Raw genomic sequence first — 226,854 nt, forward strand, 5'->3', positions numbered from 1 at the left:
GGTGCCGAAGACGTCGGGGACCGCGAGCCCGGTGCTCGTCTCCCAGTAGCTGCCGTTGATCTTCTCGATCCGGTCCGGGAAGCGCTCCGGCAGCCCGTTCAGGAAGCCGGTGACGGTGGCCGCGAACGCCGGGTCGTCCACGGTCTTTCCGGCCGGGGCGTGGAAGACCAGCAGCACGTCGGCGACGTGGTTGTGGCCGAACGCCTCGTCCTGCACCCGCAGCGCCCGCGCCGACTCCGAACCGGGGTCGTCCCAGCCGCTCACGCTGAGGTGCGCGGGCAGCCCGATGCCGTACCCGCCGAGCGCGAGCAGCCCGCCGACCACCACCGTGAGCACCAGGAATCGACGCCGGACGATCAACTCGATCCACCGGCCGAATCCACCGGACAATGTCACCTCCCGACCCTCGAACCGCACTCCCCGACACCTGAAACATAAGCACCGGCAATGGCTTCCACAGCCCCCCGATTCGACCGGTTCGAGATTCCACAACTGATTCGGGACCGTGTTGTGAACTGTCCCTGAAACATCGAGCGGCACCTGTGAGCGTGGTTACGCTGACCCCAGTCGCCAGCTGCGTTGGCCATTTTCACGAGTCGCCCGGAAATCGGTGGCGCTCGAATCAATCCGGCTCGGGAGGATATGCATGTCGGATATCGCGATCGTCGGCATCGGTTGCCGTTTCGCAGGAGGAATCGACTCACCGGACACTTTCTGGGATTTCGTCCTGGACAAGCGGGACGGCGTCGTGGAGATGCCGGCGGACCGATGGGACTACCGCCGCTACTACGACCCGGAGCCGCGCACGCCGGGGCGCAGCTACACCAAGCACGGCGCCTTCATGACCACCGATCCGTGGGAGTTCGACCCGGACTTCTTCGGCATCTCGCCGCGCGAGGCCACCGTGCTCGATCCGCAGCAGCGGCTCATGCTCGAGGTCACCTGGGAGGCGCTGGACGACGCCGGGATCGCGCGGCACGCGGCGGGCGGCCCGGTCGGCGTGTACGTGGGCGGTTTCGTGGTGGACCAGTCGGTGATCGGCGTGGTCGGCCCTGCGTTGTTCCACACCGACATGCACACCCCGGCGAGCGCCTCGTACACCATGCTCTCCAACCGAATCTCCTACGCGCTCAACCTGGTCGGGCCCGCGATCACCGTGGACACGGCCTGTTCGTCGTCGCTGGTCGCCTTCCACCTGGCCTGCCAGGCGCTGACGAACGGCGACTGCGAGGTGGCGCTGGCGGGCGGCGTGAACGTCATGCTGCAGCCGGAGACCTTCGTCCTCATGTGCAAGGGCGGCTTCCTCGCGACCGACGGCCGCTGCAAGTCCTTCGACGCCTCCGCCGACGGCTACGGCCGCGGCGAGGGCGCGGGCATGGTGGCGCTGAAGAAGCTGGACGACGCGGTCCGCGCCGGCGACCGGATCTACGCCGTGGTCAAGGCGACCGGCTCGAACCAGGACGGCCGCACCACCGCGATCACCGTGCCGAACGTGGATTCGCAGGAGTCGCTTGCCCGTTCGGTGTGCGTGCGCTCGGGGCTGGCCCCGGAGTCGATCACCTACGTGGAGGCGCACGGCACCGGCACCCTGGTCGGCGACCCGGTGGAGCTGCGCGCGCTGGGCCGGGTCTTCGGCGCGCCGTCCGGGCGCACCGAATCGCTCGGCGTCGGCTCGGTGAAGTCGACCATCGGGCACACCGAGGCGGCCGCAGGCGTCGCCAGCGTGATCAAGGCCGCGCTGGCCATCAGGCACAGGACCATCCCGCCGCAGGGCTGGATCGACAAGCCCAACCCGGACATCCCCTTCGACGAGCTCGGGCTGCACGTCCAGACCGAGGCCGAGCCGCTGCCCGCCGCCGCCCCGCTGATGTCGGTCGCGGTCAACGGCTTCGGCTACGGCGGCACCAACGCGCACGCCATCCTGCAGGAGTACCGCCCCGCCACCGTGCTCGAGCCTGCCCGCGAGCCGAAGCACTACGGCGTGCTGCCGATCTCGGCCCGCGGCACCGCGGCGGCCCGCGCGCTGGCAGGCCGCTTCGCCGACCTGATCACCGGCGGCGCCGACCCGGCCCGGCTGGCCGAGGCCGCCTGGACCCGGATGGCGCACCACCAGCACCGCACCGGCATGCTGCTCGGCGACACCGACGACCTGCTGCGCGAGCTGCGCGCCTTCGCGGGCGGCGAGGGCAGGGACGCGGTGCGCACCATCGTGGCCCGCACCACCGAGCCGGTCTTCGTCTTCTCCGGCATGGGCCCGCAGTGGTGGGGCATGGCGCGCGAACTGCTCGGCGCCGACGGCGCTTTCGCCGCGGCGGCGCAGGAGATCGATGACGAGTTCCGCGCGCTCGCCGGCTGGTCGATCATCGAGGAGCTGCGCAGGCCCGAGGAGGAGTCGCGGGTCGGCAGCACCGAGGTCGCGCAGCCGGCGAACTTCCTGGTGCAGGTGGCGCTGGTCCGGGAGCTGGAGCGGTACGGCATCGCGCCCGCCGCCATCGTCGGGCACAGCGTCGGCGAGGTCTCCGCGGCCTACGTCAGCGGGGTGCTCTCGCTGCGCGACGCCGTGCTGGTCGCCTACCACCGCGCCCGGCTGCAGGCCACCACCGCGGGCACCGGCGGCATGCTCGCCGTCGGGCTCAGCCCCGACCAGGCCCGCGAGCTGGTCGAGAACGATCCGCGGGTCGATATCGCCGCGATCAACAGCGCGACCTCGCTCACCCTCTCCGGCGATGTCGACCGGCTGGACGAGATCGCCGAGAAGCTCACCGAGGACGGCGTTTTCGCGCGCCGCCTGCGGGTCGAGGTGCCCTACCACAGCCGGCTCATGGACCCGATCCTGGCCGAGCTGCGCTCGGTGCTTGCCCAGCTCGACCCGCGGCCGCCGACGATCCCGCTGTACTCCTCGGTCACCGGCGACGAGGTGACCGGCCCGGACTGGGGCGCCGAGTACTGGTGCGCCAATGTCCGCGAGCCGGTGCGCTTCGCCGACGCCGTCGCGAAGCTGATCGCCGAGCGGCGGGTCTTCCTCGAGGTCGGGCCGCACCCGGTGCTGTCCGGCAATATCCGGGAGATCCTGCTCGGCGCGGACGTGAACGGCACCACGGTGCCGACGCTGGACCGCAAGCAGCCCGACTCGGACAGCCTGCGCCGCACCCTGATCGGGCTGTACGGCGCAGGCGTGCTCGACCTGGAGGCCCTGTTCCCGGCCGAGGACGGCGCGGTCCCGCACACGCCGCTGCCGCGCTACCCGTGGCAGCGCACCCGGCTGCACTCCGCGCTACCGCTCTTCGAGCAGGCCAGGCTCGGCACGCCCGGCGGCTACGCCATGCTCGGCGACCCGGACGTCGAGGGGCGGCCGGACTACCTGCTCCAGGTCGGCACCGAGCTGCTGCCGTGGCTGGCCGACCACGTGGTCAACAACATCAAGATCATGCCGGGCGCGGCCTACCTCGACGCCGCGCTCAGCGCCACCGCGAAGCGGCTCGGCGTCGACCGGGTCGCGCTGGAGCAGGTGCGCTTCGTCGCGCCGCTCATCATGGGCGCGCCGGACACCCCGCTGCTCGCGCTGACCATCGAGGAGGCCAGCGGCCGCTTCGTGATCCGCTCCCGCTCGGCTACCGGCACCGCGTGGACCCTGCACGCCACCGGCCGCACGCTGACCGGCAGCCACCGGCAGACCAAGGTCGCGGTGCCGGAGATCGCGGTCGGCGTCGACGTGGACCCGGCCATGTTCTACTCCGGGCTGGCCGCGGCCGGGCTGCAGTACGGCCCCGCCTTCCGGCGGGTACTCACCGCCCGCGTCGGGCAGGACGCGGTGGTCGCCACCGTCGACGGCTCGATCGCGGCCGGCTCCGGCCACCTCGCGCACCCGGCGGTGGTGGACGCGGCGATGCAGACCGCCGCGCTGCTCTTCGCCGAGTCCAGGATCGACGAGGGCACGCTGGTGCCGGTCGGGGTCGCGGCGGCGCGCATGGTCGCGCCGCTGCCGGAGCGGGTCACCGTGGTCGCCAGGCGCGACCCCGGGGCCAGGCTGCGCGCCGACGTCGACCTGCTCGACGACGACCACAACCTGGTCATGCGGCTGAGCGGGCTGCAGATCGGCGCGCTCACCCCCGGCCAGGACCCCCTGCGCCGGATGGCCGACTTCTTCTACGTCGAGACCATGGAGCAGCGCGACCCGCTCGACCCCACCGCGCTGCCGCAGGATTCGGTCAGCACCGTGGTTGTCGCGCTCGGCGGCAGCAACAGCAGGGCCGAGGCGCTGGCCGAGACGATCCCCGGCGCCCGGCTGCACCTGGCCGGGCTGCCCGGTGCGGAGCCGGCCGCCGGGCTGGCCGAGACCCTCGCGGCCACCCGCGCGGACGGCACCGAGCGGCTGCACGTGGTCGTCGTCGCGGGCCCCGCCGAGGACGACGTAGCCCAGCTCTGGACGCTGGAGCAGGTCGCGGTCGCGATCGACGCCTTCGCGCACCCGGCCGAGACCGAGCAGCGCGGCATCGGCGACGTCTTCGGCGACGGCGAGTGCCACGTCACCCTGGTCACCGAGCGCGCCTTCGCCATCCCGGACAACCCGGCGCTGCCCGACCCGAAGCAGGCCGCGCTGGCAGGCGCCCGCCGCGTGCTGCTCAACGAGCAGACCACGCTGCGCTGGCGGCTCATCGATGTCGAGCCCGCCACCGAGACCGCCGACCTGGTCACCGAACTGGCGGTCCCCGGCGCCTTCTGGAACGACAACCTGGACGAGGTCGCGCTGCGGTCGGGCACCCGCTGGGCCCCGCTGGTGACCAAGCCGCTCCCGGACCGCCTCGAGGCGCTGGACACCCCGGCCCCGCTCACCGACCCGGAGGCCAACTTCGGGCTGGAGATGCCGCGGACCAGGGTGCTCTCCGCGCTGGCCTGGCGCGAGTGCCCGCGCCCCGACCCCGCGGCCGACCAGGTCGAGGTCAGGATGAAGGTCATCGGGCTGAACTACAAGGACCCGCTCAAGGTGATCGGGCTGCTCGGCGAGCGCGAACTGGCGCCCACCTACTTCGGCACCGTGCCTGGCATGGAGGGCGTCGGCGAGGTGGTCCGGGTCGGCTCGGGCATCACCGACATCGCCGTCGGCGACCAGGTCGCCATCGCCACCAAGGGCATGATGCAGCGGTACGTGCTGGTGGACCGGAACCGGGCCATCCCGCTTCCCCCCGACGCCGACCCCGGCTACTGCACCAGCACCATCGCCTTCGGCACCGCCGAGTACGCGCTGCACGACCTGGCCCGGCTCCAGCCGGGCGAGTGGGTGCTGATCCACGGCGCGGCGGGCGGCGTCGGCACGGCGGCCATCCAGGTCGCCAAGGATCGCGGGGCCCGGATCATCGGCACCGCGAGCACCGACGAGCGCCGGGCGCACGTGCTCGCGCTCGGCGCCGAGCACGCCATCGACTCCCGCTCGCTGAACTTCGTCGACGACGTGCTGGAGATCACCGGCGGCACCGGCGTCGAGGTGGTGCTGAGCAGCGCGCCCGGCGAGATCCTGCGGCAGAACTTCAACGCGGTGGCCGAGTTCGGCCGCATCGCCGAGGTGGGCAAGGCCGACATCTACACCGGCGGCCTGCTGGAGCTGGCCAACTTCGACAAGAACGTGGCCTACTTCTCCATGGACCTGGACCGCCTGGTCGCGGTGGACGCGCAGCGGCTCATCTCGCTGCTGCGGCGGGTCTACGAGAAGGTGCTCGCGGGCACCTACACGCCGCTCCCCTACCGGCTCTTCGAGACCGACGAGGTGGCGAGCGCCTTCGAGGAGACCATCCGCTCCACCGGGCTGCGCCGGATCGCGCTGCGCGTCGACTCGCCGCTGCCCGCCGTCCGGCCGTACCTGCCCGAGGTCGAGTTCGACGCCGCCGGAACGTATCTGGTGACCGGTGGCTTCGGCGGCTTCGGCATGGCGATCGGGCGCTGGCTCGCGCTGCGCGGCGTGCGCCGGCTGGTCCTGATCAGCCGCAGCGGCCCGACCACCGACGAGGCGCACCGGCAGCTGGAGGCCTGGCACGCGGCGGGGGTCGAGGTGATCGACGAGCGGGCCGACGTCACCGACGCCGCCGCGGTCACGGCCGTCGTCGCCAGGGCGCACACCGCCGAGCACCCGCTGCGCGGCGTGTTCCACGCGGCGGGCTCGGTGGCGGACAACCGGCTGGCCGCCATGACCTACCGCGAGCTGGACATCGTGTACCGGCCCAAGGTGCACGGCGCCCGGGTGCTGCACCGGGCGGTCGCGGATGCCGGGATCACCCTCGACATGTTCGTGCTCTGCTCCTCCGGCGGCTCCATGTACGGCATCTACGGCCAGTACAACTACTGCGCCGCCAACGTCGCGGTGGAGACCATGGCGCAGGAGTGGGCTCGGGGCGGCGAGCGGGCGCTCTGCGTCGGCTGGGGCCACCTCTCCGGCGCCACCGGCGGCATGGCGGCCGACGAGACCGCGGTCAAGTACCTCGACCTGGTCGGCTTCGACCCGCTCGACATGGCCGACGCGACCGCCTACCTGGAGCAGACGCTGCGCCTCGGCGACCCGAGGGCCGGCATCATCCCCACCGACTGGTCCAAGCTGACCGGCACCTTCCCGCAGCTCACCCGGACCGGCCGCACCATCGCGCTGGCCCAGGTCTCGGCGAAGGACACCTCGGAGCTGGCCCAGCTGCGCGCCGAGGTGGCCGCCATCGAGGAGGGCAAGCGCGGCGCCTTCGTCGCCCGCAAGATGGCCGAGGAGCTCGCGGTCGTCATGGGGGTGCCGGTGGAGTCCATCGACATGACGGTTCCCGTCCCCGAGCTGGGGCTGGACTCGCTGATGGCGGTTGAGCTCGGCGCCAGGGTCACCAAGACCCTCGGCATCGACCTGATGTCGCTGCAGATGGGGCGCTCGTTCAGCCTGGAGCAGGCCGGGCCGAAGGTGGCCGAGCTGATCCTGGCCGCGGAGTCGGCGAGCGGCGGCGGGCTCGACCCGTCCACGCTGATCGCCGAGGCCGCGGCCGAGCCGGTGCCGGTGGGCGCGCCCTCGTGACCGGCACCCGTCGAAACGAGGTGGCAGCGTGGTCGAATTCGGCCTGATCGACGACTGGGCACCGGCGCCGGGCCGGCTGACCACCTGGACCGCGGCACCGGAATCGGTGGCGCGGGCCGGGCTGGCGCCGCCGCACCCGGCCCCGCCCTCGCACCAGCAGGAGCAGTACCTGAGGGCGGCCGCCCAGCACGCCGCGGCGGAGTTCCGCTACGCCGGGCTCTGCCTGGTGACCGCGGAGATCCCGACCGGCGAGCTGAACCGGGCGGCCATGACCACCGCGGTCAACGCCTTCCTGCGGCGGCACGACACCTTCCGGAGCTGGTTCCGGATCGAGGGCGGCGCCGTCCGGCGGCACCTGGTGCCCGCCGACGACGTCGAGTTCGTCCCGGTCGAGCACGGCCGGGTCGACGACCCGGCCGCCGTCCGGGAGCACGTGCAGAAGACCACGCCGGGCCCGTTCGAGTGGGACTGCTTCACCTTCGGCGCGATCGAGCGCGCGGAGTCGACCACCGTCTACCTCGCCGTCGACCACCTGCACACCGACGGCTTCGGGCAGTACCTCTCCGGCTTCGACCTCGCCATGCTCTACACCCGCGAGGTCTGGCCGGACGCCCCCGACATGCTGGAGCCTGCCGCCAGCTACCTGGCCTACTGCACCGCCGAGCGCGCCTACACCGGCCAGATGTCGCTGACCTCGCCCGGCGTGCGCAAGTGGCTGGAGCTGATCCGCGGGAACGAGGGCAGGCTGCCGTCGTTCCCGTTGGCACTCGGGAAGCGAACAGACGGCTACAACCGCAGCGCGCACCGCACGGTCACGCTCTTCGACGAGGAGACGGCATCCCGCTTCGAGCAGCGCTGCCGGGCGAACGGCGCCGAGTTCGTCGGTGGCATCTTCGCCGCCGCGGCGCTGGTCGAGCGGGAGCTGATCGACAGCGACTACTACTTCGGCATGACCCCGGTGAGCACGCGCGGCAGCCTCGCCGAGCGCGCGTCGGTCGGCTGGTACGTGACGCTGCTCCCGGTCGCCTTCCCGCTCGGGGCGACCTCGTTCGACCGGGTGGTCAGGCTGGCCCAGCACGCCTACGAGAACGGGCTCCGGCTGGCGCCCACCTCGTTCCAGCGGGTGGTCGAGCTGCTGCCCGCCGACTCCGACCTCGACCTGAAGCCGGGCTGGTCCTGCCCGATGATCTCCTTCGTCGATGCCAGGGAGCTGCTCGGCAACGAATTCTTCGACGCCGCCTCGGCCGGGCTCTACGCCAACCGGGCCGCCTCCGAACAGGTGCTGATCTGGATCAATCGGCTGGCGGGTGCGACCACGCTGAGCGTCATCTACCCGGACACGCCGGTGGCGCACGAATCGGTGGAGCGCTACGTCGCGGTGCTGCGGCGGGTCTTCGCGGCGGCGGCGGAGGGGAAGCCGTGATCGACACCGTGTTCCGCGACCCCGGCATCCCGGACGGGGAGAAGTCGGTCTACGCCGTCCGGGTGGCGAACCAGCCGTCCGCGCTGGAGCTGGTCAGCGCGATCGGGCACGACACCGACGGCTACCGCTCGATCATCCAGGTCGGCTCCGGGGAGTTCGCGGTGACCGTCGAGCAGCGCTTCCAGCGGGTCGGCGACCGGCTCAGGGCCGCGAGCTACCGGGCCGAGACCAGGTCCGGCGGGACCGTGGTGAGCCGGGAGGAGGCGAACTTCGTCGGGACCACGCACCTGCAGTTCGGTGGCGGGGTCGCGCCCTTCCCGGCCGATCTCATGCCGCTGGCCGGCGGGCTCACCCTGCTGCGCGGGCTCGAGTTCGCCGAGGGTTCGGAAGAGGACCTGGCGCTCTGGCTGGCCTTCTCGGTGCACATTCCGGTGAGCGCCAGGGTGGAGCAGCGGGCGGTGATCGAGGTGCCCGCCGGGGAGGTCGAGTGCTGGCAGGTGCGGCTGCGGCCGCGGCTCTCCGGGTTGAACGCGCTGCTGGAGAAGATGCTCAGCGGGTTCCTTCCGCCCGCGGTGGCACACATCGAGGTGGCGGCGCCGCACCGGATGATCCGCTTCGGGTTCCCCACCGGGCCCATGCCGTGGGATCCGCGCGGGACGATGGAACTGGTCTCCTAGTTCGTCCCTGTTCGCGACTCCGCGCCGGCCGAACCGGTGCAGGGTTTCGGCACGTCCGGGTCTGAACCCGGCGCCCGGGCCAGACCAACGCCCACGCCCGGCACACCCGCCACTCCAGCACGGAGGTTGGTCAGGGCTCCTCCGATGGGTCGTCGTCGCGGGTTGATGCGGGCCACAGCACCGCCAGCGCCAGCACGACCAGGGGCAGGCCGATGACGATCACCCACCCGATTGCGATCACGACCAGCTCGTCTGTTCCAGGTACGCCACGGCCATGGAGTACCGGGGGCAGCGATGCCCTGCGTGGATGGCCATCAGATGGTGAGCATGGGACCGCCCACGCAGCGGGTCCGTCCACTTGCACGCGGCTGGATAGATGTCCAGCCGTCGCAGCCCGGCGGCCACGCGGCGCAATGTCTGCGAATCAGTGAGCCAATTCATCGCGTTCCCCTGTCGCTACTTCCCGCCCGGACCCCGACCGGCCACCGCCGGGAACTCGAATTCGCCTGCGAGGGTGGCTGTTTGACAGAAACCCGGTGTGCAGGCGTGCATTGAAGGGTCAGTTTGGGCGGTACGGTTACGCCATCACCGTGGTGGAGCAGTCCGGCGTGTCGCTAGGTAGCAGCTAGTAGCACCGCCCGCCCCGGTAGCACCGGCCCGTGCGTGGCGCGGGGGCACACAGATGTCGGGGTGGGCGTGAAGGGCGAGGAGATAGAGCGCGCGGTTGATCCGTGCCCACGCTGATCGCAGCCTCGACCCCGCTCGGTTGAGCCGGAGGCGGCATTCCTCGTTTGCGCCCCTGCGGGGATTGCGTACTCACGTCTCGCACCAGCCACGGGGAGGCCGCTCCCCGGCCTCCTAGGCTGGGGCGCGTGGCCGGTTCCCCGTTTCTGCCCGAGACCGTTGAGAATACGTTGCACGAGGCGTGCCGCCGAGCTGGCCTCGACCCGAAGGGCGCGATGCTGCTGCGGTTGGGTGAGAACGTGCTCTACCAGCTGGTTTCGGCACCAGCGGTGGTCCGGATCGCGCGACGAGCAGAGTATCGAGTGGACGTCCGCAAGGAGATTTCGGTAGCCGGCTGGCTCGCTTCGCAGGGAGTCGCGGGCGCGACGGTCTTCGAGACCAGATGTGCGCAACCGCTCGATGTCGACGGATTCCCTGTGACGTTCTGGGCGACGCTGCCGGGCCGCCCCGGTGACGAGGACGACTCGCGCGCACTGGGTGAACTGTTGCGCACCTTGCACAGTTTGGAGCGACCTGCGTTCGATCTGCCCGAGGTCCGGCCATTTCCCCGGGTGGCGGCCCGGTTGGCTACAGCGCCGATTCCGGGTGCCGACAGCGACCTGCTGCGCGAGCGGATGGCTCACCTCGAGCGGGATCTGGCTTCGCTACATTTCCGGCTGCCGTCGGCGGCGGTGCACGGAGACGCACACGTCGGCAATCTGATGATCGTCGACACTGGGCCGGTACTGATCGACTTCGAGGCGTTCGCGTGGGGTCCGGCGGAGTGGGACCTGGCGAAGATCGCGGCAGAGTACAGCGTGGGAATGGGGGATCACCGCCACTACGGCGACTTCGCCACCGCGTACGGCTACGACGTCACCACCTGGTCGGGCTGGCCTGTCCTACGGGAAGTCCAACTGGTCAAGATGGTGAGTTGGCTCGCCCAGAACGTCGAGCATTCCCGGCAGATCCATGACGAGTACCGCAAGCGGATCGAGACCATCCGCACCGGTGTCCTGGCCGCACCATGGCAGGGATTCTGATCAGGAAGTCGGCATACGGTGGCGGCGAAGGCCCTCATGGAACGCGTCGAAACGACGATGCCCGGCGATGTGATGCGGCACCCGCTGACGAAAATCACTGACGTAGCGATCGAAACGCGCCGAAAGTAGTCCGGTCGAGCGAGCGAGTGCCGTGGTGGCCAGCGTGCTCGCCGTGTCGAGGTCCCCGGCGAGCACCGCGACATCAGAGGCGACCATCCCCAGAAACGCGGCAGTACGCGCCGGCGTGCTGTCGACGACAGCCGCTTCGAGGGCTTGGGCGGCTTCGATCGGCATGCCGAGGTCACGGAAGCAATGAGCGGAATCGCCAGCCAATTCCGATCCGTCGTAGTAGGCGATCCAGGCCGGTTCGTTGCTGCGACGGACTTGAATCAACTGTTCGGCACGCACGATGGCCGCGACGGTCGCACGGCGGTCGGACAGGCTCGCCAGAGCACGCGCTTCCATCATCACGCACATCGTCTCCACGACCGCGCTTCCGCCGTGGTACGTCGATGTGCGCGCGGCACGCGCGTACATCAAGGCGTCGTCGAAACGGCCGAGGAAGTTCGCCTGATGTGACAGATTGCCCAGCATCTGTGCACCCAGCAGACGATCCCCTGCCTCCTGCGCGAACCGCAACGCCTGCACGAAGTACCGCGACGCAACGGCATGACGGCCCGCGTCATAGCTGCTCCATCCCAGAAGCTGGACTGTCTCGGCGGCAGCCGCGAAGACCTCCCGGCGGGCCTGTCCCGAGTGAACAGCGTGCAGTACCGGAACCACATCGGTCCTGAAGAACTCGAGCAGACCGGGGCGGACATGTCCTCCGCCATGCTCGAAATCCTGCGCCGTGATCTCGGCGACGACATCACGGATGCGTTGTGCCGCCCCGACACCGAACACCGGCTCGGGCCGGACGCGATCCGGGGAGTCTCCGAACAAATACCCGGTGACAACCTGTGACGCCGCGATTCCGGTCAACGGTGCCGCCCGCAGGTCGCCCATGGCCGTATCGTCCAGCGCTGCCAGATCATCGAGCAGATCGATCGCATCGACAACATCGCGTTGGTAGGCCGTGCCCTGACTGATCGGATCACCGCCATACGGAATCGCCAGGACCCGGGACAGCAACCTCGAATGGAACTCATCGGGACGAACCCTGTCGTTCTCCCATCGGGAGATCGCGATACGCAGGCTCGGAGCGGACATCAGGCTGTGACCTTGCTCGGCCGCGGCCGAGGTGAGCGCCGCGATCAGCACCGGCACCGGCCATCCCCGCGCCTTCCGGGCCTCCCGAATGCTCTCGCCCCGCATTCCCACCCCAGTGTCGATTGCCGTTACAGCTGGCCAACACCTGCTACTGCCTGGTGACACCGAACGCCTCGGCACACGGTACCGCGATGAATCACCTACCCACCCATGAACCAGGTGCGGTGCGACCGAGTGTCAGAACCGGCGGCCGGTGTAGGCGAGCAACCGCAGGTGGCCGGGGGCGTCGTCGGCGACCGGCACCGCCGCGTCGAACCACCCCGGCTGCCGGTAGAGATCCAGCCCACCAGCACCGAGAACGGCCTCGAGCAGCGCGGCACAGAGCGCGTCGTCGGCGAGGTCCGGCCGCCCCACGGCCAGCGCGAGATCGGTCCCGTGCACCGTGAGCTCGAGCAGGTGCGCGAGCGCCGCGCTCGGCCCCGGCAGCTCACCGAGCGGCGTGGGCACCGCGCGCTCCAGCGCGTCCGGCCGGCTCCAGGCCGCGCGGTCCAGCTCGGCCGCGGTGGCGAAGGCGCCCTGCGGGTCGGAGCCGAGCACGTCCTCCGGCAGCTCCGCGTCGCCGGTGATGTCGCTGAGCGCCGCGACCGACCCGTACATGACGGTGACCAGGTGGTCGAGCAGGGTGTGCACGTCCCATTCGGCGCAGAGCGTGGCCGCGCCGAGCGATCCGGGTTCCAGCGCGGCGACCGCGGCACCCGCGGTGTCCAGTGCCCGGTCGATCGCGGCGACCACCGTCTCCGTCTCGATACGGCCGATCGCGGGGTCCTGCACACGGTTCATGGGAATCCTTCTGGTCGATCGAGGCGATGCTGCCCGGAATACACACCGCTCACCAATGGAAACCCGAAATTGTGCGGCGCGCACCGAACAGCCGCCCGGGTTGACAAGGCAGGCCGGGATTGTCGGTCAGCCCGACCCTTCGCGCCGCTTCTCGCCCGGTTCCGGCTCGGTGCGGGCGATGCCGTGCTCGGTGCCGTCGTCGGCATCCTGGTCCGGCTCCGGATGTTCCGGCTCGAAGGTCGCCGGCAGCCCCTTGATGTGCCGGTTCATCGACCGGATCAGCAGGAACGTCCCGGCGAGCAGCACGAGCACGATGATCAGCCCGAGCGGCGACGCCTTGCCGAACTCGGGGCCGGTCGGGGTGCCCGGCGTCTGCGCGAGCACCTCGGTGAGCAGCGGTAGCGCGGACATCACCGGTGCTCGTCCCCGATCCCGGCGAACAGGTCGTGCTCCGGGAGCGCGGTCTTGACCCTGGTCTGCGCGAGCTCGAACTCCTCGGTCGGCCAGACCCGCTTCTGCAGGTCGAGCGGGATCGCGAAGAAGGCGCCGTTCGGGTCGATCTGGGTGGCGTGCGCGAGTAGCGCGCCGTCGCGCTGCGGGAAGTACTCCGAGCACTCGATCTGGGTGGTCACCCGCGACATCACGTCGCCGCGCTCCACCGCGTACTTGCGCGAGCGGTCCAGCCACTCCTGCAGCGGGAAGGGCTCGCCGAGCCGGTCGTACTCCTCGGCGAAGCGCTCCAGCCTGCGCAGGCTGAACCCGTGGTTGTAGTAGAGCTTGAGCGGGGTCCACGGCTCGCCCGCGTCCGGGAACCGCTCCGGGTCGCCCGCCGCCTCGAACGCGGCCACCGAGACCTCGTAGCAGCGGATGTGGTCCGGGTGCGGGTAGCCGCCGGTCTCGTCGTAGGTCGTCATCACGTGCGGCCGGAACTCCCTGACCACCCGCACCAGCGCCTCGGTCGCCTCCTCCAGCGGGACCAGCGCGAAGCTGCCCTCCGGCAGCGGCGGCAGCGGATCACCCTCGGGCAGACCGGAATCCACGAAGCCGAGCCAGGTCTGGCGCACCCCGAGCGCAGCCGCGGCGGCGGCCATCTCCTCGCGCCGGATCTCGTGGATCCGCTCCAGCACACCGGGGGTGTCCATGGCCGGGTTGAGGATGCTGCCCGCCTCGCCGCCGGTCAGCGTGACCACGAGTACCTCGTTGCCCTCGGCGGCGTACTTGGCCGTCGTCGCGGCGCCCTTGGATGACTCGTCGTCGGGGTGCGCGTGCACCGCCATCAGCCGGAGGCCACTCACGTCCCGTTCACTCCGCTCACCGTCTACCTCGCGCTCTCCGCCGTCTCGTCTCGGTGCCGTGAGGAACCCGATCCTCGCTTACCTATAGTTCCATTCAAACCCCGCTGTATTCCGACCACCCCCGGGAGCGTCCGACGATGACCGACTCGAGCTCGCGAGCAGGCGCGGAGCCTGACCCCGCGACGCAGGCGGAGATCGCCGAGGCGCAGCGGCGCCGCGCGACGCGCCGGGCCGAGCGCTACGGCGGATCGGGCCGCACCGGGCCGGGGCGCGGGCGCGCCGTCGCGGCCGGGCTCGGGGTGCTCGTCGTCGCCGCCGGGGTCGGCGTCGGCTTCCTCGGCTACCAGAAGTTCGGCCCGAAGGACGTCGAGGCCGAGCAGCTCGGCTACGTCGTCGTCGACGATTCCACGCTCGACCTGCGGATCAAGGTCACCAGGGCGGACCCGGCGCAGCCGGTGGTCTGCATCGTCCGGGTGATGTCGCGCGACGGCGAGGAGACCGGGAGGCGCGAAGTGCTGGTCACTCCGTCGGTGCACGGCACCGTCGAGGTCGCCACCGTGATCCGCTCCTCGGAGCGGCCCGCCTCGGGCAGCGTCTACGCGTGCTCGACCACCGTCCCGGGCTACCTGCGCGCGGACTGAACCTGATATAGCCGCGCAAAATCGACTTGACCTGCATATTTGTGAGTCATGCTAGAATGGCCTGACACACGGTTCCGGAACCCGGAGCCGTGTTTGCTGCATTGGCGGCCAGCGCGAGGCATTCCGGAAGAGCACGACACCCTCCGATCGCGTCCAGCCGTCGGCCGATGCGTGCCCGCCTGCCCCGGTGGGTACAGCAGCGGTGTTCAGGGAATCCCGGCGCGCCGGGAACAACTACTAGGGAGTGATCGAGATGACCGAGAATGTGACCTGGCTGACCCAGGAGTCGCACGACAGGCTCAAGAGCGAACTCGACGCGCTCATCGCCAACCGTCCGGTCATCGCCGCCGAGATCAACGAGCGCCGCGAGGAAGGCGACCTCAAGGAGAACGGCGGCTACCACGCGGCGCGGGACGAGCAGGGCCAGCAGGAGGCCCGCATCCGGCAGCTGCAGGAACTGTTGAACACCGCCAAGGTCGGCGTCGCCCCGACCAAGTCGGGCGTCGCGCTGCCCGGCTCGGTCGTCAAGGTCTACTACGACGGCGACGAGGGCGACACCGAGACCTTCCTGATCGCCACCCGCGAGGAGGGGCTCGGCCACTCCGACCTGGAGACCTACTCGCCGAACTCGCCGCTCGGCGGCGCGCTGATCGACGCCAAGGTCGGCGAGACCAGGGAGTACAACCTGCCCAACGGCAACACCATGAAGGTGACGCTGGTCAGCGCGGAGCCCTACCACAGCTGAGCCGCTCCGCGGGGGCGCGGAGCGCCGCGGCCCCGCGCTACCGCGCCTGCCGCCCGAACAGCAGCGGCCGCACCCGATACTCGAGTGCGGCCGCCGGTTCATGTTCGTGCTCCCCTACTGCGCGAGCGCCTGCTCGACATCGGCGAGCAGGTCGGCAGCGTCCTCGATGCCGACCGAGATGCGCACCAGGTCGGCCGGGACCTCCAGCTGCGAGCCCGCGGTTGAGGCGTGCGTCATGGCGCCCGGGTGTTCGATCAGCGACTCGATCCCGCCCAGCGACTCCGCCAGCGTGAAGACCTTCGTCCCGGCGCAGAAGCGGCGCGCCGCCTCCTCGCCGCCGCGCAGCCGCACCGAGAGCATCCCGCCGAAGCGCCGCATCTGCTTGGCCGCGACGCCGTGCCCGGCGTGCTCGGGCAGCCCCGGGTAGATGACGGTCGAGATGGCCGGGTGCCCGGCGAGGAACTCGGCGATCAGCTCGGCGTTGTCGCAGTGCCGCTCCATCCGCAGCGCCAGCGTCTTGGCGCCGCGCAGCGTGAGGTAGGCGTCGAACGGGCCGGGCACCGCGCCCGCGCCGTTCTGCAGGAAGGCGAACTTCTGGTCGATCTCGGCGTCGTCGGTGACCAGCGCGCCGCCGATCACGTCCGAGTGTCCGCCCAGGTATTTGGTGGTGGAGTGCAGCACGATGTCGGCGCCGAGGGTCAGCGGGGTCTGCAGGTACGGGGTGGCGAAGGTGTTGTCGACCACCAGCAGGGCGCCCGCGGTGTGCGCGACGTCGGCCAGCGCCGGGATGTCACCGATGGTGAGCAGCGGGTTGGTCGGGGTCTCGACCCAGATCAGCTTGGTGTTCGGGCGGACGGCGGCGCGGACCGCGTCCAGGTCGGCGATGTGCGCGGGCGAGTGCTCGATGCCCCACTGCGTGAAGACCTTGTCGATCAGCCGGAAGGTGCCGCCGTAGGCGTCGTCGGGGATGACGATGTGATCGCCGGGGCGCAGCAGCGCCCGCAGCGCACAGTCGGTCGCGGCCATCCCGGAGGCGAAGGCGCGGCCGTACCGGCCGAGCTCGAGGGCAGCGAGGTTTGCCTCCAGCGCCGTGCGGGTCGGGTTACCGGTGCGGGCGTACTCGTACCCGCCGCGCAACCCTCCCACCCCGTCCTGGGCGAAGGTCGAACTCGCGTAGATGGGTACGTTCACCGCGCCGGTCTGCGGGTCCGGCTCGAACCCGGCGTGCACGGCGCGGGTGGAGAATCCCAGCTCGCTCATGGCCCCAGCCTAGAACCGGGCACCGGCGTCCCATTTTCGGGGGGTGCGTCTGCCCGCCTGGTTACGCTGGCCGGCATGGCGCCCGACACACCCGTGACCCTGGACGAATTGTTCGCGACCGATGCCCTGCTGCAGCCGGAGGAGCGGGAGATCCGCGACACCGTCGCCGCCTTCGCGGCCAGGCGGCTGCGCCCGCACGTGGCCGACTGGTTCGAGGCGGGTACCTTCCCGGCCCGCGAACTCGCCCCCGAGCTGGGCGAACTCGGGCTGCTCGGCATGCACCTGGACGGCTACGGCTGCGCCGGGCTCTCCGCCACCGCCTACGGCCTCGCCTGCCAGGAGCTGGAGGCGGTCGACTCCGGCATCCGCAGCATGGTCTCGGTGCAGGGCTCGCTGGCCATGACCGCCATCCACCGCTACGGCTCCGAGGAGCAGAAGCAGCAGTGGCTACCGGGGATGGCCGCGGGCGAGCTGCTCGGCTGCTTCGGGCTGACCGAGCCGGACTTCGGCTCCAATCCCGGCGGCATGCGCACCCGCGCGAAGCGGGACGGCGACGACTGGGTGCTGGACGGCGCCAAGATGTGGATCACCAACGGCTCGGTCGCCGACGTCGCGGTGGTCTGGGCCTACACCGACCCCGAGGAGGAGGGCGGGCGTCCGGTGGTGCGCGGCTTCCTCGTCCCGACCGACGCCCCCGGCTTCGTGGCGCGGGAGATGCACCGCAAGCTCTCGCTGCGCGCCTCGATCACCGCCGAGCTGAACTTCGACGGGGTCCGGCTGCCCGCCGACGCGGTGCTGCCCGGCTCGCGCGGGCTCTCCTCGCCGCTGGCCTGCCTCGGCGAGGCGCGCTTCGGCATCGTCTTCGGCGCGCTCGGCGCGGCCCGCGACTGCCTCACCGCGACGATCGAGTACTCGCGCAGCCGCGAGGTCTTCGACAAGCCGCTCGCGGCCTATCAGCTCACCCAGGCGAAGCTCGCCGACCTGGCGCTGGAGTACGGGAAGGGGCAGCTGCTCGCCATCCACCTCGGGCGGCTCAAGGATCGCGGCGAGCTGACCGCGGAGCAGGTGAGCGCGGGCAAGCTGAACAGCACGCGGGAAGCCATCGCGATCGCCCGCGAGTGCCGAACCATCCTGGGCGCCAACGGGATCACGCTGGACTACCCGGTGCTGCGGCACGCCAACAACCTGGAGTCGGTACTCACCTACGAGGGCACCGCCGAGGTACACCAGCTCACCCTGGGCAAGGCCCTCACCGGGAGCAACGCCTTCCGCTGAGCACAGTGTTACGAAGCGTCATCGCGGGGCCACTCCGCGGTCACCCGATAGCCCGAAATGTCCCGCATCCTGGAACGACCACGCTCCACCGGTCGTTCCAGGAGGTGCACCATGTGCACACTGCCGTTCCCTCTTCCCGCTACGCCGGGAGCCCCCGATGCGCGATGCTGAACTCCCGGACCGCCGAGAACTCTTAACCGCCTTCGCTTCTCCCGCCGAAGCGGGCGACGACCCGGTGATCCGATCGGCCGCGCTGCTCGCCGAGCTGCACCGGCAGCGGCATATCGATCCGCTGGCCGCGGCCGGAATCGACTGCCGCCGAGCCGAACTCGTCGCCGCCGTGGACCGCTGGACCAGCGCCGCCCGGCCCGCTCGGGTGCGCGGCGTCTCGCTCGGCGCGCTGCTGGACCGGATGGCCGCGGCGCACGTGCACGCCGGGCACCTCCTGCACAGCTGCGACAAGGTGGCCGAGACCAGGGTGCACGCCGCCTGGTACCGGCTCGCCACCCTCGCCGACGAGTGGAGCGACCTGGTCGCGGGCTACCTGCCGGAGCGCAGCACCGCGAGCAGCCGCTGACCCCTACTTGCCGATCGCACCGACGCTGAGGAACCCGAGCAGGTCGTGCCTGGTGATGACGCCGACCGGCTTGCCCTCCTCGACCACCATCAGCGCGTCGGTCTCGGACAGCGCCTTGGTGGCGGCCGAGATCGGCTCGCCCGCGCCGATCAGCGGGAACGAGGCGCTCATGTGCTCGGCCACCGAGTCGGTGAGGTGCGCACGCCCCTCGAACACCGCGGAGAGCAGGTCGCGCTCGGAGACGCTGCCCGCCACCTCGCCCGCCATCACCGGCGGCTCGGCGCCGACCACCGGCATCTGCGAGACGCCGTACTCGCGCAGGATCTCGATGGCGTCGCGCAGGGTCTCCGACGGGTGCGTGTGCACCAGGTCGGGCAGCTCACCGGACTTGCCGCGCAGCACGTCGCCGACGAACGGCTCGGCCCCGCCGTCCAGCCGCTCGCGCAGGAAGCCGTAGGAGCTCATCCACTGGTCGTTGAAGATCTTGGAGAGGTAGCCGCGGCCGCCGTCCGGCAGCAGCACCACCACGACGGCGTCCGGGTCGCGCCGCGCCACCTCGATCGCGGCCACGACGGCCATGCCGCAGGAGCCGCCGACCAGCAGCCCCTCCTCGCGGGCCAGCCGCCGCGTCATGTCGAAGGAGTCGGCGTCGGAGACCGCGATGATCTCGTCCGCGACCTCCGGGTCGTAGGCCGACGGCCAGAAGTCCTCGCCGACGCCCTCGACCAGGTACGGCCGCCCGGTGCCGCCGGAGTACACCGAACCCTCCGGGTCGGCGCCGATCACCTTGACCCGCCCCTCGGAGACCTCCTTGAGGTAGCGGCCTGCGCCGGTGATGGTGCCGCCGGTGCCGACACCGGCGACGAAGTGCGTGATCTTCCCCTCGGTGTCGGCCCAGATCTCCGGGCCGGTGGTCTCGTAGTGGCTCTGCGGCCCACCGGGATTGGAGTACTGGTCCGGTTTCCAGGCGCCGTCGATCTCGCGGACCAGCCGATCCGAGACGCTGTAGTAGCTGTCCGGGTGCTCCGGCGCGACGGCGGTCGGGCAGACCACGACCTCGGCGCCGTACGCGCGCAGCACGTTGCGCTTGTCCTCGCTCACCTTGTCCGGGCAGACGAAGACGCACTTGTAGCCGCGCTGCTGCGCCACCAGCGCCAGCCCGACCCCGGTGTTCCCCGACGTCGGCTCCACGATGGTGCCGCCGGGGCGCAACTCGCCGGAGTGCTCGGCGGCCTCGATCATCCTGACCGCGATCCGGTCCTTCGAGCTGCCGCCCGGGTTCAGGTACTCGATCTTGGCCGCCACCAGCCCGGCGTTCGGCCCCACCACCGAGTTCAGCCGGACCAGCGGGGTATTGCCGATCAGGTCGACGACGTGCTCCGCGATGCGCATAGCTCCATCGTTGCAGAAGCCGCCGGGCCGTGCCTCTCCGCGTTCCGCTCCGCGCCCGCGCCGCCCCGAGCCCCTAGGATCGGACGGCATGAGGAAGCTCACCATCGCCCGTGCCGCCACCGTCCTGGCCGGGGCGGCCGTGGCGACGACGCTCGGGGCCGGGGCGCAGGCCGCCGCGGCCACCGTCGAGTTCCCGCAGGTGCCGACGCTGGCGCGCGGCGGGCTGTGCTGGACCAGCGTGCGCACCTGGGCCGACACCAGCCCGCAGTATCCGGGCCGGGCGATCCTGAACATGCGGGCCGAGCCGGTCTCCGGGGTCGGCCCCGGCATCTACCCGTTCGCCCCGCTCTGCGAGGTCCGCACCACGATCGCGTGGCGCAACCTGAACAGCGGCGCGACCGGGGTCTACGAGAACCTGGTGGTCACCGGGATCTACGGCAGCATCCAGTACGCCCTGTTCCAGGACACCGGGCCGGGGCGGATCGAGGTCACCGTGACCACCGACAACGCGAGCGTCCCCGCCCGCGGCACCTTCGACGTCGCGGGCTGACCGTTCCCCGGAACGGCATCGGCGCCACCGCTCGGGCCGCCCGGTTTGTAGAATGCACAAACGTGGGTGTACCTCGCATGGGTTGGCGTACCGCCGCCGCGACGGGAGCGGGCGCGGTGCTCGCCGGTTCCGGTGCAGGCACGGCCTGGTGGTTCGGGTACCGCATGCTCATGGCGCAGGCGGGCGCGGCGCGCGGCGTGATCGGCCGGGACAGCTCCAAGCCGCCCGAGGCCGACGGCATCTACGCCCCCGGCGGCGAGCCGCCGCAGCGCTGGCGCGCGGGCCGCGAGTTCGACCTGCACCTGATGATCTTCGGCGACTCCACCGCCGCCGGGCTCGGCGCGTTGAGCGCCGAGGAGGTGCCAGGCGTCCGGCTGGCCCGCGGCTTGGCCGAGGCGACCGGCAGGCGCATCCGGCTGAGTACCAAGGCCATCTCCGGCGCCACCTCCAAGGGGCTGGCCGGCCAGGTGGACGCCATGTTCGTGGCAGGCCCGCCGCCGGACGCCGCCGTCATCCTGGTCGGCGCGAACGACGTCACCAAGAAGCACTCGATCCGCGCCTCGGCTGCCAGGCTCAGTGCCGCGGTGACCCGGCTGCGCGCGGCGGACAGCGTCGTCGTGGTCGGCACCTGCCCGAACCTCGGCATCGTCACCGCGATCGCGCAGCCGCTGCGCGCGGTGGTGGAGAACTGGAGTATCCGCCTGGCCAGGGCCCAGACCGCGGCCACCCGCGCCGCGGGCGGCCACCCGGTCCCGATGGGCAACCTGCTGGCGCCGCGGTTCCGCGAGGCTCCCGAGCTGCTCTTCGCCGCCGACGGCTTCCACCCCTCGGCCGCCGGCTACGCGCTGGCCGCCGAGCACCTGCTGCCCGCGCTGCTGACCGCGCTCGGCGTCGAGGCCGGGCTGCTGCACCAGGCCGAGGCGCCGGACGCGGCGGCGCCCGGCGCGCGACGCCTTCCGGACCGAGCCCGTGCCACGTAGATTTCTTACCGGCGAGTAACCGAATTCGCACCACGACAAAGGAGTCCTCATGCCAGAGGCCGTCATCGTTTCGACCGCGCGCTCCCCGATCGGGCGGGCCCGCAAGGGCTCGCTGGCGGAGCTGCGGCCGGACGATCTCACGACCCAGGTCGTGCGCGCCGCGCTCGACAAGGTGCCCGCCCTCGACCCGGCCACGATCGACGACCTGATCGTCGGCTGCGGCTCCCCCGGCGGCGAGCAGGGCTTCAACATCGGCCGCGTGGTCGCGGTCCAGCTGGGCTACGACACCCTGCCCGGCACCACCGTGCACCGCTACTGCGCCTCCTCGCTGCAGTCCACCCGGATGGCGTTCCACGCCATCAAGGCGGGCGAGGGCGACGTCTTCATCTCCGCGGGCGTGGAGACCGTCTCCCGGTACGTGAACGGCTCCGCCGATTCCTGGCCCAACACCCAGAACGGGGTCTTCGCCGAGGCGCAGGCCCGCACCGCGAAGACCGCCGAGGGCGGCTCCGGGATCTGGCACGACCCGCGCGAGGACGGGCTGATCCCCGACGTCTACATCGCCATGGGCCAGACCGCGGAGAACGTCGCCACCTCCACCGGCATCACCCGCGAGGAGCAGGACCGCTGGGGCGTGCGCTCGCAGAACCGCGCCGAGCAGGCCATCGCCGCGGGCTTCTTCGAGCGCGAGATCACCCCGGTCACGCTGCCCGACGGCACCGTGGTCAGCACCGACGACGGCCCGCGCGCGGGCGTCACCTACGAGGCGGTCTCCGGCCTCAAGCCGGTCTTCCGCCCCGACGGCACCGTCACCGCGGGCAACTGCTGCCCGCTCAACGACGGCGCCGCCGCCCTGGTGATCATGAGCGACACCAAGGCCAAGGAACTCGGCCTCACCCCGCTGGCCCGCATCGTCTCCACCGGCGTCTCCGGCCTCTCGCCGGAGATCATGGGGCTGGGCCCGATCGAGGCGGTCAAGCGCGCGCTGGCGCTGGCGGGCAAGACCATCGACGACATCGACCTGGTCGAGATCAACGAGGCCTTCGCCGTCCAGGTCCTCGGCTCCGCCCGTGAGCTGAAGATCGACGAGGACAGGCTGAACGTCTCCGGCGGCGCCATCGCGCTCGGCCACCCGTTCGGCTCGACCGGCGCCCGGATCACCACCACGCTGATCAACAACCTGCAGACCCACGACAAGCAGTTCGGGCTGGAGACCATGTGCGTCGGCGGCGGCCAGGGCATGGCGCTCATCATCGAGCGGCTCAGCTGAGTTAGAACGCGAAGCGGGGCGGTCACCGACCGGTGACCGCCCCGCTTACGTCGGTGTGACTAGTCGCTCTGGAAGTAGCTCAGCAGCCGCAGGATCTCGACGTAGAGCCAGACCAGGGTGATGGTCAGGCCGAAGGCAACGCCCCAGGCCGCCTTCTCCGGCGCCTGCGCGCGGATCAGCTGATCCGCGGCGTCGAAGTCGAGCAGGAAGCTGAACGCGGCGATCGCGATGCAGACCAGGCTGAAGATGATGGCGATCGGGCCGCCGTCCCGCAGGCCGAGGCCGCCGTCGATGAAGAAGCTCGCGACCAGGTTGCCCAGCGCCAGCACCACGACGCCGATCAGCGCGCCGACGATCATCCGGGTGAAGCGCGGCGTCACGCGGATGGCGCCGGTCTTGTAGACGACGAGCATGCCGGCGAAGACGCCGAAGGTGCCGAGCACCGCCTGCCCGATCAGCGCACTGCCGCCCGCGCCACCGAACTCGATGTCGGTGAACATGAAGGACAGCGCGCCGAGGAAGACACCCTCCGCCACGGCGTAGGACAGCACGATGGCCGGGTTGTCCATCTTGTTGCCGAAGGTCGCCACCAGCACCAGGACCAGCCCGATGAGACCGCCGCCGATCACGAAGGCGGGCGCCAGCGAGGTGTTGGCGTTGGTCAGGGCGTAGGAGATGACGGCGGAGACGGCGAGCACCGCGAGGGTGATGCCGGTCTTGGTCACCACGTCGTCGATCGTCATCGACCTGGTGGCCTGCGGCGCCTGGTACTGCGGCGCCTCACCGTACTGCTGCGGCGGGTACTGGCCGTGCGGCTGCTGCTGTTGCTGCTGGCCGAACTGGCCGGCACCGGCTACGCCGGAACCGAAGTTCGCGTAACCGCCCACTCCCTCCTGCCGAGGCAGGCGCCGGAAGACTGGATTGGAGGAGGTACGCAAGGGATCCCTTTCTCGAGTCCGGATCGCGTCTACTGCTGGTCCGTACAACGCCCGCCCCCCGGAAACAGTTCCCGGTCAGCGGACAATTCGGACTCTACCGTTCTACGTCCCGCAAACCACGTACCGATCTAGTCACCGTGAATTTCTGGTTGCGGGCGATGACCTCGGTGTGGCCGACCAGCCGCGCCGTCACGCCGCGGTGGTTCAGGTGGCTGTTGTAGACGGTCCACAGCTCACCGCCGGGCCGGAGCACCCGGCCCGCCGCGGTGAACATCTTGATCGCGGAGCCGGTGTGCACCGCCGCGCCGATGTGGAAGGGCGGGTTGCAGAGCACCAGGTCGGCGCTGGCGGGCGGCAGCGAGGCCATGGCGTCGTCGCGGACGACGCGCACCCGCTCGGCCACCCCGTTGGCCGCCGCCGTCGCCACCGCCGACGCCACCGCAGCGGCGGACTGGTCGGTGCCGGTGACGGTGATCCGCTGTCGCGAGCGGGCCAGCGCGACCGCCAGGATGCCGGTGCCGCAGCCCAGGTCGATCGCGTTGCGGGCGTCCGGCTTCATCCGGTCCAGGTGCCGGAGCAGGAAGCGGGTGCCGATGTCGAGTTTGGGGCCGGAGAAGGCGGCGCCGTGCGCCACCACGTCGAGCCCGAGCTCGGCCAGGTGCTCGCGCACCGGGAAGGGCGGCTCGCCCACCGGCTTCGGCCCCGAGACCAGCAGCGCGCGGGACTTCTGCCGCCCCCGGCTGGCGCGCACCTCGGTGAAGGTCTCGCCGAGCACCTCGTTCATGGCGGGGGTCAGGTACTTGTCCCGGCCCGCGGCGAAGACGAGGACACCGGGGTCGGCGTACCTGGCGATGGCGTCGGCGATCTCGGCGAGCCCGGCCAGCCCGCGCGGCAGCCGGAGCAGCACGACGGTGGCGCCGGTGAGCAGCGACGGGCCGAGCGGGTGGGCGCGGTAGCGCCCGGGGAGGTCGAGCGCGCGGGCATTGGCGGCGAGCGCGAGTTCCCCGGTGAGCACGTCCTGGTGCACCCGGATGCCGTGCAGGTCGTGGGAGACGGCGGCGCCGAGGGTGAGCGCGCCGTAGCCGTCGTCGATCACCGCGACCTGGCCCGCGCCCGCGCCGGCGAGCGCATCCGCCGCCACGTCGAGCAGCAGGCGGTCGGCGGCGTCGACGGCATAGAGGTTCGCCGCCTCCACATCCGGATACCGGCGCAACCGGCCCAGCACGTCGTCCACATCGCCCACGGCTCTCAAGTGTGCTGGATCGTTGCCCCCGTGTCGCACCGACCCCGCCCCCGCGAACCGCGGCACGCCCCCAAATCCCGGAAATGCCCCGCTCGCGGGCCTACCATCGGCCGATGCGGACCCCGATGCTGCTGACGGTTCTCGCCGCGGCCGCCGTGCTCACCGGCTGTGCGAACAGCGGCTCGGCGGAGCCTGCCCCCTCGCCCGGCTCGGTCGGCACCGCGCTCGAAGCGCCCCCGTCGAGCGCCGCCCCCGAGCCGGTCCCCGCCGACGCGCAGCCCGAGCGCGGGGACAAGAGCCGCGGCGCGATGCTCACCGTCACCGGTATCCGGATCGGCCACCACCCCGGCTTCGAGCGCGTGGTGTACGACCTGGGCGGCACCGGAACGCCCGGCTGGGTGGTCGAGTACACCGACCGGGTGGTGCAGGACGGCAGCGGAACGGTGCTCGACCTGGACGCCGGGTCCGTCCTCGAGGTGCGAATCCTGGGCTCCGCGTACCCCTTCGACACCGGCGTGACCCCGTTCGACAACTCCGAGCCCGTGCGCGACCCGGAGGCGCCGGGGGTGACGGGGGTCTACCGGACCATCGTGTTCGAGGGCGAGACCCAGTCCTTCATCGGGGTGCGCGGTGACCGACCGGCCTTCGAGGTGCGGACAGCGAACAACCCGACCCGGCTGATCGTGGATATCGCGACCTCCTGACCGGCATTGATCTTCACCGCCGGAGCGGCGCCGATCCGTTCCCCGGTGCCGGGGGAGGCAGCACAGTACCCCGGGTGAAGATCATCGTCCGCCTGCTCGCGGCCGCGTTCGTCGCGGCGGCCGCGCTGCTCGCCACCGGCTGCGGTGGCGGCGATTCCGCCCCGGCTCCCGCCCCGACCACCGCGCGGAACGGCCTCCAGCGCGGGGATGTCGAGTTCCTGCAGGGCATGGCCGCGCAGCAGGAGCAGTCGGCGGAGATCGCCGGGCTGGCCGCGAATCGCGCAGTGGATCAGCGGGTTCGTGAACTGGCGGTCACGCTGCGGCAGGACCGGGGGCCGGAGAGCGCTCGGATCACCGCACTGCTCGACGGTTTCGGCGAGCAGGCCGGTACCGGAATGGAAGGGTCGGGGCAGCTCGCGCTGCTCGGCCCGGGGCGGATCGCGGCGGTGGCGGCGGCGACTGGCGTGGAATTCGACGGGCAGTGGCTGGATCTGGTGGTCGAGCACCACGGCCGCGCGGTCGCGCTGGCGCAGTCGGAGCTGGCCGCGGGGATCGACCCGGAGACCCAGGCGCTGGCCAGGGACATCGTCACCGCGCGGCAGGCCGGGATCGACGCCGCGCGGGCCCTGCGGGGCTGACGATCAGACCCGCGGCGGCACCGTCTGCCGCCACACCTCGCTGTTGAGCCTCCTGCTGCGCTCGCGCTGCTGCCGCTTCCTGCGCTGCTCGAAGATCAGGGCGGCGCCGGTCAGCACCGCGACCACGGCGACGACGACGAGGAACAGCGCGCCCTCCGACCAGCCGCCGAGCGAGGTGATCGCGGCGATCACAGCGGCGAGGCCGCCGATGCCGAGCAGCCCGAAGCCCGCCCAGTTCCTGGAGTCCGCGAGCGTCGAACCGGCGCCCCGCCCGCGGGCGATATCGGGGGCGCCGTCGAGCGGCGGGATCTCCCATTGCGCTTCGGTCATCACACACACCTTCGTCAGTCGAGCCGTATTCGCCGGATGCCCCCGCTCGGCGCCGCGAAACTCCCCCCGCCCTTGACGAAATACGCCCCGAACAGTGCCCGGCGCGTCCATTCGGAAAGAGCTCGACAAGTACCGCGAATTTCTGGCTACATATCAAATGGCTATGAAATTCCTCCCTGCCTCGGCAGGCTCTCAGCAGCGCGAAAACTCCCGCACCGGGAAGCACGCAGTAGCGGGCGGTGGTCGACAGCCGTAGTATTCGGCCCGTTTAGGCCTCGCTCGACAGGACGTTCATCGTGACCAGCAGGACCCGGCACACGCCACCGTCCTCGCGCCGTGCCCGGGGCAAGCGGGCGCCCGCGGCCCGCGCGGCCACGCTCGCCGCCCTGCTCGCCGCCGCCGCCGAGCGCAATCCGGACGGTGTCGCGGTGGTCTGCGGGGACGATTCGCTCACCTACCGCGCGCTCGACGACCGCTCCACCCGGCTCGGCCGGGTGCTGCTGGCCAGGGGCGCGGCCCCCGAGGCCGCCGTCGCGGTGGCGCTGCCGCGCTCGATCGACGCCGTCGTGACGCTCTGGGCGGTGGCGAAGACCGGTGCCGCCTACGTGCCGATCGACCCCGCGCTGCCCGCCGCGCGCCTCGACTACCAGGTGCGGGACTGCGGCGCGCTGCTCGGCGTGACCGACCGGGCGCACGCGGGGGCGCTGCCGGACCGGCTCTCCTGGCTCACCGTCGACACCGCGGAGACGACCGGCCTGATCGCCGCCGAAGCCGCGGACCCGATCTCCTACCTGGACCGCCCGACCGTGCTCCGGGCCTCCGATACCGCCTACGTGATCTATACCTCCGGATCCACCGGGCAACCCAAGGGCGTCGCCGTCACGCACGCCGGGCTCGCCGGGCTCTGTGTGGAACAGGTCACCCGTTTCGGCCTCACGCCGGAGGCCCGCACGCTGCACTTCGCCTCGCCCAGCTTCGACGCCTCGATCCTGGAGCTGCTGCTCGCCGTCGGCGCCGCCGCGACCATGGTGATCGCGCCGCCCACCGTGCTCGGCGGCGGCGACCTGGCCGCGCTGCTGGCCGGGCACGGGGTCACGCACGCCTTCCTCACCCCGTCCACGCTGGCCACGCTCGACCCCGCGAGCGTGCCCGCGCTGCGGGTGCTCGTGGTCGGCGGCGAGCCGTGTCCCCCTGCGCTCGCCGACCGCTGGGCGGCGCACACCGCCCTGTTCAACGCCTACGGCCCGACCGAGGCCACCGTCGCCGCAACGCTCGCGGGCCCGATGACGCCGGGCGCCCCGGTGACCATCGGCGCCGCGCTGCCCGGCGTGCAGTGCCGGGTGCTGGACACCAAGCTGCGCCCGGTCGGCGTCGGCGTGGCGGGTGAGCTCTACCTCGGCGGGCCCGGGCTGGCCCGCGGCTACCGCGGGCGGCCCGCGCTCACCGCGCAGCGCTTCGTCGCCGACGCGAACGGCACGCTGCTCTACCGCACCGGAGACCTGGTGCGGCGCAACGGGACCGGTGATTTCGAGTATCTGGGGCGGCTGGACCGACAGGTGCAGGTGCGCGGGTTCCGGATCGAGCTCGGCGAGATCGAGGCCGCGCTGAGCGCGCAGCCCGGCGTGCGCGCGGCGGTGGTCGTCGACCGGCGCTCGCCCGGTGGCGACACCGCCCTGGTCGCGTACCTCGAGCCGGAGCCGGGCAGCGCCCCCGATCCGGCGGCGCTGGCCGACGCGGTGGCCAGGGTGCTGCCGCGCTACATGGTGCCGAACTCGATCACGCTGCTCGACCGCATCCCGCTGACCACCTCCGGCAAGGCGGACCGCACCGCGCTGCGCGCCCGCCCGGTGGACGAGTCGCCCTACCGCCCGCCCTCCGGCGCGGGCGAGGAGCTGGTGGCGCAGGCGTTCCGCGCGGTGCTCGGCCTGCCCCGGGTCGGCGCCGACGACGACTTCTTCGTGGTCGGCGGCAATTCGCTGCTCGCCACCCAGGTCGCGGCCCGGCTCGGCGACGCGCTCGACGCGCAGGTGCCGCCGCGGCTGGTCTTCGACCACCCGACCGTCGCCGGGCTCGCGGTCGCGGTGCGCACCGAGCTCTTCGACCCGGCCCGCCCGCCGCTGCTGCCGATGGCGCGGCCGGACCGGATCCCGCTCTCCCCCGCGCAGCTGCGGTTCTGGCTGCGCAACCAGTTCGACACCGCCTCCGCGGTGGACAACCTCGGCTTCGCGCTCACCCTGACCGGCGCACTCGACGTCCCGGCGCTGCACGCCGCCTTCGCCGACGCGGTGATCCGGCACGAATCGCTGCGCACCAGGTACCCGGCCGACGCCGACGGCCCGCACCAGGTGGTGCTCGACGCCGACGCGGCGCTCTCCGCGCTCCGGGTGCACGAGGCCACCGCCGAGCCGGACTCCCCCGCCGTCGCCGCCTGGGTGGACGAAATCCTGTGGCGCGGATTCGATGTCGCGCGCGAGGTGCCGCTCCGGGTCGGGCTGCTTCGCACCGGCGATCGGCACGTGCTCGTCTGTGCCATGCACCACATCTGCGCCGACGGGTCGTCGCTGGCGCCGCTCGCCCGCGACATCGCGGCGGCCTACGCGGCGCGCAGCGCGGGCACCCCGCCCGCCTGGAAGCCGCCTGCCGTGCAGTACGCCGACTACTCACTGTGGCAGCGCGAGGTGCTGGGCTCGCGCGAGGACCCGGAGTCCCCGCTCGCCCGCCAGCTCGCCTACTGGAAGCGGGAGCTCGCCGGCATCCCGGACGATCTCGAGCTGCCCGCCGACCGCCCGCGCCCCGCCGTGGCCTCGCTGCGCGGCGCCTCGGTGCAGCGCGAGGCCTCGGCCGCGCTGCACGGCGCGCTGCGCACGGTGGCGCGGCGCCACAACGCCACCGTCTTCATGGTCATGCGCACCGCGCTCGCGGTGCTGATGGCCCGGCTCTCCGGCGTCACCGACGTGACCATCGGGGTGCCGATGACGAACCGGGCCGAGGCCGCGCTGGACGACGTGGTCGGCATGTTCGTCAACACCACCGTCTCGCGCACCCGGGTCGACCCCGGCGAGAGCTTCGGCGCGCTGCTCGGCCGCACCAGGGAGCGCGACCTGGTCAACTTCGCGCACTCGGAGGTGCCGTTCGAGCACGTGGTCGATGCCGTCGACCCACTCCGCTCGCCCGGCAGGCACCCGCTCTACCAGGTCGGCTTCGCCTTCCAGAACTTCTCCGAGGCGCGCATGTCGATGGCGGGCGTCGCGTTCTCCGGGTTCGACCTGGAGACAAGGACCTCGAAGACCGACCTGCACATCGCCGTGGTGGAGTCGCGCACCGACGACGGCGCGCCCGGGCCGATCGTGGTCCGCTTCACCTACGCCACCGACCTCTTCGACGCCGCCACTGTGGAGCGCTTCGTCGGCGGCTACCTGCGGCTGCTGGAGCAGATCGCCGCCGAGCCCGGCCGGGTGGTCGGCGATCTCGACGTCATCGAGCCGGGCGAGCTGCGGCTGCTGCGCGCCTGGTCGACCGGGCCGGTGCGGGCGGTATCGACGGAATCGCTGCTCGCGCCGCTGCACCGGTTCGCCGCGACCAGCCCGTCCGCCCTCGCGGTGACCGGTGCGGGCGGGTCGCTCGGCTACGCGGAGCTGTCCGGCGCGGTGAGCAGGCTGGCGCGCTGGCTGATCGGGCGCGGGGTCGGGCCGGAGGCGGTCGTCGCGGTGGCCATGCGCCGCTCGCTCGCGCAGTACATCGCGCTCTGCGCGGTGGTCGAGGCCGGTGGCGCGTGGGTGCCGATCGACCCGGATCACCCGGCCGAACGGATCGGCTACGTGCTGGACTCCGCCCAGCCGGTCTGCATCCTCTCCACCGGCTCGGACGCCTTCACCGCGGCCCCGGCCGAGCTGGTCGACACCATCGACCTCTCCGGTTTCGCCGGAACCCCGGTCACCGACGCCGAGCGCCCGACCCCGCTGCACCCGGACAACCCCGCCTACCTCATCTACACCTCGGGCTCGACCGGCAAGCCGAAGGGCGTGGTGATCACGCACCGCGCCATCGTCAACCAGATCGAGTGGATGCGGCACGAGTACCGGGTGACCGCCGCCGACGTCTACCTGCAGAAGACGCCGGGCACCTTCGACGTCTCGCTCTGGGGGCACTTCCTGCCGCTGCGCTCCGGCGCGACGCTGGTGCTCGCCGGGCCGGACGAGCACCGCGACCCCGGCGCGCTCTCCCGGCTGATCGCCGAATACCGCTGCACGCTCACCGATTTCGTCCCGTCCATGCTGGCGGCCTTCGCCGCGCACTGCGAACCGGCCGAGCTGAGCACGCTGCGCGACATCTTCGTCATCGGCGAGGCGCTGCCCCCGGAGACCGCCCGCGCCTTCGCGCAGCGCAGCGCCGCCCGGATCCACAATGTCTACGGCCCCACCGAGGCCGCGGTGAGCATCACCGCGCACCGGGTCGGCCCGGCCGACGACGCCGCGGTACGGGTGCCGATCGGCGTCCCGGAGTGGAATTCCCGGGTGCTGGTGCTCGATTCGCGGCTCTGCCCGGTGCCGGTCGGCGCCGTCGGCGAGCTGTACCTGGCCGGGGTGCAGCTGGCCCGCGGCTACCACGGCCGGGCGGCGCTGAGCGCGGACCGGTTCGTCGCGAACCCGTACGACCACGCCGGGACCAGGATGTACCGCACCGGCGACCTGGTGCGCTGGAGCCCGCAGGGCGCGCTCGACTACCTCGGCCGCAGCGACTTCCAGGTCAAGCTGCGCGGGCACCGGATCGAGCTGGGCGAGATCGAGGCCGCGCTGCTCGCGCAGGCCGGGGTCGGCCAGGCCGCGGTGGTGGTGAAGACCGGCGATACCGGCGATCACCTGGTCGGCTACGTCGTCCCAGTGCCCGGCGCCGCGCTCGACCCGGATGCGCTGCGCACCGCCGTCAGCGCCGCGCTGCCCTCGTACATGGTGCCGTCGGCCGTTGTCGTGCTGGCCGAACTGCCGGTGAACACCAGCGGCAAGCTGGACCGCGCGGCGCTGCCGAGCCCGGTCTTCGCCTCCCGCTCGCTGGTCGTCCCGCGCACCCCGCTGGAGGCCACCGTCGCCGCCGCCTTCGCCGACGTGCTCGGGCTGCCCGAGGTCGGGGTGACCGACGACTTCTACGACCTCGGCGGCTCCTCGCTGCTCGCCTTCTCCCTGCACCAGCGGCTGACCAGGGATCTCGGGCGGCGGGTGCCGATGGCGGCGCTGCTCGGCGACCCGACCGCCGCGGGCGTGGCCGGCTACATCGGCGGCGCCGAGACCGCGGCCGCCGCGAGCCCCGCCGACGACGCCGTGCTCGACGACGACATCTCGCCGTTCACCATGACCCCGCGCGCCGTGCTGCTCACCGGCGCCACCGGCTTCCTCGGCGCACACCTCCTGCGCGCACTCCTCGACCGCACCCCCGCCACGGTGTACTGCCTGGTCCGGGCCGGTTCCGACGCGCAGGCCGTGGAGCGGGTGCTGGCCGCGCTGCGCCGGTACCGGCTGCGCGAGGACGGCTTCGAACGGGTCCGGCCCGTGCCCGGCGACCTCGCCGCGCCGCGGCTCGGCCTCGCCCCCGCCGACTACGAGCGGCTCGCCGCCGAGATCGACGTGGTGCACCACAACGGGGCTCGGGTGAACCACATCGAGCCGTACGCCAGGCTGCGCGCGGCCAACGTCGAAGGCACCCGCGAGGTGCTGCGCTTCGCCCGCACCGGCCGGATCAAGCCACTGCACTTCGTCTCCACCATCAACACCGCCGTCCGCGCCGCCGACCGGCCGATCACCGAGGACACCAGGCTCACCGCCGACGAGCTGCCCGCGAGCGGATACATCGCGTCCAAGTGGACGGCGGAGGAGCTGGTCCGCAAGGCCGCCGAGCGCGGGCTGCCCGCCCGCGTCTACCGGCCAGGCACCATCAGCGGCACCGCAGCGGCCGGGATCAACAGCACCTCCGACGCGCTGTGGAACCTGTTGCGCGCCACCGCCGTCCTCGGCATGGCGCCCGACCTCGGGGACGCCGCGGTTTCGCTGGTGCCGGTGGACTACGTCGCCGACGCCGTCGTCACCATGGCCGGGCGCGCGGGCACCGAGACCGTCTACCACCTGGTGAACCCGGAACCCGTTGCGGTGTCGGCGATCTACGACATTCTGCGGGAGCAGGGGGTACCGGTCGAGACCGTCTCCCTGGAGCGCGTGCGGGACGCCCTGGAGCGAGAATCGCGGCTCCGCGAGGCAGCGGGTGACGACACCCTCACCCGCGCCGCGCTGCTCACCACCGATTTCGCCGGGCTGCCGGTGCATCTCGACTGGCGTGACGAGCACACACAGGCGATGCTGTCGGGCACCGGCGTGCGCCGCCGACCGGTCGACCGGGAAGTTCTGGCCGGGTATGTCCGGGAATTCCTGGCGTCGGGGTTCATTCCGGCCCCGGCAGGGATACCCTCGTAGTCCGTACCGACCAGGTTTCTTAGCTGACCGAGGCGGATACCCCGTCGGTGTCACCGACCGCGAACCGCCGAATTGAAACGGAGTCCCACTCGATGTCCACCGGCAGGAACGCGCCCCGCGGGGTGACCAAGCGCGCTATCGCGGCCTTGATGTTCTGGAAGAAGGATTCTTCGGCGGACGGTGTCGCCGATTCCGCGGGTACGGCGGGTACCGAGCCGGCCGTGGGCTCCGCAGGCACTTCGACCGTCAGCGACGCACCGGTTGTCGAGCCGACCGATTCCGCGGTCTCCGACGCACCCGTGCGCGCGGTCGAGACCGCCGAACCCCCGGCTGCCGCCGTCGCCGTTGATGCCGCGGATGTCGAAGCGGACAGGGCCGCGCCTGCCGATGTCACGTCGGCTCAGACCACCGAGGTCGCGCCCGCCGACGCCACCCCCACCGAGACCACCGCGTCCGCCGACGCCACGCCCGTCGAGGTTACTGCGGCCACGCCCGCCGACGCCAAGCCCGTCGAGGTCACGCCCGCCAAGGCCACCGAGGCCGCGCCCGTCGAGGCCAAGCCCGCCGAGGTCACATCGGCCGATGCTGCGCCCGCCGCCGCGCCGGCGGATTCCGCCGAGAGCGCTGCCCCTGCCGCTGCCATCGAGAAAGCCGAGATCGCATCGACCGACAGCTCCGTCCCGGCGACCGAGCCTGCGAGCGACACTCCCGAGGTAGCGGCTCCGAGCACCCCCGTCGCTTCGGCGGCCGAAGCCGACAACGCTCCCTCGGACGCAACCGCCCCGGCACCCACCGCGACACCCCAGGCCGAGCCGACGCCGCCCGCGGCGGTCGAGCCCGCGACCGCTCCAGCCAAGAAGGCGGCTCCGCGCAAGAAGGCGGCCGCGAAGACGGCCGACCCGAGCGCCCCGGCCAAGAAGACCGCGGCCAAGGCAGCAACCAAGGCACCGGCAAAGAAGGCCCCCGCGAAGAAGACCGCGGCCGCGAAGTCCACCACCCCGCGCGAAACCGCCGCCCCCAAGGTGGAGGAGCGCACCCTCACCGCCCGCCGCCTGGCGGACAACACCTACCGCGACGAACAGCTCGCCGCCCGCTACGAGGGCCCGATCGCCCCCTTCAACCACCTCGTCGACCGCCTCACCGAGGAGACCGGCGAACCCATCCCCCACCTCGCCCCCATCTACGGCGGCACCGAAGCCCGAGTCCTCTCCCTCTTCCGCGACCCGGGCCCCAAGACCCGCTCCGGCCAGCAGAGCAGCGGCCTCCTCTCCCTGGAGAACGACGACCAGGCCGCCGAACGCTACCTGGAGTTCTTCCGAACCTCCGGCCTCCGCATCGGCGACCTCATCACCTGGAACGCCTACCCCTGGTACACCAGCCGCAAGCCCTCCACCGCCGATATCGACCGCGGCATCGCCCCCCTCGAACAGGTCATCGCCCTGCTCCCCAAGCTGAAGGTCGTCCTCGCCCACGGCCTCGACGCCCAAGCCGCCTGGCGCCGCTTCGAACGGCAGCACCCCGAGGTCGCGAGCAAACTCGTCGTCATCCCGACCTACCACACCAGCAAACAGGCCCTCTTCACCCAGGACGAAGCCGTCCGCGCCCAGCGTGAGGACAAGTTGCGCAGCGACTTCGCCAAGGCCGCGGAGCATCTCGCCGAGTGACCGAGGATCTCATCGGTACCTGGAGTTCCGACTACGGGTACCACTCCTCCATGCAGGACGAAGAGCTGGTGTTCCGCCCGAACGGTGAGGGTTCGGTGGCGTACGCGAGGCCCGGTTCGTCCGATTGCGTGCTGTTCCGCTGGGCGCCGAGCGGCCCGGATTCCGTGCTGCTCACCCCGCACCGCTCGTACCGTGACGAGAACGGCGCGGTCACCGAGCGCGAAATCCCCGCCGCGGCCGAGTTCCGCTATCGACTGGAGCAGGGCATCCGCCCGCTCCTCGACCATCCCCTTCCGGTCCTGGTCGTGATCGAGCACACCGGCCTCCTGGTCGCCGACTCCTACGCCCAGGTCACCGGCGTGCGCTGATCACCGGTGCCTGCGCGGCCGATCACACACCTGCCGCGCGGGCTCCGCCGCGACCCCCGCATAGGCCCGCAGCGCCTCCCCGATCCGCCCCGCCGCCCGCTCCAACTGCTCGGGCGAGAGCTGCTTGCCGAACGCGGCCGCGTCCAGCAATTGCCGCTGCGTCTGCCGCAGCTCCTCGGCGGCCCGATCGAGTGGGGATGGCTCAGGCATGGCACGACGCTACACCCTGGCGAACATATGTTCGAGTCGATCAACCGATCGGTTTCGGCCTACGCGTCCAAGTCCACGGTCCGCTGCGGGTGGTCCGCTGGGCGGAGCGGCGCGTAACTGTCGTTGGACCACTTCATGTGCCCTGCACGAACCGCCTCGTACTTACGCAACTGCGCCGCCGACGTGTCGCGCAGGTTTCCGTCCACCACGAATCCCACCGCCTCCCAGCGGCGGCCATCGAGCCGTGCGAGGAACTGCTGCTTGCGTCCCTGCCGCGGCAGGGTGGGGGCCGCTGCCAGAACCGTGTCCCCGGCGGATGCGGTGGCGTCCGGAATCGAATCCGCCTCCGCGAAGTGCTGGCAGGTGCGCCAGAGTCCGTACATCACTTTCTCCTCTCATCGGATGAGCCGATCTGTGTAACCTGCCGCGACCAGGGTGGCGAAAGCGTCCCTGACGTCGGCAGGCACGTCCTGCTCGATTGCGAACCCTTGCTCTGCGTACGTCCACACGCGCTGCGTCTCCCCGACGAGCGAGGTGAGCACCAGATCGGTGTCCCCGATCGACTCGACATAGTCGTCGAAAGGGAGCGCGGTGAACGAGCACACCACCTCGACCTCCGGCCACACCTTCCGGCACGTGGCGTAGCCGCGCCGCGCCTGCTGCGGCTTCGTGATCAGCGTGACCGATCGGATGTCGCGCCCGGCGAGCAACTCGCGAGAGAACTCGATGTTCTGCCCGGTGTTCGTCGCCGCCGGCTCCACCAGGATCACCTCGTCCGGTACACCGAGTGCCAGCACGATCTCGCGATAGTGCACCGCCTCCCCGCGCGGGAAACGGACCGCGGTGACCGGCGAGGTCGCTCCGGTGAAGACGATCAGCGGGATCAGGCCGCGGTGATACAGCTCCGCGGCATGGCCGGCGACGCTCGGATCGTGGCCGCCGAGACCGATTCCCACGTCGGTCACCCGCTGCTCGTGCCGCAGCCGGTTGTACTCCCACAGCCTCTCGATCGCGGGCCTGAGCGATACCGGGAACATGGCGGTCCGACTCCGCACCGAAGATCAGACCTGGACCCCGAGCCACGAAGCGAACCCGGTGAGGCTGCTCGTCTGCCTGCGCTGTGCGGCGGCGATGCCGTGGACGGTCTCTCGTACGGCCGGGTGCAGGCGAGTCTGTTGCGGCGCGATCCGGCGGGCCTGGTTCAGCGCGTCCAGCGCTTTGTCCGGCTTGCCGGTCAGCAGCCATGCGCGGCTCACGTCTTGCCAGTGGTGCCCGGCGCGGGTCTTCGCGAGCGACCTGGGCAGCTTCAAGGCGGAGCCTTCACGAGCGGCTCGACCCGGATCACCCGCCTCCAACTCGACACCGACCGCGTGAATCTCGGTATTGGCCGGGCCGAACAGCGTCTCGTACGCCCGCGACTCATGCCCGAGCCGCTGGCCGATGGCACGCGCCTCCGCGAGGTGATCGTGGGCCGTGTCCAGCCGCAGCCCACGTGCCGCCGCCACCGCCCCGGCCAGGTGCGCAGCACCTGCCACCGACAGCGCGCCTTCGCTCTCGCCGGGCGACTCAGCGATCGCCTTGTCGACAAGGGTGAGGGCGAGGTCGGTGCTGTCTTGGTAGACCAGCAGCCGCGTGCGCATCACCTGGCCGACGGCAGGAGCGAGAGGGTCGTTCCCGCGAGCCGCCGCCCAGTCGTAGCGGTCGATCGCGGGGATCGTCAGCGACATGAAGCCGAAGCGCCTGCACATCCGGTCGGCCGCGTTGTAGGCGCTGCACAGCAACTCGTAGGCGGCGGGATCTGCGGTCTCCTGCAACGCACCGTAGGTCTTCCGAATCAGCGCGGGCAGCTTCGCTAAAGCCTTGCGGCTGTTGCCCTTCCGGTCCTCATCATTGATCCGTTGCATGGAGGCTTGCAGGTCCGCGATCGTCCCGGGCTCCTCGGGCCGCACGTATTCGCCCTCGCACAGAATCGCCCGCAGCTCGGCGATGCCCTCGAGGGGACCGTCTTCTGCGAGAACTTCCCGGTACGGCGTGCCAGTGAGCCGCTCGGGCTCGACGCGCAGCACCCGCGCGGCGGCAGCGATGAACGCCGGACTGGCCGGTTCGCGGCCCTGCTCCACAGCCTTGACCATCGCCAGGCTGTAGTTCGCGCGGGTGGCGAGTTGGCGCTGGCTCAAGCCCGCGAGCTTCCGCTCGGCCGCAATGGCCTGTCCAGCGTGAGGCGATGGGCTCATGTTCCCAGGATAGGGCGCTATCCCCTACCTAGCCCTTCGATGCGCCCGTGCGCACCAGGCTTCCCGTCAAACGTCCGCCCCTGGAGGCGGATTCATCTCCCGGTGGCGGTAGGGGCCAGAGCCGGGGCGGGTGGCAGGGGAACTCGATGGAATGGCTTTCTGATTCGCGCACGATGCGTCGCGTAGCCGCAGGGCTGCGACGGCTGGACATCTATCCAGCTGCGTGCAAGTGGACGGACCCGCTACGGGGTCGATCTCACGCACACCACCTCATGGCCATCCACGCGGGGCATCGCTGCCCCCGGTACTCCATGGCCGTGGCATACCTGGAACAGACGAGCTGGTCGTGATCGCGGTGGGATGGGTGGTCGTTATCGGCCTGCCGCTGGCGGTGCTGGCGCTCGCTGTGCTGTGGCCCGAACAGACCCGCGACGAAGACCCGCCGGATAGGCCCTGACCAGCCCGTGTGCTGGGGCAGTGCTGGGGTGGCGGGCGGCTCGATCTCCTGCTGAGCGGACAGCACCGCGCCTACCTGCTCAGCTGCGGTGCCCCCAGTCGGACTCGAACCGACACTGTGCGGATTTTAAGTCCGCTGCCTCTGCCAATTGGGCTATGGGGGCGCCCCGGAGAAGAGTACCGGACCCGTACGCCTGTACCGGAATTCGACCGCCGGGTCCGATACCGAACTCACATCGCGGGGTCGGCGCGGATGAAGAAGCAGGAGTCGACGATGACGGCGGCGGCGGGGAGGCCGTACACGTCGGCGACCTCGCGCAGGTCGGGGCTGACGCGCGGGTCGGTGGTCAGCGCGCACAGAGCGATCTGGAGCGCTTCGCCGAGGCCGGTGAGGTGCTCGGCGATGGTCACGGCGTCGGCGGGGCCGAGTTCGTCCCAGCCGAGCGGGGTGCGGGTCTGGACGCGGTGGCGGCGCAGGGTGTCCTCGCCGAGCAGCTTCATGAACTCGATGGCGCCGGTGAGGCAGCGCTGGTGCACGGCGCGGTACTCGGGGCAGGGCCTGCCGCGCTCGACCATGACGGCGGCGACGGTCGCGGCGGTGAAGAGCGCGTCGCAGGCGCGGGCGGCCGCGGCCTCCGGCTCCCGGTGGTGGTCGCAGAGGCCGGCGGCGACGGCGTCGATCCAGTCGTTGACCTGCGTGACCCCGGGGAGGCGGCGCGGGACGGGCTGCGGTTCGCGGGAGCGCCGTCTCCACAGGTTTCGCATGATGCCTCTATTCCGAAGCGGGACTCGATGTCGCCGTGCGATTGAGCAGGGAATGCCGTCGTCCGTAGGCAAAATACACCAGCAGGCCGATCACCATCCAGAGCAGGAAGCGCACCCAGGTCTCGACCGAGAGGTTGACCATCAGCCACAGGCAGGCGAGCACGCCGAGGATCGGGACGAACGGCACCAGCGGCACCCGGAAGCCGCGCTCCAGCTCCGGCCGGGTGCGGCGGAGCACCAGCACGCCGATGGAGACCAGCACGAACGCGAAGAGCGTTCCGATGTTCACCATCTCCTCCAGCGTGCCGAACTGGACGAAGCCGGCCAGCAGCATGCACACGACGCCGATCAGCACGGTGAGCCGGGCGGGGGTGCCGAAGCGGCCGGTCTTGGCGAGCCCGCGCGGCATGAGGCCGTCGCGGGACATCGCGAAGAGCACCCGGGTCTGGCCGAGGAAGAGCACCATGACCACGGTGGTGAGGCCGGCCAGCGCGCCGATGGAGATCACCTTCTGCGCCCAGTCGGCGCCCTGCAGCGCGAAAGCGGTGGCGAGCGTGGAGTCGTCGCCCGCCAGCTCGGTGTAGGGCACCATGCCGGTGAGCACCAGTGAGACCACCACATACAGCACGGTCACCACGGCCAGCGAGCCGAGGATGCCGCGCGGGACGGCGCGCTGCGGGTCCTTGGTCTCCTCGGCAGTGGTGGCGACCACGTCGAAGCCGATGAAGGCGAAGAACACCAGGCTGGCCGCGGCGAGCAACCCGTACCAGCCGAAGTTGCTGCTCCCGGCGCCGGTGACCCAGGAGAAGAGCGACTGGTGCCAGCCCGCCTCGCCCTCGCCCGGCTGCGACGGCGGGATGTAGGGCGAGAGGTTGTCCCTGTCGAAGTAGGTCAGCCCGACCACGACCACCAGCGCGATCACGGCCAGCTTGATCGCCACCGCGACGGCCGAGACCCGGGACGACACCTTGGTGCCGATGACGAGCAGCACCGTCAGCACCGCGAGCAGAATCACGGCGCCCCAGTCGAATTCGACCGGCCCGAGGTGCAGCACCGGGTCGATGCCGGTGAACACCTCGCCCAGGTACTGCGACCACCCCTTGGCCACCACGGAGGCGGCGAGCGCGAACTCCAGGATCAGGTCCCAGCCGATGATCCAGGCGACCAGCTCGCCGAAGGTGGCGTAGGAGTAGGTGTAGGCGCTGCCCGCGACCGGGACGGTGGAGGCGAACTCGGCGTAGCAGAGCGCGGTCAGCCCGCAGGCGACGGCGGCGAAGACGAAGGCCAGCGAGACCGACGGTCCGGCGACATTGCCCGCGGTGCGCGCGGTCAGCGTGAAGATGCCCGCGCCGACAACGACGGCGACGCCGAAGACGGTGAGGTCCCAGGCGGTCAGGTCCCTGCGGAGCTTGGCGTCGGGGTCGTCGGTGTCGCGGATGGACTGCTCCACCGATTTGGTCCGGAACAATCCGCCGGTGCGGGTCGTGGTCATGGTGCCTCCGTTCCTCGAATCAATGCACGCCCTCCATGTGCCTGCGCACCCACGGCGCGAGAGCGGCCATGATCAGCCCCGCGACGACGGCGACCGCGCCGATCAGCCCGAAGTACGCGAATTCCCGATCGGTCTCGTAGTACCCCGCGAGCACGCCCGCCATCGAGGTGCCGAAGCCGACCGAGAAGAAGTAGAGCGCCATCATCTGCGCGCGGAACGCCTCCGGCGCCAGCTGGGTGGTGACGGCCAGCCCGATCGGCGAGATCAGCAGCTCGGAGACGGCGAACCCGGCCATGATGAGCAGCACGAACACCGCGGGCGTGCTACGCCCCTCGCCCCCGGCGAACAGCAGGAACAGCCAGAACGAGAGCCCCATGCCGAGCACGCCGAGCGCGAACTTGAGCGGGGTGCCCGGCGCGCGGCTGCCGAGCCGGGTCCAGAGCAGGGCGAAGAGCGGGGAGAGCGCGATGATCCACACCGGCTCCACCGAGCCGATCCAGCTGGAGGGGGCGGTCCAGCCGAAGATGGACCAGTTCATCCGCTCGTCCGAGTACACCGCGAGCACCGTGAAGATCTGCTGGAACAGCGACCAGAACACCGCGTTGGCGATGAACAGCGGGATGAAGGCGCGCACCCGGGTGCGCTCCACCGGGGTCACCTTGGGGCTGCGCAGGATGATCGCGAAGTAGAGCACCGAGGCGACGGCGATCACGCCGGTGGTGACGTCGGCGAGGTTGCTCAGCCGCACCCAGCCGAGCAGCCAGACCACCGCGACCAGTACGGCGACCCCGATCAGCACCCCGGCGATCGGCCCGATCGCTCCGCGCGGCAGCGGGTTCGGCACCTCGCGCCCCGCGGTGCCGAGGTTGCGGCGAAAGACCACGTACTGGGTGAGGCCCAGCGCCATGCCGATCGCGGCGGCGCCGAAGCCGTAGTGGAAGCCCCACTCGCGCTGCAGCAGCCCGGTGAGCAGCGGGCCGACGAAGGCGCCGATATTGATGCCGAGGTAGAAGAGGGTGAAACCGCCGTCCACCCTGGCATCGCCCTTGGGGTAGAGCGTGCCGAGCAGCGAGGAGGCGTTCGCCTTGAGCGCGCCGCTGCCGAGCGCAACGAGCACCAGCCCGACGCCGACCCCGGCCAGCCCCGGCAGCAGGGCGAGGGCGATGTGCCCGGCCATCACGACGACACCGCCGTAGAAGACCGTCCGCTCCATTCCCAGCAACCGGTCGGCGATCCATCCGCCGAGCACCGTGGAGAGGTAGACGAGGCCGCCGTAGGCGCCGACGATGCCGACGCCGGTGTCCTGCGAGAGCCCGAGCCCGCCGTCGGTCACCGAGTAGTACAGGTAGTAGCCGAGAATGGTGAGCATGCCGTAGAAGGAGAAGCGCTCCCACAGCTCGACACCGAACAGGTTCGTCAAGCCGATCGGGTGCCCGAAGAAGGTGCGCTCCGGAACGTCCGCTTGCTCGATATTCGCTGTCTCGGCCATGCGCCACACCTTCCCATACCGCCCGACTCGGTCCGGTAGCCACTCCGGCCGGTTTCGCCCGGTCGGGCGCGGGCACTCGGGCCCCGTGATCGAGATCGGTATCACCGTGGAAGTACCCATCGACGAGGCGTTCGCCACATTGACCGATGGATGGCTGTACTCGTCCTGGGTCGTCGGCGCCTCGCACATCCGGGCGGTCGACCCGGAATGGCCCGCGGTCGGTTCGCGCATTCACCACAGCGTCGGGCCGTGGCCGCTCACCATGCAGGACCACACCACCGTTCGCGCAGTTCAGCGGCCGTATCGGCTGGAGCTGGAGGCGCGGCTGTGGCCGTTCGGCGCCGCGTACATCCGGCTGACGCTGCGCGAGGAGGGGCCGGGGCGGACCCGCATCGAGATGGCGGAGAAGGCTGTCAAGGGGCCCGGCGTGCTGGTGCCGGACCTCGCCCAGGGACTTCTGCTGGCGCCGCGCAATCGGGAGTCGCTGCAGCGGCTCGCTGATCTGATGCGCGGGCGGGCGGACAAGGGCTCCGGGGTCCGGTAGAGCTGCGGGATCGGGGTAATCGGCCACTATGACGACCAGCGTTCGCACCCGTCTCGCCCTGCCGCGGGCTCGGGGTGCTCTTTCCGATGCCGTGCTCACCGCGCTGCGCTCGGAGCCGGGAACTCCCGTTTCTGTCCCCGTCGGCGATGTCGATCCGTACGGCGACGATCTGCATCTCGCGCTCTACACCCTCTACGAACTGCACTATCAGGGATTCGAAGGGGTCGCGCCGGGCTGGGAGTGGGATCCCGGGCTGCTCGCTTTCCGTGCGGAGTTGGAGCGCCGGTTCCTGGCGGCTATGCGGGCCGATGTGCCCGGTGGGGACGATCTGGATGCGGAGCTGAACGCGCTGCTGGTGCAGCCGGGTGAGCCGGCCGGGGTCGGGGCCTTCCTGCTGGAGCGGGCCGAGTGGTGGCATGTGCGGGAGTACTTCACGCATCGGTCGATCTATCACCACAAAGAGGCGGATCCGTACGCCTGGGCGATTCCGCGATTGCGGGGTCAGTCGAAGGCTTCCCTGGTGGCCGTGGAGTTCGACGAGTACGGGGGTGGGCACGCTGACCGTGTGCACGCCAAGCTCTACGCGGATCTGATGGCCGCCGCCGGGTTGGATGACGGGTATCTGCACTACCTGGACGTGGTACCCGCGCCGATGCTGGCGCTGGTGAACATGATGTCGCTGTTCGGGCTGCATCGGGAGTTGCGCGGGGCGCTGGTCGGGCACTTCGCGACGGTGGAGATCACGTCGTCGCCCGGGTCGCGGCGGATGGTTTCCGTGCTCGAGCGGTTGGAAGCCGCGCCGGAGTGCGTGCGGTTCTACACCGAGCATGTCGAGGCGGATGCGGTGCACGAGCAGGTGATGCGGCATCAGGTGATCGCGCCGCTGGTGGCCGAGGAGCCGGAGCTCACCGAGTCGGTGGTGTTCGGGATCCAGGTGACGAATCTGCTCGAGGAGCATGTGGACCGGGTGCTGCTGGAGGCGTGGGAGGCGGGGAAGAGTTCCCTGCTCGAGCCGCTGGAATAGCGCGAGGGGCTCAACCCAGCGGGCTCATGTCCCTGCCCGGGCATTGTCGCCCAGTAGGCGCTGCCTGCCGGGCTGCCGTAACGGGGGCGGCTGTACACACCGGAGCACGTCGGAATCGGCTGCTGTCGGGACAAGCTGAACCGGCATCCGATGCCGAGGGGATCCGCCTCCGACGAACCCCGCAGGCGCCTGCGTCTCGACGCATCAGGCGGCGGCGACCGTGAATCGGCGCTGTACGAACCGCGCCCCCTCCACCTCGTCGAGCAGCGCCACTGCCAGATCCTCCGCCGAGATGTCGGCGTCCCCGGACAGCAACTGGTCACCGCCCACCCGGTATCGGCCGGTGCGCTCGCCCGGCTCGACCAATCCGGACGAGGGGCTCAGGTACGTCCAGTTCCGATTCGACCGCCGGTAGACGTCCAGCGCCTCGCGCAGCGCCAGAACCACCGCGCGGTACTCGGCGGGCACCCCGAGCCGTTCGGTCAGCACCTCGGTGAAAGCCGCTCCGGTATCGACGAGTTGGAGTCCGGGTGCCACCTCCAGACTGCCTCCACCGCCGACCACGACCAGGCGCACACCGGGGTGCCGGTGCAGCGCCGCCACCATCGCGTGCGCACCGGCCACGAAATCGTCGGCGTGCGCGATGGTGTCGGCGATGCCGTGCCCGACGTTCACCGCGCTGATCACCACGTCCAGCTCGGCGATCGCGGCGGCGATGCCGTCCGCGTCCAGCCAGTCCGCGACCACCCGCCGAGCCCCGAGATCGTCCGGGAGCCGCGCCGCGTCCCGCGCGATCGCCGTCACCTCGTGGTCGCGCCGCTCGGCCTCCCTGACCACCCGGCTGCCGATCACCCCGCTGGCTCCGAAAACTCCGATCCGCACCGTCACCACTCCTCGCCACTACACGCCGTTCAGTAAGTACACGGGTTATAGTATCCACACGCTGTAGGGTGTCAACCGTGGCCGAAGTGAGGAACCGCCGGGAACGGCTGCGCGCGGAGACGGTGGCGGAGATCAAGGGCATCGCGCTCCGGCTGCTCACCGAAGGCGGGCCGGACGCGATCACCCTGCGCGCCATCGCCCGGGAGATGGGAATGACCGCGGGCGCGCTCTACGGCTACTTCGCCACCCGCGACGACCTGATCAGCACCCTCATCTCCGACGTCTACACCGAACTGGTGATTCTGCTCGAAGCCGCGCGCGATGCGGTGCCCGCGGATGATCCGGGCGGGCGCATCGTGGCCTGGGGCGAGGCAGTGCGCGGCTGGGCGGTGGCGCATCCGGCCGGGTTCCGGCTGATCTACGGGGACCCGGTCGCGGGGTACCGCCCGCCGCCCGGTGGCCCGGCCCGCGCCGCCGAGCTGCGCGCCTGCGACGGGCTGGTCGGCCTGGCCGCCGCGGCCTGGCCGCGCGCGAAGGGGACGCAGGCGCAGGGCGATTCGACCTGGTCGGATTTCGATCCGGAGCTCGCCGAGCACGTGCGCACCGGCTATCCCGGCCTGCCCCCGGCCGCACTGGCGCTCGCGCTGCGCATGTGGGGCCGGATGCACGGCCCGATCGCGCTGGAGGTGTACGGACACCTGCGTCCGCAGTCGCGGAATCCGGGCAAGCTCTTCCGCATCGAGCTGCTCGACCTGGTGCGTTCGCTCGGCCTGTAGCGGGTCAGTCCTCGGCGCGGCGGGCGCGGCGGCGGTGGCTGGTATCGCAGAGGGGATAGATGTCGCTGCGTTTGCAGCGGCAGAGCGCGACCAGGAAGCGGTCGGACTTCACGACCACCCCGTCCTCGCCGACGATCTCCACCGGCCCCTCGATCAGCGCCGGACCACCCTGTTCCAGGGTGACCCGCCGTCGCTCCGGCTCACTGTTCGATGCGGTCGGCACGGATCACCACCAGCTCTTCCACCCGCTGCCCGGGCGCGATGAGCCCGGCATCCTCCAGCCAGTCCGCGCGGCCGCGCATGACCGGGCCGAAGGAGGTGAGCGAGCGGGCGACGGTGGACGCCTTGAGGCCGGATTCCCGGAGCATGCGCAGGGTGCGCTGCTCGTCGGAGAGTTCGGAGTGAACGAGCAGCGCGACGCCGTTGGGGGCGAGCAGGGTGGGCAGCGTCGCGCAGAGGTCGTCCAGGACCGAGCGGCCGTCGGACCCTGCGTCCCAGGCCCGGTCGAGTCCACGGGCCGGCTCGGGGTCGGCGCAGGGGACGTAGGGCGGGTTGGAGAGGACTACGTCGAAGGTGCGGTCGCGCAGCACCTCGCGGAAGTCGCCGCGGAGGAGTTCGACGGGGAGGCCGCGGACCCGGCTGTTGAGCCAGGCGGTGGAGATGGCTCGGCGGGAGATGTCGACGGCCGTGACCTCGGCGGCTCCGGCGCGGGCGGCCGTGACGGCCAGGGCACCGGTTCCGGTACAGATGTCGACCACGCGGGGGTTCCGGGGCAGGGCGGCATCGGCGAGGGCCCGGGCCAGCAACCAGGTATCGGCTTGCGGGCGGTAAACGCCCGGGAGTCGGAGGAGGCGCACGAGCCGCGAATACCTCCCATGATCAGGTCGAAACCAGGGAGGTTTCAGCTGGTCAGATGGGTGCGGACATCGTAGGCGAGCAGGCGGAAGTTCGCGCCGGCGGCGCGCTGCCACGAAGTGACGGAGCCGTTGCCCGCGAGGCCGTGGTCGGCGAGGGCGAGGATCTCCGGGTCGGGAAGCTGCTCCAGGACCTGGCGGAGCATGAGGACTACAGCGTCGTGCGCGATGATCAGCACCCGCTCCGGGCCTGGCTCGAGCAACTCGGTGACGACGGCACCGACCCGGTCGGCTACGTCGCGGAAGGATTCGCCCCCGGGCGGGCGGTAGCCGAGCGGGTCGCGGTCCTCGGCGGCAGCTTCTTCGGGGTGCAGGAGCCGGGCCCGCGCTTGCGACATCACGCGAAATTGCCCGCGGTCGCGGTCGTGCAGGCGGTCGTCGACGCGGAACTCCGGGGGTGAGCGCAGCTCCGCGGCGGCGATCTCCCAGGTGCGGCGGGCGCGCGGGTACGGGGAGCAGAGCACCAGGTCCGGGAGTTCATCGGGCGGAAGGGCGGCGAAGCGGCGGCCGAGGTCGCGGGCCTGCCGCTCCCCGAGCTCGGTCAGGAATACCTCCGAGTCCGGCAGGTAGGGCCGTGCCGCGGCGGGACCGGCGGCGTTGATCGGCGTCTGGCCGTGCCGGACGGCCTCCAGGTAGCGCAGCACGGGTCAGGCGATGGAGAGCGCGATCCCGTCGAGGATGTCGTGCTCACTGACCACGAGCTCGGAGATCCCCGCCCGGCGGGCCAGCTCGTCGGCGAGCACCCGGACGATGAGCGCACCGCCACCGATCACATCAACCCGCCCCGGGTGCACCGGGCCGAGCGCGGCACGCTGATCGTGATCGAGCGACGTGAGCCGATCCGACACCGCGTGCACCTGCTCCAGCGAGAGCCTGCTCAGGTGCACCTTCGACGCGTCGTACTCGGGAAGTTCCAGCGCGACCGCGGCGATGGTGGTCATGGTCCCGGCGACTCCGACCCAGGTCCGCGCCTCTTCCACCGGCACCGCGGCGAAGGCGGCGGCGAGCCGCTCGGCGGCGAACTCACGGGCAGCGGCGAGCTGGTCGGGAGTGGGCGGGTTCCCCGGCATGCTCCGCTCGGTGATCCGCACGCAGCCGATATCGGCGGAGAAGGCGGCGCGCACCCCGTCGGCGTCGCCGAAGACGAGCTCGGTGGAGCCGCCGCCCAGGTCGACCACCACGTACGGCGCCTCGTCGGCGGCGAGCTCGCCGATGGCGCCGGAGAACGACAGCCTGGCCTCCTCGTCACCGGTGATGACCTCGGCCTCGGCGCCGGACACGACGGTGCCGAGCAGCTCGCGGGCCATACCGAAGAAATCCTCGCGATTCGAGGCGTCGCGGGTGGCCGAGGTGGCGACCATGCGCACCCTGTCGACCTTCGCCTCCCGCATGGTGGCGGCGTAGTCGGCCAGCGCGACCCTCGTGCGTTCGATCGCCTCGGGTGCGAAGGCCCCGGTGGCGTCGACGCCCTGGCCGAGCCGGACGATCCGCATCTCGCGGTGCACGTCGGCGAGGGTGCCGTCCGGCTGCACGTCGGCGATCAGCAGGCGGATGGAGTTGGTGCCGCAGTCGACGGCCGCTACCCGGTTGCTCATGCCTCGTTCTCCTCTCGCAGTGCCCGGTACTCGGGCCAGTCGGCGGGGACCGCGGTGCCGCGCAGCCCGTGCTCGGCGGCGAGCGCCACCGACTCGTCGCCCAGCGGGTTCACGCCGGGCCCCTTGGCCAGCGCGTGCGCGATCAGCACGTGCAGGCACTTGACCCGGTCCGGCATGCCGCCGCCGGTGAAATCGGTGCCGAGCGGCTCGATCTCGTCGCGCTCGGCGAGGTAGCTCTCGTGCGCGGCGCGGTAGGCGGCGGCCAGCGCGGGGTCGGTGGTGAGCCGCTCGGTCATCTCGCGCATGACACCCGCCGACTCCTGCCTGCTCGCCTCGGCGGTGAGCCGGGGGTCGGTCAGGTAGTAGAGCGTCGGGAAGGGGGTGCCGTCCGGGAGCTTGGGGGCGGTGCGCACGACCGCGGGCAGCCCGTCCGGGGTGCGGTAGGCGATGCCGAGCACCCCGCGGGGCTCCCGGCCCAGCTGCCGGGCGACGATCTCCAGGTCGTGCTGGGTGGGGGCGGTCACCGGGGTCCTTCCGGGGTGGGGGGCGGCTGGTCGAGGGTGCGCCACAGGTCGGTGTACCAGGGGTCGGGTTCGCGCGAGCGGGTCGGCGCGGCGGCGACCGGCGGCGCCTCGATGCCGGGCACCTGCACGATGTAGGGGGTCTCGCCGGGCAGGACGAGCCGCAGCCGATCCCTGGCCTCGGCGCGGATGTAGGCCGGATCCTGTTGCTGCACACGACGATCGCGCAGCTCCGCGACGTCGGCCTCGAGCAGCTGCCGATCCTCGGCGAGCTGCGCGGCCTCGGCGCGCTGGGAGAAGTAGGTGCGCATCGGCACCGCGAGGGTGAGCCCGAGCCCGAAGACCACCATGGCCAGGATCACCGCCCGGCCGGTGGAGAGGCCGAGGAAGGTGCGCTCCGGCCGGTCGGCGCGGCGGGAGCGGCGGCCGCCCTCACCGAGCTTCCGCTCGCGCTTCTTCTCCGATTCCGCGCGCCTGCGCGGCGCCCGGCTCGCGGCGGCGTGATCGGCGGCGGGACGGGAGCGGGCGGACCGCGACGTGCGCCGATCGCCCCGGCCACCGGGGCCGGCGCCGCGGGTCCGCCGCTCCGTCATCCCTTACCGCCGATCACCGCTCCGTCAGCCCTCGAAGGCGAAACGCGGGAACGCGACGTCGCCCGCGTACCTGGCGGAATCGCCCAGCGCGTCCTCGATCCGCAGCAGCTGGTTGTACTTGGCGACCCGCTCGCTGCGCGCCGGGGCACCGGTCTTGATCTGGCCGCTGCCCACCGCGACCGCGAGATCGGCGATGGTGGTGTCCTCGGTCTCGCCGGAGCGGTGGCTCATCATGGTCTTGTAGCCGTTGCGGTGCGCCAGCTCGACCGCGTCCAGGGTCTCGGTCAGGGTGCCGATCTGGTTCACCTTGACCAGCAGCGCGTTGGCGGCGCCCTTGACGATGCCCTCCTCCAGCCGCTCCGGGTTGGTGACGAAGAGGTCGTCGCCGACGATCTGCACCTTGTCGCCGATCAGGTCGGTGAGCGCGACCCAGCCGTCCCAGTCGTCCTCGGAGAGCGGGTCCTCGATGGAGACCAGCGGGTAGGCGGTGAGCAGCTCGGCGTAGAACTGCGCCATCTCGTCCGCGCTGCGCGCGGTGCCCTCGAAGGTGTAGCCGGTGCTCGTGTTGTAGAACTCGGTGGCGGCGACGTCGAGCGCGAGCGCCACGTCACGGCCGAGGGTGAGCCCGGTCTTGCCGATGGCGGTGGCGATCAGGTCGAGCGCCTCGCGGGTGCCCGCGACATCCGGGGCGAAGCCGCCCTCGTCGCCGAGCCCGGTTGCCAGCCCCTTGCTCTTCAGCACCGACTTGAGCGCGTGGTACACCTCGGTGCCCCAGCGCAGCGCCTCCTTGAAGGTGGGCGCGCCGAGCGGGGCGACCATGAACTCCTGCACGTCGACGCCGGTGTCGGCGTGCGCGCCGCCGTTCAGGATGTTCATCATCGGCACCGGGAGCACGTGCGCGTTCGGGCCGCCCAGGTAGCGGAAGAGCTCGAGCCCGGAGGACTCCGCGGCCGCCCGCGCCACCGCCAGCGAGACGCCGAGCAGGGCGTTCGCGCCCAGCCGGGACTTGTCCGGGGTGCCGTCCAGATCCAGCAGCACCTGGTCGACGGTGCGCTGCTCGACCGCGTCCAGCCCGATCACGGCCGGGGCGATCTCGTCGAGCACGCCCTCGACGGCCTTCTGGACGCCCTTGCCGAGGTAGCGCTCGCCGCCGTCGCGCAGCTCCACCGCCTCGTGCTCGCCGGTGGAGGCGCCGGACGGCACGGCCGCCCTGGTCAGGGTGCCGTCGTCGAGGGCGATCTCGACCTCGACGGTGGGGTTACCGCGAGAATCCAGGATCTCGCGAGCTCCGACCTGTTCGATGATGGCCACGAAAACGAACTCCTTCGGCAGCTGACAGGCATGATCACACGAGACGGACCCGTGCGCTGCGAGCCTATCCTTCCGACGGCCCGGCCGATAACCGGCACTCCGACGCGATTACACCCGGCGGCCGATGCTGTACGCGGCGGCGCGGTCGCGCACGGTGAGCAGGTAGCTGTTGGACTGGTTGTAGGTCATCAGCGCGCGTTGCCAGCCCAGCTCGGAGGTGAGGTCGCCGCCGCTGGCGCAGAGGTAGCGGGCCGCGGTGAGCGCGGCGTCGTCGATGTTCTGCGGGTCGACGACGTTGTCGCCGTTGGCGTCGGCGCCCCAGCGCTTCCAGGTCTCCGGGATGAACTGCAGCGGGCCGACCGCGCGGTCGAACTCGCGGTCGCCGTCGAGGGCGCCGCGGTCGGTGTCGGCGATCCGGGCGATGCCGGGCCCGCCGTCCAGCGGGATGCCGATGATCGGCGGGCGGATCACGCCGTCCTCCCCCACCTGCGAGCCGCGGTACGTGCCGTGCTTGCTCTCCACGCTCGCTATTCCCGCCAGCGTGGTCCAGGCGACGCCGCAGTCCGGGCGGGAGTTCGTCATCACCGCCGCCGCGTACCCGTACGCCTCCAGCGCCTGCACCGGGATCGCCATCCGCTCCGCCTGCTCCTCCGCCCAGCCCCTGAGCTGCAGTGCCGCCCGCCCCGGGGCGTGCACATCGATCACCGGCAGCGGAGTTCCCGGCCCTGGTGGAATCCCCTCCGGCAGCGGTTCCCGCTCCGGCCCGAACCCGCACCCGGCGAGCACCAGGGTCGCCAGGATCAGCGTCGCCGCGCCCGCTCTTTTCCACACCACCCGGTCCATTGTGCCGGGAGTACGCGAATACCCAGCTAAGTGCCGATGTTCTACTCGTAGAGGTAAGCGGGCCGCGCGTCGAGGATGGTGGCGAACATGCGCTCGAGCAGGGTGAGGTCGCCCTCCGCGCGGGCCGCGTGGCATGCGGTGTGCAGCTCGGTCTTGTCGATCAGATCCCAGGCGAGGCCGCGGCCGGCCTCAGAAACCAACTGGTCGAAGAACTCTCGCTGCGCGCGGCCGTTGCCCTCGCGGAACGGGTGCGCGAAGTTCACGTAGTCGTACATGTAGGCGATGACGCCGGGGGCGTCGCGATCGCGGACGGCGCGCAGCCGGTCGAGTTCCCTGATCCGATCGGCGATATGCGCTATCGCCCGACCCGCGCCGAGGGGGGCGCAGAAGGACTCGCCGCCCTTCTCGAGACCGACGGTCCGCAGGTCTCCGGCCCATTCGTAGACGTCCTGGAACAGGAACCCGTGCACCGTTCGGAGGTGGGTGAGGTCGTAGGTCGCTCGACGAGCTCCGGCGCTTCGCGCAACTCGGCGACGCGGATTTCGACGAGATCGTTCTCCGCATCGGCGAGTTCATCCCTGGTCGTGGCTCCGACTCGATTCCGCAGCACCTCGGTGCCGGGCAGGAAGTATCCCGTCCAGTTCGCTTCGACATCGCCGGTGTCCCACGGCGGACGTGCCTCACCGCCGGACACGGGGCCGTGTTCGCCTATCAGTCCAGGTTGTAGCGGGCGCGCACCCGGGCGCCCAGCTGGGCGATGTCGATCTCCCCGCGGACGTACGCGTCCTGATCGGCCCGCGTCGCGTCCGTACTCCGGGCACCTTCCAGCTTGCTGGTCGTCCGGGCAGCGCGAATAACGCGTGCGCGGCGCGTGCGCTCGTCGGCTGGTCGCTCGGCCATCGGATCACCTCCACATCACTCCCCCTCGATTTTACCGGCTCGCCCCCGCCGGGATGAATATCGATCCGGACGGCAGATTACGCCGTTCGCGCTGCTCAGCCCAGCAGGGTGCGGGTGAGGGGGTTTGCGGGGTGGCGTGGAGGGCGGAGGTCGGGCCGGAGAGCAGAACGGCGACCCGCTGGACGAGCGCGGCGATCTCGGCACGCAGCGTCTCGGGATGCGCGCGCGGTCGGCCGCGACCTCGCCGAGCAGGGTGCGGACCCGGAGCAGCGGGCTCAGCGCCGAACCGGGGGCCTGGGCGACATGGGCGACAGCCGTCCGGCGGCCGCAGGGGCCGGCGAGCGCGTACCCGGCTGGATATCGAAGTCGCTCGGGCCGAACAGCTTCCGGCCGTCACCGGCCAGTACGGCGACGCCGCGCACCTGACCATCCTGGTGCCCGCCGTCCTCGGCGTCCTGCTGGTGCCGCGTATTCGCCGCCGCCGCGGCGGGCGTTGCCGCCACCGGGACAACGGTTCCGGCGTCGTGGCGAATCCGTGGCGGTCTTCGCCCCTGGAATTGCCATCGCCGTGATCGCGGTAAGCGAGGCTCAACGCCGCCCCCGAGTCCAGGACCTGCCGCCGATTCCACCGCGTCATGCCGTCTTCCCTCGGGTCGCCGGTCGGCCCGCGCCGTCGCGTAACCCGATGCGTCACAGGCATCCTGGGCGCGACGCACCGGCAAGGCCAGGCTAGCCTAATGGCGATGTGATCTCGGCACACCCGGGCGACCGGGCGCGTGTGCGACTCGCCGCGGCCGGGAGTCGCCCGGAAGTTGCGGAACGGGTATCGTCGGCGGCCGTTCTGGTCATGTCGTACCGCTATGTGTGTTCTTGCAAATTAGGCAAGCCTTGCTTAACCCAATGCCGACCAACTACCTTCGGACTCGAATCGTCTCCGCTGCCTCCGGCTCGATCCGAAGAAGGGACCCCACTCGGTGAAAAGCGTTCTCTCCGAACGTCGGACGTTTCACCCACAGCCCATAGAACGACGCGAGATCGAACCTGCCGCCGGCGCCGCGATCCGTGCCGCCGCCGATGCGATCTGTGTCACACTCGGCCTGGACGGCGACCGGGTCGCCGCCGAGACGCTGACCGATCCGCGGGTGGTCGCGGCGGTCCGGCGCTACGCCCCGGGGCTACCCGGCTCGATCGCGGCCGCGGTGCGCCCGCCGAGCACCTCCGCGGGCGCGACCATCGTCACCGGGCTGCCGGTGCGCGAGACGGAAATCGGCCGCACACCGGCGAATTGGCGCGAAGCCGCCGGGCGGGGCGGCGCCGCCGCGCCCACCGCGGCCTCGCTGCGCCTGGATATCGCCATGCTGCTGCTCGCCGCCGCGGCGGGCGAGCCGTTCGGCTGGCGGGGCCAGCAGGGCGGGCGGCTGGTGAACAACATCGTCCCGGCCGCCGGGCACGAGCACGAGCAATCCGGCGCGAGCAGCAGCACGCTGCTCGCCCCGCACACCGAGGACGCCTTCCACCCCGAGCGCGCGCACCTGCTCATGCTCGGCTGCCTGCGCAACCACGACATGGTCGGCACCACCGTCTCCTCGGTGCGGCAGGTCGAGCTCACCGCCGCCGAGCGCCGCGTGCTGGCGGAGCCGGTGCTGCCGATCCTGCCCGACGTCTCCTACGGCGCCGCGCACGACCGCGCCACCGCTCCCGCGCTGCCGACGCTCTGGTACGAGGGCGATATCGAATCCGCCGCCGCCGCAACCGGACTCACCACCCGCTACGACCCGGCCTACACCCCGCTGGACGACGCCGGTGCCGAGTTCCGCCGCGCCTACGCCCGGCTGAGCGCGGAGCTGGAGCGGGTCTGCCGGGTGGCCGCGCTCGTCCCCGGCGAGCTGCTGCTGGTGGACAACGACGTGGCGGTGCACGGCCGGGTGCCGTTCACCGCGCGCTACGACGGCACCGACCGGTGGCTCAAACGCGTCAACATTCGTCTTCCCGAGCGGCGCAGGCGCGCCGCCGAGAACCGTGAGAATGGATACGGGCAGCAGATCGTTGCCCCGTTTCGCGCGGTGACAGAACGGGACACCTCCGATGATCGAGGAAGCGATGAGCAACCGTGACCGGAGCACGCCCCTGCGTGTGCTGAGCCGTAGCGATCTGGCCGACGTGCCGATCACCCCCGCCGACGTGGTGCGCGCCGTGGAGGAGGCGTACCTCGCGCTGGCCGCGGGCGAATCGGACAACCCGCGCAAGCTCAGCGTCGCCAACCCGGACGGCTGGTCGGTCGCCTACGCCATGCTCGGCCGGGACGGCAGGCGCCGGGTGGTCGCCATGAAGACCTCGTACAAGTTCGATCCCGGCCACGACCGCAGCACCAAGCGGTACTACACCACGATCACGCTCTACGACGACACCACCGGCGCGCCGATCGCCATGATGGACTGCGCCAGGGTCGGCGCGCTGCGCACCCCGGCGGTCTCGGCGCTGCTGGTCCGCGAGACGATCCGCCGCGGCGCGGAGAGCGTGCTGCTGATCGGCACCGGCACCCAGGGCCGCAACGCGCTGCCACACCTGCTCGCGGCGAATCCGCAGCTGCGCAAGCTCATGGTCTACGGCACGCACCCGGAGGGGCTGGCCGCGGTCAGGGAGAACCTGGCGGTGCACCAGCCGCACGCGCTGCTCGAGATGGTCGAGGATCCGGTGGCGGCCGCGAGCGGGGCGGACGTGGTGCTCGCGACCGCGGGGCCGGGCACCGAGGTCGCGCTGGAGGCCGACGATCTGGCGCCGGGGTCGACCGCGGTGCTGGTCGGGTACGGGCTCGCGCCGTCGGCGCTGGAGCGGGCGGACCGGGTGATCGCCACCAGCGCCGAGCAGATGGCGCTCACCGGCACCGACATGGCGGGCCCGGACGGCGTGCTGCGCGCCGTGGACGCGGAGCTGCCGCGCATCCTGAGCAGGCGCGCGGTCGCCAGGCGCAACGACGAGGAGAAGATCTTCGTCTACAACAGCGGGCTGGTGCTCACCGATGTCGCGGTGGCGCACGCGCTGGCCGAGCGCGCGATCGCGGACGGCCGCGGCGTCGAGGTGCCGCTGTGGGACTGACCGGGATCGCCGCCGCGCCGCTGCCCGCCCACCGCGACCGGTGGGAGCAGCGGCTGCTGGCCGATCCCGCGCTCCTCGGCGAGCTCGCGAATATCGTCGGCGGCCCCTTCCACGTGCTCTTCCCCGACCGGGTGGTGCGCGCGGTGCGCGAGTTCAGGGCGGCCTTCGAGGCCGCGGGCGTCACCGGCGCGATCTACTACGGCAAGAAGGCGAACAAGGCGGCCTGCGTGGCGCGGGCCTGCGCGCGGGCAGGCGCCGGGATCGACGTGGCAAGCACCGGCGAGCTGGTCGGCGCGCTGGCGCAGGGCGTGCGCGGCGGCGAGCTCGTCGTCACCGGCCCGGCCAAGCCGGACGAGCTGCTCTGGCTGGCCGCCAGGCACGGCGCGCTGATCGCGGTCGACGCGCTGGACGAACTGGACCGGCTGCCGACGGCCACCGACGGCGCGCCGCCGCCGCGCATCCTGCTGCGCGCCCTGCCCACGGGCTCGACCAGCCGGTTCGGGCTCACCGATGCCGAGCTGGAGGAGGCGCACGCCCGGCTGGACCGGCTCGCGGGCCGGGTCCGCTTGGAGGGGCTGAGCTTCCACCTCTCCGGTTACGACGCCGCGCAGCGCGCGGAGTTCGCGCACGAGTTGCTGGATCGGCTGGCGAGCGCGGCGGCGAGCGGGCACCCGGCCCGCACGCTCTCCATCGGCGGCGGCTTCGGGGTGGATTACGTCCCCGCCGAGGCGTGGGCCGAGTTCACCGCGGCGGCCGGGCCGCACTGGTTCCACGGCGATACCGAGCCCGGCTCCTACTACCCCTACCACTTCCCGGTGCCGGGCGCGGCCATGCTCACCGCGATCCTGCGGCACCGCGGGCTGGCCGAGCGGCTCGTCGCCACCGACACCGTGCTCGCCGTCGAGCCGGGCCGGGCCCTGCTCGACCGCGCCGGCTGTACGGTGTTCCGGGTACAGGGCCGCAAGACGCGGCTGGCCGGTGGCGAGCCCTACGACCTGCTCACCGTCGACGGCACCAGCCTGAGCCTCTCCGAGCAGTGGTTCGACAGCGAATACCTGCCGGACCCGGTGCTGTGGCCGCCGCGACCCGGCGTCCGCACCCCGACCAGCGTCGGCGCGGCCACCTGCCTCGACTCCGACATGCTCAGCCGCCGCCGGGTGCCGCTGCCCCGCCGGGCCGAGCCCGGCGACCTGCTGATCTACCCGAACACCGCCGGATACCAGATGGATTCGAACGAGTCCGGCTTCCACGACCTTCCCGTGCCGCCGAAGATCGTGCTCACCGAGCACGGGGCGGCGCTGCGCTGGCGCCTCGACGCGGCGCCCGCCTGAGATCGCCCGCCTGAGATCGAAGAGGAGACAACCCCATGCCGCTCGTCACGCGCGTGACGGACCTGATCGGCCGTACCCCGCTGTTCGAGCTCGCCCGCACCGCGACCGGCACCAGGCTGCTACTCAAGCTGGAGACCTTCAACCCGACCGGAACGGCCAAGATCCGGATGGCGCGGGAGATGGTGCTCGACGCCGAGCGGCGTGGTTTGCTGGGAGTTGGCGGGCATATCATCGAGTCCACGTCCGGCAATACCGGGCTCGGCCTCGCGGTAGTCGCCGCCGAACGTGGGTACCGCTTCACCGCGGTCGTCGACCACCACGCCTGTAAGGACAAACTGCGCGCGATGCGAGCCATGGGAGCGGAACTGGTGTATGTCGCCGACGCCGGCGACGACAGCCTCGCCACCTCGGCGCGAGAGGACCTCGCCGAGGCGATGGCGGCCGCCGAGGGCGGCGCCTACTTCACCGAGCAGCACAACAACGACGCCAACGCGGTCGGCTACTACCCCGTCGCCGACGAGCTGCTCGCCGACGTCGAGCGGGTCGACATCCTGCTCTCCGCCGTCGGCACCGGCGGCTCGCTCTTCGGCACCGCGACCCGGCTGCGGCAGCTCGGCCACGTGCCGTACGTGGTCGGCGTGGAGCCGGAGGGTTCGATCGCCTTCGGCGGCGAGGGCGGGCCGTACTGGCAGTCCGGCACCGGCACCCCGCCCGGCGCCAGCATCGGCACCGCGGTCGACTACGCGCTGCTGGACGAGGGCGTGAAGGTCACCGACACCGACGCCTTCGCCACCGCGCGCGCCGTCGCCGCGAAGCTGGGGCTGCTGATCGGCGGCTCGGCGGGCGGCTCGGTGCACGCCGCGCTGGTCCGGCTGGAGCAGTTCCCGCCCGGCTCGACGGTGGTGACGCTGGTCTGCGACGGCGGCGAGAAGTACCTGGACACCGTCTTCGACGACGCCTGGATGGCCGAGCGCGACCTGCTCGACCCCGGCGCCGAGCACGCGGTCGGCGCCCTGCTCGACCGCTGGTCACCCGCGCTCGCGGGCGCGAACCTGGTGGCGGCGCGATGATCGACCGGATGCGCAGATCGGACGCGGGGCAGCTGGCCGCGCTCGCCACCCCGATCGCCACCACCCAGCTGGCCCAGATCGCGGTCTCCACCACGAACATCGCGCTCATGGGCTCGCTCGGGGTCGGCGCGGTGGCGGCGGGCGGGCTCGCGCTGGTGCTCTTCAACCAGATCCGCACCATGTGCGTCGGGCTGATCACCGCGAGCGGCAACCGGATCGCGGGCGCGGTCAGCGCCGCGGGCAAGCGCGGCGACTCCGCCGACGCCGAGGTGCGCGACATCGTGCGCGGCAGCTTCCTGATCGCCACCGTCGCCGGGCTGCTCGGCGGCGCGGTGCTGGTCGGGCTCGGCTACTCGCTGCAGTGGCTCGGGCAGGACGCCGATGTGCTCGCGGCGGCGCGGCCGTTCATGGTCGCGCTGGCGCCCGGGCTGCTGCCCTGCCTGTGGTTCCAGGTGCTGCGGCAGTACACCGTCGGCATGCGGCGGCCGCAGGCGCTGCTGCTGGTGACGCTCGGCTCGGTGGCGCTGAACCTCGGGCTCGCGCTTCCGCTCGCGCACGGCTGGCTCGGGCTGCCCGCGCTCGGGCTGACCGGGATCGGCGTCGCCACCTCGCTGGTCTTCCTCGCCATGTTCCTCGCCTTCGGCGTGCTGGTGCGGCGGGATCCGAGGCTCGCCGGTGCGCTGCCGCGCAGGCCGTGGCCGGTGCGGGCGCGCACGGTGCGGGCCGAGCTGAAGCTCGGCTTGCCGATCGCGCTCACCTACGGCTCCGAGGCGGGGATGTTCTCGGTGCTCGCGCTGGCCATGGGCACCATCGGGCCCGCCGCGCTGGCCGCGCACAATGTCGTCTACCAGATCATCTACATCGTGTTCCAGGTCGCCATCGGCATCTCGCACGGCGCCTCGATCCTGGTCAGCCACGCGGCGGCCAGGGACGAGTTCGACCGGGCGCGCACCCAGGCGCGGCTGGCGCTGCAGGGCGCCGCGCTGGTCGCGGTGGTGACCGGGCTCGGCTACGTCTTCGCCCCCGACCTGGTGCTCGCCCCGTTCATCGACACCGGCGACGAGTCGGCCGTCGCGCTGGCGCACACGCTGCTGCTCATCGGCATCGTGCTGCAGTTCTTCGACGCCGCGCAGAACATCGGCACCGGGCTGCTGCGCGGGCTCAAGGAGACCTCGGCCGGGTTCCGGCTCTCGCTGGTCGGCTACTGGTGCGTCGGGCTCCCCGCCGCCCTCCTGCTCGCCTTCCCGCTCGGCCTCGGCGCGGCGGGCATCTGGTGGGGCCTCACCGCGGGGCTCGCGGCCACCGCCGGGCTCATGCTGCACCGCTACCTGGCCCTGCTCGACCAGCGCGAACGCGAAACGGTCTCCCTGCACGCGCACACCCCGCCCCTGGGCCTGGCAGCGGGCAACAACTGAGCGGGTTCGTGCCGGGGCACGAACCCGCTCGCCGCTAAACCTGCACGCCGTAGTCGCGGGCGATGCCCGCGAGACCCGAGGCGTACCCCTGGCCGATGGCGCGGAACTTCCACTCCGCGTTGTTCCGGTACAGCTCGCCGAAGACCATGGCGGTCTCGGTGGAGGCATCCTCGGAGAGGTCGTAGCGCGCCAGCTCGGCACCGGTCACGGCGTCCGTGACGCGGATGTAGGCGTTGCGGATCTGGCCGAAGGACTGCGCGCGGGCGTCGGCGTCGTGGATCGAGACCGGGAAGAAGATATTGGTGATGCTCGGCGGCGTCGCCGCGAGGTCCACGTTGATCGTCTCGTCGTCGCCGTCGCCCTCGCCGGTGAGGTTGTCACCGGTGTGCTCGATGGTGCCCTCGGGCGAGCGCAGGTTGTTGTAGAAGATGAAGTGCAGGTCCGAGAGCACCTTCAGGTTCGGCCCGGTCGCGAGCGCGCTCGCGTCCAGGTCGTAGTCGGCGCCGGTGGTGGTCCGGACGTCCCAGCCGAGGCCGACCGAGACCTTCGTCAGGTTCGGTGCCTGCTTGGACAGCGAGACGTTGCCGCCTTTGGCCAGCGTGACGCTCATGTCATCCTTCCGTGTTCGGGTTCTGCTCCGCCCATTCGCGCAGCGTGGCCACCCGGCCGCGCAGCGCGTCGAGTTCGGCCTCGTCGAGCACCGTGCGCTGGATGCCCTGCGCGACCGTGAACGCCGACTGCCGATGGTCGTCGATGGTGTCGACATCGATCTGTACCGGAACATAGTCGCTCGCGCCCGGCATCCCGTCGGCGAGCACCGTCGCCGTGCCGCGCGCGCAGAGCGCGACATCGCCGCCGCCGAGGATGAGCAGCGCGACCTGCGGCTGCTCGCGCAGCCGCGCCAGCGAACCCCGGTCGAATTTCAGGCTGATCAGAATGCGCCGGTCGCCCGCGCGCACCGGCCAGGAGACCGGGATGGCGTGCGGGGACGGGTCGGTCGTCACCAGTACCGCGATGGTCTCGGTCGGCCAGACGGGCAGGGCTTCGAGTTCCGGATGCTCGTCGGCGGTGTGGTCGTGCTCGGTCAGGCTCGCTCCTGCTGCCATTTTCGTCACCTCGTGGGAATCGCTGCGGCGCGGTGGGCTGTTCCCGCGCTTCCCCTGCAGTTTAAGTCCACGGCCGAGCTCGCCGCTGGCGCCCGGTGCGATCCCGCCGGGCAGATGCGTTCAGGCCGTGGCGAGTTCGAAACTCGGCAGCGCGCGCAGGTCCCGGGCCCACGCCGCGGCCAGCTCCCGCACCCGCACCCCGGTGGAGGCGTCGTGCCGCGCGTGCTCGCCGAGCTGGACAGCCCCGCGCGCGCTCAGCTTCTCGGCGATGATTTCGCCGCCGCGGTTGAAGGTGGGGCCGTAGACGCTGTCGCCGAGCCCGAAGACGGCGAAGCGCAGCCCGTCCAGCGCCGGCTGCGCGCTGTCCAGCGCAGCCGCGAAAGGCTCGGCGTTGGTTGGCAGTTCGCCGTCACCGTAGGTGGAGCAGACCATGACGTGCAGCGCGCCGGGATCCAGATCGTCGACATCGAACTCGCCCATGTCGAAGAGCGAGACGTCGTGCGCGGCCAGCTCGCCCGCGATCACCTCGGCCGCCGACTCGGCCGTCCCCATCTCCGACCCGAACAGGATCACGATCCGCACGAGCTGCACTCCTTCTCACCTGGAAATATGGTGAGGCTATCCTAACAGTGCTGGCGGCTCGATTGACGGATCACCGAAACGCCTGCATCATCGTGAACAGTTCCCTGCTCAGCGGGGGCTTCTTGGTTACCGGCCGACGACCGTCCGGCAACGGTCGCCTGATTCGACGCGCCACTCACGGGTACACGCCCGCAAGGCTCGGCTGCGCGAATATCAGCGGCCACGTTACGAAAGCCGACGCCTAGGGCGTCCCGTCCCGAGTGAGGTGAGTGCGCCATGGTCTTCTCGTCCGACCTGCCCCGCGAGGTGTCCCCCGACACCACGCCGATTCCGATCACCGCGCACCGCACCGCGGGCAACCTCGCCGTCTCCGACGCGACGCTGGCCGATCTGATCCACCTGCGCACCGAACTGGCCGCGGCCGAGGTGCCTTTCGTGCTGGTCCGGGATCGCGGCCACCGGCTGATCCTGGCCGCCGACGCGGCGCACGGCGCGATGGTCGCGCGGGTGGTGAGCTCGGCGAGCGCCGCGGGCTTCCGGGTCGAGCCGCTGGACACCGCGGTGTTCCGGCTGGGCCGGGACGCCGACCCGGCGCACCACGTCGAGTTGGAGCTGTGGGGCTACCACGGCGACACCGTCACCTGCCCGCGCCCCAACGCGCTCACCCGCACCGTCTTCGACCTCGCCGACGTGGAGTTCGGCCAGGTGCTGCTCTTCGATCGGGTCTGGCCGACGCTCGCCGGGATGTTCGCGCCGCAGAGCACCGACGTGGAGTTCGACATCGACCTGGTCTTCTCCTGGGTGGACGGCTCCGACCCGGAGTTCCGCGCCCGCCGCGCCGGGCTGCTCGCGCAGGTCGTGGTCGGCGAGGGCGACGACGCGGACGCCCGCATCCGGCAGATCGACGAGCTGCGCTACGCGCTGCGCGCGGTGGCGAAGAACGCGCCCTGGATCCGCCGGATCTTCCTCTGCACCGACTCCACCCCGCCGTCCTGGCTGGCCGAGCACCCGAAGGTCACCGTCGTCCCCGCGCTCGCGCACTTCGCCGACACCGCGGGGCTGCCGACCTTCAACTCGCACGCCGTGGAGAGCCAGCTACAGCACATCGACGGGCTGGCCGAGCACTTCCTGTACTCCAACGACGACATGTTCTTCGCCCGCCCGGTGCGGCCGTCCATGTTCTTCACCCCGGCCGGGGTGAGCCGGTTCATCGAGGCCGACACCAGGATCGGCCCCGGCCGCAACACCGAGCGGCGCAGCGGGTTCGAGAACGCGGCCCGGGTGAACCGGGAAGTGCTCGCGGAGCGGTTCGGCACCCTCATCACCCGGCACCTGGAGCACACCCCGGTGCCGCTGCGGCGCAGCGTGCTGCACGAGATGGAGCGCGAGTTCGCCGCCGACTTCGCGCGCACCGCGGCGAGCCGGTTCCGCGCCGCCACCGACATCTCGGTGACGAACTCGCTCTACCACTACTACGCGCTGCTCACCGGGCGCGCGGTGCCGCAGGAGGCGGCCAGGATGCGCTACGTCGACACCACCGCGGAGTCCGGGCTCGCGCTGCTCGACGAGCTCGGCGCCACCAGGGACGTCGACTTCTTCTGCCTCAACGACGGCAGCTTCCCCGAGGTCACCGAGGCCGAGCGGGTGCGCCGGGTCTCCGCGTTCCTGGACGGCTGGTTCCCGGAGCCCGCACCGTGGGAGCGGGTCAGCGCACCGCCTCGCCACCCGATTCCGGAGTCCGCGCCGGGCGCCGCATGACGTGCGGGATGCGGGCCGCGGGCGGGATCACGATCCCGGCCGCGGCCAGCCGCGCCGCCGCCTGAGCCGGGGTGGCCGGCTCGCCCACCGTCGGGCCCGCGTCGATCGGGACCACCGAGTGCACCACGGTGTCCGGGTAGATGTGTACGTAGTTGAAGGCCTGCGCGCCGTCCCGGCCGCGCAGCCCGCCCTGCTCGACCGCGAGGTCCTGGGTGTAGCAGGTGGCCGAGGCGACCGACACCGGAATGCCGGCGAAGGTGGCGCTGGTGGAGAAGTGCAGGTGGCCCGCGAGGATCGCGCGCACATCGGTGCCTGCCAGCACCGCGGCCAGGCGGCGCTGGTCCCGTAGCTCGACGGTGACGGCGAGGTCGAGCACGCAGGGCACCGGCGGGTGGTGCATGGTCAGGATGGTGCCGAAGGGGGCAGGCTCGGCGAGGATGTCGCGCAGCCAGCTCAGCTGCTCGTCGGTGAGCTCGCCGTGGTGCTCGCCGGGGACCGTGGTGTCGAGGGCGATGACGCGGAGGCCGTCGATCGTGTGCACCTCGTCCAGCGGCTCCGGGGAGCCGGGGCGGTCGAGCAGGCCGCGGCGGAGCGCGCCCCGGTCGTCGTGGTTGCCCGCCACCCAGATCACCGGGGCGCCGATCCGCGCCGCGAACGGCTCGACCAGGGCGCGCAGCCGGGCGTAGGCGTCCGGCTCGCCGCGGTCGGTGAGGTCGCCGGTGAAGACGATGGCGGTGGGGACGATGCCCGTGGTCTCGGCGTGCGCGAGCAGCGCGCGCAGCGGCCGCTCGGCGTCGACGTCGCCGTAGAGGTCGCCCTCGGCGACCAGATGGGTATCGCTGAAGTGGAACAACACGTGATCCGGTCGCGGATACTCCGCGACCCTGTCGATGCGCATCGACCCGACGTCCCTCCCGGCGGACTCCGCCCGCCCTCGCCTCGAGGTTGTCGCCAGGATAGCGAAGTAGCCTTACCGCGACCCGATACAGAGGCCCAGGTCACGCTGAGAGCGAACAGGTGAGCGGCCGACTGCGCACGCCGATGCTCGAACATCGCCGCGGCGAGCAGCGCGCGGCCGGGTGTTCACACCGGCCAGAAGGCGCGCCACTCGTCGGGGGTCAGCGACAGCCGGGCGCCCCTGGCGCGTTCGGCGGCGTCCTCGGTGGCGCGGATGACGTCCGCGAAGCGGAGCGTGGCCTTGCGCAGCCGCTCCTCGGCGCTCTCGTCGCCACCGAGCCGGACCACCCGCAGCTCCTCGGGGATCAGCTCGTCCGGGAACCCGGCCCGCCCGGCCCGCGAGATCACCTTCTCGGCGAGCGCGAGCGCGGGCTGCGCGAGCGCGATCCCGTCCAGGCAGGAGCGCCGCGCCTTCTCCGCCGACTTCCGCTCCTCCCACGCCAGCTCCTGCGCGGCGATCCGCTCGGCGACCCCGGCGAACGCCTCGGGCGCGGCCAGGTGCGGGCTGCGGTGCTCCAGCTTGGCGATCAGCACCGCGGCCACGTCGGCGACGGTGAACTCCCCCGCCGCCTCGGCGATCCTGGCGTGGAAGAGCACCTGCAGCAGCAGGTCGCCGAGCTCCTCCCGGATCGTCTCGGTATCGCCCTGCCCGATGGCGTCGAGCAGCTCGTAGGTCTCCTCCAGCAGGTACGGCCGCAGCGAATCGTGCGTCTGGGTGCTCTCCCACCCGCCGAACCGCCACAGCCGGTCCATGAGCTCGACCGCGCCGCTGAGATCGGCGGTCACCGCGCGGTGGCCTCGGCGCGCACCCGCAGGTCGACCGCGCCCGCCGCCTTGCCGTCCAGCGCGAGCAGCAGGTCGGCGATCAGCTGGAGCAGCTGCACGTCGCGCATGCGCTGGGCGCCGACGCTGTCCTCGACCCGGGGGATGGGCAGCTGCACGATGCCGGAGGCGGCGCGGTAGCTCGCGCTCGGGTGCAGCCGCTTGAGCCGCAGCTGCTTGGAGTCGGGCAGGGTCAGCGGCGCGATCTTGATCGTGGTGCCGGTGACCGCGATCTCGGTCACCCCGTACTCGCGCGCGAGCAGCCGCAGCCGCGCCACCGAGATCAGCCGGCCGACCTCCTCCGGCAGCGGCCCGTACCGGTCGACCAGCTCCTCCATCACCCCGGCCAGCGTCGCATCGTCCTGCGCGGCGGCGAGTTTGCGGTACGCCTCGAGGCGCAGCCGGTCGCTGGCGACGTAGTCCGGCGGGATGTGCGCGTCCACCGGCAGGTCGACCCGGACCTCCCTGACCTCATCGGTGGTGATCGGCCTGCCGTCGGCCGCGGCCCGGTACGCCTCCACCGCCTCGCCGACCAGCCGCACGTACAGGTCGAAGCCGACCCCGGCGACGTGCCCGGACTGCTCGGCGCCGAGCACATTGCCCGCGCCGCGGATCTCCAGGTCCTTCATCGCCACCGCCATGCCCGCGCCCAGGTCGGAGTTCTGCGCGATGGTGGCGAGCCGGTCGTAGGCGGTCTCGGTGAGCGGCTTCTCCGGCGGGTACAGGAAGTAGGCGTAGCCGCGGTCCCTGCTGCGCCCGACCCGGCCGCGCAGCTGGTGCAGCTGGGAGAGGCCGAGGGTGTCGGCGCGCTCCACGAGCAGGGTGTTGGCGTTCGAGATGTCGAGGCCGGTCTCGATGATCGTGGTGCAGACCAGCACGTCGAACTCGCGCTCCCAGAACCCCTGCACGGTGCGCTCCAGGGTGTCCTCGTTCATCTGGCCGTGCGCGATCGCGATCCGCGCCTCCGGGACGAGGTCGCGCAGGTGCTTGGCGGCCTTGTCGATCGAGGAGACCCGGTTGTGCACGTAGAACACCTGGCCGTCGCGGAGCAGCTCGCGCCGGATCGCGGCGGTGACCTGCTTGTCGTTGTAGCTGCCGACGTAGGTGAGCACCGGGTGGCGCTCCTCCGGCGGGGTCAGGATGGTGGACATCTCGCGGATGCCGGCCAGGCTCATCTCCAGCGTGCGCGGGATCGGCGTCGCCGACATGGTGAGCACGTCGACGTGCGTGCGCAGCGCCTTGATGTGCTCCTTGTGCTCGACGCCGAAGCGCTGCTCCTCGTCGACCACCACCAGGCCGAGGTCCTTCCAGCGGACGCCGGTCTGCAGCAGCCGGTGCGTGCCGACCACGATGTCGACCTCGCCGTCGGCCATGCCGCGCAGCACCTCCCTCGCGTCGGCCGGGTCGGTGAAGCGGGAGAGCCCCTTGACGTTCACCGGGAACCCCGCGACCCGCTCGGCGAAGGTCTGCAGGTGCTGCTGGGCGAGCAGCGTGGTCGGGACCAGCACCGCCACCTGCTTGCCGTCCTGCACCGCCTTGAAGGCGGCGCGCACCGCGATCTCGGTCTTGCCGTAGCCGACGTCGCCGCAGACCACCCGGTCCATCGGGACCGCCTTCTCCATGTCCGCCTTGACGTCGGCGATGGCGGTCATCTGGTCGACGGTCTCGGTGAAGGCGAAGGCGTCCTCCATCTCCTGCTGCCACGGGGTGTCCGGGCCGAAGGCGTGGCCGGGCGCGGCCTGGCGCGCCGCGTAGAGCTGCACCAGCTCGCCCGCGATCTCGCGAACGGCCTTGCGCGCCTTGCGCTTGGTGTTCGCCCAGTCCGAGCCGCCGAGCTTGGAGAGGCTCGGCAGCTCGCCGCCGACGTAGCGGGAGAGCTGGTCCAGCGACTCCATCGGCACGAAGAGCCGGTCGCCGGGCTGGCCGCGCTTGCCCGGCGCGTACTCGATCACCAGGTACTCGCGCCTGGCGCCGCCGACGGTGCGCTCGATCATCTCCACGAACCGGCCGATGCCGTGCTGGTCGTGCACGACCATGTCGCCCGCGACGAGCGCCAGCGGGTCGACCTGGTTGCGCCGCTTGGCGGGCAGCCGCCTGCCCTCGCCCGCGGCGGCAACCCGATTGCCGGTCAGGTCGGACTCGGCGACCACGACCAGCCCGGCGCCGCCGAAGACGACGCCGCCGTGCAGCGAGCCGCAGAGCACGCCGACCACGTCGGGCGCGGGCTCGGCGCCCGGATCCAGTGCGGCGGCGGGCACCTCGGCGTCGGCGAGCCGCTCCAGCACGCGCTGGGCGGTGCCGTGCCCGGCGACGACAACGACAGCCCTGCCGCCGGTGGCGAGGTGCGCGCGCAGCGAGGCGAAGAGCAGGGCGACCAGTTCGTCCGAGCCGCGCGCGGTGGCGCCCGCCGTGATCGGCAGCTCCACCTCGGCCGGGTCGCCGGAGGCCAGCGGGCTCAGCGTCCACCAGGGCAGGCCGTTGCGGTCCGCGCTCTCCCGGATGACCGGCAGCGGGCGGTAGGCCGACGCGGCGAGGTCGAGGCCGTGGCCGCCGAGCGGCGCGGTACCGCCGAACGAGGCCGCGGTCCAGGACGCCTCCAGGAACTCCGCGCCGGTGCGCACCAGGTCCGCGGCGCGGGTCCGCACCTTCTCCGGGTCGCAGAGCAGGATGTGGCTACCTTCCGGCAGCACCTCGGTGAGCAGCCGCAGCGCCCCCGGTTGCAGCACCGGAAGCAGCGCCTCCATGCCCTCCACCGGGATGCCGTCGGAGAGCTTGGCCAGCATCTCCGACAGCGCCGCGTCGGCGGCGTTGTCGATCGCCACCTCGGCCGCGCGGAGCCGCACCGCCTCGGTGAGCAGCAGCTCCCGGCAGGGCGGGGCGACCACGGTCTGCACCGTGATCTCCGGCAGCGAGCGCTGGTCGGCGACCGAGAAGGCGCGCAGCTCGCTCACCTCGTCGCCCCAGAACTCGACGCGCACCGGGTGGTCGGCGGTCGGCGGGAAGAGATCGAGGATGCCGCCGCGCACCGCGAACTCGCCGCGCTTGCCGACCATGTCCACCCGGGAATAGGCGAATTCGACCAGCCGGGTGAGCAATTCGTCGAAATCGAACTCGGCGCCGAGCCGCAGCACCACCGGCTCGATATCGCCGAGCCCGGCCGCCATCGGCTGCATGAGCGAGCGCACCGTGGTGACCACGACGCGCAGCGGCGGGCCGGAGACGGCGTCCTCCGGGTGCGCCAGCCTGCGCAGCACCGAGAGCCTGCGGCCCACCGTGTCGGCGCCGGGGGAGAGCCGCTCGTGCGGCAGCGTCTCCCAGGACGGGAACTGCGCGACGCTCGCGCCGAGCATCTCGGTGAGCTCGACCGTGAGGTCGTCGGCCTCGCGCCCGGTCGCCGTCACCACCACCAGCGGCCTGCTCTCCTCGTTCGCCAGCGCGGTGGCGACGAACGGGCGCGCCGGGCCGGGGGCGACCAGCGCGACCGAGGACTTCCCGACCAGATCGGCGACGGTGCGCAGCGCCTGATCGGCGCCGGCCGCCGCGGCCAGCCCCGCCAGGGGTGGGGGTTGGGCAGACATGGAAAAAGTCTATCGGTGCTGGGTGACAGCTCCCCGGCGCGGGGTGCCTACCCCCTACGGCACATATCTCCGCAGCCTGCGGGCGGCGAACTCGCGGAAGTAGGAGAGCTTCTCCGCGGGCACGATGGCGGGCAGCAGGAAGTACCAGGCGCGCTCCATGCGGACCGCCATCTGGTCGATCGACTCGGTGCCGACGGCGGTGATGTGCACGCCGGCCGTCATCTCCTGGAGGAGCAGCCCGATCACCTCGGCGTCGAGATCGGGCTCCAGGTCACCCTGGGCGATGGCGCGCTCGGAGAGGACGCGGTACGTCTCGCCCCAGGTCTTGGCGATGTTGTCGCCCTGGGCGCCGCGGTAGTCGCCGATCTGGTGGGTCAGCTTGAGCATGGCCCCGACCATCGGATCGTTCATCGATAGGTCGGCGACGACGTAGGTGATGCCGATGCACGCCTCCAGGGCGGGCACGCGGGAATCGAAGAACCCCTGGCAGGAACTGATCAGCCGCTCGTTGCCCTGATCGACGACGGCACGGGCCAGTTCTTCCTTGGAGCCGAAATGAAAGTACAGCGCGCCCTTGGTGACGTTCGACTGCGCGATGATCTCGCTCAGGCTCGCGTTCGCATATCCCAAGCGCAGAAAGACATCGGCAGCGCCTGCCAGAACGGAATCGCGGGTAATCTCCGCGCGCGCTTGCCTAGCCATCAGATCCGCCTGTCATCCAAAAACCAGCCATCCTGAAGTAGACCGACATCCCGAAGTAGACCGACTTACCACCCGAACAGCACTGAGAGGATGCGTGAACCGTACCACCCGGCGGCACCGCCCCCGGCAATTCGCGCATTCGCCCGGGCGCACCGCGCAATTCGCGAGCTAACACTCGACCGCGTCCCCGGCTCCGGCCCTGCGCTGCGAGGTCAGCCGGGGAGCCGCCTCCAGGTGGCTCAGACCGTTCCAGCACAGGTTCACCAGATGCGCGGCCACCACTTCCTTCGACGGTTCGCGCACGTCCAGCCACCAGGTCGCGGCGGTGGAGACCATCCCGACCAGCGCCTGAGCGTAGAGGGTGGCGAGGCTGGTGTCGAAACCGCGCCGCCCGAAGTCGTTGCCGAGGATGTGCGCGACCTGGTTCACCGCCTCGTTGAGCAGGCTGGAGTAGCGCCCGTCGGCGGTTGCCGCCGGCTGGTCGCGGACCAGGATGCGGAACCCGTCGGTGCGCTCCTCGATGTAGGTCAGCAGCGCCAGCGCCACCTGCTCCAGCCGCTCCTGCGAGCGGTTGCGGGTGAGCGAGGAGGTGATCATGTCGAGCAGCATCGACATCTCCCGGTCGACGACGACCGCGTAGAGCCCCTCCTTGCCGCCGAAGTGCTCGTACACCACGGGTTTCGAGACCTGGGCGCGGAGCGCGATCTCCTCGATCGAGGTGCCGTCGTACCCGCGCTCGGCGAAGATCGAACGGCCGATCTCGATCAGCTGCTGGCGCCGCTGGGTACCCGTCATGCGCGGCCGTTGCGGCCGCTGGGTCTCACCCGATGGCATCGCTTCGCCTCCTGCGATGTCGTGGTACCGCCGTCACGGCTCCGGGCCCTCCGAGGTTTCAACTGTTCCAGACAGCGTCCCGGGCGTGACAGCGGGGCACTTCCTCGCGGCCGCGCGGGTTCGACGGAAGCGAGGTCGGCATGCGAGGATTCATGCCGTGCCGTGGGCACAGCGGCGGGTCGTGCCGAAACGGCACAGCCGGCCGGTGTGACGATCCGCCGTAGTGTAATGGCAGCACCTCTGATTTTGGTTCAGATAGTTCAGGTTCGAGTCCTGGCGGCGGAGCACGCACATGTGACTATCGTGGGCCCCGCGTTTGGCCCAGCACGATGACAGGCAGCCGAGGGAGATCCATGCCACAGCAGACCGCCGTCGTCGTTCTCGCCGCTGGCGCCGGAACGCGAATGCGGTCGAAGACCCCCAAGGTGCTGCATTCGCTGGCCGGCCGGAGCATGCTCGCGCACGCGCTGCATGCGGCGAACGAGATCGACCCCGCATACCTCATCACCGTGGTCGGGCACGACCGCGAACAGGTCGGCGCCGCGGTCGCCGCGGTCGCCGCCGAGCAGGGGCGGGAGATCCTGCCCGCCCTGCAGGAGGAGCAGCTCGGCACCGGGCACGCGGTGCAGTGCGCACTGCGCGCGGTGCCGGAGGACTTCGACGGCGACCTGCTCGTCACCTCCGCCGACGTCCCGCTGCTCGACGGCCACACCCTGGCCGCGCTGCTCGACGAGCACCGCAGCTACGCCGAGCGCCCCGCCGTGACGGTGCTCACCTTCGTCCCGGACGACGCCAACGGCTACGGCCGGATCGTGCGCGACGCCGACGGCCAGGTGCTGGAGATCGTCGAGCACGCCGACGCCACCCCGGAGCAGGCCGCGATCACCGAGGTCAACTCCGGCGTCTACGCCTTCGACGCCAAGGTGCTGCGCAGCACCATCACCCACCTCTCCACCGCGAACGCCCAGCACGAGCTGTACCTCACCGACGTGCTCCGGCTCGCCCGCGAGGACGGCCACACCGTGCAGGGCGCCCGACTGGTGGACGAGGCCAAGGTCACCGGGGTCAACGACCGGGTGCAGCTGGCCGCCGCCACCCGCACGCTGAACCGCTACATCCTGGAGCGGCACATGCGCGCCGGGGTCACCGTGATCGACCCGGCCACCACCTGGGTCGACGCGGGCGTCCGGATCGGCAGGGACGCGGTGCTGCGGCCCGGGACGCAGCTCTTCGGCGCCACCGTGATCGGCGAGGACGCCGAGATCGGGCCGGACAGCACGCTCACCGACGTGCTGGTCGGCGACGGGGCGTCGGTGGTGCGCACGCACGGCTCCGGGGCCGCCATCGGGGCAGGCTCGACCGTCGGGCCGTTCGCCTACCTGCGACCGGGAACGGTGCTGGGCGAATCGGGCAAACTCGGCGCATTCGTGGAGACCAAGAACGCCACCATCGGCGATCACTCCAAGGTCCCGCACCTCACCTACGTCGGCGACGCCACCATCGGCGAGCACAGCAACATCGGCGCGTCGAGCGTCTTCGTCAACTACGACGGGGTGCGCAAGCACCACACCGTGGTCGGGTCGCACGTGCGCACCGGCAGCGACACGATGTTCGTCGCGCCGATCACCGTGGGTGACGGCGCCTATACGGCAGCGGGTACCGTACTGCGCAGAAGCGTCCCACCCGGCGCCCTCGCGGTGTCGGGCGGAGCGCAGCGCAATCTCGACAACTGGGTGCCGCGCAACCGGCCGGGAACCGCGGCGGCGCACGCGGCCACGGAGGCCATCGCGGCCAGCGACACAGCGAGTCAGGCAACAGAGCAAAAGGATGGCGAACAGCAGTGACCGCGTTCTCGACCGACAACCAGAAGAACCTCATGCTCTTCGCGGGGCGCAGCCATCCTGAGCTGGCCGAACAGGTCGCGAAGGAGCTGGACGTCCACGTCACCCCGCAGACCGCGCGGGAATTCGCGAACGGCGAGATCTTCGTCCGCTTCGAGGAGTCGGTGCGCGGCTCGGACGCCTTCGTCATGCAGAGCTTCCCGGCGCCGCTGAACCAGTGGCTCATGGAGCAGCTCATCATGATCGACGCGCTCAAGCGCGGCTCGGCCGAGCGGATCACCGCGGTGCTGCCCTTCTACCCGTACGCGCGGCAGGACAAGAAGCACCGCGGCCGCGAGCCCATCTCCGCCCGCCTCGTCGCCGACCTGCTGAAGACCGCCGGTGCGCACCGGATCATCACCGTCGACCTGCACACCGACCAGATCCAGGGCTTCTTCGACGGCCCGGTCGACCACATGCACGCGCTCTTCCAGCTCTCCGAGCACGTGCGGGCCAACTACAGCCTGGACAACGTCACCGTCGTCTCGCCGGACGCGGGCCGCGTGAAGGTCGCCGAGAAGTGGGCCGACGCGCTCGGCGGCGCGCCCGTCGCCTTCATCCACAAGACCCGCGACCCGCTGGTGCCGAACCAGGTCAAGTCGCACCGCCCGGTCGGCGACGTCGACGGCCGCACCTGCATCCTGATCGACGACATGATCGACACCGGCGGCACCATCGCCGAGGCCGTGCGCGTGCTGCGCGAAGCGGGCGCCGTCGACGTCGTGATCGCCGCCACGCACGGCGTCCTCTCCGCGCCCGCCGCCGAGCGGCTCGCCGCCTGCGGCGCCCGCGAGGTGGTGGTGACCAATACCCTGCCGATCACCGAGGACAAGAAGTTCCCGCAGCTCACGGTGCTCTCCATCGCGCCGCTGCTGGCCAGGACCATTCGCGAGGTGTTCGAGAACGGCTCGGTCACGGGACTGTTCAACGGCAACGCTTGAGTTCTTCGTTCGGTACGGGCCCGGGGTTTCTGTAACCCCGGGCCCGTCCCGTTTCCGCCCCAGGCCGCTCTCAGCTACCGCACGTACAGTGGCGGCCCGAGTGGGTACCCCGCCGGTAGCTCGACCGAACGGAGGCGTTGATGAGTACACCGCAGGAGCGGCGACCGCACGAGCCGGAGCCGGGGTCGCCCGGGGCCGGTGCGGGAGGCTCTGGTGGTGGAGAAACTGCCGAGAAAGCGGCAGGTGGTGCGGTTGTCGCCCCGGGTGTGTCGAAGGTCATCGGCGAGGATTCGGGTGCGGAGGTCGTGGAGTCGGGCGGTAAGTCCGCGCCTGTGAAGTCGGCTGATATCCCGGCGGTCGAGGACGCCCCGGCCGGAGATGCGCCGAGCGAGGGCGCCGAGGACGAATCCACAAAGGCGCGCGCCGCGAAGCCTGCAGCGGTTGAGGCGCCGGACGACGCCACCGCAGCACCAGCGGGCGGCAAAGCTCCCGCCGATGGACCCGCGGAGTCCGTCGACGACGAGGTACCGCGAGCGGACGCCGCGCAGCCGTTAGACGACCGAGCCCCGGAGACGGGCGACGCGAAACCGACCGACGACCAAGACCCGGAGACGGGTGACGCACAGCCGACCGAGGAGCGAGCCCCGGAGACCGGTGATGCGCAGCCGACCGACGACCGAGCCCCGGAAGCAGGCGGCGCGCAGCCGACGGGCGGTGAAGCATCGGGCCTGGTCCGGGACGCCCCGGAATCGGCCGAGGCGGTTCCGAGTGCGCGTGCTGGCACGGCGGCCGATGATCAGGCGGCGGTCGAGGACGTCTCGGAAGCTGCCGACGAACCGGCTCCGGAGGAGCTCGCTGCGGGCGAGGCGGCGGGCCACGACGAACCCTCGATAACCGTCGATGGCCGAACCTCTGGCGAAGGATTCGCGAAGCCCACCGCGCCACCGGACGCGGATTCCGCGGGAACCGCCGCAGGTGCGGTGCCGAGTACGGGTGTTGCCGATTCCGGCGACGGTGCGGCGCCGCACGCGGGCGGGGAAACATCGGAGGATGCGGCTGTTTCCGGCGAAGCCGGGAGTGACGCGGCGGAGGCCGGGCCACCGGCCGAATCGGCCGAAGCCGTGGGCACCGTCGAACTCTCCGCGGTGGAAGTGGCCGAAGCGCCGACTGTCGACCAGGGCGCCGTCGCTGACGACGTCCCCCTGGACAAGCCGCACCCCCCTGCGGCTGCCGAGCCGACCGTCTTCCTCCCGAGCACGGTGTTCGGCGGGCCGATCGGCCACGATACGACGGCCCGTCCACCTCGTGCGGTCCCCCCACCCGCACCCGCAGGCGGCCAACCCGTGCCTGCGATTCACCGACCCGCGCCCGGCAGACCGAGTACCCCGGCGGCATCGGTCGCCCCGCCGATCGGCCCACCGGCACCCGGTCCGAACCCGGTCCCGGCGGGACCGCCGACCGGCTTCCCGGCGATAACCCCGCCCGCCCCGAACCCCCGGACCGCGTTCCGCCCGCACCCCCCTTCCCCTCCCCCGGCCCCGGTGAACGGCTGGAAGCTCGGCAGCCCGAGTGCCCCGGCACCGCGCGCGAACGACCAGCCCGCACCGCGGAACTGGCTGAACCAGGGCGCGGGCGAGACGGTGCGCATCCCGCGCGGCGCGCTCACCCCGGACGCGGGCGCGACCGTCCGCATCCCCGCCGACTGGCAGCAGAACGACCCGAACTACCTGCCCGGCAAACCCCTGGAACGGCAGAAGACGGAGGTCCAGCTTTTCGCCATCCTCAGTTTCGTCTGCGCCGTCGCCGCACTGTTCCTGGTCCCCATCCTTTTCGGCCCCGCGGGAATCGCGCTCGGAATCACCGGCCATACCCGCAGGGAGGAACGCGGGAAATGGGCGGCGGTCACGGCGGGGTGCGCGATGATTGTCGGGCTCGCGGTGCAGCTCGCGTTCGGCCGCAACGTGATCCCCGGCGTGAATTGGCCGTGAGCGCGGCGTAGTTTGCGAGTATGAGCGGTTTCTCGGGTTTCCCGCTGGCCGGCCTGGATTTCTACGAGGATCTCGAAGCGGACAATTCCAAATCGTTCTGGACGGCGCACCGGGACGTGTACGAGAGCGCCGTGCGCGAACCGATGCTCGCGCTGACCGCGCTGCTGGAGCCCGAGTTCGGCCCGGCGAAACTGTTCCGGCCGTACCGGGACGTGCGGTTCTCGAAGGACAAGACGCCGTACAAGACGGCGCAGGGCGCGGTGGTGCACACCGCGCCGGGCGTCGGCTGGTACGTGCAGGTCGGGGCGCCGGGGCTGTTCGTCGGCGGCGGTTTCTACCACGGCTCGCCCGGGCAGCTGGCGCAGCTGCGGAGCACCGTCGACGACGAGGTGCGCGGCACCGAGCTGCGCACGATCCTGGCCGCCACCGCCGCCGCGGGCTTCACCATCGGCGGCGAGAAGCTCAAGACCAAGCCGAAGGGGTTCGACGCCGACCACCCGCGAATCGACCTGCTCCGGCACAAGTCGATCACCGCGGGCAGGCAGTTCGGCGCCCCCGACTGGCTGGAGACGCCGCGCACCGCCGACGAGATCAGGACCGCATGGGAGGACGTGCGCCCCCTGGTCGAGTGGCTCTCCGCCGTCGTCGGCGGCGCGGGCGACTGAGCTACCTCCGCCCGGCGAGCACCAGCACGAACCGATTCTCCGGATCGGTCCAGGTGTGTTCGGTGTCGAACCCGGCGGCGTCCAGCTCGGCGCGCAGGCCCTCGACGCGGAATTTGGCCGAGATCTCGGTGCGCATCTGCTCGCCGCGGGCGAACCGCACCTCGAGGTCGAGTTCGCGGACCCGGACGGTCATGTCCTCGGCCGCCTCCAGCCGCATCTCGATCCACTCCCGCTCGGCGTCCCAGAGCGCGACGTGCGCGAACTTCTCCGGCTCGAAGTCGGCGGCGAGGCGGTTGTTCAGCACGTGCAGGACATTGCGGTTGAACTCCGCGGTGACCCCGGCGGCATCGTCGTAGGCGGGGACGAGGATCGCGGGGTCGATGACGAGGCCGGCGCCGAGCAGCAGCCGCTCCCCCGGCTCCAGCACGTCGTGGATGCTCGCCAGGAACTCGGCGCGCTCGGCGGGCACCAGGTTGCCGATGGTGCCGCCGAGGAAGACCACCATGCGCCTGCCGCCGCCGGGCAGGTTGTGCAGCGTGTCGGTGAAGTCGCTGACCACGCCGTGCACCGCGAGGTCGGGGAACTCGGCGGCGATCTCCCTGGTCGACTCTCGGAGCGCGGCGGCGGAGACGTCCTGCGGCACATAGGTTTTCAGCGGTCCGGCGGCGCGGGCGGCGGTGAGCAGCAGCCGGGTCTTGGCGGCGGAGCCCGCACCGAGTTCGACGAGCACCTCGGCCTCGGCGGCGGCGGCGATCTCGTCGACCACGCGCTCCAGCAGGGCGCGCTCGGTGCGGGTCGGGTAGTACTCGGGCAGCGCGGTGATCCGCTCGAAGAGCTCGCTGCCGCGGGCGTCGTAGAACCACTTGGGGGGCAGGGTCTTCGGTGCGGAGGTCAGGCCGGTGGTCGCGTCGGTGCGGAGCGCGGCGGTGAGGTCGGCGTCGGACAGGTGGATCTCCAGCGTCGGTGCGGTCATCGCGGGGCGCCTTCCTTGGCATCGAGCAGGGGCTGGACGGTGAGGTCGCCGGGGGCGGCGGTCACCAGCATGTGGTCGGCGATGGGTTGCCAGCCGGGGTCGTCGTCGTAGGGCTCCGAGGCGAGCACCGCGGAATCGGCGGTGACCAGCGCGGACATCCCGTGGTGGACGGTGGTGGCCCAGAGCCGCTCACCGTTGCCGAGCAGCAGGGTGAGCCGGGAATCCGGCGCGTGCCCGAGCACCGCCGCCGCCAGGTCGCGCAGCGCCGCGGCCGGGCCGTCGGCGTCGCCGGGTTCGACGGCGCCGAGCAGGCCGCGCAGCAGCACCCAGAGCGCGGCGGCGTCGGTGGGGGCCTCGGCGGCGAGCAGGTCGATGGTCTGGAAGCGGCGGGTGGCGCCCGCGGTGGTGGCCGCGATGTCCAGGTCCGAGAGGGCGGCGGAGAGCGCGAGCCGCCAGTCCGGGACGACGCCGTTGTGGCTGAAGGCCCAGCGGCCGTCGGTGAACGGCGCGCAGGCGGTGCGCTCGATCGGGGTGCCGACCGTCGCCGAGCGCACCGCGGCGAGCACCGCGGTGGAGCTGAGCTGCGGGAGCACCTCGTCCACAGCGGGGTCGGTCCAGATCGGCGCGGGGTTGCGGTAGCGGGTCACGATCGGCTCCGGCCGGGGCTCCCGGTCGGAGGGCGTCTCCCCCGGTGCGACGGCACCTGCCGGTCCCGGCGCGGCAACCGGCCCGCCGGGCGTGGACGGGTGGACAGCGGGCATGGACGGATCGGGCGCGTCGGCCCCCCGCTCCGCCGACCCGGCAGGCACGGAATCCGGCGCACGCCACCAGGCCACGCCGAACCCGTCGGCGTTGATCGTCCCCCCGCCGCGCATGTCCCTCGGTGCCCACGCCTGGGTCCGCAGCGAGTGCGGGCCCCTGGTCAGCACAGTGCCGACGGGCACGGCGGGGCCCACGTATCCCAGGTGGCGGCACATCAGCGCCGCCCCCCGGAGTGCGCGGGCCGCCCGGCCCCGGTCACCGGCCCGCGCGCAGGTCGCGCGCCAGCCGGAAGCCGGCGAAGATCTGCCTGCGGATGGGGTGGTCCCAGTTCCGGAAGGTGCCGCGGCAGGCGACCGGGTCGGTGCCGAACGAGCCGCCGCGCAGCATCCGGTAGTCGCCGCCGAAGAAGACGTCGGAGTACTCGGCGTAGGGGAAGGCGCGGAACCCCGGGTACGGCTCGAACCCGGACGAGGTCCACTCCCAGACGTCACCGATGAGCTGGTGCACCCCGGCGGGCGAGGCGCCGACCGGGTAGGCGCCGACGTCGGCAGGCTCCAGGTGCCGCTGGCCCAGGTTGGCCTGCGCCACGCCGGGGTCGGCATCGCCCCACGGGTAGCGGCGGGTCGCCCCGGTCTCCGGGTCGAAGCGCGCGGCCTTCTCCCACTCCGCCTCGGTGGGCAGCCGCTTGCCCGCCCAGTTCGCGTATGCCTCGGCCTCGTACCAGCAGACGTGCACGACGGGCTGGTGCGGCCGCAGCGGGGTCGGCGCGCCGAAGGCACGGCGCCACCAGGTGCCGGAGCCGTCGCGCTCCCAGAACTGCGGCGCCACCAGCCCCGCGTCGGCCCGGTGCCGCCAGCCCCGCTCGGACCACAGCTCCGGCCGCTCGTACCCGCCGTCGGCGAGGAAGGCCAGGTACTCCCCGTTGGTGACCGGCGCCGCGTCGATGGCGAAGCCGGGGACGTGCACCGGGTGCGCGGGGCGTTCGTTGTCCAGCGCCCACGGGTCGGTGGAGGTGCCCATGGCGAACTCGCCGGCAGGCACGATCACCTCGCCGCGCACCGGAACCCGCGCGGCGGGCGGGGGCGGCGCGGCGAGCACGGCGGGGCCGGTGCGCAGCTGGTGCGTGGCGAGCATGGTCTCGTCGTGCTGCTGCTCGTGCTGGGCGACCATTCCGAAGGCGAAGCCGCCCTGGGCCAGCGGATTCCCGTGCAGCGGGGCACTGGAGAGCACGTCGAGCACCTCGTCGCGCACCGAGCCGACGTAGCCGCGGGCCTGGGCCGGGTCGAGCAGCGGCAGCTCGGGGCGGTCGGCCCGCGCGTGCTTGAAGGCGTCGTAGAGCTCGTCGATGTCGCCGCGCACGGCGGCGCGGCCGCCGACGTCGCGCACCAGCCAGAGCTCCTCCTGGTTGCCGATGTGCGCGAGATCCCACACCAGCGGGCTCATCAGCCGGGAGTGCTGCGCGGCCAGCTCGGCGTCGTCAAGGCAGTCGGTGAGCGCGAGGGTGCGGGCGCGGGCCCTGGTGAGCACCTCGGCGATCTCGCCGCGCAGCCGATCGGTCGTCGCGTTGTCGGAGAACTGGATGGTCATGGGTTCACCTCCGGGTCGTCGTCGTGCGGGGTGCGACCGGTGCGACATCGTTCGGCGGCGGACTCGATCTCGGCCGCCTGCCTGGAGTGCGCCGCGGCCAGCCGCAGCAGCGCCTCGGCGCCGGCCCGTAGCTCGGGGTCGGCGAGCCCGGCGTGCGCGGCCTCCTGCCAGCGGCCAGCGGTCGGCGCCGCGAGCGCGGTGGCCTCCGCGACCACCGCGGGGGCGCTGAGCAGGGCCTCGACGACGTGCAGCGGAGTGCTCCAGGCATCGCCGGGCTGCGCGTCCAGGTAGCGGATCTCCAGGTAGCCGGAGGCGCGCACCGGCGGGAAGAGCGTGGTCAGGTGGTAGTCGAGGTCGGCGGTGGCCGGGCGGCGGCCGATCTCGTCGTCCAGCGCGCCGGAGAGCCAGTCGGCGAAGGTGGCGCCGGGCGGGGCGGTCCACTTCGGGGCGGCCGGGTCCTGGCCGCAGGGCCGGACGCAGAGCAGCGGGACATCCAGCGCCCAGCTCGCGTACCCGGCGATGGGGTCGGCCCACCGCTCGGCGGGCGGCCGGCTGCGGCTGTGGTCGAGCCGCAGCCAGGTGCGCATGCGCTGCGAGGCCCAGACCCCGCCCGGCGCGCCCTTCAACCGCGGCGAGCAGGCGAAGGCGGCGACCAGCGCGGGGCCGGCGACGTGCAGCAGGTGCCAGCGCGCGGCGACCTCGGCGGGATCGGCTCCGGCGTCCACGCTGACCTGGCCCGCCGCGGTATTGCACATCATGAGCTTGCCGAAGGGGCCGATCCCGGCGAAGTGCCGTTCCATGGCCCGGTAGCGCGGGAGTTCGAGGAGCCGCCGCGGCGGACGGGAGGCGTCGGCGGCGAGCGAGACGGTGCGGATGCCACGGGTGGCGAGCAGGTCGCGGAGCACGGCGGCATCGGCGCGCAGTGCGGCGGCGAGCGCCTGCGCATCGGGGTAGGGGGAGCTGGAGAGTTCGATCTGGCCACCGGGTTCGACGGTGACCCGGCTGCCACCGGGCAGGGCCAGCTCCGGCGAGCCGGGGGCGAGCGAGCGCGGGGCGTGTGGGCCGAGTGCGGCCGCGAGATCGCCGAGGGCGGGGCGGGGGGCGTCCGTCGAGTACGCCGAAGACCCACCCTGGACGGTGAGCCACTCCAGTTCGACGCCGATCAGCGCAGGTGGACCGAGTTTGAAACAGACCCCGCCGACGTACGCCTCCGCCGCGGCGCGGGACGACATGACCTCCTGATCGACCGTCTGACCGGGCGGTTCCGGGTGCTCGAGCGTAACCGACATGCCAACCTCCACCGTGGTGCGTCGTTCGTATCCGTACTGCTGCTGGGCAAGGGGGTTCGATCCGGCGGGGCACTGCGATGGGCCGGGTAGCCCGGTCGGCGGATTGTCGTTCGAGCTCGGGGCAAGCGGGTCGAGTTTTCGCGGACGGGGACCGGATCGCGTCGTACCGTCAAGGGTAGCGGCGTCCGCCGACAAGAAAAGGGCCGAAACTCCGTCGGCCGCTACCGATAGGGTCGCGACATGGACGACGCCAGGCTCCGCGCCGACACCCCGGGCCTCGGCTCCGGGCTCGACCCCACCGCCCCGGCCTCCGGTCACGTATTCCTGGACAGCGCGGGCTCCTCGCTGCCGCCCGGCGTCGTCACCGAGACCGTGATCGCGCATCTGCGGCGCGAATCGGAGGTCGGCGGCTACCGCGCGGCGAATGAGCGGATCGACGAACTCGACGGGGTCAGGAGCTCGATCGCGGAGCTGCTCGGGACGGTGCCGGAGGCTATCGCCCTCAGCGACTCGGCGACCAGGGCCTGGACCGACTTCTTCTACTCGGTGCCGCTCGGCCCCGGCGATCGGGTGCTGATCTGCGGCATCGACTACGCGGCCAATGCCATCGCCACGCTGCAGCGCGCGCGGGCGGCGGGGGCGAGTGTGGAGCGAATCCCCAGCGACGGGTCGGGGCTGCTCGACCTCGAGGCGCTGGCCGGGATGCTGGACGAGCGGGTCAAGCTGGTCTCGCTGGTGCACGTGCCGACCAACGGCGGGGTGGTGAACCCGGTCGCCGAGGCGGCCCGGCTGGCCCGCGCGAGCGGCGCGCTGGTCCTGCTCGACGCCTGCCAGGCCGCCGGGCAGCTCCCCCTCGACGTGACCGAACTCGACGTGGACGCGCTCTCCGCCACCGGCCGCAAGTGGCTGCGCGGCCCGCGCGGCACCGGCTTCCTCTACCTCCGGCCGGAGCTGGCCGCCACCATGGAGCCGCAGCGGCTCGACCTGCACAGCGCGACCTGGACCGGGCCGGAGAGCTACGAGCTCGCCCCGGACGCGCGGCGCTTCGAGTTCTGGGAGCACGATGTCGCGGCCCGGCTCGGGCTCGGCGCGGCCGTGCGCTACCTGCTCGATCTCGGCCCCGAGGCCGTCTACGCGGCCGTCGCGGAGCGCTCTTCGCACCTGCGCACCGCGCTGGGCGCGCTGGCCGGGGTCACGGTGCGTGATCTCGGCGGCAAGGCGGGTGCACGCGGTGGCATCGTCTCGTTCACCAAGGACGGCATCGCGCCGGAGGCGATCCGGGACCGGCTGGCCGAGCGGAACATCACCGTGACGGTGAGCCGCGCGAGTTCCACGCTGCTGGACATGACCGAGCGCGGGCTGGACGCGGTGGTGCGCGCCTCGCCGCACTGCTTCGTCTCCTACGCCGAGCTGGACCGGTTCGTCGCCGCCGTGGCCGCGCTGTAGATGTCGGCCCGCGAACTCGTCGTGCTCGGCACCGCGAGCCAGGTGCCGACCAGGCAGCGCAACCACAACGGCTACCTGCTGCGCTGGGACGGCGAGGGGCTGCTCTTCGACCCGGGCGACGGCACCCAGCGCCAGCTCACGCACGCCGGGGTCGCGGCCTCGGCGATCACCCGGATCGCGCTCACCCACTTCCACGGCGACCACTGCCTCGGGCTGCCCGGCATCGTGCAGCGGATCAGCCTGGACTCGGTGGCGCACCCGGTACACGCCTACTACCCGGCCTCCGGCGCGCACTGGTTCCGCAACCTCTGCGACGCCAGCGCCTTCCGCCGGACCGTCGAGCTCACCGAGCACCCGATCGCGGCGGCAGGCCCGCTCGCCGCGCCGGGGGCGCCGTTCACCCTGACCACGGCGGCGCTCTCGCACCCGGTGGAGGCGTTCGGCTACCGGCTGACCGAGCCGGACGGGCGCAGACTGCTGCCGGAGCGGCTGGCCGCGCTCGGGGTGCGCGGGCCCGCGGTCGGCGAACTCCAGCGCACCGGCGCGCTCCTGGTCGGCGACCGGGAGGTCACGCTGGCCGAGGTGAGCGAGGTGCGGCGCGGGCAGAGCTTCGCCTTCGTGATGGACACCCGGCTCTGCCCCGGCGTGTTCGAGCTGGCGGCGGGGGTGGACATGCTGGTCATCGAGGCCACCTTCCTGGATTCCGACGCGCACCTGGCCGCCGAGTACGGGCACCTCACCGCGGCCCAGGCGGGCCGGGTCGCCGCCGAATCCGGGGTTCGGACGCTGGTTCTGACCCATTTCTCGCAGCGCTACCGCACCCTGGACGAACATCGGAGGGAGGCGGGGCGGCACTTCCACGGGGAACTCGTGGTTGCGCACGATCTACAGCGGGTACCGCTGCCACCGCGGCGCTGACTCGTCCGCTCGCTACCTCCGGGCGAATCACCACGGGGAGTTAACGTCCGCCCGCTCCGGCGGGATAGCAGGGCAGGGCCGAGGCGAGGGAGTGGAACGTGAGCAGGTTCACCGAGGAGATGTACACGACCGGCGCGGCCAGTCCGCGCGGCCTGGTCACCGGCGAGCCGAACGAGCCGCGCAGGCAGACGTGGGGGGAGATCCACGGGCAGGCGCGGCGGATGGCGGGCGGGCTCGCCGCGGCCGGGATCGGGCACGGCGACGCGGTCGGGGTGCTGGCCGGGATGCCGGTCGACATCGCGCCCGCCTGCCAGGCGGTCTGGATGCGCGGCGCCTCCATCACCATGCTGCACCAGCCGACGCCGCGCACCGACCTGGCCGTCTGGGCGCAGGACACCGAGACCGTGCTGCGCATGATCGAGGCGAAGGCGGTCGTGCTCGGCGCGCCCTTCGAGGCGGCCGAGCCGCTGCTGCTCGAGCGCGGCATCGCGGTGGTGCGGATCGACCGGCTGCACGACGGCCCCGACACCGACCCGCTGCCCACCGGCGAGGACGACATCGCGCTGCAGCAGCTGACCTCCGGCTCCACCGGCTCGCCGAAGGCGGTGCGGATCACGCACGGCAATTTCTTCGTCAACGCCTACGCCATGTTCGACCGGGTCAAGTTCCAGCTCGACCAGGACGTCATGGTGAGCTGGCTGCCGCTCTTCCACGACATGGGCATGGTCGGCTTCCTCAGCGTGCCCATGCAGCTCGGCGCCGAGGTGGTCTGCGTGACCCCGCTCGACTTCCTGGCCAAGCCGCTGCTCTGGGCCGAGCTGATCGACAGGTACCGCGGCACCGTGACCGCCGCCCCCAACTTCGCCTACTCGCTGCTGGCCAGGCGGCTCTCCCGCGCCGAGGACGGCGCCTACGACCTGAGCAGCGTGCGCTACATGTGGAACGGCGCCGAGCCGGTCGACCCGGACACCATGGACGCGCTCGCCGTCGCGGGCAAGCGCTTCGGCCTCGACCCGGCCGCGCTCACCCCGGTCTACGGCATGGCCGAGACCACGCTCGCCGTCTCCATCCCCGACCCCGGGCTCGGCCAGGTGGTCGACGTGGTCGACGCCGACCTGCTGGAGGCCATCGGCAAGGCGGTCCCGATCCGCGACCAGCGCGGCCACCACGGCCCGGTGCGCGCGCTGCCCACCCTCGGCTACCTGGTCGACCAGCTGGAGGGGCGGGTCGTCGACGCCGACCGGCAGCCGCTGCCGACCCGCTCGGTCGGCGTCATCGAGCTGCGCGGCCCCGCCGTGACCGCGGGCTACGTCACGGTCGACGGCTTCCGCCCCGCGCAGGACGCCGACGGCTGGCTCGACACCGGCGACATCGGCTACTTCACCGAGCGCGGGCTGATCGTGGTCTGCGGGCGGATCAAGGACGTCATCATCATGGGCGGCCGCAACATCTACCCCACCGACATCGAGCGCGCCGCCGGCCGGGTCCACGGGGTGCGCCCCGGCAACGCCGTCGCCGTCCGGCTGGACGCCGGGCAGAAGCGGGAGAGCTTCGCTGTCGTCGTGGAGAGCAACGACCACGAGGACCAGGAGCAGGTCAAGCGGATCGAGCGCGAGGTGGTGCACGCCGTCTTCTCCGAGGTCGGCGTGCGGCCCCGCTCGGTCACCGTGCTCGGCCCCGGCGCCCTCCCCAAGACCTCATCCGGAAAGCTGCGCCGCGCCGCCACCGCGGCACACCTGGACTGAGCCTCAGGCGCGGCCGGCGAGCAGGCGGTCGACGGTGCGGGGGGAGAACTGGTTGACGGCCCGGAGCAGGGCGGCGTAGCGCGGGACCATGCGGACCGGGCGTGTGTGGAGGGCGGTGAGGATCCAGTCGGCGGCCTGCTCCGGGGTGAGCCCGGGGAGGCGGCGGTACCGCTCGGTCGGCGAGCTCATGGCGGTGTGCACGAGCGGGTAGCCGATGGTGATGAAGGCGATTCCGGCGGCGGCCAATTCGGCTCCGGCGCTGCGGTTGAAGCCGGCCAGCGCGGCCTTGGAGGCGTGGTAGGCGGCGAAGCGCGGGGAGCTGTCGGCGGCGACGGTCCAGGTGCAGACGTCGAGCACGTGCCCGCCGCCGCGGGCCAGCATGCCGGGGACGACGCCGAGGGTGAGCTGCACCGCGCCGAAGTAGTTGACCGCCATGGTGCGCTGGAAGTCGTGCAGCCGGTCGAAGGATTCGGTGAGCGGGCGGCGGATCGAGCGCGCGGCATTGTTGATCAGCACGTCGACCGGGCCCTCCAGGCTCTCGACCAGCTCGGCGACCTGGGCCTGGTCGGCCAGGTCGCAGGCGCGGTACTCGGCCTTGCCGCCGTCGGCGGTGATCTCCGCGGTCAGCCGCTCCAGCTCGTCGGCGCGGCGGGCGACGAGCAGCAGCTCGGCGCCGCGGGCGGCGGTGCGCAGCGCGGCGGCCCGGCCGATCCCGGAGGAGGCGCCGGTGAGCAGGATTCGGGTGCCGTCCAATCGGACCGCTTCCGCCCGGCGGGTGCCGCCGACCGGGCCGAGGACGAAGGGCGCGATGCGGTGTGCGGCGGCGCGCTGTGCGTTCGAAGCCATGACCCCTCAGTGCAGCTGGTTCTGCGCGGCTTCGAGGCCGACCCGGAGCAGCAGCTCGACGGCGTCGGCGGCCTGCTCGACGATGACCGGAACCTCCTTGCGCTCCGGCGCGGCGAAGGGCTTGAGCACGAAGTCGGCCGGGTCCTGCCTGCCGGGCGGGCGGCCGATGCCGATCCGAACCCGGAGGTACTCCTTGGTGGTGAGCGCGGAGGAGACGCTGCGCAGGCCGTTGTGGCCGCCCTCGCCGCCGCCGCGCTTGATCCGGATCGCGCCGAACGGCAGATCCAGCTCGTCGTGCACCACGACGACCTCGGTCGGCGGCACCGAGAAGAAGCGGGCGAGCGCGGCGACCGGCCGCCCGGAGACGTTCATGAACGAGCGCGGCTTGGCGACCAGCACCTGCCGCCCGTCCAGCCGGGCCTGCAGCAGATCGGCGCCGGATTTCTTGTGCACAGCGAACCGGCCGCCGACGCGCTCGGCGAGCACGTCGGCGACCAGGAATCCCACATTGTGCCGGGTCCGCTCGTACTCGGGCCCGGGGTTGCCGAGGCCGGCGACGAGCGCAGGCCCGGCGGCGGGTTCGGACACGACCCGGTGTTACTCGGCGCTCTCGGCGGCGGCCTCGGCGGCCTCGTCGCCCTGGGCGGCCTCGGCGGACTCACCGGCGTCGGTCTCCGCCTCCAGGTCCTGGGCCACCGGCGCGGTGATGACGTTGACGATCAGGGTCTCCGGATCGACGGCCAGCTCGACGCCCTTGGGCAGCGACAGGTCGGAAGCGTTGATCTGGGTGCCCTCTTCGGCGCCCTCGACCGAGACCTCGATGGACTCGGGAATGTTCATCGCGTCGGACTCGATGGCGACGGTGGTGGCGTCCTGGGTGACCAGGGTGCCCGCCGCGGCTTCACCGGTGACGACGATGTTCACGTCGGCGGTGACCTTCTCGCCACGCTTCACGATGAGCAGGTCGGCATGCTCGATGTAGCGGCGGATCGGGTGCACGACAACGGACTTGGTCAGCGCGAGCTGCGGCGTGCCGTCGATCACCAGGCTCAGCACGGCGTTGGTGCCGTGCTGCCGCAGGATCGCGGCGAATTCCTGGGCGTTCACGGCCAGATGCTGGGGATCCGACTGGTGGCCGTACAGCACGGCGGGGACATTGCCCGCGCGGCGGGTGCGACGGGCGGCACCTTTACCGAACTCGGTGCGTACGACGGCCTCGAGGACGTTGACGTCGGACATGACTGAAATACTCCTACGGCTCTTCCGGGCTGGACACGGGCTACGCGCTGGACGTGCTGCGCGATGGTCTGCTCGTCGGGCGAATGGAAACGACCGGACGGCCGGAAGGCCGAGCCGCGTCGATCACGGTGCACGCTGGGCGGTCACCCTCGCCGAGACAACCCGACCACCATACCCCAGCTGCGCAGCACCGTTGGAATCGGGAGGTCACGCGCGAATCGCGTAGGCTGGACAGGTTGACTGTGCCCTGCCGAATGGCCATCTTCCGAAAGGTCGAATCTCGTGACCGCCTCCCCCGACGGCGCCGTCGTCTCCGTCCCGCGCGGGCTGCCAGCGGAGGTCGCGCGCAGACGCACCTTCGCGGTGATCTCGCACCCGGACGCGGGCAAGTCGACCCTGACGGAGGCGCTGGCGCTGCACGCGCGGGTGATCTCCGAGGCGGGCGCGATCCACGGCAAGGCCGGGCGCAAGTCGACCGTCTCGGACTGGATGGAGATGGAGAAGGCCCGCGGCATCTCGGTCAGCTCCACCGCGCTGCAGTTCAACTACCGCACCGCGGGCTCCGACATCGACAACGTGATCAACCTGGTCGACACACCGGGCCACTCCGACTTCTCCGAGGACACCTACCGCGTGCTCACCGCGGTGGACGCGGCGGTCATGCTGATCGACGCCGCCAAGGGGCTGGAGCCGCAGACGCTCAAGCTCTTCCAGGTCTGCAGGCACCGCGGCATCCCGGTGATCACCGTCATCAACAAGTGGGACCGCCCGGGCCGCGCCCCGCTGGAGCTGCTGGACGAGATCGAGGAGCGGATCGGGCTCACCCCGACCCCGCTCTTCCTCCCGGTCGGCATCGCGGGCGATTTCCGCGGGCTGCTGCGCCGCGGCCCCGACGGCGCCGCCGCCGAGTACATCCACTTCACCCGCACCGCGGGCGGCGCCACCATCGCGCCGGAGGAGTCGGTCGCCCCGGCAAGCGCGGCCGAGCGCGAGGGCGAGGCGTGGAGCACCGCCGCCGAGGAGAGCGAGCTGCTCTCCGCCACCGGGCAGGACCACGACCAGGAGCTCTTCCTCGCCGGGCACACCTCGCCGGTGATCTACGCCTCCGCGATGCTGAACTTCGGCGTCCGGCAGCTGCTGGAGACGCTGATCGAGCTGGCCCCGCCCCCGCGCGCACGGACCGATGTCGCGGGCACGCCGCGCGAGACCACCGACCCGTTCAGCGCGGTGATCTTCAAGGTGCAGGCCGGGATGGACACCGCGCACCGCGACCGGCTCGCCTTCATGCGCATCGTCTCCGGCGAGTTCGAGCGCGGCATGGTCGTGACGCACGCGCAGACCGGGCGGCCGTTCGCCACCAAGTACGCGCTCACCGTCTTCGGCCGGGAGCGCACCACCGTCGACACCGCCTACCCGGGTGATGTGGTCGGCCTGGTGAACGCCACCGCGCTGGCGCCGGGGCACACGCTCTTCGTCGACCGGAAGGTGGAGTTCCCGCCGATCCCGTCGTTCGCGCCGGAGCACTTCGCGGTGCTGCGCGCGGAGAGCGCGGGCAAGTACAAGCAGTTCCGCAAGGCCATGGACCAGCTCGATTCCGAGGGCGTGGTGCAGGTGCTGCGCAACGACGCCCGCGGTGACGCCTCGCCGGTGCTCGCCGCGGTAGGCCCGATGCAGTTCGAGGTGGTCACCGCCCGGATGCTCGGCGAGTTCAACGTGGAGACCAAGCTCGACTTCCTCGGCTACTCGATCGCGCGGCGCACCGACGCCGCCTCCGCGGCGGAGCTGGATCGGCAGCGCGGGGTCGAGGTCTTCACCCGCAGCGACGGCGCTATCCTCGCGCTCTTCAGCGACAAGTGGCGGCTGCAGTACATCGAGAAGGAGCACAGGGGGCTCACGCTCGAGCCGCTCGTCGCGGCTGCCGACTGATCAGGCGGTGCCGCCGGGGTCGCGCTGCAGCGGAGCGATGCCGTCCTCGTTGGCGAGCAGCCCCCAGCGGCTGGAGGTCAGCCGCAGGCTGGGCAGGTCGCTGAGCGAGAGCACCACCTCGTAGGTGCGCTCGTAGCCGGTGTGCGCGATGCGCCAGCGGCCGTCGTCGCAGCGCACGTAGCGGTCGGTGTAGAAGGCGGCGCCGCGCAGCAGCATGTTGTGCGCGGGGATCAGCACGGTGTCGGCGAGGTACCAGGTGCCGGTGGCGGTGGCGCCGTCCACGTCGATCTCCGGGTGGTCGCAGCGGTGCTCGGTGATGACGTGCGGGCCGAGCGTGTTGCGCAGAAAGGCCAGGAACGCCTCGCGGGATTCGAACTGCAGGTACTCGCTGTAGGTGGCGGTGGCCTCCGGGATCATGGTGTCGGCGAACTCGTCCCAGTCCTTGGTGTCCATGGTGCGCAGGTAGCGGAACTTGAGCCGCTCGATCGCGGCGATGTCGTCGGTCGCGCGGTGCCCAGCGGCGCCGTCGGCCCGCGGGGGTCCGGCCGGCCCGCCGAGCCCGACCAGCGAGAGGTCGGAATCCGCGCCGATCCGGCCGCCCGCGGCCTGGCCCGCCTGCCGCTCGCCCATCGAGATCCGCGCATCCGGCGGTGCCCCGTCGGCGTCGGGCGGCCGCTCGGACACCGCGGCCGGGCGCGAGCGGGCACCACCCGGGGCGGCTGCCCCGCGTGGCTCGGCCGCGCCACCGGCCGTTTCGCTGCGCTCCTCGTCCATGACTCCACGATCCCATCCGCTCGGGCACGCTCGACCGAATCGCGAAGATTTGTATCAGATCGCTATCACCGCAGCGGGCGACGCACCGCGGCGGTCAGGTCGCGATCGTGAAACAGGTGCGGCAGAAGTCCTCGCCGAACTCGGTGAGGCGGAGACTCTTGCGCACGATCTTCGGCGCCCGCCCCGCCTTCTTCAGCGCGGCCTCCACCGACGGCTGCACCTCGAGCACCATGTAGCGGCTCAGCACCACCGGGTCGTCCGAGGTCTGGGTGAGGCCGAGCCGGTTCAGGTTGATCAGGTACGCGCGGGACCGGTCCGGATAGCGCACGCCCGCCTGCTCCGGCACCGAGGTGAGGTCACCCCTGACCAGCTCGGAGCCGATGCCGAGCGGGCGGTTGGTGCGCACGTCGACTGCGGGCTGCGCGCCGTTCAGCGCCATGAAGCGCAGGATGCGGGCCTCGTCGGGGGCGAGCTCGTCGAGGATCCGGTCGTAGGCCGGGTGCACGTCCTCGGTGAAGTAGACATCGGCCGAGCGGGCCAGCAGCGCGTCGCCGCGGCGGCGCAGCTCCTGGGAGCTGGCCGAGCGCAGGTTCTGCCCGATCACCAGCGCCTGCTGCTGCTGGCTGCTCCCGCCGCTGCCGTTCGGCGTCGGCACATAGCTGACGATCTCGCGCACCGACCCCTCGGTGACGCCGAGCGCGCTGCGCGCGATGGAGCGCAGCGCGTTGCTGGTGCGCTCGGCGATATCGGCGGAGGACTCGCCGTCCAGCGCCGCCTGCGCGATCTCGCGGGTCACCTCGTAGCCGGTGCCGACGGCCCACTGCCCGCCGCGCACCACCGAGCCCGCCGCCACCCCCGCGGCCCGGAAGACGCCGCGGATCAGCCGCGCCTCGTTGCTGATCTGCCGCTGCTCGACGTCCGCGCTGCGCTCCACCTCGCGGCTACCGGGTCTGGCCAGATTCTGCCCCTGGGCGGACTGCCCCGTGGCGGTCCGCCCGGTTCTGTCGTTTGCCACGTCCTGCTCCGAACTTCTCGACCGCATGGAAACCGTCCCCAGATTATTGCCCGGCACCCGCGGCCGGTATGCCGGACCCGCGCATTCGGGGCTCACCGTGCGGTTCCACCGCCCCGCTGGTGCTAGTTTGAGGTGCCGGTGCGGCGGCGGTCACTGGTGTGTCGGCAGGAGGAAGTCGTGTTGGAGAGTGCTTTCGGGGTCCATCCGACCATTCTCCTCGAGTTGTTGACCATCCCGCTTTTCACCGGCGTCATCGGCTATATCACCAACTGGACCGGCATCCTCATGCTGTTCCGGCCGATTGCATTCCACGGCTTCCGGGTGCCCGGCCTCAAGGCTGTGTTTCCCTACCTGCCCAAGCGAATTCAGATCCTGCCGCTGCTGAGCTACGACGGCAGGCTCGGCTGGCAGGGCATCGTCCCCTCGCGCGCGGACAAGATGGCGAGTATCGCGGTGGACAAGGGGCTCTCCAAACTGGGCAGCGTCTCCGACTTCTATCGCGAGCTGGACCCGGAAAAGCTGGCCGAACATCTCACCCGGGTGGCCGACGCGCAGATCCGCGACATCGTCGAGGAAATTCTGCGGCGCGAGCATCCCCAGCTCTGGTTCAACCTGCCCGCACAGGTGCGCGAGAAGGTGCACGAGCGGGTCAAGCAGCAGCTGCCGGATATTCTGCACGAGCTCACCCTGGAATTGGGCGAGAACATCGATCAGCTGCTCGATGTGAAGCAGATGGTCATCCGCTATTTCCAGGCCCGACCGCAACTGCTGAACCAGCTCTTCCAGGTGCTCGGCGCCAAGGAACTGCGCTTCATGCAGAATTTCGGCTTCTATTTCGGCGCCCCGATGGGCGTGGTGCTCGTCGGGATCCTGCACCTGACCGGCTGGTCCAGCCTGGCGGTGCTGCCGATCGGCGGCATCGTGATCGGCTGGGTGGTGAACTGGGTCGGGCTGAACATGATCTTCGCCCCCGCCTACCCGAGGTGGTGGTGCCCGTGGCGGCAGGGGCTGCTGATCAAGCGGCAGAACGAGATCACTGACGGCTACGCCGAGCTGGTCTCCACCCAGGTGATCACGCTCGCCAATATCGGCGACGAGCTGCTGAACGGCCCGCGCTCGGACCGCACCATGCAGATGCTGGAGGACACGCTGCGCCCCGCCGCCGACCGCGCGCTCGGCCCGGCCAGGCCCGCGGTCAAGTTCATGCTCGGCAGCCGCGACTACGACACCCTGCAGAACACCTTCACCAGCGAGGCGATGGCGATCGCGCCGATCGCCTTCGCCGACCCGGACTTCAACCAGCAGCAGGGCAAGCAGGTCAACGAGTACATCGCCAAGCAGATGTCGGCGCTCTCGCCACCCGACTTCGTCGACATGCTGCGCGCCGCGATCAAACAGGACGAATGGCTGCTTTTCGTCCATGGCGGCGTGCTCGGGCTGATTGCCGGATACGCTCATATTCTGGTCTTCGGAACGGAAGTGGCAACCACATGGCTGTGAGCGATCCGGGCGGCGAGGCGCCCGAGACCGGCGGAGTTCCCGCCCGGAACGACGCCGAACCGGAGGTGCTCGGCGCCGCGCCGCGCCGCGAGATCGCGGTGCGCGGGCAGGCGCGGCGCATCGTGCCGGTGACGCCGCGGGAGACCGTTCGCGCCGCCACCGGGGTGGCGAAGGTGGCCTGGACCGCCGCCTCCGAGGTGACCTCCTGGACCGTCGACACCGCGCTCGGCGTCACCTCGACCGTTGTCCGCGGCAGCATGGCCGGGACACCGCCGCGCGAGGTGCTGGCCGAGGCCGAGTCCGAGGTACGCGGGCGGCTGCGCCGGGCGCTCGGGGTCGATGCCGAGCACGCGGGCGGCGCGGGCGGGGTGCCGACGCTGCGCGAGCAGGGCGCCGCGCTGCTCCGGCTCTCCGCGAGCACCAGCGCCGAGAGCGCCGAGCTGCACCCGGCCTTCGCGCGCATCCTGGCCGAGCTCACCCCCGACGAGGCCCGCGTCCTGCGCTTCCTGCACCTGGACGGTCCGCAGCCCGCCATCGACATCCGGCTCGGCCGCCCGCGCACGCTCGGCTCGGACCGCAAGATCACCGGGATCACCGTGCTCGGCGAGCACGCCGGCCTCCGCTTCCCGAACCGGATCCAGCAGTACCAGACCAACCTGCGCAGACTCGGGCTGATCGAGTTCGACCGGGAGCCGGTCGGCAACCCGAACCGGTACCAGATCATCGAGGCCAAGGCCGTGGTGCGGGACCTGCTCAAGCGCTCCGGGCGCGGGGCCAAGCTGCAGTACCGCAGCGTGCTGCTCAGCGGCTTCGGCGCCGACTTCGTGCGCACCTGCCTGCCGGTGGTCGTCGACGGGCGCACCGCGGAGTCGAGCTGACGGCTCGGCCGGTCGGCATGCCGCCGCGGGCGCTGCCGTCCGGCTAGAACTCCTCGGCCAGCTCCATCCAGCGCTCCTCGGTGGTCTCCTTCTCGGCGGTCACCCGGAGCAGCTCGGCGTTCAGGTCGGCCAGCCGGGCGGGCTCGGTGGCGGCGTCGAGCAGCGCGCCGTGCAGCGTCCGCTCCCGCTCGGTGAGCTTGTCCAGGGACCGCTCCAGCTTGGACAGCTCCTTGCGCGCGGCCCGGTAGGTGGCCGGGTCGACGGTGGACCTCGGCTCGTCGGTCGCGGTGGCGGCGGCCGCGCGGAGGGCGGGGGCGGCGCCGAGCGCGGCGCGCCTGCGCAGGTACTCCTCGATGCCGCCGGGCAGGTTGGTGAGCCCGCCGTCGCCGAAGAGCGCCCAGGTGGAGTCGCAGATCCGCTCGATCAGGTAGCGGTCGTGGCTGATCACCACCAGCGTGCCCGCCCAGTTGTCGAGCAGGTCCTCCAGCTGCTGCAGGGTGTCGATGTCGAGGTCGTTGGTCGGCTCGTCGAGCAGCAGCACGTTCGGCTCGGCCATCAGGATCCGGGTGAGCTGCAGCCTGCGCCGCTCGCCGCCGGAGAGGTCGCGCACCGGGGTGCGCTGCCTGGCCGGGCTGAAGCCGAGCCGCTCGGCGAGCTGCCCGGCGGAGAGCTCGTAGCCGTCGCCCAGCTCGATTCGCTGCGCCACCTGCTGCACCGCCTCCAGCACCCGCAGCTCGACCGGCAGGTCGTCGAGCTCCTGGCGCAGCCAGCCGATCCGGACCGTCTGGCCCTGGATCCGCTTGCCCGCGACCAGCTCGGCGTCGCCCGCGAGCGCGCGCAGCAGCGTGGTCTTGCCGCTGCCGTTCACCCCGACCAGCCCGACCCGCTCGCCGGGGGCGAGCCGCCAGGTGAGGTCGCGGAGCAGCTCGCGGCCGTCCGGGGTGGCCAGCGCGGCATCCTCCAGCTCGACCACCACCCGGCCGAGCCGCTTGCGCGCGAAGCTCGCCAGCGAGACGCTGTCCCTCGGCTCCGGCACATCCGCGATCAGCGCCTCCGCGGCCTCCACCCGGTAGCGCGGCTTCGAGGTGCGGGCCTGCGGGCCGCGGCGCAGCCAGGCGAGTTCCTTGCGGGCCAGGTTGCGGCGGCGGGATTCGCTGGAGTCGGCCTGCCGCGCGCGCTCCGCGCGGGCGAAGATCCAGTCGCCGTAGCCGCCCTCGTAGCTCTCCACCTTGCCGCCGACGACCTCCCAGGTGCGGGTGGCGACGGTGTCGAGGAACCAGCGATCGTGGGTGACGACGACGAGCGCGCTGCGCCGGGACAGCAGGTGCTCGGCCAGCCACTGCACGCCCTCGACGTCGAGGTGGTTGGTCGGCTCGTCCAGGACCAGCAGGTCGAGCTCGCGCACCAGCGCGGCGGCCAGCGCCACCCGGCGGCGCTCGCCGCCGGAGAGCGAGTCGATCAGGGTCTCCAGGCCGAGCCCGGCGATGCCGATGCCCTCAAGCACGCCGCGGATCCGCGGGTTGGCGGCGTACTCGTGCTCGGCCAGCTCGCCCGCGTGCGCGAAGCCCGCCTCGTCGGCGAGCCCGGCGAGCACCACCGCCCCGACCGTGGCGCCGGGGGGCAGCACGCCGCGCTGGGTGACCACCGCGATCCGCAGTCCGCCCAGCCTGCTCACCCGGCCCGCGTCCGGCGGCTCCAACCCGGTCAGCACCTCGAGCAGGGTGGTCTTGCCGCCGCCGTTCAGGCCGACGACGCCGATCCGCTCCCCGGCGTGCACACCGAGCGAGACGCCGTCGAGCAGCGGGGCGATCCCGAAGCTCTTCGAGACCTGCTCCAGGTTGATCAGGTTGGACATGGATCCTTCCGGGGAATGCGGGAGACCGACGCTCCAGGCTACCGAGCGGCCGCTCGGCGCCGGTGGGCGCGGGGTTGTCGCGGGCCGTCGGCGGCTCCGGAACGCGAAGTGGCCGGTGCGCCGACGGTCACGTTCGAGCCGGCGAACGGCTCGGCAGCCGACCTGTGCTACCGCCGCAGCTTCGGATCGTTCTGTCGGCGCAGGTCAGTGCTGCTCGGCGTGGTCGTTCGGCACGATGCGGGCACCGGGGACCGGGCCGGTCGCGGTGCGAACGCTGCGGCAGACGCCCGCGCCGGCGAGTTCGGCGGCGACGGCGACCGCGGCCTCCGCGCTCTCGCAGAGGAAGGCGCAGGTCGGGCCCGAGCCGGAGACGATGCCCGCCAGCGCCCCCGCGGTGACCCCGGCGCGCAGCGTGCGGCGCAGCTCCGGCTTCAGCGAGAGCGCCGCGGCCTGCATGTCGTTGCCGAGCAGCGGGGCGAGCGCGGCGGCGTCCCCGCCGGCGAGCGCCTGGATGAGCCGCTGCGGCTCGCCGAGCCGGGGCGGCTCGCCCTGCGCGCGCAGCCGGTCCAGCTCGGCGAAGACCGCTGGCGTCGAGAGCCCGCCCTTCGCCAGCGCGAGCACCCAGTGAAAGGCGTTCCTGGCCAGCACCGGGAGCAGCCGCTCGCCGCGGCCGGTGCCGAGCGCGGTGCCGCCGTGCAGCGCGAACGGCACGTCGCTGCCGAGCTCGGCGCCGATGCCCGCGAGTTCGTCGCGGCCGAGCCCGAGCTCCCAGAGCGCGTCCAGCCCGACCAGCGCGGCCGCCGCGTCGGCGCTGCCGCCCGCCATGCCGCCGGCCACCGGGATGCCCTTGCCGATGGCGATCTCCACCAGCGGCGCCCGCCCGGCCAGGTGCGCGAGCCGGACCGCGGCCTTCCAGACCAGGTTGCCGCGGTCGGTCGGGACGTCGGCGGCGCCCTCCCCGGTGACCTTGACGGTGAGCGAGTTCGCCGGGGTGATCCGGACGTCGTCGGTGAGCGAGAGCGCCTGGAAGACGGTGGTGAGATCGTGGTAGCCGTCCGGGCGCAGATCGCCGATGCCGAGGTGCAGGTTCACCTTGGACGGCGCGCGCACGGTGAGGGGGCTCGGCACAACTGACAGCACGGTAGCCGAGCCTAACCGGTGCCACGGCCGCACGCCCGGCCCGCGCGCATTGCGGTCTATACCGGGCGGGGGTATGGTCGGATTTCGAGATACCCCCCGGCCGTATGGCCGGGAGACCGACGAGCACAGGAGCCGAGATGTCGAGCACCACCTACACCGTCACCGGGATGACCTGCGGCCACTGCGCGGCCTCGGTGAAGTCCGAGATCGGCAAGATCGACGGCGTCACCGGCGTCGAGGTCGACCTGGAGTCCGGCGCGGTGCGGGTGGAGAGCTCCGCCGCGCTGAGCGACGATGCCGTGCTCGCCGCCGTCGACGAGGCCGGGTACGAGGTCGCGCGCTGATGTCCGACCGGCTGAAGCTCGTCGGCTTCGGGGTCGCGCTGGTCGTGGTCTTCGCGGCGGCGCTCGGGATCGGCAGGCTGGCGGCGCCGGATTCGGCGCCGGACGAGCCCACCCCGGCCGGTCTCGCGGACAGTGCGGGCGGGTACACACTCACCCCGATCGAGGCGCCCGGTGCGCCGGACACCTCCGGCACGCTCCGCTTCCGCATCACCGGCCCCGACGGCACCGCCGTCACCCGCTTCGCGACCAGGCACGACGAGAAGCTGCACCTGATCGTGGTGCGCAGCGACGGCACCGGGTACCGGCACGTGCACCCGGCGATGGACGCGGCCGGGCTGTGGTCCATCGACTGGAGCTGGGCGGAGCCGGGCAGCTACCGGGTCTTCGCGGACTTCTCCCCCGAGGGGGCGGAGGAGCTGGTGCTCAGCCGCGCGGTCGAGGTTCCGGGGGCGGTCGCGCTCCAGCCGCTGCCGCCGCCCGCCGCGGTCGCTCGGGTGGACGGGTACGAGGTCACGCTGACCGGTGAGCTGAGCACCGCGGGCAGTGAGCTGCGCTTCGCGGTCCGGCGCGACGGGGTCCCGGTCACCGATCTGGAGCCGTACCTCGGCGCCTATGCCCACCTGGTCGCGCTGCGCGCCGCGGACCTGGCCTACCTGCACGTCCATCCGGAGGGCGAGGTCGGGCGCACGCCACCGGGTCCCGAGGTGTCCTTCCACGCGGAGGCGCCGAGTACCGGCGACTACCGGTTGTACCTGGACTTCAAGCACGGGGGCCGGGTGCACACCGCGGAGTTCACCGCCGCGGTGGTGGAGCAGGAGTCGTCCGGTGACGGGCACGGCCACGATCACGGCACCGGCTCTGATTCCAGCTCTGATTCCGGCGAGCACGGCCACGGCTGAGCATCCGCCACGGTCACCGGACCGCGGCGGACGGCCGATTCAGCCCTGTTCCGCCAGCCGGACGTAGGCGGCGGTGTCCAGCGTCTCCCCGCGCGCGGCGGGATCGATCCCCGCCGCGCGCAACCGGCGCTCGGCTTCGGGGGCGGAGCCGGCCCAGCCCGCCAGCGCGGCGCGCAGGGTCTTGCGCCGCTGGGCGAAGGCGGCGTCGATCACCGGGAAGACCCGCGCGCGGTGCGCGGCGTCGGTGGCCCACGGCGGCTCGGCGTAGCGGTCGACCCGCACCAGCCCGGACTCCACCCGCGGCACCGGCCAGAACACCTGCGTGCCGACCGCACCGGCCCGGCGCACGGTGCCGTAGAACCCGGCCTTCACCGACGGCACCCCGTACACCCGGTTCCCCGGCGGCGCCGCCAGCCGATCGGCGACCTCGGCCTGCACCATCACCAGCGCCGTCGTCAGCCCGGGCAGCTCGGCGAGCAGGTGCAGCAGCACCGGCACCGCGACGTTGTACGGCAGATTCGCCACCAGCGCGGTCGGCGCGGCGGGCAGCTGGCCCGCGCTCACCCGCAGCGCGTCCGCGCGCACCACGTGCAGCCGCGAGGCCAGCCCCGGCGCGCGGTCCGCGACGGTGCCTGGCAGCGCCTCGGCGAGCGCCGGATCGATCTCCACGGCGACCACGCTGTGCACCACGTCGAGCAGCGCCAGCGTCAGTGACCCCAGCCCCGGCCCGACCTCGAGCACGGTGTCCCCCGGCCCGACGCCGGCCACGGTGACGATCCGGCGCACGGTATTGGCGTCGTGCACGAAGTTCTGCCCGAGCTGCTTGGTCGGCCGGATGCCGAACCGCTCGGCCAGCACCCGCACCTCGGCGGGGCCGAGCAGCGCGGCCGCGCCGCGCGGAGTGGGAGCGGCTGCGGTCGATTCGGGTTCAGGCACCCGGGGAACCTATCAATCGCCGATGCCGAGCCCGGCGGTGCAGGCGGGCCAGGCGCCCCAGCCCTGCCGCGCCCTGGTGACCTCGGCGATGGCGATCTGCTCCTCGCGGGTGGCGAGATCGGCGCGCGGCGCGTACTTGGTGCCGCCCTGGCGCTCCCAGGTGCTCTGGTCGAACTGGATGCCGCCGTAGTAGCCGTTGCCGGTGTTGATCGACCAGTTGCCGTTGGCCTCGCACTTGGCCAGCGCGTCCCAGACCCCGCCGTCGCGCACCGTCGGCACCTCGGTGCCCGGCTTGGCGCCCTTGCGCACCGTCTTCGGCTGGGCAGCCACGCTGACCGTGCTCCCCACCTGCTCGCGGCCGATCTCGACGCCGTTCACGGTGGTCACGGCGAAGGTCACGTCCTGCACGCCGGGGACGCCCTTGCTCTCCACCACCGTGCGGCTCTGGTTCAGCTCCGGATCCTCGATCACGTTCTCCGGCGGCGGCAGCGGCAGCGTCTCGATCTTCTGCTCGGTCCTGGTGCGGGTCACGGTGACCCGCATGCCGTCGACCAGCGGGGTCTCCGCTGCGGGCTCGACCGTGTCCCGCTGCTGCAGCGGCACGCCCGCGACCCGGAGCAGTTCGCCCACGGTCGGCGCGGCGAGCCGCAGCTCCACGGCGGGCACCCCGCCGTCGGCCAGCGACACCGCGCGCGGGCTCGCGATCTGCAGCGAGCCTCCCGCCAGCGGGAGCCGGTCGCCGCGGGCGGGCCACACGTACATGTCGCCGGGGAGATCGAGCTGGGCCAGCGCGTCGCCCGCGGTGAGCCCGGTGGTCCACACCTTCTCCGGCTTGCCGTCGATGGAGAGCTCCACCTGGCGGGCCCGGTTCACGGTGATGGTGGCGCCGTCCGAGAGCCCGTTGCCGACGCCGGGCAGCACCAGGTCGCGGTCGCTCAGCTCGAATCCGGCGGCGCGCAGCACGCCGCCGACATCCGTGGACATGGTGGTGAAGACTGTCTGCTCACCGTCGACGACGATGGTCACCGTCTTCCGGTTCACGATGGCGAGCGCCGAGCCGACGATCAGCGTGAGCAACAGGGCGGCCACCGCGCTGTACAGCAGCGGTGAACGCGACCGGTTGATCCGCGTGAAGGGCGACATGGTCACAAGACGGTAACGAAGCCAGCCGCTCTGGGCAACCGTACGAATGTGAACAGCGTCCTTCCAGGTCACGGCGCGATATCGGAGCCGCAGGTAGATAACGCCCTGATCGCGGTGAAAGTGACCCGGGACACACTACTGTTTTCGATCATGAAACGCCGGAAACCCGGAAGATCGGCGGTTACCGCAGCCGGTACACCCGGCGCGCGTTGGCGGTGCTGATCTCGGCCAGCTCCGCCGGATCCTCGCCGCGCACCTCGGCCAGCGCCCGCACGGTGTACGGCAGGCAGTAGGACTCGTTCGGCGCGCCGCGGAACGGGTGCGGCGTCAGGTAGGGCGCGTCGGTCTCCACCAGGAGCTGCGCGGCGGGCACCACGGTGGCCGCCTCGCGCAGCTCGTGCGCGTTCTTGAAGCTCACCGTGCCGGAGAAGCTCAGCACGTACCCCTCGGCCACGCAGGCCTGCGCCATGGCCGTGTCGCCGGAGAAGCAGTGGAAGATCACGGTCTCCGGGGCGCCCTCGTCCAGCAGGACGGCGAGCAGGTCGTGGTCGGCCTCCCGGTTGTGGATCATCAGCGGCTTGCCGAGCCGCTTGGCCAGGTCGATGTGCCAGCGGAAGCCGTCGACCTGGGTCTCCACGTCGGCGCAGCCCTCCAGCTTGCCCGGCCAGTAGTAGTCGAGCCCGGTCTCCCCCACCGCGACCACCCGCGGGTCGGCGGCCAGCTGCTCCAGCTCGGCCTTCGCGGCATCGTCGAGGGCGTTCGCCCTGGTCGGATGCAGCGCGACCGCGGCGTAGACCCGGTCGTCCCAGTGCGCGGCAGCGACCGCGAAGCGCGCGGCGGCCAGGTCGTCGGCGACGGTGACGATCGTCCCCACCCCGACCGCGGCCGCCCGGTCGGCCAGCGCGGCGACGCCGGCGGGATCCGTTGCTCCACACGCGTCGATGTGGGTATGCGCGTCCACCAGCGGCGCGAGCGGCTCCGGCGGCTCCGGCGCGGGGCGGGTGCGGCTCATCGGAGGCTCCGGGCGATATCGAGGGGAAGCGGGGCTGGCACGCGCATTAGAGTAGACACACCATGAGCGAAGCCTTCTACCTCACCACGGCCATCGCCTATCCGAACGGCGCACCGCACATCGGGCACGCGTACGAGTACATCTCGTCCGACGCGCTCGCCCGGTTCAAGCGGCTCGACGGATACGACGTGTTCTTCATGACCGGCACCGACGAGCACGGCCAGAAGATGCAGCAGACCGCGCAGGCGGAGGGCGTCCCGGTGGAGGAGCTCGCCGCGCGGAACTCCGACGTCTTCGAGGCCATGGACAAGGCGCTCGACATCTCCTACGACCGTTTCATCCGCACCACCGACTCCGATCACCTCGCGGCCAGCGTCGCCATCTGGGAGCGGATGCTCGCCAGCGGCGACATCTACCTCGGCAACTACTCGGGCTGGTACTCGGTGCGCGACGAAGCGTTCTACACCGAGGAGGAGACCACGCCGGCGGCGGACGGCACCCGCTACTCCACCGAGACCAACACCCCGGTCACCTGGACCGAGGAGTCCAACTTCTTCTTCCGGCTCTCCGCCTACCAGGACCGGCTGCTCGCGCTCTACGCGGAGCACCCCGAGTTCATCGCCCCCGCCACCCGGCGCAACGAGATCGTCAGCTACGTCAAGGCCGGGCTCAAGGATCTCTCCATCTCGCGCACCACCTTCGACTGGGGCGTCCCCGTGCCCGGCCACCCGGACCACGTCATGTACGTCTGGGTGGACGCGCTCACCAACTACCTCACCGGCGTCGGCTTCCCGGACACGGAATCCGACTCCTACCGGCGCTTCTGGCCCGCCGACGTGCACATCATCGGCAAGGACATCACCCGCTTCCACACCGTCTACTGGCCGGCCTTCCTGCTCTCCGCCGGGCTGGAGCTGCCGAAACGCGTGTACGTGCACGGGTTTCTGTACAACCGGGGCGAGAAGATGTCGAAGTCGGTCGGCAACGTGGTCGACCCGCTCGCCCTCGTCGATGCCTACGGCCTGGACGCCGTCCGCTTCTTCCTGCTCCGCGAGATCTCCTACGGCCAGGACGGAAACTACAGCCACGAGGCCATCGTCGGGCGGATCAACACCGACCTCGCCAACGAGTTCGGCAACCTCGTGCAGCGCAGCCTCAAGATGGTCGCCCGCGACTTCGCCTCCGTCGTCCCGGCTCCCGGCGAATTCACCGCGGCGGATCAGGCGCTGCTCGACCGCGCCAACGGGCTGCTCGAGCAGGTTCGGGCCGAATTCGACCAGCAGCAGCTGCATCTCGCGCTGGAGGCGCTCTGGCTCACGCTCGGCGAGGCGAACAAGTACTTCTCGGCGCAGCAGCCGTGGGCCCTGGCCAAGGCCGGGGACAGTGCTCGCGAGGGCACGGTCCTCTACGTCACGCTGGAGGTCGTGCGGATCGTCGCCATCCTGGTGCAGCCGGTGATCCCCGGTTCGGCCGGGCGAATTCTCGACCTCCTCGCCCAGCCGAACCGGACCTTCGCCGACATCGCGGTTCCGCTCGTCGCGGGGGTGCAACTGCCGGAGCCGGAGGCGGTGTTCCCGCGGTACGTCGAGCCCAAGTAGCGCGGCGGCGTGCCCGGCAACCGCTGCCGGGCACGCCGCTGACGGGTGCTACTTCCAGGCGCCGAACAGGCGGTCGGCCTCCTTGGCCAGCGCGGCCTGGAGGAACGGGCCGAAGCTGACCCGGGCGACTCCGGCGTCGGCCAGCTCCTTCAGGTTCGGGGCATCCGGAACGCCGATGGCGTTCACCGGCTTCGACAGCTCCGAGGTGAGCCTGCGGAGGTCGGCGTCGCTGTGCCTGCCGACCGGGTAGAGGACGTCGGCGCCTGCCTCGACGGCGAGGTTCAGCCGGGCGATGGCGCGATCGACGCGGTCGCTCTCGTCGCCGTCCTGGCGGAGGAAGAGGTCGGTGCGGGCGTTGACGACGACGTGCACGCCAGCGGCGTCGGCGAACTGGCGCAGCCCGCGCACGAGCTCGGCGTGCTCCTCGGCGCCGCGCAGCCGCTTGCCCTCGCTGTGCACGGTGTCCTCGATATTGAGCCCGATGGCCCCCGCCTCCAGCAGCCCGTCGATGAGCTGCGCGGGCTCGAGCCCGTAGCCGGATTCGATGTCGACCGAGACCGGCACCTCGACGGATTCGGTGATCTGCTTGGCGCGGGTGAGCAGCTCGGTGTAGCTCATCCCCTCACCGTCCGGGCGGCCGATGGAATCGGCGACCGGGTGGCTGCCGACGGTGAGCGCGGAAAAACCCGCGGCGACGGCGAGATTCGCGGACCACGCGTCCCACACGGTGGGCAGGACGGCGGGGGTGCCGGGGCGGTGCAGTTCCAGGAACGTCTTGGCCTTGCTCTCCAGAGAGGTCATGCCCCGATCATGCGCGGTCCGGGCGAATACCGCATACCTGCCGGTCAGGCGGGCGCGTCGGCGCGGCGGGCGGCGAGCACGGCGTCGTAGAGCGCACGGCGGGACGCACCGGTCTCGGCGGCGAGATCGGCGCAGGCGTCCTTGAGCCGGATGCCAGCGGCGACCCTGGCCTCGACCTCGGCGACCAGGTCGGCCGGGTCCGCGGCGACCGCGGTGGCGCCCGCCAGGACCACGGTGATCTCGCCGCGCACGCCGTCGGCGGCCCAGGCGGCGAGTTCGCCGATGGTGCCGCGGACGACCTCCTCGTAGGTCTTGGTGAGTTCGCGGCAGACGGCGGCGCGGCGATCGGGGCCGAGCACCGCGACGGCGTCGGCCAGGCAGTCCGCCAGCCGGTGCGGCGCCTCGAAGAAGACGCAGGCGCGGGATTCGGTGCGCAGGGTGCCGAACCACTCCCGGCGGGCGCCCTGCTTGCGCGGGGCGAAGCCGTCGAAGCAGAACCGCTCGACGGGCAGCGCCGAGAGCGCGAGCGCGGTGGTCACGGCGGAGGGGCCAGGCAGGCAGGTGACCGGGAGGTCGCGCTCGGCGCAGGCGGCGACGAGGCGGTAGCCGGGGTCGCTGACCGACGGCATGCCCGCGTCGGTGACGAGCAGCACGGTCTTGCCGTCGGCGATCTCGCCGAGCAGCGCCGGGATGCGGGCCAGCTCGACGTGGTCGTAGAAGCTCACCACCCGGCCGGTGATCTCGACCCCGAGCGCCTTCGCCAGCGAGCGGGTGCGCCTGGTGTCCTCGGCCGCGATCACCTCGGCCGTGCCGAGTGCGTCGCGGAGCCGCTGCGAGGCGTCGCCGATCTCGCCCATCGGCGTTGCCGCCAGTACCAGCCTGCCCGGTTCGGTCACGGTGCTCCATTCTCCACCGCCTACGATCGGGGCGTGACCCAGGTGACCGGCCAGCGCGCGACGGCGCCCTCCGTGCCCCCGCCCGCGCGGTCGAGCCCGGCGCCGCGGCGCCCGGTCCCGGACTTCGGCCCGGTCGACACCGCCCGCGGCTGGATCGTCACCGGCGTGCTCACGCTGATCGCGGCGCTCACCCGGTTCATCTACCTCGGCTACCCCACCGACGCGGGCACCCCGGTCTTCGACGAGAAGCACTACGCGCCGCAGGCGTGGCAGATGCTCACCGGCAACGGGGTGGAGGACAACCCGGGGTACGGGCTGGTGGTGCACCCGCCGGTCGGCAAGCAGCTGATCGCGATCGGCGAGGCGATCTTCGGCTACAACGCCTGGGGCTGGCGCTTCTCCGCCGCGGTCGCCGGAACGCTGCTGGTGCTGCTGGTGATCCGGATCGTGCGGCGGATGGCGCGCTCGACGCTGGTCGGCGCGATCGCCGGGCTGCTGCTGATCGCGGACGGGCTCACCTTCGTCTCGTCCCGGATCGGCATGCTCGACATCTTCATGGCGCTCTTCGTCGTCGCCGCCTTCGGCTGCCTGATCGTCGACCGGGACGAGGTGCGGCAGCGGCTGGCGCTCGCCGACTTCGAGGGCCGCGCCGCGTTCACCGCGTGGGGGCCGCGGGTGGGGGTGCGCTGGTGGCGGTTCGGCGCGGGTGTGCTGCTCGGGCTCGCCTGCGGAACCAAGTGGTCGGCGATCTACTTCGTGGTGGCGTTCGGGCTGCTCAGCGTGGCCTTCGACGTGGCGGCGCGGCACACCTACGGGGTGCGGCGGCCGTGGCTCGGCACGCTCGTGCGGGACGTCGGGCCCGCACTGTACGCGCTGGTGCTGATTCCGCTGCTGGTGTATCTGGGCAGCTACGCGGCGTGGTTCGCGAGCGAGGTCGGGGTGTACCGCTGGGCGGTCGGCAACCAGGTGGGGACCGGCGGGCCGTTCGCCTTCGTGCCGGACGCGCTGCGCTCGCTCTGGTACTACAGCGGCGAGAGCCTGCGCTTCCACTCCGAGCTGACCAACTCGGCAGGCAACCACCACCCGTGGGAGTCCAAGCCGTGGACCTGGCCGATGGGGCTGCGGCCGATGCTCTACTACTACGCCGACGGCGGCGTCACCGGCTGCGGCCAGACGCAGTGCGTCAAGGCGGTCATGCTGGTCGGCACCCCGGCACTGTGGTGGATCGCCTTCCCCGCGCTGGCCTGGATGATCTGGCGCGGCATCGTGCGCAGGGACTGGCGCTACGCCGCGGTGCTGGCCGGCTACGGCGCCGCCTGGCTGCCCTGGTTCCTGACCCTCGACCGGCAGATGTACTACTTCTACGCGGTCGCGCTCGCGCCCTTCCTGGTGATGGGGGTGGCGCTGGTGCTCGGCGACGTACTCGGCCCGGCCCGGCGGCTCCCGCTGCCGCGCGGGGTGCCCGGACCCGCGCGCGCGGTACCGAGCGAGCGGCACAGCCTCGGGTTGCTCGGCGTCTGCCTCTACCTGGGGCTGGTGATCGCGAACTTCATCTGGCTGTGGCCGATCCTGACCGCACTGCCGATCACGCCGGGCAACTGGCACGACCACCTCTGGCTGCCCAGCTGGCGCTGATCAGCCGGTCGGCGGGTTGGCCTCCAGCGCGGAGCGGATATAGCGCAGTGCGCTGCGGTCGTCGAGGCCGAGCCGCCGGATCGCGGCGACGTACTCGGTGGCGGCCCGGCCCGCGAGGTCGCGGGTCGGGTCGCCGGAGGAGGCGATGAAGGTGCCCTGCCTGCCCCTGGTCTCCAGCACGCCGTCGGCCTCCAGCTCGCGGTAGGCGCGGGCGACGGTGTTCGGGGCGAGCCCGAGCTGCTCGGCCAGCGCCCGCACGGTCGGGATCTTGGTGCCCGCGGTGAGCGCGCCGGAGCGCACCTTGGCGACGACGCCGATCCGCAGCTGCTCGTAGGGCGGCACCGAGGAATCGTGGGTGATCTCCAGCTCGAGCACGGTCTCACACCTCGTCGCGGGCGATCGGACAGGAGAGGCAGCGCGGCCCGCCGCGCCCGGAGCCGATCTCCGAGCCGGGAATCGGCAGCACCTCGATCCCGGCGTCGCGCAGCCGGGTGTTCGTCATCTCGTTGCGCTCGTAGGCGACAACGACGCCGGGGGCGAGCGCGAGCGTGTTGTTGCCGTCGTCCCACTGCTCGCGCTCCGCGGTGACGCCGTCCAGCCCGGTGTCGATCACCCGGAGCTTGCCGATGCCCATGGCCTCGGCCGCGGCGGGCAGGAACGGGTCGGGCCCGGCCATGCTCACCCCGCCGTCACCGGTGCGGCCGCCGTAGCCCTCCTCGCGGCGGATGGTGAAGGCGGTCAGCGAATCCCGCACCGCCGGGTACATCACCACCGCGTCGGTGTCGACCATGGTGCAGACGGTGTCCAGGTGCATCGTTGCCCGGTTCTGCGCGATCGGCACCACCAGCACGGTGTGCGCCAGGTCGTCGTCGAAGAGGCTGCGGGCCAGCGCCTCCGCCCCGGCGGGGGTGGTGCGCTCGCCGACCCCGACCGCGACGACGCCGGGCGCGAGCAGCAGCACGTCGCCGCCCTCGATCGGCGCGGTGTGCGATTCGTAGGCGCGCCGCACCCCGAGGAAGCGCGGGTGGAAGGCGTAGATCAGGTCGGTGAGCGAGGTCTCGCGGGCGCGCGCGGGCAGCGCCAGCGCGGTGATCGCCACCCGCGGCCCGACCCAGAACGACGAGTCCCTGGTGAACATGAGGTTGGGCAGCGGGTCGATGACGAAGTCGCCGCCCTGGTGCATCCGGCGCACCAGCGAGGCGGTGTCCGGGCCGAACGGCAGCTCGTCGAAGGTCATTCCGGCGATCAGCACGTTCGCCAGCTCCGGGCCGGGCACGCCGCGCAGGTGGGCGGCGAGCTGCTCGGCGAGCGGGTGGCCGAGCCTGCGCGCGTCCACCGCGCCGGTGATGCCCTGGACCCGCGCGGCGCCGCTGACCCCGAGCGTCTCGGCGAGCAGCTCGCCGAGCAGCAGCACCTCGACGCCGCGGTCGCGCAGCGTGCCCGCGAAGATGTCGTGCTCCTGCTGCGCCCGCTCGACCCACGGGATGGCGTCGAAGAGCAGCTGGTCGTTGTTGCGCGGGGTGAGCCTGCGCAGCTCGTCGCCGGGGCGGTGCAGCAGCACCGCGCGCAGCCGGCCGACCTCGGAGGTCACCGAGAGCCCGGCCTTCGCCTCGCGTCCTTCCCCTTCGTCCATGAACCGACCGTAGTCGCACCGGCGGCGCACGGCACGGCGATTCGGTCCCGGACGGAAGGAACCTGAAGTATTGTTGAGGTGAATGGAGGAGTCCGATGACGACTGCCGATTGGCGTACGAAGGAGCTGACCCCCGGGCAGCTTTCCGAGCGTAGCGGAGTAGCGGTGTCCGCCCTGCACTTCTACGAACGCGAAGGTCTCATCTCGAGCCGCCGCACCAGCGGGAACCAGCGGCGCTACACCAGGGAGACGCTGCGCCGGGTGGCCTTCATCCGGATCTCGCAGCGGGTCGGCATCCCGCTCAGCGAGATCAGGGACGCGCTCGATCGGCTCCCGGCCGGCCGCACCCCGACCCGCCGCGACTGGGAAACGCTCTCCACTGCCTGGCGCACCGACCTGGACGAACGCATCACCCAGCTGGTCCGGCTGCGCGACAACCTCACCGGCTGCATCGGCTGCGGCTGCCTCTCGCTCGGCAGCTGCAAGCTGGCCAACGAGGGCGACCGGCTCGGCGACCAGGGGCCCGGCGCCCGGGTGCTCGACGTGCACCTGAACTGCCAGGAGGCCGCCGCCGCCGAGCCGGCCGGGGTCTGCGAGCCCTGCGAGCCGATGGAGAGCGTCGGCTAGCGCCGCGGCTCGCGCAGCAACCGGGCGAACTTCTTCGACGCCTGCCCGATCACGAACTCGTAGGGCAGCGCGAACTTCCGCTTCCACCAGTAGGCGAAGCGGATGTCGAACGAGGTGAAGACGAGGAAGCGATCCTTCTCGATGCCCTTCACGATGGCATCGGCCACCTTCTCCGGCGCGACGGCGTGCCCGGTGAAGCGGTCGTGCAGCCGCCGTACCCGCGGGTCGTCCTTGTCGACGCCGACCAGGTCGAAGGAGTGCACCAGCGGGGTGTTCACCGCGCCGGGCGCCACCACGTGCACCGAGATGCCGTGCGGCGCCAGGTCGAAGCGGAGCACCTCGGAGACGCCGCGGATGCCGAACTTGCTGGCGCTGTAGGCGGCGTGCCAGGGCAGCGCGATCAGCCCGGCCGCCGAGGAGACGTTCACCAGCGCGCCGCCGCGCCCGGCCCTGACCATCGGCGGCACGAAGGTCTCGATGACGTGGATCGGCCCCATGAGGTTGACCTCGACCATGCGCCGCCAGTGCTTGTGCTCCAGGTTCTCCACCGTGCCCCAGGCCGAGGTGCCCGCGATGTTCAGCACGATGTCCAGCGCGACGTGCTCGGCGTGCACCGCGTCGGCGAACGCGCGGACCGCGTCGTAGTCGGTGATGTCGAGCGCGCGGGCGGCGAGCACCGTCCCGCCCGCGGCGCGGACCAGATCGGCGGTCGCGGTCAGCCCGGGGGAGTCGATATCGGTGAGCACGAGCTGCCCGCCCTGCTTCGCCAGCGCGACCGCCGTAGCCTGCCCGATCCCGCTCGCGGCCCCGGTCACCAGCGCTTTCGCCTGCCGCACGGTCACCTTGCGGCCCCGCCGGATACCCACCACAGTCACAGCACGTTCCTCTCGTCGGCGCGCGTCCCGTCGTCGCAGGGTACTTCGAGGTGCTCGGCGCTCCGGCGGGCCCGTGCTCAGCGCCCGAGCACCGCGAGCATCCCGGCGACCGCGCGCGGCCAGGTGAACTGCTCGGCCCGGCTGCGCGCGGCCAGCCTGCGGCCCGCGGTCGGCATGGCGAGCACGCCGTCCACCGCGCGGGCGAAGGCGGCCGGGTGGTCGGCGGCGACGGCGCCGCACTCCGCGGTGACGATGTCGGCGAGCGCGGAGGAGCGGCTCGCCACCACCGGCGTGCCCGCGGCCAGCGCCTCGAGCGCGGCCAGCCCGAAGGTCTCGTGCGGGCCGGGCGCCAGCGCGACGTCGGCGGTGGCGAGCAGCGCGGCGACCCGGTCGCGATCGGTGAGGAAGCCGGTGAAGTGCACCGCGGGCGCGCCGCCGGGCAGCTTGGGCAGCAGGCGGGCGCGCCGCTCCAGCGCCTCCCGGCGCGGGCCGTCCCCGGCGACGACCAGCCGCGCGCCGATCCCGGCCTCGGCCAGCTCGCCGACCGCCTCGATGCTGCGGTCAACCCGCTTCTCCACCGAGAGCCTGCCGCAGTGCACCAGCAGCGGGTGCCCGGCCACGCCGAGCTCGGCGCGCAGCCGCTCGTCCACCCGGTTCGGGCTGAACAGCTCCAGGTCGACGCCGAGCGGAACCAGCTCCACGTTCGGGGCGTCGATCCGGCGGAACTCGGCGCGGGCGAACTCGGTGGTGCAGACCACCACGTCGTACTGCTCGGCGGTGCGCCGGTTGGCGAAGTCGGCGAAGCGCCGCGCGGCCGGCCCGGGCAGCACCTGACCGAGGAACCGGTCGAGCCGCTCGTGCGAGATCATCACGCTCGCCACATCGCGCCGCCGCGCCCAGCGGCCGAAGCCGCGCAGCGTGAGCCGGTCGGAGACCTCGAGCACGTCCGGCCGCAGCCCGGCCAGCACGTCGGCCACCCGGCGCGGGTCGGTGGCGCGGTATCCGCCGGTGCCGGGAATCGGCAACGCGGGCAGCGTGATCCGCACGGCGCCGGTCGGCAGCACCTCCTCGGCGCGGCGCGGGCCTGGCACGATCAGCACCACCTCGTGACCGGCGGCGACGTAGCCGTCACCCAGGTGGTGCAGCGCGGTGCGCAGCCCCCCGGAGCGCGGGCCGTAGAAATTGGCGAGCTGCACGATGCGCACCCGCCGATCGTGGAGGCGGCGGAGTGCCCGGCGACCAACGCCGTGTGAACGCGGTACGAAGAGGCGACGAATCGCGCGCTTCAGCGTGCGGGCGCGCTGCGATCCGGCCGCGGCAGATCCAGGTCGAGCGGGATCCGCCCCTCGGCCAGGTGCACCTCGGCCTGCTCGGCGGGCATCGGCCGCGCGATCAGGAACCCCTGCGCCCGGTAGCAGCCAAGCCCTACGAGAGTGCGCGCCGCGACCGGCGTCTCCACCCCCTCGCCGACGACGCCGAGCCCGAACGACCCGGCCAGCCCGATGATCGACTTCACGATGGCGAGATCGTCGGCGCTGGCGCCGAGCCGCTGCACGAAGCCGCGGTCGATCTTCACCGCGTCCACCGGCAGCGCCTTGAGGTGCGAGAGCGAGCTGTAGCCGGTGCCGAAGTCGTCGATGGCGATCTGCACGCCCATCCGCTTGAGCCCGCGCAGCGTCACCTGGGTGCGCGAGAGGTCCTGCACGACGACGTGTTCGGTGATCTCCAGGCAGATCGAGCTGCCGTCGATGCCGAACAGCCGGAGCATGTCCTCGATCCGCTCCACGAAGTCCAGGCTGACCAGCTGCACCGGCGACACGTTGATCCGCATGACGATGTCCGCGGCCAGCCCCCGCCTGCGCCACTCGGCGAACTGCGCGCAGGCCGAGCGGATCACCCAGCGGCCGAGCTCACCGGCCAGGTTGGTGGCCTCGGCGACACTGACGAAGGCGCCGGGCGGCAGCAGCCCCCTGGTCGGGTGCAGCCAGCGGACCAGCGCCTCCAGCGCGACGATCCGGCCGGTGCGCAGATCCACCTCGGGCTGGTAGTGCAGGATCAGCGAGCCGTCGGCCACCGCGCCGCGCAAATTCAGCTCCACGTCGTCCTGCAGCTCGAACTGGGCGCGCATGGCGTCGGTGAAGACCGCGACCCCGTTGCCGCCGCCGGACTTGGCCGAGAGCAGCGCGTGGTCGGCCCGGCGCAGCACGTCGGCGACGGTGGTCTCGCCGGGGATGCCGAGCGCGACCCCGACGCTGGCGCCGCGGCTCACCGACTCCCCGCCCACGGTGACCCGGCGCCCGATCAGCTGCTGGATCCGGGTGGCCTCGTTCTCCGCGGCCACCGCGTCCATCGGCTTGGCCGGGACGATCACGAACTCGTCGCCGCCGAGCCGGGCGATCATGTCGGTGGGGTCCAGGTTCTCCCGGAGCCGGGCCGAGAGCGAGCGGATGAAATTGTCGCCCGCGGTGTGTCCCAGAAAGTCGTTGAGCGCCTTCAGCCGGTCGAGGTCGAGGAAGAAGGTCGCGACCGGACCCGGGCTACCGGCCCGCAAACGTTCCTCCATGTGCTCGAGCAGCGCCCTCCGGTTCGCCAGCCCGGTCAGGTCGTCGTGCAGCGCGATGTAGCGCAGCCGCTCCTCGGCCACCACCCTGGCCTGCAACTGGGCGAAGAGCGCGGCGATCGCCTTGAGCACGTTGAGCTCGCGGGTGGTCCAGTCGCGGTCGCCGACCTTGATGAAGCCGAGCAGCCCGGTCGACTCGCCGCGGGAGAGCAGCGGCACCGCCGCCGAGGTCACGTAGGGCAGGCCGGAGGCGCGGCGGATGGTCTCCTGGTAGTCCGCGTCGTCCCTGGTCACCAGGAACGGCTCGGTGGCATTCTCCAGCGCCTTGAAGACCGAGTCGGCCTTGTCGAAGTAGACGACCCGGAGCGGGTCCGGCTCCGGCACGTCCTCGCGCGGCGGCCACTCGGCGACCAGGACGGTCGCGCGGCGTTCGCGGTCGGTATGCCGGACATAGCTGAAATCGACGTCGAAGTACTCCACCAGGGTCGCCAGTACCCGTTCGGTGGCCGCCACCATCGTGGTCGCGTCGACACCCATCAGCTCGGAGGCGACTTCGGTCACCAGTGAGTCGAGTGTCCGCCGAGGCACCTTGTCTCCGATCGCACTAGCCGCTGGTGTCCACGCCCGGCATCGGGCGTCGCCTGCTTCGGACCGTCGCGTCGGCGGCCCGGCTCACGCGCAGCGCCAATGCCATGGTCTCACGTTCGGGAACGCCGACGAGGTGTAGGAATCGTCCCTGAAGTGACGTCAGTGTATCCACGAAGCGGGGGGAAATCGCGGCCAGTTCGCTGACCTCGCGCGCATAGAGGAAGACCGGGGAGATCGGCTGCACCGCAAGACCCGCTCGTTGCGCCGCGATCCACACCCGCTCGACGGCGGCGCCGCCGCGGGCGTAAGCGGTCAATCCCGGCGCGTCGACCGTCTCGGCCGGTACCGTGACGACCAGGATCGCGGCGGCCGTGAGCACCCGGTCACGGGTGCTGTCGCCCAGCGCGGCCCCGCCGGACCAGTCCCGCAGATTCGCCATGATGTCGGGGCGGCGCGCCACCTCGAACGCCACCTGCTCGTCCGGGGCGAGCTCGAGGCTGCGCACATCGATCCCGGCCGCCAAGTCATCGCCGACTGCTCTGACCTCGTCGAACAGCTCGCGGTGCAGCTCGGGTTCCAGGTAGCGCACCCGATCCGACGCGGCCAGGATCGCGGCCGCCTCGGCGAGTGCGTCCGGATCGTCGACGATCCGCAACATCGCACCCTCCGCCGTCGCGGCGTTGCGCAGCGCGGCGGCGAGTGTCCCGTCCAGTGTGCCGCCGGCGCCGAGCCTGCGATTGGTCTCGCGCCGCAGCGCCCACGGATAGTCGGCGGCGAGCGCCGGATCCGAGCCGCGTCCCAGACGCAGCGTCGCAATCAGGCCATCGTCGTCCGATTCGCGTAGTTCTACGGCGCCGAGGATGCCGAGCGCCGCGGCGGCCGCGCGCGCGTTGTAGAGCGCGGCGCCGAGCGCGACTGCGCTGCCGCGGAAGCGGTGGTCGAGGCCGGTGCGGTAGTCGGTGCGGAGCGCTATCCGGATCTCCCCCGCGTCGGCCGTCAGCGTCCAGGGCTGCGCGTTCCCGCCCGAGGGGGCGCGCTGCGCGCAGTGCAGCACCGTGCGCACGTCCGAGGCGTCGGGCGGGGGCAGGTGCGGGTCGAGGTCGTCCGGCCCGGCGGCCGCGGCGGCGGGGAGCTCGGGCGCGGCCACCCGGTCCAGCTCGGCCTCCAGGTCGATCCGGACCCGGCCGGACGGCAGCGCGCCGCCGAGCCCGATCCGGCGCACCGCGGCGGCCACCAGCGCGCCGCCGAGCATGACCTCGCTGCCCAGCTGCGGCCAGGCCGCGAGGGTCTCGTCGATCTCGACCATGCTGGCGCCCATCCGGGCGGAGATCTGGTCCGCGCCGAGGATGCCCATGACGTAGGGCGCCTTGTCCCTGGAGGCCAATCCGCGCAGATCCGCGGCCTTCACCCCGCCGAGCATGCCGTGGAACGGCTCGCGCTCCGGCTCCAGGTCGTAGCGCTCGATGTCGAGCAGGCCGCGGTCGCTCGTCTCCATCACCACCGGCAGCCCGGCGGCGCGCGCGTGCTCACGGACCAGCAGCTTCACGTCGAGCGAGTCGCACTCCTCGACCACCAGCGAGAGCCCGGCCAGGTACTCCGGCATGGAGTCACCGTCCACGCCACCCGGGTGGATGTCGACCGGGAGGTAGGGGTCGAGCTCGGCGATCCGGCGTGCGGTCACCACCGCCTTGTTCACCCCGATATCGAAGAGCGTGGCCGGCACCCGGTTCAGGTTGGAGAGCGCGATCGCGTCGAAGTCGGCCAGCCGCAGGTAGCCGCAGACCCCCTCCTGCGCCAGCGCGTAGGCGACGGCGTGGCCGACGCTCTGCCCGACCACCCCGATCCGCAGCGCGCCGAGCACCGCCTGCTCCTCGGCGGTGAGCTTGTTCCGGTTGCGGTTCAGCCGGACCGCGCGGAACTCCGGCTCGGCTGGCAGCCCGAGCAGCCGGTTGCGCCACGGGTAGTAGACCCAGCGGTCCCCGGCCCGCGGCGCGGGCTCCGGGATCTCGGCGAGCTCGGCGCGCAGCGGCGCGCGCAGGTCGGTGACCTCGATCCCGGGGCGTTCGCGCAGCTCCGCGATGGCGGCCGCGGCGCCGGGGGCGGCGGGGTCGATGACGAGCGGCCGGTGCGCCGCGCCGGGCTCAGCAGCCACGGAACGGTCGCGGGTCGGGCTCGGGTAGGCCGAGCTCGACCCACTCGGCCTGCATGGCCGCGTACTGGTCGGGCGCCGCGATGTTGCGGTAGCGCCTGGTGTCCCACCAGATCGGCACCGTGCGGTAGCGGTCGTCCGGGTACGGCACCGGGGTGATGTCGGTGGCCGTCAGGCCGCCGCTGGCCGCGTGTCTGCTCGCGGTGAAGGAGGCGACGGTGGCGAAGCAGAAGCGCGCGTCGAGCAGCCGCGGCGCATGCGCGAGGCAGCGCGAGATCGCGGCGCCGAGCTCGTTGCGGTACGGCGTCTCCCGCGACACCCAGGCGCCGCGCCCCTCGACGACGCCGAACGGCAGCCTGCCCGCCATCATCATGCGCAGCGCGCTCTCGCCGGGGCGGCCCGCCCAGGCCAGCAGCGAGGTGGCGTCGGTGACCCGCCGGTACCTGCCCTGCACGCGGACCCCGGCCACCATCCGCCCGTCGGCGTCGGTGGCGGTGCAGAAGAGCGCGGTGGTATCGCCGTCGGCGGTGGCGGAGAGCTCGAGCGCCTCCTCGACCCCGAAGTGCCGGTAGGTGCGCAGCGCGCCGTCCAGGTAGCGGGCCCAGAGCCCGGGCTCGGCGGCGGGGGTCGCCAGCCGGATGCGACAGCCGGAGGCCCGGTCGAGGAAGTGACCGCCCGCGGTGGTTGTCGCGCGCCGGGAACGGTCGTCGGGTGCGCCGCCGGGGCCGACTGCGATCGTTTCGACAGTCATGAGTCAACTCCTGCTACCGCCGCCGGGCGGCCCTCGAACCGATGCGGCAGCCTGCTCGAACGTACTGTCCGGTCGGCCCGCCAGTGGAAGTATCCGTCATTCGACCGGAATTGACCACTTATCCGGTTAATCTCCCGTGACCATGTCACATTTCTATTAATTCGCCCCGGGGCGGAGCTGGACACAATAAGGAGGGATACCCGATAGACCGGCCAGTCCCCTCATGGCAACCTGGTGGCAACCTAGCAGGAGGGGTGCTGGTCAGACCAGTATCGAGATGAACAATTCGACCGAGTCGGGCTTGCGCCACACCTCGATCTCCTCCCGGTAGGCCCGGGTGATCTCGGCCGACGCGGTGGCGTCGTCGACCTGCGCCCAGACGTCCTCGACCGGGTCGTGGTAGTCGCCGTTCGGCTCGAAGCGGGCGAAGACGCCCTTCGGCACCCGGACGAGCACATCGCCGACCGGCACCTCGGCCGGCTGCGGGTAGTCGAGGCAGACGACGGCGTTGTAGCTGCCTGCCGGATCGGGCACGTAGAGGGTGTAGAGCATGCGGCCGGCGATGTCCCGGTCGCGCAGCCGATCCTTGAGGAATTCGATCAGGTCGCTGTTGCTGACCTTGAAGCTGGGCCGCACCCGGGGAACAACGAGCCCGCCGTAGATCGCCTCGGGGCGCACCGCGATCGTGTAGGTCATCGCGGCTCTACCGCCAGGTAGAGCTCGATCTTGTAGGCGTGCGGATACCACTCGAAATCACCCGAGTAGGTGCGCTTCAGCTGATTGTGCTCCTCGGCATACGATATTTGCGTCCACAAATCCGTCATAATCTGCGGGAAATTACCCATCGACGAGAATTTCGCATACTTTCCGCGCGGCAACCTGGCCACGATATGACCCCTGGTGACTTCCTCGAACGACGAACACCGATATCCGACGATCTGGGTGTTGTACGTCCCGAGCTCACCCGAGTAATCGGTGTAGGCGCTGGCGAGCGGACCACCGAGGTCCTGGTGCAGCACCGCTGCCCAGGCCGCCTCCAGCGCCTGGTCGCGCAGCTCTCCGAGCGCGCGCTTCGGGCTGCGCACCGGCAGCCCGGCAACCCACGTCTCGTCCCGCTCGACGATTTCGAACTGCATGGATCGACTCTTTCGGGTGAAACCGGGGTAGCGCCCTCCAGAGGGGCTCTTCGGAGGTGCCATGCTATCAACCCGGAGATCCGATGATCGATCGCCCGGCCGTGGCGTCGGTCATTCCCGCGGCATTGCCCGATGTCCGGTATCGGATTCCTGCGCCGACGAAGGGAAAGTGAACCATCGGTAATCCGGAAGTTCCCGCCGACGGAATCGGAGCGCCACCGGCGACCGGCCGGAAATCGCCGCGCGCGCCCATCACGGATCCCGCCGGGATCACCGCCGTGCACTCGATCGCGGAGCTCGACGCCGCCGTCGCGGATTGTTTCGGCTGCCCCCGGCTGGTGGCCTGGCGGGAACGGGTGGCGCGGGAGAAACGCGCCGCCTTCCGGGAGCAGCCGTACTGGGGCCGGGCGGTCCCCGCCTTCGGGCCCGCCGACGCCGCGCTGCTCGTCGTCGGGCTCGCACCGGCCGCGCACGGCGCCAACCGCACCGGCCGGATGTTCACCGGCGACCGCAGCGGCGACGTGCTCTACGCCGCCCTGCACGCCGTCGGGCTGGCCAACCAGCCCACCGCGGTCGCCGCCGACGACGGGCTGCGGCTGCGCGGCGTCCGGATCACCGCGCCGGTGCACTGCGCGCCGCCGGAGAACAAACCGTCCGTCGACGAGCGCGACCGGTGCAGGCACTGGCTGGAGCTGGAACTCGGGTTACTGGCGCCGACGCTGCGCGCGGTCGTCGTGCTCGGCGGGTTCGGCTGGCAGGCGCTGCTCCCCGTGCTCGGCGCCTGCGGCTGGCAGGTGCCGCGGCCGCGGCCGCGCTTCGGCCACGGCGCGCGGGTGACGCTGGCCCCGAGCGGCGCGCAGCGGGAGCCGCTGCACGTCTTCGGCAGCTACCACGTCAGCCAGCAGAACACCTTCACCGGCAGGCTCACCCCGGCCATGCTGGAGCAGGTGCTCGCCGCGGCGGGCCGCGCGGCCGGGCTCCCGGTCAGGACGGCCTGCCGATAGCGGCGATCACCACCCGGCCCTCCCACACCGTGACCGTGACGAACTGGCGGTACGTGCGCACGGCGCCGTCCGGGCGGGCCTCGGTGATCACCACGTCGAACCGGCCGTCCGCCATCTGCGTGATCAGCACGCAGTGCTGCGTGTTCGGCGGCACCGAGGCGATGCCCGCGTCGATCACCTCCACCGTGGAGACCGCCGCGTCCGGGGCGGTCACCGCGCGGGCAGCGATGCCGGAGCGGGTCACGTAGTAGGCGTGCTGGAAGGCGAGGACCGCCTCGGGGCCGGTATCGGTGGAGCCGAGGCCGTTGCCGCGGACCAGGCCGTTCTCCCTGGTCGGCTCGCAGCCGGGGCCGCCGCCGAGGATCGGGTCGGTGATCGCCGCGACCGGCTGGCGCGGGTTCGTCGCCGCCGCGGTGTAGGTGAGCACCACCGCCGCGGTGGCCAGCGAGCCCGCCACCGCCACCAGGCCGACCAGCAGCGAGCGGCGCACCCGTGGTTTCGCGGGCACCCGCTGCTGCGCGGCGGAGAGGCCGGGGGTGAGCATGCCCGGCCAGAGCGGGGCCGACGCCCTCCCCTTCTTCGGCTGCGGGGGGATGCGCTGCGGGGGGAGGGGGCGGTCGCGGCGTACGGCGTCGCGCAGGGAGCCAGGGGGTGGTGGGGCCTCGCCGCGTCGTCGGCCCCGGGGGTCGCCGGAGCGCGGGACGCGCGGCAGCGCGCCCGAGTCGGGGGCGTCCGGGCGCCGGGGTTCGCCGGAGCGCGCGGAGTCGGCGCGCCCGGGTGCCGGAGCGGCCGCATCCGGGCGCAGCCGCGGCAGCTCACCGGATCGTGGGGAATCCGGGCGCACGCGCGGCATCTCACCCGAGCGCGGGGCGTCGGGGCGGACGCGGGGCAGCGCACCCGAGCCGGGAGCATTGGGGTGCACCAGCGGCATCTCACCCGAGCGCGGCGCCTCCGGGCGGAGGCGCGGGAACTCGCCGGTGCGGTAGGCATCCGGCGGCACCCTGGGGATCTCCCCGGACCGGTGAGCACCCCCGGTTCGCCGCCCGACCTGCGGGAACTCCCCGGACGGCGGCCCGCCGCTCCCCTGCTCGCCGAACGGTGTGGCGCCGGTCATCGCACCGCCTCCACGTCGCGGGGCGCCGCCCGCAGGCCCCACCCCGAAAGTCCCTCCGCTGCGCCGCGCTTCGCCGTGGGGCACTTCGCCCCGGCGACCCGGCGGGTCGTACGGACCGGGTTGCCGAGGGCGCCCCGCTCCGTCGCCGTAGGGCATCATCTCACCGCGACGCCCCACCGCGCGCCCGAACGGTCCCGGGTCGGGTACACCCCGCGGCGGCGATCCCCCGTCCCGCACCGGCCACGGCTCGGGCGCGGGCACGCGAGACGGAACTCCCCTACCCTGCGACCAGGGCTCCTGCGCCGCCCCACGCGGCGGAATTCCCCCACTCTGCGACCAAGGCTCCAGCACCGCGTCGCGCGGCGGAACTACCACATCCTGCGACCACGGCTCCGGCACCGCCCCACGCGGCGGAACTCCCCCACCCTGCGCCCAGGGCTCGGGCGATCCCCCGAGCGGCGAACGTCCCTCACCTCGCGGCCACGGCTCGGGCGCCGCGTCGCGCGGCAACCGCTCGGGCACGGCCCCGCCCGCCGACGGCTCCGGGGGCGGCAACCGAACCTGCCCCCACTCGTCGCTGCGCACCCGCCGCCGCATCCCACCGGGGACCCCGGGCACCTCGGTCCCGTGCTCGGGCGAAGGCCCCTCCCGCTGCGCGTCCGCACGCCGCGAGGAGCCGCGGCGCCCGCTCTCCCGGCGCGCGGCATCGCGAAGCGTCTCACCCTGGGGAGCCGCCCGTCCCGCGGCGCCCCTTTCCCTCGGCTCGGACGCGTTCCACGACATCATGATCTCGCCACACTCCCTCTGCCGGAGCCCCGCACCACCGAGCCCCGTGGGTCCCTCTCAATGCCGTTGTGCAATAACAAGATTGCATATATCCACTGTTCACGCTGCTCGAATGGCGCGGACCGGCCGGAGCGGACGGTCAGCTCGCCCACTCCGCAAACCCACAGTGAACGGCACAGTTTTCCGGGTGCACCCCGAATTACGCTGAGCCCGGCGTCTTTCGAGTAACCCCTTCACGAACTGTGATCCAGATCTCCCAGTCCGGCGATCCGTCGAGGGAGGTTGCCATTCGGAAGTACCGTTCGGAAGTACGGCACGAACTGCACAGATGTAATTCCGAAGGTTCGCTCAGCGGTCCCCACCCGCGCGCCCCGGCGCGTCGAACGCAGTGACGACGGCCGCAACCAGGATCAGGATCGCCGACACCAGCAGCGCCACCTCGAGCCCGTGGTGGAACGCCCCCTTGCCGGTGTTCAACACGTCGTTCAGCTTCGAGAGGTACGGCAGGTACGGCGTGATGTTGGTGCCCTCCGGGATCCCACCCCGCTGCACCGCGTCCACCACGAAGGGCTGCAGCTCCGACGGCAACCCGAGCTCCGACATCCGCGCCTTCAGATCCGCGGTGAGCAGCGAGTTCACCAGCGCGCCGAGCACCGCCACACCGACCGCCGAGCCGACCTGCCGCATCGTATTGGTCGCCGCCGCCGCCATCCCCGAGTGCTCGGCGGGCAGCCCGGAGAGCACCGCCGAGGTCAGCGGCACCACCGCGACGCCGAACCCGAGACCGGCCAGCGCCATGGCCGCGGCGAGCGGCCCGTCCTCGATCGCCCCCTCCAGCGCGGACCGGGTGAGCAGAATGCCCGCGGCCCCCACGAGGCACCCGGCGATCATCGGCGTCCGCGCCCCGCGCCGCGCCACCCAGAACCCCGCCGCGAGCGACCCGACCACGATCGCGCCCGCCATCGGCGCGAACACCGTCGCCGTCCGCGCCCCCGAGTACGACAGCATCACCTGCAGGTACAGCGCCGTGAAGAAGAAGATGGAGAAGACGCCGAAGTACACGGCGAATGCCACCACCAGCGCGCTCCGCACCGCCGGTGGGCGCAGATAGCGCAGCTGCAGCATGGGCGCGCGGGCACGCAGCTCGACGACCACGAAGGCGACGAAGGCGAGCCCGCCCGCGACGAAGAGCGCCAGCACCGGACCCGAGGTGTACCCCTCGTGCTCACCGGCGATGGCGGCATAGATCACCGCACCGAGAAAACCCGCACCGAGCACGAACCCGGCCCAGTCGATCGGCCCTTCCGGCGGATCCGAGCTCTCCGGCACCGCCCACAGCGCCGCGAGCAGCGCCGCCGCCCCGAGCAGCAGGTTGAACCAGAAGATCGAGCGCCAGCCGTAGGCGTGCACCAGGACCCCGCCGAGCACCGGCCCCGCAGCCAGCGCCAGCCCGGCCGCCGCCGCCCACACGCCGAGCGCGCGGGCCCTGGCGCGTTCGTCCGGGAAAACATGGCGCAGCAGCGAGAGCGTGCCCGGCTCCGAGGCCGCCGCCCCGACCCCCATGATCGCGCGACCGAGGATGAGCAGTGGCACGGTGGCCGCGAGCGCCGCCACCACCGACCCCGCGCAGAAGACCACCAGCCCCGCGATCATCACCCGCTTGCGCCCCCACCGGTCGCCGAGCGAGCCGCCCGCCAGCATGAGCCCGGCGAAGACCACCGTGTAGGCGTTGACCACCCACTGCAGCGTGCTCACATCGGTGCGCAGCTCGTTCCGGATCGCGCCGAGCGCCACGCTGACGACGGTGGTGTCGAGAAAGGTCACGAACACGACGGCGGTGACCGCCGCGAGTGCCGTGACCGGTCGCGCCGCTGTGCTCGGCACCCTGCCCGTCGGCCCCACGCGCACAGGGTACGGGGCCGCCGGACCCGCCGGTCCGAATGGCCGGTGAACAGCGGACGACGGTGCGGCACACGGGCAGCCGGCCGATCAGCGCACCTCCAACGGAATCGCGCGAACTCCATCATCGTGCGGCAGAGTTCCCGGTGCCCTGCCAATTCACCGCCGACCGGTTCGCCACCTTGGTCGGCGGCCGGATTGCGGGAGGGATAGCGTGGCGACAGTGATCTGGCTGACCGGATCGATGGCGTCAAAGCCGAACTGAGGGCACTGACCGACCTGTTCCACCGGCGGTTGCGCGAGGACCGGGTCAATCGTCAACTGATCGAGGCGCTGCAGGTCCGCGCCGAGGCGGCGGAAGCGGAGCTCGCCACCGAATACCTCCTGCCGGTGGTTCTGCAGCTGACCCGCCTGGTCGATCGAGCCGAGCAGTGCCCGGCCGAGACCGACCCGTTCGGCTCCCCCCTGCTCGACGAGATCCACGTGATCCTTGAGAACTGCGGAGTCCGATCGTTCGGGCAAGCGCGGGAGCCCATCGACCGCGCCGTCCACGAGATGCGCGTGGTCCGCGGCAAGCCGGGCGGGCAGTTGCTCGTCGGTCGTGATGCGGCGTGGCTACACCTATCTGGGGAGAACGATCCGGGCCGCGGTGGTCGAGGCGGCGAGCCTGGGCGTGGCACCGCCGAAGCGGGGCACGTTGCACCGCGCCGGTCAGGGTCGGTCGTGTCCGAAGGCCCGCCGGATCATCGCAGGATGCCGAACGAGTTTGGGGCCCAGAACGGCCGCCAACAGGGTCGATCCCAACCAGGGACGAACATGTGGCGTAATGCGTCGTATGCGGCCGTTGGTGTCTTGTTCGATCATCATCGCATCCCCGATCCGCACACCGAGGACACGTGCCTCGGCCACTGCGACGGCGGTGCCGTCGTCACCCCTGACCAGGCGAAACCAGGAGAATTCGGTCAGGGCTGGCAGCAGGATCGAGAACAGCACACGCAGATCATCATGGCCACGAAATACCGCGCGACCGGCCAGCGGTGACACGAGTTCCGCGTCCGCCGCGAACGTTTCGATCACGGCGTCGATGTCGCCCGTCATGGTTGCCGCACAAAACCGGGCGATCGCATCGTCATCCACTCGAACCCCCTTGCCACCTTGTCTACTACGGAGTGTAGTCGACATGCGGAATCGACGTACCTCTCGATCTACTCGGAGACATACCGGCTCCTGGTGACCCAGCATGGTCCGTCCGGCGCTGTCGGCTGCGCGATCGCTGACTCGCGCTGACTGCCGGTCTGCTGGCTGTGACCGGCGGGCAAGCGCGCCCGTGCAGGACCACCCAACCTCGACATCCGGAAACCGGCATGAGCGGATGTCGGCGGACGGCGCCAGTGTGCAGCCACACTGAAATAGCGGCGCAAGCCTCGCCGGATCGACGGCGCAGACGGGTTGCTCGATCGGGTGTTCGCGCATTCCGGGCTTATGGGCCCAATGCTCCACGACCCGAACACCCTGAGGCGTGTGCGATGCGGGGTGCTTCCGCGGGATTACCACCGCCACCCCGGTCCGAGGGGACGAGATCGTGCTCGGGCACGGGATGCTGCTGCCGAGCCGACTCGATTCCGGGCTACCGGTGCCTGGAGCCCAGCGACGGCCGCGACACCGACTGTATGGACCCGGTCGCCACTACCGCCAGACCGCGCGCTGGAACGGCGCACCGGACCGACTTTCCTCCTGTTATCAGCCGACGAGCAGGCAGAACGGGTGACCGGCCGGATCCAGCAGCACCCGCCACCGGTCGCCACCCGGCTGGTGGTCCGGCTTGACCGCGCCGAACTCCAGCGCCGCCTTCTCCGCCGCCTCGAGGTCGGCGACCCTGAGGTCCAGGTGCAACTGCTGCGGCACGTCCTGACCGGGCCACTGCGGGGCCCGGTATCCGTCGACCTGTTGGAAGCCCAGGTCGCGACCCGAACCATCGGTCAAGGCGACGAACTCGTCGGAGGCATAGCCGAGCTGCATGTCTGTCAGCTCTTGGTAGAACCGGGCCAGAGCCCGGGGATCGGTGCAGTCCAGAGTCACGCCTCGCAGTGTGGCGATCGGCATCGTCGGCTCCATCCATGTTCGCGGGGCCGCGGGGCGACCGTAGGTGGCCATCCAACCGCGCTGTCGGGGCCGTACTCCACTCGTTTTCGGGCGTGGCTGCGTCCGGCGGCACCGCACGCCTGGTGCCGGTCGGGCACAGCAATACCCGAATCGGCTGGACGGCGTCACGCCACGACGACGCCGAAACCTTCATGTCAGGAGCCGATTTCGAGCGAGCGCAGGCCGAGTTCGCTACGGGCCGGGCACATGCGAGCGCCAGGGTCGAGTGCCGCCGGTAGGGATGACGTGGTGCAGGCCGAGCGACTGCTCGCGGCGCCGGCGCGGCGCGATCGGCATCGGAACCACGACAAAGCCGGTCCGCACACGGCATCCATCGAATCACAGAACCAAAACGGGGGCCCGGACAGGAAACAAGTCAGGCCCGGTCAGTGACCGGGCCTGAGCTGCTATTTCTGTGGACTTGATAGGAGCTTATTCAAGGCAGGCATGGCTATCCGATCGTCTGGACGCCCTGAAGGATCGCCTTACCTCCACCCCATTGCGTGATGTCAGTCATACCCCCTCTGCCCGGCCGCACCAACGCAAGTACAAGCAACGCCTCACTCAGGCCATCCGCGACGAGATCGTTGCCAAGTACAACGCCGGGGCGACATCAACGCAGCTGGTTCGCGAGTTCCACTTGGGCAAGGGAACCGTTCTGAAGATCCTCCACGAAGGCGGAGCAGCGATGCGCAACCAGGGGCTAAATCCCGCGCAGGTTGCCCAGGCCGCCCACTTGTACGAGTCCGGCCAGTCACTTGCTCAGATTGGAACGTACTTCAACGTTGACCCGGGCACGGTTCACGACGCGCTCCGCAAGCGGGGCGTGAGGATGCGCGACACGCATGGACGGGAGCGATGACGGTATCGGAACGAATCTCCGACACGGTTACCGCCCAACGCGGAGCAAACTACCCAGCTACAGCGCTATACAGAATCAATACGCGGTTGCTGGCGCACTTTCGAAAAGAGAATGCGGAATTGCGACCTTCAGCGCCAGTTGCCCGTCAGGGACCCATCTCATGAGGCGCGACTTTTCCGGCTTATCCAGTACAAACGCTACACTGTGTACTGCGCGAGTTACGCCTACATATAATCCGAACGCAGACCGCTCCGGCAGAGCAGTTCCCTTATATAAGAACTTCTTCACCGAATCGGTTGGAAAAATGACTACCCGTTCGTGAGTGAGGCCCTTCGCTTGGCCAAAGTTGACCGCAGCGATCCCCTCCGGCACGCGGGTACTAACCCGCTCGCGCAGGCATATCGGACTGAAGGCTGCAATATAGTCGCCGATGTGCTCCACGCCGATCACAAACACACCGTCATGCTCTGATACAGCAGTCTGCTTCGAAAGAGTCGGCGGAAATCCCAGGGCGGAGGCGAAGATAGTATCAGAGAAGTCAGCCACTTCTTGCACAGACCGCCACGTTTCCGAAGCGTGCGATACTCCCAGTCGGCCCTGCCGTTCCTGTTCTTCGAACCACTTCAGCATACCTAATCCGCGATACTGAGGGTGACGCCGATCCTTCGGATTTGTACTGAGCAACGATTGGCGGAGATCACCGACCATACGGAGCTCACACGCCGACTTCAGCAATAATTCCAGTACATCCAGATCAGATCCCGTAAGATCCTGAACTTCATCTATATAGATCTCGTCGTAAATCCTTTGCAGTCTATCAATGACACTCCCCTCGGCCGCTTTAGCAACATCTACTGCAAGCTTCGAGAGAAAGTCCTTATAAGCCCGCGAGTTTGAGTCCAGATATCGCCGCTCGCCTTTGGCAATAACGATGCCTTGCGCATTCATTTGAGGAGTGCCCTCAAAGTTCAATCCAGCTAGCCGTCTCCCTGGGTACAACAGTGGCAGAAAGGGACGAACCCAATGGTGCATCAAGAACGTGTACCAACCGCACACGTCCGGCCGACTGTCGGGCGCACATGCTGCATCGAGGCGGCGCTCCAAGTCACGCTGCCCGCTCTGAGTAAAGGTTATGACAAGTCGTCTGCCTTGGTGGCCACTCGCGCATGCATCGACAACCGACTGAGTTTTGCGCGCACCCGCCACTGCAAGCGTAAGAGTATTCATGATATGAAATCAATTGCATCCATGAGGTACTGCGGATATTTGACTGCCAGATTCGACTCCGCCAGCATCAGCCCCCATTCGGTCTTATTGCCCGTCATCCAATCCAAGGTCGTCTTGCTATCGTCCGATACTTCAAATAGCTCCCGTAGGGCCTTTTCGTCGTTGATATTCAAGAACTGCGGCTCAAGCGTTTTGCCATCACCCGGATTACCAATGAAGACTTCTCGAACTTCCGACTTCAACCACGCCTTGAGCGGGGCACGCCAATGATCGGGATTCTTGCCGTCGTTGTCGCGCACCACCGCAACTCGCCGATCAAGCGCCGCACACAACTCAAGGCCACGCGCAAAAGCCAGACCGGCTGTAGATACTACGTCGATCCCAAGTTCGATCGGTGACTTGCCGCCGTGGGAATCCCTGAACGCGCGCTGAAATACCATCTCGTCAGTCGGGCCCTCAACCAAAACCACTTTATCAGCTAAAACATGCCGCAGAGTGTTGTAGCCAGAGAGCCGCTTGAAATATTTGACTGTATCTGGACGTAAATCACGAAAGCTAGCACGAACTCCCCGATGCAGGAGCACGAGCTTATCGAGGCCGAGGCGGTTCAGTACATACGAGCTGTGAGTTGTCAGGAACACCTGACGGCCTCTAGCCAGATCGTCAATTCGTGAAACAAGCTTCGTCAGACTCGTATAAGAGAGATGGTTCTCAGGCTCCTCGACAAGCACGAATGCAGTCTTCTCAGTTGACCTGTTCATTGCGAGGGCAACTTTTATCGCAGCCTGCTGCCCCTGCCCAGCCATTGCAAATGGCACATCAGAGACTTGAGGGACTATGTTGTTCGCCCACGAGGAACCAGCAGATTGATCCATATGAAGACCAATTGGCCGGTCATAGAAAGCGTGGCCCTGCCCAGCTATTCTCTGATTCGCGGTCTGTAGCGCTTCGGTGCTTATGCGATGCCTCGCGCTCCGATGCGCAACCGAAACTGCCGCCATCTCCTTCGGTTCGATGAAATCCGTAATCATCTCTCGGGTCTGATGGTCAACCCCCGAGGTTGATCGAATCGTGCGGGAATCCACGGTGGCGATACCAAGAGATTTAGGGCGCCGCGTGAGCCTCTCATCGCTGAAATCTCGCCAGTCGACTTCGTACCACTCAGTGGGTAGAATATTCGGGCGATCTTCAGCCGCCATATAGTCCGCGAACTCTTCCCGGTACGCGGGCGATGGAGCGATTCGAATGCGGATGCCGGGCGCTTTTAACTGAAGCGAGTTGTGAACCCCAAACATTTCCTGAAGCTTATCGTCCTCATTGGACAGATACAGCTCAATCAGTATTTCGGGTGGCGGTAGTGGCGATGACGTTCCAAGAGATTCGAAATAGCTCTTCACCGCCGCTTGATTGAACCAATACGGGTTCAACTCATCCCCAGCCCAGCGGCCCCCAATGCGCCCCGTGAGCGCCAAGGCGATCGCTTCAAGCAGCGTGGACTTACCCGCCTCGTTGTCTCCGACGATGATGTTTACACCATCATTAGGCTCAAGTTCGAATTCGTCGAACAGTCGATAGCCTTTGATGATGATGCGATTTATCACTACACCTCCATTATCTCACAAATTCGCCAGGGAAGAACAAGAAAATCGACCGCCAAGACCGATGTCTATCGACCTTTGCACGGGGGGACACCAACCCCTCCGAGCACCTGAGAGATGGTAGCGCATCCGAATCACATCCATGAGATTCGGGTGACGAGCATGGTGGGTCGTTCCCTCGTCGGGGCTCTAGCATCAGAAACGACCGTACAGTTTTTTGACGACTCTCTTGCGCATGCTGCATCGAAGGTCGGACATCATTGGCTGGGCGCGGCCCGGGCCTCAACAACGAATCGGAATCGCCGCAATTCCTCTGAGGAACTGACAATGATTCGAACGGGTTGGTTCGGTGTCAGTCCAGCAAGGTGGCCTCTCTGCCACGGCACTCCTATCGCAGTATCACATCTAGCTTGGTCAGGAGCGCATTGTCATGCGAAGACGGTCCTGCAACTTTGGCGCGCTAGTCTGACTTCCGTTCGGTATCGAGACGGAGGAAAGCAGCATGGCGCGCAAGGTGACCGTCGAACTGGTCGACGACTTCGACGGGAAGTCAACCGCCGAAGAAACCGTCTCGTTCGCTCTGGAGGGCGTGCAGTATGAGATCGACCTCTCGACCGACAACGCCAAGCAGCTGCGCGGGCTCTTCGATCAGTGGTCTCCGCACGCTCGAAGGGTGGGGCGGGCTCCGAAGTCGAAGAGCATCGCCCGCTCCTCCGGTGACCGCGAGAAGACTCAGGCGATACGCGACTGGGCTCGGGCGAACGGTATAGAGGTGTCAAGCCGCGGGCGCGTTGCTGCGGAAGTCGTGGACGCCTACACACAGGCCACCGCCGAACAGTAGGTGTCGGTCAGCCAAGACGACTCGGGCATCGCTGATCTGAGATAGGAGCGTCTACAGCGGTTCCACAGACCATCGAGCACGGGCGGCTGCCCTCCGCTCCCCTAGCGGCATGGCGGAATCTGTCGGTGCCTACTCCTACAGTCGCGTCATTGGACCGGCGACTGGAGGAGGATCTTGTGGACCGTGTGACGATCAATCAGCAGGCACTGCGCGATCTCCAGAGGGACTTGGAGGCGAAGTTCTCGATGCAGGTGAACGTGCCCGTGGAGGGATCAGAAGCAGAGGCGGTGGTGGAAGTGCAGCGCCAGTACAAGGAGGCCAAAGGAGTCGACCTGCCCGCAGAGACTGCGCGGGAGGTCGTCCGACAGGCACGCACGCAGGCCTGAGCCTGGGCATACCTCGGCAGGGCCGCTATTCAGCGGTGTCACTTGATCCGAGGACCCAGATGAATCCGACGCCACTTCGCGGCAATGCCCAGCCGTCGAAGGCGACCCGGACCACCTTGCCTGGAACAGACTCGGGCGATCGCTCGATGGTCGCTCCACGGCTACTGGCGATGAAATCGACGACACTCACGCGCTCGACGGCGCAGTCGCCGTAGTCGAGTTCGACGGTGACGCCACGGGTGGGCTGTTCGATGTCGACATAGAGCAGGTTGCCGCGTTGCTCAGTGACGGTGCGATAGGTGTAGGCCACTCGGATCGGCTTGTCGGCACCTTCGGACGCTGAGCCGAGATCGACGGTGTAGACCTGACCGTTCTTCCGAGTGGCCCGGCGGATCGGACGATCGCGACCGTCTACGGTGAACTGAACGAGCTCGAATGCTTCCCGATCGGAAACGTGAACGCCCGGCTTGGGCGATAGGAACCAGGCTGACGTTCCCGGATCGTTCTTGAGGAGGTCGGTGTACTCCGTCCAGTCCGAGGTCACGGCGAAGCGCTTGGCCCTGCGGGCCGGGATAACGTCGTACTCCCACCGGACGCTGACGCTGAACAGTGCCGGTCTGGCTGCGGAGTCAGTAGGAACGCCGTCGGCGTTCCTACTCCCGGCTGTAGCCGGGAGCGGGGAGAGGCGAATCTCGACCGAGGCGTCGTGCCAACGTTCCGGCGCCTTCACCGCCTGGGCGCGGATGTCGTTATACACCTCGGCGGCGAAGGTCTTATCGCCGAGCCGGAGCGCCAGGCTGTTGACGATGACATCGTCAAGGGTCTCGGGGCTGGTGACCCGGGCGAGGTCCTCGCGTCCGAAGGCGAAACCCTCGATGACGGCGTCCCGCATGACAGGTGCAGAGTCCCGCAGCACGCGGGTGAGTCGAGCCGTGTCGCGGCGATCTCGGTCGCGGCTAGTGACGTAGTCAATGCCGAGCCCGAGCACCCCGGCCACCAGGAGGGTGCCACCGACTTCGCTCCATGGGAAGAAGGCGAGCCAGGCGAACTCTGGCAGATGAGGAAGTTGCGCCTCGAAGACCATGAGCGCGACACCGATGACCGCCACGACGATCGCGGCGAGAATGGTTTGGAGCTTGACGATGCGGTCTTGCGGGTCTTCCATATTCTGCTCTTATTGTAGCAGAACAAAATGCTCGCGAACCGGAATACGAAGAGCCGCAGCGGCTCCGATGTCCACGCCGCTGCGGCTCCCGTTCATTGCGGCCTACTTGCCGCTGCCGTCGCCACCCATGCTCCACCTCCCTTACTGGTCGCCGGCCGGTACCGCCCGCAACCGGTACCAAATATCCTAAATTGGGATATTCGGTTTCGCAAGGTGCGGTTGACCTTGTGGAAAAGTCGATATATTCGGCCGAGTACCAGCGCCTTTGCGCGATTTTGCGCCAGCTGCGCCTGGAGGCCGGGCTCACCCAGGTGGAGGTCGCCCGGCGCCTTGACGTGCCGCAGTCGTTCGTCAGCAAGTACGAAACCGGTGAGCGGCGGCTGGATGTGATCGAGCTGCTGCATGTGGTGCGCGCTCTGGATGCCGCCCTCAAGCGGGTGATCGAACAGCTTGAGCAGTAATCACTTTGGTCGGCACGCAGTCTGGTGGCATGGCAGAGAGTGACACAAGGAGCGGTACTGCCGTCCCGCGTGCGCACCCCTGTCACGTCAGGGCGCCGCATCCAAATTAGCTACAGCAAGCCCGCATCAACTCCCCAAGCCGTGGGACACGATACGATGAGGGTGATAGCCTTCCCTCAGCATCGTTGCAAGCATCATAGTTCGTGATCCTTGATTCGAGTTCGTGCACAGCAGTGCAGGGAGATTAGTGGGGATTCTCTTGCCAGCCAAAACGTCGCCGGTAGTCGTCTGGGCCCGCAACCTCGTTCGTGACGAGATCGCGAAAAAGCTATTCTGGCTTGTACTGGCTGGCATCTCTGCGGCACTCTATGTAGTAGCAGGGAAGTATCAGGGCAACGACCCTGCGATAGTATGGGTTCCTTCAGTTGCTTTTACCTTGCTTCTAATCGGCTGCTTTTCCTACTATCTTTACACCAGGTTGAGCTTTGCGACTTACTATTACCCCAGGGTGAAGCCCCATTACACTATTCTTCAGAAAACATATCGCTATGTCGTCAACGAAAAAGACGAGCTTATATTTTCCCGAGAGATAAAGATCAAGGCTCGCCACGACAACGTCGAGCGATACCTCGACAAGTTTGTGTGGACAGGTGGCGCGGCGGCCACTCCGCAACCGGGCCCGGGTTGTGCCACGACAACCGCCGAAGTCGAAAGAGTCGGCATTTGGACCTTCTACTCGACAGTGCTTGAGTGCTCACTGATGCGAGGCGAAGAAGCTGAATTTACAGTAGTATGGCCGCCATTGACAAACTGGAGGCAATCAAAGCCTTTCGTATCGGCTTCCAGCGAAGAGCCCACCAAGTCTATAAAATTCGTAGTTGACGTTCCAGCAGACTCTCTGCGTGATGAGGTCGCCTACTTTGAGGAGATGCGGAGCATCGACTCCAACTACGCATTCAAAACAAAAACGGATCTCAAGTTCGACCGAGGTAGAATCGAGGTAGAGGTCGCTGCCAAACTATATCGCTATTACCGTCTGAGATGGTCATGGGCAGGCGGAAACCCAGTCGGACCACTCCCAGGGAATACGGAGACATGACTATGGCTCACAGAACAATAATTCAGAGTCAGAGAGTTGGCGGCACCCCGGACGAGTACGCAACTCTCAGTTCATCCACAGTAGCGGTGCAAGAATTCGATGATTCAGTCCGGATCCTCGTAGTTGACCTCCTCGATACTATGCACGCCCAACCCCTATGCGTGGGGCTTGCGGCACCCCAGATTGGCAGCAATCTGTCGGTGGCCGTAGTCGCCAAAGCAGAACCCAAGACCGGAGCGGATCTCGTGCTGATCAACCCCGTGCTGATCGCCGCAACCGGAAAGAAAGATAAAAAGCGGGAATCCTGTATGTCACTGTGGGGGCTTGCAGGAGAAGTCGAGCGTCGATCAAAGATCACAGTCGAATATTATGTTCTCGATGGGGAGAAGCGAAGCGCGAATTTCGACGGATACTTCGCGCGTGTCATACAACACGAGATCGACCACTTGAATGGTGTATTGTTCAGCGAACGAACCACTCAGGAACTGGTACCAACAGATATATTCGACAACTACAGCCCGATAGCAACGTGATGTTGCTTAGGTTGCCCTAAATCCATCGCCACGGTATACTAGAGTGGGAAATCCTGTAAGGAGGATAACTACATGGGCTGCTAAGCTTCCGACACAACTTCAAACAAGCCGGCTATAGATTCTATCTATCGGCCGGTTTTGTCGGCTCCGACCGCTACGGAAAACGATTGGTCGAAGGGCATAGAGTGCGAATTCGGAGTATCAGCCATGGTTTTGGAACGCCGTGCTGTACTATACCGGTGTCGCAACAAGGTACTCCAAGCGTCATAAGGCATGTGGCGGCAGTGCATGATCGCGATTTCTCGCACCGAAAATGAAGGCACCATTTCCGTTTGAGCTCCCGCGCCTACTCAGCGACGCTGATGCGATCCGCGCGAACGACTGGCAGGCGTTCTCAAGCTTGACCAAGGTTCAAGACCACTGGAGCCACAAGAAGTGGCCCCTCGACCATGCCGCCTACTATTGGTACCTCACATTCGAAGATGATGAGCTCAAAGCGATGGCGGCACACTGCCAGCAGCAACTATGTTCATCGGATATCGATCCCGTTCCGCTGGATGGGCTCCACCTGACATTGCCCAAGGTCGGCGATGCCGCAGTCGTGGAGCGGACGGAGCTACGGGTGGTGGCGAACGCGGCCGAGGAAGCTCTCGCGGCAATCTCGTCTTTCGAGTTGTCCGTGGGTCCGTTGGCTGGCTCAATGAGCGCCCTCCGGTTCTCGGTCGCCCCGTGGGATCGGCTGTTCGGGCTTCACGCCCAGCTGCGAGAGAGCGTTGTCAGTGTCCGGCCGGCCGAATCACCGAAACCGGCCTCTCGCTTCCGGCCACATATTGGGATCGGCTACAGCAACCGACGACGCCCGGCCGCTCCGATCATCGAAGCGGTGGCTGCGCTCCGCGAGATCGAGCCGGTGAAGGTACGCGTTGAGGACGTGAAGCTGGTGCGACTGTGGCGGACAGATCACCGATATGAGTGGGACGAGATCGCCACGATCCAGCTTCGATAGCACCGTCGGATGTCGCGACTGAAGTTGCGCGCTCCGACCAGCTCTGGAGCTTCTCGGCGTAGTTCTGCGCGTGGGCGACACTCAGCGCCGCGGTGGCTGCGCCTAGCTCGTGAGCGCGCTGCCACACCGAACGGATGGGACGATCGCTCGACACGTCAAGGGCTTCGACGCCGAGGGCTACCGCCTGTTCGGCATCTCGTTCAGGCCCTTCCACGAGGGCCAGGCCGACATCCAGCCGAACGAGCGACCTACTCCACGCTGAATCTGAGGCGTTAACCTGTTCCTCGATGAGCTGACCGTACTCAAGCGTGTGGCGGTACTCCCCTGCCGAGAGATGGGCTGTGGCCGCGTTGGCCATGAGGCGCGCCTGGCCGTACGGCGCGAAGGACAGGGCCGGGGTCAGACGGGGTGAGGCGCTGGTGGCCGTGGCAATCGTCAGTGCGTTGTCGACAGCTCGTGCGACGCCCACCGCGTCTCCGAGTTTGCCGAGCGCACGCGCAAGCCCGTTGGCATACAGCCGAATGGACTGGGCCCCGGAACCGGCAATCCGCAAACCAGCTTCGGCGGCTGCCACCGCTGCGTTCTGGTCGCCTCGGTAGTAGGCACAGAAACTCTGCGTGCCCTTGGTCCATGCCTGCAGCTCACGGTCGCCGATGAACTCTGCGACGCCGAGCGCCTCGGTGCAGTAGACGTCCGCGATCCGAAAGCGCCCGCGGTTCACGGCCATGTAGGCCAGCACGCCGGACAGCTGTCCGGCCAAGCGGTAGAGCCGCTGGAGCTGCGCTGGCTGTCGGCACCCCTCGATCATCGACTCGACCTCGCGGCGAAGTGACTGCGCGGCAGGCGCCAGGCGAGCCGGGCCCTCCAGCTCGTAGCGGTCGAGGATGTCGGCTAGCGCAGATTCGACAACGTCAAGCACCGAATCGTCGATGCTGCCCGCGTCAAGCGCGCGCAATCGGCGCAGCACCTCGACGGGGGCTTCAAACGATTCACTGGTGCCGGCTGGAGGCTGGGCGCGTACACCCGGCGCTACGTCCGAGTCGCTGCCCCCGCGATGCCTTATGCGCCAAGCACTCTCGCCCTCAGCAACGATCTGATCGAACCGCGCCCGATCTTCAACGGACGCGCGTTGCTGGTATGTCGTGTCGAGGATGGACTGAATCTTGGTGCGAGGCGTGACCGAGCCCAGGCCGGAGCGCCAATTGTTGATCGTGGTGGTTTCAATACCGAGGAGCGCCGCAAACTCTCGGATCGACTTGCGCATCGCTTCTTGCAGTGCGACCGCTTCGAACCCGGTCCACTCGCGCCCTCGCACCATAGCCCCACCCTACAAATACGGTCCTGATCAGGGGAAATACCCACGCAACCCCCACGGTACCGCACCGACGCGCGGTTCCGCCTGAAACCGGTTGTACGGCAACGTCAAGGGCGCACCCGGTACCGGGCCGACGCATGAACAACCCCGTTCGGCGCACTGGCCGTCAGAGTGGCGGATCGGTGGCTACCGCCCCCGGTGCCGGGTGCCCTCCTCTGATGAGGACGCCAGAGAGGGTATCCATGACGGAACCGGTCGCCAATTCATCTTGGCCACAAACGAGCGGCGACACACCCCACTCGCGCTGCAACTACTACCGAAGCACCTGCCACCTGCCCGCTGTGCTCGAACCGCCCACCGGGCGGATCTTCTTCCAAACCGGCCGGGTCTGGGCAATCACGATGCCCGCAGCATTGGGGCAGGCGGTGAAGCTGCACCTGGAGCGGCGCCACGGCGGGGGCGGCCCGATCATCTCGCATCCGCGCAGCCACACGTGGACGCTGCTCACCAGAGCCGATGCGCCGATCCGGGCAGTACGCGACGAACCGATGCTCCAACATTTCGGAGTCCACATTCTTCGCGGCGGGCAGCGGGTTGCGCTGCCCTCGCCCGCGGATCGAGGAGGGCAGTTCCGTCGCTGGATCTTGCCAGCACGCAGTACCTTCTGCCCTTCCGGGCTGACGGTTCTGGCATCGGCGCGAACGGCCCTTCACACACAGGCGGCGTACCGATGAGTACAGCGGGGGTATCGCCGCTCCCTCAGGAGCCCGACGTACGGCTGTCGGTGGTCATGCAGGGTATCCAGTTCGACTTCGCCGCCTGCCTGACGGCCGCGCTGTTGTTCGTCCAGGAGCACCAGCAGCGGCACTACGTCGAAGCGGTCAGCGTAACCAGCGCCGATACCGAGGCGTTGCCGCGATTGCCGAATGAGCGGCTCTATCTGGAGCCGTGAATCACGAGCCTACGCTTTTCGCCGTTCGAGGGAGCCACATGACTGAAGATTTCCAGTGCATCGGCAAAGTTATATGCGCTTCCCGGCGAGCGGTCTGAGCAATCCCGATCGGACTATGAACAATTCAGCCAAATATTTCGTTTCGGCTTGCAGTTTGCAGCTGCTTGTTTATAATCGGCCCCATGCCACTTCTTTCTAGTAGCCCTGACCTGAAGGCACTTCAGGAATACGTTCGCCAGCTCGAATTCGAACGTGGGTTCGATGGGAACACCGCCCAGCAGGCATGCCTGCTACTGGGCGAGGAGATCGGCGAACTGTTCAAGGCGGTGCGCAAGAAGGAGAAGATGCGACTGGATCAAAAATCATCAGTCGGCACAGTCGAAGAGGAACTGGCCGATATCCTCATCTACGTCTGCTCGATCGCCAATCGCTTCGACATCGAACTCGAACAGGCTTTCCGTAACAAAGAAGAACTGAATAAGCAGCGCACCTGGTCGATACACTAAACCAAGCAGGGTCAGCGCCGCATTGGGGATCAGTAGCGGCAGTTATGTCAGGGGGAATACGTGAACAGAACCAGGGGGATCTTTGTAGCAGTTGACGGCCCGAAGCATGCCGGAAAGTCGAGCGTGCTTGCGGTCGCATCACAGCTACTCACCGATAATGGAGTCGCCACCGTGTTTACCAAGGAACCGACCCCACAGTTTCGCCTCGACAATGAGCAGCGGCACTCCGGCCATGAATTAGCGGAAATTTTGGCAGCCGACAGGGCACAGCACCTGACCGATGTGATCGTTCCGGGACTCGATCAGTACGACGCGGTAGTGACGGATAGGTACATCGCTTCGTCGCTTGTCTTCCAGGTCTTCGACGGCGTGCCGTTCGAGGAGGTTTGGGCACTCAATCGAGAATTCCAACTGCCGGACTTGAACATCATCCTCGATGCGGATACTGCCAGTCTTCGCCGACGGAGCGCGTTGCGCGATGCGCACACGCGCCTCGAAGACAACGATTCGGACAGAGAGCGGGCCCTCTACCACGAGGCAGGGGCCTTCCTGGCGGGCCGGGGTGTACAGGTGGTGCGCGTCGACAACAGCGACAGCGTCACCGAAGCGGAGACGGCAGCTCACATCGCCCATTCGATCGCCGCTGCGATCGGGGGCAAGCATGTCTGACGTCCTACCGATCCGTCGCATCGACAGCGCCGAGACAGCCTTCGCATTCGTTCTCGGCATTCTGTTCAACCAGCGGGTCAAGGCCGACTACGCATGGCAAGCACCACATCGCCTCGAAGAACGGCTCGGCACACTGTCCCCAGATGCACTTATCGAGTTGAGTGAGGGCGACTATTTTGCGGCTTTCGCGAAGTCGCCAGCGATTCATCCCTTCACCAACACGATGGCGCAGCGCTCGTTGGATATTGCCCACATCATCGCTGAACGCTACGACGGCGACGCCCGTAATATATGGAACACACGAATTACTGCCCGCGAGTTCATCCGGCGTCTGTCGGAGTTTCCCGGGATCGGCGAACATAAGGCTCGCGTAGCGCTGTTCGTTGCCACTGTTCAGCTTGGTATTTCAGTCGTCGAGGATGGGGGTGATTACAACATCAGCTCCTGTGCCAGATTGGCACAACTTTTTCACCCGCAGCACCACCCCGCCCTCACCAATTAGGGCGAATCCGTCAGGGGGATTTCATGCTCGACACTGCTGCCTTCCAGCTCCCGGAGCTTCACTTCGATCACGTCGAACAGTGCTACCGCACCGACGACGCCAACTCCACCGAAGAACTCATCGCCAGGATGCACGTTCCGCTCAGCGCGACGTACCAGCTCACCCGCTTCTGCAACCTCAAGTGCGTCTACTGCTCGGAACCGCCCGACGGCATCAGCACCAAACTCGATGTACACCTGGAGCGCGTCGATCGGTTGACGGGCATGCGCCGGATCATCGTCGCTGGGGGCGAGCCGATGGTCTACAAGCACTTCTGGCCGTTCATGGAGTACATCCGCGACAAGTTCGAAGTGGTCGTGCTGTCCACCAACGCCGTCATGATCGGCCCAGACGAAGCCGCCCGGCTGAAGGATCTGGTCGACTACATCGACGTCACCCTGGATGGCCCGCGCCGCCAGCACGACGCCATCCGGGGCAACTACCCGAAGGTCACGCGCGGGCTGATGTCGGTGGCGCTGGCACAGATACCGCTGTCGGTCATCTGCGTCTACATGCCCGCGGAACGGAACCTGCTGACCAAGCCCCGGCCCGGCAACCGCGATGTCATCCACTACATCTGCCAGCAGGCCGATCTACTCGGTGCGGTCAAGACGAAGATCCTCACCCCGATCCCGAAGGGTCGGAGCGAAGACATCTTCGAGGAGTTCGTGGCGCAGCAGGAACTCGACGACCTGGCCGATTTCCTCGCCGCCGAGAAGGAGCGCAACGGCTGGCGCTCGCGCATCATCATCTCGGACTGGATGCGCATCGGGAAGGGCCACGCCTGGCTGATCGAGCCCAACGGCCGCGTTGTCGCCTCGCCGGTATGGGGGATGGAGGACTGCATCCATCCCTTCGGGAGCATGGCCGACGCCGCAGCTGCCCGGCCTTCCGACTCCTTCAGCTACGGCCTGGACGCCGCCGGCCTCTGGGCGGCCTACCCCTACCGCAAGGAGCACCTCGCGAAGTACCTGGAGCGGACGCTGATCGTCCGCTGACGCCGAGAAGCCCGAGCGGTGGAACCACGTACGCCGTAGCCGAAGCCGATATGGGCGGCGCTGATTAGTCCACCGGCGGCGCCCATATCAACTGCGTCGATACTGCCTATCGACGCGCCCCCACGCTTCATACTAGTTGCGTCCGCGGTTCCTATGACGTTGCCACTCAACGGATTCGGTGCGGAACGACGATTGACCAGGACTCTCGTCGCGCAGATTGAGATCTGCGAGGCGCTCAGTGATCCACTGGCCACTGAGCGCCCGTAGCGTGGGACAGTTTGGCTTCCCGCACGAGCAATGATCCCGTTTCTCGTCGCGCCGATGGCCGCTCGCCACTTGATTCAGTATACGAAACGTGCGCTCACGCGAGTCAAAGGCACGTTCCGCATTCGCCTTATGCTTCCGCGTACGCTCGTCGGCGGCACGAGCAGCGGCAATCGCGATCTCCATTCGGCGCCGATACTCGCGAGCGTGGTCTTCGGCACGCTGAAGCCGCTTGCCTTGATGCTCATTACATATGCGGCATCTCGCCGGCGGCGTGTAGCTCTCCCAAGCGGAGGGTAGCAGGGTGTTCTTGCACTCCATCTCGCAGCACTGACAGATGAACGTGTCCACATAGCTAGTCTGCCACGACTCGCCAGCTCCGTACCCTCCGACACCTACCGTGCCTACAGTTCTCAACCTGGGATTCGACGACCTAGGCTGCACATAGCGGTCGCATGCGCCTCACCCCTCGGCATCTAGAGGCCAACGAATATTCACGTTCACCTGCGCCGTGTTATACACCTCGTTGTACCCACCGGGTCGAGCAATACCAACATTGCGGAGCCTATAAGTTCCAAGCTTCGCGAATTGCCGATGCTGATTTATGCGAGTTGAAAAAAGAATATAGGCAACAGAATCTGGACCATAGCTTCCGATGTTTATACCGCCCCTACAAACATTGTCACTGCTGATAGGCTTTCCATCCACGTTGTTGCCAGCGAAAAGAATCGTCGAACCGGGGACGAAGGCGAGATAATCGGGTAGGTTATCGCCGATCATCATGTCCCACATTGTATCAACACTGTTATTATGCGCGCGAACCATGAAGTCGACTATCGTATCAGGCTGAGCCTCTACTTCGAGAGCCCATTTCTGGGAGATAACCAACTCTCTCGTCAATGGAGTATATTCCTTAACATTTCTAGCGAACGCGTATTTGTTTACCCGAAGCGACTGCGATTCTCGAATAAGGTGCAGCAACAGCACCCCTTCTGAGACTTCATCGCGGGATATTTTGTCAATGATCAATCCTTCTCGCCTAAGCGGGATCTCTAGATCAAGGGGCTTCGCTTCGGACAACGGCGTATCTGCCGTACCTCGACTCCACCGAACGTGCTTGAGGCGAATACTTGACGAATCCCCCCTAATCTGGGAAGTAAGAGTCGCCTCCGTGAGGACCTCTACTCCGACTTGAATAGCTACGCGAATCCCAGCGAATACTCTGCTCGGATCGCCAGTCTGAAAGTAGTCGAGAAACAGCCGGAGTGGGCCAAGGTTTCGATCGTTCGATTCTACGCGGTACCGCACTTCAGCTTCGAGCAGCTTGCCCGAACTCCTCCGAGCGAAAAGATAGATTGACGCTTTCGGCGGCAGGGCGGTGGGTTCAGCGTTAGCGTTCCGCGCAGTGCCCTCTTCGACATTTTCGCGATTCGCTATCTCCCCTGAGCGAGAATCGAATTCTGCTTTGAGGACGGCAACCGGCAGTGCAGCCGGCTCTGCACTAGATCCAACGCCACCGTCGACATTTAGACTCAGTACACGCCGCCTGCCAACTGGATCTGATAGAATTTCTTGAATATACTTGACGTAAATTTTTCTGTAGCGGACATTAAGCTTTCCACTGCCTCTCAAGTGGCGCGTACTGTCATACCCAACAATTTTCATAGCCTGCTGCCAACGTTCCTCAAGCTTTGTCGGATATCCGTGTCTATCGTAGAGACGAATCATGACCCCGACGGCTTGCACTATATTAGTTGTCGAGGATTTCTCGATACCGGGCTTGTCCCGATCCTGAGTTGGATTATCGCGCGCATGCCTGTCTATGGCTACGAGAACGTCATAAACCTGCGCCGGGTTACTGACATCGATTTCTTCGATAGGAATAATCTGCCCAAGGAGGGCGGGAAGGGCTTGAAGCGACTCAAGGCACTCCATCTTGAATGCGGCCATTTTTGCGTTGCGAGGAGGAAAAAATTCCGCCAATTCGTTGGCTGCGGCATCCAAAAGCGAAGCTGAGACCATTACTGTTCTTCCCCCTCCATGTTGACGTCGTGCGAAGATCCTATCCAGCCCCAGTCACCGAACAGCGTGTGCCACTTGCAATTTGATACAAAATGTGGTACAGTTTGACTGGGCGCGCATCAGTAGAAGGGAAACCTCCTGATGTGCAAGAACATTCATGACAAAGCTGACCAGAACTGGAAACACGACCACAACTGGATCATCGCCAACACTCTCGTCGATAAGGTCCTCGCAGCTCGCGACGGCTTCTTCAAGTACGTTTCGACCTTCGACGGCTCGGTGTACCCCGATGGCGGTCCCATCATCCACCGGGGAGAGGGCGAACGTCCGGCCATCCACTCACTCTGGACCTTCTTCGACTACTGGGCATGGAGTGTCCGCGAAGATCTGGCCCACGAGCGGCATCTGTGGCTCGATCCCCGGATCAACACCGACGCCATCTGGGAGCAGTTCGTCCGCCTTCTGCCGACCATCTACCTGATGATCTGCGAAGCGTACGACCAGGACCCGTCGAAGATCGACCTGATCCAACGTGACCCAGCCTCCGGCAGGGAGACCCGGACCGAACGGCGAGTCAAGACGAAACTGCCATGTGGCGTCGACCTCGTCGAAAGCCACGCCTTTGGCCATGCACAGCCTGATCCCGAGGCATCCACCGATGAGGGATTCGAACGTGGCGTCGTCATGTTTCTGCTGACCGATGCCGAGGAGTGCTGGCCGAAAGCGGTCTTCGGTGCTGACGTACCCGGCGACGAGTCGACGAAGTACATCTGAGGTCGATGGGCATCCATGCCCGTCGCGTCATCCACCCACACCACCAATCAACACAACCGTGTCCACCCGCGCCCAACGCTGCCCGCTCCCCACCAGGAGCGGGCTTCTTTCCGTTCACGCTCCGCTAGCAAATTGTCAGATGGTGCCGCTGTGCACTGTCGCTCCCGGCCTGCAGATTGTCAGATCAGCGCGGCGTGTCTTGTCAGATGTCAGATCGCGATCCGACAAAACTCCAGGTGACAGCCACTTTCTCGCCTCGTAGCGTCGATGACGTCAACCCGACAAGCCGCCGACAGCGGGCACAAAAAGTACCCACAGGAAGGATCTTCAAATGTCTTCATTACTCCCCCGCGCAAACGCTCAGTTGTCGCCGAACATCCCGGATGGCTTCACTCGTTCCGAGGGCCGCTCGTTGCAGCGGCTTCAGAATAAGGAAGTCGCTCGTGGCTTGGTGGCCGCCACTCGCGTACAAGCGGCGGGCATTGTGGCCGCTCTCGGTCTTCAGACGACAGCGATGCTCTCGCGGGAAGCGAACTTCCAGGCCGATGGCGATCCGGCAGCAGCCGCGCGACTGGGCTACATCGTCGAGCAGTACGCCGCGTTCGTCGGCTCCGAAGTGTCTCGCTTCCATCGCTGAGATTTCACACCCACACTGCGAACGGAGATTCCCTGTGACTGATCTGGATCCGCCTTCGGAGCCGAACACCCCAGATGATCTGTCCCGCAAAGCGCGTGAACTGGCCGATTTTCTGAAGCTGACGCCACCGGGCGACCACCCCATCGTGGCCGAACACCTGGCGAACGGCGTAGTCATCTACGTTGCCAGCGCTCTTCACGACATCAAGACGATGGTGGACATCCACCAGGATATGGCCCCCGTCTCGGCCCACCGTGTGATGACGTTCGTGCAGCGGACCTCTCGCGAAACAATGGAGTGGATCAAGGGGTGGGCGCACGAGTGAATCCCCAGATTGGAGCAGTACTACTGGACTCGCTGACTTACTTCATCTGCGGGACTGCAATCGTCGGTCTTTGTCTGCTTGCCCTCGGTGCGATTACGACTCTCGAAGATCGGCTCGCGCGGCGATGCAAGCACCGCGACGAATTGGAGCGGATCGACCGCGATGCGGCGGCAAGCCTGATCCGCGTCCAGAGGGCGTATGCGATAGCACAGCAGCGCCTTCGCACTACCTATGTCAGGGGCGGCGATGCATAGCGCCGACCCGCGGGGGTGGGGGGACAAATTTCTGTCGTTCTGCTTGTCCGTTCTAGGCGGCATGATTGCGTTGTCGCTGGCGGTGTCGCTGCTCGAATCCATCTGGTATTGGATCCTCGCAGCGGTCGGACTGGTGGCGCTGGTGTGGCTTGGCGTTGTTGTATATCGCGCTACACGAAATCACTGGTAGAAATCACGCCACCACACCACCAGTCACCGTGATCACTTCGGCGTTGTAAAAACGTCGAACCACGCAGGAAGTTCGTTGACGGGGCAAATGCTGCCCCGCATAGTAAAGACAGACGACGCGGCAACAATTGCCCCGCCGCAATCCGACGCCAGCCGCTCGGCTGAGCCAGTCACCAACTCCCCACTCTCGGGCCTGTTTTGAAAGACAGGCGTGGTTTTGTGCGCCCAAGAACGGCGGGGCCGGGAGTGGGAATGGAGTGAAGAAATAGCAACGAGTAACGATCAAGGAGGAACCACTATGTCCAAGACCCATCGACCGAACTACCGACGCGAGGCCCGAGGCAGGCGGCGCAGCACACGCATCGAGCACAACATCACCGTCCGCAGCGTGATGCGCACGCCGCCCGATGTGGCGAAGCTCGGCCGGGCCGTCATCGCCCTGGCGATGGCCGAACTGGAGGCCGAGAAGCAGGCCGATGCCACCACTTCGGCCGATGCAACCTCGGCAACCGCGGCCACGCCGGCCCCGAACGAGGCCAAGAGTACGGAGGTCGACCATGACGACTGATCAATCGAACTCGACTCTCACCGCGAACTCTCTGGTGTGGCAGCAGGTCTTCTGGCCCGCTCCGCTCTCGGAAGCCGCCGCGTTCGCCATCCTGCGGCACTGGAGCGCTCAGGTACACGCCCCGCAGCTGATTCTCGAAACACGCGCCGAAGCCGACGGCATCGAGTACTTGATCGGCAGCCAGCTGCGCCACGCCCAGCACGCCCGTGCCGCCATCGAGCAACTGGTGAAGGGCAGCGTGTTGGTGAGCTACCCAGAGGATCGCCCGCCGGTGACAACGGCGCGCAAGCTCAAGCTCTCCTCGCCACGGTCGATCGAACCGCCCGACGCTGTGGCCTCGACCCGTTCCATCCTGCATGCACTGACAGCGGTGCGCCGGGGTGAGCGGCTGGTGATTCAACAGGTACTCGGTCCACGCTGGCATCCGCGCCTGATGCCCGCCGAGCTGCCGGACTTCGACCAGTCGCTCGCGTCTCGGGTACTACACGGCACGCGGCCGGAGAAGCGGGCCGATGCCCGGCAGGCAATAGCGCACAAGATCGGTCAGCACGGCTTCATGAGCACGCTGCGCGTCGGGGTGCATGCGAGGGATGCCGAGCGGCGGCGCACGCTGCTGCTCGGCTTGGCCGCCGCCATGAACACCGTCGAAGCCCCTGGCGTCTACCTGCGCACCCAGCCGGAACATGCGAGCAAGCTGAACCGGCCGCGCGGCTCCTGGTCATTCTTCACCCGCGCTCAGCAGGTGACAGTGATCGAAACTGCCCGCCTCAGCGGCTGGCCGATCAGCGACCGCGATCAGGAATTCCCCGGCCAGCCGCCGCGTCACCCGAAGCCGATTCGCCCGTCCGCCGCCGTGCAGTCCGGCACACGGGTCATTGCGATGGCGAACGCGCCCGGCGCCACGGGGCCGATCGGCTACAACGTGCCCGATGCTTTGCGGCACACCTGGATCCTCGGCCCGTCAGGGGTGGGCAAGTCGACGCTGCTGCTCAACCTGATCGTCCAGGACATGCAGGCCGGGCGGCCGGTGGTAGTCATTGAGCCGAAGGATCTGGTGGCCGACATCCTCGAACGCATCCCGGATGAGCGGCGCGCCGATGTGGTGGTGCTCGACCCACTCGATCGTGCGCCGGTGGGCATCAATCCGCTGGATCGCTCACACAGCGTCGGCGGGATCGGCACCACGCCGGAGGTGGTGGCCGACAGCTTGTTTGGCACCTTCCACTCCCTCTACGGTGACAAGCTCGGCCCGCGCACCAGCGACATCCTGCGCAACTGCTTCGAGGTGCTCGCCCGGCGTGACGACGCGAGCCTTGTCATGCTGCCGCTGCTGCTCAGCAATCCCGGTTTCCGGCGCTCGCTGACTCAGCACGTCATTCGCGATGATCCGTTCGCCGCAGGCCCGTTCTGGGCGTGGTTCGACGGACTGTCGCCGGAAGCGGCGGCCACCATCGTGGCCCCGCTGAGCAACAAGCTCCGGCCGCTGCTGAGTTCGAATCTGCGCAACGTGCTGGCGCAGCGCAAGCCGAAGTTCGACGTGCGGCAAGTCCTGACCGACCGAAAAGTCCTGCTGGTGCCGCTCCAGAAGGGAGTCGTCGGGCCGGAAGCGGCGCAGCTACTGGCAGCGGTCGTGCTGGCCGAGCTGTGGCAGGCCATCCGCGAACGCGCCGGAACGCCGGAAGCCGAACGCGAGCCCCTGATGGTCTACATCGACGAGGTGCAGGAATACCTCAACCTGCCGACGGATCTGGACGATGCGCTGGCGACCGCCCGCAGTCTCAAGGCTGGGTTCCATCTGGCGCACCAGTTCGAAAGTCAGCTGCCGAAGCGGATGCTGGATGCCTTCCGCAACAACGCCCGCTCGCGGATCTGCTTCCAGCTGGGAGCCGACGACGCCAAGTCGATGGCAGCGGGGCAATCGGCGCTCACCGCCGAGGACTTCGGTGCCCTTCCTGCCCATACCGTCTATGCCCGGTTGATCCGCGACAACACCCCGCAGCTCTGGGCCTCGGGAGTGACGGCCGCGCCGCCGCCGATCACCAGCGACCCGGCCGAAATCCGCCGACTCAGCCGCGAGCAGTACGGACAGCCCCTGGACGAGATCGAAGCCGGATTCGCCGAACTCCTCCACCCGAGCGGACAGGCCGGACAAGGTGATATGGCCCGTCACGGCCGGAGAGCGAGGCGACAATGACGGGGCCACGAGAAGTGAAAGCCGAAGCCGGAGAGGACCGTTTCGCCAGCCGTTTCCCCGCGACCCATGCCCCATCATCCTCGCTGGTCAATCCATCCGCTTCCGCTTTTGCGCCCGCTAATGATGGTGGCCATCCGGCCACCACACACCCCCACCGGGTCGGCAAGCACCAGTTGCGCCAGCTGAGCGCGCAGCTCGGCGAACGGGACTGGGCCATCCTGCGTTCGGTGGCCGAACACCACTTCTTGACCGTCACGCAGATCTGCGCGCTGCACTTCCACGACCTCAGCCCATCCTCACGATTGCGCCGGACGCAACGAGTGCTCGGCCGACTGCGAACTGCCGGGGTGCTGGGCACGCTGACGCGGCGCATCGGCGGTATGCAGGCAGGCAGTCACGGACTGGTGCACTACGTCGCTGCTGCTGGGGAACGGCTGCTACGGCTCGAATCCGGTGCGCCGGTACGCCAACGCTGGCACGAACCCTCGGCCCGCTTCGCCGCCCACCACGTCGCCGTCGCCGATCTACGCATTGAGCTGGAAACCGCTCATCGGGATGGAGCACTTGAGCTGGTGCGGCGCGAGGTGGAACCGGTGGCATGGCGCCGCTATACCGGCCTCGGCGGCGTACTGGTCACGCTCAAGCCTGACGCCTACTTCGAAACCGCTGTGCCACCGGGCAGCGACTTCGTCGACGCCTGGCTCGTGGAAGTCGATCTCGGCCACGAAACGATCCCCACCCTGATCAAGAAGTGCCACGAGTACGAGCAGTACCGCCGCCAAGGCATCGAACAAGAAGACGGCGGCTTCCCGCTGGTGATCTGGAGCCTGACCCACACCGACGCCGCCAAGGCCGACCGTCGCCGAACCGCGCTTCACGAGGCCATCGCTGCCGATCGTCAGCTCGATCCCGCCATGTTCCGCGTCACCGCCCCCGAACACACACAGCCACTCATGCAGAAAGGAGCTGCCCTATGACACACACCATTCATCATCAATCGCGACGAGAGTTACAGCGCAACGCGATCCGCGTCGGCGACGCCCTCGACCAACTCCGGCAGCTGCCGGACAGCACGATCGACCAGGTTGTCACCAGCCCGCCATACTTCCGGCTGCGCGACTACGCCGCCGATGAGCAGATCGGCTTGGAGCAGCATGTGGACGAATGGGCGGAGCGCCTGGCGGTGGTCAGCGCGGAGGTACACCGGGTGCTGGTGCCGACCGGCACCTACTGGCTGAACCTCGGCGACACCTACTCGCTGCACCCCTCCCAGGGCGCATCGCGCAAGAACCTGCTGATGGCACCAGAACGCCTGGCACTGCGGCTGCAACACGATGGTTGGATCATCCGCAACAAGATCATCTGGGCGAAGACGAACCCGATGCCGATCAGCGTCCGTGACCGGCTCGCCTGCACTTACGAAGTGATCTACGTACTGGCCAAGCAGCACGCGTATTTCTTCGACCTCGACGCCATCCGCCAGCCGCACAAGACCCGCCCCACCACACCGCGCCCGAAGCGGCAAGCCAGAGAAGAAGACTGGCGCGGCCCCAACAGCGATAGCAGCACCGGCCTCGACGGGCTCAAGGCGAGGGGCTTGGCGGGGCATCCGCTCGGCAAAAACCCGGGCGACGTCTGGCAACTCGCCACTGCCAATCACCGCGGCGACCACCACGCCATGTTCCCGCTGACGCTGGCTTCCCGCATGATCGCCGCTGGATGCCCGGAGGCCCGCTGCACCCGATGCCGACTGCCGTGGCGGCGCCGGCTCATCCGCGCTCTGGGAGGCGTCGCCACCCGAACCGCACTCGCACCCACCTGCGATTGTCAGGCCCCGAGCGAACCGGGCATTGTGGCCGATCCGTTCATGGGCAACGGCACCACCGCCATCGCTGCCGAAGTACTCGGGCGCGATTGGCTCGGCATCGAGCTGAACGCTGAGTTTGCGGCCTCGGCCGAAGCCCGCATCGCCAGTGAGCGCGACCGGCGCACGCACGAATCCAGCGCCACATGAGCGGCAGGGCCTCATCGGTGCCCTGCGGCTGGGGAATTGAAACGGCATCCCGCCGTTCACCAGCCGCACCAACACCGAGGAGGAACACCGTGTCCACACCCGATCAGCAGACCCGCAGCGTCAAGACGCTCGGAGTCAAGCTGGAACCCGATGTCCACGCCCAGCTGAGCTTCATCGCCCAGCTGCGAGAGGGCACCATCACCGACGAAATCCTGATCGCCATCCGCACGCACATCGAGCGCGCCAAGGACGATCCGGAACTCCGCTCCCGCGCCGAAGAGGTGCAGGCCGAGATCGAGCGCGAAGCGGCTGCCCGCCGCGACGCCATCGCCACCCTGTTCGCCGCGCCCGCCACCCCGGACGCGACACCGAACAGCGGCACTGCCCGATCCCGCCAACGGGGCAAGGAGACCACGTCGGACAGCTGAGCCCACCGCTCAGCAAAGGGCCGGAAGGGTGCAGATCGAGTGAAATTCACTCTCTGCACCCGACCGGCCCCTCCAACCCATTGGTACGGCGAACTGACCTTTCGGGCAAGAAACCGTAGCGCAGAATTAGCACGAATAAGGCGCCATTCGCGGCAATAGGAGATAAGGAGGATATATGAACAGAAACGATTCACAAGAATCAGAGGCAACAGCGGGCAGCAAAAATTCCGCAGGAGCCAACCGAGGATCGCAACCGAAACCCGAGCCGAAAATATACGTGGCCGATCTCGCCGCGTACAACAATGGCGAGTTACGCGGCGTCTGGCTCGACGCCGCGCGGGATGCCAGCGCCATTTACGACGACATACACGCCATGCTGGCAGCCTCGCCTCAGAATGTTTACGGCGGATCAGTTGCGGAAGAGTTCGCCATCCACGACCATGAGCAGTTCGGCAATTGCCGTATCGGTGAATATGCCAGTATCGAACGAGTCAGCAAGCTGGCTCGTGGCATCGCTCTCTACGGGTACGCCTACGCTGCGTGGGCCGATGTACACGAAGAAGAGCCGGAGCTGTTCGACCATTTTCCGCGCGCCTATATCGGACAGTACGAGTCACTCGAAGCGTACGCCCAATACGGACTTGACGAGCGGGAAGCGGAAAGGCAACTGGCCACGCTACTGGCTGGATCAGACCTGGCTGACCTAGCTGGATACATCACAATCGACGTGCCAGCCCTGGCCCGCGACATGCACGACGGCGGCGACATCACCGCACATCGGGCACCACCTGAACACGGCGGAGGCGTCTGGCTATTCAACGAACGCCCATGACCTGAGTAAACACCTTTCACCGTTGTACATTCCACATGTGGTAGCTATTGCCCCGGCGAAGCAAAAGGGAGAAAATTGGGAAAAGGAGCAAAGCAGAAATGAACGACTTACCCACCGACGATAGAGACCCAGAATCGACACCACTCGGTGAGCTCCTCAAGAAGCTTCGCGAAGAACGCGGCCTGACTTACTATGCCCTTCAAGAGCGGACGGGCATCGAAAGAACGAACATCCGCAGAATCGAAGTGGGCACACTGTCGAATGTCAAGCCAGCCACATTGGAAAGGCTCGCCGACGCGCTCGACGTCGATGTGGAAGATTTCTACGAAGCCCACTGGAAGACGACTTCCCAGCCACTTCCGAGCCTGCCAACCTACTTCCGCACCAAGCACCGCTACCTGACCGAGGGCGACATCGCCAAGATTGAGAACTTTGTCCAACGCACCGAAGAGGAGCGAATCCAGACGAGTCATGAGCACGGCAACCCGCAATAGGCTGCGACTGATCAGCCCCCGATTTCTCTCTTTAGCACCAATATTTTTTAATGCCACCCGGAAGGAGGCTTCTATGAACCGACCCCAGAACTCACCAACGTTGACTGCACTGCGGCGGATGCTCCCGCGGCGAGCCGTCACCTACCGCGAGGCGATCACCATCGCCGAGCACCAAGCCAACCGCCTCACGTCAGCATGGGGGAGCCACTCCGTCCGGGAAGACGGCATCCGAGCCCTGACCCGGATCGATATCGTTCGGGCCGACCCTTCCGAATGCGGCGACAGCACCCACTCAGGAGCCAGCCGCTATACCGGCGGCCGGTGGATCGTCTGGCTGGACGCCACCGAATCCGAAGCCCGGCAGCGCTTCACCTTGTGCCACGAGCTCAAGCACATCCTCGATTGGCCCCATCAGTCCAGCTACCGCAACCTCACCCAGCAGGAAATCGAGCGGGTCTGCGATCACTTCGCTGGATGCCTGCTGATGAGCAAGCGCGCCATCTACCAGCTTTGGGGTGACGGCCTGCGCACTCCAGAAGCGCTCGCCGCCGCCTGTCGCGTCTCGCTGGCAGCCATGAAGGTACGGCTCAAGATCCTCAGACTGCCGATCAACAGTGGCCGCCAGCATGCCCACGCCTGCCGTACACGCCCGTACACACGCTTCCCCGCCCCCACCCCCCAACGAGCGGAGATCTGCGCATGACGACCAACCGACGTACTTCCGCCGATCTGCTGCTCGGCTTCTCTCGATCGGCTACCGACCCCGGCCGACGGGGCCGGGCGGTATCGCTGCTGCGCGTCTCGACTGAGCGGCAGACCCATACCGCCACCGATCTTGAAGAAGACGGCCTGTCGATTGCTACCCAGCGCGACCACAACGACGCCAAGGCCGAAAAGCTCAATGCCGACGTGGTCAAGGAGTTCATCGAGCCCGGCTACTCCGGCAAGACGATCGACAAACGGCCGATCATCCGGGAAATCATGGAGTACCTCCACGCGACCCCGGACATCGACTATCTGATCGTCTACATGCGCTCGCGTGCCTTCCGCAACCACTTCGACGCTGCCGTGCTCCAGATCCAGCTTCAGAAGCTCGGCGTCCGGCTCGTGTCGGCGAAGGAGGACTTCGGCGAGGGCCCGCAGGCGGTGGCGATGGAAGGAATGATCGACATCATGAACGGCCTGCAGAACACCCTGCAAGGCCTCGACATCTCCACCAAGATGCGCCAGAAGGCGATCAACGGCGGCACACTGGGGCAAGCCCGGCTCGGCTACCTGAACGTCAGCATCGAACTCGACGGAAAGAAGATCAACACCGTCGACGTGGACGAGAAGCGCGCGCCGCTCGTCGTCAAGGCGTTCGAGCTGTACGCCACCGGCGACTACACGCTGGAACGCCTGGAAGCCACGATGGCCGACCTCGGCTTGACCGCCCGCGCAAACCGGCGCTGGCCCGAACGGCCCGTCACCTTCAAGTGGCTGCACCGCATGCTCAAAGACCCGTACTACATCGGCTACGTCACCTACCAGGGCGAGGTCTACCAGGGGCGCCACGAAGCCCTCATCGACCCGGAGCTGTTCTATCGCGTGCAGGAGGTGATGGCCTCCCGCAGCGGCAGCGGGAGCCGTGACCGGGTGTACTACCACTACCTCAAGGGTGGCCTATTCTGCGACCGCTGCGCCAAGCACGACCGCACCGCGCGGCTCATCTACACCGAAGCCAAAGGCCGGGGTGGCACCTACCAGTACTTCTTCTGTCGTATGCGCAAGGAGGGAACCTGCGACCTGCCGTTCCTGCCCGTCGAACTCGTCGAGGCCGCAGTGCTCGACCACTACCGCGCCCTCCAGCTGGAGCCGGAGTTCATCGCCAACGTCACCAAGATCCTCGATGATGCGGTTACCGACCGCCAAGGCAGCGTCCGCGCCATGCACGCCCAGCTCAACCGACGGCTCAAGGAGCTGGACGTCAAGGAAGAACGCCTGCTCGATCTGGCCACCGAAGGCGAGCTGCCCCAAGCCAAAATCAAGGCCCGGCTGCGCAAGATCGAGATCGACCGCGAAAGCGCCCGCTCCCGCATGGTCGGCACGACAGCCGAACTCGCCACCGGCGTCGAAGTCGTCAAGACCGCACTGGAGCTGGCCGCCAACCCTTACAGCCTCTACCAGCGCGCCGATGACGACACCCGCCGGTTCATGAACGAAACCTTCTTCCAGGCGCTCTACCTGGACGACACCGGCATACAGACAGGCACGCTCAAACCACCCTTCGACGACTTCCAGGAAGCCGAACGGCTGTGGAGCACGGCGCAGATGCCGGAAACGACAAGAGGCCCCCGCATTGCGGAAGCCTCTTATCAGGCGGACAAGTCCGGAGAACCGACCCTGTCGGGCATTGTTTTGGTCTCCGGTTTGAATAAGACCTCTGTGGTGGAGCTAAGGGGAATCGAACCCCTGACCTTCTCGATGCGAACGAGACGCGCTACCAACTGCGCTATAGCCCCGTGCGGCTCCTGGGAACCGCGCTGTGACACTGTATCAGGGCAGCGCCGCAGACTCCGAATCGGGGCCGTGAGCTGGGGCGATGCCCGGCACGGCCCCGATCGGGGACTATTCGCCCGCGGCGCGGCGCATGTCCTCGGTGCGGTTGCGGAGGGCGCGGGCGGCGGCCGGGTCGAAGGTCTCCAGCTGTTCGAAGTCGGGGGCTTCGTCGTCCGGTTCGAGCAGGACGGAGCGGCGGCGCAGGGTGCGGGCGGTGTCCCGGTCCATGCCGACGGCGGCGCGGGCCGGGCGGCGCGGGGCCGCGGGCTCGGCGTCTTCGTCCTCGGTCCGGGTGCGGCCGCGGTCGAGCCGGGCGGAGCGGCGGCGCCGGATCTCCTCCTCCATCCGCACCTGCTTGCGCAGGTACGCGAGGTAGCCGATGAGCACGACGAGGCTCAGGCCGGTGCCCCACCACAGCGCGGGGGCGACGGCGAGGCCGAGGCCGCCGCAGAGCAGACCGGTGAGCAGGAGGCCGAGCACGGCGCGCTGCCGGAAGGTGTAGCGGGCGGCGCGGGCGATGGCGTCGGCTTCCGGGTCGTAGCCGCCGCGGCCGCGGCGGGTGGGCACGAAGTCGTCGTCGGTGCGCTCGGCGGGCTCCGCTGTGTCCTGTTCGTCGGCGGAGCCGGTCTCCTCGTCCTCGTAGAGGTCGTCGTCATCGAGGCGCGCGGGGGCCTTGGCGGGAGCGGGCGGGATGCGCGCGCTCACCCGGGTGGCGGCGTCCTCGTCGGTTTCGGGTTCGGGGGCGTCGTCGTCCTGGTACTCGCCGTCGTCCTCGTAGGGCTCGTCCTCGTACTCGGCGGCCTCGGCGGCGGGCTCCGGGGCCTGGTCATCCGCGTCGTCGACGTCCTCGTCGGTGCGGTCGTCGGCGTCCGCCGCGTCGTCGTACTCGTCGTCCGCGTCGTACTCGGTGGCGGTCTCCCCCTCGGTATCGGGCAGCTCTGTGTCCGCGGGCCGATCCTCCTCGGCGCGGGGATCGGTGACGGTGTGTTCGTCGTCGGTGACGGGCTCGTCGGCCGAAGTCGTCATCCGATCCTCCGCATCATCGCTCTGGGGAAGCCTTCTCGTGCGTCGGGGTGGCCGGTAGTCGGGGTCGGTGTCGTGCGGGCCGTTCTTGCGGCGGCGTTTCGAGCCGCCCCGGTACAGCACGCGGGTCGCCAGCGCGGCGTCGGTGGTGCGCCGGATGCGCGGGTGGCGGTTGGCGAGCATGGGGAAGAGAACGAAGACCCACAGCACGACGAGCCCGATCCACAGGATCGAATTCGGCATGTCGTCAACACCTCCGTCCCCGCCGGGATTGGTCCACTCGGCCCGCGGCCGGGCCGCACCCCGCCGAGCGACCGCGCAGGCCCTCGTCCGGGGCGGCGGTTCGGCCGCCGCGGAGGTACTTCGGCCCGCCCCCTCATCGGCCGGCCGAGCACCCCACAGGCTCCGTGCCGACGGCGCGGGACGCACCACCGACGTCCGTAGGTTAATTCCGGGTAGAGATCACAACGAGCAGGCGCGCCGTGCACTTGCGCCACAGCAGTCACATTTCCACCAGTTCCGCGGCGCGTGCAGCCACCGTATTCCTTTCCCCCGAACGACGAATCCCCTTCGGCAGTGCGACACCGCAGCTCAGAGCGGTGTCGCGCGTCCCTCCCGCACGATCCGGTCGACCACGGTGCCGGTGACCTCTTCGACCGTGATACCCACCAGGAGGTGATCACGCCAGGCGCCGTCCACATCGAGGTAGCGGCGCAGCAGCCCCTCCTCGCGGAAGCCCGCGTGCCGCAGCACCGCCTGGCTGGCCAGGTTCTCCGGCCGTACGGTGGCCTCCACCCGATGCAGCCCCACCGGCCCGAAGCAGTGGTCGAGGCCGAGCGCGAGCGCCGCGGTGGCCACGCCCTTCCCGCTCAGGTCGCGCGCCACCCAGTAGCCGATCCAGGCCGAGCGCAGCGCCCCGCGCACGATATTGCCCACCGTGATCTGCCCGGCGAAGTCGCCGTCCACCTCGATCGCGAGCGGGACCATGGCGCCCCGCCGCGCCTCCGCCTTCAACCCGGACCAGAGCGACGGCCAGTTCGAGGCGTGGTTGCGCGCCTCCCAGGTGCCGCGGCCGGTCGGCTCCCACGGCTCCAGGTGGTCGCGGTCGCGCAGCCGGATCCGGCTCCAGGAGGCGGCGTCCCGCAGCCGCACCGGCCGCAACCGCACCTCACCGGCGGCGACCATGACCGGACCGATCTTGGCCGGCCATCCCGGATGCTGCGCACCCCGGAGAACGCTCATACCCGGCACGCCTCAGCCGCGCTGGGAGAGGAACGCGACGCGCACCTCGTCACCGGTGCGGATCTCGGTGTCGTCCGGCTCGACGACGATCAGGCTGTTCGCCTCCGCGAGCGTGGCGAGCAGGTGCGACGAGCCGTTGGTGCCGTTGCCGAGCGGCTGCACCAAGTAATCGCCGGTGGTCTCGTCGCGCATGAGCTGCGCGCGCAGGTACCCCTTCCGCCCGGTCATGGAGCTGACCGGCATGATCGTCCGCGCCCGGATGACCCGCCGCATGGGATGCCTGCGACCGAGCGCGATCCGGATCAGCGGGCGCACCATCACCTCGAAGACGACCAGCGCGCTCACCGGGTTGGCGGGCAGCAGGAAGGTCGGCACCTCGTCCCGGCCCAGCCTGCCGAAGCCCTGCACCGAGCCGGGATGCATGGCCACCCTGGCGATCTCCAGCTCGCCGAGCCCGTCCAGCGCCTCGCGCACCTGATCGGAGGCCCAGCCGCCGACGGCGCCCGCGATCACCACCACCTCGGAGCGCATCAGCTGCCCCTCGACCACGTCGCGCAGCCTGCGCGGGTCGGAGCTGACGATGCCGACCCGGTTCACATCGGCGCCCGCGTCGCGCGCGGCGGCGGCCAGCGCGTAGGAGTTCACGTCGTAGACCTGCCCCGGCCCCGGCGTGCGATCGATGTCGATGAGCTCGCCGCCGATGGAGATCACCGAGAGCCGCGGCCGCGGATGGACGAGCACCTTGTCCTGCCCGACCGCGGCGAGCAGCCCCACCTGCGCGGGGCCGATGATCGTCCCCGCGCGCACCGCGACGTCGCCGGGCTGCACGTCGTCGCCGATGCGGCGCACGTAGTCGCCGGAGCGCACCGGCTCGTAGACCTTGATCCGGGCGCGGCCGCCGTCGGTGAAGTCGAGCGGGAGCACGGCGTCCGCGAGCGTCGGCAGCGGCGCCCCGGTGTCCACCCGGACGCTCTGCCTCGGCTGCAGCCGGATCGGCTGCCGGGAACCGGCCACCACCTCGCCGACCACCGGGAGGGTGAGGTCGACCAGCTCGCCGGTTTCGTCCCTGATGTCGGAGCCGGCCGCCGAGACGTCGACGCTGCGCACCGCGTACCCGTCGATGGCGGCCTGGTCGAAGCCGGGCAGCGGCCGTTCGGTGACGACGTCCTCGGCACACAGCAGACCCTGGGCCTCCGAGATCGCGACCCGGACCGGCCTCGGCGCGACCGCGGCCGCGGTCACCTTGATCTGCTGATCCTCAACCGAGCGCATCCAGCCCTTCCCTGCTCCTCTCGCACGCCGCCGCTACCGCATCGGCACCGGCGTGCGTACAGCCGGGCGGCGAACACATTCGTACCCGACGTGTCCACCGCCCGTGAAATTCGACCGCGCCCGTCAGTCGTAGGTCGTCAGCTGGGGATCCCAGTCCGGACCGAGCCGGTGCTGCAGCCACTCCCGAAGGGCCGGGCCGTACTCCTCCCGTTCCAGGGCGAAATCGACCGCTGCTCGAAGATAACCGCCCGGGTTGCCCAAATCGTGGCGCGACCCACGGTGTACGACGACATGAACCGGATGTCCCTCCGCGATCAGCAGCGCGATGGCATCGGTGAGCTGGAGTTCGCCGCCCGCGCCCGGCTCGATCCGGCGCAGCGCGTCGAAGATCGCCCGATCCAGCAGGTACCGCCCGGCGGCGGCGTAGGTGGATGGCGCGTCGGCCAGCGCGGGCTTCTCCACCATCCCGTTGACCCGGAGCACGTTCGGGTTGACCGCGTCCGGCACCACCTCGACGTCGAAGACGCCGTAGGCACTGACCTGCTCCTTCGGCACGTCGATGGCGCACAGCACGGAGCCGCCGCGCTTGCGCCGCACCCGGCTCATCACGTCGAGCACACCGGACGGAAGCACCAGGTCGTCCGGGAGCAGCACGGCGATGGCGTCCTCGTCGTCGTCGAGCACCGCCTCCGCCTGGGCGACCGCGTGGCCGAGGCCGAGCGGCTCCTCCTGGATCACCGAGGTCACGTCGAGCAGCCCCGGCGCCCGGCGCACCTTCTCCAGCGCCTCCATCTTGCCGCGCGCGGCGAGCGTGCCCTCCAGCACCAGGTCCTCGACGAAGTGCGCGACGACGCCGTCCTTGCCCGGTGAGGTGACGATCACCAGCCGCTCGGCCCCCGAGTCCGCGGCCTCCGTGGCGACCAGTTCGATCCCCGGTGTGTCGACCACCGGCAGCAATTCTTTCGGCACCGTCTTCGTCACGGGCAGGAAGCGTGTCCCCAGCCCGGCCGCAGGCACCACAGCCGTGCGGAAAACCGATACCCCGCCATTCCCCGACCGTCCGGCCTTAGCTGTCATACGCCTACCCTATCCATCCATTACATCGCGGGTCCGCCGCTGCGGCGACCAGCCATTCCGCTGAGCCTATGGTGACCTTCATGGAGATGCCCGGTGAGCGTGGAAAACATGCATGGCGCGCTGACATCCTGGCCGGCCGGAACCGGCTCTCCACCGCCAACCACGATGCCGAGGCGCTGGCGCTCGCCGAGACGATAACCACAGTTCTGTCCGTGCCGGTCGGTCCCGGCCCCGCCACGGTGGCCGCCTACGTCCCGGTAAGGGGCGAGCCGGGCGACCTCCGCATGCTCGACGCGCTGACCGGGGCCGGTGCGACCGTGCTGCTGCCCGTCACCGGCGAGCCGGGGCCGCTGAGCTGGGCCGTCTATACCGGTGCCGAGCACCTGGTACGCCGCCGCTTCGGACTCCGCGAGCCGGGCGGGCCGGTGCTGCCGCCTGCGGCGCTGGCCGCGGCCGATGTGATCCTCGTCCCCGCCCTCGCCGTCGACCGCCGCGGCGTCCGGCTCGGCCGCGGCGCGGGCTACTACGACCGCTCCCTCGATCTGGCGGCGCCAACGGCCCGGCTCATCGCGGTGGTCCGGGATGCGGAACTCGTGCCCGCACTGCCCGAGGAGCCGCACGACCGCCGGATGGGATGGGCCTTGACACCGAACGCCGGTCTCACACCGCTCGGCGCCGCCGGGGGCCCTTCCTGACCCGGGAATGCGGAACCGATTGGCAACGTTGGCAGTGTCGGCGGTAGAGTGCTAGATCGACACAGCCCCGGAGGATCTCGATGCCTACTTACTCGTACGCGTGCACCCAGTGTGACAATCGGTTCGACATCGTCCAGTCCTTCAGCGACGACTCGCTGACCGAGTGCCCCGAGTGCACCGGCAGGCTGCGCAAGCTCTTCAACTCCGTCGGCATCGTCTTCAAGGGCAGCGGCTTCTACCGCACCGACAGCCGGGGTGGCTCCACCACCGCGAGCGACCCCGCGAAGGCCGATTCGAGCTCGGCCAGCTCCGATTCGTCGTCGAGCACGAGCACCGCCGCGGCGCCTTCTGCTCCGGCATCGTCTTCCTCCTCGGGTTCGTCGAGCACGAGTACCGCTGTCGCGAGCTGATCGTAGGTCTCGGGCCGGCGCCGATAGCGTCGGCCGGGCCGAGTTGTGCACAGCCTCGTCGTTGTCCACAGGGACCGGTTCGAGCCGGTTCCCGACCGGCGCCCGGCTCCTAGGCTTCGGCCATGCCTCGCACCGATTCCGCACTCCGCCGCTCCACGCTCGGCTCCGAGAGCCGGGTGCTCGACGCGTTCCGCAACCGCCCGCCCTGGCTCGACGGCATTCTCGCCCGGCGCTTGCTGGCCGGTTTGCTGGCGCTGCTCGCGGGGGCGCTCTTCCTCCGGGGTGACCCGGGTGCCGCCCGCACCGAGATCCTGGTCGCGAGCCGCGACATCGCTCCCGGCAGCCTGCTGACCGACACCGACCTGCGCGCCGCCGCGCACCCATTGGGCACGCTGCCGGATGGCGTGGTGCGCGACTCCGCCGACCTCCTGGGTGCCACCCTCACCGGTGCCATGCGGGCCAGCGAGGTCTTCACCGATGTCCGCACCGTGAATCCCCGGCTGGCCGGGGTCGCGACCGGTTCCCCCGATGCCAGGATCGTGCCGCTGCGGCTCGCCAATTCGGCGGTCGCCGACATCCTGCGGGCGGGTGACCGGGTGGATGTCATCGGCGCGGCGAGTGACGGTGCGGGCCGGGAATCCGACCGCCCGCCGCGCACCCTCGCCACCGACGCCGCCGTGGTGCTGGTCTCGGCGGCGGGGGATGGCAGGAGCGCGGAGCGGGTGGTGCTGGTCGCCATGGACACCGGTCACGCCACCGCGGTAGCCGCGGCTTCACTGAGCAGCGCGCTCACGGTGGTGTTCCATTGATTGCCTTGTCAAAGCCGGGGAACGCGAAGGCGGGCCCGTCGCCGAAGCGACGGACCCGCCGGTGATCACGAGGATCGGAGTGCGATCAGCCGATGCTGAAGGGCTGACCCCACAGGGTGACGACCGAATGCACGTTCTCGGTCTCCACCTTGACCCGCACGAAGGCGCGCGCCTGGGCGTAGCCGCCGCAGCCGCTCAGCCCGATGGTGGTGTCGGCCCAGGTCACCGAGCCGTCGTTGCCCTTGAACGAGTTGCTGGTCGAGTGGTCCTCGTCGCCGTAGTCGTCCGGCTTCTCGATATCGAGAACGTAGAACGAGGTGGCCTGGCCGGGGCCGAGCGACAGGCTGCCGCCGCTCTCGGCGCCGACGCTACCGGTGGCGCCGCCCTCGCCGTCACTCGCGAGGCTGCCGGAGACGCCGCCCTCGACACCGCCGCCGGCGATGTTCACCTGGCAGCCCACCACGTAGCCCGGGTAGATCTTGCCGCCGACGTCCTCGCCACCGGCGATCGACACCTGCGCGGAGCCGGAGACCCACGCGTTGCGGTGCACCGGGGTGGAGCCGAGCGACGGGCTGATGTTGGCCGACTCGCCGACCAGGCTGACCGTCACCACGGTGCCGTCGGAGAGCGTCTTGGTGATGGTGCCACCCGGCAGGGCGACGAAGGTGTCGGCGTTGGCGGCGCCGGTGGAGAACAGGCCCATGGCGACCGTGGCGGCGGCGCCTACGCCTGCCACCCGCGCCCAGTTCTTACGGTTGATCATGTGTGTTACCCCTCGAGGGTCGTATTCGCGTCAGCGAGAAGAAGGTCAGGAAAGAGTGCGAGATCAGCCGATGCTGAACGGCAGGCCATACAGGCTGGTCTTCGAGTAGTTGTCGCCGATGATCTCGACGACGCTGTAGGCGCGGGCCTGCGCGTAGCCCGCGCAGCCCTGGATCTCGATCTCCACATCCTGGTACTCGACCGAGTACACACCCGGCTTCAGGATGTCCTTCGCTTCGATCTGCACGAACTTGACCTCACCGGGGCCGAGGTCGAGGCCGATCGAACCGCCGAGGGAACCCGACTCCAGGTCGATACCGGCCGAGAGCCCCGCCGAGATGGCGTCGTCGGCGATGGAGACCTGGCAGCCGACGATGTAGCCGGTGTTGACCTGCGACGTACCGTGCGTCGAGGAGTTGTTGGAGCCCGGCTCGCCGGCGGGACCGTTGAACGGGCCCACCTCGCCCTCGGGGGTGACGGTGACATCGGCGGTGGTGGTACCCGACACCCAGACCGTCCGGCCTGCGCCGTTGGCCGACAGCGACGGCGACACGATCGCGGTCTCGGCGGTGCGGGTCAGGGTGACGCCCGGGCCCAGCTTCTGGCCGTCCGGCAACGGCACAAAGGTGTCGGCGTTGGCGGCGCCGGTCGAAAGCAGGCCCATGGCAACGGCCGCGGCAGCTCCGACGCCTGCTACGCGGGCACCGCGGCGCAGACCGATGATGCGGTTCTCGCTCATACTTCCCCTCATCAGGTTCGAACAGGCAGCTCGACCATCGAGACTGCACGTGGTCCTCTCAGGCCCAGCTCAGTTTGTCGCCCCTTTGTTGCCGTCATGTAACCGACTGTTATTTCGGCGCAACGCCCCGGTCTGGGTGATCGGAACAGGGATACACCCCGACTAGACGTTCACCCCAGGTCGGACCCGGAGTGAACGACGCCCGAAACGGACGTATCCCATAGGGCATGTTAAGCGGGGGGAAACCGAACCGCGCGTCCAGATTTCGTAAAGATCACTGTGATGCATGTCATAGGCCATCCGCCGCAGCCGAGTGGTCGACGTGCGCGAACGCGGGGAGCGACCGACGGGACCGCGGTCGGTGAGAGGGCAAATCGCTACTACCCGATGGCATCGATGAAGTGCGGAAAGCGGCACACGAGCTGCGGCACGCCATTCACTTATCGGTTATCGAAGTTCCGGCCGGAAGGGTCGCGCGCGGTACGGCGCACTGGCCGGGCACGGCGGTAGCGGACCGAATGTCAAGGCGGAGTTACCAAAAGCGGAAAGGGGGCTCAACCGTGGTGTGGTGGCACCTGGGAGCGCAGCCAGTGGTCGCCGGAGTCGTCTCGGCGTTCGTCGTCGCCGCGTTCGTCGCGGGTGGTCTCCGGCAGCGCGTCGCCGAAGATGCGGGCCAGACGCGCCGCGTCCCCCGCCCGGTGCGGGCGGGGGACGTCGGTGGCGTCGCCGGTGGGAATTACTCCGCCAACCCGGAGAGCTCGTCGACCACGCGGCTGGCGAGCGGGCTGAGCGTCGCCATGCCGTCGCGGACGGCGGCACGGGTGCCCGCCAGATTCACCACGAGGGTGCTGCCGGAGACGCCCGCGAGGCCGCGGGAGAGCACCGCGTCGAGCGAGCCCGCCACCCGGCCGGAGGAGCGCAGCGCCTCGCTGATACCGGGCAGCTCCCGGTCGAGCACCTGCGAGGTGGCCTCGGGGGTGACGTCGCGCGGCGACATTCCGGTGCCGCCGACCGAGATCACCAGGTCCACGCCGCCGATGACCGCGGTGTTCAGCGCGTTGCGGATCTCCACCTCGTCGGCCTGCACCGAGACCGAGGCGTCGACGAGGAACCCCGCCTCGGTGAGCAGTTCGGTGACCAGGGGACCGATCGAATCTTCGGCGCCGTGCGCCGTGCGATCGTCGACGACAACCACCAGTGCCCGCCCCGCCACAGGAGCATCGATTTCCATGGTGCTCACCGTAGCGCCAAGCGGCGACAGCCCCACCGATCCCCCGGGCAGCACGCGGATCATCGGCCCGCCTCCGCCGGCGCGGCGTCCAGCGTCACCTGGGCGGTCTTCGGGTTGTTGCCCTGTTCGTCGGTGTAGGTCACCGTCACCTTGTCTCCTGGTTGGTGGGAGCGGACCGCGGCGATCAGCGCGTCACCGGAATCGATGACCCGATCGTCGACCTTCGTGACGACCGCACCGGCCGGGATCCCCGCCTTGGCGGCCGGCCCGTCCTGGGTCGCTTCGAGCACCTGCGCCCTGGTGTCCTGCGGGCGCAGCTTGATGCCGATCTGGGCGTAGGTGGCCCGGCCGGTCTTGGTCAGCTGGTCGGCGACCCGGCGGGCCTGGTCGACCGGGATGGCGAAGCCGAGGCCGATCGAGCCGCTCTGCTGGCCGCCGGTCTCGCCGCCGAGGGTGGCGATGGCGGTGTTGATGCCGATGAGCTTGCCCTCGCCGTCCACGAGCGCGCCACCGGAGTTGCCCGGGTTGATCGCGGCATCGGTCTGCACCGCGTCGATCACCGGGTTGACGCCGGGGGCGGTGCCGGAGCCGCTGGTCGAGACCGGGCGGTTGAGCGAGGAGACGATGCCGGTGGTGACGGTGCCCGCGAGGCCGAGCGGGGAGCCGATCGCGATCACCGGCTGGCCGACCTGGAGCTCGCCGGAGCTGCCCAGCTCGATCGGGGTGAGGCCGGTCTTGCCCTCGGCCTTGATGACCGCGAGGTCGGAGACCGGGTCGGCGCCGACGATGGTCGCCGGTGCGGTGGAGCCGTCGCTGAAGACGACCTCCATCCTGGCGCCGGTGCCGCCGCCGGTGGCGACGTGGTTGTTGGTCAGGATCAGGCCGTCCGAGGAGAGCACGACGCCGGAGCCCTCGCCCTCGGCGCGGTTGCTCGCCACCTTGATCATCACGACGCTGGGCAGCACCTTCTGGGCCACCGCCTGAATCGAGCCGGCGGGGGCATTGGCGACCGTGTTCACGTTCGGCTTCGGGGCGTCGAGCGCGTTGGCGACGGTCGAGCTGGTGTCGCGGTCGACCGCGACGGCGCCGACCACGCCGCCGATGCCGCCGCTCACCAGGGCCAGGGCAAGGGCGCCCGCGACCAGCGCGATGCGCCGCGGGCGCTTGGCCGGGCCGGGGTCCGACGGGCCGCCGCCGTAGGCGGGCGGGATGGCGCCCGGCGGGACCGGGGCGCCCGGCTGGGAGTAGCCGGGGCCGTAGGGAGCCGGGATCGACCCGGTGGCCGGGCCGGGCCCCGGCTCGTACCGCCCCTGCGTCTCGTGCGGGCCCGAGCCGAAGCCCTGGTGCGCGCCGAACCCGCTGGTCGCGTGCTCGGGCCCGCCCGGACCGAAGCCACCGGCTCCCGTATCGGCTCCGCGCCCGCCGTCCGACCCGCCGAAAAAGTTCGGCTCGCGATCCGGACCCAGACCCCCGTGCTGCGCACCGAAAGCGCCGGTCCCGTGCTCGGACCCGGGCGCGTGCGGCGCGCCGAACCCGCCCGGCCCCGGCGGGTTGTACCCGCCGTGCGGTCCGTAGGGCCCCGGCGCCCACGGCGAACCCGGCCCGGGCGGCGGGGGGGTCGGGTGCGTGCCACCCGCGGGCTGCTCTCCCGCGCGGCGCTGGTTTTCCTCGGTCACGGCGAATCCTCGTTGCTCGGCTGGTGGTCCTGCTCGTAGTACCCCCCAGCCTGCTGATCACGACTGAGAACGGACTGAGACGGCGCTATCAGTTCCCCGAGAGCTGCTCGGGCCTTCCTCCCTCGCCGGGGAGCACGATGCGGATGAGCGCGCCGCCGCGCTCGGAGGCATCGACGGTGATGGTGCCGCCGTGCTTGGTCACCACCTGCTTGACGATGGCGAGGCCGAGCCCGGAGCCGGGCATCGAGCGGGACGCGGTGGTCCGGTAGAAGCGCTCGAAGACGAGCTCGTGCTCCGCGGGCGGGATGCCGGGGCCGGCGTCGTCGACGGCGAGTTCGAGCAGGTTGCGGCTCACCTCGCGCATGGTGATCAGGACCCGGGCCCCGCCCGGGCTCCACTTGGCGGCGTTGTCGAGGACGTTGAGCACGGCGCGCTCCAACCCGGCCTCGTGGCCGTAGACGAACCAGGGCCGCAGCTCGGCGACGAACTCGATGGCGCCGCGCCTGCGCCGGGCGCGCTCCAGCGCGCGCTCGGTGACCTCGCCCATGTCGACCCGCTCGTAGACGGTCTCCGGCGCGTCCTCGCGGGCCAGGTCGACCAGGTCGCCGACCAGGGTAGAGAGCTCCTCGATCTGCCCCATGACGTCGGCGCGCAGCTCGGCCATGTCCTCTTCGGGCAGCCGGGGCGCGCCCGGGCGGCTGGAGGCGATGAGCAGCTCCATGTTGGTGCGCAGCGAGGTGAGCGGGGTGCGCAGCTCGTGCCCGGCGTCGGCGACCAGCCTGCGCTGCCGGTCCCTCGACTCGGTGAGCGCGCGCAGCATGGTGTTGAAACTCTCGGTGAGCCGGGCCAGCTCGTCGTCGCCGGTGACCTGGATCGGGGTGAGGTCGTCGGTGCGGGCGACCCGCTCGGTGGCGGCGGTGAGCCGGGCGATCGGCCGCAGCCCGGTGCGGCCGACCGCGGTGCCCGCCGCGGCGGCGAGCACGACGCCGCAGCCGCCGACCACGAACATGAGCCAGGCGAGCCGGTCGAGCACCTCCCTGGTCGGCTCCAGCCGCTGCGAGACCACCAGCGTCGCCCCGGAATTGGTGCGGCGCGCGAGCACCCGCTGGTTGTCGACGGTGCGCAGGGAGAACTCGCGCTGCCCGGCGGCCACCGCCATCTCGTCGGCGCCGACCGGCGGGTTGGTCGGCTGCGGTGGGACGTACTGCTTGTCGTCGGCGAAGATCAGCGCGACGCCGACGTCGTTGGAGTAGAGCCCGGCCAGGATGATCGAGTAGAAGCCGAGGCTGTCGAAGTTGTTGTCGATGAGCGTGGCGGCGCGGGCGCGCAGCTGCGAGTCGACGTCGGCGTAGAGCGAGCGGGCGACCATGGCGTAGGCGGCGATCGAGGCGAGCGCGACCGCGATGGCGACCACCGAGGCGGCGAGCAGGGTGACCCGCCAGCGCAGCGAGACCGAGCGGGTCAGCGGGGTCGGCGGGCGCATCTCCGGCGGCAGCGGCTCCGGCGCGCGGGGCTCGGGGCGGGGCGGGTTGCCGAGGGTGGCGATCACCGGCCGCCTGGTGCTGCCGCGGGTCACGGCGGCGTCTCGCGGAGCACGTAGCCGACTCCGCGCACGGTGTGGATGAGCCGCGGCTCGCCCTCGGCCTCGGTCTTGCGGCGCAGGTAGCCGATGTAGACCTCGAGCGCGTTGCCCGAGGTCGGGAAGTCGTAGCCCCAGACCTCCTCCAGGATCCGGCTGCGGGTGAGCACCCGGCGCGGGTTCGCCATCAGCATCTCCAGCAGCGAGAACTCGGTGCGGGTGAGGCTGATCGACCTGGTGTCCCTGGTCACCTCCCTGGTCACCGGATCCAGCGACAGATCCGCGAACGACAGGGTCTCGGAGGCCTCGCCGGGAGCGGTCCCGGTCCGGCGCAGGAGGGCGCGCAGCCGGGCGAGCAATTCCTCGAGCGCGAACGGCTTCGGCAAATAGTCGTCGGCGCCGGCGTCAAGTCCCGCGACGCGTTCGGAAACGGAATCCCGCGCCGTCAAAACCAGAATCGGAAGGTCGTCTCCGGTACTGCGCAGCCTGCGGCATACCTCCAGACCGTCCAGGCGTGGCATCATCACATCCAGCACCAGCGCATCGGGGCGCTGGGCGGTCGTCTTCTCCAGTGCGTCGACCCCGTCGACCGCCAGATCAACGGTGTAGCCGTTGAAGGTCAGCGACCGGCGCAACGATTCGCGAACGGCGCGGTCGTCGTCGACTACCAGAATCCGCATGTGACCAGTGTGGCCCTGCCGACTGAGAGCCGACTGAGAGGGTGTGTCCGACACGCCGTGACGCGACTCGCCGGTGATCTCGGCGGATCCATCTCGGAACGATCACAGTCCGGTCACCGACGGTGACCAGCGCCTTTTATCCGAAGTCGCCGAAGTGCTTCCGGGCGGACGGGCCGAAAGCCCCGAAAGGCGTTCTGTAACGCCATATTCGAGAAAAACATACTGAGTACCCCAGATTGCTCACACTCACGCAGCGCGGTATGTTCACCGCGGTAAAAAGAAGACCCTTCGTTGGTTCTGTGATGCGGGTTGATCCACATCCGACGAGCAGCCACGCGCCGCCGGGGGTCACTCGTGAAGCGGAGGCGACGGAAGCGGATGGAAGCTGCACCGCGATCCTGGCAATTCAGCCTGTCGAACTGGTCCGTCACCCGCAAGGTGGGGATCGTTCTGGTGCTGCCGGTACTGCTGGCGACCGTGTTCGCGGTTCTGCGTATCAACAACGAGTTGCGCACCATGGAGCAACTCCACGCAGCGACCGAACAAGCGATCATCATCCGGCCGGTCGTCCGGTACGGCACGGCCACCGAGCAACTCGCCATCGCGGCGTCCTCCTCGTGGGGGAACATCGCGGATCCGGCGACCGCGGCGGCGCTGACCCGATTCGACCAGGCGCTCGCCGAACTCGAGGTCGCGATGCAGACCACCGAGGTCAGCGGGAAGGTGACCGCGGAGCTCGCCTCCGCGGTGGCCACCGGGTCGACCATGCGCAACAGCCTGCGCAACGGCTCGCCCGCCATGGTCGGTGAGCAGGCCGACGAGATCGCGGCCAGGATCGGCAACGCGCTGGCCCGCTCGCCCTCGGTCGACGACCTGGTGATCCAGCGCTACTTCCTGCAGCTCGGCGCGATCCAGTCGGCGCGCCGCACGCTCACCCAGCAGCAGCTGCTGATCGGCATGCCGGACGCCGCGCGCAACAACCCGGGCGTGCAGGCCAAGGTGCTCATCTCGGCGGGCGCCGAGATGACCATGATCGCGACCTACTCGCTGATCCTGCCGGAGAACGCGGGGAACCTGCGGCCGCTGATGGACGCGGTGCAGACCCGGCTCGCCGCCTTCAGCCAGAGCGTCGGCGACCCGGCGGCCAACCCGGTCGTCGCGGATTCGCTGCGGGCGAGCAGCGACACCTACGCCGTCACCACCGACGACCTGATGGAGATCATCGACGGGTCGCTGGCATCGAGGACGGTGGACGCGCAGGCGGGTGCGCTGCGCGAGGCGAGCATCGTGATCGGCACGCTGCTCGCGGGCCTGGCGCTGGCGCTCTCGGTGGCCCGCACGCTGGTGGTCCCGGTGCGCAGGCTGCGGCGCGACGCGCTCGAGGTCGCGCACGTCAAGCTGCCGGACGAGCTCGCGGTGGTGCGCGCGGGCGGCGCCACCCCGCGGATCACCCCGGTCGGCGTGCACAGCACCGACGAGATCGGCCAGCTGGCCCGCGCGGTGGACGAGATCCACGAGCAGGCGCTCGCGCTCGCCGCCGAGCAGGCCCGGCTCCGGGTGCAGATCGGCAACATGTTCGAGACGCTCTCCCGGCGCAGCCAGTCGCTGGTGGAGCAGCAGCTCACCCTGATCGAGGAGCTGGAGCACGACGAGGACGACGGCGAGCGGCTGCAGGCCCTCTTCCGCCTCGACCACCTCGCCACCCGCATGCGCCGCAACGGCGACAACCTGCTCGTGCTCGCCGGCACCCAGCTGCGCCGCGGCCAGCTGAACGGCGTTCCGCTCTCGGACATGCTGTGGAGCGCGGTCTCCCAGGTGGAGGATTACCAGCGGGTGGAGATCGGCTCGGTGCCGGAGGGCGTCGTGCCCGGCGAGCCAGCGGTCGACATCGAGCACCTGCTCGCCGAGCTGATCGACAACGCGCTGCGCTACTCGCCGCCGACCACCGCGGTCGCGGTGATGGTCGCCCGCGCGGTGGACGGCGGCTATCTGATCGAGATCACCGACCGCGGCCTCGGCATGGCCTCCGAGGATCTGCAGGCCACCAACGAGCGGCTGGCCTCCGGCGGTGAGGTCAACGTCGAGACCGCGCGCCGGATGGGGCTCTTCGTGGTGGGGAGGCTGGCCAAGCGGCACACCATCACGGTGAGCCTGCGGCGCACTTCGACCATGGCCCAGCAGCCCGGCATCACGGCCAGCGTGCACCTGCCCGGTGCGCTCGTCGCGCCGCAGCTGGACCACACCGACCCGAGCGGCAAGCAGCTCGGCGGTGCGCGGGACGACGGCTTCGGCTCCGCGCCGACCCGCAACCTGGTCCCGGTGCCGAGCCTGCCCCAGCGCGAGACCGCGAGCAGCGGCTTCGGCACCACCACCAACGGGCTGCCGCAGCGCCGCCCGGCGATGCGGGTGGCGGACGCGCCGGAGCAGCCGAGCATCTCGGTGCCCGGCCGCGGCGACCGCGGCGGCGCCGACCGGCCGCGCACCGGGTTCGGCTCGGACGAGCCGTCCCGGCCGACGACCGGCGGCTTCCCGGTGGTCGATCCGCACAACCCGCCCACCGGCACCGACCTGTGGGCGGAGAACAAGGACGACCCGGCCGACGACGGCGACTCCGACCGGTTCACCAGCCGCTCCGGGCTTCCGGTGCGCAGGCCGGGCGAGCACGCGCCCGCCGCGGTCCGGCTGGACAGCACCGACCGGTCCGATCGCGCGGCGCAGCCCTCGGCGCGCGACGACCGGCGGCCCGAGCCCGCCGAGACCGGCGAGCAGCAGCCCGCCGACCGCAGGCCGGTGCCGGATTACGACGGACCGGAGTACGCCACCCAGGCGTACCGCCCGTTCGACCGGCCCGCGCACACCGGCGAGCAGCAGCGGGTCCGCCGCGCCGAGGAGACCGGCGACGGGCGCGAGCAGACCGGCTCGTCCCGGCTGCAGCCCATCGCCGGGGAGTCACCGACCCCGATCTACCAGCGCATGGTCTCGGAGTGGCTGGTCGAACCGGCATCGTCGGAGGCGGCTCCCGGCTCCTGGTCGTCGCCCGCCGACGCGGGCTGGTCCGCGGCGGCCGACGCGAGCAAGCCGACCACATCCTCGCGCACCGCGGGCGGGCTGCCCATCCGCAGGCCGGGCGCGCAGCTGGTTCCGGGCGGCCTCGCCCAGGCGGAGGAGCAGGGTGACCGCGACCCTGAGGAGATCCGCACCAACCTCACCAGGCATCTCAGCGGGGTCCGCAGTGGGCGGGCCAATGTGCAGTACAACGACGGAGGGCTTGCATGACCAACGCCAACAGCACCACGGACGAGAACTTGAACTGGCTGGTCGCACGATTCACCCGGGACATCCCCGGCGTCTCGCACGCCGTCCTGGTGTCGGCCGACGGCCTGCTGCAGGCGACGAGCCCGCACCTGCCGTCGGACCGGGCCGAGCAGCTGGCGGCCGTCACCGCCGGGCTGGCGAGCCTCGCCGCCGGTGCCGCGCAGCTGTTCGACGGCGGTAAGGTGATGCAGTCGATCGTCGAGATGCAGCGCGGGTACCTCCTGGTGATGAGCGTCGGAAACGGCTCGCACCTGGCAGTTCTCGCCAATAAATCGCACGATATCGGCCGCATCGGGTACGAGATGGCCTTGCTCGTCGACCGGGTCGGCAGTGTCGTGTCGGCGACCGCGCGGACCGCCGTCTGAATTTGCCATGTCCAGCCCGCACGGCTCCGGACCGTATCGACCCCCCACTCGCGTTCGGCCCTACGCTCTGACCTCGGGGCGGACCGAGCCCGCGGTGGACCTGCCGCTCGAAGCGGTGATCGAAACCCTGTCGCACAACGCGCATCTCGACTGGCCGTCCGGTGACATCCGTACCGAGATCCTGCGTCTCGGAACGCACCGGTTGTCCGTCGCCGAGATCGCCGCACATCTGGACCGCCCGCTGGGTATGGTCCGGGTGGTGATCGGCGATCTCGTCGTGGACGGCGCCATGCGCATGCACATCACACTGACCGAACAAACGAGCTTCAGCGAGCGCCGTACCCTGATGGAGAGGACATTGCGTGGACTCCGCGCCCTTTAGGAAACAAGGGCCCGAAAGCAAGATCGGGCCCGAAGGCAGCACCGGGCCCGATGATGCCGATACCAGGACCGCGTCCACCAAGATCGTGGTGGCGGGCGGGTTCGGCGCAGGGAAGACGACGTTCGTCGGCGCGGTGTCCGAAATCGTGCCGTTGCGCACCGAGGCCATGGTCACCCAGTTCTCGGACGGCATCGACGATCTCGCCGACACTCCGCAGAAGGAGACCACTACGGTCGCCATGGATTTCGGGCGGATCATCCTGCCGGGCAACCTCACGCTGTACCTGTTCGGCACGCCCGGCCAGCGCCGGTTCTGGTTCATGTGGGACGACCTGATCCGCGGCGCGATCGGCGCCGTCGTCCTGATCGATACCCGCAGGCTGGAGGACAGCTTCGCCGCGGTCGACTTCTTCGAGGCGCGCGGGCTGCCCTTCCTGATCGCGGTGAACCGCTTCCCGCACGCGCCGCGCTTCCCGATCGCCGAACTGCGCGAGGCGCTCTCGGTGCGCGAGGGGGTGCCGATCGTCGACATCGACGCCCGCAACGCGGTCGAGGTGCGGCAGGCGCTCGCCGCGGTGACCGAGTACGCCATCGCGGAGCTCAAGTCGCAGGAACTGGAAGGGGCCGCTCGCCATGGGTGAGCCGCAACTGCTGGCGAGCGGAGGCACCGAGGTCGAGCTGTTCGTCCTCGGGCCCTGGATCGCCGGGCTCTCCGTCGCCATCTCGGTGCTCGGCGCGCTCGTCGGGTTCGCCTGCATCGTGCACAGCGTGCGCTCGGCCCGGTTCCGGCTGGTCTGGCTGACCGCGGCCGCCGTCTCGATCGGTGGCATCGGCATCTGGCTCGCCACCTCGGTCACGCTGCTCGGGCTGGATGTCTCCAGCACCGTGCTCCGCTACGACCTGGCCTACCAGATCGCCGCGCTGATCGTCGCCTTCGCGGCGGTACTGATCGGGCTGCTGCTGCTCGGCCGCTCGTTCCGGCTGCCGCTGCTGCTCGCGGGCGGGCTCGTCATGGGGCTCGGCACCGCGACCACGCTGTACCTGAGCCTCGGCTCGATCAGCGTGCAGGGCAAGGTGGACATCTCGCCGTGGCCGGCCGCGCTGGCCGCCGTGGTTGCGGTGCTGGTGTGCGGCGGCGCGCTGTGGTCGTTCCAGTCGCTGCGCGGCTGGCCCGCCCGCGCCGCGACGACGCTGCTCTTCGGCCTCGGCATCGCCGGGGTGTACTACCTCGGCCTCTCGGCGCTGGAGTTCGAGGTCGATCCGACCGCGACGGCGCCGGACGGCATGGAGCTGTTCGACTTCGTGTTCCCGATGTTCGTGGTCGGGATGCTCTCGCTGACCATTCCGATCAGCGCGGTGCTCATCGCGCCGGATCGCCGTGCGCTGGCCGCGACCGCGCCCGTGCCGCGTCCGGACCTCGAGCCCGCGCGCTGACCGGCTCGCGCGGCGACCAGGAGGGAGCGGGGCGTGACCCCGGAACAGGAAGCCGTGCTGCGCGAGATCCGGCGGCAGCTGCGCGTTCCCGAGCCCGCCGGGCTCGGCGAGCCGGATGCCACGCTGGCGGGGGCGGTGGCCGCGATCCGGGCCGACACCTCGGCGCTGCGCGAGCAGGCGGAGGCGCTGCGCGGCCAGATCGTGGCGCTGCGGACCGAGATCAGTGAGCTGGAGGCCACGACCGCCGATCTCTCGGCGGAGCTGCGCGGGCTGATCGAGCGGCGGCTGCCGTTCCCGCTGTCGCTGCTGGAGGGGCCGGCGGCGGCGCTGGTGGGGCGGTTGGAATCGCTGCTGCCCGCTCGGCCCGCCGAACTCGCCGCGCCTACCGAAGGACCGGAACATCACCCCTGAACCGGGGTGGAAATCCGCTGGTGGAGTTTGGCGATGAGCGGGTTCCCTTGGGGCACCGGCTAAACCGGACCTTCGAGGAACCCGCCCTCCCGCACGAGGGTACCGGTGCGGATCGGTGAAATCCACTCATTCGGCAGGACTTTTATAGGGGTCCAAACCAACCTGTGGTCTGGACCACGCTCTGCCGCAAACTTTCCGCATCACCGATAGAAACATCGGGAAAGGTCCGGCGGGTAAGGGGGATCGCGGCGCGTTTGCCCAGCGGGCCCACTCTGTCGAGGGACCTTGCGCTGGATCACACCGCGCGTTCCCGGGCCGGTGCCAGCGAAACCGGGCTATTGTCGGCGCGCACGACGCATCCGGGTTCGTTCCTTCGAAGGAGTTCCGCATGGCTGTCACCGTCACGCTCGACAAGGCCCTCGACAAGGCGTTCGAGGAGAAGTCGCTGCAGGAGATTCTCGCCGCCCCGCCCTCGGCGTTCGCCGGGCTCACCGAGGCGGCGGATCAGAAGCTGCTGGACGCGCTGAAGATCAAGACGATCGCCGATCTCGGGAACAACAAGTACTTCCGCCTCGCGGCGGCGCTCGTCGATCTCGCCGAGCGCGAGGGGTAGCCCTTCCCCGGCGCCCGCCGCCGGGTGCCTTCCGATAGGCACCCGGCGGCGGGTCCGGATCAGCTCCGGGACGGGTCGACGAGTCCGCGGCGGACGGCGGCGACGAGGCGGCGCGGCACCCGGTAGGCGACACCGCCGACGGTCACCGGAACGAGGTCGGGGGCGACGGCTCTCCACTGCGCCCGCCTGCTCCGCGTATTGCTGCGCGACATCCGCCGCTTGGGAACTGCCACGACCTCACCCCTCCCGGCCCCGGCGGGCACGCCGCCCGTACTTGCGCTCGAACTTCTCGACCCGCCCCGCGGTGTCGAGCACCCGGTTCGCCCCGGTCCAGAACGGGTGCGAATCCGAGGTCACGTCCACGACGATGAGCGGATAGCCGCACCCATCGGTCCACTCGACGGTGCGCGAACTGCCCGCGGTGGAGCGGGTCAGGAACCGGGTCCCGGTACTGGAGTCCTCGAAGACCACCGGCCGGTACTCCGGGTGAATCCCTGCTTTCATGCGTTGTCCTCTCTGTGCAGGCCCTCCGCGCCGACCCCGGACGGGTCGGCGCACGGATCGGTGTGCTGCTCGCCGAACGGGTCCGCCCACCCGGCGACGACCCGCGGTGACCGCGCGACGAGCCGCAGCTCGTCGTCCTCGACCAGCGCCCAGTGCAGGGCCCGCCGGATCTCGGCCGGGTCGGCGTCGTGCACGAGCACGACCAGCGAGACGTGCCGGTCGCCGAAGCGCTCGTCCCAGCGCAGCGCGGCCAGCGCGGCGCGCTCGGGGTCGACGGCGGCCCGCTCGGCCGGGGCCATGGCGGCCAGCCAGCGCCCCGCTCCCCCGACCCGCAGCCCGCCGCCCGCCGATTCCAGCCACACCACGTCGGCGGGCTGGGTCGCCAGCCAGATCCGGCCGCGCGCGGTGACGACGCCGTCGAGCAGCACGTCGAGCGCCTCGTGCAGCCGGGCCGGGTGGAACGGCCGGTCGGCGGCGAACTCCACCCATTCGACGCCGTGCTCCCGGCTCAGCGGCGGCTGCCCGCGCAGCAGCGGCGCGTGCGGGTCGAAGCCGCGGGCGCGCTCGGGGACCACGGCGAGCAGCGCCTCGATCGCGTCGGCGGCGGGCTCGGCGCCCGGCTCGGCGCGCAGCGCGGGAAGGCCGGGGACCAGCCGGTGCAGCACGGCCGCGGTGCGTGCCCGCCGCGCCGGGTCGGCGCTGCCCGCGAGCAGCAGCGCGTCGGCGGACTCGACCTGGCCGAGCGCCACCTGCGCCACCGTGCGATCGTCGTCGACCGTGGTGAGGCCGCGCTCGGCCATGGTGTCGTCGCCGGTGACGTCGGCGAACCAGCCGTCCTCGTCCAGGCACCCGAGCACGGCCAGCACCCGCACGTCGCGGCCCGCGGGCGCGTCCGGCCTGCCGACCATCCCCGCCACCACGACGTGCTCGATCGCCTCGCACACCGAGTCCGCCTCGAAGGCGGCGTCCAGGTCGAGCACGATGCGGCGCACCGGCTCCCGCGCCGCGAGCGTGCGCAGCAGCGGCAGCAGGTCGCCGCGGAGCGTGCAGGAGACGCAGCCGTGCGCGAGCTCGAGTACGGCGAGCTCGGCTCGGTCGCCGTCCAGCACGGTCCGCCGGACCACCCCCTCACGGAGGTCACGCAGATCGTGCCGGACGACGACGGTGCCCGGCGCACGGAGCAGCGCCTCCGGCACGCCGCGCGGGCCGCTGCCGGTGAGCAGGACGACGGGGGTGCGCCGGTCGGACGCGGAGACGGGATCGGCCACCGGAACAAATTCCTTTCGACAACGGTTTTCATTTGCTGGAGGCTCACGCTACAGTGTCGAACGGCCGTTGTCGAAAACGATATTCAATAGGAGGTCGGGTCATGTCGGCCCACTGCCAGGTCACCGGGCGCGCGCCCGGGTTCGGCAAGTCCGTCTCGCACTCACACAGGCGCACCAACCGGCGCTGGGATCCGAACATCCAGCGCAAGACCTACTACCTGCCCAGCGCGGGCAGGCGGATCACGCTGACCGTCTCCGCGAAGGGCATCAAGACCATCGATCGCGACGGGATCGAGGCCGTGGCAGCACGGCTGCGCGCCCGCGGCGAGAAATTCTGAGGAGGGGCACATGGCCTCGAAGTCGACCGAGCTCCGGCCGATCGTGAAGCTGAAGAGCACGGCCGGAACCGGCTACACCTACGTCACCAGGAAGAACCGGCGCAACGATCCGGACCGGATGGTGCTGAAGAAGTACGACCCGGTCGTGCGCAAGCACGTGCAATTCCGGGAGGAGCGCTGATGGCGAAGAAGTCGAAGATCGCGCGGGATCTGCAGCGCCGGGTGATCGTCGCGCGGTACGCCGAGCGGCGGGCGGAGCTGAAGGAACTCGTCCGGAAGCCGGCCACACCGGACCAGCAACGGGCCGCTGCGCAGGCCGAACTGCGGAAAATGCCACGTGACGCCAGTCCGGTACGATTGCGCAATCGGGATGCCGCCGACGGTCGACCGCGCGGCCACCTCAGGAAGTTCGGGCTCTCGCGGGTCCGGGTGCGCGAGCTGGCGCACCGGGGCGAGTTGCCAGGAGTGCGCAAATCGAGCTGGTAGACCATCCACGATCGCGTAGGAGGAAGCCCTCAGCATGGCATTGAAGCGAGCACCGTCGAAGAAGGTCCGCGCCGAGCAGGCGCGCCGCCCGAAGAAGAATCCCCTGATCGCCGCCGGAATCGAGCACGTCGACTACAAGGACGTGAACCTGCTCCGCACGTTCATCTCCGATCGCGGCAAGATCCGCAGCCGCCGGGTCACCGGGCTCACCCCGCAGCAGCAGCGGCAGGTCGCCATCGCCGTCAAGAACGCCCGTGAGATGGCGCTGCTGCCGTTCACCAGCCGCTGATCTCGGCGACCAGCGAGGCCCGGTGCGCGCGCACCGGGCCTCGGTCGTCTCACGGGATGGTGAGCACCTGGCCCGGGTGGATCAGATCCGGGTTGTCGACGCCGCTGGCCGCCGCGATCTCGTGGTAGCGGTTGCCGTCGCCGTAGAACTGCTCGGCGATGGCCCACAGCGTGTCGCCGGGCTCGACGGTGTGCGTGCGCGGCGCGGGCGGCGGCGGGGGCACGTCGGCCGGGGCCTGCTCGAAGGCGGGCTGGGCAACAGCCTCGGCCACCGGCTCGGGCTCCGGCTCCGCGGGGACCGCCTCGGCGACCGGCTCCGGGGCGGGCAGCGGGTTGTCGGTCTCGGTGCCGGAGGCCCACAGCGCGCTGCCGTCGGTGCCGTAGAGCACCACGTTGCGATCGGCCTGCACCACCAGGCGATCGGCCGACCGGTCATTGGTCTCGGTGGACCAGGCGGCATCGCTGCCCTCCCGGTAGAGCACGAAGTTGCCGTCGTGCTGCAGCACCGCGTTGCGCACACCCTGGTCGTGGGTCTGGGTGGACCACAGCACATTGCCGCCGGGCTCCGAGAGCACCAGATTGCCGTCGTTCTGCAGGGTCAGGGCGTAGGCCCCGCCCGTCAGTGACTGCCCCAGACCGAGTTCTTCACCTACGCGCAGCGTGTCGACCACGTTTGTCCTTCCGAAATCTAGCCCGAATTGTTCGAATACGGTGTGCCACCGAGCGTTCGGTGCAAACCGTCACCGAATGTACTGGCGTTCGGCGGGGAGCGCCCGTGCCGCGCGGGGGATTCGCTCACAATTCACCCGGCGCCCGGTCCGACGGGCAGCGGCTAGGGTCGGTGGCATGGCTCGGATTTCGTTCCCGCGGCGGGTCGCCGCGCTCGCCCTGCTGCTCGGTACCGTCGTCTGCGCGGGGTGCGGTGGCTCCGGATCGGAGGGGAACGACGCTGCCGCACAGTCGGTTTCGTCCACTTCCGTGGCGCCGAGTACCCCCATCGAGGGTGAACCCGGGTTGCCCGCGCGGCCCTTCACCGAGTCTCCGGTGCTGGTCGAGGCGTACCCGATTCCGTTCGGCTCCTACTCGCTCGTCGGCCCGGATCGGCTCGCGGTGGTCTTCGAAACGGGTTCGCCGGAGTGTTACGGAGTGGCGGCAAAGGTCATCGCGGAGACCGATTCCGCGGTGACGATCGAACTCAGGGCCGGGCGCAGGCCCGATGCGGCGAGCCGCATGTGCACCATGATCGCGGTGACCGGGCGTCTGGAGGTGCAGCTGCCCTCGCCGCTGGGGCAGCGGCAGGTGCTCAGCGCGGCGTGATCCCGCCGGGAATGGCGGGCGGCGCCGCATCGCGGCGGAGAACCCGGCCCCGGCGGCCGGGCACCCCGTGGAGTGCCCGGCCGGAGCGACTTCCTCAGTGCGCGAAGTGCCGTGCGCCGGTCAGGTAGACGGTGACCCCGGCCTCGCGGGCCAGGTCGATGGTCTCCTGATCGCGCACCGAGCCGCCGGGCTGCACGATGGCGCGCACCCCGGCCTGGATCAGCTGCTGCGGGCCGTCCGGGAAGGGGAAGAAGGCGTCGGAGGCGGCCACCGAGCCCTTGGCCCGATCGCCGGCCCGCTGCACGGCGAGCTGCACCGCGTCCACCCGGTTCACCTGCCCCATGCCGACGCCGACCGAGGCGCCGTCGTCGGCGAGCAGGATGGCGTTCGACTTCACCGCGCGGCAGGCGCGCCAGGCGAAGGCGAGATCCGCGAGGGTGGCCTCGTCGGCCGCCTCGCCCGCCGCCAGCGTCCAGTTCGCCGGGTCGTCGCCGGGTGCGTCCAGGATGTCCCGCTGCTGCAGCAGCACGCCGCCACTGATCGGGCGCAGCTCGGCACCGGCCCGCTGCGGCGGCTCGGCGACCAGGATGCGCACGTTCTTCTTGCGCTGCAGCACCTCGACCGCGCCGTCCGCGTAGCCGGGCGCCACGATGACCTCGGTGAACACCTCGGCCACCTGCTCCGCCATCGCCACCGTGACCTCGCGGTTGGCCGCGATGACGCCGCCGAAGGCGCTCACCGGGTCACAGGCGTGCGCCTTGCGGTGCGCCTCGGCGATATCGGCGCCGATCGCGATGCCGCACGGGTTGGCGTGCTTGATGATCGCTACCGCGGCCGCGTCGTGGTCGAACGCGGCGCGCCAGGCGGCATCGGCGTCGGTGTAGTTGTTGTACGACATCTCCTTGCCGTGCAGCTGCTCCGCCTGCGCCAGCCCGGTGCGCCCGTCACCGTTGGTGTAGAGCGCGGCCGACTGGTGCGGGTTCTCGCCGTAGCGCAGCACCGCGGACCGCTCCCAGGTGCCGCCGACCCAGGCCGGGAAGCCGTCCGGCTCGCCGCCGACGCCCGGCACCCGCACGTTGAGCATCCAGCTCGCCACCGCGACGTCGTAGCTCGCGGTGTGCTGGAACGCCTTCGCCGCCAGCGCGGTCCGCTCGGCGAGGGTGAAGCCGCCCGAATCGATCGCAGCCTGCACCGCGGGGTAGTCGGCGGGGTTCACCACGACCGCCACCGACGGGTGGTTCTTGGCCGCCGCGCGCACCATGGACGGGCCGCCGATATCGATCTGCTCGACGCACTCGTCCGGGGTCGCGCCACTGGCGACGGTCTCGGTGAAGGGGTACAGGTTCCCCACGACCAGCTCGAATGGGTCGACACCGAGCTCGGTGAGCTGCGCCAGGTGCTCGGGGCGCCTGGTGTCGGCGAGGATGCCCGCGTGCACCCGCGGGTGCAGCGTCTTGACCCGGCCGTCCAGGGTCTCCGGGAAGCCGGTGAGCTCCTCCACCGTGGTCACCGGGATGCCTGCGGCGGCGATCCGGCCCGCGGTGGAGCCGGTCGACACGATCTCGACGCCTGCCGCGTGCAGCCCGCCCGCCAGCTCCTCCAGCCCGGTCTTGTCGTAGACGCTCACCAGCGCCCTGCGGATCGGCCTGCGGTCACTCACCGGGGTACTCGCTCATCTGGGATCACTGCCTTTCGTCCGTCGGAGACAATGCCGCGGGTCGCGATGCCGGCGACGACCTCCGCCAGCAACCGTCGCTCGACAACCTTGATGCGCTCGTGCAGCGTGGCCTCGTCGTCGGCGGGCAGCACCGGCACCGGCTCCTGCGCCAGGATCGGGCCGGTGTCGACGCCCGCGTCGACCAGGTGCACGGTCGAGCCGGTGACCTTCACGCCGTAGGCGAGCGCGTCCCGCACGCCGTGCGCGCCGGGGAAGGCGGGCAGCAGCGCCGGGTGGGTGTTGACGATCCGGCCGCCGAAGCGCTCCAGGAAGGCGGGGCCGAGGATCTTCATGAAGCCGGCCGAGACCACCAGGTCCGGCGTGTACTCCGCGACCGCGGCGGTGAGCGCGCGGTCCCACGCGGCGCGGTCGGCGTGGTCGGCGAGTGCGACCAGGAAACTGGGGATGCCGGCGGCCGCCGCGTGCCCGGTGGCCGCGCACTCGCGGTCCACCCCGACCGCGACGATCCGGGCCGGGTACCCGGGGGCGGCGGCCGCCTCGAGCAGGGCTCGGAGCAGCGATCCGGTCCCGGAGGCGAGCACGACGACGGTCGCGGGCACCCGGTCGACAGACGGTGACGTCAGCGCTCTACTCCTGCGTGAGATGGGCGGCGGCAACGTGATCGTGGGCCGAACACCGCCGCCCCAGAGCCTAACGACCCGGGGTGTGGCCACCGTCCGGCAGGTCGGCATCCACGACCTCGGCGTCCAGGATCTCCGGGGTCGTCCTGCCGGTCGCGGACGGGGTTCGCGCGGTGCCGACGGGGTCGTCGGCGTCGAGCAGCTCCGCGTCGAACGGCTCGTCGGCGCCCGCGTCGAGGTAGCGGGCGCCGGGGTGGTCGGGGTCGTCGTCCGGTTCCGCGTCGGTGTCGCCCCGCGCGCTCACCGAGTGGTCGCCGTCGTCGCCGTACCGGGTGTCGCCGCTCCCGAGCGCCGCGCGGCCGCCGTCGTCGCTGCTCCCCAGCGCCGCGCGGCCGCCGCGGTCGCCGCTCGCGGCCGCCGCGTGCTCGTCGTGGTCGTCGGAGTGGTCGTCGGCGTGGTCCCCGAGCGCCGCGGGCTCGTCGTCGTCGTACTCGTCCCGGTGATAGCCCTCGGTGTCGTACCCGTCCTCGTCGAAGCCGTGCCGATCGAACCCGTCGTCGTCGTACCCGTCCTCGTGCAGCCCGTCCTCGTGGTACCCGCGCTCGTCGTACCCCTCGTGGTCGTACCCCTGGTGGTCGTAGCCGTGCGCGTCGTACCCGTGCGCGTCGAAACCCTCGCGGTCGTACCCGTCGCGGTCGAATCCGTCGGTATCGAAGCCGTATTCGTCGTACGGCACCGCCACGGCGCGCTCCGCGACCGGCGGCGAACGGCGCAGCCGCGGCCGCCGCAGCTCGACGTTCCAGCGCCTGCCGAGCACCAGCCCGGCGTACCCGAAGATCGCGAACCAGCCGAAGGAGACAACCGCGAAGGCGGGCAGCAGCATGCCGACCCGGCCCGCGTCGCCCAGCGAGCCGCCGCTGACCGCGCCGAGCAGCAGCAGCGCCAGCGTCGCGCTGCCCGCGGCGGTGAGCGTGGCCAAGGGGGCGGTGAGCCGGTCGTCCGAGCTCCGCGCGGTGTCGAGCCCGCCGAGCGCGCCCACCGCGGCGGGCAGCACGAGCAGCGCGGGCCACCACCCGGCGGCCGGACCGGTCGGCACCGCGGCCAGCACCGGGAGCCCGGGCACCGCACCGGCGACCACCCCGAAGAGCCCGAACTCGGCGCCGCCGAGCTGCGCGCCCGGCCCGAGCAGCACACTCACCGTCGCCACCACCATGTTGGGCAGGTAGCCGAGCGAGAGCACGGTGAGCCCGAGCACGCCGACCACCCCGTCCGCGCCCGCGTAGGCGTCGAGGACGGCGGAGCCGCGCGCGAACAGCGCGAGCACGACGACGACGGCCGCGCAGGCCAGCATGCGGAGCACGATCAGCCCGCCCGCGCGCAACCCCGCGAGCACCCACTCCGGCGGCCGCGGCAGCGGGAGGTCGACCTCGTGCAGCCGGGTCGCGATGCCCGCGCCCGCGCCGAGCAGGTGCCAGCCGAAGACCCAGAGGAAGGCGGCGAGCGGGTTCGGCGGCTGCAGCGCGACGACGGCGGAGGCATCCTCGGTGACCGCGATGCAGATCGAGGTCACCACCAGCGGCCCGAGCAGCGCGGCGCCGAGGATCCAGGACAGGTCGACCCGGTTCGCGCCCGGCTGGACGGCGTGCGCGCACTCCCTGGCCACACCCGACACAAGCAGCGCGGTGGCGAGCAGCGGGAGCGCGCCGAGCGTGGTCTTGCCGATGGTCAGCGGCACCTGGTGGATGGCGAGCCAGCTCGCGGCGATGGCGCCCGCGCCGCCCCCGGTGCCGCTGCCCGCGGCGAGCAGCGTGGTCAGGATCAGCACGGTGGCGATGGTCAGGGCGAAGGTCGCCGGCCGCGCCGCGACCAGCAGGAGCACCCGCGCCCGCTCCGGGCTCAGCGCCCAGCCGCCCTCCGGGCCGGGGCGCTCCGGCCCGCGGCGCGGCGGACGGCGGCGTTCGGCCGTTGTTCTCGGGGCGCTCATGGGAATGAAGCGTGGCACCGGCCCCGGCGCGCCATCGTCAGGCGCGCCGGGGCCGGTGCGGCCGCGCTACTACTTGTTGTCGTCCGAGGGGCGGAAGGCCCTGGTGGCCTCGGCGGCCGGGTCGGCGCCCTGTTCCCCGCCGAACGGCTGCGGCTGGGCCTGGCCGCTCTGCGGCTGGGCGGACTGGGCAGGCTGGCTCTGCTGCCCGGCCTGCGGCTGCGCGGACTGCTGCTGCCCGGTCTGCGGCTGGCCGTAGCCCTGCGCGCCGTACTGCGGCTGCTGCTGCCCGCCGAAGTGCTGGGTGGCCTGATCCGAACCGGGGAACGAGCCCTGCTGCGCGCCGTACCCCTGCTGCTGCTGGCCGTACTGCTGGCCGTAGGGCTGCTGCTGCCCGTAGGCGGGCTGACTCGGCTGGCTCTGCCCGTACGGCTGCTGCTGGACCGGGTACTGCGCCCCGCTCTGCTGGCCGAATGCCTGGGTGGACGGACTGCCCTGCTGCCCGAACCCGGCCTGCTGGCCCTGCTGACCCTGCTGGCCCTGCTGGCCATAGCCGCCCTGCTGGCCGTACCCCGCCTGCTGACCCTGCTGGCCGTACGCTCCCTGCTGGCCGTACGCACCTTGCTGACCGTAGGCGCCCTGCTGGCCGAAGTTCTGCTGCGCCGGAGCGGCCGGACGCGGCGCCGGCGGCTTGATGATGCCGAGCTCGAAGAGCACCGCGGCGACCGCGATGGCGGCCTGCACGAAGAGCAGCACCAGGATCACCCAGGCGCCCCACTTCAGCTCCAGCCCCTCGCCCAGGTTGAACGAGACGAAGAGCAGCGCGAAGAACGCCACCACCGAGGCGGCGGCGGCAGGCGGCAGCCAGGCCTGCTTCGGCAGCAGGGAGAAGGCCGCGAGCAGCCCGGCGAAGAGCGCGAAGCCGAGGATCGCCGCCCCGAACGCGGTGTCGAACAGGCTGTTCGACACGTCCGACTCGATCGAGGTGTCGCCGAAGCTCACCGGGGCGGTGGTCAGGAACGGCAGGAAGCCGAGCAGGAAGTTCAGCACACCGAGCGCCGCCACACCCACCGTCAGCAGGAAGGGCAGCCCCTTGCCCGCAACGCCGGTCGCCGAGGTGCTTGTGGCCGCGCCGGTCGCGCCGGCGCCGGTGCTCGGCGTACCCGCCTGCTGCCCGGTGCTCGGAGTGGCGGAGGGCGGGACGGGGTTGTTATACCCGGAGCCCCCGGTCGGGTAGGACATGTCGTCGTCTCCTTGTCGATGGGTCGAGCGGCGCGGGCCGGTCGAGTCGTGCACGGCTTTCGACGGGTGGTTACCCCCGACGCTACTGCAACCCACACCTCGGGTCATCACCAGCCGAAAACAGCGGAGACCGTCTCCCCGCTGGGAGACGGCCTCCGCTGGCACCCGGTGTGGATCAGGCCGTGACGGCCGCCTTCTCCAGGATTTCGCGGGCCAGCGCGGCGGTCTCGGACGGCGTCTTGCCGACCTTCACGCCCGCGGCCTCCAGCGCTTCCTTCTTGGCCGCCGCGGTGCCCGATGAGCCGGAGACGATGGCGCCGGCATGGCCCATGGTCTTGCCCTCGGGGGCGGTGAAGCCCGCGACGTAGCCGACTACCGGCTTGGTGACGTTGGCCTTGATGAAGGCCGCGGCGCGCTCCTCGGCGTCGCCGCCGATCTCGCCGATCATCACGATGAGCTCGGTCTCCGGGTCCTTCTCGAACGCCTCGATGGCGTCGATGTGGGTGGTGCCGATGACCGGGTCGCCGCCGATGCCGATGGAGGTCGAGAAGCCGAAATCGCGCAGCTCGTACATCATCTGGTAGGTCAGCGTGCCGGACTTGGAGACCAGGCCGATCGGGCCCTTGCCGGAGATGTTGGCCGGGGTGATGCCGACCAGCGACTCGCCCGGGGTGATGATGCCGGGGCAGTTCGGGCCGATGATCCTGGTCTTGTTGCCCTTCTCCAGGTTGTAGGCCCACGCGTACGCGGTGTCCTGCACCGGGATGCCCTCGGTGATGACCACGAGCAGCGGGATCTCCGCGTCGATGGCCTCGATGATGGCGTCCTTGGCGAACTTCGGCGGGACGAAGGCGATCGACACGTCGGCGCCGGTCTTCTCGATGGCCTCGGCCACCGAGCCGAACACCGGCAGCTCGACGTCGCTGCCGTCCTTGGCGACGTGCGCGACGGTGGTGCCGGCCTTGCGGGCGTTGACGCCGCCGACGACCTGGGTGCCCGCCTTCAGCATCAGCGCGGTGTGCTTGGTGCCCTCGCCGCCGGTGATGCCCTGGACGATGACCTTGGAGTCCTTGTTCAGGAAGATAGACATTGCCGTTTTCCTTACTTGGCCGCGGCCAGTTCGGCCGCCTTGTCGGCGCCTTCGTCCATTGTCTGCGCCAGCGTCACCAGCGGGTGCGCGGCAGCGGCGAGGATCTCGCGACCCTCGTCCACGCGGTTGCCGTCGAGCCGGACCACCAGCGGCTTGGTGGCCGCGTCGCCCAGGATCTCCAGCGCCTTGACGATGCCGTTGGCGACGGCGTCACAGGCGGTGATACCACCGAACACGTTCACGAACACGCTCTTGACCTGCGAGTCGCCCAGGATGACGTCGAGCCCGGCCGCCATCACCTCGGCCGAGGCGCCGCCACCGATGTCGAGGAAGTTGGCCGGCTTGACGCCGTTGTGCGCCTCGCCCGCGTAGGCCACCACGTCGAGGGTGGACATGACCAGCCCCGCGCCGTTGCCGATGATCCCGACCTCGCCGTCCAGCTTGACGTAGTTGAGGTCGTTCTCCTTGGCCTTGAGCTCCAGCGGATCGGTGGCGTCACGATCGGCGAAGGCGTCGTGGTCGGCGTGCCGGAACGAGGCGTTCTCGTCCAGGGTGACCTTGCCGTCCAGCGCGAGGATCTCGTCCTGCGGGGTGCGGACCAGCGGGTTGACCTCGACCAGGGTGGCGTCCTCGGCGACGAAGACCTCCCAGAGCTTCTGGATGGTCACGGCCGCGGCGTCGAGCACCTCGGCGGGCAGGTGGCCCTGCTCGGCGATGGAGCGCGCGAACGCCAGGTCGACGCCCTTGACGGCGTCGACGGAGATCCGGGCCAGCCGGTCCGGCTTGGTCTCGGCGACCTCTTCGATCTCCATGCCGCCCTCGACCGAGCACATGGCCAGGTAGTTGCGGTTGGCGCGGTCCAGCAGGAAGGAGATGTAGTACTCCTCCGCGATGTCCTTCGCCTCCGCGACCAGGACCTTCTTGGTGATGTGGCCCTTGATGTCGAGCCCGAGGATGTTCGAGGCGTGGGTGAACGCGTCGTCCGGGGTGGCGGCGTACTTGACGCCACCGGCCTTGCCGCGGCCGCCGACCTTCACCTGGGACTTGATCATCACCGGCTTGCCGATTTCCTCGGCGATGGCGCGCGCGTCCTCGGCCGTGTCCGTGACGCGGCCCTCCGACGAAGGCACTCCGTGCTTAACGAAGAGCTCCTTCGCCTGATATTCGAAGAGATCCATGTACTCACCGTCTCGTCTGCGTTGTGATGACAACGTCTTTGTTGGGGCCCGACGTCGCAAGCGGGTCGGCTCGGACTCTAATCAGCCGCGTGGAGCGGGAATCGACCGCGTACCACTCGAGTGGCGCAGGTCACGGGCCGTTGACCGGAGCGGCAAAACCCCCGGTCAACGCTACCGGCGAGTAGGTAGGCAGGTAGAGCCACGGGAGGGTGGGGAGGAGCGCGAGCGCGACGCCGACGGCTCGCGTACCCTCACATCGGTGCCCGCCGGGCTGTGCGTCGTTACCGTCCCGTGCGGTGATCAATCTCACATGCTTGGACAGAATGAGCCGAGCACTTGAAGCCTTGTAGTCATTTCGTTACCGTTATGCGGTCGATGTCACAGCAAGGTCACGACACGTGCCAGGTCACGAGGAGGACGGCAAGCTTGTCACAGCACACCACTCCGCAGGTGCACTGCCGCTCTCTCTTTGACCGGGTGCCCGGTACCAGGACGATTTACACCTCGATGCTTCTTCTCACCTCCGGTCGGTCCGTCCGATGACCGACGCGCTCTCGTTCGACGCCTTCGCGGGCACCCGCCGCCGTCAGGTCGGCTCGCTGCACCGCTACCGGGACGCCGAGCCGACGGCAGCCGTGCTTCCCTTCCGGCCCGCCGCCCCCGACGACCGAACCGGCCACTGCCTGCCGCACGACGGCACGCCCGGCCACTGGCAGGGCACCGACGGCCGCCGGGCCGGCTCCCGCGATCACGACGCGAGCCGGGCCGACGCGCAGACCTGGGGTCAGGGCGGTGCCTGGAACAACGGTGCCCCCGCCGCCCCCGCCTGGGGCGCCGAGCAGGCATGGAACGCCGAGCAGAGCTGGAACGACGCTCCCACCTGGAACGCCGACGCCGCATGGGGCGAGCAGCCGGCCACCCAGGAGTGGCAGGAGGGCGCCGCGTGGGATTCCGAGCGCAACTGGGACGGCGGCTACGACGAGCCGGGTTGGAGCGCCGACCAGGCGTGGAACCCCGAGCCGCAGTGGAGCCCCGAGCAGAGCTGGAGCCCGGACGAGCGCTGGGACGCCGAGCCCGAGGAGCCGGCCGAGGAGGCGGGGCCGCGGCCGCGCTACATCGGCTCGCGCGCGGGCCACAAGGCTGGCACCGGCGCACACCGCCTGCCCGCCCCTCCCGGATCGCTCAAGGGCAGGGCCGCCGTCGTCGCCGTCGCCGCGGGCGCGGTCGTCGCCGCCGGTCAGGCCGCGCTGGCCGCCCCCGGCCAGTCCGCGCAGGCCGTGGACTACGAGGCCGCCGGGCAGGTGCACGAGATCGCCGCGCAGTCGATGAGCATCGCCGACCCGACCACCGCCTCGCCGGAATCGCCGCAGATGCTGAACATCTCGGCCCCCACCGGGCTCGACCAGTTCAGCGACATCCTGCAGAAGGGCGCCAGGTACGCGGAGGATCTGGCAGCGGCCGAATCCGCCAAGTTCCGGCCGCTCTTCGCCAAGTTCACCTCCGGCACCTACACCTCCGGCTACGGCGCCCGCTGGGGCGTGCAGCACCTCGGCCTCGATATCGCCGGGCCGATCGGCACCCCGATCTACGCGGTCGCCGACGGCACCGTGCTGGAGTCCGGGCCCGCCTCCGGCTTCGGCATGTGGGTCCGGCTGCTGCACGACGACGGCACCGTCACCGTGTACGGCCACATCGACACCGCGACGGTGTCGCAGGGCGAGCGGGTGCTGGCAGGCGATCAGATCGCGACCATGGGCAACCGCGGCTTCTCCACCGGCCCGCACTGCCACTTCGAGGTCTGGCTGAACGGCTCGAACAAGATCGACCCGCAGCCCTGGCTCGCCACCCGCGGCATCAGCCTCGGCCAGATGGGCGACTGAGCAACCGCGACGATCCCGAGCGGCGCACGGTCAGAGCTTCATCAGTGACCGGCTGAACTGCGGGATGAGGCGGATGGTGCCCGCGGTGCCGAAGTCGATCGTCACCGTGGCCAGCGGCCCGATGCCGTCGGCGGCGACCACCCGGCCGAGGCCGTACTTGTCGTCGGTCACCCGATCGCCCACCGTCAGCACCAGGTCGGTGTTGTTCCGCTTGACCCCGCCGCCCGGTGCGGGCCTGCGCGGCCCGCCGCGCACGCCGGGGCGCTCGTCCCAGCCGCTGCCGCGGGTCCAGTCCCTGGCCATGCCCTCGTCGTCGCCGCGCCTGCGGCCGCGCCCCGCGACCTGGCTCACCGGCTCCAGCCGCCGCCAGTCGATGAGGTGCTGCGGGATCTCCTGCAGGAAGCGCGATTCGGGGTTGCTCACCGGCTGGCCCCAGCCGGAGCGGACCACCGCGCGGGAGAGGTAGAGCCGCTGCCTGGCCCTGGTGATGCCGACGTAGGCGAGCCGGCGCTCCTCGGCCAGCTCGGTCGGGTCGCCGAGCGCCCGCATGTGCGGGAACTGCCCGTCCTCCCAGCCGGTCACGAAGACCACCGGAAACTCCAGCCCCTTCGCGGTGTGCAGCGTCATCATGGTGACCACGCCGGTGCCCTCGTCCGGGATCTGGTCGGTGTCGGCGACCAGCGAGACCCGCTCCAGGAAGGCAGCCAGCGAGCCCGGGTCGGGCTCGCCCTCATCGGCCTCCGGCACCAGCCCCTCGGTGGCCGCCGCCTCGGCGTTGTTGTGCGCCTCGGAGCTGAATTCCCGCGCCACGCTGACAAGCTCGTTCAGGTTGTCCAGCCGGGCGCCGTCCTGCGGGTCGTCCGACGCCGCCAGCTCGGCGCGGTAGCCGGTCCGGTCGAGCACCGCGTCGACAACGGTGCCGACGTCGAAGTAGGCGGCGTCCGGCTGGGCGCCGAGCGCGCGCACCTCGTCCAGCAGGTCGAGGAAGCCGGCGATGGCGCGCTGCGCCCTGGTGTTCAGCAGCGCGACCTTGCCCTCCGCCGCGTCCCGCAGCGCCGCCCCGAAGCCGAGGCCGCGCTGCTCGGCGTGCACCGCGACGCAGGCCTCCGCCCGGTCGCCGATGCCGCGGCGCGGGGTGTTCAGGATGCGGCGCATGCTCACCGCGTCCTCCGGATTCGCCAGCACCCGGAGGTAGGCGACGATGTCGCGCACCTCCTTGCGCTCGTAGAACCGGACGCCGCCGACCACCTTGTACGGCAGCCCCATCCGGATGAAGATCTCCTCCAGGGCGCGCGAGTTGTTGTTGGTGCGGTAGAAGACCGCGACGTCGCCGTAGTTGGCGTCACCCGCGTCGACCAGCCGATCGATCTCCTTGGCGACGAAGGAGGCCTCGTCGTGCTCGTTGTCCGCGACGTAGCCGACGATCAGGTCGCCCTCGCCGGAATCGGTCCACAGCCGCTTCTCGCGCCGGTTCTCGTTGCGCGCGATCACCGCGTTCGCGGCGGAGAGGATGTGCTGGGTGGAGCGGTAGTTCTGCTCCAGCAGGATGGTCTCCGCGTCCGGGAAGTCGCGCTCGAACTCCTCGATATTGCGGATCGTCGCGCCGCGGAAGGCGTAGATGGACTGGTCCGCGTCGCCGACCACGCAGAGCTCGCTCGGCGGCACCTCGCTGTGCAGCTCGCGGCCGTCGGGCCCCGGCTCCGGCACGCCGGTCGCGTGCCCGACCAGCTCGCGGATCAGCACGTACTGCGCGTGGTTGGTGTCCTGGTACTCGTCGACCAGGACGTGCCGGAAGCGGCGGCGGTAGTACTCGGCCACCTCGGGGTGGTTGCGCAGGATCGCGACCGTCTCGCCGATCAGGTCGTCGAAGTCGAGCGCGTTCGCCGCGCGCAGCCTGCGCTGGTACTCGGTGTAGACCTTGGCGACCAGGGTTGGCAGCTCGGACTCGTCCGACTCCGCGTCCGCCACCGCCTGCGCCGGGCCGATCAGCTCGTTCTTCAGGTTGGAGATGGCGGTGGCGAGCAGCCGGGCCGAGTACTTCTTGACGTCGATCTCCATGTCCCGGCTGATCATGGTGAGCAGCCGCCGCGAATCGTCCGCGTCGTAGATGGAGAAGTTGGAGTTCATGCCGGGCAGCAGCGCGGCCTGCATGCGCAGGATCCGCACGCAGCTGGAGTGGAACGTGGAGACCCACATGCTCTGCGCGCGCGGCCCGACCAGCCCGGCCACCCGCTCGCGCATCTCGGCGGCGGCCTTGTTGGTGAAGGTGATGGCCAGGATCTCGCCGGTGTGCGCGCCGCGGGCGGCGAGCAGGTAGGCGATCCGGCGGGTCAGCACGGCGGTCTTGCCCGACCCCGCCCCCGCAACGATGAGCAGCGGGGCCCCGGCGTGCACGACGGCCGCGCGCTGCTGCGGGTTCAGCCCCTCGAGCAGGTGCTCGGCCTCGTCCGCGCGCTTGCGCTCGCGCTCGACGCGCAGCCGCTCGCGCTCCTCCTGACTGAGCGGAGCCTGCGCGGTGAGCGCGACCCGCTTCGCCGGGGCCGGACCCGTTCGATCCGTGTTCGTTTCGTTCTGCGCCACCGTGATGTCCATTGCCCGTCCACGCTACCGGCGCGCACCGACAGAACCGAGCCCGGACCGGGGCTCTCGCCGCACACCGGCCGCACCGGAGACGGTGTGGCAGACTGGGCGCGTGATCAGCGACCCGACCCGCAGCCCGGAGTTCCGGTTGTCCGCAGGCCACCCTTTCCGCGGATCCTGATCCACGTGTGACCATGCGGGGGGAGAATACAAGGTCCACCAGGTCTGTTTCAGAGTGAAAGAACTGATCGGTAACGACGAGGGGATGACGACCGATCCACGTTCTGACACGAGGAGATGAATGATGAGCACCCCTGCCACCACCGCCGGGTCGAATTCCGCGCCGTCCCCCGGGTCGGACGCGGCGCTCCCGCAGAGCGAGGCCGAGATCGAGACGCTCCGCAAGGAGATCGATCGGCTCGACGCGGAAATCCTCGCCGCCATCAAACGGCGCAGCGAGATCTCCCGGGTGATCGGCCGGACCCGGATGGCCTCCGGCGGCCCGCGCCTGGTGCACAGCCGGGAGATGAAGGTGCTCGAGCGCTTCAGCGAGCTCGGCCAGGAGGGGCACACCCTCGCCATGCTGCTGCTCCGCCTCGGCCGCGGGCGCCTCGGACACTGAGCTCGGCACGCCCGGCCGCCGGAGCAAGTTACCCGCGCCGTCAACCGGCTGTCCCCCGCACCGGCCCAGCCACCGAGCACCACCGCCCCCGGCGCTGAACCCGGCCGCAGCCGCGGCTCCCACCCCTCCTCGTGAAAGCCGCCCCGGATCTTCGGATCCGGGGCGGCTTTCACATATTTCTCGGCTCAGGTGAGCGCGATGTACTTCGTCGAGAGGTACTCCTCGATGCCCTCACTGCCGCCCTCGCGCCCGAACCCGGAGGACTTGACCCCGCCGAACGGCGCCGCGGTATCGGAGATCACGCCGCGGTTCACCCCGACCATGCCGCTCTCCAGCCCCTCCGCGATCCGCAGCGCGCGCTCCAGATCCCGGGTGTAGATGTAGGCGACCAGCCCGAATTCGGTGTCGTTGGCGGCGGCCAGCCCCTCCTCCTCGGTCTCGAAGGTGACCACCGGCGCCACCGGCCCGAAGACCTCCTCGCGCAGGATGCGGGCGTCCGGGGGCAGCTCGGCGAGCACCGTCGCAGGGTAGTACCAGCCGGTGCCATCCGGCCGCTCACCGCCGATCCTGACCTTCGCGCCCTTCGCGACGGCGTCCTCGACCAGCTCCGACACCGTGTTCAGCTGGTCCTCGCTGACCAGCGGGCCGAGCGTGGTCTCCGGGTCGGTGCCAGGCCCGAGGACGACCGACTCCATCGCCTTCGCGAACTTGGCGGTGAACTCCTCGGCCACCCCGGCCTGCACGTGGAAGCGGTTGGCCGCGGTGCACGCCTCGCCGCCGTTGCGCAGCTTGGCCAGCATGGCGCCCTGCACCGCGGCGTCGATGTCGGCGTCGTCGAAGACCACGAACGGGGCGTTGCCGCCCAGCTCCATGGAGGTGCGCAGGAGCAGCGGCGCGGCCTGCTCGACCAGCTTGCGCCCCACCTCGGTGGAGCCGGTGAAGGTCAGCTTGCGCAGCCGGGAATCCTCCAGCAGCGGCTTGGTGACGGCGGCCGAGCGGCTGGACGGGATCACCGAGAGCACGCCGTCCGGCAGCCCCGCCTCACTGCACAGCTTCGCCAGCAGCAGCATGGTGAGCGGGGTCGCCGAGGCGGGCTTGACCAGCATGGTGCAGCCGGCCGCGAGCGCGGGGCCGATCTTGCGGGTGCCCATGGCGAGCGGGAAGTTCCACGGGGTGATCGCCAGACACGGCCCCACCGGCTGCTTGTGCACGATGATCCGGCCGGTGCCGAGCGGTGAGTGCTGGTAGCGGCCGTGCACCCGGACCGCCTCCTCGGCGAACCAGCGGAAGAACTCGGCGCCGTAGCGCACCTCGTTGCGGCTCTCCGGCAGCGCCTTGCCCATCTCCAGCGTCATGAGCAGCGCGAACTCCTCGCTGCGCGCGGTGATCGCCTCGAAGACGGCGCGCAGGATCTCGCCGCGCTCGCGGGACGGGGTCGCGGCCCACTCGGCCTGCACGGCGACGGCGGCGTCCAGCGCCTCGACCGCGTCGCGCGGGCCCGCGTCGGCGATCTCCAGCAGGGTCTCACCGGTCGCCGGGTTGTGCACGGCGAAGGTGCCGCCCTCGACCGGGTCGGCCGGGCCGCCGATCCACAGCGAGGTCGGGACGGACTGCAGAACTTCGAGTGCTTCCTTTTCCAGGGCCATACCGCCAGCCTAATGACCTCGTGTGTGGTTGCGGGGAGGCTTGTTCGGCCGGGAAACGGGTGTCAGAGCCGGCCGCGCAGCAGCAGGTTCCAGTAGACGCGCGGCAGGGCGTAGCGGTCGAAGGCCCAGGCGCTGCGGCGCGGCCGGAGCGGGTCGAGGAACGAGGGCAGTGCCGAGGAGATGGCGCCGCTCCGGTCGAACTCGGCGGCGATGAGCCGGTGCGCGTCGGTGGCGATCGGGGCCACGGTGTACCCGTCGTATTCGCGCAGTGGCTCCCCGGCGCGGGCGGCGATGATGTTGTCGGCGAGCACCGCGATCTGGCGGCGCAGGGCACCGCCGGAGGGATCGGTGGCGACCGCGGCGGCGTCGCCCGCCGACCAGATGTCGTCGAAGGTGCGGTGCCGCAGCGAGCCGGGATCGATGTCGGCGAGGCCGTGCGGTGCGGCGGCGAGCCCGGAGGTCTCCAGCCAGCGCGGGCCGCGGAACGGGGGGACCAGGTGCAGGAGGTCGTAGGGCAGCCGATGTTCGCTCCCCTCCGCACTGACGGTGATCGCCCGGTCACCGGGGTGCAGGGCGACGACGGTGGTGTCGTGCCACACCCGCACGTTCAGGGCGGCCAGCCGGAACAGCAGCGCGTCGTCGAGTCTCGGCACGCCGATCAGGTCCGGGCGGTCGACGACCAGCGCGAGGTCGATGGTGTCCAGGATTCCGCGGCGCCGCCAGTGGGCAGCGGCGAGGAACAGCGGCTTGATCGTCGTTCCGGTGCAGCTCACCGGTGCTCTCGGCACCGTGAAGACGACCCGGCTCCCCGGTTCGACGGTGCGCACGAGTTCCCAGGTCCGCGCGGCCCGGTCGAGATAGTTGCTGGTCACGCCCGGTGCGTCGAGCGCCGCGTCGAGGCCGGGCAGCGCGTCGGTGTCGGGGACCAGCCCGGGAACGACGACGAGATCGCGATAGCCGAGGACCGCACCGGACTCGCAGCGCACCCGGTGCGCCGACGGCTCGACCGCGACCACCGCGTCGCGGATCCAGCTCGCTCCGGCCGGCGTGACCGAACGCTGGGTCCGCTCCGCCTGCGTCAGGGTCGCCTGCCCGCCGCCGACGTAGGACAGCAGCGGCCGGTAGGTGTGCACCGCGTTCGGCTCGATGACGGCGACATCCTCGATCCCCAGCCGGATCAGCCGGGCGGCCGCGCTGATGCCCGCGTTGCCGCCGCCGATGATCACCACGTCGAAGTGCCGTTCGGATCTGGTCGCCGTCATCGCCCGGAGCTACCCCCGTTCCCCGGCGTCGAAACGAGCCGTGTGGCCGCGGCCCGCCCGCTGTAATGTCGGTGGGCGTGAGCAGCGACATCACCGCGTCGGCGGCCTGGCGGAAACTGCACGATCACCACGAGGGCGTCAGGGGGACCCACCTGCGCGAATTCTTCGCCGAGGATCCGGAGCGCGGGCGCGAGCTCGTCGTCGAGGTCGGCGACCTGCGCATCGACTACAGCAAGCACCGCGTCACCCGCGAAACCCTCGCGCTGCTCGCCGAACTGGCGCGCGAGGCGGATGTCGCCGGGCACCGGGACGCCATGTTCCGCGGCGACCACATCAACACCAGCGAGGACCGCGCGGTCGGGCACATCGCCCTGCGCGCGCCCGCGGACGAGCCGCTGACCATCGACGGCGCCGACGCCACCGCCGAGGTGCACGACGTGCTGCGCCGGATGGGCGAGTTCACCGACGCGGTGCGCTCCGGGGAGTGGCGCGGCGCCACCGGCGAGCGCATCCACACCGTCGTGAACATCGGCATCGGCGGCTCCGACCTCGGCCCGGTCATGGTGCACCGGGCGCTGCGGCACTACGCCGACGCCGTGATCGCCGCCCGCTTCGTCTCCAACGTGGACCCGGCCGACCTCGTCGCCAAGCTCAGCGGGCTGAACCCGGCGAACACGCTCTTCGTCATCGCCTCCAAGACCTTCACCACCCTGGAGACGCTGACCAACGCCACCGCGGCCAGGCGCTGGCTCACCGACGCGCTCGGCGAGGATGCGGTGGCCAAGCACTTCGTCGCGGTCTCCACCAATGCCGAGCGGGTGGCCGAGTTCGGCATCGACACCGCGACCATGTTCGGCTTCTGGGACTGGGTGGGCGGGCGCTACTCGCTGGATTCCGCCATCGGGCTCTCGGTCATGGCTGCCGTCGGCAGGGAGCGGTTCGCCGAGCTCCTCGCCGGGATGCACGCCGTCGACCGGCACTTCGCCACCGCGCCGCTGGAGCAGAACGCACCGGTGCTGCTGGGGCTGCTCGGCGTCTGGTATTCGAACTTCTTCGGCGCGGAATCGCGCGCGGTGCTGCCGTACTCGAACGACCTCGACCGATTCCCGGCCTACCTGCAGCAGCTCGCCATGGAGTCGAACGGCAAGTCGGTGCGCGCCGACGGCACCCCCGTGCGCACCTCCACCGGCGAGATCTACTGGGGCGAGCCGGGCACCAACGGCCAGCACGCCTTCTACCAGCTGCTGCACCAGGGCACCCGGCTGGTGCCCGCCGACTTCATCGGCTTCGCCACCCCCAACGACGACCTGCCGACCCGGGACGGCACCGGCAGCATGCACGACCTGCTCATGAGCAACCTCTTCGCGCAGACCAAGGTGCTCGCCTTCGGCAAGACCGCCGAGGAGATCGCCGCCGAGGGCACTCCCCCGGAGCTGGTGCCGCACAAGGTCATGCCGGGCAACCGGCCGACCACCACGATCCTGGCGCCCGAGCTCACCCCCTCGGTGGTGGGCCAGCTGATCGCGCTCTACGAGCACATCGTGTTCGTGGAGGGCGTGATCTGGGGCATCGACAGCTTCGACCAGTGGGGCGTCGAGCTCGGCAAGCAGCAGGCGCTCGCGCTGGAGCCGCTGCTCACCGCCGCCGAGGAGCCCGAGCCGCAGGACGACTCCTCCACCGACGCCCTCATTCGCTGGTACCGCGCATCCCGCGGGTGATCGCCCCGGTGGCGACGGCGAGCAGGATGCCGACCACCACCAGGTCGAACACGATCTGCAGCATGGTGACGACGCGCGCCGTCTGCCCGACGGCGTGCACGTCGCCGAAGCCGACGGTGCCCAGCGTGACGATGGTGTAGTACAGCGCGTCGGTGCGCGTCACCAGCCCGTCGAACTGGCCGGGGTCGTTCTTCGCCAGCAGGTAGTAGGTGAGCGCGAAGAAGACGACGGTCACCGTGAGCAGCAGCAGAATGCCGTCCACCTGCCTGCCCGCCCGCTGCGGGGCCGCGGTCAGCCGGCGGATGTGCCGGTCGGTCACCTGGGCCAGCCCGGCCAGGCCCACGAGGAATACGAGCACGCCGATGATGCGGCCCTCGAGGTTCAGGTTCAGCGGGATGCCGTAGTAGACGAGCAGGGCGCAGAGGATGGCGATGCCGTTGCGGAGCAGGCGGGTGCGGTGCGAGTCGGGCGGGGGCATCGGTTCATCATGGGGCTGCGCCGGGGGCGGGGGCGGGATCCACGCCGGTCTCGCCCGGCGGGAGCAGGATCAGGTCGGCATGCCGCCGGGTCCCGGCGATCAGCTCCGCATTGCGCAGATCGCTCCCGTACACCTTGCGGTGCGCGGCCGCCTCGTCCCGGCCGCCCGCCCGGTGCCTGGCGAGGAGCCGCTCGGCGAGGAGGTCGCGGGGGGCATCGAGGTACCAGACCTCGTCCAGGAGTGGGCGGACCTCCGGCCAGGTCAACAGGTAGTTGCCCTCGACCAGGGCGATGCGCTGGGTCGTGAAGGTGACACCCGCCGGTGTCGGCTCGTCCCGAGCGCGGTCGAACGTCGGCCAGGGGACTCGGGGCTCGCTGCGCAGTGCGCGGAGGTTCGCGACGAACCCCTCGAGGTCGAAGGTGTCCGGCTCGCCCTTCCGCTCCCGGGCGCCGCGCTCGTCGAGGACGGCGTTCGGCAGGTGGTAGCCGTCCATCGGGGCGATCTCCGCGTCCGGCGCGAGGGCGGTGCGCAGCGCCTCGGCCAGGGTGGATTTGCCGGTGCCGGGCGGGCCGGTGATGCCGAGCAGGAAGCGGCGGTCACCGATCCCGGCGCGGGCCCGCACGCGCCGCGCAAGCTCCCCGGGCACCGGATCCCGGATGGTCGACGCTTCGCGCGCGCTTCCCCGGGGCCCGGTCATAGGAGGATGTATACACCCGGCGCGGTATGCGGAGCTGCGGCAGGCGATCGGTGGGGTCGCGGGCGCAATGCTCGGAATCAGCTCACGAACGCCCGCTCGATGATCGACTGCGTGTCGACGCCGACCGGGAGGGTGCCGAAGGCGATGCCCCAATCGTCGCCGAGCCGGGTGGCGCAGAAGGCGTCGGCGACGGCGGAGTGGCCGTGCCGGACCAGCTGGGCGCCCTGCAGGACCAGGGCCATGAGTTCGATGACGCGGCGGGCGCGGTACTCGATGTCGGAGAAATCCGAGAGCTCCTTGCCGACGCGGTCGATGGCGTCGTCCAGCCGCGGGTCGGCGCCGCGGGCGAGCGAGACCTCGGCGAAGTACGCCTCGACCGACTCCGGCTGGCGGGCCATGGCGCGCAGCGCGTCGAGCGCGGCGACATTGCCCGACCCCTCCCAGATGGACATGAGCGGCGCCTCGCGGTAGAGCCGCGGCATCCCGGACTCCTCCGCGTACCCGTTGCCGCCCAGGCACTCCAGCGCCTCGGCGGCGTGCGCGGGGGCGCGCTTGCAGACCCAGTACTTGGTGATGGCGAGCGCGATCCGGCGCAGCGCGGCCTCGGCGGGGTCGGCGCCGGCCCGGTCGGTGGCGCCCGCCAGCCGCAGCATCACGGTGGTCGCGGCGTCCGACTCGATCACCAGGTCGGCGAGGACGTTGCGCATGGCGGGGTGGTCGATCAGCGGCTTGCCGAAGGTCTGCCTGTGCCTGGCGTGGTGCACGGCATGCACGGCGCCGACGCGCATGCCGGTGGCCGAGCCGATCACGCAGTCCAGCCTGGTCATATTGACCATCTCGATGATGGTCTTCACCCCGGCGCCCTCGGCGCCGACCAGCCAGCCGGTGGCGTTCTCGTACTCGATCTCCGACGACGCGTTCGACTTGTTGCCGAGCTTGTCCTTGAGCCGCTGGATCCGGATCGGGTTGCGGGTGCCGTCCGGCAGCACCCGGGGCAGCAGGAAGCAGGAGAGCCCGCCTGGCGCCTGGGCCAGGGTGAGGAACATGTCCGACATGGGCGCGGAGGTGAACCACTTGTGCCCGACGATCCGGTACCCGCCGTCCGGCCGCGGGGTGGCGGTGGTGGTGTTGGCGCGGACGTCCGAGCCGCCCTGCTTCTCGGTCATGGACATGCCCGCGATCAGCCCGGTCTTGCCGGACGGCTCGCGCAGCCCGAAGTCGTAGCTGCGCGAGCCGAGCAGCGGCTCGAAGCGGGCGGCGAGCTCGGGGTTGTGCCGGAGCGCGGGAATCACGGCGTAGGTCATGGAGATCGGGCACATGTGGCCCGCGTCGGCGACGCCCCAGGTGTAGAACTTGGCGGCCCGCGCGACGTGCGTGCCCGGCCGGTCGTCCAGCCAGGGCGAGCCGTGCAGGCCGTGCTCGACGGCGACCGCCATGAGCTGGTGCCAGGCCGGGTGGAACTCGACCTCGTCGATCCGGTTGCCGTAGCGGTCGTGCGTGCGCAGCACCGGCGGGTAGTCGTTCGCCAGCCGGCCCCACTCCTGCGCCTCGGCGCCGCCTGCGCGCAGCCCGAGCGCGCGGACCTCGGGCTCGGCCCAGCCGCCGCCCTCGCGGTGCAGCCCCTCGAGCAGGGCCGGGTTGCGGGACATGTCGAACGGGACGAGGTCGGGCACCTGGTTGAAGACGTCGTGGGTGTGCATAGTCGCTCCTCTCAGCGGAGGCCGAGCGCGCGCAGCGCGAAGGCCACCAGGTCGTCGATGACGGCGGCGTCGGCGGGTTCGGCGGCGAGCGGGCCGACCAGCACCTCGCCGATCGCGCCGACCAGCGCCGCCGCGGTCACCGCTGGGCGCTGCGGCGGCAGCTCGCCGCGGGCGATGCCCGCGGCGACCGCGCCCTCGAAGGTTTCGGCGAAGGCGCGCCGGAAGTGCAGCCGCTCGGCGTCGACGGCGGCGTCCACCGGCTCGGCGAGCAGCACGTAGGCCAGCTTGGGGTTGCGCAGGGCGCGGCCGGCGAAGGTGTGGACGGCCGCCGAGACCCGGTCCGCCGCCGAGAGCCCTTCGGCGTTGGCGGCCGAGCGCACCGCGGCCACCTCGTGCGTGACCACCTCGAGGAAGACGGCGCGCACCAGCTCGGCCTTGCCCGCGTAGTGCTTGTAGACGGTGCCGGTGGCGATCTCGGCCTCGGCGGCCACCGCGGCCATCGAGAACCCGGCGAAGCCGTCGCGGGCGAGCACCCGACCGGCGGCCTGGGTGATCAGCCCGGCCTTGGCATCGAGCCGAGCCTGCACGGCGGGGGTTCTGCGGTACGCCACCCAAGAAGTGAATCATCAGTTCACTTCTTGGTGCAAGGGGTAGGGTCGAGCCGTGAATGCTGTGCGGGTAGAACGCTCCGGCCCCGTGACCACGGTGATCCTGGATCGCCCCGAGGCGCGCAACGCGGTGGACGGCCCCACCGCCGCCGCGCTCAGCGCCGCCTTCCGCGCCTTCGACGCGGATCCGGAGGCGGCCGTCGCGGTGCTCTGGGGCGCGGGCGGCACCTTCTGCGCGGGCGCCGACCTGAAGGGGCTCGGCACCGAGCGCTCGAACGTCGTCGCCGAGGACGGCGACGGCCCGATGGGGCCGACCCGGCTGGTGCTGAGCAAGCCGGTGATCGCCGCCGTCGCGGGGTACGCGGTGGCGGGCGGGCTGGAGCTGGCGCTCTGGTGCGATCTGCGAATCGCGGAGGAGGACAGTACTTTCGGGGTGTTCTGCCGACGCTGGGGGGTACCGCTCATCGACGGCGGAACGGTGCGGCTGCCGCGGATCGTCGGGCAGGGGCGGGCCATGGAGCTGATCCTCACCGGGCGGGCGGTGGACGCCGCCGAGGCGCTCGCCATCGGCCTGGCGAACCGGGTGGTACCGGCCGGGCAGGCGCGGGTCGCCGCCGAGCAGCTCGCGCTGGAGCTGGCCGGGCTGCCGCAGCCGTGCCTGCGCTCGGACCGCATGTCGGTGCTGGAGCAGGAGGGGCTGGACGAACCCGCCGCGCTGCGCGCCGAGTACCAGCACGGGTTGCGGGCGCTGGCGGGCGGCGCGCTGCAGGGGGCGCGGCGGTTCGCCTCCGGGGCGGGCAGGCACGGGGAGACCGCCTCGTCGTGACGGCACGGCTGAGCGTCGTCGACGAGATCTTTCTGCGGACCCATCGCGGGCTGGGGACGCCGATCGTCCTGCAGGGGGTGTGGCGGACCGCGGAGCGGGTGCCCGTCGGGGTGCTGTGGGCGCTGCGGGAGGGGTTGCGGACCGGGGAGCTCGGGCGCCGGGTCCGGGCACCGGGGGTGCCGGGGGCCCGGCGTGCGTGGGTGCGCAATGTGCGCGGGCTGCCGCTCGTGCTGTACGGGGTGATTCCGGTTGCGGGGCTGCTGGATTGGGCCGATGCGCGGGGTGCGGAGCTGGACCCGTCGCGCGGGCCGGGGTGGCGGCTGGCGTACGCGCCGCTCGCCGATGGCGGGGCGGTGGTTTCGCTGACGTGCTCGCACGTGCTGGCCGATGGGCGGGCGCTGGTGCTGGCGGCGGATCGCGCGCTGCGCGGGGTCGCGGGTGAGGTGGCGGCTCTTCCGCTCGACCCACGGGCCGACTGGGCGGATGCTCGGCGGCAGTGGGGTGTGGTGCTCGGCGGCACCGCGCGGGCCTGGTGGAACAGGGTGCGAACCGAAATAGCCCGGGATGCGGGGCCGGCCGTCGAGGCGAGCGGCTCCGCGCACCGGGCGAACGACCCCGCTCCGCCCGCCGTCGACGCGCGACCACGCTCCGCGGAGGCAGTGGCGCGGCAGCCCATCGCCGTACTTCCGCGCACCGCGGGCCTGGTGCCGCTACCGACCGCCGACGACCTCCCGCGGGAGCCGGGCGCGGCAGCACGGCGACCTGCCGAGACCCTCGCCCGGAACGCGCTCCCGGCGGACCGCCGCGCACCGCGGCTCCGCACCTCGCCGGCGGGCACCGGCAACGCCACCGTCACCCTGGTAGCCCAATCCCCCTCACAGACCTGGGATTCCATCGCCACGAACTCCGGCGGCACCCCGAACAGCCTGTTCGTCGCGGTGATCGCGCACACCCTCTGGGAACTCGGCTACCAGCCCGACGAACTCACCGCGAGCCTCCCGGTCGACACCCGCGCCGAGCCGCGGGTCGACAACGACCTCGCCGTGACCGCCGTCCGGATATCCCGCTCCGACACGCCGAAGGAGCTGCGCGAGAAGGCCCGCGCCGCCTACGAGTACCGGATGACCAGCCCGGCCGGGATCCCGGAGGAGATCCTCCAGGTGATCCCGGACCGCCTGGCGCACACCCTCGCCGCGGGCGCGGGCGAACGCGACATCCTCTGCTCGAACATCGGCCCGCTCCCCGACTCCATCGGCGCGCTCGGCCCGAGCCGCTGCACCGGCATGGCCGCCCGCGCCATCCACCCCGGCCTGCGCCGGGACCGCCTGCCGCGCACCCGCCTCGCCGGCTACCTCTGCCACCTCGGCGGCGAATACACCCTGGCCCTGGTGAGCCTGGAACCCGAGCGCAGCCGCGCCGAGCTGAGCGCCGCCCTGCTGCGCGCCGCCGAACCCTTCGGGCTGCCGCTCACACCGTGGTGACGGCCACCCGGCCGAGCACCGAATCCGGCACCGGCACCCCGGGTTCCAGATCGGCCGAGGAGATCGGCGGGTCGAAGACCTGACGCAGGGGAAGGACCCCGGCCCAGACCCCGCCCGCCGCGATGTCGTCGGCGTCGTCCACCGGGCCGCCGGTGCGCACCTTGACCGACGCCTCGGTGAGGTCCAGCGCGAGCACCAGCGTCGCCGCCAGCTCCTTGGCGTCGGGCGGGCGCACCCGCTCCCAGGAGCCGGGGGCGGCGTGCTCGACGATCACGCGCAGCGCGTGCAGCCGCTGCTCGGGGTCGGTGAGCCGCTCCGGCCTGCCGTGGATCACGGCGGAGCGGAAGTTCATCGAGAAGTGCATGGCCGAGCGGGCGTAGACGATGCCGTCCACCTGGGTGACGCTCACGCAGACGTCGCCGGTGAGCGCGGCCCGCATGTTGCCCGCACCGGTTGAGCCGTGCAGGTAGAGGGTGTCGCCGTCGCGGCCGTAGACGGTCGGCACCACCAGCGGGACGCCGGCGAGGACGACGCCGAGGTGGCAGAGCGCGCCCGCGTCGAGCAGGGCGTCGAGTTCGGCGCGGTCGGTGCGGCCGCGTTCCCGGCTGCGGGTGAGCCGGGTGCGTGGGGTCGGGGCGAGCGGGGCGCGTTCGGTCATGGTTTCAGCGTGCGCGAGCGAGTGGCATTATCGAAGGGCCAATCCCCGGGCAGTTCGGAAGACCACTTCGCGGTCCGCACGGACTCCGGCCGCAGCGCGACCTCGACTCGGGACGACCGAAGGGCCGCACCGGATGACCACCCCCGCCGACGATCTACCCCTCACACTCGATCGGGCGAGCACGGTACCGCTCGCCGTGCAGGTCGCCGACGGCCTGCGGAGTGCGGCGGGCTCCGGTGTCCTGCGCCGCGGCGACCGGCTCCCCTCGTCCCGCGCACTCGCGACCCGGCTCGGGGTGAGCCGCACGGTGGTCGCCGCCGCGTACGACCGCCTGCACGCCGAAGGCTGGCTCGGCGGACGGCAGGGCTCGGGCACCTACCTGCTCGCCGCCCCCGCCGCGGCGCCCGCGACCCCGGCGCCACTGCCGTCCGAGACCGAGCCCGGCGGGCTGATCGACCTCGCCCCCGGCGCACCGTGCGCGGCCGTCATCGACCGCGCTGCCTGGCGCCGGGCCTGGCGCGCCGCCGCCGACCGGCCGCCTGCCACCAGGCGCGACCGCGCCGGCGAACCCGCCTACCGCAGCGCCGTCGCCGAGCATCTGCTGCGCCACCGCGGCCTGGCCGCCGGCCCCGAGGTCGCCGTGCTGGCGACCACCGGCACCGGCGCCGCCGTCTCGGAGATCGCCGCCGCCGCGCTGCCTGCGGGCGCGACGGTGGCCGTCGAGGACCCCGGCTACCAGCGCGCGGTCGGCGGCCTCCGTGCGGCCGGGCTGCGGGTGCTCCCGGTGCCGGTGGACGAGGGCGGGCTGCGCGTCGACCTGATCCCGGAGGGCGTAGCGGCGGTCTACTGCACCCCCGCGCACCAGTTCCCGCTCGGCAGCCGGATGAGCGCCGAGCGCCGGGTGCGCCTGGTCGACCTGGCCCGCGCGCGGCGGCTGCTGGTGCTGGAGGACGACTACGACGGCGAACTCCGCTACGACACCGCCCCGCTGCCGCTGCTCGCCGCGCTGGCCCCGGACGTGGTGGTGCACCTCGGCACCACGAGCAAGATCCTCTCCCCCACGCTCGGCGCCGGCTGGCTGGTCGCCGCCCCGGAAGTAGCCGCCGCGGTGCTCGCCCACCGCGACCGCACCGGCACCGCGCCCTCGCCCGCGGGCCAGCTGGTCCTCGCCGAACTCGCCGCGCACGGCGACCTCGCCGGCCACCTGCGCAAGCTGCGCCGGGTCATGCCCACCCGCAGGGCACTGCTGCTGTCCCACCTGACCGGGCTGGAAGTGCTCGGCGACGACGCGGGCTCGCACGTCGTCGTCCCGCTCCCCGACGCCGCCGCCGAACAGGCCGCGGTGGCCGCCGCCAGGGCCCGCGGCGTGCTCTTCGACGGCCTGGCCCGGCACCACCTGGGCGCGCGACACCACTTCGGCGTCGCGCTCGGCTACTCGGCGGCGAGCGAATCCGAGCTCGCCGTCGCCGCACGGATAGCGGGCGAGTGCCTGCGACGGTCGTAGCATGGGCGGCATGAGCGAACAGGACCTCCTGGCCCGTATCCGTGAACTGGTCGACCGGGAGCACGAACTCCGGTCGCAGGCCGAGAACCGGGAGATCGACCCGGAGACCGAGCGCCGCAAGCTCGCCGAGCTCGAGGTCACCCTCGACCAGTGCTGGGACCTGCTGCGCCACCGCCGGGCCCGGCTCGACGCTGGCGAATCCCCCGACGACGCCGAGGTGAACCCGCCCGGCCAGGTCGAGAACTACCTCCAGTAACCGTGGCCGACACCACGGACGAGTTCGACGTCATCGTGCTCGGCGCGGGCCCGGCGGGCGAGAACGCCGCCGCCTACGCCATCGCGGGCAGCGACCGCACCGCCGCGCTGGTCGAGCGCGAGCTGGTCGGCGGCGAGTGCTCCTACTGGGCCTGCATTCCCAGCAAGGCGCTGCTCCGCCCCGGCCACGTGCTCGCCGCGGCGAAGGCCATGCCCGGCGTCACCGCCGACGGCCTCGACGTGGCCGCGGTGCTGGCCCGCCGCGACTCCTTCACGCACCGCGACGACACCGGCCACGACGACTGCTCCCAGGTCGACTGGGCCGAGCACAACCGGATCACGGTGCTCCGCGGGCACGGCCGGCTGGCTGGCGAACGCGCCGTCGAGGTGGGCGGCCGCACGCTGCGCGCCAGGCACGCCGTCGTCATCGCCACCGGAACCACCGCCGCCGTCCCCGACGTGCCCGGTCTGCGCGCCGCGCTGCCCTGGACCTCGCGCGACGCCACCGCCGTCACCGAGATCCCCGGCCACATCGCGATCATCGGCGGCGGCGTCGTCGCCTGCGAGGCCGCGACCTGGCTGGCCGCGCTCGGCGCGCGGGTCACGCTGCTGGTGCGCGGGCGGGCGCTGCTCGCTGGTAACGAGCCGTTCGCCGGCGAGCGGGTCGCGGCCGCGCTCACCGGCACCGGGCGGGTCGAGATCCGCTTCGGCGCGCAGCTCGAGCGGGTGCACCGGCCCGATGCCGCCGACACCGGCGAGGGCCGGATCCACGGCGGGCCGGTCACCGTCGAGCTCGGCGGTGGCGAATCCGTCGCGGCCGACGAGATCCTGGTGGCCGCGGGCCGTGCCCCGCACACCGGCGACCTCGGGCTCGCCACCGTCGGGCTGGCGCCCGGCTACGTCGCGGTCGACGACCATCTCACCGTCGACGGGGTGCCCGGCGAGTGGCTGTACGCGGTCGGCGACGTGAACCACCGGGTCGCGCTCACGCACATGGGCAAGTACCAGGCCAGGGTGGCGGGCGATGTGATCGCCGCCCGCGCGGAAGGCCGCCCGCTGGACAGCTCCCGCTACACCGCGCTGGCCGATCACGACCTCGCGCCGCAGGTGGTCTACACCGCGCCGGAGGTGGCCGCGGTCGGGCTCACCGAGGCCGCGGCCAGGGAGCGCGGGCTCACGGTCTCGGCGGTCGAGCTCGACATCGCCGTCGCCGGTTCTTCGCTGGCGAGGGACGACTACGCCGGGCACGCCAAGCTGGTGATCGACGAGACCACCGACACCCTGGTCGGCGCCACCTTCGTCGGCCCGGACGTCGGCGAGCAGCTGCACGCCGCGACGATCGCGGTGGTCGGCCGGGTGCCGCTGGCGACGCTGTGGCACGCGGTTCCGGCGTTCCCCGCGGTCAGCGAGTTCTGGCTGCGGTTGCTGGAGGCGCGGCGGTAGCGCTGGCACTCGGTGCCGACAGGGTCTCCGGTACCGCCGGTTCCGGTTACCCCTGTCGGCACGCGCTCGCGCTGGATACCATCGGGGCATGGTGGCAACGACAGACATCACGATCGCCGACGGGGTCGTCCGCGGTCGTCGCGGTCGTCGCGTACTGCGCTGGCGATCCATTCCCTACGCGGCCCCGCCCACCGGCGACCAGCGCTTCCGGGCACCGCAGCCGGTGCAGCCGTGGACCGGCGTCCGGGACGCGACCGAGTTCGGCAACGCGGCCATGCAGCACCGCGAGGGCGCGCGGATCGGCCCGCGCGGATACCAGCCGACCAGCGAGGATTCGCTGACACTCAATGTCACGGTGCCCGCGCGGGAATCCGCCTCGCCGCGGCCGGTCCTGGTCTTCATCCACGGTGGCGGGTACCTCTTCGGCACCTCGGCGCTCGGGCTCTACTCCGGCGCCAGGCTGGCCCAGCGCGGCGACGCCATCGTGGTCTCGCTGAACTACCGGCTCGGCGTCTTCGGCTACGTGGACTTCAGCGAGTACAGCAGCGAGAGCCGGGCCTACGAGAGCAACCTGGGGCTGCGCGACCAGGTCGCCGCGCTGCGCTGGGTGCGCGACAACATCGCCGCCTTCGGCGGCGACCCGGGCAATGTCACGATCTTCGGCGAGTCCGCCGGCGCGCACGCCGTGCTCGCGCTGCTCGGCACGCCCGAGGCAGGCGGCCTCTTCCACCGCGCGATCTCGCAGAGCCCGCCCGCCGACTGGGCGATGACCGCCGAGGACGCGCGCACCTTCGCCCGCCGCTGCCTGGACGAGCTGAACATCTCGCCGGAGGCGGCGAACAAGGAGCTCGGCACGGTCGACGGACACGATCTGCGCCGCGCCTTCAACAAGGTCGCGCGCCGGGTGGTGCACGAGCGCCGCGGCCTCTTCCCCACCGCGCCGGTGGTCGACGGCGACTACCTGCCGCTCCCGCCGGTCCGGGCCATCGAGGAGGGCAGGGCGCACCGGGTGCCGCTGATCATCGGCACCAACCGGGACGAGGGCACGCTCTTCGCCAAGTTCGCCGACGAGCTGCCGACCACCCCCGACCGGCTGCGCTCCGCGCTGGAGTCGGTCGGCGCCGACCAGGAGCGGATCGCCGCCGCCTACCCCGGCTTCGCGGAGAACCCCCGGGTCGCGGTCCGGGCGGGCGGCGACTACGTCTTCTGGCGGCCGTCGCTGCGAGTCATGGCCGGGCACAGCAAGTACGCCCCGACCTACGCCTACCGCTACGACTTCGCGCCGCGCGCCCTGCACCTGGCCGGGCTCGGCGCGACCCACGCCTCCGACCTGATCCCGGTCTTCGGCGGCGGCGACGGCCCGCTCGGCCGCGCCATCACCGCGGCGGGCGGCGGCAGCGGGCTGCGCGCCGTCACCAGGCAGTTCCAGGAGAACTGGGTGGAGTTCGCGCGCACCGGCTCGCCGCTGCCCTCCTGGCCGCGCTACACCGAGGAGCGGCGCAGCACCCTGATCATCGACGACCCGACCCGGGTGGAACACGACCCGGAGCCGACGAAGCGGCTGGCCTGGCAGGGCGTCGGGGTGCCGAGCCTCACTTGAGCAACCGGGACATCCGGCGGTCGGCGAGGATCCGGCCGCCGGTCTGGCAGGTGGGGCAGTACTGGAACGAGCGGTCCACGTAGGACACCTCGCGCACGGTGTCGCCGCAGACCGGGCACGGCTCGCCGGTGCGGGCGTGCACCCGCATGCCCGAGCGCTTCTCGCCCTTGAGCCGGGCGGCGTCCTGCCCGACCGAGCGCCGCACCGCGTCGGTGAGCACCGCGCGCATGGCCGCGTACAGCTCGCCTGTTTTCGCGTCCGGCAGCGTCTTGGTATTGGCGAACGGCGAGACCTTGGCGGTGTGCAGGATCTCGTCGGAGTAGGCATTGCCGATGCCCGCCAGCAGCGTCTGGTCGACGATGGCGGTCTTGATCCGCTGCGAGGTGCCGTGCAGGATCGCGCCGAACTCGGCCTCGGTGAGCGCGAGCGCGTCCGGCCCGAGCCGGGCGATGCCGGGCACCAGCTGCGGATCGTCCACCACGTACACCGCCAGCCGCTTCTTGGTTCCCGCCTCGGTGAGGTCGAAGGCCGGCGTCGCCCCCTCCGGGGTGAAGAAGTGCACCCGCAGCGCCAGCGGCCCCTTCCCCGGCTTCGGCGGTGTCGGGCTCGGCTCGTCGATCCAGCGCAGCCAGCCGCCCCTGGACAGATGCGTGAGCAGCCACAACCCGCCGCAATCCAGCCCGAGGAACTTCCCGAACCGCCCGGCCCCGGTCACATCCCGCCCGGAGAGCGCCGTGATCGGCGGCTCGAAGGTCTTCACCGCGCTCAGCGCCGCCACGTCGATCCGCCCGACCACCGCACCGGTCGCATGCTCCCGCAGGAACTGCGCCAGCGCCTCGATCTCCGGTAGTTCGGGCACATCGTCAGGCTACCGGCGTGCCCCGACAGGTGCGGGGATGGCGAGGCGGGGAGTTGCACCCCGGCGACCCGAAGTGGAGACTAGTTGTCGATGCCGTATCCCCTGGGGTGCGGAAGTGAGGCCGGGCCCCCTGATGGAATCAGGCGCCCGGCCTTCGCGCTGTCAGGGGTCGACCTCGACGATGTCGACGACCGCGCTCAGCGCCTCCCAGTACTCATGCCCGCCATCGAGCCACCAGGTCAGCGCGCCCGCGACGACATCGGCCGCCCACAGCGCCGGGTCGTCCGATGCCTTCGTCCAGCCGACGGTGACCTCTCGGCGAAACCCCGGTTGCTTGCGCAGGGTCACCAGCAGCGCGCGGTCGCGCGCGTCCTGCTCGGCACGGCGGGATTCGAAACAGATCGCGTCGACGCCGCGCGCGGAAAGCACGCGCAGCAACACCTTCAGGCAGAGCCTCCGAGCACGCTCCGGCCCGACCGCGGGATCATGCAGGTAGACCGTGACCACCCCGGACATCGGCAGCGCGGCAACGGCCTTGGCGATGTGCTCGAGCCGCTCGGCGCGCTCGTCGCGCCAGTGCACGCGCGGTGTCCTGCCGTACCGCAGGGCGAGCATGGTCTCCCGCACCTCGTCCAGCGAAGGCTCGGGCACGATGACCGCGGCAAGGGTGTAGACGCACGCGCCCTCGCGCGATCGGCGCCGGGCGGACTCGTCGACGAAAGCGAACAGCATCGGGAACGGACCCTCCGGAGCGGTGGCTGGTGCACGTCGGCGCCACCGTCCTGCGCGAATCCCCCGGTCCGGCCCCCCGTGCGGTATGGCACACCGTACAAGCAGGCGGCGACCGCCACCAATCCGTCAGCTCGGCACCGTCAGCTGCCAGACGTGGCCGTCGGGGTCGGCGAAGGTGGCGGTGAAGCCCCAGGGCTGGGCGGCGGGTTCGGTGATGACGGTGGCGCCTGCCGCGCGGGCCCGGTCGAGGGTGGCTACGACCTCGGCTTCGGTGGGGAGGGTGAGGGCGAGGAGGCATTCGCTGGTGCCCGGGTCGGCGGTCGCGCGGTCGCCGAGTACCCAGCCGAAGCCGCCGGTGGGGATGAGCACGAGGGTGGTGCGGGCGTCGAGGCGGTACCGCAGCGGCTCGGGGACGCCGTCGTCGGCGAGTTCACCGAAGGGTTCGAGGGCGAGCGCGGCCCGGTGGAAGGCGACGGCGCGGCGGCGGTCCGCGGTGGGGAGCGCGATCACCAGCGGGGGGAGCTGGGTGTCGCGGCGGAGCAGGTAGATGTCCATGATCCAGCCCTTGGCGGCGCGCAGCTCGGCGCGGCGGGCCACGATGCGCGGGCCGGCCTGGGCGAGCGGCCCCTCGATCAGCTCCTCGTCCGGCATGCCGAGGTAGGCGCCCCACCAGATGTGCACGCCCTCCGGCGCGAGGGTGCTCCACGCGCAGTCGCCGTCCAGCATGACCAGGGTCGGATCGTTGCCGAGGCCCTCGGCGCGCAGCCTGCGGCCGGTGGTGATGTGCACCGGCTCGCCGATGCCGTGCAGCACCGTGCGGTGCGCCGCCGCCAGCGCCTGCGCGCTGGTGACGCCGGGGATCACGGTGTACTCGAAATCCTGGGTGCCGCGGATGGTCTCGATCAGCCGCAGCGTGCTGTCGTAGAGCGCGGGGTCGCCCCAGACCAGGATGCCGCCGACCCCCTCGGCGGCCGCGAACTCGGCGGCGAGCAGCTCGGCGCGGCGGCGGTGCCAGTCCTCGACCGCGCCGCGGTAGTCGCCGGGGTTCCGGTCGCGCGGTGGGTCCTGCACCTCGACCACCCGGTGGCCCGGCTTGGCATGGGTGGCCAGGATGGTGGCGCGCAGGTCGAGCAGTTCCCGCTTGTCCTCGCCCTTGCCGATGACGAAGAAGGTGTCGACCCGGCCGATCGCCGCGACGGCCTGCAGGGTCACCTGGTCCGGGTGGCCGGCGCCGATTCCGATCACGTGGAGCGTCCGCATGCGCCGAGACTAGAGTCGACGTGTGACGACTGCGCCGGACACCCAGTACGAGGACCTGCTCCGCCTGGTCCTGAGCACCGGAACCGCCAAGGGCGATCGCACCGGCACCGGCACCCGCAGCGTCTTCGGCCACCAGCTGCGCTACGACCTGAGCGCTGGGTTCCCGCTGGTCACGACGAAGCGCGTACACCTCAAGTCGGTGGTCTACGAACTGCTCTGGTTCCTCCGCGGCGACTCCAACGCGCGCTGGCTGCAGGAGCGCGGGGTGAAGATCTGGGACGCCTGGGCCGGCCCGGACGGCGAGCTCGGCCCGGTCTACGGCGTGCAGTGGCGCTCCTGGCCGACCCCGGACGGCAGCCACATCGATCAGATCGCGGGCGTGCTGCGGACCCTGCGCACCGACCCCGATTCCCGGCGCATGCTGGTCTCCGCCTGGAACGTCGCCGAGCTGGACAAGATGGCGCTCGCACCGTGCCATGCGCTGTTCCAGTTCTACGTCGCGGACGGGAGGCTCTCCTGCCAGCTGTACCAGCGCAGCGCCGATCTCTTCCTCGGCGTCCCGTTCAATATCGCGTCGTACGCGCTGCTCACGCACATGGTGGCGCAGCAGGCCGGGCTCGGCCTCGGCGAGTTCGTCTGGACCGGCGGCGACTGCCACATCTACGACAACCACGTCGCGCAGGTCACCGAGCAGCTCGGCCGCGACCCCTACCCCTTCCCCGAGCTGCGGCTGCGCAGGGCCGATTCGCTGTTCTCCTACGACTACGAAGACGTCGAGATCCTCGGCTACCGGCACCACCCGACCATCAAGGCGCCGGTGGCGGTGTGACCGCGAGGACCGTCGGGCTGATCTGGGCGCAGACCCCGGCCGGGGTGATCGGCAGGGACAACGGCATTCCGTGGCGGGTGCCGGAGGACGTCGCGCATTTCAAGGCGACCACCGCCGACCACCCGGTGATCATGGGCCGCCGCACCTGGGATTCGCTGCCCGCGCGGTTCCGCCCGCTGCCCGGCCGCCGCAACATCGTCGTCACCAGGCAGCCGGAGTGGCGCGCCGACGGCGCCGAGCCCGCCCCCTCGATCCCGGCCGCGCTGGCACTGGCAGGCACCGGCACGGTCTGGGTGATCGGCGGCGCCGAGATCTACCGGGACGCGCTCGCCGCCGCCACCGACCTCGCCGTCACCGAGGTCGATCTGGAGGTGGCGGGCGACAGCTTCGCCCCCGCCCTCGGCGCCGAATGGTCCGCCGACGACGTGCCGTGGGAGCTGTCCGGCACCGGCATCCGCTACCGCATTCGCCGGTATCGGCGCGCGGACGGCTGAACCCGGCATATGGCCGCCGGGGGTCGGGCATACTCCAGAACATCAGCACCGGTCGGCGCGAAAGGTTGTCATGGACAAGAAATCGCTCACTGCGGTGGCCCGGCAGCAGCTGAAGCTCGCGGCGACCGCGACCAGCGGCCGGAGCTCGCAGACCCTGTTCGGGGGGCACGCGAATGCCCTGCGGCAGACCGTGGTCGCGCTCACCGCGGGGCAGAGCCTCGGCGAGCACGACAATGCCGGCGAGTCGACGCTGCTGGTCATCAGCGGCACGCTCATCCTGATCAGCGGCAGCACCGAGTGGAAGGGGTCGGCGGGCGATCTGCTGGTCATCCCCAAGGCGCGGCACAGCGTCAAGGCTGTGGATGATGTGGCGTTTCTGCTGACCGTCGCGAAGTCCTGAGCGCGCCGACGCTCTAGGCTGGCGGCATGGGTGAGCCACAGCCGATCCTCGAACCGCTCACACCGGCCGCCATCTTCCTCGTCGCGACGATTGCCGAGGGCGGCGAGCCGGTGGTCCGTGACCTGCTCGCCGACCTGCCCGGGCTCCGCCGCTCGGTCGGCTTCCGGCTGCCCGGTGCCGGGCTGACCTGCGTCGCCTCCATCGGGTCGGCGGCGTGGGACCGGCTCTTCGCGGGCCCGCGCCCAGCCGAGCTGCACGAGTTCCGAACCTTTCGGGGCGCGGTGCACAGCGCCCCCGCGACCCCGGGCGACCTGCTGTTCCACATCAAGGCCGAGGTGCACGACGCCTGCTTCGAGCTGGCCATGGTGATCGGCGACCGGCTCGGTGACGCGGTGCGGATCGTGGACGAGACGGTCGGCTTCCGCTACTTCGAGCAGCGCGACCTGCTCGGCTTCGTCGACGGCACGGAGAACCCGGAGGGCGCCACCCCGCAGTCGGACGCCGGCCGCACCGCGCTGATCGGCGACGAGGACCCGGAGTTCGCCGGTGGCAGCTACGTCATCGTGCAGAAGTACGTGCACCCGATGGACAAGTGGCGGGCGCTGCCGGTGCCGGAGCAGGAGAAGGTGATCGGCCGCACCAAGCTGGACGACTTCGAGATGGCCGACGAGGTGAAGCCGCCGGATTCGCACGTCGCGGTGAACACGATCATCGACGAAGACGGCACCGAGCGGCAGATCCTGCGCGCCAACATGCCGTTCGGCAGCGTCAAGGACGGCGAGTTCGGCACCTACTTCGTCGGCTACGCGGCCACGCCGAGCGTCACCGAGCGGATGCTGGAGCGCATGTTCACCGGCACCTCGGACGCCGCCTACGACCGCATCCTGGATTTCTCCGTCGCGGTCACCGGCACGCTGTTCTTCACGCCGCCGAACGACTTCTTCGACGACCTGCCCGATCCGCCGGAGCGGCCCGCGGCACCCGCCGCCGCCCGACCGGCCGACGGCTCGCTGGGAATCGGCACGCTGAAAAGGAGCACCAACCGATGAACAACCTGCACCGCGAACTCGCGCCGATCACACCCGAGGCCTGGGCGCAGATCGAGGAGGAGGCCACCCGCACCTTCAAGCGGCACATCGCCGGGCGCCGCGTGGTCGACGTCTCCGGGCCGTTCGGGGTGGACTACAACGCCGTCGGGCTCGGCCGCACCAGCCCGATCGCCGCGCCGGACGAGGGCGTCGAGGCGCGGCAGCGGGTGGTGGCGCCGCTGGTGGAGCTGCGGGTGCCGTTCATGCTCTCCCGCGAGGAGCTCGACAATGTCGAGCGCGGTTCGCAGGACACCGATCTGGACCCGGTCAAGGACGCCGCGCGCAAGATCGCGTTCGCCGAGGACCGCGCGGTCTTCGAGGGGTACCCGGCCGCGGGCATCAAGGGCATCAGGGCCAGCGCCTCGAACCGGCCGATCGCGTTGCCCACCGACATCAGGCTGGTGCCGGAGGCGGTCGCGCAGGCGCTCTCCGCGCTGCGGCTGGCCGGCGTGGACGGGCCGTACTCGGTGCTGCTCAGCGCCGAGCTCTACACCGAGGTCTCGGAGACCTCGGACCACGGCCACCCGATCCGCACGCACATCGAGCGGCTGCTGCCGGAGGGCGAGATCATCTGGGCCCCCGCCATCGACGGCGCCATCGTGCTGACCGGCCGCGGCGGCGACTTCGACCTGCGCGTCGGGCAGGATCTCTCGATCGGCTACCTGACCCACGACGCCGAGTCGGTGCGGTTGTACTTCCAGCAGAGCATCCAGTTCCTGGTGTACACCTCCGAAGCCGCGGTCTGCCTCTCCGCGTGATGGACGACGCGGTGACGACGGAGCACCCGGCCCCGGTGCGGGCCGGGGTGGTCCCCGGTTCCCGGATCGCGCTGTACGCCGCGGCGGCGGTGCTGGTGACGGCGCTGCCCTGCGCCGCGGTGGTCGCGCTCTTCGGGGTGAACCGGGTGGTCACCGGCGTGCTGCTCGGCGGGGTGCTCGGGGTCGCGGTGCTGGTCGCGCTGTTCCGGCGCGATGCCGTGGTGCTCACCGCGCGCGGGATCGAGCGGCGCACCCCGTGGTCGGCGCAGCCGCTGGCCTGGGAGCAGGTGGTCGGCGGGCGGTTCGCCCTCGACGAGAAGGCGCGCTGGGCGCTGGCGCTCGACCTCACCGGCGACGCCGAGCTGGTGCTGCTCTCCGTCCCGCCGGTGGTCCGGCCGGTGAGCAACGCCTACGAGATGCGCAAACGCGAGCAGGTGCTGCAGGTGCGGCAGCTGCTGCGGGAGAAGCGGATCCCGATCACCGTGCTGCCGGAGATCGCAACCGCATTACAACGGCACTGGCGCCTGGCACCGCCCGCCCGCTGACCGGTATACCTGGTGCGGGGCGAGACGCGGAGGCTGAAGTGTCGATGAAGAAGGGCGCCAATGTCGCGGTGCCGACCTCCGTGCTGCGGATCGAGGTCTCGGCGGCGCCGGACGTCGCCGCGCTGTTGCTGACCGGGGGGCGGGTGCGCAGCGATGCCGACTTCGTGTTCTTCAACCAGCCGGCGCACCCGTCCGGGGCGGTGCACTACGAGCGGGCGCACATGCTGGTCGCGGATCTCTCCCGGATCGAGGAGGCGGTCGACTCCGTCGTGATCGCCGTCGCCGGTGACGAGCCGCTCGGCGCGCTCACCGCGCGGGTGCTCGATTCGACCACCGGGGCCGAGGTCGCGGCCTTCGAGTGCCGAGGCGAGGGGGAGAACGCGCTGGTCGTCGGGGAGTTGTACCGGCGCGGCGGCGGGTGGAAGTTCCGGGCGGTCGGGCAGGGTTACACCTCCGGGTTGGCGGGGCTGGTCGTGGCGCACGGGGTGTCGGTGGACGAGGACGCACCGGAGGTCGAAGCCGGAGCCGGGCTTTCCGGGGTGCGGCAGGCAGCTGTGGAGCAGCGCCCCGCGCCCGCTCAGCAGTACCCCGTCACGGGTGATCCGGCGTCCGCACAGCAATTTTCGGTTCCGGCGCGAACCGCGCCGACACTGCCCAACCCGGCCCCGGCCCGCGGCGCACCGCACCCGACACTGGTCAACCCGAATTCGCGGGCACCGGTCGGCCCGCGCGCGCACGCGCCCTACTCGCCCCCGCCGGTCACGGTGACCGAGGAACTGCCGACCCTGTCGCTGACCAGCGTCGGCGCCACCTCGGGGCTGCTCAGGATCAACCTGAGCTGGTCGATCCCGACCATCCGCGGCATCGCGGGCCGCGGCGCCCCCGACCGCCCCCTCGACCTGGACCTGTGCTGCCTGTGGGAGCTGAACGACGGCAGCAAGGGGATCGTGCACGCGCTCGGCGAGTTCGGCAGCCTCTCCGGCCCCCCGTTCCTGAAACTCGACACCGACGACCGCACCGGCCGCCCGGACGGCGAGAACCTGCTCATCGACCTCGACCACACCCGCGACTTCCGCCGCATCCTCGTCTTCGCCTCGGTCTACGAGGGCGCCGACGACTTCCGCGGCGTCACCGCCACCGCCACCCTGCACCCGGTGTACGGCGCGCCCATCGAGCTGAGCGTCACGGGCTGCACCGACAACTCGCGCAAGGTCGCCCTCGCCATGCTGGAGAACGTCGCAGGCGACCTGGTGCTGCGCCGCGAGGGCCGCTTCATCCCCCCGCCGACCCGCCCGCCCTTCTTCCTGAACATGGCGGTGGACGAGGCGTACGCGTGGGGTTTGGCCTGGGTGAGCGCACCGGCCAAGGAGTAGGGTGGCGCACCGGGAGGGGATATGACGAGTGATGCACCGCTGCGGGTGGTTCCGGAGGATGTCCAGGCGATCGGCCGGTACGCCGCCGATGTCGCCGAGCAGCTGAGATCGGGGGCGGGCTCGCTGGACGGCGAGGTCCAAGCGCTCTTCGGCACCTGGCAGGGCAGCGCCGCCGACGCGTACCGCACCGGCTGGGACGAGATGCGGGACGGCGTGCTGCAGACCTTCGACGCGCTCGGCGATCTGGCGGCGAAGCTGGGCGCGAGCGTCGCGGCCCAGCAGGAGCAGGAGACCTCGAGCTCCGCGACCCTGCTGAACGTGGACTGACATGTCCGACGAGTTCGCCTTCGACCTCGACCACATCGACCGGGTGACCGCGCGCGCCCGCGGCTTCCAGGAGTTCCTCGCCGGGCACCTCGACGAGCTTGACCGCCGGGTGCAGGAGCTGGTGCAGGCCGGGAAGTGGACCGGCGCGGCCGCGACGGCCTACGCCGAGGAGCACCGCGAGTGGCTCACCGCGACCAGGGAACTGCTGGACGGCCTTGCCCGGATGGAGGAGGCCGCGCGCGTGGCCCGCGATTCCTATGCCGAGGCGTCCGCGGTGAACCTGCGGATGACCGGGGGCTGAGATGGCCGCGGTCGCGCCGCACTCCTACTACACCGCCGCCGACGCCTGCTACCAGCTGTCGCGGGAGCTGCAGACGGCCTACAACCCGCTGCAGACGGTGCTGCTGGAGACCGGCGGCATGGCGGGCAGCTACCCGGCGGTGCTGGCCTGGTCCGCGAGCTACGACGAGCACGCCGCCGCCTTCACCCTCGCGGCCACCGATTTCGTCAACGCGCTCCAGCATTTCGCCGACATCCTCATCGCGTCCGGCTACAACTGGGAGTGCGCGAACTACGCCGCCAATCGGGATCCGAACAAGGGCATCGGCCCGGCCTGCCCGCGCACCATCCCCTCGGAGACGCCGTACGGGGTGAGCACCGTGACCGGCGTTGCGTCCTCCCGGAACAACGGCCCCGGGCTGGAGAGCGACTTCCCGGAGCTGTTCGACAAGGTGACCGCGCAGATCGCGGGCGGCGAGGTCCCGGACGGCGACACCGACAAGCTGGACCGCGCGGCCGTGGCGTGGAAGGCCTACGTCGACGACGACACCGTCTTCGCCGCGGAATCGCGGCTGCGGCTCATCGCCGACGGGCTGCAGCGGTTCGACGCACCCGATGTCCCCAACCTGATCGAACACCTCCGGACGCTCTCCACCAACGCCGGGCAGCTCCGGCTCGCCGCCGACGACCTGGCGAAATCGACGGCGAGCCACCACACCGCGCTCGTCGCGATGCGGGCGGAGATCAGCACGCAGATCGCGGCGACGCTCGTCGTGGCGTCCGTGCTCATCGCGGTGGCGCTCGTGGCTGTCCGGAATCCGCGGGCGCTCGCGGCCGAGGGGGTCGCCATCGACGTCACCGCGACCGCGATCGTCCGGATCGCGGGCACCTTCTTCGCCACCCTCGGTGGTATCCAGTTCGGCACGGCGACCCTGGCGACCGGTGCGCTCGCCACCATCACCGGGCTGACGATCCTCTCCATCGCCGGGGACGCCACGTTCAACGCGAATCGCAAGCCACCGGCCGACGCCTACGATCCGGACGGGGCCAAGGCGCCAGGAAAACCCGGAGACACCGAGGGGTTCGTGCCGCCCAAGGGCGGCGAGCAGTGGGTGCCGTCCCCCAACGGCAGGGGCTTCGGTTGGCTCGACGCCGATGGCAAGGTATGGGTTCCCACCGGCAAGGGTTCCACGGCCCACGGCGGCCCGCACTGGGATGTCCAGGACGGGAAGAGTTACGACAATGTCTATCCCGGCGGGAAGAGGCGATAACCGATATGGCCGATGTGGTACTCGAAGCTACAGGTGTTCTGTACTACTCGTACAACGACGAGGCGGCGTTCTTCGAATGGCTCGACAAGATCGGTTGTGTCGCGTCGTACCGCGGCGAGTCCCGGACGTTGCACATCACGCTCGAGTTCGGCACCGTCGATGAAGAGGACCTGCGCGACCTCGTCGCCATCTATCGGCGGTACGACATCGACCTGCGAGAACTGCGGGTGCTGAACGCGGACACGGTCGGGCCCTGGTTCAGCGACCCCGCTCGGTCCTGGCACGACGAGATCTTCGGAGCAGCGTCGCTCTGACCCGTTTCACCGAACTCCGCACCGGGTGCAGAGTGTCGGATTCATACCCCACCGCAGCGATCGGCGGCGCCACGGAGCGCGGTCCGGGCAGCAGCGACGGCGGGATGGCCGGCGGTCCCACGGCGATAGGCCAGGTGCGTGCGGCGCCGGATGGGAAGCGGGGTGAGTACCACACCCTCCGGCGCACCGGCGGTTCCGAGGTCGGGGACGAAGGCGACGCCCTGACCGGCGGCGACCAGGGCGAGCACCGCACCGAAATCATCGGCGTGGTGCCGGATACGCGGGGTGAACCCGGCCGCCTCACAGGCGCGCACGGTGAGCGCGTGGCACAGCGTGCCCGGCGTCCCGGCGATCCAGCCGGAATCACGATGGGCGGCGAGCGGCTCCGCGCTGCGGGCGGCCAGGTGGACGGTCTCCCGGAGCAGCGGTTCGGTCTCCAGGCCGGGGTCGGCGAGCACGGGGACGTAGTCGTACTCCTGGACCAGGGCGATATCGAGCCGCTCCCCGCGCAGCGCGTCCGGTACCGCGGCCGGGTCCAGTTCGGTGACCATGAGATCGAGTCCGGGGTGCGCGCTGCTCAGCGCCACGATGGCGGGGGTCAGGATGGCGGGCACGGCGGAGGGGAAGACGCCGATGCGCAGGGTGCCGGTGAGCGCCGTTGCCGCGGTGGCGAGTTCGGCGGCGGCCCGCTGCAGCGTCGCCAGGATCTCCTCGGTGCGCTCGACCAGCCCGCGCGCGGCGGGGGTCAGCGCGACCCGGCGGCCGGTGCGCTCCAGCAGCGGCACCCCCGTCTCCCGTTCCAACGCGCTGAGCTGCTGCGACACCGCCGACGGGGTGTAGTTCAGCGCGTCGGCCACGGCGGCGATGGTGCCGCGGTGCGCCAGTTCCCGGAGCAGCCGCAGCTTTCGGACATCGAGCATAAGCTGAGCTTAACCTCGACATCGCTAACCTGAACTGGACCTGACGACCGATCGGGGTGAAGGTCGAACCATGCTCCGCACCGGCCTGTACGTCCCGCTGATCACCCCGTTCACCGCCTCCGGCGAACTCGCACCCGACGCGCTGGCGGCACTCGCGCACGCCGTGCTCGCCGACGGCGCAGCCGGGCTGGTCGCGCTCGGCACCACCGCCGAAGCCGCGGCGCTCACGCCGGAGGAGCGCGGCACCGTCATCGAGATCTGCGCGGCTGCCTGCGCCCGGTACGGCGCACCGCTCGTCGCCGGCGCGGGCACGAACACCACCGCCGCCTCGATCGAGCAGCTCGCGGGGCTGGATCCGCGGATCAGCGCCGCGCTCACGGTGGTCCCCTACTACACCCGGCCGTCCGAAGACGGTGTGGTCGAGCACTTCCGGCTGCTCGCCGCCGCCTGCCCGGTGCCGCTGATCGTTTACAACATTCCGTACCGCACCGGCCGCGCGCTGAGCGCGGAGACGCTCGGCCGGATCGCCAGCATCCCGAACATCGCCGGTTTCAAGCACTCCACCGGCGGCATCGACGAGACCACCATCGCCTTCCTCGCCGACCTCCCCGCCGACGTCGCGGTCCTGGCGGGCGACGATCTCTTCACCGCACCGATGCTCGCCCTGGGCGCGAGCGGAGCCATCCTGGCCTGCGCCAATATCGCCGCCCGCCCGTACGCCGAGCTCATCGCCGCCTGGCGCGCGGGCTCGATCGAGCACGCGCGGCAACTCGGCCACCGCCTCGTCCCGCTCACCCGCGCACTCTTCACCGAGCCCAACCCGACCGTGCTCAAGGCCGTGCTCGCCGCCGAGGGCCGCATCCCGAGCCCGCACGTCCGCCTCCCCCTGCTCCCCGCGCGCCCGGAATCGACCGCCGCCGCGCTGGCCTGCGTGGAGCAGCTCGGCCTCGGACAGACTTCGCGGGGGTGAGCGGACCACCGTTCCGCGACAACGTCGCCTACCCGCGCGCGACAGCGAGCGATTCCAGGAGTGCCACGGCTTCGGCCCGCACGGCTCCCGCGGCCCCGAGCACGCGCAGGACCGCCTCCGGAATGGTGTGCTCCGCGTACTCCGGCGCGGCCCCCTCGTCGGAGCGGATATTGATCACCGTCTCCACCAGGCGGAAGGGAAGCACCTCCGAGCCGGGAACGGCGCGCGATCCCAGGTCGGCGAGGACGCGCCGGGCGAGCTCCTCGTAGTGCCCGCGCAGCTCGTCCCGGCGCAGCCGGAAGGCGGCGAACCGCTCGGTGCGCAGCTCGGGAAGCAGGTAGAGCGCGCCGAGATTCCAGCGCGCGGCACACAGCTGCCTGACATCGAAGAGCGCGAGCGCGTAGAGCCGCACGGCGGCGGGCACGGGCGAACCACCCAGCCCCTCGGCGAATTCCAGTGGCCCGGCGACGGTCTCGGCCAGCAGCGCGTCCAGGATGTCGTCCTTGGCGGCGAAGTGGTGGTAGAGCGAGGCCTGCCGGATGCCGACCGCGTCGGCGACCGCGCGGGTGGAGGTATTGGCGTAGCCCTTGGTGGTGAAGAGCTCGCCCGCGGCGTCCAGGATCTCGGCCCGCGGCGTCTGCCCGTGCCTGCGCCGCTGCTCGAGCCGCGGGCGCCCCGGTCCGAGGTTCGTCACGCAGCCATTCTGGCACTGCACCGGGGCAAACCCGTCTCGCACCACACTGACCTGCGCGGAGAGATTCCTGTCATCCGACAGAAACTCATGAAACGCAGACGTTACGGCGCTTGACCGGAGCGATACACAGCGGTCACCGGGAACGCGATCGGCGGGTCAAAACTGTCACTCGATAGATATTTCGGCCCGTCCCGAAGGAACCGATCATGGCCACCACTCTGGAACCCACCGCCCCCGGGAGTCCGCCGTCCGACACCCGCGACGGCGCCGACCTCGCGACGTTCGGCTACGAACCGGTGCTGCACCGCAAGCTGGGCCGGTACGCCTCGTTCGCGGCGGGCTTCTCGTTCGTCTCCATCCTCACCACGATCTTCCAGTTCTTCGCCTTCGGGTACTCGTTCGGCGGCGCCGCCTTCTTCTGGACCTGGCCGCTGGTCTTCGCCGGCCAGTTCCTGGTCGCGCTGAACTTCGCCGAGCTGGCCGCCCGCTACCCCATCTCGGGCTGTATCTACCAGTGGTCGCGGCGGCTGGCGGGCGAGGCGGTCGGCTGGTTCGCCGGCTGGCTGATGATCATCGCGCAGATCGTCACCGCGGCGGCCGCGGCGATCGCGCTGCAGGTGGTGCTGCCGAGCATCTGGAGCGGATTCCAGATCATCGGCACCGACACCGCGCTGACCTCGCACGACGGCGCCATGAACGCGGTGCTGCTCGGCAGCGCGCTGCTGGTGGTGACCACGGTGATCAACGTGATCGGCATCGACCTGATGGCCAGGATCAACTCGATCGGCGTGACCATCGAGATCGTCGGCGTGCTCGCGATCATCGGGCTCTTCTTCACCAGCGCGGAGCGCGGGCCGGATGTCGTCTTCGACACCTCGCAGGCGGTCGAGGGGCCGTACTGGATGGCCTTCCTGATCTCCGGGCTGATGGCGGCGTACGTGATGGTCGGCTTCGACTCGGCCGGTGAGCTCTCCGAGGAGACCAAGAACCCGCGCCGGGTCGCGCCGCGCACCATCCTCACCGCGCTCACCGCCTCGGCGCTCGGCGGCGGGCTCATCCTGGTCGGCGCGCTGATGGCGGCGCCGAGCCTGGACGACGGCGCGCTCGCCGAGGGCGGGCTGGCCTACGTGCTCACCGCCAAGCTGGACAGCCCGGCCGGAACGGTGCTGCTCGGCTGCGTAGCGGTGGCGATCATGGTGTGCACGCTGGCCGTGCAGACCGCCGGTTCGCGGCTGCTCTTCTCCATGGCGCGGGACGGCAAGCTGCCCTTCGCCAGGGCGCTCGCCGCGGTGCACCCGCGGTACGGCACCCCGGTGCTGCCCGCGATCGTGATCGGCGCCGTCGGCATCGCGCTGCTGGTGCTGAACCTGGGCAACTCGGCCATCTTCGCCACCCTCGCCAGCGTCGGCATCGCCACGCTCTACCTGGCCTACCTGCTGGTGACGACGCCGCTGCTGGTGCGCCGGTTCCGCGGGTGGCAGAGCGAGCCGGGGCTGTTCGGGCTCGGCCGCTTCGGGATTCCGGTCAACCTGCTCGCGGTGGCGTGGGGCATCGCCATGACGGTGAACCTGGCCTGGCCGCGGGCCGAGGTGTACACGCCGGAGGGCGGCTCCTGGTGGATGCTCTGGGCCGCACCGCTCTTCGTGCTGCTCGCCGTCGGCGTCGGCTTCGCGATCTACCGCACCGTGGCGGACAAGCCCGCCCCCGCCCTCGTCCCCTGATCCGCCGGGGCGGTGCCGATGCCGGTCGGCACCGCCCCGGGTGCGGCGGGGTGCTACCCGTCGAGGAGCCCACCAGCCGCCTGCGCCGCCGCCCCTCGCGGAGCAAGCAGCCGCCCGTCGCGGAGCAAGCAGCCGCTCGGTGCGAGCGCCGCACCTTTCACCTCCAGGAGTCCCGATGACAAGCACCGAATCCACCGCGGGCGCGCGGGAACACGCCCGTGCCCAGGCGGCCGCCGCCACGCTCGCCGAACCCGAACTGCCCGCGGGCGTCGATCCCGCGAAGGTCGTGCTCCGCGACCGCATCCCGGCGGGCGGCTACCTGACGAGAGTCCTTGCCCGCGGCACCCGCCTCCGCCTCACCGACCCCACCGGCACGGCCTGCGCGCACCTGCTGCTGCTGCGCGCCGAGGCCCCGTGGGAGCGGCTGAACGTCGCCGACACGCTCAAGGTCCCGTGGCAGGCGTACCTCGGCACCGGCCACCCGCTCCTCTCCGACCAGGGCCGACTCCTGGCCACGGTGCTCGCCGACACCTCGGGCCACCACGACGCGCTCTGCGGTCCGACGCCCGAGGTCCGCCACGCCCTGCGGCTCGGCGCGGCCAAGCACGGGCTCGCGCCCGCCGACGTCGGGCCGACGCTCTCCTTCTTCCGCGGGGTCCGGGTGGACGCCGACGGCGGCCTGGTCAGCACCGGCAGCGCGGCGCCCGGCGCCGCGCTCGACCTGCTGATCCAGCTGCCGGTCACCGTGCTGCTGGCGACCGGCGGCCACCCGCTGGACGAGCGCCCCGCCGCCGAGCTGGACGTGGTCGCCTGGGCCGCCCCGGAGGAGCTGACACTGCACCCCAATTCGGACCCGGAGTACCTGCGGGCCGTCGACAACACCGAGGCGGCCCTGACCGCTTCCCGCGACCAGGGGGTCCCGGCATGACCAGCACCGAAACGCTCGTCCTCGACGAGACCGTCGCCGCCTGTGCCCCCTGGTCCACCGTGGTGCGCGCGGGCGAGCAGCTGCGGATCATCGACCTGCACGGCAACCAGGCCGTCGACTGCCTGCTCTACTCCGCCGCCGACCCGGCGGGCGAGCGGTACAGCGCGCAGGCGACCGTGACCGCGCAGCGCAATATCTTCCTCACCACCGGCAGCGTGCTGCGCACCGACTCCGGCGCCGCGCTGATGACGGTGCTCGCCGACGAGGTCGGCAACCACGACACCCTCGCCGGCGCCTGCTCGCAGGAGTCGAACACGCTGCGCTACGGGCAGCACACCAGGCACCAGCACGCCTGCGTGGAGAACTTCCTCACCGAGGCGCTGAAGTGGGGGCTCGGCAAGCGCGACCTGGTCTCGAACATCAACTGGTTCATGAACGTCCCGGTGGAGCCGGACGGCACGCTCGGCATCGTGGACGGGCTCTCCGCGCCGGGCAAATCGGTGACGCTGCGCGCCGAGATCGACACCCTGGTGCTGGTCTCCAACTGCCCGCAGATCAACAACCCGTGCAACGGTTTCGACCCGACGCCGGTGCGCATGGTGGTGACCCGATGAGCGTTCTCACCGACTCCGTGCTCCTGCCGGACGACTTGGCGCAGGTCTCGACCGTTACCGTCGTGCGTCCCGGTCCGCTGAGCACGATCCAGGACTGGCCGGGCCGCACCGGGTACTGGCACGTCGGCGTCCCGCCGTCCGGTCCGATGGACGATCTCTCGTTCCGGCTCGGCAATCGCTCGGTCGGGAACCCGGAGGGCGCACCCGGCCTGGAGTGCACCCTGGCCGGACCGGCCCTGCGCTTCGACCGCGCCACCGCGATCTGCGTGACCGGCGCACCCGCCCCGGTCACCGTGAACGGCGAACCGGTCGCGCAGTGGCGCGCGGTGACGGTCCCGGCGGGCGGCACGCTCGAGGTCGGTGCGGTGACCGGCCCGGGGCTGCGGGTCTACGTGCTGATCGCGGGCGGCCTCGACCTACCCGAATACCTCGGCAGCACCGCCACCTTCACGCTCGGCAAGTTCGGCGGCAGCACCGGCGGAATCCTCCGCGAGGGCGAGACGCTGCCGCTCGGCGAGCCGGTCGACGCGGCCACCGGCGCGGTGCCGATGGAGCACCAGCCCGCGCTCACCCGGCACTGGCAGCTGGCCGTCACCGAGGGCCCGCACGGCGCCCCCGAGTTCTTCACCCGCGCCGATATCGACACCCTCTACGCGACCCCCTACGAGGTACACTTCAACTCCGACCGCACCGGCGTCCGGCTGATCGGCCCGAAACCGGCCTGGGCCCGCCCGGACGGCGGCGAGGCCGGGCTGCACCCGTCCAATATCCACGACACCCCGTACTCCGTCGGCGCGCTGGACTTCACCGGCGACACCCCCATCCTGCTCGGCCCGGACGGGCCGAGCCTCGGCGGATTCGTCTGCCCGGTCACGGTGACCGCCGCCGACCGCTGGAAGCTCGGCCAGCTCGCCCCCGGCGACACCGTGCGCTTCGTCCCCGTGCGCGGCGCCACCACAGCGCCGCTCCACGAGTTGGGCCGGGAACGCCGTGCGGGCTTCCCGATCGTGCTCAGCCCCGGCGGCGACGGTGACGACGGGATACTGCGCCGCGGCCACGTCGACGCCGAGACCTCGGTGACCTACCGGCGCGCGGGCGACGACGGCGTCCTCGTCGAATACGGCGAGATGACCCTCGACCTCGCGCTCCGCGCCCGGGTACACGCCCTCCACGAGCACCTGAACACCGACCGCCCGCGCGGCATCACCGAACTCACCCCCGGCATCCGCTCGCTACAGATCCGCACCGACCCCGCGGTGCTCCCGGTGCCACGGCTGCTCGACCTGCTCGCCGAGGCGGAGACCGCCATCCCCGCCGCGAGCGACCTGATCGTTCCCAGCCGGACCGTGCACCTCCCGCTCTCCTGGGACGACCCCGCCACCCGCGAGGCCATCACCCGCTACATGCACGGCGTCCGCGCCGACGCGCCCTGGTGCCCGTGGAACATCGAGTTCATCCGCCGCGTGAACGGACTGGACTCGGTGCAGGAGGTCTACGACACCGTCTTCGACGCCGAGTACCTGGTACTCGGGCTCGGCGACGTCTACCTCGGCGCCCCCGTCGCCACCCCCACCGACCCCAGGCACCGCCTGGTCACCACCAAGTACAACCCCGCCCGCACCTGGACCCCGGAGAACGCCGTCGGCATCGGCGGCGCCTACATGTGCATCTACGGCATGGAAGGGCCGGGTGGGTACCAGTTCGTCGGCCGCACCACCCAGGTGTGGAACCACCGCGCCACCGGTGCGGACGACCCCTGGATGCTGCGCTTCTTCGACCGGATCCGCTGGTACCCGGTCGAAGCGGACGAACTGCTCGACTTGCGCGCCGACTTCACGGGGGAGGTGCGCACCGAGGACGGTTCCTTCTCGCTCGCGGAGTACCGAGGGTTCCTGGATGCCGAGGCGGATTCCATCGCGGAGTTCCGGGGTCGGCAGGCAGAAGCATTCGGCGCCGAGCGGGAGTCGTGGCGGCGGGCGGGTGAGCTGTAGGGCTTCACGGAAGGTACAGCCTCTCGTTCGGCAGGCGCCGAAGCCGGGCATCCGAGTCGTCGGGCGATGTCGATGCTTCGACATCGCTTCGCTCGGCGACCTCGGCGGCGAAAGCGGTCGCGGCTGTGACGCAGGCCCGGTAGTCGAATCGAACGCTGCCGCGCTCGGTATGGATCGTCACCGAGACCAGCACATCCGGCTCCTGCGGTGCCGGTGAAGGTAGGTCACTCACCGAGACGGATTCCTCCATGAAACAGCGGAACAGGTGGCGGTACCCGGCACCGGGGGCGTTTCGCCACCGGCCTGCCACTCTGGCGGGCTGGTGCGCCGGGCGGGCATTCCGGGCGTCAGCCCGGTACCGGGTACCGGCTGCAACGGTTGCGGACGTGGCCACAAATCCCAACGCCCGAGAGGGATAGCCTCATTGGGGCTTGACCGCCGGTTCTCCAGCCGAAGTTCGATCACCCCTGCTGAGGTGGCCTAAGCTGGCGAATGCGCGAAACCGCTCGATCACGCAGCGGCCGCAGCAGGGGGTTCGGTGCCGACCGGCAACAGGAAAGAGCTTGCGTCGTGACGGGGATTGCGAGCTGCACCATATGTGGGGAAAAGAGGCCGGTAGTGACCCGCGGCCCGCTGTGTTCGTCGTGTATGCGGTCGGTCGGGTTGAATGAGCCCATTCCGCCGGAGTTCTTCGAACGGGCGAATATCCGGAAGGCTCTGGAAATCTACGACTTCGGCTCTGTCTTCACAGCGGTTCGTGACCGCACGGGGTTGAGCCAGACCCAGCTCGGCATGCTCCTGGAGCTGAGCCAGTCGCGGATATCGGCCGTCGAGCGAGGCGAACGCCGCATAGGGCATGTGCGAGTTGTGGCGCGGGTGGCTTCCCGCCTGGGTATCCCGCCACAGCTCCTTGGCTTTCCCCGCCACGCGGGAGCCGGCCTGACGACCAGGGAGGTGAACTGGGTGGACCGACGCGATTTCCTCCTCTTGGTCACCGCCGCCACACTCGGCTCCAACCTGCATCCTGAACTGACTCGGCTGGGCAACCTGCTACCGAGCCATTCGAGCCCCATTGTCCGAACCCGTCTCGGCCCAGCCGATATCGAAGCGATCGAGGCGATCAGCAGCGGATTTCGGCGCTGGGACATGGCGAACGGCGGCGGTCTGTGCCAAACCGCCGCTTTGGCGCAGGTACACCGGATTCGGGCGCTCGAGAACGCGGCGCGCAGTGAGAATCTGCGCACGCGATATTGGATCGCCGCGGCCGAACTCGCGGCGACCGCCGCCTGGCTCGCCTATGACGTCGAAGATCACGGAACGGCTCGCAAACTCTGGGCATACGCACTCGATGCCACTCGCAAGGGGGCGGAGCATCCGCGCAGCACCGATCTGGCGGTAACCATCCTGCTGGACATGGCCCACCAGTCGCTGCACCTGTGGCGGTCCGAAATGCGAGAAAATCGGCGACAGGAGGCGCTGGCCTTCGCCCAGCTCGCATCGGCGACCTCCAGTAATCGGAAGTATCCCGTCAGTACGATGACCGCCGGCTACATCTCGGCCGTCACGGCGTGGTGCTGGGCTGCGCTGGGACAGGGCGAACCGATGCGGCGCGCGATCGGAACCGCACAGGATCACTACGGAGCCGCGAACGCCGACAACACCCCGCCCTGGGCGTCGTCGGTCACCGCCGCTGAACTCACCGCACAGCAGGGACACGCCTACTACCTGCTGTCACTGACAGATGCGGCAGTCGCACCGATCGCAGTCGAGCAACTTGCCGAGGCGATCGACGGCCACGTCATAGAGCACGCGCGAAGCCGAGCCATCGCACTGCCGACCTTGGCGGGCGCTCATCTCCAGGCGGGCAACTACGATACCGCCGCGAAGACCACCACCGACGCGATCAACGCGGTCACTTCGACGTCCTCTGCCCGCTGCTACACGCGGCTACGCGATCTCGACCGTGTCGCGGCCCGGCACGACCGCGAGCCGATCGTCGCCGAACTGCGCGAAGAAATCCGGGTAGCCGCTCCGGCCACAATATGAGCGTCGATGCCGGACTCCCCGGAGCCGATGCGCTGACAGCGCTCTGCACGGCGTTCGGTGTTTCCGATGAGGAGGCTCAACTACTCCACCATCGGTCGAACGCCGTGTACCTGCTGCCCGCCGCGCACGGCGGGCCGGTGATCGCCCGGCTCGCACCCGACACCGAATTGCGCAGGGCGCGCGCCGGTGCCGGAATCGCGGTTACCCGATGGTTGAACCAGCGGGGTAGTGATGCGATAGCGCTACGCCCGCTCTCCGGTGCGCAGCCGGTTTTCGGGAACGGGGCCGTCGCCACCTTCTGGCCATATCGCCCATCGCCGACAGCAGCTACGTTGAGTGACGTCGCGATCCTGCTGCGCCGACTCCACGACCAGCCGATCCCGCCATTTCCGCTGCCGCGATACCGCCCGCTGCACCGGCTCCGCGAGGCGCTCGCGCTCGACGCCTCCCGTCGGCGTCCAGCTCTCGGCCACGATGACCACATGTGGCTCACCGATCGCGCCGGAGAACTGGTCGCTGCTTACGCCGCTGCCAGATTTCCCCTGGGAGATGGCTTGGTCCATGCCGATGCCCACACGGAGAATGTCGTCTCGACCGAGCACGGCTTCGTACTGATCGACTGGGACGGCTGCTGCATCGGCCCCAGAGAGCTGGATCTGATCAGCGCTCTGCCGGATCACTTCCACGCACCGGAAGACGACCGACACCGGTTTCTCGACGTCTACGGCTATGACCTGCTGGCCTGGCCCCAGTGGCCGCTTCTTCGAGACATTGCCGAAATGCACTCATTGGGAGCGTATATCCGCCTCGCACCGGACAAGCCGCGAGCGGCCGAGCAGCTTGCGGTACGGCTCGCATCCCTTCGCACCGGCGACCGGCGAATCCGTTGGTCCGCGATCTCCTGAAGCGTCAGGTGTGCGCGAAACCGGCGGTGTCGTGCTGCGGCCGCTCCTGGGCGCGCAGCCGCGGCATGACCTCCTCGAGAGCACCGAGCAGCAACCCCGCGAGGTCGTGGGTGAAACCGTTGCGCACGACGATGCGCAGCGCCGCGAGATCTTCGCGGTCGGCCGGGAAGGTGTAGGCGGGGACCAGCCAGCCGTGTTCGCGCAGCGCCGCGGAGACGTCGAAGACCGAGTAGCCGGTCTCGCCGTCGGCCAGGGTGAAGGCGAAGACCGGGAGTTCGCTGCCGTCGGTGAGCAGGCGGAACGGGCCGAGCGCGGCGATCCGCTCGGCCAGCCCGGTGGCGACCTCGCGGCAGTACCGCTGGATGCGGGTGTAGCCGCCGCGGCCGAGCCGCAGGAAGGTGTAGTACTGGGCCACCACCTGGGCGCCGGGGCGGGAGAAGTTGAGCGCGAAGGTCGGCATCTCGCCGCCGAGGTAGTTGACCCGGAAGATGAGGTCGTCCGGGAGCGCGGGGGTGTCGCGCCAGAGCACCCAGCCGACGCCCGGGTAGACCAGGCCGTACTTGTGGCCGGAGGTATTGATCGAGGCGACGCGCGGGAGGCGGAAGTCCCACGCCAGGTCCGGGTCGCAGAACGGGGCGATCATCGCGCCGGAGGCGCCGTCCACGTGTACCGGGATGTCCCAGCCCTTGTCCTGCTCCAGCTGGTCGAGCGCGGCGCAGACCTCGGCGACCGGCTCGTAGCTGCCGTCGAAGGTGGAGCCGAGGATGGCGACGACGCCGATGGTGTTCTCGTCGCAGTACGGGAGCGCGGCCTCGGCGGTGAGGTGGAAGCGGTCGCCTTCCATCGGCACCAGGCGGGGCTCGACATCCCAGTAGTTGGCGAACTTGTCCCAGCAGACCTGGACATTGCCGCCCATCACCAGGTTCGGCCGGTCGGTCGAGAGCCCGGCCGCCCGCCGCGCCTGCTGCCAGCGGCGCTTCAAGGCCAGCCCGGCGAGCATGCACGCTTCGCTCGACCCGGTCGTGGAGCAGCCGGGCGCCGTCGCCGGGTCCGGGGCATTCCACAGGTCGGCGAGCATGTGCACGCAGCGCTGCTCCAGCTCCGCGGTGCGCGGGTACTCGTCCTTGTCGATCATGTTCTTGTCGAAGCACTCGCGCATGAGCTGCTCCGCGGCCGGCTCCATCCAGGTGGTCACGAAGGTCGCCAGGTTGAGCCGGGCATTGCCGTCCAGCATGAGCTCGTCGTGCACCACCTGGTACGCGACCTCGCAGTCCAGCTCCCCCTCCGGCATCCGATCCCGCGGCACGGTGATCGGTTCCCTCGTGAACACCGGGTTGATCGCCACCTCCGCCGGGCGGTGCGGGTGCGGGTCGGACGGGTGCGACAGCGGCATAGCGGCTCCTGCCTCTCGGCCGGGCGATCCGGTGGGCCCAGCGTATCGGCAGGTCGGCGGCGTCCTCCGCATCCGCGCTACCCGGCGTGCCGGTCCAGGTACTCGGCGACCGCTTTGCGAATGACCTCGCTCTGCGAAACGGCTTCGCGTTCCGCGCGGGCGGCGAGGCGTTCCCGGAGGGCCGTCGGCAGGCGGACCGACTGGCCCGGTGTCTTCCCCGGCCTTACGCCTGACGGCCTGCCCTTGCGCAGGACCGTGAGGTCGACTTCCACCGGGCCGAGTACCTCCGTGTCACGGACAGGGTTCGCGGCGTAGTCGTCGGCCATGCGTTCGTAGTCGTCGGCGCTCAACCGCCGATCCGGGGCATCATCCTTGCTCATGCGCGGCCCCTCCTCTCCTTGCGTTGCGGGGCGAAATCGCGGTCCGCTTCCGCGAGCAGGGCGCCGAGGCGCGTCTGCTCGACCAGTTCTCGTCGCAGCATCATCGCGTGGAAGACGATCCACTCTCCAGGATCCGCCAGGTCCGCGATGACCTCTATCAAGGGCTCGTCCTCATCGAACTTGCCGATGAACAGGTGCGGCACCGCGCCGGGCAGACGCGGAGTCAACCTCGTACGCAGTACCGGATAGAAAACAACGGCGCGAATCTCCTCCCCTGTGATGCCGTGACGGGTGGCGCTCGCAAGAACGGTGAGTCGCACGCGATAAGTGTATTACATTTCTGGTACGCATCACCGCCAGAGCGGTCAGCGGACTTTCCGCTCCAGCTCGTCCAGGCTCCACGGTGGCTCGCCGTTGTGGTCGCGGTAGGCGACGAGGCTGGGGGTCGGGCGGTCGAAGCGGCCGACGAAATTGCCTGCGGCGATGAAGATCTGGCCGGTGATGTCCTTGGCTCGGTCGGTCGCGAGGTAGAGGTAGAGCTGGGCTGCGTACTCGGGGGGTGGGGCGTCGAGGGCGCCCCGGGTGGAGAGCTCGTCGAGCATTCCGCGCTGGTTGAGGTCGTGGATTTTGGCTTCGTAGAAATCGCCGGTGGAGAGGCGGGTGCGGGCGCCGGGGCACACCACATTCGCGCGGATGCCGTGCTCGCGGAGTTCGGCGGCGATGGCGAGGGTCAGGCTGGTCACCGCGCCTTTTCCGGCCGCGTAGCCGGTGCCGCCGTAGTCGCCGAGGTAGGCGAAGGAGCTGGTGTTGACGATGGTGCCGCGGCCCTGCTCGACCATCAGCGGGGCGGCGGCGCGGCAGGTGGTGAAGACGGTTTCCAGGTGGGAGTCGAGGAGGGTGCGCCACTCCTCGGGGCGCACGGTGAGGATCGATGACCCGTCCGGCTCCGCGATGCCCGCGCAGTTGACCAGCACGTCGACGGCACCGAACTTGGCGGCGCAGGTGCCGATCAGCTGATCCGCCACGGCGGGGTCGGCGGCCGAGCCGGGGACGCCGAGAACGCCGAGCTCGGCCGAAACGCGGGCAACTACAGCGGGGTCGCGGCCATTCACCACCACCCCGGCCCCCTCCGCGGCCAGCGCGGCGGCGACGGCGCGGCCGATCCCGCTGGTACCGCCGACGACTACGGCACCGCGGCCGGTCAACTCAGCCATGTATCTCCTCAGAATTCAGACGCCGGGCATACCGGCGAAGAGCAGGCGGAATACCGACGGCAGGTTGGGGATGACCTGCGTGGATGGCACGAAAGGCGGGCCCTCGTTGGTGTCGGTGACGATGTAGTCGGCGTGGCTGTTCGGCACCCGGTCCAGCACGCCGCTGCAGTTGGGGCCGCCGGTGGCGTTCACCTTCGGCAGGTCCTGCGGGTACTTGTAGGCGGGGGCGCCGTACATGAAGCTGGCGAAGAACGAGGCGCCCGGCTTGTTGCCGCCGAAGAGCGACTCGGCCAGCGGCATAGCGTTGTTGATCCCGACCACCAGGCAGTACAGCACCGGCTTGTACTCGAGGAGCAGTTCGGCGGTGGGGCGGAGCAGGGCGAGCGACTCGGTCAGCGCCTGCTCGTTCTCGCCGAGCACCGCGGTGCCGGTGTCGGACAACCCGATCAGCCCGAGCAGCATGGCGTCGACGTCCTGCGAGCGCTCCGCGATGGTGCCCGCGGTGACGGTGGTGTTGTCGACGGTGCGCAGCAGGTCGGGCGCGGTATCGGCGTAGAGATCGGTCACCTGGGCGGTGGCGGCGAGGTCGCGCTCCAGCGCGGGCAGGCTGGGGTTCAGCTCGGCGAGGTAGGCGTCGGAGCGGCTGAGCAGGTCGCCGAGTTTGGCGCCGCGCCCGTCCAGCGCCTGGCCGATGGCGCTCAGGGTGGCATTGAGCTTGGCCGGTTCGACGGCGGCGAGCAGCCTGCTCAGCCGCTGGAAGAGGGTGTCGAACTCCACCGTCACGGCGGCGGCGCGCAGCAGGGTGCCCGGGCGCATGGCGGTCGGCGCGGGGTCGGAGGGGATGACGAAGTTCACGTACTTGGCGCCGAACACGGTGGTCGAGCGGATGTCGACGGTGGCATTGCTCGGCACCAGCTGCAGCCGCTCCGGATCCACCCGCAGCTCCAGCCGCGCGGTGTCGCCGCTCGACTCGACCGAGGCCACCGAGCCGATCTCCACCCCGCGCACCCGGACCTTGGCGTCCGGATCGAGCACCAGCCCGCTGCGCGGCGCCTCGACGGTGAGCGCGACGGTGTCGGTGAACCGCCCGGCGAACAGCGCCAGCGAGACCCCGGCCACGGCTAGTAGGAGGGCGACCATCGCCAGCGCCGCCACCTTGTAGCGGATGAGCGACCAGAACACAGCAGCCTGCGTTTTTGCCGACGCTTCATTGCGTTTCTGC

The 226,854-nt window shown here is 70.5% G+C and carries 219 protein-coding genes, 3 tRNA genes and 3 pseudogenes (1 of these 225 running past the window's edge); 109 read left to right on the top strand and 116 right to left on the bottom strand.

Going from position 1 to position 226,854, the window contains the following annotated elements; genetic code table 11:
• Positions 1-396, bottom strand: the 5' portion of a protein-coding gene (locus LTT61_RS13915) for an MMPL family transporter (protein WP_233020376.1). 1,794 nt of this gene lie to the left of the window's left edge; 396 of the gene's 2,190 nt are visible here — the first part of the coding sequence; it begins with the start codon at positions 394-396; its stop codon lies beyond the left edge, outside the window.
• Positions 397-646: 250 nt separating this feature from the next.
• Between LTT61_RS13915 and LTT61_RS13920 the strand changes: the two genes are divergently transcribed.
• From LTT61_RS13920 to LTT61_RS13935, 4 genes are all read left to right on the top strand, one after another.
• Entirely contained in the window at positions 647-7,036 is a 6,390-nt protein-coding gene (locus tag LTT61_RS13920; protein ID WP_233020377.1) for a type I polyketide synthase, read from the top strand.
• Positions 7,037-7,064: 28 nt separating this feature from the next.
• Complete coding sequence (locus tag LTT61_RS13925; protein WP_233020378.1) at positions 7,065-8,459, top strand: condensation domain-containing protein; 1,395 nt, start codon at positions 7,065-7,067, stop codon at positions 8,457-8,459.
• A complete protein-coding gene (locus tag LTT61_RS13930; protein ID WP_233020379.1) occupies positions 8,456-9,136 on the top strand; it encodes a hypothetical protein in 681 nt (226 codons plus the stop codon). Before LTT61_RS13925 ends, LTT61_RS13930 begins: the two co-directional genes overlap by 4 nt.
• Before the next feature lie 872 nt (positions 9,137-10,008).
• A complete protein-coding gene (locus LTT61_RS13935; protein WP_233020380.1) occupies positions 10,009-10,902 on the top strand; it encodes a phosphotransferase enzyme family protein in 894 nt (297 codons plus the stop codon).
• Here the strand turns inward: LTT61_RS13935 and LTT61_RS13940 are convergent, their stop codons facing one another.
• The 4 genes from LTT61_RS13940 to mca all read right to left on the bottom strand — a co-directional run bounded on the left by LTT61_RS13940 (position 10,903) and on the right by mca (position 14,246).
• Positions 10,903-12,168, bottom strand: a complete 1,266-nt coding sequence (locus LTT61_RS13940) for a hypothetical protein (protein ID WP_233020381.1) — start codon at positions 12,166-12,168, stop codon at positions 10,903-10,905.
• 180 nt (positions 12,169-12,348) lie between these two features.
• On the bottom strand, positions 12,349-12,951 hold the full coding sequence (locus LTT61_RS13945) for a TIGR03086 family metal-binding protein (RefSeq protein WP_233020382.1): 603 nt from the start codon (positions 12,949-12,951) through the stop codon (positions 12,349-12,351).
• Positions 12,952-13,077: 126 nt separating this feature from the next.
• Positions 13,078-13,362: a hypothetical protein gene (locus LTT61_RS13950; RefSeq protein WP_233020383.1), complete on the bottom strand. Its 285-nt coding sequence runs from the start codon at positions 13,360-13,362 to the stop codon at positions 13,078-13,080.
• Positions 13,362-14,246: a mycothiol conjugate amidase Mca gene (mca, locus tag LTT61_RS13955; RefSeq protein WP_233020384.1), complete on the bottom strand. Its 885-nt coding sequence runs from the start codon at positions 14,244-14,246 to the stop codon at positions 13,362-13,364. Before mca ends, LTT61_RS13950 begins: the two co-directional genes overlap by 1 nt.
• Positions 14,247-14,383: 137 nt before the next feature.
• Here mca and LTT61_RS13960 point away from each other — a divergent pair, with 137 nt between their 5' ends.
• Entirely contained in the window at positions 14,384-14,887 is a 504-nt protein-coding gene (locus tag LTT61_RS13960; protein ID WP_233020385.1) for a DUF4307 domain-containing protein, read from the top strand.
• Between the two features lie 253 nt (positions 14,888-15,140).
• Positions 15,141-15,632 carry a transcription elongation factor GreA gene (gene greA / locus LTT61_RS13965; protein ID WP_233020386.1) on the top strand — a complete coding sequence of 164 codons (492 nt, stop codon included), beginning with the start codon at positions 15,141-15,143 and terminating at the stop codon, positions 15,630-15,632.
• 114 nt (positions 15,633-15,746) lie between these two features.
• Here the strand turns inward: greA and LTT61_RS13970 are convergent, their stop codons facing one another.
• Positions 15,747-16,892, bottom strand: coding sequence for a cystathionine gamma-synthase (locus LTT61_RS13970; RefSeq protein WP_233020387.1), 1,146 nt, complete (start codon positions 16,890-16,892; stop codon positions 15,747-15,749).
• Positions 16,893-16,967: 75 nt separating this feature from the next.
• Here LTT61_RS13970 and LTT61_RS13975 point away from each other — a divergent pair, with 75 nt between their 5' ends.
• Complete coding sequence (locus tag LTT61_RS13975; RefSeq protein WP_233020388.1) at positions 16,968-18,167, top strand: acyl-CoA dehydrogenase family protein; 1,200 nt, start codon at positions 16,968-16,970, stop codon at positions 18,165-18,167.
• Positions 18,168-18,324: 157 nt separating this feature from the next.
• A complete protein-coding gene (locus LTT61_RS13980; RefSeq protein WP_233020389.1) occupies positions 18,325-18,744 on the top strand; it encodes a DUF4254 domain-containing protein in 420 nt (139 codons plus the stop codon).
• A gap of 3 nt (positions 18,745-18,747) precedes the next feature.
• Here the strand turns inward: LTT61_RS13980 and LTT61_RS13985 are convergent, their stop codons facing one another.
• Positions 18,748-20,136: a cystathionine beta-synthase gene (locus tag LTT61_RS13985; RefSeq protein WP_233020390.1), complete on the bottom strand. Its 1,389-nt coding sequence runs from the start codon at positions 20,134-20,136 to the stop codon at positions 18,748-18,750.
• Between the two features lie 88 nt (positions 20,137-20,224).
• Here LTT61_RS13985 and LTT61_RS13990 point away from each other — a divergent pair, with 88 nt between their 5' ends.
• The 3 genes from LTT61_RS13990 (at position 20,225) to LTT61_RS14000 (ending at position 22,936) form a co-directional block, all read left to right on the top strand.
• Positions 20,225-20,686 carry a hypothetical protein gene (locus LTT61_RS13990; protein WP_233020391.1) on the top strand — a complete coding sequence of 154 codons (462 nt, stop codon included), beginning with the start codon at positions 20,225-20,227 and terminating at the stop codon, positions 20,684-20,686.
• Between the two features lie 77 nt (positions 20,687-20,763).
• On the top strand, positions 20,764-21,666 hold the full coding sequence (locus LTT61_RS13995) for an SGNH/GDSL hydrolase family protein (RefSeq protein ID WP_233021009.1): 903 nt from the start codon (positions 20,764-20,766) through the stop codon (positions 21,664-21,666).
• A 49-nt stretch (positions 21,667-21,715) separates the two neighbouring features.
• Positions 21,716-22,936, top strand: a complete 1,221-nt coding sequence (locus LTT61_RS14000) for an acetyl-CoA C-acetyltransferase (protein WP_233020392.1) — start codon at positions 21,716-21,718, stop codon at positions 22,934-22,936.
• Between the two features lie 59 nt (positions 22,937-22,995).
• Here the strand turns inward: LTT61_RS14000 and LTT61_RS14005 are convergent, their stop codons facing one another.
• Together LTT61_RS14005 and LTT61_RS14010 are read right to left on the bottom strand one after the other, a co-directional pair.
• Positions 22,996-23,874 carry a Bax inhibitor-1/YccA family membrane protein gene (locus LTT61_RS14005; RefSeq protein WP_233020393.1) on the bottom strand — a complete coding sequence of 293 codons (879 nt, stop codon included), beginning with the start codon at positions 23,872-23,874 and terminating at the stop codon, positions 22,996-22,998.
• A gap of 94 nt (positions 23,875-23,968) precedes the next feature.
• On the bottom strand, positions 23,969-25,117 hold the full coding sequence (locus LTT61_RS14010) for a class I SAM-dependent methyltransferase (RefSeq protein ID WP_233020394.1): 1,149 nt from the start codon (positions 25,115-25,117) through the stop codon (positions 23,969-23,971).
• Between the two features lie 113 nt (positions 25,118-25,230).
• Here LTT61_RS14010 and LTT61_RS14015 point away from each other — a divergent pair, with 113 nt between their 5' ends.
• Both LTT61_RS14015 and LTT61_RS14020 read left to right on the top strand, forming a co-directional pair.
• Positions 25,231-25,821, top strand: a complete 591-nt coding sequence (locus tag LTT61_RS14015; RefSeq protein WP_233020395.1) for an AMIN-like domain-containing (lipo)protein — start codon at positions 25,231-25,233, stop codon at positions 25,819-25,821.
• A 74-nt stretch (positions 25,822-25,895) separates the two neighbouring features.
• Positions 25,896-26,459: a DUF305 domain-containing protein gene (locus LTT61_RS14020; protein ID WP_233020396.1), complete on the top strand. Its 564-nt coding sequence runs from the start codon at positions 25,896-25,898 to the stop codon at positions 26,457-26,459.
• A gap of 3 nt (positions 26,460-26,462) precedes the next feature.
• Here the strand turns inward: LTT61_RS14020 and LTT61_RS14025 are convergent, their stop codons facing one another.
• Entirely contained in the window at positions 26,463-26,789 is a 327-nt protein-coding gene (locus LTT61_RS14025; protein ID WP_233020397.1) for a hypothetical protein, read from the bottom strand.
• A 296-nt stretch (positions 26,790-27,085) separates the two neighbouring features.
• On the opposite strand from LTT61_RS14025, the gene LTT61_RS14030 reads away from it, so the two are divergent.
• Genes LTT61_RS14030 through LTT61_RS14040 form a run of 3 tightly spaced genes read left to right on the top strand, consistent with a single transcriptional unit; the run spans position 27,086 to position 35,279 of the window.
• Positions 27,086-33,247, top strand: coding sequence for a non-ribosomal peptide synthetase (locus LTT61_RS14030; RefSeq protein WP_233020398.1), 6,162 nt, complete (start codon positions 27,086-27,088; stop codon positions 33,245-33,247).
• 47 nt (positions 33,248-33,294) lie between these two features.
• On the top strand, positions 33,295-34,911 hold the full coding sequence (locus LTT61_RS14035; protein ID WP_233020399.1) for a uracil-DNA glycosylase: 1,617 nt from the start codon (positions 33,295-33,297) through the stop codon (positions 34,909-34,911).
• Complete coding sequence (locus LTT61_RS14040) at positions 34,908-35,279, top strand: hypothetical protein (RefSeq protein WP_233020400.1); 372 nt, start codon at positions 34,908-34,910, stop codon at positions 35,277-35,279. The genes LTT61_RS14035 and LTT61_RS14040 overlap by 4 nt, the downstream gene beginning before the upstream one ends.
• On the opposite strand, the gene LTT61_RS14045 is transcribed toward LTT61_RS14040, so the two are convergent.
• The 8 genes from LTT61_RS14045 to LTT61_RS14080 form a co-directional block, all read right to left on the bottom strand.
• A complete protein-coding gene (locus tag LTT61_RS14045; RefSeq protein WP_233020401.1) occupies positions 35,280-35,489 on the bottom strand; it encodes a DUF6374 family protein in 210 nt (69 codons plus the stop codon).
• A 59-nt stretch (positions 35,490-35,548) separates the two neighbouring features.
• Positions 35,549-35,872, bottom strand: a complete 324-nt coding sequence (locus LTT61_RS14050) for a hypothetical protein (protein WP_233020402.1) — start codon at positions 35,870-35,872, stop codon at positions 35,549-35,551.
• Positions 35,873-35,884: 12 nt separating this feature from the next.
• On the bottom strand, positions 35,885-36,454 hold the full coding sequence (locus tag LTT61_RS14055) for a YdcF family protein (protein WP_233020403.1): 570 nt from the start codon (positions 36,452-36,454) through the stop codon (positions 35,885-35,887).
• A gap of 96 nt (positions 36,455-36,550) precedes the next feature.
• Positions 36,551-37,723, bottom strand: coding sequence for a helix-turn-helix domain-containing protein (locus tag LTT61_RS14060; RefSeq protein WP_233020404.1), 1,173 nt, complete (start codon positions 37,721-37,723; stop codon positions 36,551-36,553).
• 546 nt (positions 37,724-38,269) lie between these two features.
• Positions 38,270-38,343 (bottom strand) — tRNA-Leu (locus LTT61_RS14065).
• 67 nt (positions 38,344-38,410) lie between these two features.
• On the bottom strand, positions 38,411-38,944 hold the full coding sequence (locus tag LTT61_RS14070) for a hypothetical protein (RefSeq protein ID WP_233020405.1): 534 nt from the start codon (positions 38,942-38,944) through the stop codon (positions 38,411-38,413).
• 7 nt (positions 38,945-38,951) lie between these two features.
• Positions 38,952-40,436 (bottom strand): amino acid permease, encoded by a 1,485-nt coding sequence (locus LTT61_RS14075; protein ID WP_233020406.1) that lies wholly within the window; start codon positions 40,434-40,436, stop codon positions 38,952-38,954.
• 19 nt (positions 40,437-40,455) lie between these two features.
• Positions 40,456-41,925, bottom strand: coding sequence for a peptide MFS transporter (locus LTT61_RS14080; protein ID WP_233020407.1), 1,470 nt, complete (start codon positions 41,923-41,925; stop codon positions 40,456-40,458).
• 85 nt (positions 41,926-42,010) lie between these two features.
• On the opposite strand from LTT61_RS14080, the gene LTT61_RS14085 reads away from it, so the two are divergent.
• Positions 42,011-42,469: an SRPBCC family protein gene (locus tag LTT61_RS14085; RefSeq protein ID WP_233020408.1), complete on the top strand. Its 459-nt coding sequence runs from the start codon at positions 42,011-42,013 to the stop codon at positions 42,467-42,469.
• 28 nt (positions 42,470-42,497) lie between these two features.
• Positions 42,498-43,493: an iron-containing redox enzyme family protein gene (locus LTT61_RS14090; protein ID WP_233020409.1), complete on the top strand. Its 996-nt coding sequence runs from the start codon at positions 42,498-42,500 to the stop codon at positions 43,491-43,493.
• Positions 43,494-43,697: 204 nt separating this feature from the next.
• Here the strand turns inward: LTT61_RS14090 and LTT61_RS14095 are convergent, their stop codons facing one another.
• Positions 43,698-44,375, bottom strand: coding sequence for an NAD(P)-dependent oxidoreductase (locus LTT61_RS14095; RefSeq protein WP_233020410.1), 678 nt, complete (start codon positions 44,373-44,375; stop codon positions 43,698-43,700).
• Between the two features lie 77 nt (positions 44,376-44,452).
• Between LTT61_RS14095 and LTT61_RS14100 the strand changes: the two genes are divergently transcribed.
• The gene (locus tag LTT61_RS14100; protein ID WP_233020411.1) at positions 44,453-45,151 is read left to right on the top strand and encodes a TetR/AcrR family transcriptional regulator; all 699 of its coding nucleotides are present in this window, start codon (positions 44,453-44,455) and stop codon (positions 45,149-45,151) included.
• Between the two features lie 4 nt (positions 45,152-45,155).
• On the opposite strand, the gene LTT61_RS14105 is transcribed toward LTT61_RS14100, so the two are convergent.
• The 11 genes and pseudogenes from LTT61_RS14105 to LTT61_RS14155 form a co-directional block, all read right to left on the bottom strand.
• On the bottom strand, positions 45,156-45,374 hold the full coding sequence (locus tag LTT61_RS14105; RefSeq protein WP_233020412.1) for a CDGSH iron-sulfur domain-containing protein: 219 nt from the start codon (positions 45,372-45,374) through the stop codon (positions 45,156-45,158).
• Positions 45,352-46,008, bottom strand: a complete 657-nt coding sequence (locus tag LTT61_RS14110) for a HemK2/MTQ2 family protein methyltransferase (protein ID WP_233020413.1) — start codon at positions 46,006-46,008, stop codon at positions 45,352-45,354. Before LTT61_RS14110 ends, LTT61_RS14105 begins: the two co-directional genes overlap by 23 nt.
• Positions 46,009-46,052: 44 nt before the next feature.
• A complete protein-coding gene (locus tag LTT61_RS14115; protein WP_233020414.1) occupies positions 46,053-46,709 on the bottom strand; it encodes a histidine phosphatase family protein in 657 nt (218 codons plus the stop codon).
• 3 nt (positions 46,710-46,712) lie between these two features.
• Positions 46,713-47,660 carry a Ppx/GppA phosphatase family protein gene (locus LTT61_RS14120; RefSeq protein WP_233020415.1) on the bottom strand — a complete coding sequence of 316 codons (948 nt, stop codon included), beginning with the start codon at positions 47,658-47,660 and terminating at the stop codon, positions 46,713-46,715.
• Positions 47,657-48,184: a DUF501 domain-containing protein gene (locus LTT61_RS14125; RefSeq protein ID WP_233020416.1), complete on the bottom strand. Its 528-nt coding sequence runs from the start codon at positions 48,182-48,184 to the stop codon at positions 47,657-47,659. The genes LTT61_RS14120 and LTT61_RS14125 overlap by 4 nt, the downstream gene beginning before the upstream one ends.
• On the bottom strand, positions 48,181-48,774 hold the full coding sequence (locus LTT61_RS14130) for an FtsB family cell division protein (RefSeq protein WP_233020417.1): 594 nt from the start codon (positions 48,772-48,774) through the stop codon (positions 48,181-48,183). The genes LTT61_RS14125 and LTT61_RS14130 overlap by 4 nt, the downstream gene beginning before the upstream one ends.
• 24 nt (positions 48,775-48,798) lie before the next feature.
• On the bottom strand, positions 48,799-50,085 hold the full coding sequence (gene eno / locus LTT61_RS14135) for a phosphopyruvate hydratase (protein WP_233020418.1): 1,287 nt from the start codon (positions 50,083-50,085) through the stop codon (positions 48,799-48,801).
• A 108-nt stretch (positions 50,086-50,193) separates the two neighbouring features.
• Positions 50,194-50,928: a lytic transglycosylase domain-containing protein gene (locus LTT61_RS14140; protein ID WP_233020419.1), complete on the bottom strand. Its 735-nt coding sequence runs from the start codon at positions 50,926-50,928 to the stop codon at positions 50,194-50,196.
• A 41-nt stretch (positions 50,929-50,969) separates the two neighbouring features.
• Positions 50,970-51,622, bottom strand: a pseudogene (locus LTT61_RS14145) (Fic/DOC family protein).
• Between the two features lie 17 nt (positions 51,623-51,639).
• Positions 51,640-51,828: a hypothetical protein gene (locus LTT61_RS14150; RefSeq protein ID WP_233020420.1), complete on the bottom strand. Its 189-nt coding sequence runs from the start codon at positions 51,826-51,828 to the stop codon at positions 51,640-51,642.
• A 275-nt stretch (positions 51,829-52,103) separates the two neighbouring features.
• Entirely contained in the window at positions 52,104-52,331 is a 228-nt protein-coding gene (locus LTT61_RS14155; protein WP_233020421.1) for a hypothetical protein, read from the bottom strand.
• Between the two features lie 471 nt (positions 52,332-52,802).
• On the opposite strand from LTT61_RS14155, the gene LTT61_RS14160 reads away from it, so the two are divergent.
• From LTT61_RS14160 to LTT61_RS14180, 5 genes are read left to right on the top strand one after another with little or no spacing between them, the layout of a single operon-like run.
• Positions 52,803-53,942: a TauD/TfdA family dioxygenase gene (locus LTT61_RS14160; RefSeq protein ID WP_233020422.1), complete on the top strand. Its 1,140-nt coding sequence runs from the start codon at positions 52,803-52,805 to the stop codon at positions 53,940-53,942.
• Positions 53,929-54,924 (top strand): ornithine cyclodeaminase family protein, encoded by a 996-nt coding sequence (locus tag LTT61_RS14165; RefSeq protein ID WP_420094788.1) that lies wholly within the window; start codon positions 53,929-53,931, stop codon positions 54,922-54,924. Before LTT61_RS14160 ends, LTT61_RS14165 begins: the two co-directional genes overlap by 14 nt.
• Positions 54,915-56,255: an alanine racemase gene (locus LTT61_RS14170; protein WP_233020424.1), complete on the top strand. Its 1,341-nt coding sequence runs from the start codon at positions 54,915-54,917 to the stop codon at positions 56,253-56,255. The genes LTT61_RS14165 and LTT61_RS14170 overlap by 10 nt, the downstream gene beginning before the upstream one ends.
• A gap of 35 nt (positions 56,256-56,290) precedes the next feature.
• Complete coding sequence (locus tag LTT61_RS14175) at positions 56,291-57,325, top strand: PLP-dependent cysteine synthase family protein (protein ID WP_233020425.1); 1,035 nt, start codon at positions 56,291-56,293, stop codon at positions 57,323-57,325.
• A gap of 8 nt (positions 57,326-57,333) precedes the next feature.
• A complete protein-coding gene (locus LTT61_RS14180; RefSeq protein ID WP_233020426.1) occupies positions 57,334-58,740 on the top strand; it encodes an MATE family efflux transporter in 1,407 nt (468 codons plus the stop codon).
• A 34-nt stretch (positions 58,741-58,774) separates the two neighbouring features.
• Here LTT61_RS14180 and LTT61_RS14185 read toward each other — a convergent pair whose 3' ends face one another.
• From LTT61_RS14185 to LTT61_RS14195, 3 genes are all read right to left on the bottom strand, one after another.
• Positions 58,775-59,350 carry a TerD family protein gene (locus LTT61_RS14185; RefSeq protein WP_233020427.1) on the bottom strand — a complete coding sequence of 192 codons (576 nt, stop codon included), beginning with the start codon at positions 59,348-59,350 and terminating at the stop codon, positions 58,775-58,777.
• 1 nt (position 59,351) lies between these two features.
• Positions 59,352-59,846 carry a pyridoxamine 5'-phosphate oxidase family protein gene (locus LTT61_RS14190; RefSeq protein WP_233020428.1) on the bottom strand — a complete coding sequence of 165 codons (495 nt, stop codon included), beginning with the start codon at positions 59,844-59,846 and terminating at the stop codon, positions 59,352-59,354.
• Positions 59,847-59,966: 120 nt separating this feature from the next.
• Positions 59,967-60,428, bottom strand: a complete 462-nt coding sequence (locus tag LTT61_RS14195) for a flavodoxin domain-containing protein (RefSeq protein WP_233020429.1) — start codon at positions 60,426-60,428, stop codon at positions 59,967-59,969.
• Positions 60,429-60,704: 276 nt separating this feature from the next.
• Between LTT61_RS14195 and LTT61_RS14200 the strand changes: the two genes are divergently transcribed.
• Positions 60,705-62,186: a stealth family protein gene (locus LTT61_RS14200; RefSeq protein WP_233020430.1), complete on the top strand. Its 1,482-nt coding sequence runs from the start codon at positions 60,705-60,707 to the stop codon at positions 62,184-62,186.
• On the opposite strand, the gene LTT61_RS14205 is transcribed toward LTT61_RS14200, so the two are convergent.
• From LTT61_RS14205 to LTT61_RS14225, 5 genes are all read right to left on the bottom strand, one after another.
• Positions 62,134-63,084 (bottom strand): phosphodiesterase, encoded by a 951-nt coding sequence (locus LTT61_RS14205; RefSeq protein ID WP_233020431.1) that lies wholly within the window; start codon positions 63,082-63,084, stop codon positions 62,134-62,136. The genes LTT61_RS14200 and LTT61_RS14205 overlap by 53 nt on opposite strands.
• 185 nt (positions 63,085-63,269) lie before the next feature.
• On the bottom strand, positions 63,270-63,896 hold the full coding sequence (locus LTT61_RS14210; RefSeq protein ID WP_233021010.1) for a MazG family protein: 627 nt from the start codon (positions 63,894-63,896) through the stop codon (positions 63,270-63,272).
• 29 nt (positions 63,897-63,925) lie between these two features.
• Positions 63,926-67,543, bottom strand: coding sequence for a transcription-repair coupling factor (gene mfd, locus LTT61_RS14215; RefSeq protein WP_233020432.1), 3,618 nt, complete (start codon positions 67,541-67,543; stop codon positions 63,926-63,928).
• A gap of 54 nt (positions 67,544-67,597) precedes the next feature.
• A complete protein-coding gene (locus tag LTT61_RS14220; protein ID WP_233020433.1) occupies positions 67,598-68,245 on the bottom strand; it encodes a TetR/AcrR family transcriptional regulator in 648 nt (215 codons plus the stop codon).
• A 168-nt stretch (positions 68,246-68,413) separates the two neighbouring features.
• Positions 68,414-69,040, bottom strand: coding sequence for a TetR/AcrR family transcriptional regulator (locus LTT61_RS14225; protein ID WP_233020434.1), 627 nt, complete (start codon positions 69,038-69,040; stop codon positions 68,414-68,416).
• Positions 69,041-69,293: 253 nt separating this feature from the next.
• Between LTT61_RS14225 and LTT61_RS14230 the strand changes: the two genes are divergently transcribed.
• The 5 genes from LTT61_RS14230 to LTT61_RS14250 all read left to right on the top strand — a co-directional run bounded on the left by LTT61_RS14230 (position 69,294) and on the right by LTT61_RS14250 (position 74,553).
• Positions 69,294-69,364, top strand: a tRNA-Gln gene (locus tag LTT61_RS14230).
• 68 nt (positions 69,365-69,432) lie between these two features.
• Positions 69,433-70,923 (top strand): bifunctional UDP-N-acetylglucosamine diphosphorylase/glucosamine-1-phosphate N-acetyltransferase GlmU, encoded by a 1,491-nt coding sequence (glmU, locus tag LTT61_RS14235; protein WP_233020435.1) that lies wholly within the window; start codon positions 69,433-69,435, stop codon positions 70,921-70,923.
• Complete coding sequence (locus LTT61_RS14240) at positions 70,920-71,900, top strand: ribose-phosphate diphosphokinase (protein WP_233020436.1); 981 nt, start codon at positions 70,920-70,922, stop codon at positions 71,898-71,900. The genes glmU and LTT61_RS14240 overlap by 4 nt, the downstream gene beginning before the upstream one ends.
• Before the next feature lie 266 nt (positions 71,901-72,166).
• Positions 72,167-73,888 carry a DUF4190 domain-containing protein gene (locus LTT61_RS14245; RefSeq protein WP_233020437.1) on the top strand — a complete coding sequence of 574 codons (1,722 nt, stop codon included), beginning with the start codon at positions 72,167-72,169 and terminating at the stop codon, positions 73,886-73,888.
• Between the two features lie 20 nt (positions 73,889-73,908).
• The gene (locus tag LTT61_RS14250) at positions 73,909-74,553 is read left to right on the top strand and encodes a DUF2461 domain-containing protein (protein WP_233020438.1); all 645 of its coding nucleotides are present in this window, start codon (positions 73,909-73,911) and stop codon (positions 74,551-74,553) included.
• 1 nt (position 74,554) lies between these two features.
• Here the strand turns inward: LTT61_RS14250 and egtD are convergent, their stop codons facing one another.
• The 4 genes from egtD to egtA are packed head-to-tail and all read right to left on the bottom strand — an operon-like array spanning position 74,555 to position 79,164.
• Complete coding sequence (gene egtD / locus LTT61_RS14255) at positions 74,555-75,526, bottom strand: L-histidine N(alpha)-methyltransferase (RefSeq protein ID WP_233020439.1); 972 nt, start codon at positions 75,524-75,526, stop codon at positions 74,555-74,557.
• A complete protein-coding gene (locus LTT61_RS14260; RefSeq protein WP_233020440.1) occupies positions 75,523-76,503 on the bottom strand; it encodes an ergothioneine biosynthesis protein EgtC in 981 nt (326 codons plus the stop codon). Before LTT61_RS14260 ends, egtD begins: the two co-directional genes overlap by 4 nt.
• Positions 76,504-76,543: 40 nt before the next feature.
• Entirely contained in the window at positions 76,544-77,875 is a 1,332-nt protein-coding gene (gene egtB, locus LTT61_RS14265; RefSeq protein WP_233020441.1) for an ergothioneine biosynthesis protein EgtB, read from the bottom strand.
• A complete protein-coding gene (gene egtA / locus LTT61_RS14270; protein WP_233020442.1) occupies positions 77,872-79,164 on the bottom strand; it encodes an ergothioneine biosynthesis glutamate--cysteine ligase EgtA in 1,293 nt (430 codons plus the stop codon). The genes egtB and egtA overlap by 4 nt, the downstream gene beginning before the upstream one ends.
• A 240-nt stretch (positions 79,165-79,404) precedes the next feature.
• On the opposite strand from egtA, the gene LTT61_RS14275 reads away from it, so the two are divergent.
• From LTT61_RS14275 to LTT61_RS14285, 3 genes are all read left to right on the top strand, one after another.
• A complete protein-coding gene (locus LTT61_RS14275) occupies positions 79,405-80,610 on the top strand; it encodes an aminotransferase class V-fold PLP-dependent enzyme (RefSeq protein WP_233020443.1) in 1,206 nt (401 codons plus the stop codon).
• Positions 80,611-81,528, top strand: coding sequence for a ribonuclease Z (locus LTT61_RS14280; protein WP_233020444.1), 918 nt, complete (start codon positions 80,611-80,613; stop codon positions 81,526-81,528).
• Positions 81,529-81,626: 98 nt separating this feature from the next.
• Positions 81,627-83,273: a fatty acyl-AMP ligase gene (locus tag LTT61_RS14285; protein ID WP_233020445.1), complete on the top strand. Its 1,647-nt coding sequence runs from the start codon at positions 81,627-81,629 to the stop codon at positions 83,271-83,273.
• 3 nt (positions 83,274-83,276) lie between these two features.
• Here the strand turns inward: LTT61_RS14285 and LTT61_RS14290 are convergent, their stop codons facing one another.
• The 3 genes from LTT61_RS14290 to LTT61_RS14300 are packed head-to-tail and all read right to left on the bottom strand — an operon-like array spanning position 83,277 to position 85,358.
• A complete protein-coding gene (locus tag LTT61_RS14290) occupies positions 83,277-84,119 on the bottom strand; it encodes an SDR family NAD(P)-dependent oxidoreductase (RefSeq protein ID WP_233020446.1) in 843 nt (280 codons plus the stop codon).
• Positions 84,120-84,125: 6 nt separating this feature from the next.
• Complete coding sequence (gene pth, locus LTT61_RS14295) at positions 84,126-84,707, bottom strand: aminoacyl-tRNA hydrolase (protein WP_233020447.1); 582 nt, start codon at positions 84,705-84,707, stop codon at positions 84,126-84,128.
• Between the two features lie 9 nt (positions 84,708-84,716).
• Positions 84,717-85,358 carry a 50S ribosomal protein L25/general stress protein Ctc gene (locus tag LTT61_RS14300; RefSeq protein ID WP_233020448.1) on the bottom strand — a complete coding sequence of 214 codons (642 nt, stop codon included), beginning with the start codon at positions 85,356-85,358 and terminating at the stop codon, positions 84,717-84,719.
• A gap of 282 nt (positions 85,359-85,640) precedes the next feature.
• On the opposite strand from LTT61_RS14300, the gene LTT61_RS14305 reads away from it, so the two are divergent.
• The gene (locus LTT61_RS14305; RefSeq protein ID WP_233020449.1) at positions 85,641-87,284 is read left to right on the top strand and encodes a peptide chain release factor 3; all 1,644 of its coding nucleotides are present in this window, start codon (positions 85,641-85,643) and stop codon (positions 87,282-87,284) included.
• On the opposite strand, the gene LTT61_RS14310 is transcribed toward LTT61_RS14305, so the two are convergent.
• Both LTT61_RS14310 and LTT61_RS14315 read right to left on the bottom strand, forming a co-directional pair.
• Positions 87,285-87,779 carry a nuclear transport factor 2 family protein gene (locus LTT61_RS14310; RefSeq protein WP_269821901.1) on the bottom strand — a complete coding sequence of 165 codons (495 nt, stop codon included), beginning with the start codon at positions 87,777-87,779 and terminating at the stop codon, positions 87,285-87,287. It abuts the gene before it with no gap.
• A gap of 373 nt (positions 87,780-88,152) precedes the next feature.
• Entirely contained in the window at positions 88,153-89,073 is a 921-nt protein-coding gene (locus LTT61_RS14315) for an Abi-alpha family protein (RefSeq protein ID WP_420094789.1), read from the bottom strand.
• Between the two features lie 177 nt (positions 89,074-89,250).
• Between LTT61_RS14315 and LTT61_RS14320 the strand changes: the two genes are divergently transcribed.
• Both LTT61_RS14320 and LTT61_RS14325 read left to right on the top strand, forming a co-directional pair.
• Positions 89,251-90,573 (top strand): hypothetical protein, encoded by a 1,323-nt coding sequence (locus LTT61_RS14320; RefSeq protein ID WP_233020450.1) that lies wholly within the window; start codon positions 89,251-89,253, stop codon positions 90,571-90,573.
• Positions 90,564-91,451, top strand: coding sequence for an Abi-alpha family protein (locus LTT61_RS14325; protein WP_233020451.1), 888 nt, complete (start codon positions 90,564-90,566; stop codon positions 91,449-91,451). The genes LTT61_RS14320 and LTT61_RS14325 overlap by 10 nt, the downstream gene beginning before the upstream one ends.
• 43 nt (positions 91,452-91,494) lie before the next feature.
• Here LTT61_RS14325 and LTT61_RS14330 read toward each other — a convergent pair whose 3' ends face one another.
• Together LTT61_RS14330 and LTT61_RS14335 are read right to left on the bottom strand one after the other, a co-directional pair.
• Positions 91,495-93,306 (bottom strand): ABC-F family ATP-binding cassette domain-containing protein, encoded by a 1,812-nt coding sequence (locus LTT61_RS14330; protein ID WP_233020452.1) that lies wholly within the window; start codon positions 93,304-93,306, stop codon positions 91,495-91,497.
• A gap of 204 nt (positions 93,307-93,510) precedes the next feature.
• Entirely contained in the window at positions 93,511-94,446 is a 936-nt protein-coding gene (locus LTT61_RS14335; protein WP_233020453.1) for a 4-(cytidine 5'-diphospho)-2-C-methyl-D-erythritol kinase, read from the bottom strand.
• A gap of 137 nt (positions 94,447-94,583) precedes the next feature.
• Here LTT61_RS14335 and LTT61_RS14340 point away from each other — a divergent pair, with 137 nt between their 5' ends.
• Together LTT61_RS14340 and LTT61_RS14345 are read left to right on the top strand one after the other, a co-directional pair.
• Positions 94,584-94,790, top strand: a complete 207-nt coding sequence (locus LTT61_RS14340; protein ID WP_233020454.1) for a heavy-metal-associated domain-containing protein — start codon at positions 94,584-94,586, stop codon at positions 94,788-94,790.
• On the top strand, positions 94,790-95,689 hold the full coding sequence (locus LTT61_RS14345; RefSeq protein ID WP_233020455.1) for a DUF748 domain-containing protein: 900 nt from the start codon (positions 94,790-94,792) through the stop codon (positions 95,687-95,689). The genes LTT61_RS14340 and LTT61_RS14345 overlap by 1 nt, the downstream gene beginning before the upstream one ends.
• A gap of 39 nt (positions 95,690-95,728) precedes the next feature.
• Here LTT61_RS14345 and rsmA read toward each other — a convergent pair whose 3' ends face one another.
• The 3 genes from rsmA to LTT61_RS14360 all read right to left on the bottom strand — a co-directional run bounded on the left by rsmA (position 95,729) and on the right by LTT61_RS14360 (position 98,780).
• Positions 95,729-96,625 carry a 16S rRNA (adenine(1518)-N(6)/adenine(1519)-N(6))-dimethyltransferase RsmA gene (gene rsmA, locus LTT61_RS14350; protein WP_233020456.1) on the bottom strand — a complete coding sequence of 299 codons (897 nt, stop codon included), beginning with the start codon at positions 96,623-96,625 and terminating at the stop codon, positions 95,729-95,731.
• 12 nt (positions 96,626-96,637) lie between these two features.
• Complete coding sequence (locus LTT61_RS14355; RefSeq protein WP_233020457.1) at positions 96,638-97,768, bottom strand: resuscitation-promoting factor; 1,131 nt, start codon at positions 97,766-97,768, stop codon at positions 96,638-96,640.
• Positions 97,769-97,949: 181 nt separating this feature from the next.
• A complete protein-coding gene (locus LTT61_RS14360) occupies positions 97,950-98,780 on the bottom strand; it encodes a TatD family hydrolase (protein WP_233020458.1) in 831 nt (276 codons plus the stop codon).
• Positions 98,781-98,842: 62 nt separating this feature from the next.
• On the opposite strand from LTT61_RS14360, the gene metG reads away from it, so the two are divergent.
• Positions 98,843-100,378, top strand: coding sequence for a methionine--tRNA ligase (gene metG / locus LTT61_RS14365; protein ID WP_233020459.1), 1,536 nt, complete (start codon positions 98,843-98,845; stop codon positions 100,376-100,378).
• 48 nt (positions 100,379-100,426) lie between these two features.
• Here metG and LTT61_RS14370 read toward each other — a convergent pair whose 3' ends face one another.
• Together LTT61_RS14370 and rsmI are read right to left on the bottom strand one after the other, a co-directional pair.
• The gene (locus tag LTT61_RS14370) at positions 100,427-101,179 is read right to left on the bottom strand and encodes an isocitrate lyase/PEP mutase family protein (RefSeq protein WP_233020460.1); all 753 of its coding nucleotides are present in this window, start codon (positions 101,177-101,179) and stop codon (positions 100,427-100,429) included.
• Positions 101,180-101,223: 44 nt separating this feature from the next.
• Positions 101,224-102,075, bottom strand: coding sequence for a 16S rRNA (cytidine(1402)-2'-O)-methyltransferase (gene rsmI / locus LTT61_RS14375; RefSeq protein WP_269821886.1), 852 nt, complete (start codon positions 102,073-102,075; stop codon positions 101,224-101,226).
• A 33-nt stretch (positions 102,076-102,108) separates the two neighbouring features.
• On the opposite strand from rsmI, the gene LTT61_RS14380 reads away from it, so the two are divergent.
• Positions 102,109-103,710 carry a dolichyl-phosphate-mannose--protein mannosyltransferase gene (locus tag LTT61_RS14380; RefSeq protein WP_233020461.1) on the top strand — a complete coding sequence of 534 codons (1,602 nt, stop codon included), beginning with the start codon at positions 102,109-102,111 and terminating at the stop codon, positions 103,708-103,710.
• Here the strand turns inward: LTT61_RS14380 and LTT61_RS14385 are convergent, their stop codons facing one another.
• Both LTT61_RS14385 and LTT61_RS14390 read right to left on the bottom strand, forming a co-directional pair.
• Positions 103,711-104,085 (bottom strand): GntR family transcriptional regulator, encoded by a 375-nt coding sequence (locus tag LTT61_RS14385; RefSeq protein ID WP_233020462.1) that lies wholly within the window; start codon positions 104,083-104,085, stop codon positions 103,711-103,713.
• A gap of 4 nt (positions 104,086-104,089) precedes the next feature.
• Positions 104,090-105,343: an arginine deiminase gene (locus tag LTT61_RS14390; RefSeq protein WP_233020463.1), complete on the bottom strand. Its 1,254-nt coding sequence runs from the start codon at positions 105,341-105,343 to the stop codon at positions 104,090-104,092.
• A 95-nt stretch (positions 105,344-105,438) separates the two neighbouring features.
• Here LTT61_RS14390 and soxR point away from each other — a divergent pair, with 95 nt between their 5' ends.
• On the top strand, positions 105,439-105,969 hold the full coding sequence (gene soxR / locus LTT61_RS14395; RefSeq protein ID WP_233020464.1) for a redox-sensitive transcriptional activator SoxR: 531 nt from the start codon (positions 105,439-105,441) through the stop codon (positions 105,967-105,969).
• Here the strand turns inward: soxR and LTT61_RS14400 are convergent.
• From LTT61_RS14400 to LTT61_RS14430, 7 genes are all read right to left on the bottom strand, one after another.
• Entirely contained in the window at positions 105,966-106,811 is an 846-nt protein-coding gene (locus LTT61_RS14400; RefSeq protein ID WP_420094812.1) for an SDR family oxidoreductase, read from the bottom strand. The genes soxR and LTT61_RS14400 overlap by 4 nt on opposite strands.
• Before the next feature lie 110 nt (positions 106,812-106,921).
• Positions 106,922-108,049 carry a glycosyltransferase gene (locus LTT61_RS14405; protein WP_233020466.1) on the bottom strand — a complete coding sequence of 376 codons (1,128 nt, stop codon included), beginning with the start codon at positions 108,047-108,049 and terminating at the stop codon, positions 106,922-106,924.
• Positions 108,050-108,129: 80 nt separating this feature from the next.
• Complete coding sequence (locus tag LTT61_RS14410) at positions 108,130-109,965, bottom strand: putative bifunctional diguanylate cyclase/phosphodiesterase (protein ID WP_269821887.1); 1,836 nt, start codon at positions 109,963-109,965, stop codon at positions 108,130-108,132.
• A 43-nt stretch (positions 109,966-110,008) separates the two neighbouring features.
• Complete coding sequence (locus LTT61_RS14415) at positions 110,009-112,144, bottom strand: Rv1355c family protein (RefSeq protein ID WP_233020467.1); 2,136 nt, start codon at positions 112,142-112,144, stop codon at positions 110,009-110,011.
• On the bottom strand, positions 112,134-112,892 hold the full coding sequence (locus LTT61_RS14420) for a hypothetical protein (protein WP_233020468.1): 759 nt from the start codon (positions 112,890-112,892) through the stop codon (positions 112,134-112,136). The genes LTT61_RS14415 and LTT61_RS14420 overlap by 11 nt, the downstream gene beginning before the upstream one ends.
• A gap of 261 nt (positions 112,893-113,153) precedes the next feature.
• Positions 113,154-113,588, bottom strand: coding sequence for an effector binding domain-containing protein (locus LTT61_RS14425; RefSeq protein ID WP_233020469.1), 435 nt, complete (start codon positions 113,586-113,588; stop codon positions 113,154-113,156).
• The gene (locus LTT61_RS14430) at positions 113,585-114,028 is read right to left on the bottom strand and encodes a GyrI-like domain-containing protein (protein ID WP_233020470.1); all 444 of its coding nucleotides are present in this window, start codon (positions 114,026-114,028) and stop codon (positions 113,585-113,587) included. The genes LTT61_RS14425 and LTT61_RS14430 overlap by 4 nt, the downstream gene beginning before the upstream one ends.
• Positions 114,029-114,279: 251 nt before the next feature.
• On the opposite strand from LTT61_RS14430, the gene LTT61_RS14435 reads away from it, so the two are divergent.
• Positions 114,280-115,032, top strand: coding sequence for a uracil-DNA glycosylase (locus LTT61_RS14435; RefSeq protein ID WP_269821902.1), 753 nt, complete (start codon positions 114,280-114,282; stop codon positions 115,030-115,032).
• Here the strand turns inward: LTT61_RS14435 and LTT61_RS14440 are convergent.
• The 5 genes from LTT61_RS14440 to LTT61_RS14460 all read right to left on the bottom strand — a co-directional run bounded on the left by LTT61_RS14440 (position 115,013) and on the right by LTT61_RS14460 (position 120,934).
• Positions 115,013-116,146: a hypothetical protein gene (locus tag LTT61_RS14440; protein ID WP_233020471.1), complete on the bottom strand. Its 1,134-nt coding sequence runs from the start codon at positions 116,144-116,146 to the stop codon at positions 115,013-115,015. The two genes, LTT61_RS14435 and LTT61_RS14440, sit on opposite strands and share 20 nt — an antisense overlap.
• A 1,134-nt stretch (positions 116,147-117,280) precedes the next feature.
• Positions 117,281-118,834, bottom strand: coding sequence for an MFS transporter (locus LTT61_RS14445; RefSeq protein ID WP_233020472.1), 1,554 nt, complete (start codon positions 118,832-118,834; stop codon positions 117,281-117,283).
• 156 nt (positions 118,835-118,990) lie between these two features.
• Complete coding sequence (locus LTT61_RS14450) at positions 118,991-119,314, bottom strand: hypothetical protein (protein WP_233020473.1); 324 nt, start codon at positions 119,312-119,314, stop codon at positions 118,991-118,993.
• A 228-nt stretch (positions 119,315-119,542) separates the two neighbouring features.
• The gene (locus tag LTT61_RS14455; RefSeq protein WP_233020474.1) at positions 119,543-119,968 is read right to left on the bottom strand and encodes a nuclear transport factor 2 family protein; all 426 of its coding nucleotides are present in this window, start codon (positions 119,966-119,968) and stop codon (positions 119,543-119,545) included.
• A 603-nt stretch (positions 119,969-120,571) separates the two neighbouring features.
• Entirely contained in the window at positions 120,572-120,934 is a 363-nt protein-coding gene (locus LTT61_RS14460) for a VOC family protein (RefSeq protein ID WP_233020475.1), read from the bottom strand.
• A 454-nt stretch (positions 120,935-121,388) separates the two neighbouring features.
• Between LTT61_RS14460 and LTT61_RS14465 the strand changes: the two genes are divergently transcribed.
• A complete protein-coding gene (locus LTT61_RS14465) occupies positions 121,389-121,835 on the top strand; it encodes a helix-turn-helix domain-containing protein (protein ID WP_233020476.1) in 447 nt (148 codons plus the stop codon).
• Between the two features lie 75 nt (positions 121,836-121,910).
• Here the strand turns inward: LTT61_RS14465 and LTT61_RS14470 are convergent, their stop codons facing one another.
• Positions 121,911-122,783: a UvrD-helicase domain-containing protein gene (locus tag LTT61_RS14470; protein ID WP_233020477.1), complete on the bottom strand. Its 873-nt coding sequence runs from the start codon at positions 122,781-122,783 to the stop codon at positions 121,911-121,913.
• A gap of 275 nt (positions 122,784-123,058) precedes the next feature.
• Positions 123,059-124,663, bottom strand: coding sequence for an ATP-dependent nuclease (locus LTT61_RS14475; protein ID WP_233020478.1), 1,605 nt, complete (start codon positions 124,661-124,663; stop codon positions 123,059-123,061).
• A 499-nt stretch (positions 124,664-125,162) separates the two neighbouring features.
• Between LTT61_RS14475 and LTT61_RS14480 the strand changes: the two genes are divergently transcribed.
• A complete protein-coding gene (locus LTT61_RS14480) occupies positions 125,163-125,501 on the top strand; it encodes a histone-like nucleoid-structuring protein Lsr2 (protein WP_233020479.1) in 339 nt (112 codons plus the stop codon).
• Positions 125,502-125,650: 149 nt separating this feature from the next.
• Positions 125,651-125,887, top strand: a complete 237-nt coding sequence (locus tag LTT61_RS14485) for a hypothetical protein (RefSeq protein WP_233020480.1) — start codon at positions 125,651-125,653, stop codon at positions 125,885-125,887.
• A gap of 25 nt (positions 125,888-125,912) precedes the next feature.
• Here LTT61_RS14485 and LTT61_RS14490 read toward each other — a convergent pair whose 3' ends face one another.
• Positions 125,913-127,052: a hypothetical protein gene (locus LTT61_RS14490; RefSeq protein ID WP_233020481.1), complete on the bottom strand. Its 1,140-nt coding sequence runs from the start codon at positions 127,050-127,052 to the stop codon at positions 125,913-125,915.
• Positions 127,053-127,279: 227 nt separating this feature from the next.
• On the opposite strand from LTT61_RS14490, the gene LTT61_RS14495 reads away from it, so the two are divergent.
• From LTT61_RS14495 to LTT61_RS14540, 10 genes are all read left to right on the top strand, one after another.
• The gene (locus tag LTT61_RS14495; protein ID WP_233020482.1) at positions 127,280-127,513 is read left to right on the top strand and encodes a helix-turn-helix domain-containing protein; all 234 of its coding nucleotides are present in this window, start codon (positions 127,280-127,282) and stop codon (positions 127,511-127,513) included.
• Positions 127,514-127,760: 247 nt separating this feature from the next.
• Positions 127,761-128,612 (top strand): hypothetical protein, encoded by an 852-nt coding sequence (locus tag LTT61_RS14500; protein WP_233020483.1) that lies wholly within the window; start codon positions 127,761-127,763, stop codon positions 128,610-128,612.
• A 2-nt stretch (positions 128,613-128,614) separates the two neighbouring features.
• Complete coding sequence (def, locus tag LTT61_RS14505; RefSeq protein WP_269821888.1) at positions 128,615-129,145, top strand: peptide deformylase; 531 nt, start codon at positions 128,615-128,617, stop codon at positions 129,143-129,145.
• A 499-nt stretch (positions 129,146-129,644) separates the two neighbouring features.
• Positions 129,645-130,151 (top strand): 2'-5' RNA ligase family protein, encoded by a 507-nt coding sequence (locus LTT61_RS32955; RefSeq protein ID WP_420094813.1) that lies wholly within the window; start codon positions 129,645-129,647, stop codon positions 130,149-130,151.
• A 1,557-nt stretch (positions 130,152-131,708) separates the two neighbouring features.
• Positions 131,709-132,200, top strand: a complete 492-nt coding sequence (locus tag LTT61_RS14515) for a DNA-directed RNA polymerase subunit beta (protein WP_233020486.1) — start codon at positions 131,709-131,711, stop codon at positions 132,198-132,200.
• On the top strand, positions 132,197-132,418 hold the full coding sequence (locus LTT61_RS14520) for a hypothetical protein (protein ID WP_233020487.1): 222 nt from the start codon (positions 132,197-132,199) through the stop codon (positions 132,416-132,418). Before LTT61_RS14515 ends, LTT61_RS14520 begins: the two co-directional genes overlap by 4 nt.
• Before the next feature lie 182 nt (positions 132,419-132,600).
• Positions 132,601-132,924, top strand: a complete 324-nt coding sequence (locus LTT61_RS14525) for a MazG nucleotide pyrophosphohydrolase domain-containing protein (protein WP_233020488.1) — start codon at positions 132,601-132,603, stop codon at positions 132,922-132,924.
• A gap of 60 nt (positions 132,925-132,984) precedes the next feature.
• Positions 132,985-133,593: a dTMP kinase gene (gene tmk, locus LTT61_RS14530; protein WP_233020489.1), complete on the top strand. Its 609-nt coding sequence runs from the start codon at positions 132,985-132,987 to the stop codon at positions 133,591-133,593.
• Positions 133,586-134,095, top strand: coding sequence for a hypothetical protein (locus tag LTT61_RS14535; RefSeq protein WP_233020490.1), 510 nt, complete (start codon positions 133,586-133,588; stop codon positions 134,093-134,095). The genes tmk and LTT61_RS14535 overlap by 8 nt, the downstream gene beginning before the upstream one ends.
• Before the next feature lie 23 nt (positions 134,096-134,118).
• Positions 134,119-135,132, top strand: a complete 1,014-nt coding sequence (locus LTT61_RS14540) for a radical SAM protein (RefSeq protein ID WP_233020491.1) — start codon at positions 134,119-134,121, stop codon at positions 135,130-135,132.
• 726 nt (positions 135,133-135,858) lie between these two features.
• Here LTT61_RS14540 and LTT61_RS14545 read toward each other — a convergent pair.
• Positions 135,859-137,418: a hypothetical protein gene (locus LTT61_RS14545; protein WP_233020492.1), complete on the bottom strand. Its 1,560-nt coding sequence runs from the start codon at positions 137,416-137,418 to the stop codon at positions 135,859-135,861.
• Positions 137,419-137,559: 141 nt separating this feature from the next.
• Between LTT61_RS14545 and LTT61_RS14550 the strand changes: the two genes are divergently transcribed.
• From LTT61_RS14550 to LTT61_RS14560, 3 genes are all read left to right on the top strand, one after another.
• On the top strand, positions 137,560-138,192 hold the full coding sequence (locus LTT61_RS14550) for a hypothetical protein (RefSeq protein ID WP_233020493.1): 633 nt from the start codon (positions 137,560-137,562) through the stop codon (positions 138,190-138,192).
• A gap of 331 nt (positions 138,193-138,523) precedes the next feature.
• Complete coding sequence (locus LTT61_RS14555; protein ID WP_233020494.1) at positions 138,524-138,829, top strand: hypothetical protein; 306 nt, start codon at positions 138,524-138,526, stop codon at positions 138,827-138,829.
• Between the two features lie 34 nt (positions 138,830-138,863).
• On the top strand, positions 138,864-139,154 hold the full coding sequence (locus LTT61_RS14560) for a hypothetical protein (RefSeq protein ID WP_233020495.1): 291 nt from the start codon (positions 138,864-138,866) through the stop codon (positions 139,152-139,154).
• 20 nt (positions 139,155-139,174) lie between these two features.
• Here the strand turns inward: LTT61_RS14560 and LTT61_RS14565 are convergent, their stop codons facing one another.
• Positions 139,175-139,510 carry a hypothetical protein gene (locus tag LTT61_RS14565; RefSeq protein WP_233020496.1) on the bottom strand — a complete coding sequence of 112 codons (336 nt, stop codon included), beginning with the start codon at positions 139,508-139,510 and terminating at the stop codon, positions 139,175-139,177.
• Between the two features lie 385 nt (positions 139,511-139,895).
• Here LTT61_RS14565 and LTT61_RS14570 point away from each other — a divergent pair, with 385 nt between their 5' ends.
• From LTT61_RS14570 to LTT61_RS14605, 9 genes and pseudogenes are all read left to right on the top strand, one after another.
• On the top strand, positions 139,896-140,165 hold the full coding sequence (locus tag LTT61_RS14570) for a hypothetical protein (RefSeq protein WP_233020497.1): 270 nt from the start codon (positions 139,896-139,898) through the stop codon (positions 140,163-140,165).
• Positions 140,155-142,359, top strand: coding sequence for a type IV secretory system conjugative DNA transfer family protein (locus LTT61_RS14575; protein ID WP_233020498.1), 2,205 nt, complete (start codon positions 140,155-140,157; stop codon positions 142,357-142,359). The genes LTT61_RS14570 and LTT61_RS14575 overlap by 11 nt, the downstream gene beginning before the upstream one ends.
• Positions 142,356-143,336 carry a replication-relaxation family protein gene (locus LTT61_RS14580; RefSeq protein ID WP_233020499.1) on the top strand — a complete coding sequence of 327 codons (981 nt, stop codon included), beginning with the start codon at positions 142,356-142,358 and terminating at the stop codon, positions 143,334-143,336. The genes LTT61_RS14575 and LTT61_RS14580 overlap by 4 nt, the downstream gene beginning before the upstream one ends.
• Positions 143,333-144,373 (top strand): DNA-methyltransferase, encoded by a 1,041-nt coding sequence (locus tag LTT61_RS14585; RefSeq protein ID WP_233020500.1) that lies wholly within the window; start codon positions 143,333-143,335, stop codon positions 144,371-144,373. Before LTT61_RS14580 ends, LTT61_RS14585 begins: the two co-directional genes overlap by 4 nt.
• 89 nt (positions 144,374-144,462) lie before the next feature.
• Complete coding sequence (locus LTT61_RS14590) at positions 144,463-144,801, top strand: hypothetical protein (protein ID WP_233020501.1); 339 nt, start codon at positions 144,463-144,465, stop codon at positions 144,799-144,801.
• 175 nt (positions 144,802-144,976) lie between these two features.
• On the top strand, positions 144,977-145,633 hold the full coding sequence (locus LTT61_RS14595) for an antirestriction protein ArdA (protein WP_233020502.1): 657 nt from the start codon (positions 144,977-144,979) through the stop codon (positions 145,631-145,633).
• 98 nt (positions 145,634-145,731) lie between these two features.
• Positions 145,732-146,127: a helix-turn-helix domain-containing protein gene (locus tag LTT61_RS14600; RefSeq protein WP_233020503.1), complete on the top strand. Its 396-nt coding sequence runs from the start codon at positions 145,732-145,734 to the stop codon at positions 146,125-146,127.
• Between the two features lie 118 nt (positions 146,128-146,245).
• A complete protein-coding gene (locus LTT61_RS32960) occupies positions 146,246-146,830 on the top strand; it encodes an ImmA/IrrE family metallo-endopeptidase (protein WP_420094814.1) in 585 nt (194 codons plus the stop codon).
• Positions 146,827-147,678, top strand: a pseudogene (locus LTT61_RS14605) (recombinase family protein); the annotation flags it as partial. The gene LTT61_RS32960 and the pseudogene LTT61_RS14605, both read left to right, overlap by 4 nt.
• Positions 147,679-147,789: 111 nt before the next feature.
• Here the strand turns inward: LTT61_RS14605 and LTT61_RS14610 are convergent.
• The 6 genes from LTT61_RS14610 to LTT61_RS14635 form a co-directional block, all read right to left on the bottom strand.
• Positions 147,790-148,143, bottom strand: coding sequence for a hypothetical protein (locus LTT61_RS14610; protein WP_233020504.1), 354 nt, complete (start codon positions 148,141-148,143; stop codon positions 147,790-147,792).
• Between the two features lie 409 nt (positions 148,144-148,552).
• A tRNA-Ala gene (locus LTT61_RS14615) sits at positions 148,553-148,628 on the bottom strand.
• A 106-nt stretch (positions 148,629-148,734) separates the two neighbouring features.
• Complete coding sequence (gene glpR, locus LTT61_RS14620; protein ID WP_233020505.1) at positions 148,735-149,931, bottom strand: gephyrin-like molybdotransferase receptor GlpR; 1,197 nt, start codon at positions 149,929-149,931, stop codon at positions 148,735-148,737.
• A 348-nt stretch (positions 149,932-150,279) separates the two neighbouring features.
• A complete protein-coding gene (locus LTT61_RS14625) occupies positions 150,280-150,930 on the bottom strand; it encodes a GNAT family N-acetyltransferase (RefSeq protein ID WP_233020506.1) in 651 nt (216 codons plus the stop codon).
• A gap of 12 nt (positions 150,931-150,942) precedes the next feature.
• A complete protein-coding gene (gene glp, locus LTT61_RS14630; protein WP_233020507.1) occupies positions 150,943-152,202 on the bottom strand; it encodes a gephyrin-like molybdotransferase Glp in 1,260 nt (419 codons plus the stop codon).
• A gap of 123 nt (positions 152,203-152,325) precedes the next feature.
• Positions 152,326-153,279: a UTP--glucose-1-phosphate uridylyltransferase gene (locus LTT61_RS14635; protein WP_233020508.1), complete on the bottom strand. Its 954-nt coding sequence runs from the start codon at positions 153,277-153,279 to the stop codon at positions 152,326-152,328.
• Positions 153,280-153,359: 80 nt separating this feature from the next.
• Here LTT61_RS14635 and LTT61_RS14640 point away from each other — a divergent pair, with 80 nt between their 5' ends.
• From LTT61_RS14640 to LTT61_RS14650, 3 genes are all read left to right on the top strand, one after another.
• Entirely contained in the window at positions 153,360-153,974 is a 615-nt protein-coding gene (locus LTT61_RS14640; RefSeq protein ID WP_233020509.1) for a 5-formyltetrahydrofolate cyclo-ligase, read from the top strand.
• Between the two features lie 80 nt (positions 153,975-154,054).
• The gene (locus tag LTT61_RS14645; protein WP_233020510.1) at positions 154,055-154,384 is read left to right on the top strand and encodes an FmdB family zinc ribbon protein; all 330 of its coding nucleotides are present in this window, start codon (positions 154,055-154,057) and stop codon (positions 154,382-154,384) included.
• A gap of 122 nt (positions 154,385-154,506) precedes the next feature.
• Positions 154,507-155,193, top strand: a complete 687-nt coding sequence (locus LTT61_RS14650) for an SAF domain-containing protein (protein WP_233020511.1) — start codon at positions 154,507-154,509, stop codon at positions 155,191-155,193.
• 85 nt (positions 155,194-155,278) lie between these two features.
• Here the strand turns inward: LTT61_RS14650 and LTT61_RS14655 are convergent, their stop codons facing one another.
• The 7 genes from LTT61_RS14655 to LTT61_RS14685 all read right to left on the bottom strand — a co-directional run bounded on the left by LTT61_RS14655 (position 155,279) and on the right by LTT61_RS14685 (position 161,860).
• On the bottom strand, positions 155,279-155,956 hold the full coding sequence (locus LTT61_RS14655) for an MspA family porin (RefSeq protein ID WP_233020512.1): 678 nt from the start codon (positions 155,954-155,956) through the stop codon (positions 155,279-155,281).
• 63 nt (positions 155,957-156,019) lie between these two features.
• Positions 156,020-156,694, bottom strand: coding sequence for an MspA family porin (locus LTT61_RS14660; protein ID WP_233020513.1), 675 nt, complete (start codon positions 156,692-156,694; stop codon positions 156,020-156,022).
• Positions 156,695-157,248: 554 nt separating this feature from the next.
• On the bottom strand, positions 157,249-157,431 hold the full coding sequence (locus LTT61_RS14665; RefSeq protein WP_233021016.1) for a hypothetical protein: 183 nt from the start codon (positions 157,429-157,431) through the stop codon (positions 157,249-157,251).
• Complete coding sequence (locus LTT61_RS14670; protein WP_233020514.1) at positions 157,431-157,988, bottom strand: MogA/MoaB family molybdenum cofactor biosynthesis protein; 558 nt, start codon at positions 157,986-157,988, stop codon at positions 157,431-157,433. The genes LTT61_RS14665 and LTT61_RS14670 overlap by 1 nt, the downstream gene beginning before the upstream one ends.
• Entirely contained in the window at positions 157,985-159,601 is a 1,617-nt protein-coding gene (locus LTT61_RS14675) for a trypsin-like peptidase domain-containing protein (RefSeq protein WP_420094790.1), read from the bottom strand. The genes LTT61_RS14670 and LTT61_RS14675 overlap by 4 nt, the downstream gene beginning before the upstream one ends.
• A gap of 88 nt (positions 159,602-159,689) precedes the next feature.
• The gene (locus LTT61_RS14680) at positions 159,690-161,084 is read right to left on the bottom strand and encodes a HAMP domain-containing sensor histidine kinase (protein WP_233021018.1); all 1,395 of its coding nucleotides are present in this window, start codon (positions 161,082-161,084) and stop codon (positions 159,690-159,692) included.
• An 89-nt stretch (positions 161,085-161,173) separates the two neighbouring features.
• The gene (locus tag LTT61_RS14685; protein WP_233020515.1) at positions 161,174-161,860 is read right to left on the bottom strand and encodes a response regulator transcription factor; all 687 of its coding nucleotides are present in this window, start codon (positions 161,858-161,860) and stop codon (positions 161,174-161,176) included.
• Between the two features lie 378 nt (positions 161,861-162,238).
• On the opposite strand from LTT61_RS14685, the gene LTT61_RS14690 reads away from it, so the two are divergent.
• The 7 genes from LTT61_RS14690 to LTT61_RS14720 all read left to right on the top strand — a co-directional run bounded on the left by LTT61_RS14690 (position 162,239) and on the right by LTT61_RS14720 (position 168,379).
• The gene (locus LTT61_RS14690) at positions 162,239-165,136 is read left to right on the top strand and encodes an ATP-binding protein (RefSeq protein WP_233020516.1); all 2,898 of its coding nucleotides are present in this window, start codon (positions 162,239-162,241) and stop codon (positions 165,134-165,136) included.
• Positions 165,133-165,540, top strand: a complete 408-nt coding sequence (locus LTT61_RS14695) for a roadblock/LC7 domain-containing protein (protein WP_233020517.1) — start codon at positions 165,133-165,135, stop codon at positions 165,538-165,540. The genes LTT61_RS14690 and LTT61_RS14695 overlap by 4 nt, the downstream gene beginning before the upstream one ends.
• 7 nt (positions 165,541-165,547) lie before the next feature.
• Positions 165,548-165,922, top strand: coding sequence for a DUF742 domain-containing protein (locus LTT61_RS14700; RefSeq protein WP_233020518.1), 375 nt, complete (start codon positions 165,548-165,550; stop codon positions 165,920-165,922).
• Positions 165,923-165,944: 22 nt separating this feature from the next.
• Positions 165,945-166,562: a GTP-binding protein gene (locus LTT61_RS14705; protein ID WP_378610476.1), complete on the top strand. Its 618-nt coding sequence runs from the start codon at positions 165,945-165,947 to the stop codon at positions 166,560-166,562.
• Positions 166,555-167,355, top strand: coding sequence for an MHYT domain-containing protein (locus LTT61_RS14710; RefSeq protein WP_233020519.1), 801 nt, complete (start codon positions 166,555-166,557; stop codon positions 167,353-167,355). Before LTT61_RS14705 ends, LTT61_RS14710 begins: the two co-directional genes overlap by 8 nt.
• Before the next feature lie 33 nt (positions 167,356-167,388).
• Positions 167,389-167,766 carry a hypothetical protein gene (locus LTT61_RS14715; protein ID WP_233020520.1) on the top strand — a complete coding sequence of 126 codons (378 nt, stop codon included), beginning with the start codon at positions 167,389-167,391 and terminating at the stop codon, positions 167,764-167,766.
• Between the two features lie 388 nt (positions 167,767-168,154).
• Positions 168,155-168,379, top strand: coding sequence for a hypothetical protein (locus tag LTT61_RS14720; RefSeq protein WP_233020521.1), 225 nt, complete (start codon positions 168,155-168,157; stop codon positions 168,377-168,379).
• Positions 168,380-168,438: 59 nt separating this feature from the next.
• On the opposite strand, the gene rpmF is transcribed toward LTT61_RS14720, so the two are convergent.
• The 3 genes from rpmF to mrf are packed head-to-tail and all read right to left on the bottom strand — an operon-like array spanning position 168,439 to position 170,151.
• Positions 168,439-168,612, bottom strand: a complete 174-nt coding sequence (gene rpmF, locus LTT61_RS14725; RefSeq protein ID WP_233020522.1) for a 50S ribosomal protein L32 — start codon at positions 168,610-168,612, stop codon at positions 168,439-168,441.
• A gap of 4 nt (positions 168,613-168,616) precedes the next feature.
• The gene (locus LTT61_RS14730; protein ID WP_233020523.1) at positions 168,617-168,883 is read right to left on the bottom strand and encodes a type B 50S ribosomal protein L31; all 267 of its coding nucleotides are present in this window, start codon (positions 168,881-168,883) and stop codon (positions 168,617-168,619) included.
• The gene (gene mrf / locus LTT61_RS14735) at positions 168,880-170,151 is read right to left on the bottom strand and encodes a ribosome hibernation factor-recruiting GTPase MRF (protein WP_233020524.1); all 1,272 of its coding nucleotides are present in this window, start codon (positions 170,149-170,151) and stop codon (positions 168,880-168,882) included. Before mrf ends, LTT61_RS14730 begins: the two co-directional genes overlap by 4 nt.
• Positions 170,152-170,252: 101 nt before the next feature.
• Here mrf and rpmB point away from each other — a divergent pair, with 101 nt between their 5' ends.
• From rpmB to rpsR, 4 genes are read left to right on the top strand one after another with little or no spacing between them, the layout of a single operon-like run.
• The gene (gene rpmB / locus LTT61_RS14740) at positions 170,253-170,489 is read left to right on the top strand and encodes a 50S ribosomal protein L28 (RefSeq protein ID WP_233020525.1); all 237 of its coding nucleotides are present in this window, start codon (positions 170,253-170,255) and stop codon (positions 170,487-170,489) included.
• Between the two features lie 10 nt (positions 170,490-170,499).
• The gene (gene rpmG, locus LTT61_RS14745; RefSeq protein WP_233020526.1) at positions 170,500-170,670 is read left to right on the top strand and encodes a 50S ribosomal protein L33; all 171 of its coding nucleotides are present in this window, start codon (positions 170,500-170,502) and stop codon (positions 170,668-170,670) included.
• Positions 170,670-170,975, top strand: coding sequence for a 30S ribosomal protein S14 (rpsN, locus tag LTT61_RS14750; protein ID WP_233020527.1), 306 nt, complete (start codon positions 170,670-170,672; stop codon positions 170,973-170,975). Before rpmG ends, rpsN begins: the two co-directional genes overlap by 1 nt.
• Positions 170,976-171,009: 34 nt before the next feature.
• Complete coding sequence (rpsR, locus tag LTT61_RS14755; RefSeq protein ID WP_233020528.1) at positions 171,010-171,264, top strand: 30S ribosomal protein S18; 255 nt, start codon at positions 171,010-171,012, stop codon at positions 171,262-171,264.
• Between the two features lie 49 nt (positions 171,265-171,313).
• Here the strand turns inward: rpsR and LTT61_RS14760 are convergent, their stop codons facing one another.
• Positions 171,314-171,934: a LysM peptidoglycan-binding domain-containing protein gene (locus tag LTT61_RS14760; RefSeq protein WP_233020529.1), complete on the bottom strand. Its 621-nt coding sequence runs from the start codon at positions 171,932-171,934 to the stop codon at positions 171,314-171,316.
• Positions 171,935-172,109: 175 nt separating this feature from the next.
• Here LTT61_RS14760 and LTT61_RS14765 point away from each other — a divergent pair, with 175 nt between their 5' ends.
• The gene (locus tag LTT61_RS14765) at positions 172,110-172,580 is read left to right on the top strand and encodes a hypothetical protein (protein ID WP_233020530.1); all 471 of its coding nucleotides are present in this window, start codon (positions 172,110-172,112) and stop codon (positions 172,578-172,580) included.
• Positions 172,581-172,674: 94 nt separating this feature from the next.
• Here LTT61_RS14765 and purH read toward each other — a convergent pair whose 3' ends face one another.
• The 6 genes from purH to sucC form a co-directional block, all read right to left on the bottom strand.
• The gene (gene purH, locus LTT61_RS14770; RefSeq protein WP_233020531.1) at positions 172,675-174,240 is read right to left on the bottom strand and encodes a bifunctional phosphoribosylaminoimidazolecarboxamide formyltransferase/IMP cyclohydrolase; all 1,566 of its coding nucleotides are present in this window, start codon (positions 174,238-174,240) and stop codon (positions 172,675-172,677) included.
• Positions 174,237-174,857, bottom strand: coding sequence for a phosphoribosylglycinamide formyltransferase (gene purN / locus LTT61_RS14775; protein ID WP_233020532.1), 621 nt, complete (start codon positions 174,855-174,857; stop codon positions 174,237-174,239). The genes purH and purN overlap by 4 nt, the downstream gene beginning before the upstream one ends.
• Before the next feature lie 91 nt (positions 174,858-174,948).
• Positions 174,949-176,862 carry a DUF6350 family protein gene (locus tag LTT61_RS14780; RefSeq protein ID WP_233020533.1) on the bottom strand — a complete coding sequence of 638 codons (1,914 nt, stop codon included), beginning with the start codon at positions 176,860-176,862 and terminating at the stop codon, positions 174,949-174,951.
• A gap of 69 nt (positions 176,863-176,931) precedes the next feature.
• A complete protein-coding gene (locus LTT61_RS14785; RefSeq protein WP_233020534.1) occupies positions 176,932-178,101 on the bottom strand; it encodes a DUF5336 domain-containing protein in 1,170 nt (389 codons plus the stop codon).
• Positions 178,102-178,276: 175 nt separating this feature from the next.
• Complete coding sequence (gene sucD / locus LTT61_RS14790; RefSeq protein ID WP_067653234.1) at positions 178,277-179,191, bottom strand: succinate--CoA ligase subunit alpha; 915 nt, start codon at positions 179,189-179,191, stop codon at positions 178,277-178,279.
• Positions 179,192-179,202: 11 nt separating this feature from the next.
• Entirely contained in the window at positions 179,203-180,369 is a 1,167-nt protein-coding gene (gene sucC / locus LTT61_RS14795; RefSeq protein WP_233020535.1) for an ADP-forming succinate--CoA ligase subunit beta, read from the bottom strand.
• 539 nt (positions 180,370-180,908) lie between these two features.
• Here sucC and LTT61_RS14800 point away from each other — a divergent pair.
• Positions 180,909-182,249 carry a M23 family metallopeptidase gene (locus LTT61_RS14800; RefSeq protein ID WP_233020536.1) on the top strand — a complete coding sequence of 447 codons (1,341 nt, stop codon included), beginning with the start codon at positions 180,909-180,911 and terminating at the stop codon, positions 182,247-182,249.
• A gap of 30 nt (positions 182,250-182,279) precedes the next feature.
• On the opposite strand, the gene LTT61_RS14805 is transcribed toward LTT61_RS14800, so the two are convergent.
• Positions 182,280-184,841, bottom strand: a complete 2,562-nt coding sequence (locus tag LTT61_RS14805) for a UvrD-helicase domain-containing protein (RefSeq protein ID WP_233020537.1) — start codon at positions 184,839-184,841, stop codon at positions 182,280-182,282.
• A gap of 292 nt (positions 184,842-185,133) precedes the next feature.
• Between LTT61_RS14805 and LTT61_RS14810 the strand changes: the two genes are divergently transcribed.
• Positions 185,134-185,451, top strand: a complete 318-nt coding sequence (locus LTT61_RS14810; RefSeq protein ID WP_233021020.1) for a chorismate mutase — start codon at positions 185,134-185,136, stop codon at positions 185,449-185,451.
• A gap of 185 nt (positions 185,452-185,636) precedes the next feature.
• Here the strand turns inward: LTT61_RS14810 and LTT61_RS14815 are convergent, their stop codons facing one another.
• A complete protein-coding gene (locus LTT61_RS14815) occupies positions 185,637-187,097 on the bottom strand; it encodes an NAD-dependent succinate-semialdehyde dehydrogenase (protein WP_233020538.1) in 1,461 nt (486 codons plus the stop codon).
• A gap of 62 nt (positions 187,098-187,159) precedes the next feature.
• Positions 187,160-188,359: an NAD(P)/FAD-dependent oxidoreductase gene (locus tag LTT61_RS14820; RefSeq protein WP_233020539.1), complete on the bottom strand. Its 1,200-nt coding sequence runs from the start codon at positions 188,357-188,359 to the stop codon at positions 187,160-187,162.
• 77 nt (positions 188,360-188,436) lie between these two features.
• Between LTT61_RS14820 and pgi the strand changes: the two genes are divergently transcribed.
• On the top strand, positions 188,437-190,077 hold the full coding sequence (pgi, locus tag LTT61_RS14825; protein ID WP_233020540.1) for a glucose-6-phosphate isomerase: 1,641 nt from the start codon (positions 188,437-188,439) through the stop codon (positions 190,075-190,077).
• On the opposite strand, the gene LTT61_RS14830 is transcribed toward pgi, so the two are convergent.
• The 4 genes from LTT61_RS14830 to LTT61_RS14845 all read right to left on the bottom strand — a co-directional run bounded on the left by LTT61_RS14830 (position 190,046) and on the right by LTT61_RS14845 (position 193,563).
• Entirely contained in the window at positions 190,046-190,555 is a 510-nt protein-coding gene (locus tag LTT61_RS14830) for a potassium channel family protein (RefSeq protein ID WP_233020541.1), read from the bottom strand. The two genes, pgi and LTT61_RS14830, sit on opposite strands and share 32 nt — an antisense overlap.
• Positions 190,556-190,562: 7 nt before the next feature.
• On the bottom strand, positions 190,563-191,252 hold the full coding sequence (locus LTT61_RS14835) for a nucleoside triphosphate hydrolase (protein WP_233020542.1): 690 nt from the start codon (positions 191,250-191,252) through the stop codon (positions 190,563-190,565).
• A 77-nt stretch (positions 191,253-191,329) separates the two neighbouring features.
• Positions 191,330-192,952 (bottom strand): acyl-CoA dehydrogenase family protein, encoded by a 1,623-nt coding sequence (locus LTT61_RS14840; protein WP_233020543.1) that lies wholly within the window; start codon positions 192,950-192,952, stop codon positions 191,330-191,332.
• 11 nt (positions 192,953-192,963) lie between these two features.
• Positions 192,964-193,563 carry a TetR/AcrR family transcriptional regulator gene (locus tag LTT61_RS14845; protein WP_233020544.1) on the bottom strand — a complete coding sequence of 200 codons (600 nt, stop codon included), beginning with the start codon at positions 193,561-193,563 and terminating at the stop codon, positions 192,964-192,966.
• Positions 193,564-193,624: 61 nt separating this feature from the next.
• On the opposite strand from LTT61_RS14845, the gene LTT61_RS14850 reads away from it, so the two are divergent.
• Positions 193,625-194,386, top strand: coding sequence for a crotonase/enoyl-CoA hydratase family protein (locus LTT61_RS14850; RefSeq protein ID WP_420094815.1), 762 nt, complete (start codon positions 193,625-193,627; stop codon positions 194,384-194,386).
• On the top strand, positions 194,383-195,867 hold the full coding sequence (locus tag LTT61_RS14855; protein WP_233020546.1) for a hypothetical protein: 1,485 nt from the start codon (positions 194,383-194,385) through the stop codon (positions 195,865-195,867). The genes LTT61_RS14850 and LTT61_RS14855 overlap by 4 nt, the downstream gene beginning before the upstream one ends.
• Here LTT61_RS14855 and LTT61_RS14860 read toward each other — a convergent pair.
• On the bottom strand, positions 195,854-196,525 hold the full coding sequence (locus LTT61_RS14860; protein WP_233020547.1) for a pyridoxamine 5'-phosphate oxidase family protein: 672 nt from the start codon (positions 196,523-196,525) through the stop codon (positions 195,854-195,856). The genes LTT61_RS14855 and LTT61_RS14860 overlap by 14 nt on opposite strands.
• Positions 196,526-196,658: 133 nt before the next feature.
• Here LTT61_RS14860 and LTT61_RS14865 point away from each other — a divergent pair, with 133 nt between their 5' ends.
• The 4 genes from LTT61_RS14865 to LTT61_RS14880 all read left to right on the top strand — a co-directional run bounded on the left by LTT61_RS14865 (position 196,659) and on the right by LTT61_RS14880 (position 201,327).
• Positions 196,659-198,029 (top strand): PLP-dependent aminotransferase family protein, encoded by a 1,371-nt coding sequence (locus tag LTT61_RS14865; RefSeq protein WP_233020548.1) that lies wholly within the window; start codon positions 196,659-196,661, stop codon positions 198,027-198,029.
• Between the two features lie 10 nt (positions 198,030-198,039).
• Positions 198,040-198,285 carry a DUF2630 family protein gene (locus LTT61_RS14870; RefSeq protein WP_233020549.1) on the top strand — a complete coding sequence of 82 codons (246 nt, stop codon included), beginning with the start codon at positions 198,040-198,042 and terminating at the stop codon, positions 198,283-198,285.
• A 2-nt stretch (positions 198,286-198,287) separates the two neighbouring features.
• Positions 198,288-199,727: a dihydrolipoyl dehydrogenase family protein gene (locus LTT61_RS14875; protein ID WP_233020550.1), complete on the top strand. Its 1,440-nt coding sequence runs from the start codon at positions 198,288-198,290 to the stop codon at positions 199,725-199,727.
• A gap of 88 nt (positions 199,728-199,815) precedes the next feature.
• Positions 199,816-201,327 carry a carboxylesterase/lipase family protein gene (locus tag LTT61_RS14880; RefSeq protein ID WP_233020551.1) on the top strand — a complete coding sequence of 504 codons (1,512 nt, stop codon included), beginning with the start codon at positions 199,816-199,818 and terminating at the stop codon, positions 201,325-201,327.
• Here the strand turns inward: LTT61_RS14880 and LTT61_RS14885 are convergent.
• The 4 genes and pseudogenes from LTT61_RS14885 to cobF all read right to left on the bottom strand — a co-directional run.
• Positions 201,320-202,186, bottom strand: coding sequence for an Fpg/Nei family DNA glycosylase (locus LTT61_RS14885; protein WP_233020552.1), 867 nt, complete (start codon positions 202,184-202,186; stop codon positions 201,320-201,322). The genes LTT61_RS14880 and LTT61_RS14885 overlap by 8 nt on opposite strands.
• 162 nt (positions 202,187-202,348) lie before the next feature.
• Positions 202,349-202,918, bottom strand: coding sequence for a hypothetical protein (locus LTT61_RS14890; RefSeq protein ID WP_233020553.1), 570 nt, complete (start codon positions 202,916-202,918; stop codon positions 202,349-202,351).
• A gap of 126 nt (positions 202,919-203,044) precedes the next feature.
• Positions 203,045-203,473: a VOC family protein gene (locus tag LTT61_RS14895; RefSeq protein WP_233021021.1), complete on the bottom strand. Its 429-nt coding sequence runs from the start codon at positions 203,471-203,473 to the stop codon at positions 203,045-203,047.
• A pseudogene (gene cobF, locus LTT61_RS14900) lies at positions 203,450-204,178 on the bottom strand (precorrin-6A synthase (deacetylating)); the annotation flags it as partial. The gene LTT61_RS14895 and the pseudogene cobF, both read right to left, overlap by 24 nt.
• Before the next feature lie 22 nt (positions 204,179-204,200).
• Here cobF and LTT61_RS14905 point away from each other — a divergent pair.
• From LTT61_RS14905 to LTT61_RS14955, 11 genes are all read left to right on the top strand, one after another.
• A complete protein-coding gene (locus LTT61_RS14905; RefSeq protein ID WP_233020554.1) occupies positions 204,201-205,007 on the top strand; it encodes a thymidylate synthase in 807 nt (268 codons plus the stop codon).
• Positions 205,004-205,501 carry a dihydrofolate reductase gene (locus LTT61_RS14910; RefSeq protein WP_233020555.1) on the top strand — a complete coding sequence of 166 codons (498 nt, stop codon included), beginning with the start codon at positions 205,004-205,006 and terminating at the stop codon, positions 205,499-205,501. Before LTT61_RS14905 ends, LTT61_RS14910 begins: the two co-directional genes overlap by 4 nt.
• A 70-nt stretch (positions 205,502-205,571) precedes the next feature.
• Positions 205,572-205,901 carry a cupin domain-containing protein gene (locus LTT61_RS14915; RefSeq protein WP_233020556.1) on the top strand — a complete coding sequence of 110 codons (330 nt, stop codon included), beginning with the start codon at positions 205,572-205,574 and terminating at the stop codon, positions 205,899-205,901.
• Between the two features lie 26 nt (positions 205,902-205,927).
• Positions 205,928-206,950, top strand: coding sequence for a Dyp-type peroxidase (locus LTT61_RS14920; RefSeq protein ID WP_233020557.1), 1,023 nt, complete (start codon positions 205,928-205,930; stop codon positions 206,948-206,950).
• A complete protein-coding gene (locus LTT61_RS14925) occupies positions 206,947-207,747 on the top strand; it encodes a family 1 encapsulin nanocompartment shell protein (protein ID WP_233020558.1) in 801 nt (266 codons plus the stop codon). The genes LTT61_RS14920 and LTT61_RS14925 overlap by 4 nt, the downstream gene beginning before the upstream one ends.
• An 11-nt stretch (positions 207,748-207,758) precedes the next feature.
• A complete protein-coding gene (locus LTT61_RS14930; RefSeq protein ID WP_233020559.1) occupies positions 207,759-208,292 on the top strand; it encodes a hypothetical protein in 534 nt (177 codons plus the stop codon).
• A gap of 44 nt (positions 208,293-208,336) precedes the next feature.
• Positions 208,337-209,665: a TerD family protein gene (locus LTT61_RS14935; RefSeq protein ID WP_233021022.1), complete on the top strand. Its 1,329-nt coding sequence runs from the start codon at positions 208,337-208,339 to the stop codon at positions 209,663-209,665.
• A gap of 21 nt (positions 209,666-209,686) precedes the next feature.
• Positions 209,687-209,992 carry a WXG100 family type VII secretion target gene (locus tag LTT61_RS14940; RefSeq protein WP_233020560.1) on the top strand — a complete coding sequence of 102 codons (306 nt, stop codon included), beginning with the start codon at positions 209,687-209,689 and terminating at the stop codon, positions 209,990-209,992.
• 1 nt (position 209,993) lies between these two features.
• Positions 209,994-210,293: a WXG100 family type VII secretion target gene (locus LTT61_RS14945; protein WP_233020561.1), complete on the top strand. Its 300-nt coding sequence runs from the start codon at positions 209,994-209,996 to the stop codon at positions 210,291-210,293.
• A gap of 1 nt (position 210,294) precedes the next feature.
• Positions 210,295-211,542: a polymorphic toxin type 37 domain-containing protein gene (locus tag LTT61_RS14950; RefSeq protein WP_233020562.1), complete on the top strand. Its 1,248-nt coding sequence runs from the start codon at positions 210,295-210,297 to the stop codon at positions 211,540-211,542.
• Between the two features lie 5 nt (positions 211,543-211,547).
• A complete protein-coding gene (locus LTT61_RS14955; protein WP_233020563.1) occupies positions 211,548-211,856 on the top strand; it encodes a hypothetical protein in 309 nt (102 codons plus the stop codon).
• Between the two features lie 41 nt (positions 211,857-211,897).
• Here the strand turns inward: LTT61_RS14955 and LTT61_RS14960 are convergent, their stop codons facing one another.
• Positions 211,898-212,776: a LysR family transcriptional regulator gene (locus LTT61_RS14960; protein ID WP_233020564.1), complete on the bottom strand. Its 879-nt coding sequence runs from the start codon at positions 212,774-212,776 to the stop codon at positions 211,898-211,900.
• Positions 212,777-212,846: 70 nt separating this feature from the next.
• On the opposite strand from LTT61_RS14960, the gene dapA reads away from it, so the two are divergent.
• Entirely contained in the window at positions 212,847-213,746 is a 900-nt protein-coding gene (gene dapA, locus LTT61_RS14965; protein WP_233020565.1) for a 4-hydroxy-tetrahydrodipicolinate synthase, read from the top strand.
• Positions 213,747-213,774: 28 nt separating this feature from the next.
• On the opposite strand, the gene LTT61_RS14970 is transcribed toward dapA, so the two are convergent.
• On the bottom strand, positions 213,775-214,440 hold the full coding sequence (locus LTT61_RS14970; protein ID WP_233020566.1) for a TetR/AcrR family transcriptional regulator: 666 nt from the start codon (positions 214,438-214,440) through the stop codon (positions 213,775-213,777).
• 206 nt (positions 214,441-214,646) lie between these two features.
• Here LTT61_RS14970 and LTT61_RS14975 point away from each other — a divergent pair, with 206 nt between their 5' ends.
• From LTT61_RS14975 to LTT61_RS14990, 4 genes are all read left to right on the top strand, one after another.
• Positions 214,647-216,161: an amino acid permease gene (locus LTT61_RS14975; protein WP_233020567.1), complete on the top strand. Its 1,515-nt coding sequence runs from the start codon at positions 214,647-214,649 to the stop codon at positions 216,159-216,161.
• A gap of 175 nt (positions 216,162-216,336) precedes the next feature.
• Positions 216,337-217,089 (top strand): DUF1989 domain-containing protein, encoded by a 753-nt coding sequence (locus LTT61_RS14980; protein WP_233020568.1) that lies wholly within the window; start codon positions 216,337-216,339, stop codon positions 217,087-217,089.
• Positions 217,086-217,703, top strand: a complete 618-nt coding sequence (locus tag LTT61_RS14985) for an urea amidolyase associated protein UAAP2 (RefSeq protein ID WP_233020569.1) — start codon at positions 217,086-217,088, stop codon at positions 217,701-217,703. The genes LTT61_RS14980 and LTT61_RS14985 overlap by 4 nt, the downstream gene beginning before the upstream one ends.
• The gene (locus LTT61_RS14990; RefSeq protein WP_233020570.1) at positions 217,700-219,694 is read left to right on the top strand and encodes a 5-oxoprolinase/urea amidolyase family protein; all 1,995 of its coding nucleotides are present in this window, start codon (positions 217,700-217,702) and stop codon (positions 219,692-219,694) included. Before LTT61_RS14985 ends, LTT61_RS14990 begins: the two co-directional genes overlap by 4 nt.
• A 4-nt stretch (positions 219,695-219,698) precedes the next feature.
• On the opposite strand, the gene LTT61_RS14995 is transcribed toward LTT61_RS14990, so the two are convergent.
• Entirely contained in the window at positions 219,699-219,887 is a 189-nt protein-coding gene (locus LTT61_RS14995; RefSeq protein ID WP_233020571.1) for a hypothetical protein, read from the bottom strand.
• A gap of 425 nt (positions 219,888-220,312) precedes the next feature.
• Between LTT61_RS14995 and LTT61_RS15000 the strand changes: the two genes are divergently transcribed.
• Both LTT61_RS15000 and LTT61_RS15005 read left to right on the top strand, forming a co-directional pair.
• Positions 220,313-221,740 (top strand): helix-turn-helix domain-containing protein, encoded by a 1,428-nt coding sequence (locus LTT61_RS15000; protein WP_233020572.1) that lies wholly within the window; start codon positions 220,313-220,315, stop codon positions 221,738-221,740.
• Positions 221,737-222,645, top strand: coding sequence for a phosphotransferase family protein (locus LTT61_RS15005; protein WP_233020573.1), 909 nt, complete (start codon positions 221,737-221,739; stop codon positions 222,643-222,645). Before LTT61_RS15000 ends, LTT61_RS15005 begins: the two co-directional genes overlap by 4 nt.
• A gap of 4 nt (positions 222,646-222,649) precedes the next feature.
• Here the strand turns inward: LTT61_RS15005 and LTT61_RS15010 are convergent, their stop codons facing one another.
• The 5 genes from LTT61_RS15010 to LTT61_RS15030 form a co-directional block, all read right to left on the bottom strand.
• The gene (locus LTT61_RS15010; protein WP_233020574.1) at positions 222,650-224,038 is read right to left on the bottom strand and encodes a glutamate decarboxylase; all 1,389 of its coding nucleotides are present in this window, start codon (positions 224,036-224,038) and stop codon (positions 222,650-222,652) included.
• 77 nt (positions 224,039-224,115) lie between these two features.
• Positions 224,116-224,418, bottom strand: a complete 303-nt coding sequence (locus LTT61_RS15015) for a CopG family ribbon-helix-helix protein (RefSeq protein ID WP_233020575.1) — start codon at positions 224,416-224,418, stop codon at positions 224,116-224,118.
• Positions 224,415-224,738 carry a hypothetical protein gene (locus LTT61_RS15020; protein WP_233020576.1) on the bottom strand — a complete coding sequence of 108 codons (324 nt, stop codon included), beginning with the start codon at positions 224,736-224,738 and terminating at the stop codon, positions 224,415-224,417. The genes LTT61_RS15015 and LTT61_RS15020 overlap by 4 nt, the downstream gene beginning before the upstream one ends.
• Before the next feature lie 45 nt (positions 224,739-224,783).
• Complete coding sequence (locus LTT61_RS15025; protein WP_233020577.1) at positions 224,784-225,632, bottom strand: SDR family NAD(P)-dependent oxidoreductase; 849 nt, start codon at positions 225,630-225,632, stop codon at positions 224,784-224,786.
• Positions 225,633-225,647: 15 nt separating this feature from the next.
• The gene (locus LTT61_RS15030) at positions 225,648-226,772 is read right to left on the bottom strand and encodes an MCE family protein (protein ID WP_233021023.1); all 1,125 of its coding nucleotides are present in this window, start codon (positions 226,770-226,772) and stop codon (positions 225,648-225,650) included.
• Positions 226,773-226,854 lie beyond the last annotated feature (82 nt).

The organism is Nocardia asteroides (assembly GCF_021183625.1).
GTDB classification, from domain to species: Bacteria; Actinomycetota; Actinomycetes; order Mycobacteriales; family Mycobacteriaceae; genus Nocardia; species Nocardia asteroides_A.

Excerpts from the sequence above, each read along its gene's own strand:
- LTT61_RS14550 (WP_233020493.1), top strand. The coding sequence starts at position 137,560 with ATGTGCAAGAACATTCATGACAAAGCTGACCAGAACTGGAAACACGAC.
- LTT61_RS13920 (WP_233020377.1), top strand. The coding sequence starts at position 647 with ATGTCGGATATCGCGATCGTCGGCATCGGTTGCCGTTTCGCAGGAGGA.
- LTT61_RS14860 (WP_233020547.1), bottom strand. The coding sequence starts at position 196,525 with ATGACCGAACGCGCCCCGCTCGCCCCGACCCCACGCACCCGGCTCACC.
- LTT61_RS14915 (WP_233020556.1), top strand. The coding sequence starts at position 205,572 with ATGGACAAGAAATCGCTCACTGCGGTGGCCCGGCAGCAGCTGAAGCTC.
- LTT61_RS14460 (WP_233020475.1), bottom strand. The coding sequence starts at position 120,934 with ATGCCGATCGCCACACTGCGAGGCGTGACTCTGGACTGCACCGATCCC.
- LTT61_RS14810 (WP_233021020.1), top strand. The coding sequence starts at position 185,134 with ATGAGCACCCCTGCCACCACCGCCGGGTCGAATTCCGCGCCGTCCCCC.
- LTT61_RS14025 (WP_233020397.1), bottom strand. The coding sequence starts at position 26,789 with ATGACCGAAGCGCAATGGGAGATCCCGCCGCTCGACGGCGCCCCCGAT.
- LTT61_RS14090 (WP_233020409.1), top strand. The coding sequence starts at position 42,498 with ATGACGACCAGCGTTCGCACCCGTCTCGCCCTGCCGCGGGCTCGGGGT.
- LTT61_RS14580 (WP_233020499.1), top strand. The coding sequence starts at position 142,356 with ATGACGGGGCCACGAGAAGTGAAAGCCGAAGCCGGAGAGGACCGTTTC.
- LTT61_RS14840 (WP_233020543.1), bottom strand. The coding sequence starts at position 192,952 with ATGCACACCCACGACGTCTTCAACCAGGTGCCCGACCTCGTCCCGTTC.
- LTT61_RS14420 (WP_233020468.1), bottom strand. The coding sequence starts at position 112,892 with ATGACTGTCGAAACGATCGCAGTCGGCCCCGGCGGCGCACCCGACGAC.
- LTT61_RS14120 (WP_233020415.1), bottom strand. The coding sequence starts at position 47,660 with ATGAGCAACCGGGTAGCGGCCGTCGACTGCGGCACCAACTCCATCCGC.
- LTT61_RS14585 (WP_233020500.1), top strand. The coding sequence starts at position 143,333 with ATGACACACACCATTCATCATCAATCGCGACGAGAGTTACAGCGCAAC.
- LTT61_RS14180 (WP_233020426.1), top strand. The coding sequence starts at position 57,334 with ATGCGCAGATCGGACGCGGGGCAGCTGGCCGCGCTCGCCACCCCGATC.
- egtA (WP_233020442.1), bottom strand. The coding sequence starts at position 79,164 with ATGTCGGTTACGCTCGAGCACCCGGAACCGCCCGGTCAGACGGTCGAT.
- LTT61_RS14290 (WP_233020446.1), bottom strand. The coding sequence starts at position 84,119 with ATGGCTTCGAACGCACAGCGCGCCGCCGCACACCGCATCGCGCCCTTC.
- LTT61_RS14685 (WP_233020515.1), bottom strand. The coding sequence starts at position 161,860 with ATGCGGATTCTGGTAGTCGACGACGACCGCGCCGTTCGCGAATCGTTG.
- LTT61_RS15025 (WP_233020577.1), bottom strand. The coding sequence starts at position 225,632 with ATGGCTGAGTTGACCGGCCGCGGTGCCGTAGTCGTCGGCGGTACCAGC.
- LTT61_RS14660 (WP_233020513.1), bottom strand. The coding sequence starts at position 156,694 with ATGAGCGAGAACCGCATCATCGGTCTGCGCCGCGGTGCCCGCGTAGCA.
- LTT61_RS14800 (WP_233020536.1), top strand. The coding sequence starts at position 180,909 with ATGACCGACGCGCTCTCGTTCGACGCCTTCGCGGGCACCCGCCGCCGT.
- dapA (WP_233020565.1), top strand. The coding sequence starts at position 212,847 with ATGCTCCGCACCGGCCTGTACGTCCCGCTGATCACCCCGTTCACCGCC.
- sucD (WP_067653234.1), bottom strand. The coding sequence starts at position 179,191 with ATGTCTATCTTCCTGAACAAGGACTCCAAGGTCATCGTCCAGGGCATC.
- LTT61_RS14280 (WP_233020444.1), top strand. The coding sequence starts at position 80,611 with ATGTCGGCCCGCGAACTCGTCGTGCTCGGCACCGCGAGCCAGGTGCCG.
- LTT61_RS14575 (WP_233020498.1), top strand. The coding sequence starts at position 140,155 with ATGACGACTGATCAATCGAACTCGACTCTCACCGCGAACTCTCTGGTG.
- LTT61_RS14815 (WP_233020538.1), bottom strand. The coding sequence starts at position 187,097 with ATGGCCCTGGAAAAGGAAGCACTCGAAGTTCTGCAGTCCGTCCCGACC.
- rpmG (WP_233020526.1), top strand. The coding sequence starts at position 170,500 with ATGGCCTCGAAGTCGACCGAGCTCCGGCCGATCGTGAAGCTGAAGAGC.
- LTT61_RS14695 (WP_233020517.1), top strand. The coding sequence starts at position 165,133 with ATGACCAACGCCAACAGCACCACGGACGAGAACTTGAACTGGCTGGTC.
- LTT61_RS14205 (WP_233020431.1), bottom strand. The coding sequence starts at position 63,084 with ATGCGCATCGACAGGGTCGCGGAGTATCCGCGACCGGATCACGTGTTG.
- LTT61_RS14990 (WP_233020570.1), top strand. The coding sequence starts at position 217,700 with ATGAGCGTTCTCACCGACTCCGTGCTCCTGCCGGACGACTTGGCGCAG.
- LTT61_RS15030 (WP_233021023.1), bottom strand. The coding sequence starts at position 226,772 with ATGGTCGCCCTCCTACTAGCCGTGGCCGGGGTCTCGCTGGCGCTGTTC.
- LTT61_RS14595 (WP_233020502.1), top strand. The coding sequence starts at position 144,977 with ATGAACAGAAACGATTCACAAGAATCAGAGGCAACAGCGGGCAGCAAA.
- LTT61_RS14625 (WP_233020506.1), bottom strand. The coding sequence starts at position 150,930 with ATGAGCGTTCTCCGGGGTGCGCAGCATCCGGGATGGCCGGCCAAGATC.
- LTT61_RS14490 (WP_233020481.1), bottom strand. The coding sequence starts at position 127,052 with ATGGAAGACCCGCAAGACCGCATCGTCAAGCTCCAAACCATTCTCGCC.
- LTT61_RS13945 (WP_233020382.1), bottom strand. The coding sequence starts at position 12,951 with ATGAACCGTGTGCAGGACCCCGCGATCGGCCGTATCGAGACGGAGACG.
- LTT61_RS14690 (WP_233020516.1), top strand. The coding sequence starts at position 162,239 with ATGGAAGCTGCACCGCGATCCTGGCAATTCAGCCTGTCGAACTGGTCC.
- glp (WP_233020507.1), bottom strand. The coding sequence starts at position 152,202 with ATGCGCTCGGTTGAGGATCAGCAGATCAAGGTGACCGCGGCCGCGGTC.
- LTT61_RS14600 (WP_233020503.1), top strand. The coding sequence starts at position 145,732 with ATGAACGACTTACCCACCGACGATAGAGACCCAGAATCGACACCACTC.
- LTT61_RS13995 (WP_233021009.1), top strand. The coding sequence starts at position 20,764 with ATGGGTTGGCGTACCGCCGCCGCGACGGGAGCGGGCGCGGTGCTCGCC.
- LTT61_RS14880 (WP_233020551.1), top strand. The coding sequence starts at position 199,816 with ATGGTGGCAACGACAGACATCACGATCGCCGACGGGGTCGTCCGCGGT.
- LTT61_RS14940 (WP_233020560.1), top strand. The coding sequence starts at position 209,687 with ATGACGAGTGATGCACCGCTGCGGGTGGTTCCGGAGGATGTCCAGGCG.
- LTT61_RS14345 (WP_233020455.1), top strand. The coding sequence starts at position 94,790 with ATGTCCGACCGGCTGAAGCTCGTCGGCTTCGGGGTCGCGCTGGTCGTG.
- LTT61_RS14000 (WP_233020392.1), top strand. The coding sequence starts at position 21,716 with ATGCCAGAGGCCGTCATCGTTTCGACCGCGCGCTCCCCGATCGGGCGG.
- greA (WP_233020386.1), top strand. The coding sequence starts at position 15,141 with ATGACCGAGAATGTGACCTGGCTGACCCAGGAGTCGCACGACAGGCTC.
- LTT61_RS15005 (WP_233020573.1), top strand. The coding sequence starts at position 221,737 with ATGAGCGTCGATGCCGGACTCCCCGGAGCCGATGCGCTGACAGCGCTC.
- LTT61_RS14955 (WP_233020563.1), top strand. The coding sequence starts at position 211,548 with ATGGCCGATGTGGTACTCGAAGCTACAGGTGTTCTGTACTACTCGTAC.
- LTT61_RS14805 (WP_233020537.1), bottom strand. The coding sequence starts at position 184,841 with ATGGACATCACGGTGGCGCAGAACGAAACGAACACGGATCGAACGGGT.
- LTT61_RS14470 (WP_233020477.1), bottom strand. The coding sequence starts at position 122,783 with ATGAATGCGCAAGGCATCGTTATTGCCAAAGGCGAGCGGCGATATCTG.
- LTT61_RS14655 (WP_233020512.1), bottom strand. The coding sequence starts at position 155,956 with ATGATCAACCGTAAGAACTGGGCGCGGGTGGCAGGCGTAGGCGCCGCC.
- LTT61_RS14080 (WP_233020407.1), bottom strand. The coding sequence starts at position 41,925 with ATGGCCGAGACAGCGAATATCGAGCAAGCGGACGTTCCGGAGCGCACC.
- LTT61_RS14925 (WP_233020558.1), top strand. The coding sequence starts at position 206,947 with ATGAACAACCTGCACCGCGAACTCGCGCCGATCACACCCGAGGCCTGG.
- LTT61_RS14440 (WP_233020471.1), bottom strand. The coding sequence starts at position 116,146 with ATGACCGGCGCCACACCGTTCGGCGAGCAGGGGAGCGGCGGGCCGCCG.
- LTT61_RS14570 (WP_233020497.1), top strand. The coding sequence starts at position 139,896 with ATGTCCAAGACCCATCGACCGAACTACCGACGCGAGGCCCGAGGCAGG.
- LTT61_RS14935 (WP_233021022.1), top strand. The coding sequence starts at position 208,337 with ATGAAGAAGGGCGCCAATGTCGCGGTGCCGACCTCCGTGCTGCGGATC.
- LTT61_RS32955 (WP_420094813.1), top strand. The coding sequence starts at position 129,645 with ATGGCGGCACACTGCCAGCAGCAACTATGTTCATCGGATATCGATCCC.
- glmU (WP_233020435.1), top strand. The coding sequence starts at position 69,433 with ATGCCACAGCAGACCGCCGTCGTCGTTCTCGCCGCTGGCGCCGGAACG.
- metG (WP_233020459.1), top strand. The coding sequence starts at position 98,843 with ATGAGCGAAGCCTTCTACCTCACCACGGCCATCGCCTATCCGAACGGC.
- LTT61_RS14870 (WP_233020549.1), top strand. The coding sequence starts at position 198,040 with ATGAGCGAACAGGACCTCCTGGCCCGTATCCGTGAACTGGTCGACCGG.
- LTT61_RS14640 (WP_233020509.1), top strand. The coding sequence starts at position 153,360 with ATGGAGATGCCCGGTGAGCGTGGAAAACATGCATGGCGCGCTGACATC.
- LTT61_RS14200 (WP_233020430.1), top strand. The coding sequence starts at position 60,705 with ATGGTCTTCTCGTCCGACCTGCCCCGCGAGGTGTCCCCCGACACCACG.
- LTT61_RS14650 (WP_233020511.1), top strand. The coding sequence starts at position 154,507 with ATGCCTCGCACCGATTCCGCACTCCGCCGCTCCACGCTCGGCTCCGAG.
- LTT61_RS14720 (WP_233020521.1), top strand. The coding sequence starts at position 168,155 with ATGGCTGTCACCGTCACGCTCGACAAGGCCCTCGACAAGGCGTTCGAG.
- LTT61_RS14300 (WP_233020448.1), bottom strand. The coding sequence starts at position 85,358 with ATGTCCGACGTCAACGTCCTCGAGGCCGTCGTACGCACCGAGTTCGGT.
- LTT61_RS14785 (WP_233020534.1), bottom strand. The coding sequence starts at position 178,101 with ATGTCCTACCCGACCGGGGGCTCCGGGTATAACAACCCCGTCCCGCCC.
- LTT61_RS14275 (WP_233020443.1), top strand. The coding sequence starts at position 79,405 with ATGGACGACGCCAGGCTCCGCGCCGACACCCCGGGCCTCGGCTCCGGG.
- LTT61_RS14050 (WP_233020402.1), bottom strand. The coding sequence starts at position 35,872 with ATGTACGGACTCTGGCGCACCTGCCAGCACTTCGCGGAGGCGGATTCG.
- rpsR (WP_233020528.1), top strand. The coding sequence starts at position 171,010 with ATGGCATTGAAGCGAGCACCGTCGAAGAAGGTCCGCGCCGAGCAGGCG.
- LTT61_RS14960 (WP_233020564.1), bottom strand. The coding sequence starts at position 212,776 with ATGCTCGATGTCCGAAAGCTGCGGCTGCTCCGGGAACTGGCGCACCGC.
- mfd (WP_233020432.1), bottom strand. The coding sequence starts at position 67,543 with ATGTCTGCCCAACCCCCACCCCTGGCGGGGCTGGCCGCGGCGGCCGGC.
- LTT61_RS14830 (WP_233020541.1), bottom strand. The coding sequence starts at position 190,555 with ATGCCCCCGCCCGACTCGCACCGCACCCGCCTGCTCCGCAACGGCATC.
- LTT61_RS14360 (WP_233020458.1), bottom strand. The coding sequence starts at position 98,780 with ATGAGCCGCACCCGCCCCGCGCCGGAGCCGCCGGAGCCGCTCGCGCCG.
- LTT61_RS14225 (WP_233020434.1), bottom strand. The coding sequence starts at position 69,040 with ATGACGGGTACCCAGCGGCGCCAGCAGCTGATCGAGATCGGCCGTTCG.
- LTT61_RS14865 (WP_233020548.1), top strand. The coding sequence starts at position 196,659 with ATGACCACCCCCGCCGACGATCTACCCCTCACACTCGATCGGGCGAGC.
- LTT61_RS14980 (WP_233020568.1), top strand. The coding sequence starts at position 216,337 with ATGACAAGCACCGAATCCACCGCGGGCGCGCGGGAACACGCCCGTGCC.
- LTT61_RS14545 (WP_233020492.1), bottom strand. The coding sequence starts at position 137,418 with ATGGTCTCAGCTTCGCTTTTGGATGCCGCAGCCAACGAATTGGCGGAA.
- LTT61_RS14165 (WP_420094788.1), top strand. The coding sequence starts at position 53,929 with ATGAGCAACCGTGACCGGAGCACGCCCCTGCGTGTGCTGAGCCGTAGC.
- LTT61_RS14480 (WP_233020479.1), top strand. The coding sequence starts at position 125,163 with ATGGCGCGCAAGGTGACCGTCGAACTGGTCGACGACTTCGACGGGAAG.
- LTT61_RS14390 (WP_233020463.1), bottom strand. The coding sequence starts at position 105,343 with ATGGACGAAGGGGAAGGACGCGAGGCGAAGGCCGGGCTCTCGGTGACC.
- LTT61_RS14060 (WP_233020404.1), bottom strand. The coding sequence starts at position 37,723 with ATGAGCCCATCGCCTCACGCTGGACAGGCCATTGCGGCCGAGCGGAAG.
- LTT61_RS14015 (WP_233020395.1), top strand. The coding sequence starts at position 25,231 with ATGCGGACCCCGATGCTGCTGACGGTTCTCGCCGCGGCCGCCGTGCTC.
- LTT61_RS14535 (WP_233020490.1), top strand. The coding sequence starts at position 133,586 with ATGTCTGACGTCCTACCGATCCGTCGCATCGACAGCGCCGAGACAGCC.
- LTT61_RS13960 (WP_233020385.1), top strand. The coding sequence starts at position 14,384 with ATGACCGACTCGAGCTCGCGAGCAGGCGCGGAGCCTGACCCCGCGACG.
- soxR (WP_233020464.1), top strand. The coding sequence starts at position 105,439 with ATGACGACTGCCGATTGGCGTACGAAGGAGCTGACCCCCGGGCAGCTT.
- LTT61_RS14950 (WP_233020562.1), top strand. The coding sequence starts at position 210,295 with ATGGCCGCGGTCGCGCCGCACTCCTACTACACCGCCGCCGACGCCTGC.
- LTT61_RS14730 (WP_233020523.1), bottom strand. The coding sequence starts at position 168,883 with ATGAAAGCAGGGATTCACCCGGAGTACCGGCCGGTGGTCTTCGAGGAC.
- LTT61_RS13990 (WP_233020391.1), top strand. The coding sequence starts at position 20,225 with ATGAGGAAGCTCACCATCGCCCGTGCCGCCACCGTCCTGGCCGGGGCG.
- LTT61_RS15010 (WP_233020574.1), bottom strand. The coding sequence starts at position 224,038 with ATGCCGCTGTCGCACCCGTCCGACCCGCACCCGCACCGCCCGGCGGAG.
- def (WP_269821888.1), top strand. The coding sequence starts at position 128,615 with ATGGCTCACAGAACAATAATTCAGAGTCAGAGAGTTGGCGGCACCCCG.
- LTT61_RS14835 (WP_233020542.1), bottom strand. The coding sequence starts at position 191,252 with ATGACCGGGCCCCGGGGAAGCGCGCGCGAAGCGTCGACCATCCGGGAT.
- rpmB (WP_233020525.1), top strand. The coding sequence starts at position 170,253 with ATGTCGGCCCACTGCCAGGTCACCGGGCGCGCGCCCGGGTTCGGCAAG.
- sucC (WP_233020535.1), bottom strand. The coding sequence starts at position 180,369 with ATGGATCTCTTCGAATATCAGGCGAAGGAGCTCTTCGTTAAGCACGGA.
- LTT61_RS14045 (WP_233020401.1), bottom strand. The coding sequence starts at position 35,489 with ATGCCTGAGCCATCCCCACTCGATCGGGCCGCCGAGGAGCTGCGGCAG.
- LTT61_RS14190 (WP_233020428.1), bottom strand. The coding sequence starts at position 59,846 with ATGGCAGCAGGAGCGAGCCTGACCGAGCACGACCACACCGCCGACGAG.
- LTT61_RS14975 (WP_233020567.1), top strand. The coding sequence starts at position 214,647 with ATGGCCACCACTCTGGAACCCACCGCCCCCGGGAGTCCGCCGTCCGAC.
- LTT61_RS14140 (WP_233020419.1), bottom strand. The coding sequence starts at position 50,928 with ATGGACCGGGTGGTGTGGAAAAGAGCGGGCGCGGCGACGCTGATCCTG.
- LTT61_RS14070 (WP_233020405.1), bottom strand. The coding sequence starts at position 38,944 with ATGCGAAACCTGTGGAGACGGCGCTCCCGCGAACCGCAGCCCGTCCCG.
- LTT61_RS14700 (WP_233020518.1), top strand. The coding sequence starts at position 165,548 with ATGTCCAGCCCGCACGGCTCCGGACCGTATCGACCCCCCACTCGCGTT.
- LTT61_RS14985 (WP_233020569.1), top strand. The coding sequence starts at position 217,086 with ATGACCAGCACCGAAACGCTCGTCCTCGACGAGACCGTCGCCGCCTGT.
- LTT61_RS14920 (WP_233020557.1), top strand. The coding sequence starts at position 205,928 with ATGGGTGAGCCACAGCCGATCCTCGAACCGCTCACACCGGCCGCCATC.
- LTT61_RS14260 (WP_233020440.1), bottom strand. The coding sequence starts at position 76,503 with ATGTGCCGCCACCTGGGATACGTGGGCCCCGCCGTGCCCGTCGGCACT.
- LTT61_RS14130 (WP_233020417.1), bottom strand. The coding sequence starts at position 48,774 with ATGACGGAGCGGCGGACCCGCGGCGCCGGCCCCGGTGGCCGGGGCGAT.
- LTT61_RS14565 (WP_233020496.1), bottom strand. The coding sequence starts at position 139,510 with ATGGATTCGAGCAGCGACACCGCCAGCGACAACGCAATCATGCCGCCT.
- LTT61_RS14520 (WP_233020487.1), top strand. The coding sequence starts at position 132,197 with ATGAGTACAGCGGGGGTATCGCCGCTCCCTCAGGAGCCCGACGTACGG.
- LTT61_RS14890 (WP_233020553.1), bottom strand. The coding sequence starts at position 202,918 with ATGCTGTTCGCTTTCGTCGACGAGTCCGCCCGGCGCCGATCGCGCGAG.
- glpR (WP_233020505.1), bottom strand. The coding sequence starts at position 149,931 with ATGCCGAATTCGATCCTGTGGATCGGGCTCGTCGTGCTGTGGGTCTTC.
- LTT61_RS14945 (WP_233020561.1), top strand. The coding sequence starts at position 209,994 with ATGTCCGACGAGTTCGCCTTCGACCTCGACCACATCGACCGGGTGACC.
- LTT61_RS14680 (WP_233021018.1), bottom strand. The coding sequence starts at position 161,084 with ATGCGCCCGCCGACCCCGCTGACCCGCTCGGTCTCGCTGCGCTGGCGG.
- LTT61_RS13975 (WP_233020388.1), top strand. The coding sequence starts at position 16,968 with ATGGCGCCCGACACACCCGTGACCCTGGACGAATTGTTCGCGACCGAT.
- LTT61_RS14150 (WP_233020420.1), bottom strand. The coding sequence starts at position 51,828 with ATGGCCGAGCGACCAGCCGACGAGCGCACGCGCCGCGCACGCGTTATT.
- LTT61_RS13970 (WP_233020387.1), bottom strand. The coding sequence starts at position 16,892 with ATGAGCGAGCTGGGATTCTCCACCCGCGCCGTGCACGCCGGGTTCGAG.
- LTT61_RS14250 (WP_233020438.1), top strand. The coding sequence starts at position 73,909 with ATGAGCGGTTTCTCGGGTTTCCCGCTGGCCGGCCTGGATTTCTACGAG.
- LTT61_RS14765 (WP_233020530.1), top strand. The coding sequence starts at position 172,110 with ATGGCTCGGATTTCGTTCCCGCGGCGGGTCGCCGCGCTCGCCCTGCTG.
- LTT61_RS14820 (WP_233020539.1), bottom strand. The coding sequence starts at position 188,359 with ATGACGGCGACCAGATCCGAACGGCACTTCGACGTGGTGATCATCGGC.
- LTT61_RS14185 (WP_233020427.1), bottom strand. The coding sequence starts at position 59,350 with ATGAGCGTCACGCTGGCCAAAGGCGGCAACGTCTCGCTGTCCAAGCAG.
- rpsN (WP_233020527.1), top strand. The coding sequence starts at position 170,670 with ATGGCGAAGAAGTCGAAGATCGCGCGGGATCTGCAGCGCCGGGTGATC.
- LTT61_RS14635 (WP_233020508.1), bottom strand. The coding sequence starts at position 153,279 with ATGACAGCTAAGGCCGGACGGTCGGGGAATGGCGGGGTATCGGTTTTC.
- LTT61_RS14515 (WP_233020486.1), top strand. The coding sequence starts at position 131,709 with ATGACGGAACCGGTCGCCAATTCATCTTGGCCACAAACGAGCGGCGAC.
- egtD (WP_233020439.1), bottom strand. The coding sequence starts at position 75,526 with ATGACCGCACCGACGCTGGAGATCCACCTGTCCGACGCCGACCTCACC.
- LTT61_RS14325 (WP_233020451.1), top strand. The coding sequence starts at position 90,564 with ATGGCTGTGAGCGATCCGGGCGGCGAGGCGCCCGAGACCGGCGGAGTT.
- LTT61_RS14525 (WP_233020488.1), top strand. The coding sequence starts at position 132,601 with ATGCCACTTCTTTCTAGTAGCCCTGACCTGAAGGCACTTCAGGAATAC.
- LTT61_RS14330 (WP_233020452.1), bottom strand. The coding sequence starts at position 93,306 with ATGTCCAACCTGATCAACCTGGAGCAGGTCTCGAAGAGCTTCGGGATC.
- LTT61_RS14710 (WP_233020519.1), top strand. The coding sequence starts at position 166,555 with ATGGGTGAGCCGCAACTGCTGGCGAGCGGAGGCACCGAGGTCGAGCTG.
- LTT61_RS14370 (WP_233020460.1), bottom strand. The coding sequence starts at position 101,179 with ATGACCTCTCTGGAGAGCAAGGCCAAGACGTTCCTGGAACTGCACCGC.
- LTT61_RS14430 (WP_233020470.1), bottom strand. The coding sequence starts at position 114,028 with ATGCAGTTCGAAATCGTCGAGCGGGACGAGACGTGGGTTGCCGGGCTG.
- LTT61_RS13950 (WP_233020383.1), bottom strand. The coding sequence starts at position 13,362 with ATGTCCGCGCTACCGCTGCTCACCGAGGTGCTCGCGCAGACGCCGGGC.
- LTT61_RS14670 (WP_233020514.1), bottom strand. The coding sequence starts at position 157,988 with ATGATCCGCGTGCTGCCCGGGGGATCGGTGGGGCTGTCGCCGCTTGGC.
- LTT61_RS14425 (WP_233020469.1), bottom strand. The coding sequence starts at position 113,588 with ATGACCTACACGATCGCGGTGCGCCCCGAGGCGATCTACGGCGGGCTC.
- LTT61_RS14540 (WP_233020491.1), top strand. The coding sequence starts at position 134,119 with ATGCTCGACACTGCTGCCTTCCAGCTCCCGGAGCTTCACTTCGATCAC.
- LTT61_RS14780 (WP_233020533.1), bottom strand. The coding sequence starts at position 176,862 with ATGAGCGCCCCGAGAACAACGGCCGAACGCCGCCGTCCGCCGCGCCGC.
- LTT61_RS14220 (WP_233020433.1), bottom strand. The coding sequence starts at position 68,245 with ATGGCTAGGCAAGCGCGCGCGGAGATTACCCGCGATTCCGTTCTGGCA.
- LTT61_RS14895 (WP_233021021.1), bottom strand. The coding sequence starts at position 203,473 with ATGGACATCTACCTGCTCCGCCGCGACACCCAGCTCCCCCCGCTGGTG.
- LTT61_RS13985 (WP_233020390.1), bottom strand. The coding sequence starts at position 20,136 with ATGCGCATCGCGGAGCACGTCGTCGACCTGATCGGCAATACCCCGCTG.
- egtB (WP_233020441.1), bottom strand. The coding sequence starts at position 77,875 with ATGACCATCCAGTTCTCCGACAACGCGACGACCGATCGGCTGCGCGGC.
- LTT61_RS14210 (WP_233021010.1), bottom strand. The coding sequence starts at position 63,896 with ATGGACCGGCTGTGGCGGTTCGGCGGGTGGGAGAGCACCCAGACGCAC.
- LTT61_RS14645 (WP_233020510.1), top strand. The coding sequence starts at position 154,055 with ATGCCTACTTACTCGTACGCGTGCACCCAGTGTGACAATCGGTTCGAC.
- LTT61_RS14555 (WP_233020494.1), top strand. The coding sequence starts at position 138,524 with ATGTCTTCATTACTCCCCCGCGCAAACGCTCAGTTGTCGCCGAACATC.
- LTT61_RS15015 (WP_233020575.1), bottom strand. The coding sequence starts at position 224,418 with ATGAGCAAGGATGATGCCCCGGATCGGCGGTTGAGCGCCGACGACTAC.
- LTT61_RS14175 (WP_233020425.1), top strand. The coding sequence starts at position 56,291 with ATGCCGCTCGTCACGCGCGTGACGGACCTGATCGGCCGTACCCCGCTG.
- LTT61_RS14075 (WP_233020406.1), bottom strand. The coding sequence starts at position 40,436 with ATGACCACGACCCGCACCGGCGGATTGTTCCGGACCAAATCGGTGGAG.
- LTT61_RS14355 (WP_233020457.1), bottom strand. The coding sequence starts at position 97,768 with ATGTCGCCCTTCACGCGGATCAACCGGTCGCGTTCACCGCTGCTGTAC.
- LTT61_RS32960 (WP_420094814.1), top strand. The coding sequence starts at position 146,246 with ATGCTCCCGCGGCGAGCCGTCACCTACCGCGAGGCGATCACCATCGCC.
- LTT61_RS13980 (WP_233020389.1), top strand. The coding sequence starts at position 18,325 with ATGCGCGATGCTGAACTCCCGGACCGCCGAGAACTCTTAACCGCCTTC.
- LTT61_RS14340 (WP_233020454.1), top strand. The coding sequence starts at position 94,584 with ATGTCGAGCACCACCTACACCGTCACCGGGATGACCTGCGGCCACTGC.